The sequence below is a fragment of the Pseudomonas sp. KH_021 genome, from assembly GCF_057838865.1.
The window spans coordinates 55,252-285,937 of sequence record NZ_JBYQOU010000002.1 but is presented as its reverse complement, the minus strand read 5'-3'; the positions used below and the strand labels follow the sequence as shown (position 1 = coordinate 285,937).

The window sequence follows — 230,686 nt, the reverse complement described above, 5'->3', positions numbered from 1 at the left end:
AGTCTGCTTTTTCTTGCCGGTGTATTCGAGTTCGGAGAAGGTCTTCTGCACGCGCGTAACGCTCACGGAGAGGGTGGCTGGTTGAAGGTACTCAGTGTGCCAAGGGTGGGGACGGTTGGCTATTTTTGCAGCGTCTCCCTAATGTACTGCCGACAGCTCGGCGAGAGACAGGCCGCCCAAGATGACGGTTCTGATCCCGAATTCGCAGGGAGGCTTCATGAAATGTCATTCCTCCCTGTGCCGTCAGATTGAGTGCTTGGCGGGTGGTACGCATTATTTCTGGTCGATATACTCTCACCTCCGGTTGCTCGCTTAAACAAGGTAGCTGCGGTGCTCATCGTCATGGTCTGATTGGCCGCCTTAGCAGGCGCATGGCTGGCTTTCAAGCACAACTGAGTGTCTGCGGGGAAACAGGAAACTGGTGAGCGTTTTGTCGTTGAAGGTTCATTCCAATCTTATTCTCGCTGATTCATGTCCATTGGTGTGCACGGCGAAACCGCTCTGCTGCTGCGCGTCGATTAACTATGCAGGCGCGGGTGAGAGCAGGCTTCGAATCAGTCGGTATATTCTGGAAAACATCATGGGTACTACTATGACACTCACAGACGCTACTCTGGTGTTGCTCTTGGCGGCGCGCATTCATGGGACGGATGAGGCTGTCAGGGCCTCTGCGAAGATCTGTGTAAAGAAGTTGCCGCGCGGCAAACGTGATCTCATGTACACGGTGATTAATAGCCGAAACCCGCTCGAGCTAGTGGGCTTTCTAGCGCAGAACCTCGATACGTGACTGTTGAGGACCGGTAGGTGACGATGCGGGAGGGCCAGTTGAAGAGGCCCAAGATCGTTGCTGCCAGCCATAGTAGCGATGACTACTATTTCTCATCAAGCTTGCTGCGGCTTGTCCGCTGATTGAGCAGTGGCCACAAGACACGAAAAAAGCTCTGCAGAAGTGCAGCTCAAAGGTGGCGGACGATGCCTTTGAAGGCACCGCACTCGTTGCACTCGAACTGCGTGGTTTCCCACGGAGCCTTGGGCTACCGGGGAAAAGCATCCTTCGCTCATCCAGGACACTACTGGTGTAAATCCCCTATCCACCGGAAGACGACGGTAACTGGCCGGGAAATCCCCGGCCAGTCTTCTCAATGTTCAAGTCCGGGTTTAACGCACATGCACGTAGGTGCCAGGTGCGGCCTCCATCGGGGGGTGGTTCTGGTTGCCCAGCGCCAGCTGAGTTTCGCGTTGCTCACCAGAACGCGCCTGAATCCAGCCCAACCACTCTGGCCACCAGCTGCCATCGTGCTTCTGCGTGTCGAAATACCAGGCCCGCGGGTCGGACGGCAGCTTGTCGTTCTCCAGGTAGCTGGCCTTGGGATTACCTGGCGGGTTGAGGATGCTCTGGATATGCCCGCTGTTGGATAGCACGAAGCGCCGTTCGCCACCGAGCAGCAGGGTCGAGCGATAGACCGCGTCCCAGGGCGTGATGTGGTCGTTGATCCCGGCGATGCTGAAACTGTCGACCGTGACTTTCTGCAGGTCGATCGGCATGCCGCACACCTCCAAGCCGCCAGGGTGCGTGAGCGGGTTGTATTTGAAAAAGTCCAGCAGATCGCCATGCAGGGCGGCCGGTAGGCGAGTGTTGTCGTTGTTCCAGTAAAGGATGTCGAAGGCCGGGGGTTGCTTGCCGAGCAGGTAGTTATTGATCCAATAGTTCCAGATCAGGTCATTCGGGCGCATCCAGGCGAAGACCTTGGCCAAGTCGCGGCCATCCAGCACGCCTTGCTGATAGGAGCGGCGCCTGGCGGCTTCCAGGGTTTGCTCATTGACAAACAACATGGCTGAGCTGTCGATCTGACTGTCCAGCAGGCTAACCAGATAGGTGGCGCTGGCGACTTTGCGCAGCTGTCGCTTGGCTTGCAGGTAGCCTTGCAGGGCGGCGATGCTCAGGCCGCCGGCGCAGGCGCCCATCAGGTGGGCCTCTTTGCTGCCGCTGATGGCGCAGGTCACATCGAGGGCTTCTTCGATGGCCTGTACATAACTCGATAGACCCCACTCGCGATGGCTAGCGTTCGGGTTGCGCCAGCTGACGATGAACAGCTGTAAGCCGTTCTTCAGCGCGTACTGAGCAAAGCTCTTCTCCACGCTGAGGTCAAAGATGTAGTACTTGTTGATCTGCGGCGGCACGATCAGCAGCGGGCGGGCATACTGTTTTTCGCTCATCGGCTGGTACTGGATCAGCTCCAGCAGCTCGTTGCGGAACACCACGGCGCCAGGGGTGGTGGCGATGTTCCGGCCGACCTCGAAGGCCTGTTTGCTGACCTGGCTGGGCATGCCGCCATTGTGCCGCAGGTCGTCGAGCAGGTGACCAAGCCCCTTGAGCAGGCTGGCGCCGCCGGTGTTGAACAGCTCCTTGACCGCCAGCGGGTTGAGCGGGCTGTTGGACGGCGACAGCGCATCGCCGAGCTGGGCCAATATGAAGCGCGCGCGGGCTTGGTCGTCGGCCGCCAGGTTGCTCTCGTCGACCCAGGCGTTCAGTTGCTTCTGCCAGGCCAGATAGGCCTGCAGGCTGCGGCGGTAGAAGGGGTTGAGGCGCCAGGAGGGGTCTTGAAAGCGCGCATCCTGGGCGGGGGGGTGGTGCGATGTATCGCCGAGCAGCACGCGGCCCAGTTGGCCGCCGAGGGCCAGAGCATGACGGGCGCTGTGGATCGGCTGCTTGATGCCTTGCAGCGCCAGGGTACGCAGCGTGGGGAACAAATTGCGGCCACGCAGGCCGCCGATTGCGCTTTGTTCTGCCTTCACAGAGGACGTGGGTACGGGCAAGGCGCCCGCCGCTGGTTTCTTTCGCATGGACCACACTCCATCGTCGTATCGTCATAGAGCCAAACAGAAACAAGGCGCGCCAAACTGCCGCGCGAAGCGTCAACCCAGAGCCACGCCCCTAGCGGGGCAAGTGGCTATGCGCCGCACGGTGACTAAAGATACGGTCACTGGCTGCGTAGCGGTGCCGGCTGCCCAGCAGCGGCGTGCTCTTCGGCTTGACCAGGCTGGAGGCCGGCAGCAGAAAGCCGAGTAAGGCCTGCTGGGTATCGTGCCAGGCCGTCTGGTGCTCCATATCGAGGAAGTGCCCGGCGTTCTTGATTGTATGGAATTGGGACTGACGGGCATGGCCGGCAAAAAGACGGGCGTCTTCCACCGAGGTGTACTCATCCCATTCGCCGTTGACAAACAGCAGCGGGACTTCGATGGCGTCGGCACAGGCGACGTAACAGTGGGTATCCTGGGTCAGCACCTCATTGATGTGGAAATGCATCTGCCTGTATTCGTGCTCGGCCAGGCTGCTGATATGGCGGTAGTTGAAGCGCTTGAACAGCGACGGCAGGTGCTTGCCGATGGTGTTGTTGACCAAGCGGCCAACGTTGAAACGGTCGCAGGCCTGGAGAAGGCTCAGGCCGCTCTCCAGGTAGTCGCGCATCGGCTTATTGATCCGCGCTGCGAATGAACTGATCACCGCCTTCTCGATCCGTCGCGGCCGCTGAGCCAGTGCCAGCAGGGTGGCCGCGCCGCCCCAGGAGAAGGACAGCACATGGTCGGCGCAGAAGTGCTCGATCAATTCCAGCAATATCTGCGCCTCATCTTCTTTTTGGATCGGCTGACCGAGGAGGTTGTGCCGTCGCGACTGACCGGCGTAGGGCTGGTCGTAGAGAACCACATTGAACCTCGGCTGCAGGTAACGCACCGTTTGGGCAAAGGATGCGGTGGTTGCCAGCGAGCCATTGACCAGAATGATGGTCTTGTCAGCGGCGTTGTTGAGATAGCGTTCGGTATAAACCTTGTACTTGTTGAAAATCTCGACGATGGCAGTTTCTGGCTTCATGTCGTTATCCTTCTGGTACAAGTCTGGCTCAGAGGACAGCGTGAGCAGCTGGTCGCAGGGCCATACAGTAGATTGCAGAACGCCCGGCCCCAACAGTTGAGTACCAGACAAATAAATAACTTGTTTAATTTCAAATAGTTAAAGAGATTAATCGAGTGATACTCGTGCGCCAAAGCAGAGGATTCCCCCCGATTCAACCAGGCAGCACAGAAGCGCGAGGACTCTCTGATGCTCGCTGTGACCGCGTAGTCACTAATCGACCTGAGGTTCAGAGTTAAGCAGGCGATCTCCCACATGCAAGCGCAAACGAACTATTCCGACGAGCCGTGAGCTATGCCTGTGAGGCTGGACTGTCAGCGATCCATGCCGCCCAATCGGCGGATTGCTCCGTTCAAACTGCTGAGCGAAAGGATTATCACCCAGCCCCTGACGCGCTTGAGTGAGCGCACTCTTGGCAAACGACCTGGTGACCTCGCTGCGCGTTATGGCAGGGCGTAGTGTTGCCTGGCACGGGCTATGTTTAGGGGCGTTTCTGGTTGCAGAGAAAATTCGGCTTGCGGTTCAGCAAGCTGGAGTCGAACACGACGAAAGCGCTGAAGGCACCGTCACGGTCAGTCTTGGCGTCAGCGGATGCTGCCTCGATCCAAGGGGTTCCGGTAGTCTCAAATTGAGCCATCGTCGCTCTCTACTCCGATAAATTATCAGAGCGTAGATGAAGGCTGAGCACCAGGGTTGTGAAGGTCTTTGGCGAACTGCTCGACTCAGAGGCCTGGTACTGAATTTTTCCGTTTCCACTCAGACGAATTTAACGGTTGCGGCGTGGTTAGCGGATCTCTGTCGAGGAGGGAGGAGAGTCATACTCGGTCATGAGCGATCGCAAGTGCTCGATGGCGTCATGATATTTAAGATCGGCATGCCGTCTACACTCTTGGTACTGCATGAAAACTTCCGCATCCATGTAGGGCCGGTCGAGAAGGTCAAGGGCGGTGCAGCTCAAGCTATGTGCTTCGCTGAACAGCTGGTTGTTACGTTCAAGTGCCAGGTTCAGACATGCCGTGGCTTGATCGGAAATCCTCGAATCATTCATTGCTGCACCCTTTGTATTGACCCGTTCTTGTTTATGCGCCTGATCCTGCTCTCGGCGGTGCTTATCGGACAGCCTCGGAGTACACAAAAAAACCGATTTCAAGAGCGTGACCTGCAGCGAGGCTCCTTCACCGGCTTTGCCAACTGAACACGTTTATCGGTTGGTCTTGTCTTTGGTGTCAAGCCAGTTCTGGCGGGCTTCGATGTACTTGTTGTCCGCACGCCTTTTGAGCTCCGAGAACTCATGAAGGGTTTGAGTCGAAACTGGTTGGTTACTCAAGAGCGCATAGGCCGCTTCGCTGAGCTGATCGGCTTCAACGAAGAGCTGATTGCTGAGGTTAATGGATTCAGGCCATGGGGAGTTTTGCGTTTTTTTTGAATTTACAGTGTTCATAGCGGCATTTCCTTTCGGCAGAACTGGAAGGTGACAATGCTCTCCTAGCATTCCTTCAAGTCATGGAATCCAGTGCGAGAACTCGCTCGGTTTGCGGGCATCGTTCCTGACCTTTGCGGCATATGGCGTTAAATGAGTTTGTACCAGGTTGAAGCTTTTTGCGGCGTTCAACGATGAATGGTTTCCCGCACCTAGCACCCGTCGGGCCCGTACCCCACTCCCTTCAGTTCCAGACGAGTGTGGACTGACTGGATCTATCGCGCCCTGGTACTTCTGGTGGTTGCCTGCCCTTGTGCGCTGGTCATTTCCACGCTGGTGTCGATCGTCAGCGGTCTGGCGGCAGCGGCTCGCAAGGGGATTTTGGTCAAGGGTGGCGTCTACCTGGAAATTGGCGCGAAGCTGAGCTTCGTCGCGCTCGATAAAACCGGGACGATCACCCACGGCAAACCAGTGCAAACCGATTACCTCCCGCTCTCCGAGACTTCATACGTCGCGCCACAAATCATTGCCGCCAGTCTCGGTGCGCGCTCGGATCATCCGGTTTCGCAGGCAATAGCCAAGCACGAGGCCCTGCACGCATCAACGCTCAAGCAAGTAGATAATTTTGAGGCACTTCCCGGTCGTGGGGTGAAGGGCATGATTGAAGGGCAACTCTATCACCTTGGAAACCATCGACTGATCAATGAACTGGGGCTCGCTACGCCGCTGCTGGAGGCTTCACTGAATCAGCTGGAGCGTCAGGGCAAAACCGTGGTGGCGTTGACCAGCGCCACTCAGGTCTTTGCGCTGTTTGCCGTGGCCGATACAGTGAGGGATTCCAGCCAGACCGCGATCAAAGAACTGCACGAGCTGGGCATCAAAACCATAATGCTCACGGGGGACAACGCCCACACGGCGCAGGCCATTGCTCAACGGGTCGGAATTGATGAGCCGCGAGGAAACTTGCTGCCCGCCGACAAGCTGGCTGCCATTGGTGAGTTGCAGAACCGTAACCACGTGGTCGGCATGGTCGGTGACGGCATCAACGATGCACCGGCCTTGGCCAAATCGCAGATCGGTTTCGCAATGGCCGCTGCGGGTACAGGAACAGCCATTGAAGCGGCAGACGTCGCGCTGATGGATGATGACCTGCGAAAGATCCCGGCCTTTGTTCGTCTGTCACGACAGACCGCATCGGTTCTTAAACAAAACATTGGGTTCGCGCTCGGAATCAAGGCAGTGTTTCTGGTGTTCACCTTGATGGGCTTGGCCACCATGTGGATGGCAGTGTTTGCAGACGTTGGTGTCAGCCTGTTGGTAGTGCTGAATGGGCTGCGCTTGCTGAAAAAATAGTCCGGGGGCTGAGCATGAAAGAGATGTTGCATAGTGCAATTCTTGAGGGCTTCGACGAAGCTCGTGTAGCGATTCGGTCCCGAGATTACGGGCGCGCTTATCATTGGCTCGAGCGCACCCACATCCTTACGCAACGCCGCACCTTGCTACATGCAAAGTCCCATGTCTTGATGTTGTACTTGGGCATCAGGGCACAAGATCCTCGGGAGGTTTTGGGACAAATACCACGTTTCCTCGCAGCACTGCTATTTTCTCAAGTATGGGTGCCTTCAGGAAATACTGGTCGAGCCCGAGTCAGTGCTTTTCAGGCGATGCCTCTTTCTCAAGAACTGGAATCTCTTCTTAGCGAAGAGTGCTCCCCCCCCGGGCGACTTCTGAGTTGTTTCGCATCCGCTCACACACATGGAGAGACTTATGAGCGCTGGTCATAGTCACGGTCAAGCACGTGCAGGACACGAGAAGAAATTGTGGATCGCTCTGGCGTTAACGACAAGCTTTATGATCGCGGAGGTCATTGGGGCTTTCATTACCGGCAGCTTGGCGTTGTTATCCGACGCCGCTCACATGCTGACCGATTCCACTGCCCTGGCTATTTCATTGGTTGCTATTCAGATCGCCAAACGCGCTGTGGATAAAAAACGGACGTTTGGCTATGCACGATTTGAAATCCTTGCGGCTGCTTTCAACGCGATTTTGTTGTTCATGGTGGCGGTCTACATTCTGTACGAGGCCTATCAACGGTTTAAAACTCCGACAGAAATCCAATCGACAGGCATGCTGATCGTCGCTGTGATAGGGCTACTTGTGAACCTTGCTTCAATGCGCTTGCTCATGTCTGCCAGTGCCGAAAGCCTTAACGTCAAAGGCGCGTACCTGGAGGTTTGGAGCGACATGTTGGGCTCCATAGGTGTAATAGGGGCGGCATTGATCATTCGTTTTACCGGATGGACTTGGGTTGACTCGATCGTTGCCGCGGCTATTGGGCTGTGGGTTCTCCCCAGAACTTGGGTTCTGCTCAAAGAAAGCATAAATATCCTGTTGCAAGGGGTTCCAGAGGGTATCGATATCGCTGAAGTTGAGGCGAGAATCAGGGCGGTTGAAGGCGTTGAAGATATCCATGATCTGCATATCTGGGCTTTGACCAGCGGCAAAAATGTCATGAGTGCACACCTTGTCGTCCAACGTTCCTCCCGCAACGAGCAGGATATTTTGGCTGAGGTGACACGACTGATGAGCGAGGCATTCCATATTAGCCAAACGACTCTTCAATTAGAGAACTCGCAATTTCATGCCAGGCTCGAAGAAAACGAAGGCATGCAACACTAGAAAGGTACCTCGCGAACATCCCATGTCAGGGCAGGGCAGGGGTCGCAGTGTGCTGAAATCTCAGCGGACAATATGCCCCTGAACCACCGGAGCATTTCCAGCAGTACAGGGGAATATTGACTGCGGTTTATGCAAGCATGATGTAGAAATTTACCCCTGAGTCTTTTTTGCCTGCTGCCAGGTGGTCTGTCCATCGAGGTTTGGAAAACTCAACCTGAAAACGGTGATGCTGCCAGGCATGCTCTGAACCTCCGCAGTTCCCTGATGAAGGCTCATGATCGATCGAACAATCGCCAAGCCAAGACCGGTACCACCTTCCGCACGCGAGCGACTGGTGTCGACTCGATAAAAGCGGTCGAACACGTGCGCCAGATGCTGAGGTTCGATCCCTGCGCCTGGGTTGCCTACCAGTAGCGAGACCTGTTCGGCATGGCTTTCGATAACAATTGAAATAGATTGTCCTGCCGGGCAGTGGCGTATCGCGTTGGACAACAGATTTGATATTGCTCGCTGAATCATCAACCTGTCGCCAATGGCCTTGCCGTTTCCGGTGACGCTCAGGCTGATCCGTTTCTCTTCCGCAGACAGTGAAAACAGATCGACGACCTTCACTGCTTCATCTTCTAAAGTAATTGTCTCGAGCGGGGCGAGCGCCGCGGGGTGACTGACCTGAGCAAGGAAGAGCATATCCGAGACAATTCGAGTGACACGGCCCAACTCTTCGGTGAATGACTCCAGCACCGCTTTGTACTCTTCGGCCGATCGCTCCCTAGACAGTGTCACCTGGGCCTTGCCCATCAAATTGGAGATGGGGGATCGCAGTTCGTGGGCCAAGTCATCGGAGAACTGAGACAGCTGTTGAATACCATTGTCGAGTCGGTGCAGCATGAAATTGATGCTATGGGCCAGCTCACTGAGCTCCTGAGGCATTTTGACCACAGAGAGGCGATGGCTGAGGTCTTGAGCCGAGATCATGGCGGCGACCTTCCGGAACTCTCTCAGTGGAGAAAGTCCTCGCTGCACCACGGCCCAGGCACTTATACCGATAAGTATCAGTAAAAGCGGCAGTGCAATAATCGTCGACCGAAGATACGCACTGAGCAGCGTTTCATCGTTTGCAGAATCCATCGACAGCAATACGGGAACGCCGACACCGTTCTTTAACTGAATGAGCTTGGACGCGGTAAGAAAGTTCCGACCCTCACCATCGGAATTGGTGGAATATGAAATTTTGTCGACGGTAGCACTCGCCGCCTTCAACTCAATCCGCAGATCCGACAAGCCAGACCCGAATTTCAGTAAGGGCGTCCTGAGGTTTGTCAGGTCATAGATGGCCAGGTTCAGATTGTCATGCCCCATGACTTGGTCCAGCAACGAGTGCGGTTTCGAGTTTACGTCGGCCGTGTCCTCGTATAGTGAGAGGTGGTGTTCAACCTGCTGCATTTTCTTGTCCAGGCTGTTTTTCGCCAGCTTGTCCAACTCATGCGTTAACGCGAAAAAAGCCAGGACAGCCAAAAACACTACCAGCAACGCCCCCAGAATACTCACCGTCAAACCTAGTCGCATTGACAGGCTGACCGGCTTCATTTACGCGCCTCCAGTACGTAGCCAACACCGCGTAGCGTATGGATCAATTTGGTATCGAAGGGGTCGTCGATTTTGGCTCTCAATCTACGAATTGAGACCTCGACAACGTTAGTGTCGCAGTCGAAGTTCATGTCCCAGACCAATGAAATGATTTGGGTGCGGGAAAGTACTTCGCCAGTCTGACGCATCAGCAGGTGCAGAAGCGCAAACTCCTTGGTCGTCAGATCTATGCGCTGATCACCACGAAAAGCACGGTGGCGTGCTTGGTCGAGCTCCAGATCGGCTACCTTGAGTACCTCCGGGACAGGAATGTGATCGCTGCGCCGCATCAGGGTTCGTACCCGTGCCAATAGCTCAGGAAACTCAAACGGTTTGACCAGATAGTCATCGGCGCCTAAATCCAGTCCGCGGATCTTGTCCGCCAGGCGCCCTCGGGCCGTCAACATCATGACCCGGGCATTACTGCTTTGGCGCAGACGTTCAAGGACACCCCAACCATCAAGTTCTGGAAGATTAACGTCAAGTAGTACCAAGTCATAGGCATGTTGACGTGCCAGATGAAGTCCATCTGCGCCAGTTACTGCACGGTCTACAACATAGCCACTTTCAGTCAGCCCTTGATGCAAGTATTCGGCAGTTTTAGGCTCGTCCTCAATTACAAGGATTCGCATGATATGTCACCATTTTTAATAGGGAAAATAATTAGTTAATTCAGAAAAGTTAGTATTTTTTAGGTTTCTGACCGAAATGATCCGACTTTGAACCTCTTCAGTTGTTCGTGGCCTCAATGTCCAGCCGCTCGGTAACGATGATCACCTTAAAGCCTGTAGCTGCTATAGGGTCAAGCCAAGGCCTCGTTTTTTAGCCGTCCAGGCAACTTATCGCGACGAGATGTCACATGAAATGTAACTAAGCTTATCCATGGGTCGATGGTCTGCCATAATTGTAGACTTTTAACAAGTCCTTTCAGCAGATATTTGTTTCGTCATATTGCCAGCCATATGCGTTTATTTTTGATTTCCCTATCCTAGTGCATAAAAACACATACGGATCGTCAGATAACGTATTTGTAATTTTTCAGTCACCTTGCTGATAAGTGGAAAACTCTACATTTATGCATAGAGAATATTAGCGTGAAAGGAATTATGAAATTGCGTCGGCATAGAAAGTTAACTGCACCCTTGAGCATAAAAAAGGCCTTATTGGTAGTAGGCTTAAGTGGTGTGTTCTCACTGGCAGGCACCTGTTTTGCCGCAGTTTCGTCTTCGCGGACGCTAACCATAGATCAAGCGCTGGAAACGGCTTTTACGAACAATCCCGACTTGGCGGCAGCACAGTGGGAAATTGGTATCGCTCAAGGAGATCGACAACAAGCGGGCTTGATTCCTAACCCCGAGCTGTCCTGGGAGGCTGAAGATACTCGACGAAACTCGCGGACTACGACGGTTATGATCAACCAGCCGATTGAACTCGGTGGCAAGCGTGGGGCCAGGATCGACGTTGCCACCCGAGCCCAGGATGCGGCTGGAATTGAACTGGAGCGCAAACGTAATGTTTTGCGTGCCGATGTCATCCAGGCGTTTTACAGCTCATCGACGGCGCAGCAAAGGTTGCTGTTGGCACGTCAGTCCCTTGAGCTCGCCGAGCGAGGATTGCGTGTTGCTCGGGGGCGTATCGATAGTGGTAAGTCATCTCCCGTGGAAGGTACGCGAGCAGAGGTCCAGCTGTCTGAGGTGCGCCTGGAATTGAGGCGAGCCGAGCGGGATGAGGCCCGTGCCTATCAGCAACTCGCTCAGGTCATGGGGGCACCGTTGCCTGCATTCGCGTCTGTGGGTGATTCAGGCCGGTCGATGCCAACGGTTCCGGAACCTTCACTGCTGCTTAATCGCATCGGTGAAACCGCAGAACTACGGTTGGCAAAGCTGAAAATCGATCAGCGTGAAGCCTCCCTTGGCCTGGAGAAAGCTCAGCGTATTCCGGACCTCACCGTGAGTGTGGGCAGCCAATACGATGAACGGGAACGCGAGCGGGTGAATGTCGTGGGGCTGTCGATGCCCCTTCCGTTGTTCAACCGTAACCAGGGCAATGTACTGGCAGCCGCCCGCCGAACTGATCAGGCCCGCGACCTTCGCAATGCCAGTGAGTTACGCCTGCGCACAGAAATCCAGACCGCTCTGGATCAGTGGATGACCGCGAACACTGAAGTCGCCTCGTTCAATCAAACCATCCTGCCTGCCGCGCAAAGTGCCGTCGACACCGCTACGCGGGGTTTTGAAATGGGCAAGTTCAATTTCCTGGACGTGCTCGATGCTCAGCGCACCTTGATCAGCGCACGCACCCAATACATCCAGGCCATTGCAGAGGCGACAGACGCCTGGGTGCGCATCGAGCGAATTTTTGGTGATGTCGACCAGCTCACTCGTGCCCCTTGAATTTCTAATAACTTTTTTTCGCCGCTGCTCAGTGTTGCGGTGCCACGGTGTTTCGTGGCTGCCAACTGAGCTGCGCAGGGAGTCTCCATGGATAAAAAACTAATCCTTGTCACCGCACTGACCCTGACGGTGGGCATTGGAATCGGTTCCCTCTGGATGGGTAGCTCCTCGGCACCATCCACTGGGGCTCAGGCGCAAGAAGAACAGGGCCACGACGATCACGACGATCATGGCAACGAGGGTGCTGCAAAGGAGTCAGCTGAAGGCGAGCATGCCGAAGGCGAGGCAGAAGAAGGTCATCTGACACTGAGCGACGAGCAGATCAACTCGGCCGGTATTCAGTTGGTCGAAGCGAAGGCACAGAGCATCAGCCTCACATTGCCCTTTCCTGGAGAAGTCCGTTTCGATGAAGACCGCACTGCACATGTGGTGCCCCGGGTACCCGGTGTCGTCGAGTCGGTCCATGTCAATCTCGGCCAACCCGTAAAAAAAGGTCAGCTATTGGCCGTGATCGCCAGCCAACAAATATCTGACCAGCGTAGCGAGCAAGCCGCAGCGCAACGTCGTCTGGAGTTGGCGCGCACCACCTACGAGCGTGAGCGGCAGTTATGGCAGGACAAAATCTCTGCCGAACAAGATTTCCTTCAAGCCCGTCAGGCTCTGCAAGAAGCTGAAATCGCCCTCAGCAATGCCCGTCAAAAAATCAGTGTACTCAGTGGCAGCTCGGTGGCCAGCGGTGGCAACCGGTATGAGCTGCGTGCGCCGTTCGACGGCGTCGTGGTCGAGAAACACTTGGGCCTCGGTGAGGTTGTCAGCGAAACCACCAATGCCTTCACCCTCTCGGATTTGTCGCGTGTGTGGGTAACTTTCGGCGTTTCCCCCAAGGATTTGAACAAGGTGCTGGTGGGCAAGGCAGTCACGGTCAGTGCCCCTGAGTTGAACGCCGAAGTCACGGGAACCGTGGCCTACGTCGGAAGTTTGTTGGGCGAGCAGACCCGTACCGCCACGGTCCGTGTGACCTTGGCCAATCCGCAAGGCGCTTGGCGTCCCGGGCTGTTCGTGACCGTGCTGGTTGACACCGATACCCGGCAAGCGAAAGTCGCAGTGCCAGAAGCCGCAATCCAGACGGTCGAGGATAAGCCAACTGTTTTCGTTCGAACTGATGACGGGTTTAAGGCGCAGCCGGTGGAAATAGGCAGCCGTGCGGCGGGGCTGGTCGAGATCACAGAGGGCCTGGAGCCCGGTGTTCAAGTCGCTGCTGCCGGCAGCTTCATTCTGAAATCAGAGCTGGGTAAAGCCTCGGCTGAACACGCCCACTGATCCGCCATTTCCACGAGAAGGTTCTCATGTTCGAACGCCTGATCCAATTTGCCATCGAGCAACGCATCATCGTGCTGCTCGCGGTTCTACTCATGGCTGGCCTCGGCATCGCCAGCTACCAGAAGCTGCCGATCGATGCCGTACCCGACATCACCAACGTCCAGGTGCAAATCAACACGGGTGCCGCAGGTTTCTCACCGCTGGAGACCGAGCAGCGCATCACTTTCCCCATCGAAACCGCCATGGCCGGCCTGCCCGCTCTTGAGCAGACGCGTTCGCTCTCACGCTCGGGCCTGTCGCAAGTCACGGTGATCTTCAAGGAAGGCACCGACCTGTTCTTCGCCAGGCAATTGGTCAATGAGCGATTGCAGGTGGCCAAGGAACAACTGCCCGAGGGCGTGGAAGCCGTCATGGGGCCGATCTCTACCGGCCTGGGTGAGATTTTCCTGTGGACGGTCGAGGCCGAAGAAGGTGCCGTCAAGGAAGACGGTAGTCCCTATACGCCGACGGACCTGAGAGTGATCCAGGACTGGATTATCAAACCTCAGTTACGCAACGTTCCCGGCGTCGCCGAAATCAACACCATTGGCGGGTTCGCCAAGGAGTACCAGATTGCGCCCGATCCAAAACGTCTGGCGGCTTACAAGCTGACGCTGACTGACCTCGTGACAGCGCTGGAGAGGAATAACGCCAACGTCGGTGCCGGTTACATCGAACATAGCGGCGAACAGTTACTGATTCGTGCGCCCGGCCAAGTAGCGACCACCGACGACATCGCCAATATCGTGATGGCCAACGTCGACGGCACTCCTATTCGCATTAAGAACGTTGCGACCGTGGATATCGGCCGTGAAATGCGCACGGGTGCGGCTACCGAGAACGGTCGTGAAGTCGTGCTCGGTACGGTGTTCATGTTGATCGGTGAGAACAGCCGAACCGTGTCTCAGGATGTTGCTCTCAAGCTGGAGCAAATCAATCGTTCGCTGCCTAAAGGGGTGGCGGCGGTCACCGTCTATGATCGTACCAATTTGGTGGACAAGGCGATTGCCACGGTCAAGAAGAACTTGATTGAAGGTGCGATCCTGGTGATCGCGATTCTGTTCCTGTTCTTGGGCAACATTCGCGCGGCGCTGATCACTGCTATGGTGATCCCGCTCGCTATGCTATTCACATTCACCGGCATGTTCACCAACAAAGTCAGCGCTAACTTGATGAGTCTTGGCGCGCTGGACTTCGGCATCATCGTTGACGGTGCGGTGGTGATTGTCGAGAACGCAATCCGGCGTCTGGCTCATGCTCAACAGCATCATGGCCGTATCCTCACACGCTCCGAACGCATGCATGAAGTGTTTGCCGCAGCCAAGGAAGCCCGCCGCCCGCTGATTTTCGGTCAGTTGATCATCATGGTCGTGTATCTGCCGATTTTTGCCCTGACCGGCGTCGAAGGGAAAATGTTCCATCCCATGGCGTTTACCGTCGTGATCGCCTTGTTGGGCGCCATGCTGCTGTCCGTTACCTTTGTTCCTGCGGCGATTGCCATGTTTGTGACTGGCAAGGTGAAGGAAGAGGAGAACGCGGTCATGCGAGGGGCGCGACGGGCGTATGCACCCGCACTGGATTGGGTCATGAGCCATCGATCGCTGGCATTCGCCATGGCACTGGGCGTCATTGCGGGATGCGGGGTCGTCGCCAGTCGAATGGGCAGTGAGTTTGTGCCGAGCCTCAGCGAAGGGGATTTTGCCCTGCAAGCATTGCGCGTACCGGGTACCAGTCTGACGCAATCGGTAGAAATGCAGCAGCGTCTGGAAAAGCTTGTGTTGGCAAAAGTGCCTGAAGTCGAGCGGATGTTCGCTCGTACCGGTACCGCAGAGATTGCCTCCGATCCAATGCCACCGAACATCTCTGATAGTTATGTGATGCTCAAGCCGAAGGATCAATGGCCTGATCCGGATAAATCCCGGGAGACGTTGATTGCCGAGATCCAGAAAGCTGCGGCCGCTATGCCCGGTAGCAACTATGAGCTTTCCCAGCCTATTCAACTACGTTTTAACGAGTTGATTTCAGGCGTGCGCAGTGATGTGGCGGTCAAGGTCTTTGGTGATGACATGGCGGTGCTGAACAGCACCGCCGCGAAAATTGCCGCGTCCATGCAGAAGATCAATGGCGCCTCCGAGGTCAAGGTTGAGCAAACGACGGGGTTGCCGGTACTGACCATCAACATCGACCGTGACAAAGCTGCTCGTTACGGCCTGAACGTTGGCGATGTACAAGACACCATTGCGGTGGCGGTCGGTGGCCGCCAAGCCGGCACGATGTATGAAGGAGACCGCCGCTTTGACATGGTGGTGCGTTTATCCGACGCCATGCGCAAGGATCTCGAGGAATTGTCCACACTGCTGATTCCAGTGCCGGCGCTGCTCAACGGCAATGACGATCAGATTGGTTTCATTGCCCTTTCAGAAGTGGCAACTCTCGATCTGGTGCTGGGGCCGAACCAGGTCAGTCGTGAGAACGGAAAGCGTCTGGTGATCGTCAGCGCCAACGTGCGTGGACGAGATATCGGCTCGTTTGTACAGGAAGCCAGCAGCGCCATTGATCAAGAGGTGCAGATACCGGCCGGTTATTGGATCAACTGGGGTGGGCAGTTCGAGCAACTCCAATCAGCGGCCAAACGCCTACAGATCGTAGTCCCGGTGGCTCTGCTTCTGGTATTCGCCCTACTGTTCATGATGTTCAACAATCTCAAGGACGGTCTGTTGGTGTTCACCGGGATTCCATTCGCATTGACGGGTGGAGTCATGGCTTTGTGGCTACGTGATATTCCGCTGTCGATCTCGGCGGGTGTTGGTTTTATTGCTTTGTCGGGAGTGGCGGTGCTGAACGGTTTGGTGATGATCGCTTTCATCCGCAATCTTCGAGAGGAGGGGCATTCGTTGGGCTCTGCAATCAATGAGGGAGCCCTAACACGGCTACGCCCAGTGTTGATGACGGCTCTGGTGGCCTCCCTTGGCTTTATTCCTATGGCTCTGGCCACCGGTACCGGGGCAGAGGTCCAACGACCACTGGCTACCGTTGTGATCGGGGGCATCCTGTCCTCAACTGCGTTGACCCTGTTAATACTGCCTGCGCTATATCACTGGGCGCACCGTCGAGATGAGGATGAAGCAGGAGAAGAAAACACAACAACCGAATAGTTCTTTTGGTTTTAAAGCCCGCTGCTGATATTCAGTAGCGAGTTTTTATACTAGTAATAATTACGGATATGTAATCTGAGCGCCACCATGATGACAGGTTCGGATTGATACCCTACTAGCGTTATCTATATGAGGTGTCAGAATGAAACTTACTCAAATATTTCTTCTCGCAGGCGCTTTGGTCCTTTCTTCGTTCGCTTTGGCGGAAGGCGGGGGGGATAGAACTTTTGAGAAGATGATGGCGGCGAAGGATCTGGCAATGGAGAAGTATGTAGCGAGAGAAGGGAAGAAGGCCCCGGTGGTGTCAGGTGATGCTAATGATAAGACGACTAAAGACAGATAGTAGTATCGATGATAAAAAGCTCGTTATCGAGAATCGGTGGCGAGTTTTTTGTTGTGCGCCCAGCATGGGCGCAATCTTGTGGGTGAAAGTCCCGCCGTGAGCTGACCACAGCGAACGAAGCGAAGCGCAACTGCATGAGGGCGACCGAGTGTGGGGAGGAAGCGTGAATCGAAACCGCGAGCCGATGGACAAGAACCGGATACAAGGCGATGCCGATCAGGGCGAGCGGGCAACAAACCGCGAAGCTCTTGTGGTCAAGAGTCAGGCAGCGTAAATCCGGCGGTTGTGTGGTGAAGGATTGCGTTCTTACCTGGGGAGATCTCGCCTTGTGCCTGAAAGGGCGACGGCGTCAGCCGGAGCGAGAAGTCAGCAGAGGCCGTAGTAGTCTTCTTTTTGACGAAGGGCCGAACGAGAGAAAGCGTCATAGGCCATGTTGATACGAACGACCGGAAGTCAGATGCCTGCCAAACGCAGGGCGGATGGAGATAACGAGCGGTGAAGCCGTGAGAAGTCCCAACAGCGACGAGGTCAATCGCCCGCAAGATGAATCCGACAACGCAGGGCAAGGGTTGCTGGAACGGGCCTTTGCGAGAGAAAACCTGAAACGGGCGTGGAAACGGGTCAAAGCCAATAAAGGTGCAGTGGGAGTCGTTGGTCTGGATATTGAACAGACCGCCGAACATCTCCTGAGCCAATGGGCGGCGATTCGTGAACAGCTTCTTTCGGGTGTCTACCGGCCCAGTCCGGTACAGCGAGTGGTCATTCCCAAACCTGACGGCGGTCAGCGCGAGTTGGGCATTCCGACGGTCACCGATCGTTTGATCCAGCAAGCCTTGCTGCAAGTCTTGCAGCCATTACTCGATCCGACTTTCAGTGAACACAGCTACGGCTTTCGTCCGGGACGTTGTGCGCAGGATGCCGTTCTAGCGGCTCAGCGCCACGTGTCCTCGGGGCGCAAAGTGGTGGTGGATGTTGATCTGGAGAAGTTCTTCGACCGGGTCGACCACGATATTTTGATGGGCCGTTTACGCAGCGGATTGCGGATCGGGCGGTTATCCGGCTGATTCGGGCGTATCTGGATGCGGGGACGCTGATCAATGGCGTGGTTGCGGATTCCACGGGCATCCGGCCACCCATTCCATGAACATCCGGCCTCTGATTCCACGATGATCCGGCCACCCATTCCACGGCCATCCGGCCACCAATAAGGCAGACAGAAACGCGGGTTTCTTCAGAATCGCCACAATCTCAACCCTCTGTCAAAAAACATCGTGCTGCCAAGCGAGGTGAGCAATGAGCCAGGCTGTGATGGTGGCGTTCTATGCGAGGGTATCCTCTGATCAACAGGCTAAACGCGGCACGATTGAAAGCCAGATTGCTGCGTTGACAGAACGGATCGTGGCCGATGGTGTCCAGGTTGCTGAGGACATGCGCTTTGTCGACGCTGGCGTCAGCGGCGCGACGCTGATTCGTCCACAACTGGAGCGGCTCAGAGACCGCGCAGCACTCGGCTTGGTGGATCGTCTCTATGTCTTATCCCCAGACCGGCTGTCGCGAAAATATGCTCATCAGGCATTGCTGATGGAAGAGCTATTGGCGTGTGGCGTGCAGGTTGTGTTCCTCAATCATGCCATTGGCGTGACGCCGGAGGAGTCGTTGCTGCTGCAGATGCAGGGCATGATTGCGGAGTATGAACGGGCCAAAATCATGGAGCGCCATCGTCGCGGCAAGCTTCATGGAGCCAGACGCGGCAGCATCAATGTGCTGTCGACTGCGCCGTACGGTTATCGCTACATTCGTAAGCAACTTGATGGCGCACCCGCACAGTACGTTATCGACTTGGCGCAAGCGGCGACGGTCAGAGCCATCTTTCAATGGATTGGGATGGAGCGACTGAGCATTGGCGAAGTGGTGCGGCGTCTTGGTGCTACTGGCACCGTCACCGCTTCAGGTAAACCGTATTGGGATCGCAGTACCGTGTGGGGGTTATTACAAAATCCAGCGTACATGGGACGAGCTGCTTTCGGTAAAACACAGGCGCGTGATCGTTTACCTCGGATACGCGCACAACGCCACAGTGCGGAGGTGCCCAGGAAGGGGTATTCAACCGTACGTACGGATCCAAGTCAGTGGGTCGAGATATCCGTACCGGCAATCGTCAGCGAAGGGTTATTTCAGTCGGTTCAGGAACAGCTTGCCGAAAATCGCAAATCGGCTCGTCAGCGCGGTCATGGTGCAGTTTACCTGCTTCAGGGCTTGACCGTTTGCGGCCATTGTCACTACGCCTATTACGGTAAAAAAGTCAGCAAGGCAGCGGCCAAAGGCCAACGTCGGAACTATGCCTATTATCGTTGCATTGGAACCGATGCCTACCGCTTTGGTGGCGAACGCGTCTGTGATAATCAGCAAATACGAACGGATCGTCTTGGTGAACTGGTGTGGCAGCAGGTTATTGAGCTGCTCGCCCATCCTGGAAGACTGAAGAATGAATATGAACGTCGGCTGGGAATCCTCGAAGAAAAAGAAAAAACAGCCCCTGATACTGCCGCACTGGAACGACAACGACTGCAACTCGAGAAAGGCAAGTCGCGGCTCATCGATAGTTATGCCGAGGGTATGATCGACAAAATGGACTTTGATCCAAAGATGCGAAACTTGAAGAGCCGTCTGGAACAGCTTGATCAGCAGATTCAGGAGTCACGGCGTCATCAGGTGGGTCAACGCGAGCTGTTTCTCGTCATTAATCGTCTCGAAGAGTTTGCCGCTGCGGTCCATGACCGATTGGGTGCTGTGGATTTCGTCACGAAACGCGAGATCATCCGCGGCCTGGTCAAACGTGTCGAAATTCATAAGGACGAAATTTTGGTGGTGTTCCGGGTTGATCCGGATCCGGGGTTCAACGCCAGCGAGACGTCGACTGGCTCAGGCACCAGAGAAAAAAGTATGCAAGATCGTACGCGGCGTACTGTCGCCGTTGCTGGCGAATGTGCTGCTGGACGAAGTGGATCGGGAGCTTGAACGTCGAGGCCACTGTTTCGTGCGTTATGCCGACGATGCGAATGTATATGTTCGCAGCCGAAGGGCGGGGCAGCGGGTGATGGCTTTGCTGAAGCGTCTGTATGAAAAGCTGCACTTGAGCGTCAACGAGAGCAAGAGTGCGGTGGCGAGTGCATTGGGTCGCAAGTTTCTTGGATACTCTTTCTGGGCCTCTCCACAAGGCGTCAAAAGAACAGTAGCGGTCAAGGCGCGCAAGCAGTTCAAGCAACGGATACGCGAACTCACCCGTCGCTCAGGCGGTCGCAGTCTGCGACAAGTTGTCGAGAGTCTACGCCCTTATCTTTTGGGCTGGAAAACTTACTTTGGGTTGTCGCAAACGCCGAAAGTCTGGCGAGGGCTGGACGAATGGATGCGACACCGATTGCGGGCAATCCAGCTTAAACAATGGAGGCGCGGTCCGACGATTTACCGCGAGCTGAGAGCGTTGGGAGCCAGCAGCCAAACGGCCCGGAAAGTGGAAGCTAACTCTTATAGTTGGTGGCGTAACAGCCGCTTTGAGCTCAATCGAGTGCTGGATGTGGCGTGGTTCGACAGGCTGGGTCTGGTGCTACTCTCATAACCTCAATCTCTCGAACCGCCCGGTGCGGACCCGCATGCCGGGTGGTGTGGCAGGGGAGCGGCCTATGAAGGCCGCCCCCTATGCCGATTTAGCTGCTTTATTACATATTCGTAATCCTAGCGCCATGCCATCGCAATGCTCTGGTTGATATCCTTTGTTGTAACTCTAGGAGGTATTGGATATGAATTTTTTAAAGGTTATCACCTTCGCTGGGATTCTGGCGACTTCATCAAGCATATTGGCGGAAGGTGGTGGAGACAAGGCCTTTGAAATGATGATGGCTGCTAATGCTAAAGCTATGGAGCAGTATGCCATTAGCCAGGGAAAAAACGCCCCTGTGGCGAAGCAATACGAGTACGGGATGGCGTTGGATGTTGTAAAGGTGATTAGTGTGGTGCGGCCTGCGAAAGTCTGTGCAGTAGTGCCCGCCGCAATGACCTATGAAGATTCAGAAGGGCAGCTAAATACGGTTAAGTACACTGTCGCGGGAGAGTGTCGTCAACGAGGCGGCTAGCAGCTACGCTGCTGTCAGAGGGGTTCATAACACTCGATTCACCTCGTCACTTAAAGTTGTCGGGCGTTTTTTTGTCCTCGAGTTTTGACCGGATCGAGTAGGAGGCGGATTTACATCCGCCGTCCTCTCACGTACATCGACGCCCCCAGTTTGCCGAGCTTTCAATTCGTGCCGACACAGGCGGGGTTGAGATTGCAGCCATACATCCGGACTTTTTGTGAGGCTCTGCCTCTGTCCCTGATGAAATTCGCTGATCGGGCTCTTATCACCACCACGCGCTCGAAGCGCCTGTGAGAGGGCAGAGTTACCCGATCCCGGTCCGACCTGTCTTGCCATCACGTCATGATTGCCTAGGCAACCTTGGAAGTACTCCTTCTAACGCATCATCGCCTGACTCCACCGACCCGGCTATACCCCTGCGACGTCAGGGGTGTAGCCGGGTCGGAATCTGCGGTCATGGGCCAACAGCGCCCAGGCAATCCGGGCATTTTTGTTGGCCTGTGCGAGGGGAGCCTACAGAATTCGGAAAAAATCGTACGCGAAGACTTTCGGACTCTAGCGACGGGCCAGATTCAGGGCTGCCATGACCGTATCAATGAGGGGTTCCAGAATTGCTTTCCTCTCTTCGAAACGGCCATCTGTAAGATCAATCACGTCGTATGTGATATTGCAGCCACCCTGATGGACAGGCGTAACCGTCCGGCCAGTACCCACTCCTGAGAGCCTCCAAAATCAGCAAAAATAGCGTCCATCATTTTTTAGTGGACACTATCTTGGATATCATTGCCCCAGCCCGTCGACCGGGTCACCGCCCCAACTTCCCGCCAGAGTTCAAACGCAAAGTTGTCGAAGCCACGTTCCAGTCTGGCACCTCCGTGTCGTTGATCTCTCGCGAACATGACGCCAATGCCACCTGGTCTTTCGCTGGCGGCAGCAATATCAAGAGGGCTTGTTCGGCCCGATCAGCCAGAGTGCTACGCTTTTGCCTGTCCAGGTGACTGAGACTTCCAAGGATGTACCGCAAACCCTCCAGTCACAGCCTGTATCTTATTCCGAGATCGTGGTTGAGCTTGGCAAAGCCAAGCTGCGCATCATTGGCACGCCTGATCTGCCGACCCTGGAAGTCATCTTGCAGCAGTTGCTGCGATGATTGCTCCTCCCGCTGGAACCCGTATCTGGATCGCCGCTGGTGTCACGGACATGCGCCGTGGCTTCGATGGGTTGGCGGCATTGGTGCAGACTCAACTGGAAGCCGATCCTTTCTCGGGTCAGATCTTTGCTTTTCGCGGACGGCGCGGTGATCGGATCAAATTGCTGTGGTGGGATGGCGACGGGTTGTGCCTGTTTTGCAAACGGTTGGAACAAGGACGCTTTGTCTGGCCGCAAGCAACCAGCGGCAGTGTGTCGCTGACGACTGCGCAGTTGTCGATGCTGTTGGAAGGCTTTGATTGGCGCAGGCCAATTCGTACAGCACCCGTTCTCGCGATCTGACTTGCCACGCTGAAAAAATCCCCAGTAACATTCGGTCATGACTCTCGCGACCGACTCCTTGCCGAATGATCTTCAAGCCTCGAAGGCTCTGGTCTCTGCCCAGCGGGCAGAGATTGAGCGCTTGAAAATGATGATCGCCAAGCTGCGTCGTATGCAGTTCGGTCGCAGCTCCGAACAACTGGACGCCATGATCGATCAGCTCCAACTGAGTCTTGAAGAGTTGCAAGTCAGCCAGACTGAACTGACGCCGCCAACCGAACCGCCAACTCGCCCTGTCTCTCGGCGCAAGCCATTACCTGAACACCTGCCTCGCGAAACGCACGTCCATCAGCCCGAATCACAATGTTCTGGTTGCGGTGGGAAACTTCGCCATTTGGGTGAGGACGTGGCCGAAGTGCTGGAATATGTGCCGGCGCGTTTTAAGGTGATTCGCCATGTCCGCCCCAAGCTGGTCTGCCGCTGCTGTGAGCACATCGCTCAGGTGCCGGCACCGAGTCACCCGATAGCCCGAGGCCTTGCAGGCCCTGGGCTACTGGCCCACGTGCTGGTCTCCAAGTTTGTTGACCATTTGCCGCTGTATCGGCAATCCGAAATCTACGCCCGTGAGGGCGTGGAGCTGGAGCGCTCAACCCTGGCCGACTGGGTCGGCCAGAGCAGTCAATTACTGCGACCGCTGAACAGCGCCCTGAGCGCCATGTCATGAGCGGCCATAAAGTCCATGCCGACGACACACCGATTGGCGTACTTGCGCCGGGCAACGGCAAGACCAAAACGGCTCGCCTGTGGACGTACGTGCGGGACGACCGGCCTGCCGGTGACTCGACACCGGCGGCGGTCTGGTTTGCCTACTCGCCGGATCGCAAAGGCCAGCATCCCCGCGCTCATCTCAAGCGCTTCAGCGGCATCTTGCAGGCTGACGGCTACGCCGGTTTTGCTCAGCTGTATGCGACAGGCACTATTCAGGAAGCCGCCTGCTGGGCTCACGCCCGCCGCAAGTTTTACGATGTCTACAAAGACCAGGCTTCACCACTTGCTGGCGAGGCGCTGCAATGGATTGCGGCCCTGTATGCCATCGAAAGCGAGATCCGAGGATAACCGCCTAATCAGAGAAAAACGGTTCGGCAAAGTCGGGCCAGTCCGCTTCTGGAGCACCTGCACGCGTGGCTTAACCAGACGCTGACTCAGTTGTCGAAAAAGTCGACATTGGGCGGTGCAATCCTCTATGCCCTCAACCGGTGGCAGGCTTTAACGCGCTTCTGCGATGACGGCCGAATCGAAATCGACAACAACGCCGCCGAGCGGGCCCTGCGCGCCGTCGCGCTGGGCCGCAATTATCCGCAGTCGGAAATTATGCTCAGTTCGCCCGTGCCCGGTTTTGTGATCGCATAGTCCGCCTGCTTTACGGGTCTACTGGCGCGTTTCGGACACGCCATAATTTTCGGTGGTTTCCTGTAGAGTCCAGTCACCACCCACGGTTATGTTGAAGCCAATCTGGCCATAAAGGAACATGCGCTTGCCACCATCGGCCCACCCGAATTCAAGCGCACGCGCTATCAGCGCCGACTGACGCCCTGCTGAAGTTTCTGGAAAGTCTCTGAAATTATGCAAAGTCGGCAGTGGTGGGCAGCCAGGCGCGCCGCCACCACTGCTGCATACCCGACATAATTTCCGACTGCAGATAATTGCGCCCGATCACAAACGGTTTTATTGCACGCTCCGCCGGGTTGTTGTCGATCGGTAAAAAACCGGCCTCCACATAACGTTCCAGGCGACTCCAGTTGCTGGCCAGATAATTAACGGCCTTGCCCAGGACGCTTTGCGGTGTCACCTGCGGCTGCGTTTTTTCCAGCCAGCCTTTCAACTGGGTCAGGATCGGTAGGCTCTTTTCCTGACGACCAGTAAAACGCTGTTCATCGCTGGCGTCCTTGAATTCACGCTCGATGCCATACAGCTTGTTGATCATTGTCAGCGCGATATCGGCACGTCCCGTCTTACCCTTGGGCTGTACTTTTTGCGCGTCGACGAACTTGCGCCGCGCATGGGCCATGCACGCCAGCCGCTCAACACCCGGTTGCAACGCCAGTGCGTTATATCCCGCGTAATCGTCGGTCATCACGTAGCCGCGATAACTTTCCAGCAGGCGCAACGGCACGTCCTGCGCACGGCTGGAGGTGTAGTCGAACAGCACGACTTTTCGATCCGGTGGCCCACTGGCCTGCACCCACATCCAGGATTGGCTGGTCGGGTCTCGATCAGGCTCTTTAAGTACCTGGACGCGGGTTTCATCACAGTGGATGACCGGGCTTTCCAGCAACCGATCGCGCATCAGATTCAGCAGCGGTTGCAAGTGCTCCCCGCACTGGATAATCCAGCGGGCGAGGGTCTGACGCGGGATATCGATACCGTGCCGGCTCAACACCGTCTCGAAACGATGCAGCGGCAGGCCATCGACGTATTTGGTGGTCAACAGCATCGCCAACACGCTCGGACTGGCCATGCTCTTTTCGATCAATTGAGCAGGTTTGTCGGCGGTGACCGGAGCCGTTTCACAACCGCGGCAACCGTAGACTTTGCGGATGTGTTTGATCACCCGGATCTGCATCGGCACGATGTCCAGCTGCTCGCTGGTTTCTTCGCCGATGGCGTGTTTGCGGCAACCGCAGGCACAGGTCAGTTCGTGTTCGGGCAGTTCGTGGATGACTTCGATACGCGGCAGATCAGCCGTTAGTGGCTTGCGTTTGCCACGGCGCGGAGCTGGAGCAACGACTTCTTCATCGGCATCCTCGACGGCGGGCATTGGCTCGCTTTCAGGCTCGTTGAACAGGGCCAGTTGCGGCGTGTTGGGCTCAACCGTCTGCTCGGATTTACGACCGAATATACGGTCGCGTAACAGCTTGATCTGTTCTTTCAAATCAACGATGTGAGTTTCGTAGGCCTGCTTAACTTCCTGCTCGCGAGCGAAAGCTTCATACGTATCAAGCAGCATTTGCTTGAGAAGCACTGGGTCATCGGGAAGGTCGTCGGGCATGGATGGCATGCCCTAGATTATACCCGTCAGGCGACGAATCTTGGAGTCAAAACCTGATGTGGACGGTTGCGCCAAAGATCAAAACCGTCGAGCAACCAATTCAATTCCTGGACGCTCAGCACGATGGCCTCGTCGCTGGCGTCGGGCGATGTTTTAAAACGCTCGGACTCCAGGCGCTCGAGCCAAAGGCAGAAGCCGTTGCGCTCCCAGTAAAGGATTTTCACTCGATTACGGTGGCGATTCAGAAAAACAAAAAGCACCGGGTCGAACACCGCGACCTTGATATCCAGCTCGACCAAAGCGGCCAGGCCATCGATAGATTTTCGGAAGTCGACGGGCTTGGGGTAGAGGTAGACTTTTTCGACTTTAGCGTCGGGGCGCATCATGGTGGCTGGCTCCAGAAATGAATCGGGAGCACAGCATCCGGGATCAGTTGGCAGCTATAAATGTGGGGTTCATGGAGCAGTTACCAAGGAGAAGCCTCTACGGTGTCGTCGAAATGGCTGCTCGAACATCTGCTTCAACAGGAACATGCAGATCGCGCCGTACGGTCTGTAAATCATCAGATGAACATGGCCAAACTGCCCATGCATCGTGACTTGGCAGGTTTTGATTTCAGCGCTTCCAGCGCAGACGCCCGCCTGGTCAAGGATCTGTCCAGCCTGGAGTTCACAGATATCGCGCAAAATGTGGTGTTCATCGGCGGGCCTGGAACAGGCAAAACGCACTTGGCCACCGCATTGGCCGTGTCCGGGATCACGACACATAACAAACGCGATCAGCGGTAGTTTCGGCAATTGGTTCCAACGCCAGCAGATACAGCGCTTGCATGGCGCGGCATTTCATTGTCGGAATACCGAGGGGCCTTGTCTTACCGTTTTTCTTCGGAGTTAACACTCTCCGAAGTGGAAGTGGCGAATAACCTCGCCGCTTCAACGACGCTATCGCGTTGGCCTTTGCCACCGGCGTTTTCCATGTGACCTTGTCCACGCCGGGAGTCTTCTTGCCTTTATTTTCAGTCACCCGTTTGACAGCCAGTGCTTTGCCGCTAAACGAGTGAGTCAGCAGCCATTGCAGGGCTTTCACCTTGTTATGTCTGCCTTCCTGTGTTGCCTTCACTATACGTGCTTGCAGCCCTCTTAGCTGACGCTGGACATCGGCCCAGTTGATGCCGTCCCACGTCACGCCAGAAGGTGCACGTGCCAGTGTCGCTGCACTCATTTGCTCTCCTTCCGTTTAGATGGTTCTGGAAACTCTCTCGTGAAGAGAGACCATGAGGAAGTCTGCCCGCTTTCGCGTTAGATGTTATTTTCACCCCTATCCACCCGATTACAGGGCGGCAATTTGCTTTTTCCTCAATCCTCTACCCACACCTCCATCAGCGTTCCTTGCAGTTCGCTTGCCCGATGTTCTGGGCAGAAATATGGGTTTACCGTGTTCCACACCAGTTACATGAATAACGTAGACCCTGTCTTTCCCCCGGTGATGTTTTTGTCCCTGTGCCCGCAGTACGTAATCGAGCAACCCACCACTCACCTTTTGGTCCCAGCCTGTCAGCATCTTTGGCTTGTTAAAAATAACGAGGTTTATCAACAGTTCACTTATGTTGGTCATATTATCCAGCCAAGCATCCTCGCCACCTGATGCTGGTAGCGGTTGGAATCACCTCGCGGCTTTTCCTTCTCTTTCGAAGGACTTCATTGTCCCGTTGGCTTCAGACCAAGCCGTTGCCAGCTTCGCCTGCACCGGTAGGCTACCGTTGAGGGAACAACGAGTCTCACTACCTCTATCGAGGTGAGACAATAACTGGTGCGACTTCACGTCGCACGCGTACGGTTTTTTCCGAATTTTGTAGGCTCCCCAATGAGAACGCCCCCCTAGGTGACACAGACGGAGTTGTAAACAATCCGCGCTCTAGGGCATGATAGCCGGATGACTATGCGAGCCTTCCATCAATCCCTGCACCTCTGGATTAGACGCCCCATCGGGCGGCTAGCCAGTATGTTGCTGCTGCTGCTGCTGGCAATAGCCTGCGCGGCACTGCCGTCAGGGAAGGTTCATGCCCATACAGGCGGGGCTGTGGAACATGGTCACGAAATCGCGCCAGCCAGCGTTGCCTCGTTCGAGCACGATAATCACTCGGGGCCTTCAGAGCCTGTGGGTGACGTGGTTTTACATGCACACGATATAGGCACGACCTCAACGGGATTGCCCCCACTACCGGTGATGATGACGCAAAACGATATGGCTTCTTCCTCTCTTGGGAGTCGCCTGGTCGTGTCTTCCCCTCCCTCTGAAGCGCCCCTTCCGCCCTACCGCCCTCCGATTATCTGACGACATCCATCAGGTTGCTTTTGACAGCCTGCATTGCGTTGTTTATCGATAATTCGGAGGTATTCCTTGAACCTGCGTTGGCTCATCGCTCTGGCTTTTGCCGGGGTCTTTTGCAGTATCCCTTTAGGGATGGCTGCCGATTCATTACGTCTTGAGGAGGCTGTAGCCCGCAGCCTCGCATCAAATCTATTTATAGCGGCTCAAGAGGCTGATCTGCAGGCGGTACAGGCTCGCGCCAGGTTTGGAAGTCTCTCGACTCCATACAGTGTCGGTGTCGATCTGGAAAATGTCGGCGGTACCGGCAGCTTGAGCGGCCTGAGATCCGCTGAAACCACGCTCCGCCTGAGTCGGGTCATCGAACTCGGTGGTAAGCAGGCTGCCCGGCAAGCACTGGGGGCGGCAGAGATGGCGCGCCAGCAGCACCTTTCCGACATGACACGCTTGGAGGTCGCCAGTCGGACCACCGGGCGTTTCATCGCGGTGGCAGCCGCCCAGTACCGTCTGGAGTTCGCGCGCCAGCAGCTCGAATTAGCCGAAGTTACACGTCGCGAAGTTGCCCGAGGGGTGGCGGCGGCGCGCAATCCTGAATCCGATTTGCGTGCAGCAGAGATCGTTGTAGGCGATGCCGAACTCAAACGCGATGCGGCCGAACGAGACCTGGCGAGCAGCAAGGTCGCGCTGACCGCAAGTTGGGGGGCGATCAAGCCCGACTTCCTCCAGGTTGAAGGCAATATCCACGTATTGCCATCAATTGAAACCTTCGAGACGCTAGCCGCTCGCTTGCCCATGTCGCTTGTTCAGCGCAATGCGGTCTTCGAGGCCGACACCATTGCTGCCAAACGTCGGGTTGCACAAGCCAGCGCCAAGCCGGACATCGACCTCAGCCTCGGTGTACGTCGGTTCGAGGACCTGAACGATCAGGGGTTGGTCATGTCGGTTTCGGTGCCGCTGGGCAGTAAACCGCGTGCCTCGTATGCGATCACAGAAGCTGATGCACAGCTTACGGCGCTGGCCTCCCGCCAGGAGGCCCAGCGCATGGAAAGTTACCAGTCCCTGTTCGGGCTGTACCAACAACTGACGCAGGCGCGTACCGAATATGAGGCCTTGCGTACGCGTCTGGTTCCCAAGGCCGAGCAGGCATTCACTTTCGCTCGCCACGCCTTCGATGCTGGCCGCACCTCCTTCATAGAACTGACCCAGGCTCAACGCACGTTGTTCGACCAGCGCTCACGCGTTATTGACGCCGCCGCCCGCTACCACATCCTACTCGTTGAAGTCGAACGCCTCACCGCCGTCGATTCGGGACCTACGCCATGATTGACCGTCTTATTCTTGTCTTAGCCCTATCCCTTGTTCTCGTCGGCTGTGGCGAATCTAGTTCGGCCGCCAAACCCAGTGAAGACCAGGCGGCCGCCAATGCCGATTATGAGCGCGGCCCCCATCGAGGCCGCATGCTGCGCGCGGGTAACTTTGCTCTGGAAGTGACAATCTTCGAAACCAATGTACCACCACAGTATCGGCTCTACGCCTATCAAGACGACACACCGCTCGATCCATCCGAGATTCAAGCCACGGTAGAACTTGAGCGCCTGGATGGCGAGGTCAACCGCTTCACCTTCCAACCGGAGAACGACTACTTGACCGGTAGCGGCACCGTAGTCGAGCCCCACTCGTTCGATGTCAGGGTCAGCGCCAAACAGGGCGACAAAACCCACCAGTGGGAGTTCGCTTCCTATGAAGGCCGCACCACCATCCCCGCCGACGTCGCGAAGGATGCGGGCGTCAACGTCGAAGCAGCCGGCCCCGCCGTGATACGCGATAGCGTACGTCTGGTCGGTAATGTCGTGCTGGACGCCAACCGTCGCGCGGCAATCAAGGCACGCTTTCCCGGTATCGTGCGTGCAGTTGCGGTGCAGCACGGCCAAAACGTAAGCCGTGGGCAAACGTTGGTGGTGGTCGAGGGCAATGACAGTCTGCGCAGTTACACGATCACCGCGCCGTTCGATGGCGTGATATTGGCACTCAATACCAATATCGGCGACGTCGCCGACGGCAATACCCTCATCGAGATGGCCGATATGTCCAGGGTCTGGGTGGAACTGCACGCGATCGGCGAGAACGCCTCGCGCGTGTCCGTTGGTCAACCGGTGCGCATCCGTGCAGCCACCCAGGATGCCGTAACAGAGACCGTCATCGATATGTTGCTGCCACTCACCTCCCGTGGTCAGAGCGTTGTCGCTCGCGCAAGTATTGCCAACCCCGATGGCCGCTGGCGTCCGGGCATGGCCGTGGAAGGCGATGTTACCCTCGATGAGCGCCAGGCCTCGCTAGCGGTAAAGGAGTCGGGCCTTCAACGGTTTCGCGATTTCATCGTGGTATTTGCCCAGATCGGCGAAACCTACGAAGTACGGATGCTCGAGCTAGGTACGCGCGATGGTGAGTACGTGGAGGTGCTGAGCGGGCTCAAGCCAGGGACGTCATACGTCACCGAGCAGAGCTTCTTGATCAAAGCCGACATCGACAAATCCGGCGCCAGCCACGACCACTGAGGAAGCGCCATGTTAGAAAAAACCATCCGCGCCGCGATAGCGCATCGCTGGTTGGTCCTAGTTCTGATGCTGGGCGTTTCTGCGCTCGGCATCTGGAACTACGGCCGCCTGCCGATCGACGCGGTGCCCGACATTACCAACGTTCAGGTGCAGGTCAACACCAAAGCGCCGGGCTACTCGCCCCTGGAAGCCGAGCAGCGGGTCACCTATCCGGTCGAGACCGCCTTGGCCGGCCTCTCTCGCTTGCAATACACACGGTCCATTTCCCGCTATGGCTTGTCCCAAGTCACCGTAGTCTTCGAGGATGGCACTGATATTTACTTCGCCCGGCAACAAGTGGCCGAGAGACTGCAGCAAGCCGCAGCACAACTGCCGCAAGGACTGGAGCCAAGTTTGGGGCCGGTAGCAACCGGGCTAGGCGAAATTTTCATGTACACCGTCGAAGCCGAACCCGGCGCAATGAAAGCCGATGGCAAGCCATGGACTTCGACGGACCTGCGCAGCTTGCAGGACTGGGTCATTCGGCCTCAGTTGCGAAATATCAAGGGAGTAACGGAGGTCAACACCATCGGCGGCCATGTCCGCCAGATTCTCATCTCTCCCGATCCGGCCAAGCTGGTTGCCTATGATCTGACCCTGAACGATCTGCTCAGTGCAGTTGAGCGCAACAACACCAATACAGGTGCCGGCTACATCGAACGTTCCGGCGAGCAACACCTGATTCGGCTGCACGGCCAGATCGGTGTAGCGGAGGGCCTGAACGAAGTGGTGGTGGCAATGCGCGAAGGGCTGCCACTGCGCATCAGTGACGTCGCCCAAGTCAGTGAAGGCGCCGAACTCAGAACTGGCGCGGCGACCAAGGACGGCCGCGAAGTGGTGCTTGGCACGGTGATCATGCTGATCGGCGAAAACAGTCGTGATGTCGCGCAGCGTGCGGGGAACAAGCTCAAGGAGATCAACGAGACGCTGCCCGACGGCATCAGTGCACTCTCCGTGTATGACCGCACTGACCTTGTCGATCGCAGCATCGCCACCGTGCAGAAGAACCTGGTGGAAGGTGCATTGCTGGTCGTGGCCGTGCTGTTTCTACTGCTCGGCAACCTGCGCGCCGCCTTGATCACCGCTGCGGTGATTCCCTTAACCATGCTTTTGACCATAACCGGCATGGTGCACAACCGTGTCTCGGCCAACCTGATGAGCCTGGGAGCCCTGGACTTCGGTCTCATCGTCGATGGTGCGGTGATCATCGTCGAGAACTGCCTGCGCCGCTTCGGCGAACGCCAGCATGCACTTGGACGCCTGCTGAGTCGCGAGGAGCGCTTCGAACTGGCTGCCGTGGCCAGCGCGGAGGTCATCAAGCCCAGCCTGTTCGGCCTGTTCATCATCACCGCCGTTTATCTGCCGATCTTTGCCCTGACCGGCGTCGAAGGGAAAATGTTCCACCCCATGGCAATTACCGTGGTGATGGCGCTGACCGCAGCGATGGCGCTGTCCCTGACGTTCGTGCCAGCAGCGGTGGCGCAATTCGTCGCCGGCAAGGTCAACGAAAATGAGACCCGGGCCATGCGCGGGTTGAAGCGTATCTATGCGCCTCTGCTGCACAAGGTTCTGGTCATGCCCGTGGCCGTTGTGGCAGGGGCAATCGTGTTGACCGTACTGGCCGGTATGTTGGTGACGCGCCTTGGCACAGAGTTCATTCCCAACCTGGACGAAGGCGACATAGCCTTGCATGCACTGCGTATTCCGGGCACCAGTCTGACTCAGGCAATCGGCATGCAAGAGCAACTCGAAGCGCGAATCAAGGCATTTCCTGAAGTCGAACAGGTGGTCGCCAAGCTTGGCACAGCCGAAGTAGCTACTGACCCAATGCCGCCTTCTGTCGCCGATACCTTCATCATGCTCAAGGACCGCGCCGATTGGCCGGACCCACGCAAGTCCAAAGCCGCGCTTGTCGCAGAAATGGAAACCGCAGTCCGAGCCATCCCAGGCAACAACTACGAGTTCACCCAACCCGTTCAGATGCGAATGAACGAGCTGATCGCGGGTGTACGTGCCGAGGTTGCAATCAAACTCTTTGGCGACGACCTGGAGCAACTGGCCACTGTCGGAGCACATATCGAGGCGATTGCCGCCGGGATAGACGGGGCGGCAGACGTGAAGCAGGAGCAGGTCACCGGGTTGCCGCTGATGACGATTATCCCCAACCGCGCGGCACTGGCGTGGTATGGTCTTTCAGTGGCCAATCTGGGTGATGCCGTGTCCGTGGCGATGGGTGGCGGCACCGCCGGACAGCTGTTCGACGGCGATCGCCGCTTCGACATTGTCGTACGCCTGGATGAAAGTCAGCGCCTGGACCCCAACGTACTCGCAGACCTTGCGATCGCCCTACCTGCAGCTGCCGACGCCAATGAAGCAGGTTTGGTCTCCGCACCCCGTCATGTGCCGCTTAGCGCAGTCGCCAAGATCGTATCCGAACTGGGCCCAAATCAGATCAGTCGCGAGAATGGCAAACGACGCGTGGTGGTCACTGCCAACGTACGCGGTCGCGACTTGGGCTCATTCGTCGAAGAGTTGCGCGCCAAGATCGCTACAGAGGTCGAGCTGCCGGTAGGTACCTGGGTTGAGTACGGCGGTACCTTCGAGCAGCTCATCTCGGCGAGTCAGCGGCTGACGGTAGTAGTACCAGTGGTATTGCTGTTGATCTTCGGACTGCTGTTCATGGCCTTCGGCTCGGCGAAAGACGCCACCATCGTGTTCAGCGGTGTGCCACTGGCGTTGACAGGCGGTGTGCTGGCATTGTGGCTACGCGACATCCCATTCTCGATCTCCACTGGAGTGGGCTTTATCGCGCTGTCTGGTGTGGCAGTGCTCAATGGCCTGGTGATGATCAGCTTCATTCGTAAGCTGCGTGCCGATGGCGAGCCATTGCACGATGCGATCGTCAACGGAGCGATGACTCGCTTGCGCCCCGTACTGATGACCGCGTTGGTCGCCAGCCTCGGTTTCGTGCCAATGGCACTCAATGTTGGCACCGGTGCCGAGGTGCAACGCCCCTTGGCCACCGTCGTGATCGGCGGCATCATTTCGTCCACGCTGTTGACCCTCTTAGTGCTGCCAGCTCTGTATCACCTGCTGTATCGTAACGGAGAATTAGAGGTGGCCAAGCCAGTGCAAAATGGTTGACCTCAAGCTAGCGTGAAACGGAGGGGAGACGGTGGCTAGAAAGGAGAGGCTGGACTTAAGAAATTATTCCTCTCCAAACCATCTACCGTCGCCCTGCACGCTATTGCGGTGACCTGTTCAGGGCAGACTCTAAAATCGGCTCAGACGCTTTCGTCGAGTTGTTTGCGATCTACAACAGCGCAAGACGAGCCGCTAACTCAAGATTGAAGATGGCTAGTGTTCTGTCTGGTTAGTTAAGAAATCTATTTTTAATCGCGCCCAGCTTCGCCTTATTTACCTGGCCTGCATGGCTGGTTGGTGCCCTTGGTGACTACGAAAGTATGCGGTCGTTCCTGCTGACAGCCACCACCGCAGAGATGAGTCGCGCGGTCATGATTAGCATTGTGCCCCCCGATGGTCACGACTTGGCCGTCCGGGAGGTGACGACTGCTCGTTGCACACCGAACGCAGAAACACGCTGGGCCCTGGACGATCTACTCAAGGAGTTGACCCGTGGCGAAAACAAGGGTGGTTCCGACCTGTTAGACCGCAAGATCGCGCAATTGCTTGGGATTCAGTCTCAGCAGTTCAAGCCCACGCAAAAACTGGACGATGCGATCCGGCTCCTGTCGCTACGCTATCGTGGTTTGCCGTCCAGTTATGAATGGGGTGTGAAGATCGAAGAGTCATCACCTGGTTTCAAAGCCTTTGTGGCCGTGCAACCGACGACTAAAAACGCCGCTGTTGAGGCTGAGCCATGGAAACGTTGCTTGGTCGCGGGAGGCCCGTCCGAGGCTTTGGCTGTCACCATTGTGGCCATCACCCGTGAAACATGGGCATTCACAACCTGAATTGGTGGACGCCACATGTGGCCGAAAGAAATCAAGGCTGATCGGGAATTCCTCAGAGACGGTTCCGTCGCTTACAACCTGCGCTATGCCGAGGTGGGAGAGCTGGGACGCATTCTGCACAGCCTGTCCGTAAGCGTCCGAACCACACCGCCTTGCAAATCAAACCTTAATCCGTTTAAACCACTGATTCACGCGCTCGCACTCAAATGCCGCTGGATCAAAAGCATCTCCATGCCATTCAACCATGGCGTCATGCTCTGGATGATTGGAGTTGGCCATCGCCTCCAGAAAGTCCTCATAACCAGGCCCGCCACCAACGTCTTCCGGTGGGCAAGCGTTGGCGCCCTCGATGCAGTACGGCACCTGAGGACAGACAATAGCGGGTAGCGTTTTTTCGACCTTGATGCTGTGATGCCAACGGTCACCAAAGTCGTAGAGATAATTGAATGTCCGCTTTCCGTTCAGCGCCTTGATCAGCGTTTTACGGGCTTCCGGGTTCACCGTCGGCCCCCAGCCATCAGGGTCGGGAATACCGTAATTCTCACCGGCAATTTCAAACTCATGCAGATGGCTATCACTCCAGCCCATCACGACCTGGATGACATGGTGCAGTTAGCCCAAGGTGATGTTTTCAGGCACCGCGAACCGACGCCAGATCGTCGGAGTGATCTACCTCAGCTCAATGCGCAGCAGCAACAGGTCGGGGGCTTGGGTAAACGGACAGTTTTAACCATGGATCAGGCGGCCTCGCAGTGTTCAGTGTGGTTCAAAGAAATGTTCCAGGGCAGCAACTCGCTCACCCGATTGATCGGGTGCTCGGCAATGTGCTCAAGCACGTAGGTCAGATACGCCTGTGGGTTCAATCCGTTTAGCTTGGCAGTACCCACCAGGCTGTAAATCGCAGCCGCTCGCTCTCCGCCAGCATCGGAACCGGCAAACAGGTAGTTTTAGCGATTATGCGAAGCTTGGCATAAGCGCAATTATCTGCAGTCGGAAATTATGTCGGGTATGCAGCAGTGGTGGCGGCGCGCCTGGCTGCCCACCACTGCCGACTTTGCATAATTTCAGAGACTTTCCAGAAACTTCAGCAGGGCGTCAGTCGGCGCTGATAGCGCGTGCGCTTGAATTCGGGTGGGCCGATGGTGGCAAGCGCATGTTCCTTTATGGCCAGATTGGCTTCAACATAACCGTGGGTGGTGACTGGACTCTACAGGAAACCACCGAAAATTATGGCGTGTCCGAAACGCGCCAGTAGACCCGTAAAGCAGGCGGACTATGCGATCACAAAACCGGGCACGGGCGAACTGAGCATAATTTCCGACTGCGGATAATTGCGGTTATGCGAAGCTTGGCATAAGCGCAAGGCTTGGCTGTTCAGTGACACACCCAAGGGCGCCACGGCCAGTGCTCAGATTTACAGCCTGGTCGAGACCGCCAAGGTCAACGGCCAGGAGCCCTATACGTGGCTGCGCCACGTACTGGAGCGGTTGCCGGGTGCGGAGTCGGTAGAGGACTTTGAAGCCTTACTGCCGTGGAACTGCTCGCCAGAAATGCCACAGTAAACGAGGTAAATATCTTTGGGTATGTGGGGTTCATGGATCGCATACTCTCCTTGGGAAGCCAGTTCTTCCCAGGCATTGGCCATGCCATGCAAACGCAGCTCTTTGAGTTCCTTCATAAGATCACGCATTGCGGGTCTCCTCATCGGTGGTACGGAGCCGGTCGTAACGCGCCGTATTGGCGACAGGCGCTATCTTGAGTTGGAGGCTGGTTTCGGCGGACGGAGGGGCTGCTGTCGATGTCAGTCGAGCCACGACATTCAGAATGTGATCAGCGCTCAAGCTGCCTGACTCAAGTACCAACTCCACCGCCACCAACACGGCATCGAGCCCGACGATGGGAACCGCAGCCAGTACCTGCGTCATGACTCGATCACCATTGGTGTGACGTCTCAGGCCTTGTTTGAGCAGGCGTAATGGCTTCGGTAGATCGGCAAAGGGCGCGCCATTGCGCAGCGCTCCGGGCTTTCGCTCAATGAGCAGGATGTAATGCTGCCAGTCAAAACTGACCTGATCTCGATCAAAGAGACGCTCGTGACAGGCAATCATTGTTTCATCGGCGATGACCACAATCCGGGAAGGATACAGGCGGCTGCTGACCCACTGGCCGACCCGCTCACAAGGCACCGAGTAGCGATTTCGCGCCACGTTAACCAAACAGGTGCTGGACACCCGCACGGTGCGTTCGACGTAGCCATCGAAGGCGGTCGGCATCGGCATCATTTCGACCCTCTCCAGCTCCAGGACTTCCGCCACCGTCAGCCCGTTGTACTGCGGGTGCAGCAGTTCCCCCCAGAGCGCACGACAGCGTTGGCCGAGCCAGGCATTAAGCTCTTCGAAGGTGCGGAACATGCAGTCTTGAGCATCGAGCCAGATGCGTCGCCGGCTGTCTTGGACGTTCTTTTCGACGATCCCTTTTTCCCAACCCGAGGCCACGTTGCAGAAGTCCGGGTCGAACAGGTAGTGCGCACACATCACTGCAAACCGGGCATTGACCGTGCGGCCTTTACCCTTATTGACCTTGTCGACAGCGGTCTTCATGTTGTCGTAGATACCACGACGCGGCACCCCACCTAACGCGCCAAACGAGCGGGTATGGGCATCGAACAGCATCTCGTGGCCTTGACTGGGATACGCAACCAACCAAAATGCGCGACTGGCGCACAGTTTCATGTGGGAGACCTGGACGCGTCGAAACAGGCCGCCGATCAACAGGCCTTCTTCGCTCCAGTCAAATTGAAAGGCCTCACCGAGTGCGAACGTCAACGGTACAAAGGCACGTAAAGATTTGCCTTGCTCACCGCGCCACGAGCGTATGAAGGCGGTTAGCTGGCTGTAGCCGCCGTCGTAACCCTCGGCCTTGATCTGCGCGAAAAGTGCTTTGGCGCTCCTGCGGTTGTGCTTCGCCCGAAACGAATCGGCCTTGAGCGCCTGCTCCAGCGTCTCGTGAAAAGGACTGAGTTTGTTGAGGACTGCGCGCCGCTGGTACGCCGGCTGAGTTGCTTCGGGTGCTCTGACCCATTTTCGGATGGTGTTTCTCGACAGCCCGGTACGCTTGGCTATCTGATGCAGCGACAGCTTGTCGCGAAAATACATCCGCCGAATTTTGCCCATCATTTCCATGCTGATCACCCTGTGTTCTCCTGCTCAAAAATTGAGCAGAAGCAGTTGAACACCTGGGTCAGTTTTCAGTCGGCAGAACAGCCTCTACTGGGTCAGTTTTCGGTCAGCGGCAACATGCCTGGGCCACATTTCGCATAAAATGTGGCTGAGCACATTTTATGCGGTAGTTCCGCACGTACGGATCTGTGCGGGGGGTGGCAGGTGACTGCCATTCCTACCGCGACCGGAGTAACAGTCCTCTTTGGGAGAAATTTCTGCATTTCGGTATTCAACGAGACTCTGACGCCTACCAGCGGCATAACCTGTTCGGCCCTTGGTGACGAGGTTAACCGCCACTTACTATGGCTTCGGCTGACTTCTGCACGCTCATCCCGTCGCCTCTCGACGCCCGGTAGCACAATGGCAAACGTACAGATCTCCCAGGGTAATTCGCGCGACCTTCCTGCTTATGCCTGTCGGATTTACGTCACAGCGTTCCGTGCAAGTATTGGGCTTTAACGGTTTGGGCCGTCTTACCCCGCTGTGCCGCCTCTATCCGCTTCCTGTTCGTCAGGCCAGCATTTTGCCTCGGGCTTCCTTCAGATTCGCAGTCGCCCGCGACACCCTTGCCTCCGGCTAACACTTCCCCTTGCCGGGTGTGTAGAGGACTTTCACCTCCAAGTCACCAGCGTGGCCACCACAGCCAAACTGGTTGCGCTCACGCGCAACGCGCCATGCCTGGCGCACCCATAAAAAAAGACGTCCCGAGGGACGTCTTAAAAATTCACCTTTTCCAAAGGAGCAAAGGAGCTTCCAAAGGTGAATGTACACTTCAACTGAACAGCAATGAGTTTTAGACTTTCACAGACTAGCTACTTGTCTATAGGATCCAACCAGATGCGCTAGCTAGATTCCTATTAACTCCCGCGCACTATAAGCAAATCAAGTTAACAGGGAGATGATTGAAAAATGACAATTTTGAAATCTTGCTAGTGTGCTGTTTTCGAAATAATTTTTCTGCGGTCTTGGCTACACTCTCCCTATCATCCAGCCCTCGGGGGAACGCAAGTGAACGCCCAAGAGATTGTCCTCAGCCCAGAAGAGCAGGCCGAACTGAACCGCCGTGTACGCTCAGCCACCATCAGTCAGCGCGACGGCCGTCGCGCCCGAGTGATCCTGCGGGCAGCCCAAGGTTGTTCAAGGGTGGAAATCGCTCGTTTGACCGGTTTCTCACTCCCCACGATCACCTGTTGGTGCCAACGTTTTCAGACGCTGCGTCTAGAAGGCCTGCTCGACAAGCCCGGCCGCGGACGCAAATCCTCCCTTCCTACCGACACGATCCGTCGCGTACTCGAACAGGTCACCAAGCCCCGTATTGGCGAGCCCCGCTGGAGCTGCCGAAGCATGGCCCGTGCCGCTGGCATCTCGGCGACCACCGTCAACAAGGCTATGGGCTGCCAATGACTTGAAGCCTCATCTGACACGTACCTTCAAGGTGTCGAACGACCCGCAGTTCGAGGAAAAATTCTGGGATGTCATCGGGCTGTATCTGGCCCCGCCAGACAAGGCGTTGGTGCTCTGCTGCGACGAAAAAAGTCAGGTTCAAGCCTTGGAGCGCACCCAGCCCGGGCTGCCTTTGGGGGTCGGTCATATCCAAACAAAATCCCATGATTACACTCGCCACGGCACGGTCACGCTGTTCGCGGCGCTGGATTATCTCCAGGGCAAACTGATCAGTAGCATCGAGCGCCAGCACCGCCATCAGGAGTGGTTGGCGTTCCTCAAGAAAATCAACAAGGAAACTCCCAAACACCTCCAGCTGCATCTGATCGTGGATAACTACGCGACGCACAAGCATGCAAAAGTGAAGGCTTGGCTGGCGAAACATCCGCGTTTCCATGTGCACTTCACGCCGACCTCAAGCTCCTGGATGAACATGGTCGAGCGGTTTTTCAGGGACATTACCGTGTTCTTGCGCGACGGTAGTTTCGGCTCTGTACGCGAGTTGGAAAGTTCGATTACCACCTTCCTGGCATTACGAAACGCGCAACCGACCCGGTACGTTTGGAACACAAAGGGAGAGGAGATTTTGAACAAGATCCGGCGAGCACGCGATGTGATGGAAGCGCAGATAAATGGGTAAGCTATTTCGAAAACAGCACACTAGGAAAATGGGATGTTCGCTAAGACGAGTCATCCCATTCAGGTATTACAGAATAGCTAATGGATACTCAACAATTACACGAACTTCATCCAGGTCCGACTCAAATGCGGTTGCGCGAGTGTTAGCCTGGCGCAGGCGGAAAGACATGTCTTTCAAGGAACCTGTCTGAACGACGTATTTTACTTCGATGTCGCGCTCCCAACGTTTCTGGTCAGTCAATGGGTTCCCGTCCGCATCACGCCGCATGTACGTCGCGTTTGCATTAGAGTAGTCAGCGTCAGTGCCACGAGCATAGCGTGTCATAAACGACAAACCAGGAACGCCATAGGAGCTCATGTCGAGATCGTAACGAACCATCCAGGAGCGTTCTTTCGGCGAGTTGAAGTCGCTGTACTGAATTGAGTTGTCAAGAAAAATGGAATCCGATTGACGCAGATAATCGAAGTCGTCGTTACCATTATTTCGCTGGTGAGAAAGTGCAACCGAGTGCGCACCATACTTCACACCAACTTTTCCGCTCCAGATATTGTTGTCGAACTCACCCAGTAGTTTTTTTCCTTCATCGACAGCCTTGTAGTAGTTCACGCCACCGAATACGGAAAGCTCATCCGTTAATTCGTAATTCAACCCCGTGCCAGCATAGTATTGATTCCAAGCGTCTTTGAGGCGGCTGGAGTAAAGACTGATGATGACATTTTTGTTCAGGTTATAGTCGCCACCAAAGTAGCCGACCCAAGGCGAGTTAACTGGTCCCGCATAGAATGTCGCGAAGTTATCACGCATATTGCTGGATACTGGTTGGCTCATGGCGTGCAAGCGACCGCCCTGAACTGTCAGGCCTTCAATACTAGTGTTAGTTGCCGTCACACCGGTGAAACTTTCTGGCAGAAGTCTCGAGTCACCGGCAGCAACAACTGGGTTGGATGGGAATACGTCACCGACTTTTACTACGGTGTCAAATGCGCGAATTTTTGCCGCGCCCCCCACTTTGGTGTACTCGTCCCTTGCCTTTCCTTCGCTATTGACGGGGAGTACATCGAACGAACTACGACCGCCATTACGGCCGTCACCTGTGTCGAGTTTCAATCCGATCATAGCGAACGCGTCGATGCCGACACCCACAGTGCCCTGAGTAAATCCAGACTCAAATTTACTAATAATAGCGTGTGCCCATGCTTCGGAATATCCGTTGCCTGTCGGGCTTGACTGGCCGTTGCGGTGATCACGATTGAAATAGTAGTTACGGTTCAGGACTGTCAGGCTGCTATCCTCTATAAACCCTCCCGCCTTTTCCTCCGCAATCACTATGGAAGGCACAGAGCTGACAACCATTGCCAATGCGGCCATCGAAAATTTTGTATTGTTAACCATTAATCACTCCTTAGGTTCGGCAGAACTAGAAAGCTCTTCGGCTGGAATTATTGTTTACGGAAAGCAGGTTGCGCTCCCGTATCGTCGCCGAGCTGTATAGTTGCAATCTGTAGATAACGTAGAGATGACCATAAAATTACAATTTTGTAATGTTTGCCTTTTTTTTTATTGACTTTTGTGCCATACACCCAGCCAGTGCAGACTGTGTGAAAACCTAGCAATCTGTGCGGCACTCAAAGAAAATGCTCCGTATCGAAAGATACGGAGCATTTTTCGTTATGGCCTACATCCAAGGAGAGTCCCGCAGCCAGACCAGCCTGTTGCCGGTCTCGCTGGAGGAACTGATCCCCGAGGATCACCTCGTTCGTGTGATCGACCTCTACGTCGCCAAGCTGGATCTGGTGCAACTGGGCTTCGACAAAGCGCTGCCCAAAGGCACCGGGCGCCCCTCTTATGATCCTGCCGATCAGCTAAAACTCTATCTCTACGGCTATTTCCAGCGGATTCGCTCATCGCGGCGGCTCGAAGCCGAGTGTCAGCGCAACATCGAAGTGATGTGGTTGATCAACCGGCTCAAACCCGACTTCAAGACCATCGCCGACTTTCGCAAAAACAACAAACCGGCCTTTGTGGCGACGTGCCGTGCCTTCGTCCGGTTCTGCCGAACCGCCGGTCTGATAGCCGGTGAGTTGGTGGCCATCGATGGCAGCAAGTTTCAGGCGGTTGCTTCCTCGCGGCGTCATATGAGTTTGAAGCGGCTCAAGCACCAGGAGCAGAAGCTGGATAAACGCATTGCCCAGTATCTGGCCGAGCTGGATGAAGCTGATAAAACCGAAGCCGATGAGGTGGTTGATCGCAGGGCGGTCAGGACTGCTTTGGTGCAACTTGAAGTCAGGCACTCCAACAACCTGACTTGCCAGGCAACGATGAAATCCATGGTGCTTGAGCAATTCAATACCCACGAAAGCGATGCCCGAATGATGCGAACGCACAAAGGACCGAGGGTCGCGTACAACGTGCAAACAGCCGTGGACGCTGAGCATTGCCTGATCCTGCATCATGAAGTCACGCAGGACAGTGATGATCGCAAGCAACTTGAGCCTATGGCCAAGGCCGCCAAGGAACACTTGCAGCAAGATGAATTGACGGTGACTGCCGATGCAGGCTACTCGAATGGCAAGCAGTTCCAGGCCTGCGAGGATGAGAACATCACGGTTTATGTACCGCCCAATCGGTCAGGCAACTCCAGCGGCAAGGAAAAGGAGTTCTTTGACCGAACAGTGTTTACCTACGATGCGTCGCAGGATCGATATCAATGTCCCGCCGGTAAATGGCTGACACTCAAGCAAACCAGTAAGGGCGATCGTATCTACCAGGCGGCGATCAGCGACTGCGCCGACTGTCCGCTGAAAGCGCAATGCACTGAGGCCCGGCGCCGATACGTCTCACGCCATGCTCACGAAGAGGCGTTCGAACGCATGGAGCGGCGAATGCAGGCGCACCCCGAAATGATGGTCAGCCGAAGATTCATCGTGGAGCATCCCTTCGGAAACCTAAAACAGTGGTTGCGGATTCCACGGGCATCCGGCCACCTATTCCATGAACATCCGGCCACTGATTCCACGATGATCCGGCCACCCATTCCATGGCCATCCGGCCACCCATAAGGCAGGCAGCAACGCAGGATTAATTCACTACCATCGACCTCTTTTATCGAAGCAGAGAGGTCGTCGTGGAGCGGTTATCCATGCGTAAAATTAAGGAAGTGCTACGTCTCAAATTCGAGGTCGGCCTGTCTGCTCGCCAGATCGCTGTCAGCTTGAAAGTGGGTCGCGCGACCATCGGTGAGTACCTCAATCGTTTTGCTGCCAGCGGGCTGATTTGGCCGTGTGCTTTGAACGATGCGGAGTTGCAACGGCGTCTTTTTCCGCCTCTCTCCGATGTCCCCAGCGATCAACGCCCGATGCCGGACTGGGCTCATGTCCACGCCGAGTTACGCCGCCCCGGCGTCACCCTGGCCCTGCTTTGGCAAGAGTACCGACTCGCTCACCCGCAAGGTTTCCAGTACAGCTGGTTCTGCGAACACTACCGCCTCTGGGCCGCCAAGGTCGATGTGGTCATGCGCCAGGAACATCGTGCTGGCGAAAAGCTGTTTGTCGATTACGCCGGCCAGACCGTGCCAGTTATCGACCGGAAAACCGGCGAAATTCGGCAGGCCCAGATTTTCGTCGCCGTCCTGGGCGCCTCTAGCTACACCTTCGCCGAAGCTACCTGGTCGCAGAAGCTGCCCGACTGGCTGGGCTCACACGCCCGCTGCTTCGCTTTTTTCGGCGGCACATCGCAGATCCTGGTACCGGATTATGTGGCACGCCACATAATGGAGCTTTTGTTCCCTTCGTCGTTATGTGCCCGGCGGGGGCGTTTGGCCGTACCTGAAGGCGACTGCGCCGGTAAACGCCACATAACGTTTCACCTTAGTCGGATGATGACCTTCCACCCTGTTTCCTGGAATGGAGGTTGTCATGTTGGAACGTTATTTCTTGAAGCCGCAAACCGTCGATCGGATTCGCGGCAATTGGCTTGGCTCGGCAATCGAGGTCTACGTGGAGTGGCTGGAACAGGAAGGCTATGCCGTTCGAAACGTCTATCGGCGCGTGCCCATGCTGTGCCATTTTGGCCAATTTTCCCAAGAGCACGGCGCCCAAACCCTGGCACAGGCTGCAGCCTTGGTCGATGACTTCGCCCAGCACTGGCTCAGCGAACATGCGAAAGCAGGCGTGAGCAAGGAGGCCAGGGTCAAGATAGAGGAAGATGCCCGCAATCCGGTCAACCAGATGCTCAGGCTGGTCCATCCCGAGCACCACGGCGGGGGCCGTCACCCGCAGCCTGAGCCATTTCTGGCAGAAGCCCCCGGGTTCTTTGCCTACTTGCGCGAAGAGCGTGGTCTCAAAGAGACATCGGTTCGACACTACCGGCACTATCTCAACCGCTTTGCGGCATTCCTTGCCCGACAAGAGGTGACATCGCTCAAACAGCTTTCGACCGCAATCCTGGCCGCTTTCGTTGTCGATAGCGCGCCCGAGCTCTCCCCCAATTCGCGGCGTGGCCTGTGCGCAGTGTTGAAGGTGTTTCTGCGCTACTGCCAGCGGGAGCAGATTCTGACGCATGACCTCAGCCAAGCCGTCGAGATGCCTCAAGCCTATCGGCTGGCCGAGTTGCCGAGATCGATCAGTTGGGACGATGTCCGGCGGATGCTGGCCGTGGTCGATAGACGAACAGTGCGCGGCCGCCGGGATTACGCGATCTTGCTGTTGCTTGTCACCTATGGGCTGCGCGCCCACGAAGTCGCATCGCTCACCCTGGACGACATTGATTGGCAGCGTGACCGGTTGCAAGTACCGCAGCGCAAGGCTGGCCACTGGACAGCCTATCCGTTGGCCAACGTGGTCGGAACGGCCATCCTGGAGTATTTGCAGCATGGCCGGCCGCAGACCGCGGATCGACATCTATTCTTCCGTACCCTGGCCCCCAGACTGCCACTGCGCGCCAGCGCCATCTCGCAGAGCGCAGGATTCTATCTGCGCCAAACCGGGATCACGGTACGGCGGGCAGGCGCCCATACGCTCCGACACACCTGCGTCCAGCGCCTCGTCGACGCAGAATTCTCGCTCAAGGCCATCGGCGACTATGTTGGGCATCGCTCCCCATCATCCACCGAAATCTACGCCAAGGTCGCCACCGAAGCTTTGCGTGAAGTCGCTCTTGGCGATGGGGAGGCACTATGAATACCCCTTTGGTTCCTGTCGGCGCCTCGGTGCATCAAGTGATCAATGCTTTCCTGGCCTACAAGCGCTCCCTCAATCGCAAGTACGATACGGAAGAAGCCACCCTGCACCTGCTGGAGCGATTTCTGGCCACCTCCGGAATCGAGGATCTGGCGGCCGTGACCACCCAGGACATCGAGCGCTTCCTCGCATCCCGCCCGCGATCAAGGCCCCGTAGTTACAACCATCTGCTTGGCGTACTGCAGCGCTTCTTCGGCTGGCTGGTGATGCAGGAGCTGATGACGAAGACGCCGGTGAGCGCTGGCCCGCGGCGGAACACCGGGCAACGCATCCCGTATATCTTCAATCTCGCCCAGGCACGTCGGCTGCTGGAAACGGCACGGCAGTTGCCCGATCGTCCCAAAGGCCGGCACCGCGGCTTGATTTATGAAACCGTGTTTGCGCTGCTTTACGGCCTGGGGCTGCGGGTTGGGGAAGTTGCTCGGCTCAAGGTCGGTGATGTGGACCTGTCCCGCGATGCGCTCATGATCCGGCAGACCAAGTTCGCAAAGGATCGCCTTGTGCCGTTTGGCCCGCACATGGCGGCGCGGTTACAGCGCTATCTCGCCGAGCATTTCGGCACCTCGCCTCCCGATGCAACCCAGCCCCTGTTCGGCTTCACTCAGGGACAGGCAGTGAATTCGGGCACCATCAGTCAGACCTTTCACGCACTGGTGCCGAAACTGGCGCTGGAAAGTCGGCCTGGCGTCGCTGCGCCAAGGCTCCATGACCTACGTCATTCCTTTGCCGTCGGCACCTTGTTGCGTTGGTATCGGGAAGGGATTGATCCCAACCGCCGACTGCTTCACCTGGCCACTTTCCTCGGGCATGTCGATCCGGCCTCGACCGCCGTATATCTGACGATCACGAGTGAACTTCTGGGCGAGGCCAGTGCACGGTTCAGGAACTACGCGCACCTGTCACCACCGGCCGGAGAGCAGCCATGAACGAGCTCGGTACGGTGGTCAGGTCCTTCTTCGAGGACCATCTGAAGGTGCAGAAAGGTCTGCGCCCCAGTTCGATCCGCAGCTATCGTGATGTCCTGAAACTGTTTCTCAAGCAGATTGCAGATCGGCGTCAATGTCCCATCACCCGCCTCAAACTCACGGATCTGGTTGCCGACGAGGTGCTCGCTTTTCTCCAGAGCCTCGAGGCGCAGCGCGGCAACCAAGTGCGCACCCGCAATCAGCGGCTGGCCGCGCTACGCACCTTCTTTCGCTACCTTGCAAGTCGTGCACCGGAGATGCTGGCCGAGGCAGAACGGGTTGAGGCCATTCCCACCAAGCGCTGTCCGCCACCACCGACCTATTACCTTGAGCGTGACGAAGTTGATCAATTGCTCGCGGCGATTCCGACGACGGCCGCCGGTCTGCGCGATCGCGCCATCCTGACCTTGATGTACAACACCGGCGCCCGAGTGCAGGAAATTGCTGATTTGCGCGTCCAGGATATCGATCTCGATGGCCCTCATCGAGTGAGGCTCCACGGCAAGGGGGACAAGTGGCGCGCCTGTCCGATTTGGCCCGAGACCGCACAGTTGCTCAAGCAGCTCGAGTCGGTCCATGAAGGTAAACCCGACGCCCCATTGTTCTATTCTCGGCTTCACGCCCCCCTGACACGCTTTGGCCTGTACAAGCTCGTCAAACGGTACGCGGCGAATCTACCGCAAGCCTCACCCAATAGCGGCGAGGCTCGGCGCATCTCTCCGCATGTGTTCCGGCATACCGCAGCGATGCACCTGCTTGAGGCCGGAGTTGAAATCAACGTCATTCGGGCCTGGCTGGGTCACGTCGGTCTGGAAACGACGAACCGTTATGCTGAGATCAACATCCGGACCAAGGAGGCTGCCGTCGCCCTGTGCGCTCCACCCGATCAATCCTCGGCGGCATCCTCCCAAGAAGGCGCTTGGCACCGGGACGTCGACTTGCTGAAATGGCTCGATTCCCTTTGATTCTTATGTGCCCCTCGGCTCGAGCGCCACCCATCATTCCTGGGGCTGCCGAGCCAGTGCCACATAACGGCGAAGGGAACAAAAGCCCGATTATGTGGCACGCCACATAATGGAGCACCAGGATCTGCGATGTACCGCCGAGAAAGGCGAAGCAGCGCACGTGCGAGCCCAGCCAGTCGGGCAGTTTCTGCGACCAGGTGGCCTCGGCGAAGGTGTAGCTGGACGCGCCGAGGACGGCGACGAAGATCTGCGTTTGGCGTATCTCGCCGGTTCGCCGATCAATGACCGGCACGGTCTGGCCGGCGTAATCAACGAACAGCTTCTCGCCTGCACGGTGTTCCTGGCGCATGACCACATCGACCTTGGCAGCCCAGAGGCGGTAGTGCTCGCAGAACCAGCTGTATTGGAAACCTTGCGGGTGGGTGAGCCGATACTCTTGCCAAAGCAGGGCCAGGGTGACGCCGGGGCGACGTAACTCGGCATGGACATGAGCCCAGTCCGGCATCGGACGTTGATCACTGGGCACCGTCGGCGCTGGCGGGAATAGACGTCGCTCCAGTTCGGCGTCCGACAACTGCGTGGGCCAAGTCAGCCCGCAAGCGTTGAAGCGGTGCAGGTAATTGCCGGCACTGCCGCTGCTAATGCGCAGGCTGGTAGCAATTTTGCGCACGGACAGGCCGGCGTCGAACTTTAGGCGTAGTACCTCTCGGATTTTACGCATGGATATACGCTCCACGACGACCTCTTCGCTTCGAGAAAAGAGGTCGATGGTAGTGAATAATCCTGCGTTGCTGCCTGCCTGAGCTTGGGTCGGATCAGTGAGAGATCACTGTCCAAGTGCTCGTGGAATCAGTGTCCAAGTGGCCGTGGAATGAGTGTCCAAGTCAGCGTGGAATCGCTGTCCAAGTGCGCATGGAATCCCCAGTGGTCGATGCAACGATCATTCATGCACCCAGTTCGACCAAGAACAAGGACGGCAAGCGCGATTGCGAAATGCACCAGACGAAGAAAGGAAATCAGTATTTTTTCGGGATGAAAGCGCACATCGGCGTCGATGCCGAATCCGGTTTAGTGCATAGCTTGGTGAGCACGGCGGCCAATGTGGCGGACGTGACGCAGGTCGATCAGTTGCTGCATGGCGAGGAATCTTACGTGTCTGGCGATGCCGGTTACACCGGCGTGGACAAGCGTCCTGAACATCAGGATCGCACGATGATCTGGTCGATTGCGGCGCGGCCCAGCAGCTACAAAAAGTACGGAGAAAAGAGTTTGATCGGTCGCCTGCGACGCAAGATCGAATACGCGAAGGCACAGGTCAGGGCCAAGGTTGAGCATCCGTTCCGGGTGATCAAGCGCCAGTTTGGCTACACGAAAGTGCGTTATCGAGGACTCATGAAAAACACCGCGCAACAGGCCACGCTATTTGCCCTGTCGAACCTGTGGATGATGCGAAAACGGCTGCTGGTTGCGGGAGAGGTGCGGCTGTGATGCGGGTAGAACGCCTGGAAAAGGCGTTGTTCGAGGGTGAAACGATGAATTAAGAACAGGAAAGGTCTGATTTTCGACCAGACCAGCGTTTTTTTGAACCTCAACCAAGGAGGGCATCAAAAACCGCTGACTACTTCAGACCTTCCTTAGGGAAATTCGAAGAGGCGACAACTATCCTGACACCGGGGGATAGCTTGGCAGAGGCTCTATGTTAAATGTTTTTATGATTATAGGGGGGCAGCTGACAACCTTACGTTCCGTCGGTGATAATTCGTAACCGCTCCATTAACCCCACATCCAACGCCGACAGCTTAGGCTGGAGCGAGAACTGTGTTCTAGCATCATCAGCCGAGCCATCCACCGTACCGAGATTTTCTACTCGTGACTTAGCTAGTAGCCAGTGGACTGCCAGGAACATGTGGCACATAAATAGTCCACTTCCTATTTAGCTGGCACAAGAATGCCAAGACCAGCTATTTCAGTGGCACAAGAATGCCAACCCCGGCCATTTCAGTGGCACAAGAATGCCAAACCCGGCTATTTCAGTGGCACAAGAATAGAAAATCGACCCATTTCTATGCCACATAAATACAGAATTGCGCCCTATCTCTGCCTATGGGAGCCACTTCAGATCTGTACCAGCGGTAGGACGTTTCTTGTACCGGGGGTGGGACGCTCAGTTTTACCGGGGTTTGGAAGCTCTAAAAATGTCCGCAGTCTATTACGTGTTGGTGGATTTGGCGGTACACCAAAGGATGTCGAGGCTTCCCTAGCGTACGATTCGATCCACTCACCCCACGTTAGGGTTCAGGTTTAACGTGATATCTCTGGCGAGCAGTTCCACGGCAACAGTGCCTCATAGTCTGCCACCGACTGCGCATGTGGTAACTGCTCCAGTACGTGGCGTAGCCACGTATAAGGCTCTTGGCCGTTGACCTTGGCGGTCTCCACTAGGCTGTAGATCTGAGCACTGGCGGTAGCGCCTTTGGGCGTGTCGCTGAACAGCCACGCCTTGCGACCGATAACAAACGGCTTTATCGCGCGTTCCGCCGCGTTGTTGTCGATCGGTAAAAACCCGGCCTCCACGTAACGCTCAAGCCGGCTCCAGTTGTTGGCCAGATAGTTAACCGCCTTGCCCAGCACACTTTGCGGCGTCACTTGGGACTGCGTTTTATCCAGCCAGCTTTTCAACTGGGCCAGGATCGGCAGGCTCTTTTCCTGTCTGCCGATAAATCGTTGCTCGTCACTGACGCCCTTCAGTTCACGCTCGATGCCGTACAGCTTGTTGATCATCGTCAGGGCGATATCGGCACGTCCCGCCTTGCCCTTGGGCTGTACCTTTTGAGCATCGACAAACTTGCGCCGCACATGGGCCATGCACGCCAGACGTTCCACTCCGGGCTGTAATGCCAAGGCGTTGTAACCCGCGTAATCATCGGTCATGACGTAGCCACGATAACTTTCCAGCAGGCGCAACGGCACTTCCTGCGCACGGCTGGAGGTGTAGTCAAACAGCACGACTTTTCGATCCGGCGGCCCGCTGGCTTGCACCCACATCCAGGATTGGCTGGTTGGGTCTCGATCCGGTTCTTTAAGTACCTGGACGCGGGTTTCATCACAGTGGACGACCGGGCTTTCCAGCAACCGATCCCGCATCAGATTTAATAACGGTTGCAAGTGCTCGCCGCACTGGATGACCCAGCGCGCCAAGGTTTGGCGAGGGATGTCCACACCATGCCGGGCAAGTACCGTTTCGAAACGATGCAGCGGCAGGCCGTCGACGTATTTAGTGGTCAACAACATCGCCAAGACACTCGGACTGGCCATGCTCTTTTCGATCAACTGAGCCGGTTTGTCAGCAGTGACCGGCGCCGCTTCACAACCACGACACCCGTAGACTTTGCGGATGTGTTTGATCACGCGGATTTGCATCGGCACGATATCCAGCTGCTCGCTAGTTTCTTCGCTGACGACATGCTTGCGGCAACCACAGGCACACGTCAGTTCGTGCTCGGGAAGTTCGTGGATGACTTCGATGCGCGGCAGATCAGTAGACAGAGGCTTGCGCTTGCCACGACGTGAAGTCGGAGCAACAACTTCTTCGTCAGCGTCGCCGATTGAAGGCATCGGCTCGCTTTCGGGCTCGTTGAACAACGCCAGTTGAGGGGTATTGGGTTCAACGGTCTGCTCGGATTTGCGACCGAACAAACGGTCGCGCAGCAGCTTGATCTGTTCTTTCAGATCGACGATATGAGTCTGGTATGCCTCAGCCGTTACCTGCTGACGACTGAGTGCCTCAAGCAACATTTGCTTGAGCAGAACAGGGTCGTCAGGGAGGTCTTCAGGCATCAAATTCATGCCCGGATTATACCCGTCAGGCGACGAATCTTGGCGTTAAAACCTTGTGTGGACGGTTGCGCCAGAGATCAAATCCATCCAGTAGCCAGTTCAGTTCTTGGACGGTCAGCACGATAGCCTCGTCCACCTCTTCGGGTGAAGTCTTGAAACGCTCGGACTCCAGGCGCTTGAGCCAAAGGCAGAAGCCGTTACGCTCCCAGTACAACACTTTGACCCGGTTACGGTGGCGATTCAGAAAAACAAAGAGCACGGGGTCAAACACCGCGACCTTGATATCCAGTTCGACCAGCGCAGCTAGGCCATCAATGGACTTTCGAAAATCTACCGGCTTTGGGTAGAGGTACACTTTTTCAACGCTGGCATTGGGACGCATCATGGTGATGGGCTCCTGATGGAAATCGGGAGCACAGCATCGGCGATCAGAGGGCGGCTTTGAATGTGGGTATCATGGAGCGGATACGATAATTCCACATGAAAGATAACTGTGGCGTCACTTGAAAAGAAAATTACTTTTTTGTCAGCTTGATGCAAGGCTTGTTGAATGTGCAATTAGTTGCTTTTTACATTTCCGGTGTTTGGCTTTTTAAGCGATCAGCCGCCATGAGGACAGTTGCTGCCCAACACTTGGTACTCGATGGTGTTGAGATTGCCCCTAGAGTCTTCGTAGGTCATGTGCGAAGGGACCAGCCCACAATACTCAGCGGTTGGAGTCACGTTAACCACCTTTGCAATGTCAAGGTCCAGCCCATACTTATAGTGGACAATTTCAGGCGCGGCTTTACCGTTTTTGATGGCATATTGCTCCATTGCCTGCTGATTCGCTTGCAACATTCGACCGTAGACGCGATCCTTTCCGCCTTCAGCCATGGTTGCGGAGGAAGCTGCCAACATTGCAATAGCGATGCCTGCATTCAATATTTTCATGATTTTCATCTTCCTATATCTAACTTGTAATTAGATAGTAGCAAGTGATACCTGTCAAAAAGCTGCCGCTAACATTACTTATGTGTAAGGTATGATATTTTCTCTGTTAATGTCCTCTCTGGCAATGCACCTATTGTGGTTTACTCCTCGTCAGTTAAACAGGATCGGATGCTGCTTAATACCCATGCACAACGAAACACTAACAAACTAGAAGCTGACAGAAATGTAATCTTAATTTCAGTCGACTGTCCGCTGGGCGTGGTCTAGGGTGAAATGTGCGCCCTTGAGCATAATTAAATTGAAAACGATGAAATGGCATTTTGCCCGCATTATGCTTGGTAGCCTTGAGGCCAGGGGCAAACACCTTGAAGCCGAACATTTTCGCCTAATGATCAACTGCGCCGAATCTATCAGGCGTCGGCTAATTTTTTGTTGAGCGGTTCCGTTTTCACCACCACGTGTGCGGAGTTTGCGCCGAGTGTGAGGCCTATGCCAGGAGCTGCGAACAGGTCGGTGATATGGAAGATTGCGTCAAGGCCTGTCGCGAATGCGCAGAGAGCTGCCGCCAAATGGCTGGTGGCGAAGGTTAGTCTAGCCCCATGCAGGTACAGAAGTAGCGATTTACGTGCGCGGGGGCAATGGTATGTATATGCCAATCTTCCGCCCTCTAACAGGAGATTCACATGTCACAGCATATCAAGCACAACAGCTCTAGCCGGTTCACTTTGTCGATGAGGGCGGTAGCGATGGCTGTCGCGGTCATGGTAACAGCGCCGACGTGGACCAGTGCCGCAGAACCCGTGAAAAGCGAATCGATGCCGATGCCTTCCGAGCAGATGGATCACTCGAAGATGGACGGCATGAAAAAAATGGGTGGCATGTCCAAAACCGGCGATGTGGATTATGACTTCGCGGCCAACATGCGCATGCATCACCAGATGGCAGTCAAGATGGCGCAAGCCGAACTCAAAAACGGAAAAAATCCAGAGATGCTACGTATGGCCAAGGACATAATTGCCGCACAGGAAAAGGAAATCGCCGTCTTCGATCAGTGGATTAAAACAAATAAAAAACCATGACCATCACCTTGAACGGATACTGGACGAAAACTAAGTTCCGCTTGGTCCATGGATTTCCAGAGCCATTCGAGCTAGGTCAAAGGTCTGCAAGCAGAGGCACTGATCTGAGCCTGAGACGATGCTCGGTTACTATGCCTGGAGAAGCCCAATTGCTTGGGAGCTGTAGAGGCATTACTTGACCAGAACGTGGGGCAAAGCGTTCTGTCCGGGCTAATTTCGATGACTGCATGATGGCCGGTATTGCCCTGACCGCGGCACTCTTTAATCCGCGGATGAGTGCCCCGCTGCAACGCTGGATATGGCCGCCGGATCCGCGCAGAATTGGAAGCTCTCAGTTCACTACGTAATGACTCTGGTGTCTGACAGCATTGGCAAAACCTGGAGAGACAGATGACAAGCAGGCAGGCTTATTATCATATGGTGGATTGCCTTATCGTCGGTGCAGGCCCTGCCGGGCTGACGGCGGCTATCTATTTAGCGCGCTATCGCCGCCAGGTTCTATTGGTCGATGCCGGCCAGAGCCGTGCAGAGCTGATCCCGATCACGCACAACTATCCCGGTTTTCCTCAAGGTGTTTCGGGCGCCGAGTTGTTGGCACGACTACGCAATCAGGCAGAGCGCTACAATATTTATGTCCGACGAGCCACTGTGCAAGCACTATCAAAGCGAGGAGACGACTTCATCGCCGACATCGATGATGACCACGTTGTGGCGTCGACTGTGCTTCTTGCCACCGGCGTTATTGATAAGCCTCCCGAGATACCCGATCTACGTGAGGCCACTCTCGGTGGCGATGTGCGTTGGTGCCCGATTTGCGACGGATACGATGTCATCGACCAGGACATTGCTCTTCTCGCCTCCGCCAAGGAAGGTTTCAGGCATGCGCTATTTCTCCGTACCTACACCCGCCAGCTCACACTAATTGTGCAACCGGGCAGCAGAGAACTAGACAACGACGAACGTCTCAAACTTGCACAGGCAGGCATCCGGCTCGTCGAGGATCCAATCGCGCAGATCCGCAAGATCAAAGGGCATCGTGTGGCGATACGCTTGGCTAACGGCGGCGAACTCAGTTTCGACACCCTATACCCGATGCTTGGCTGCAACGCACGGACCGAGTTGGCTAAAAGCCTCGGCGTAACTTTTGACAGCAATGGCGAGTTGGTGGTGGACACCGACCAGCGCACGTCGGTCCTGGGGTTGTACGCGGCGGGTGATGTAGTCAACGCGCTCAATCAGATGAGTGTTGGAGTCGCCCATGCGGCGACTGCGGCGACCGCGATACATAACGCCCTCAAGGACAACTATCGCTGAAAAGTTAATGTCCAAGGACGGTCTGCTTCGGCCATATCGCGATAGCGACTACTGCCCACGACATTACGTGCTGGTGAGATGCGGCTCGGACTGAGCAGCGACTTTAGAGTGGTGAGCGAAGCGTCGTCGGGCAATACCGCCGAACTGAGCCTGACAGGCGGCAAGCTGAGCTGTGCTCAAACTGACGTTTCCCGCCAAGCCGGCTAAGCTGTTTCGCTTCGTCTTGTCGTGAGCAAAAACTACTTTTCCGAAGCGCTCAATGCCAAGTAGTTGATCATGATCAATGAGCGACTGGTTGCGGCGGCGCACCATGGTAGGCAGGTTATTGCTCGCCGAACACCATAAGCGGCGGGTGAGCATCGTCCAATAAGCCCTGGTTTGTTAGACGGTCTGCGCCATTGATGTCACTTGCAGAAGACGTGAGCCCATCGTGATGGAATGCAAGCCGGCGCGAGTGAATGCAAGCTCACTCGCAGCAAATGTGAGCCCGAGCGCATCGTCAGTCGCAGTTAATTTGAGATTGCGAGTCCGGCCGTTTTCTAATGCAAGCCGTTACAACTAAGATCCTGATATTGCCCTACCTGGATCGTGGCGCGCATCTTCGATGCTGAGCTCTGTAAAAGACATGGCGGCACCTTACGGAGGGTGAGGTGTTGCACTCAGTCTTCGCGGCCGGCCATTTATGAAAATGTCATTAATCTACGTTCAGTAAGCCTGCGCGCAAGAGCAAACTCTTGAAGTGGCCAATTTTGTTTGACTTGGTGTTCATGCTCTAGTAATTAGAGCGCATCCGTGGTCAGGGGTCGATAGGCTCTCAGATTATGAACACAAGAATTAGAAAACCAGAGGAGCAAAACATGTACAAGTCCAGATTGGCGCTTGCCGTGGCCGTTGGGGTATTGGCTCAGCAAGCCGGCGCTGCCGGTTTTATCGAAGACAGCAAGGCCTCGATCAGTTCCCGGACCATGTATTACAATGCCGACAACCGTGAAGGCGGCGCCGACCAGCGCGAGTCAGCCCAAGGCTTCAAGCTCGATTACGCCTCTGGCTTCACCCCGGGTACCATCGGTATCGGTTTCGACGCTCAAGCGCTTTGGGGCATCCATTTGGATGGCGGTCGTGGCCATCGTCCCGACGCTAACAACACTTTCTTTCCAAGTGACAGCGATGGCTCTGCGGTAGACGAGTGGAGCCGCATCGGCGGTAACTTCAAGGCGCGTATCTCCAAGACTGAAGGCCGCCTCGGTAGCGCACTGGCGCCAAACCTGCCAATCCTTGTCGCGAACGACAGTCGTCTGCTACCGCAGACCTTTGATGGTGGCATCGTCACGTCCAAGGAAATCGACAACCTGACCTTCACTGCCGGTCAGTTAGAGCATGCCTACGGCCGAGCTTCGAGCAACCGTACCGGCCTCGCGGTGTCTGGCGGAACCCAGGACAGCAACCAGTTCCGTTTCGGCGGTGCTGACTGGAAAGTTACCAAAGACCTGACGCTGCAGTACTACTACTCGAACCTGGAAAACTACTATACGCAGAACTTCTTGGGCCTGGTGCACGTCCTGCCGATTAGTACCGAGCAGTCCTTCAAGACTGACTTACGCTACTTCGACAGCCGCTCCGACGGCAAAAACGGCCAGACCGGTTATTTCTTCGACAATAACGGTGGTTTTGCCAAGAACGCGAACGAGGTCGACAACAAGACGTGGAGCGCCATGTTCACTTACACCCTGGGTGGTCATGCATTCCTGCTCGGCCACCAGCAAGTCGGCGACGACGGAGGTTTCGTCTGGTTGAACCAGGGCAGCGTTCGGGGCAGCAATGGCAGTCTCGAAGGCGCCGGTGGTTCCAGTTTCTATCTGTTCACCGACAGCATGGTTAACCAGTTCGCCCGCGCCGGCGAGAACACCACCTTCGGTCAGTACTCTTATGACTTTGCCCGCCTCGGGGCGCCTGGCCTGAAGGCGTCGATTTCGTACCTGAGCGGCGACGACATCAAGAACAAGAGCGGCAACGGCGACTACTCCGAGTGGGAACGCGACATGCGTGTTGACTACTTATTCCAGGACGGCGTGCTCAAAGGCTTCGGCGCTACCGTGCGTCACGGAGCTTACCGTGGTAGCGGCGAAAGCATCGCCGACCAGGACCAGACTCGCCTGATCTTCAACTACACGTATAGCTTCCTGTAGTCGAGCGTAAAAAAGGCCTCGATCGACGAGGCCTTTTTAAAGGTTCTTCACGGATTACCGGGAAAGACGTTCTTGATCTTCATGAAAAAGAATTCGCTATCCCGGTAACCGTACGCCATCCGCTTGATGACCTTTATAGCAGCGGTGAACGAATCTATTATCCCCACGGGTCGTTTTTAAAGCGGGCAATCGGCGCGATAGAAGGCTCTTACTGGCGCCAACTGCCCTCCGCGGCGGGCCTAATCCCCTACGATTTCATCAATCAGTCGCCTCTCAGCTAAGCGATCGCTAACTGGCGACTGCAGGCGATCGACGTACAGGCCCCGCTAAAGGTGACAATGAGTTGGGCCTTCCACTCAATGCCACTCTGAGTGGCGTCTGGCAGCTGCGCTTGGCGTGCACGCTGACGTGCTTATCGGTAGGTACCCCGGCCACTTACGGGATTCTGGTGAAGAACTCCGATATCGAAGGCAACATTGAAAACACCAACGAAATCTTCGGCAGTGGTCACTTCGTCGTGGGGCTGGGGATCGTCAATGACGGCCAGTATGAGATTGGCGGATCACTAACCAGCAGCCGAGTGATTTCGGTCAACGGCGAACAGTCCATTGCCCTTAAATTGGCTGGGGCAGACGTAAAAGGCGGTATTTCCAACTCTGGTCTCCTTTACGCAAGTGGTTCGGGTGCCCGAAGCGTTGTGCTCCAAGACTCGAAATTTGGGCCGTTGGTCAACAGCGGTGTGATTAACGCCGTAGGCGCACAAGGCATCCCAGACCGGGGGGTGACTACCATCTATGTCGACAATGTCCAGGGATACGACGACGGTAACCTTGGCACCGCGGTTGTTCAAAACACTTCCACGATCTCTTCTTCGGGCGTTGGCATCGTCAACACCGGCGCGTCTGATTTGGTAATCAACAACAGCGGCCGAGGCACTATTCTGGGCACCATCGCCGCCATTGACGGTGGCGATCACACAACCCTGAACCTGGGGGGCGGATCGGTAACCGGTGACATTCTTGGTCTTAGCCAATTGAATGTCCTGGAGGACAGGTCCTCCATTGTCACCGCTAAGAACATCGAGGCTAACTCGATGAACATTGGCAAGAATGCACGCCTGTATCTGCGGACGTCCCAAAGCAGTTTGAAGGGCGATCTACGCCTGGCAGGCGGATCGGCGATGGATCTGATGCTCGCCAATGACACCGACCCGAACACTGCTTACCTCGATGTCTCTGGTACGGCAACTTTCGACGCGGGTTCGGCGGTGACGGTTTCAGCCAAGCCTTATGACTTTACGCCGACAAAAGAAGGCGTTGAGTATGTCCTGGTGGAGGCTGGCTCCATCGCTGACAGTGGCGTGGCCGTGTCCAGCAGTTCCTATCTGTTGAACGTCGAGCAGTTTGCCGTGGATGGAACGACTCTTAAAGCAGTCGTACAGGCAAAGACCGACGATGAAATTGGTGATATCGAAGATCCGGACGGTGGAACCCCCGGTGGCGACAATGGTGGCGAGGGGGATGGTTCGCCGCATGGCCATGGGCTCAAGTTGCTGGGTATCGTTGCCGTCTTGTGTCACGTCGTGATGCAGGATCAAGCAGTGTTCAGCGTCCACGGCGGTTTGTACGTTATAAGCCACCCGCGGGCCTTTGGGCGTGCGCATCATTCGGGCATCGCTTTCGCCGGTGTTGAACTGCTCGATCCCCATCGACTTCATCAGCGCCTGGCAGGTCAGGTTGTTCAGTTGCCGGGCTTCAAGTTACTTCAGCGCTGTCTTGATGGCGCTGCGGTCAATGGTTTCACCCGCTTCGGCTGTATCGGCCTCATCCAGTTCGGCCAGATATTGGGCGATGCGTTTATCCAGTTTTTCCTGCTGGCGCTTGAGCTGTTTCACGTTCAGATGGCGCCGCTAAGAGGCTACCGCCTGAAATTTACTGCCATCAATGGCAACCAGGTCGCCAGCAATCAAACCGACTGTACGGCAGAACTGCACGAAGGCCCGACACGTTGCACTGAACGCTTGTTTGTTGTCCTTGCGAAAGTCGGCAATGGTCTTGAAATCTGGTTTGAGGCGGTTGAGTAACGACATGACTTCGATGTTGCGCTGGCATTCGGCTTCGAGACGACGGGAGGAGCGGATACGCTGGAAATAGCCGTACAGATAGAGCTTGAGCTGATCTGCCGGATCGTAAGAGGGGCGGCCTGTGCTTTTGGGCACCGCCTTGTCGAACGCCCAAGCGTATGAGATCGAGCTTGGCAACCAAGGCATCAATCACGCGAACGAGGTGTTCCTCAGGGATTAAATCTTCCAGCGAAACCGGAAAAATGCTGGTCTGATCGCGCGCTTGACCTTGAATGTAAGCCATAACAAAAATGCCCCATATCTTTCGATACGGGGCATTTTCTTAAACCGCGATGCAGATTGCTAGGTTTTCACACAGTCTGTTCGGCGGGTTTTTTTTCGTGCTAGGAATTGTCTCATTGAGGCCCGCCTCAGGGGGGCTTGAGTGAGGTCGCTATCCCGGTGGCTTTGCTTCCACCCCGTGTGATCCAAGACTATAAAACGCCCCCCTTGCACTTTGAAAAGTTGAGTGACACTGGGTTCACTATCGTAATCAGTGGTGAACCTATGGCCTCCAATCATCATGGTGCTCCGTCGAAACGTGTCTGCGCTCACACCGATGTGTTCACGTTCCACTACAGGAATAAAAGTGGTCTGCGCAGCGATTTGAACTACGCCCGCGCTACCTAGTGCGGTGCGTGCGGTAAGAAGGTTACCGATTGGTTAGCCTACCGGGGCAAAGGCTTCCATAAGATTGACCTCCCCAAGCTACAGGGGCGTACGCCCGGCCTGATCAGTTGGGGTAATCGAGTCCGCATCGAGCGTCTGCGCACATTGGGGCCGTTGATGGGCCATCTGCAGTCATCGACTGACCCCTTGGCCGGCGTGGTGCTTAAAGTCCTGGAATTGATGTTCCAAGTGCCCAGCGCGAGTTACTGGGTTGATGTGGAAAAGCAAAATTACAGTTGGTATTCCCTGCAAGGTGATGTCGCGTTATTGCTTCGCGGCTCAAGGGTCGCAGTATGCGAGTCGTTTATTTCGTCAGCGGCTGTGGCGTTACCGTATGCGCCAGAGCATGAGTCGCCGGGGAAATTGCTGGGACAATGCGCCGATGGAGCGGGTATTTCGGAGTTTGAAAACCGAGTGGATACCGACCACGGGCTACCGAACGGCCCAAGAGGCCCAGCGCGACATCAGTCATTTTTTGATGCATCGGTACAATTGGATTCGACCCCATCAATTCAACGGTGGGCTGGCGCCAGCTCAGGCCGAGAAAAAATTTAACGTCGTGTCCGGGATGAGTTGACCACTACAAGAGTCGTTATGGTGCCCCATTGGGTCCCCCAGCTTTGATCAGTCGTAACGAACATGAGGGGCTGGTGGGATCGCAACTCAATTTCCGCTTTTGGCCGTTCTCAGCCCTTCGTTCGTTTTGTTAATCTGGTCCAGCCCTGGAAAGACGTGATGGTTAAGTCGGGTGCAAATAGGTGGTCAGAACGAATGCAAATTCATGGTCAGGTCCATGCAGTTTCGCAACCAGCAAGCGGACATCGGTCCACCCGGCACAAGGTCGACTGACCGAGATCTCCTCTTAAAGTAAGTTGCTTTGAGAACCCTTTACGTTGATGGCCATTTGTTGACCATGCGTGCTAAAAATTCGTGTGAGGCCTTGATCAGCAAATAAAAAAAGGCGCCACAAGGGCGCCTAAGCCGCCTCCCACCAAAGGAATAACAAGGAGACGAGTTGTACCTGTGAGCGAGCTTGCTACTGCTCGATTTAGAGAATTTGCAGCGGGTACTCCACAATCAGACGAACTTCATTCAAATCAGATTCGAAGGCGGTAGCCCGAGTCGTTGCTTGGCGCACACGGAAGGACATGTCTTTCAGAGAGCCGGTTTGAATGATGTACTTGGCCTCGATGTCACGTTCCCAACGCTTCTGGTCCTGCAGTGGGGTGCCATCAGCTCCTCGGCGTATATAGACGCTGTTCGCATTCGAGTAGTCAGCATCCCAGCCCTTCGCGTAACGAGTCATAAAGCTCAGGCCAGGAATGCCAAAGGGCTGCATGTTCAAATCATAGCGTAGCTGCAAGGATTGCTCTTTCGGGGAATTGAAGTCGCTGTATTGGATAGAGTTATCCAGGAAAATCGAATCAGATTGGCGCAGGTAATCAAAATCGTCATCCCCATTGCTGCGCTGGTAGCCAACGGTCAGCGTGTGGGCACCAAACTGGACACCGGTCTTACCGCTCCAGATATTGTTATCGAAGCTGCCCAGCAGTTTTTTCCCCTCGTCGACTGCTCGGTAGTAGTTCAGGCCACCAATCAGCGCGACATTCTCGGAAAGCGGGTAGCTTAACGTGGTGCCTGCATAGTACTGGTTCCACACATCTTTGAAGCGGCTGGTATAGAGACTCACACCGACATTTTTGTTGACGGTGTAATCGCCACCCAGATAGGCGATCCAAGGCGCGTCTACAGATCCTGCATAGAACGTAGCAAAGCCGTCGCGCATGCTGCTTGAGTTTGGTTGGCTCATCGCATGCAGGCGACCACCCTGCAAGGTCAGGCCTTCAATGCTGGTGTTGGCAAACGTGGTGCCACGAAAGCTCTCAGGCAGCAGCCGTGAGTCCCCATACGCCACAACAGGCGTGGAAGGAAATACGTCCCCAACCTTGACGACCGTATCTAGCAAGCGAAGCTTGGCTGCTCCACCGACTTTTGAGTAGGTATCCTCCGGCTGACCTTTGCTGTTGTACGGCATGATGTCTACTGTGCCACCGGCTCCAGAACGGCCATCACCCGAGTCAAGCTTGATCCCTTGCATTGCGAATGCATCAATGCCGAAGCCCACAGTGCCCTGGGTGAAGCCTGACTCAAAACGTCCGATAATTCCGTGAGCCCACTCTTCGGAGTAACCGTTTCCAGTTCGACTGGACTGACCGTTGCGAAAGTCGCGATTGAAGTAGAGATTGCGGTTGAGAATGTTAAAGCTGCTCCCCTCAATGAACCCCTCTGGTTTTTGCTCAACGGCCACGGCAACCTGCCCCATACTCATGCCAAGGGCAATGAGGGAAAGCCCATAAAAGCTTTTATTATTCATGTAACACTCCAGGCTATAGCTTGGCAGAGTTTCTATGTGAAATATTTTTATGATTATGGGAGTGCAGGTAATTTACCCTGCGTTCCGTCGTCGGGATAATTCCACATGGAACATAACTGTAGCATGACCTGAAAATTACTTTTTTGTCAGTGAAAAGTAAGGAGTTGTTGAATTTTCAGTGAGTTTTTTTACGCGTTCCTGTGTTTGGCTGGTAAGCGATCAACCGCCATGAGGGCAGTTGCTTCCCAACACTTGGTATTCGATAGTGTTGAGCTTGCCACTCGAGTCTTCGTAGGTCATACGCGAAGGGACCAACCCACAATACTTAGCGGCTGTTGGAGTCACGCTAACCACTTTTGCGATATCGAGGCCCAACCCATACTTATAGTGGACAATTTCAGGCACGGCTTTACCGTTTTTGCTGGCATATTGCTCCATTGCTTGCTGATTCTCTTGCAACATCCGACCGTAGACGCGATCCCCTCCGCCTTCAGCCAAGGCCGCGGAAGAAGCTGCCAATATTGCAATAGCGATGCCTATATTCAATGTTTTCATGATTTTCTCCGTGCTCTAACTAATTTATAGTTAAATAGTAGTCCGCGATACCTGTCAGAAGGCTGCCGCTAACATTACTAATCTGTCAGGTATGATCTTTGCTCTGTTAATTGCATTCCGAGCGGTGCACCTATTGTGGTTAACGCTTCGTCAGCTAATAGGCTTCGGATGGTGTTAAATACCCATGCGCAACGAAGTGTTAACCGACTAGAAGCTGACAGAAATGTAATATTAATTTCTATCGCCTGTCCGCCGAGCGTGGTCTAGGGCGAAATGTGAGCCATTGGGTATGCACTAACTTGAATGCTATGAAACAGCATTTTGCGCGCATTACGCTTGGTGTTTGTCTGCAGTATCCTCATCCGCGTTCAGTCCAAAATGATCAGCTGTTTTTAATAGAAATTGTCGAATGCCGCTGCTCCCAGTACCACTGCTAGCGTTGTCTTTCCTTGGATGCGATGAAGAACATAGCTATGACCAACACCCCGATGACCCCTCGCATGAGCACTCACCAACACCTGCTGCCTTGTGTTGAGGCGTGTAGCCACTGCCACAAAATTTGCCTGAATACAGCGATGACCCATTGCCTTGCGGTAGGGGGCAAACACCTTGAGGCCGAACATTTTCGGCTGATGATCAATTGCGCCGAAATCTGTCAGACGTCGGCTGACTTCTTATTGAGTGGCTCCACCTTCCACCACCACGTTTGCGGGGTTAGCGCCGAGATCTGTGAGGCCTGTGCCAAGAGCTGCGAACAGGTCGGTGATACATGGTGCCAGTGTCGATCGTGAAGCCTCCCGTCACGCAGTCCAGCCCCATTGCGGTTTCCTTCTCCAGCGATTTCCTTCCCGGTCAAGCCCTTTCCGGGGTATGGCGACCTCCGCGCGTTTGATTCCTGTACCACACTGAGTTTCATCCCGCACCGCCTGGATGGCTTGCCTGCATGCGCTAGAGCGCTGCGCAGTGGATCATCGCAGCAATCGTGAACATACACCCCAAACGTTATTGCACAGGCTGGCCCGTCGTGGCTGCCCTGGCGGTAACCGTGCAGGCATTGCCCAACCACCGCCCCTGACACTCAATGAAGCCTTATGGTTGGCCGAAGATATTGCCCCTTCGCTGACCGTCCAGGCGGCCAAACTGGAGATTGGGATGCCGGCGGCGCTGATTGCCCAGGTGGAACGCAGCGGTAAGATTCAGCCGATCCTAACCCTCACCAGCCCCATACCTGAAGAGCGCCTGGTCCGAACATGAAGATGCTGGCGACAGTACTGAGCGCGGCCTGGTCGCCGCGATTCGTGAAGGCGCCGTGCAGCGTGTTCGACCCAAGGCCATGACAGTGGTGATCATTGCCGGCCTGCAGCCGATTCTCTGGGGCAGCGGTGCGGGTTCCAAAGTGATGAAGCGGATCGCTGCACCGATGGTGGGAGGGATGATCACCGCTCCACTGTTGTCGATGCTGGTGTTGCCGGCGGCCTATTGGTTGATGCGACGCAAAGGGAGGAAATCAGTGTCCGGCAAAGAAAGGTAACTGGGCTGCCAGGAACGCGGGTAACTTGGCGATGAGCACGGGTTGCCCAGTCATTTCGGCACTTGATTCTTATCTACAGCTATTAAGAAAAGCTTCTTACACCCTGCAATTACGAAAATGTAATTTTCGCTTCATTTTAATGACAGGTTCGCACGTTTATACTTTTACCATGTGAGCGGAGGAATTGAACGTGAGTATCTTAAAAGCAGTACTGGCAGTTTCGGTTATTTCCGCCTCGTCCTTGGTAATGGCCGAAGGCGGCGGCGACCGTGTCTATGGTCGCATGATTCAGGACAACGAAAAGGCGATGCAGGAGTACGCTGTATCCCGCGCCAAGAACCCGCCCGAGGTAACCCACTATAGGTACGGCATGAAGCTGGACATCGCCAAGCTCGTGCATATAACCTCTACCGGTTCCAGCTGCGAGGTTATGCCGGCCCAAATGACCTATGAGGACTCCAACGGCAATCTGCAGATTCTTGAGTATCGCGTAATGGGGACAGCTTGTCGGAATCAAAACTGAACTTCAGATTGAACTTACAGAACGCTGACTGAAAAGTAACTTAAAGTCACTCTGCCGTTATTTAGCGTGTGTGAATATGGTGTGAGCACACGGACGATGCCCTGCGCACTATGGCAATTACTACAAGAAACTTGACAGAGATCACACTGCCAGAAAACGTAGGAGCGTTACATGAATAGTGAAGCCCTGTTGGGTCTATCACTGATTGCTCTCAGCGTCAGTGCTGGACAGGTCACAATGGCTACTGAAGAGAAACCAAAAGGTTTCGTCGAGGGCTGCGGCCTCACCATTTTGAACCGCAATCTCTACTTCAATCGCGATTTCCGCAAAGGGCAGGCGAGCCGCACAGGCAACGGCTACTCGGAAGAATGGCCTCATGGGATCATAGGAGGATTTATGTCTATCTTCACCGAGGGCGCTGTGGGCTTTGGGGACGACGCCTTTGCGATGCTGGGCCTGAACTCGACTCTGGCGACGGGCAATCCGGTAGTGGCGGCTCCTGCCTGAAAGCTTTTGCGGTATCACTATGGCCAACACCAGTATCGATGGCTTGGCCCTTCAGGGTGGCCGCCTCCATTCAATGAGCGAGCCCAATTTCAGCAGCATGCGCGATGGCCTCACTACGTTCTACGCAGGCACCGTCGACTCCCCCTGGATCGCTTATTTTGGCAGCGATTATACGGTCAACGACAACGTCGGCATCAGTCTCTATACAAGCCGACTCAAGGATACCTGGAATCAGTACTACGCCGGCACCACGTTGAGCTATCTGCTCTCAGATGATGTCGCCCTGATCGGTGGACTCAACTACTACAACGCCGTCGATGAAGGGAAACAACAGTTGGGTAGCTTCGATAACAACATCTGGAGCGGTAAGGTCGGGGGTACAGTTCGGTGCTCATACCCGGGTTGGATTGCGCTTCCATCAGTTCTGATTGCAGCTGCTGCATCGAGCTGTGTATGCGGGCGGTTTCCTCGGCACGAATTCGATCGGCGTCTGGTTCGTACTCGAACTGGAGCAGGAAGTCTTTCAGCAAGAATTCATGGGTGCCATGGCTCACATAGGTTGACCGAGTTGAGCCATCGGGCTGCGGGATTTCTATTTCCTCGCGAGTACCAAATTTTGACGGGTGCGCTCGCATGACAATGGTGTGCGCGGTGTCATCGACCCACTTAATCGATTGCAGCAGCAGAACTGAATCGAGGGTGATGCCCTTTTGCGGGATCGCCGAAGTGGCTCGCCAGTATTGGCCGGCCTGAAGAGACTGGAATTTCTCCACACGCTCAAAGTCCTCGAGTGGGCGGCGGGTGGTTAGGGTGCCCCACGTGCTCTCAGGAGAGTACTCGCTGTACTAGAAAGCAGACTGGGGGCTCAGAAGATTCTTTTATGCCATGGGCAGGCCAAGAGGGGAGGCTGAGCGGACATAAGCAGAATGCTCAGCGCGACAGGGGGCTGCCCGTCAGAGATGGCCGGATTTTGTCGGCGGGTTAAAGCAGTAACCGCCCGAGGTCCCATCTATCAGTAATGGCTCGGAGTGGAGCTGGGCTCGCGACAACTCCGCCCATTGCTCGGCTGCTTGACCAAGGTTTGTAAGACAACCTGGGCCACCACCGTTCTGCCCATAGAGTGCAGCCGGTATTGTCCCGGCCATCATTCCGGTGCTGATTGTCGCGGCAAACCCAAGCGCCAATAACGCAGCAATGCCCAACCCGGTTGCGATCGTTTTTTTAGTAATCATGACGGCGGCCTCGTCGAATCTTCATCGTCGAGGCTACCCATTCGGCCTGGCGGTAGCAGCTCAATCTGAGCCATATCAGGGGCATCGGTCGTCAGTTATGAGGCGTGGTGTCGGCTTACGAAGTAAATGCAACTTTTTGCAGATAGCTTCGACCGTTTGTCATGGTGATTTTTCTTGATCAGTAGGCCAGTTCGTTGCCGAGAGCAGCAACGCGTCTGTGAAAGTCGTTCGTGGCTGAAAAACGCAAAGCAACGCGGTTCGCCAAAGCCGATAAACGTGCGTGCCTGGAACGGCTAACCCCTACAAAAGTATCCGCCAGTTCTGGAAGCTCGCGCATGTCGAAAGCGATTTTCTTGCCATCGGCCAAGACGGTGCTAACGATGTAAGCCATGTCAATTTCAGCTTTCAACACTGTCCCTACCGATACGGTTTCACCGCTTGTCAGCACAGCGGGGGCCTGAGGTCCTGCGCGATATTCGTTTGCCATCATCTGCATGTGCATTTCCGTTAATAGATGGTTTGCGACTCGTACTCGGGCAAACAACACATGCCGAGGATGCTAGGACGCGACCTCACTGGCTGGCCGGTCATCAGCCGCTTTTGGAGGTTTGGCTCGTCCGGCCAGCAACCATGAACCATGTTGAATATCCGCATCAGGTAATCGTCCTGAGCGGCCATGTGCGTGACATGCCATGGTTGATCGGAGAAAAGCGACGTTGATCCTTCAATTGACTCGACCAGCTCACGGTGTTCATCGAGTCGTTTGTTCACCGAGTTTCCGAACTGTAAAAGTGTTATCGCTTCTTCGCTCAACTGTGTACGCATAAGGTTCTTTCCCTTAGGAACGCGCTTGTACGCGGCTTTGCTTACCCGATTGCCTTTGGCGCTCCTGAGTCATTTGCCAGAGCCCTGCTACCCCCCAAGGCCACGACCATCCTGCCAAACAAAACAACAGGAGGTTTACGCTTACGTCTGGCAGCAGCTCCAGCGGCTTGCCGTGACCGACCCCGTAGACCCAGCACCAAAGCGCGGTCCAAAGAATAACGACCCAAATTTTGAGGGCTTTAGCCTGTACTTTTGTCATGCTCGTTTCCGTTAATTCGCGGCGCATGCCGTTGAGGTGGTTTCTTGGGCTTCATCCGGTGGCCAAGTCAAATATGCCGTTGCCGCTCCAGACGCTATCAATCCAGCCACCCAGATCCAAACCTTCACAGCTGCAAGATCAGCCGACGACTGAGTGACTATCTCCACCCACGGAGCCCAAAAAAGGCTAAAAAACACCATGGAGGCGAGCACCGCTATACAAGTAATCCCTACGTTTTTCATAGCTTTTCCTCATCATGAAGGCCGTACCAAAGAACCGCTTGCGCGCCGAGACCAGCAACACCCACAACAGCGCCAAGAGTGATCAGCGTGCCTGAAGAATGCCAAAGGCCGAGCAAAGCTAACACCGCGCCGAAAGCACCAATCAACATCGGTACCCTGCGTGCCCAACGCGTCTGATGTTTGACCCGGGCGATCACTTGCTGCTTCAACTTCTTCAAATCCTCATCGCTCATCCCTGTTCGACTCCTGAGTCAGCGGACGCGAAAACCGCGCCCTGGTACTGCATTTATGCCGACCAAATTATGTAAACAAACCTTGTTAGACAGCGAAAATAAGCGCCCTTGGAGAGTCAAGGTTTCTAAAAAGTGGAAATTAATACCCGAGATTCGACGAGGTGTTTACAAAACTCAGAAATCGCCCCAGCCCCCTCATATGCCATCGGGTGAATCGTGGCGGGAATCCGGGGCGAATCAGTGAACAGCATTACACCAAGAACGGGATTTTTATGAGGACCATCACGAATATCACGAATCGGCGACTAAAAATGTTTACTTATGATTGTGAATGATTATTATTAGCGCGCATCCACCCTGAAGGATATGCGTCAGTGATACGAACCTCTCCGGTGTTTTCCCGGTTACAAGCAGGGAACAACGTCTACGGCTTGCTCAATTCTCTACCTTCACCGATGCTCTGCGAAATGCTCGCGTTTGCGGGCTTCGACTTCGTGATTCTCGATCTTGAGCACTTACTGCGCTCCGAAGAAGACATCATGCATTGTGTCCGCGCGTGTGAGGCCGCTGGCATTTCGCCTTGGTTGCGCATACCTCAAGTGGACGAAAAACTGATCGGTCGGGCACTGGATGCCGGTATCGAAGCCATCGTCCTTTCACGCACCGAAAGTGCTGCGCAAGTTCAGCGAGCCATCGAAGCGGCCTTCTTCCCCCCCCTGGGGAAACGCGGAATAACCGGTGGCCGTATTACCGGATTCGGTCGCCTGCCCTTACCCGAATACATTGATCTGGCCAATCGCCAGACGCCGATTATTCCCATGATCGAAAGCAGCGCCGGGGTCGACGCTCTCGGCGAAATCCTGCAACTGCCGGGCGTCGGCATGATTATGGAAGGCGCACTGGATCTGTCGCTCGATCTCGGTCTGGGACCCGACCCTCTCAATCCCCAAGTCTGGCAAACGCTGCAATACATGGCTGATGCCTGCCTCAGCGCCGCAATACCATTCTGCGCAAACCCCCGCACTGCTGAACAGAACACGCTGTGGCGCGCTCGCGGGGTCCAAAGCTTTCTGGCCGGTGAAGACCGGGGATTGCTGCAAAACGCATTGAAAGCCCGCCTGCATTCTCTCCAACAGTAAAAATGAGCCAACGTAGTCCACATGAAAACAACAACAAACTCCCTACATTTTTCACTCAGTCTTATCACTTTGGGCATCTGTCACAGTGCCATGGCCGCCGATCAATCCGTCGAACTGTCCACCGGACCTGCCAACGGCCTGTCACTGGCGCCCGTGGTGATTCAGGGTGACGTTCTCGGCACGGCCAGCGATCAGGAGGTGCGTACCTATGCCGGCAGCCGCAGCGTTGTCGACTCCAGCGAACTGAAAAAAGCCAGCGTCCGCGGTGTGGACGACGCGCTGCAACGGGTACCGGGCATCAAGATCTTTGACGAAACCGGCACCGGCGCCTTGCCACAGATATCGGTACGCGGTCTGTACGAGAGTCGTAGCGGCCGGATTCAAGCTTTGTCGGATGGCATTCCACTAGCACTGGCGCCGTACGGCCAGACGGGTCTGTCGCTGTTTCCAGTGACCATGGCCACTGTAGACCGTATTGATGTCGTGCGTGGGGGCGCAGCGGTGCAATACGGTCCGAACAACGTTGGCGGGGTGATCAACTTCATCAGCAAGCCGATTCCGCGCGAGTGGGAAACCACTCTGCAGGAGAAGTTGACGTTCAACGCTGGCGGGCGCCAGTTGTGGGACAACTATGTGGGCACCGGCGGCTACCTGACCGACAACTTCGGCCTGCAACTGGACCTCAATACCCTGGGGGGCGAATACGGGCGCGAGCACTCCGAGACCGATGTGCAGAACTACCGTCTGCGCGGCCAGTGGAACATCGACGACGATCGCGATCTGAGCTTCGGTATCCAGCACTACAAGGCCGATATGGACCTGGCCGGAGCACTCAGCGTGCAGGATTACAAGGATGATCCACGGCAATCGACGCGTCCGCTGGACCGCTTCGAGGGCGACACCAATCGCGTGTGGGGCACCTACACCCAGCGCCTGGGCGCCATGGGGCCGTTCGACTCAGTAGAATACAGCTGGACCAACTTCGCCCACGACAGCTACCGCAACTTCGTGGTCGGCCTGCCGTTCACTCCGGACGGTACGGCGGTGACCAAACAGGACGGCCCACGCGACTTTAAAGTCTGGGGCACGGAGCCGCGCATCAGTGCCACTATCGATGGCGACACGGTTGGCCAGACCTGGTTGCTGGGCGCCCGTTATGTCAGCGAAGACATCGACTACAAGGTCAACCGCCAGCGCGTCGCTACCGGCGTGACGACGCCGTTCCGGGACTGGAAGTTCGATGACGACGCCCGCGCGTTCTACCTCAGCAACGCCATCAGCCTGCTCGATCATCGCCTGACCATCACCCCCGGCGTGCGCTACGAAAACGCCCGCATGGATTACGCAGACGGCATCACCGGGTTCTCGCGCGAGAACAAATCCGAAGAATGGCTGCCGGGCCTGACTGTTGGTTATCAGGCGACCGACGCCTGGTACGTCTACGCCAACGCCCAGAAGTCCCTGCGTCCACCGCAAGTCACGCAGATCGTCAAGGAAGGCGATGTCGGCGCCGAACTGGCGTGGAACTACGAGACCGGCGTGCGCTATACGCCATGGGACGGCATGCGCGTCGACTTCAACTTGTACCGCATCGATTTCGACGACCAAATCAGCTACAACGCCACGACTGACCGCTTCAATAACCTTGGCAGCACACGTCACCAAGGTTTCGAGAGCGAGATTTTCTGGACGCCGCAAGCTCTACCTGATCTGGACCTGCACGCCAGCTATGCGTACCTCGATGCCAAGCAACGCAACGGCACGTTCAAGGACAACGAGGTGCCTTTCGCTTCGCGCAATCAGTTCACGGTTGACGGTCGTTACCGTTTCGCCGAGCACTGGACCTACAACCTCGACGGCTTGTACGTCAGCAGCGCGTACACCGATGCCGCCAACTCCGGCGATGAAAACGCCACTGCCAGCGTAGGCAAACTGCCTGCTTACTGGCTCTGGAACACCGCCCTCGAGCGTGAGTTCAAGCTGGCAGACAAGAGCGTCCTGACCGCGTCCGCGGGCATCAGCAACCTGTTCAACCGCGAGTACTACTTCCGCGGCATCGACACCAGTCCATGGGGTCGTCAACCCGCGCCCCAGCGCTCGCTCACTCTAGGCGTCAACTACCGCTTCTAAACCGCGCACTTGCGCCCCTGTAAACCAGTTGCCCGATCCCCCGGGACGGGCAACTGCTGCCCCCAGGAACCTGCCATGCAACGTCCATTCATCATCCTTGCCCATGTCGCCCACCCTGCCATTCTCGAGGGCTTCCTGCCTGCCGCGCACAAACGCGGGTTACCGATCGTGGTCATCACCGACCACGCTCAGGAACACCGGCGACTGCTCGCCACCTCGCCTATTTCGCCGGAACAGCTGCACGTCATCGAATGTGATGTGTTCAATCCGCTAGCGGTCATCGAGACACTCAACGGTCAGGGCTTGCGCCCCGTCGCCGTGTTCTCCAACAGCGATCACCTGCAGACCGCGACAGCGATGGTGGCCGAGGCCTTCGAATGCCCTGGCAAGGACTGGCGGTTGTGCTATGCAGCGAAGAACAAGGCAGCCATGCGCGAGCGCATGCAACGTCTAGGTCTGCCCGGGCCATGGTTCCAGGTGCTCACATCGAACTCCAGATTGCCGACCGATGCGCCGTGGCCAGTGGTCGCCAAGCCTCGTGAAGGCGTCGCCAGCCTGGACGTCAGACTGTGCCACGACGCCGCCGAATTGACCGCTTACTGCGAGCAGTTCTGGCAGCAGCAACCGGATCGGGCGCTGTTGCTGGAGGCGTACATGGAAGGTCCGTTATTCACACTCGAAACCCTGGGCGACGGACGCAACCTGCAAGCCATCGGAGGCTTCGACGTCACCCTTTCACCGCCGCCGCATTTCGTAGAAATCGCCGCGCGCTGGAATGGACAACTCAGCCGCGCCCAACGTGCCGCCGCGCTGGCTCAAGTGGCCGCGTTCGGGGTCAATTTCGGGGTTTGCCACAGCGAGTTCATTCTGACCGCCCAAGGCCCGGTACTGGTTGAGATCAACTACCGCAGCATCGGTGATGGTCGCGAGTTCCTGCTGGATCGGCTGCTGCCACAGGGCTGGTTCGACCGCATCATCGCTTTGCATCTGGGGGAAAAGCTGGTCGACACGCAACCCGCACAAGCCGAAGCAACCGTTCATTACCTTGTGGCCGACTGCTCGGGACGGCTGAAACAGGCCAGTGCCAGCTTCAATATCGAACGTGAGAGCCATTGGTGCGATTACCGCGCACTTCACAACACCGGCGACACCGTGACCATCAGCCATTCCAACAAGGACTACGTCGGCGTACTGAGACTGATCGCGCCGGATGAGGTGAGCCTCGAAACGCAACTGAATTCGACGCTGAACGACCTGAAGTGGGTGATGGCATGAGCCTGTATCCGGACGCCGCGGATCAGGCGTTCATTACTCGACGCATCATCGATTGCTGCCTGCGCGAGGACATCCGAGGGATCGTCAGCACAGGACAGATTTGTCGGTTGCCGGAAGAACTGAGTCAACACTTGCAGCATCAGCCCGACGCAAGCTGGCTGCGAATCGCCCATCTGGGCGCCGACGAACTATGGCTGCCGGTGGTCAAGGCGTATCCGTTGCAGGACTGGATCGGTACAGGCGACGCTTGGATCAAAGTGTCGCCGCAAAGCCACGGCGAGATTCAACGCGGCTACGGGCTCTGGCTGGGCCACCTGAGCCACGGTCTGGACGAAGAAAGTCTGGCACTGTTCGCGGCGTATCTGAAAGAAGCAGATTGCGCGAGCGAACAACGGACCCTGTGCAATCAGGCGTATCGCCAACATGCGCCCGCGCTGAGCGACGTGACCGACCTGAAGGACTGGTCGCAGAGGCTGCTGAAGATCGATCAACTGGCGAGCTACCTGGATCACCCGTTTTATCCAACGGCGCGGGCCAAAAGCGGCTTCGATGCCGCCGCGCTCAGAGGCTACGCGCCGGAGTTCGCGCCGCGCTTCGAACTCAATTGGCTGGCGATTCCCAACAACGCCCTGACCCTGACCAGCCCGCAGCCGCCGCACTGGCCGAACTTTGAGGAAGTCGGCTTGTCACCGACCTTGCAAAACAGCCATTCATTACTGCCAGTACACCCGCTGACATGGGGCGAACTGGAGCAATACGGCCTGCCTGAAGGCACGCTCAAGGCTCCACGTACCGCCATGCAGGTCGAACCTACGCTGTCCGTGCGCACGGTGGTCTGCATCAATCAACCTCAGTGGCACATCAAACTACCGTTGTTAGTCAGCACGCTCGGTGCGCGCAATTTGCGCCTGATCAAGCCCAGCACCCTATACGACGGTCACTGGTTCCAGACCACCCTGCAGGCCTTGACCGAGCGCGATCCGGCACTGGCGTCACGTTATCTGCACGTTGACGAAAAACACGGTGGTCATGCCGCCGAGAGTCGTCATCTGGCCTATATCGTGCGCCGTTATCCGACGGGGCTGGAGAACATGACACTGGTACCTGTCGCCGCGTTGGCCAGCTCGCTTGCCGACGGGCGCCTGTTCCTCGAACAACTGGCCGAGCGCTTCTACGCAGGTTCGTTGCAACACTGGCTGGATGATTATCTCGATCTGCTGCTGCAGGTCCATCTGCGACTGTGGATGCATTACGGCATCGCGCTGGAGGCCAACCAGCAGAACGCCGTATTGATGTTCGAACAAGGTCAGCCATTGCGTCTGCTGATGAAGGACAACGACGCAGCCCGCCTCTGGCCTCAGCGCTTCGCCGCTGCCTGCCCGGATCTCACTAACCTGCCGGCAGCCTTGCAGGATGAGCGCATTCGCGTCGACAGCAGCCAACCGTTGGCCGAGATGTTCTGCACCATCACCTTGCAGCTGAATATTGTTGCGATCCTGGAAGCGATAGCGACCGCAGGCCTGGCCTCTCGATCCGGTCTGTACGGCACGCTGCGTCAGCGTCTCATGACCTGTCTCCAACATCTCGAAGCAGAAGGCATCGACTGTGACGACGCGCGTCGATGGCTGCTCGACAGCCCGAAACTGCCGGTGAAATACCTGCTCAGCGCCGGCAGCCTGTTCAGCAAGGCGCATTCCGGTGCCAGTGACATCAACAAGTTCTATGGCTACAGCGCGGCGAACTTCCTGCTGGAGGATGCTCCATGCAACGGCGTCTGATCACCAGCGTTCTGCTGGGGCATTACCTGTCGGCCTTCACGGCACTGGGTATACCGTTGTACTTGCCGCGCATCCTCACCGACCTCGCACCTGACACACCAGGCTGGGCCATCGGTGTGCTGTTCGTGTTGCCGACGCTTTGCACCGCACTGGCGGCGCCGATCTGGGGACGCTGGGCCGATCGCAACGGTTGTCGCTTGTCGTTACTGCGGGCGCATGCCGGACTGTTCGCGGGTTTTCTGCTGGCAGGCTTCAGCCCTAATCTGACGGTGTTCGTCCTGGCGTTGATCATCCAAGGCACCTTCGGCGGCGCAATGGCGGCGTCCAACGCCTACCTGTCGACCCAGTTCAAGGGCGGCGATTTGTCCCGCGCCCTGAACTGGACACAGTATTCGGCGCGCCTGGCAATGATCAGCGGCCCGATCCTGTTGGGGCTGCTGACCGCGCAAGGCATGGGATTGAGCCTGTATCGCTATCTGGCCTGGTTACCGCTGCTGGCCTTCGTACTCATCCTGCCGCTGCCCAAGGACGCCCCCAAGCATGTCTTGGACAGCAAAAAAGCAGAGGCATTGGGCGACCTGCCGGAAGACATGCCGCGGCTAATGGCGGTGCAGTTTCTGTTCAGCTTCGCGATGGTCGTCACCTTTCCTTACTTCATGCCCTTCGGCGAGCAACTGGGAATTGGCAGCGATGTCGTGATCGGCGTGCTCTACAGCCTGCCGCATCTGGTTTACCTGCTGGCCCTGCCTTGGGTTCAGAAACATCAGGGCAATCTGCTTTTGCCGGGGCTGGCGTTGCTTGCAATCAGTAACGCGCTGCAATTCTGGAGCGTGCAGGCCGAGCCGCTGTTCATTCTGCGTCTGCTCAGCGGGGCCGGCATGCTGCTCAGTTTCGTCGGGCTGCACCGCTGCCTGAGCCAGCGCAGCCGAAAAGGCAGCGCCGGTCGCCTGTTCGGCTGGTTCGACTCCAGCGGCAAATGGGCCGGTACCGCCGCTGGTGTCGCAGCCGCTCTGGTCAGTCAGACCTTCGGCATTGCGTCCCCCTTTCTCGTTGCGTGCCTGGCGGCCATGGCGGCCATGGTACTCGCGCGCCCTCTATTGATGACCTCCCGGGAGATTCCGGCATGACGCTCGCTATCAATACCGTATCGTTGAACACCGTATCCCAGCATGACCATGCCCTTGATGGCGAAGCCCAGCGACATGCCATCGAGTGCCTGCTCAATTGCTATCTGCGCGAATACGCATTGCCACGCAACGAAGCGAACCTGAACTATCAAGCCCAGGATCTGCCGATGAGCCTGCGCCAGGCCAATGGCCGTTGCATCAGAATTCGCCTGCCCAGTGGCCGCTTGGTCGTACGCATCGACCGCGCCAGTCTTCTGGGCCGCTGCCACTACATCAGCGCCCCCTTCTTCAAAGGCAATAACCAGAGCTGGCGACCGTTGAACGCCCACGAACTGGCGCGCCTGCTCTGTACCCCGCTGAGTGGAGCCGACCGCGTCGGCGAGATGCTGCAACAGATCGGCAACAGCCTGCAGATCACCCGCACCTTTCTGCGGCATTCCTTCCCGGCCAACGAAACAGCCGACAGCCTGCTGGCGTCCGAGCAGCATCAGCTGTGGGGCCACGCCCTGCATCCGACGCCGAAAAGCCGCGAGGGTATCTCCCATGACGATTTGCTGGCCTGCTCGCCGGAAGTTGGGGCGCGCTTTCAGTTGCACTGGTTCAAGGTTGATCCGACGCTGATTCGTCATCAGGGCGAAGATCCGCGCAGCACGCTGCGCCAACTGTCGGGGCGCGAGGACGCCTATCCGTGCCACCCCTGGGAAGTCGCCCGCGTGCTTGCCGACCCGCTGGTGCAACGGGCGCAGCAACAGGGTTTGATCACCTACCTCGGCCCCCTGGGTCAGGCCATGTACCCGACGTCGTCGGTGCGCACGCTCTACCATCCGCAGATGGCCTACTTCATGAAGTTCTCGATGCACGTGCGCCTGACCAACTGCGTGCGCAAGAACGCTTGGTATGAACTCGACAGCGCCGTCGCCCTCACTCGCCTGCTCGGCCCCATCATGAGCGAGTTGGCGACGCAACAACCGGGCTTCATGTTGATGCCCGAACCCTGCGCCACCAGCCTGGACCTCAGCGCCCTGGGTACGCTGGAGGAGGCCCGCGAAGTCACCGAATGTTTCGGTATCGTTTACCGGGAAAACCTTCCCGTCGCCGAACGCGAGCGTTATCAGCCGCAAGTGGCAATGGCGCTGTTTACCTGGGATCAACAAAGTCGCAGTGTCTGCCACCCACAGGTACAGCGTTACGCCGACAACACGGACCTGACCATTGAGCAAGCCACGCTGAACTGGCTGGATGCCTATGCCAGTCAGATGCTCGGCGGTGTGCTGTATTGCCTGTTCCGTCAGGGCGTGGCGCTGGAGCCGCATTTGCAGAACACGGTCATCGGCTTCGCTGAAAACGGCCTGCCCAGTCAGGTCTGGATTCGCGATCTGGAAGGTACCAAGCTGGTCCCTGAAATCTGGCCCGCTGAACGCCTGAGTGCGCTGGATGAACGTACCCGCAGCTCGGTGTACTACAGCGCGCAAAAGGCCTGGCAACGAGTGGGCTACTGCGCACTGGTGAACAATCTCGGCGAAGCGATCTTCCATCTGGCCAACGGCAGCGGCGCGCTGGAACAACAATTGTGGGACCGAATCGGCGCCCTGCTGCACGCGCAATCCACGCGTCTGGGCCATCCGACAGAACTGCGTGAGTTGTGCGCCGGCGCGCCCTTCCCAAGCAAGGAAAACTTCATGACGCGCCTGATGATGCGCGCTGACCGCGAGGCCGGTTACACCTTACTGCCCAGCCCGCTGGCGATGACTGAAAAGAGGAAACACGCATGAGCCTTCCTGCCTCCGTCACCCGACGCATCGAGCAGCTCAAGACTGAACACGACGCGCCATTGTGCGCCTACGTCTACGACCTGCCTGCCCTTGAACGGCACGTAAAGGCAATGCGTCAGGTACTGCCCGAAAACTGCGAATTGTTCTACGCCGCCAAGGCCAACCCGGAAGCCCTGGTGCTGAAAACCCTGGCGCCGTGGGTGGACGGATTCGAGGCTGCCTCCGGCGGCGAGCTGACGTGGCTGCATGAACAGTGCCCCGACCAGCCGCTGATCTTTGGTGGCCCCGGCAAACTCGATCGCGAACTGGATATCGCCCTGCAGTACCGGATTTCGGCGTTTCACGTGGAGAGCGTGACCGAACTGCGAAGTCTGGCGCGCATCGCCCGCGAACGCGGTGTGCGGGCTCCGGTGATGCTGCGGCTGAATCTGAAGCTGGCCCAGACACCGCAGAGCCGATTGGTCATGGGTGGCAAACCCACGCCGTTCGGTCTGGATGAAGAAGGTCTGGCAAGCGCCCTGCAATTGCTGCGCGAAGAACCGTCCCTAGAGCTCAAGGGACTGCATTTTCATCTGTTGTCGCACCAGTTGGATGTCGACGCGCACCTTGAGTTGATTCGCAGCTACTTCCTGACCTTCCGCCAGCTGTGCGCCGACCACGACCTGCAACTGCCGCTACTGAATGTCGGCGGAGGGATGGGCATCAACTATCAGGACGCCGCCAAGTCATTCGACTGGCCACGGTTTTGTCAGGGCCTGCAGGGGTTGATCAATGAGTACGACATGGGCGCGACGCGCATGCGTTTCGAGATCGGCCGCTTCATCAGCGCTGCCTGTGGTTACTACGTCATGCAGGTGCTGGACATCAAAAGCAGTCACGGCGAGTTTTTTGCCATCGGACGTGGCGGTACCCATCACTTTCGCACGCCTGCGGCTCAAGGCCACGACCATCCGTTCACCGTACTGCGAGGCACTCAGCCGGCACAAATCAGCGATCAGTCCGTGACGCTGGTGGGTCAGTTATGTACGCCAAAGGACGTCCTTGCCAGACAACAACCGGTGGCGCAGCTAGCGATTGGTGACCTGCTAGTATTCACTCTCGCGGGCGCCTATGCTTGGAACATCTCGCACCAGAACTTCCTGATGCACGAACCACCATTGAAGGTTTTTATCGAGGGCTGATTCCACGCATATCTGTGGTTGCTTGTCCGATGTGTCCTTCAAACTCTTCGGACAGCTTTCATCCTGCTTAACCGAATTTTCAACGGATGGGAAGTGGGTGGTGATAACTCCTTTCGAAGTCCCATAATGAGGCTTCGGCACTTGCCGATGGGGTTGCCGTCTGCCAGCGGACAACATGCCGAGATGACAATCCGGGTCATATGATGAGTGGGGCAGAGCAGTTTTGACACTCCCTGTGAACAATAGGGATAAACTCGCGATCTTGCAGTTTGCGTAATTGCACGTAGTTGACCACCCATTTGCATTGCATCTGACCATCTATTTGCATTCAACTTGACCGGCGTGCTCCGTTACATCGGCAGATAAACGAGAAACTGGCCTACGAGATCGCGCTGCTCAAGCGCATCAAAGTTGTCAAGCGCAGCGAGCAATTAAGCCCGGATCAAGCCAGCTTGCTCGACGATTTGATCGATACCGACATCGCTGCTATCGAGGCTGAACTTGAAGCGCTGCAACCGACGTCAACAGAAGTCAAAGTACTCCAGCAACCCAAGCGCGCACCGCTACCGCCGCAGTTTCCTCGAACCCTGATCCATCACGAACCGGACAACAGTTATTGCGAGTGCGGATGCGCCCTCAAACGCATCGGCGAAGGTGCCAGCGAAAAGCTCGACTACACGCCCGGCGTGTTCACCGTCGACCGCCATAGCCGTGGGAATTGGGCCTCTGAGCATTGCGAAACGCTGATCCAGGCACCGGTACCGGCGCACGTCATCGACAAGGGCATACCGACGCGGCCTGCTGGCCCACGTCATGGTGGCCAAGTTCGCCGACCATCTGCCGCTCTATCGGCAAGAGAAAATCTTCGGCCGTGCCGGGCTGCCCATTGCTCGCTCAACGCTGACGTAATGGGTCGGCTCGTGTGGCGTGCAGCTACAGCCGCTGGTGGATGCGCTGCGCGAATCCCCTCAAACAAACGCCCGGCAATGCCGGGCGTTTGTTCTTCAGGTCCGTACTCAGAAGCGGTAGTTGGTGCTCAGCTCCAGCGTCCGTGGCGCACCAGGCGTGATCAGATCCACCGAGCCATGCGCCGAGGCGTAATAGTCCTTGTCGAAAACGTTGCGCAGACGCAGGGCCATGTCCCATTTCGGCTGGTTGTACAGCAGCGCGGCGTCCACTGTTGTGTAAGCCGGCATGACCACCGTGTTATCCAATGCGGTGTAGCGATCATCGACATAGTTGGCCCCCATGCCCACACGCCAGGTTTGTGTCAGCGAACGCACCAACCACAGGTTGGCGCTGTGGCGTGGCGTCAAGGTGGGTACCTGGCCTTCGTTGGCGACACCGTTGGTGCGGCTGTTGGACTTGGTGATCTCGGCATCCAGATAGGCGTAACCGGCATAGACCTGCCATTTGTCACTCAACTGCCCGCTGGCGGTCAGCTCAAGGCCATCGGTGCGCTGCTCACCCGCAAGCACCAGTTTGGTCGGGTTCGCCGGATCGCTGGTTTTCATATTGGTGCGTTCCAGACGGAACAGCGCCGCCGTCAACGCCAGGCGATTGTCGAGCAGATCCCACTTGCCGCCGATCTCGAAGTTGGTGGTCTCCTCGGGTTCGAGATCCTGGTTCGTCGTACTCAGGGCGAACATCTCGGCGGAGGGTTGGTAGGAGCGGCTCACCGAGACGTAATAGGACTGCACTTGATCAGGCTGATAGACCAGACCGACTCGCGGGCTCCAGGTAGTATCGGTGCGCGACAGCTTGCTGTGCGTCAGGTCATCGGCGTATTCCTGGTCGAACACGTCATAACGCACACCCAGCAGAGCCTTCCATTGCGGGGCCAGTTCGATCAGGTCCTGCACGTAGAACCCGGCAGTGTCCTGGGTATTGGTGCCCTTGGCGGTTTGTCGGTTGGCCTGGAACGGCACGTCGACCAAGGCATCGCGGTACACCGGCACCCTGGCCACATTGGATTGGCTGAATACGGACTGGTCCTTCACCTGCCGCCCCAGCTCCACACCATAGAGCAGGTTATGGTTCATCCCGGCGAGCACGGCGCGCTGCTTGAGTTCGGTCTGGTTGAACCACCCGTCTTCCTTGCGCTGCACGTTGCCGCGGTTCAGTTTTACCAGCAGTTCACCATTGGGAGCAGTGACGAAACGTGTCGGGCTGGAGTCAGCGAGTGTGTTGTTACGATCCAGGTCGTAGTGGTAGTAGCGACTGGTATTGCTCAGGCTGAAATCGTCATTGATCCGGTAATCGACGCCGGCCGTGAACGAGAACACCTCGCTGCGGGTGTAGTCATCATCTGGATCAGCGGCACCGAAGCGCTTGTCGCGATCCACGTCGACCGGACGGTCGCCTCGTGCCGGGATGCCGAAGTCGATCAGGCGCTTGTCATACAGATAGGTAGCGCCCAGGTTCAGCTCCAGATCATCCGAGAGCTTGAAGTAGGCCGACGGTGCGATAGCCTTGCGGTCGATGTAGCCGTCATCCCGGAAGGTGTCACTGTTCTCCAACGCGCCTGTCACACGAAAGGCTTTATCGCCTTGCTGCTGATCGGCCCAACCGGCATCGAACTGAGTGCGTTTTTTACCCTCGCTGTCGACACTGACGCCGACCTCCTGCTTGGGGGCGAAGTTAGGTGTCTTGCTGATGCTGTTGATCAGCCCCCCCGAAGAGCCTCGGCCGTAGAGCACCGCGGCCGGCCCCTTGATCACTTCCACCCGCTCGACGTTGGACAGATCCCGGAAGTACAGCGCATCGTCACGAATGCCGTCGATGTACATGTCGCCAATGGCACTGAAACCACGGATGGTGACCTGGTCGCGCTGGCCGTCACCATTGGACAGGCCGATACCGGGGACATTCTTCAGCACGTCTTCCATCGACTGCGCCCCCTGATCCTTGATGACGCTCTGGGGAATCACGTTGACGGTTTGCGGGATATCTCGTAGCGGGGCATCGATCTTCAGTGCGCTCCTGCTCTCGGTCGGCATGTAGCTCTGCTCGCTGTACTCACTGTTCACAGCGGTTGCCGGTAGGGTTAGAGCAGACTCCGTTTCTGCCTGTAAATCAGGTACAACCAGAACGCCCAGCAACGACAGAGAGACTGGGTAAATGCGCGATCGAGCCACCATGGACACCTTTTGGATGAATTATCGCACAGATGATAACGATTATCTTTTGTAAGTAAATACATATCATTCCGATACAAATAATTGACGCTAATCAGAACGATCGTCTCAATTTAATCGATGGCCTCTGCGCCACGCGCTTGCCAATCTTCTGCTCTGGATCAAAGTCCATCGGGATATGCAACAGCTCTTCATGACTGCTCAACGGGGCCGGAAATTATCCGATTCAGCGGCGTCGCTGAAGGCAAGTGAGAGGATGCGGAACTCATAGGCTAGAGGGCGGTTTGGGTTCGCCTTGAACGCATTTTCAACATGCTCGAACAGATCGAGCTGGGGTTTTGCTGGGGGAACTGACATGGTTTGCCTCGGGTTACTAGGCTGATGGTGCAGATTCGAAACGCCCGAAGCGTTGTTGGCTGCGGGCGATTTTATAGTCGAGGGAGCAGGGCTTTCGTTAGGCGAGGGCACTCCACCCGCCGTCTGAAACTCCACAAAGAAATTGGGAGAGCTGCAGGCTCAGTCGATCATACGGAGAATGGCGGATCGCTCAGGGTGAGGTTTTGCTTCGGCCTGGACCTTGGCAAGGTCATCATCGTTCCCTTGTGGACCAAGTTGGTGGTCGCGGCCGTGATGCCCTTCGTGGTTGGGTTAGAAAACGCCGGCGCTGAGCTTCCGAGCTCTGGAGAAGCTGTTGTGGCCTTGGCCAACACCACAGGGGCACCCCAGGAGGCGATCCATGGATTCATCTCTTGGCTATCCGACTCGGATCAGCCTAGCGAACAATTTTCACTTGAGCGGCTCGTTGAGCTCGCTGGGGAATGGGAAGAAACACATGCTTGAACAACACCCCACCACACCTGTGGCCTGGCCTGACTACACTGATTCCGCGCCGGAGCTGTTGACCCTGGTAAAGGGGTTTCTTGAGGAGGCCCACGCTAAGCATAAGCTCCATCGTGGGGAGCCCGTGAAGACGACCAACAAAGGTTCTCATCGCCTAATCTCGTGCGATGCCGTCCTCTCGCAAGTTCAGTACAGGCCGGACCGCTATAACGCTTTGCGATTTGATTTCAGCCTCTACTTGGGCCATGGACTGTATGGAACGATCAGCACAATCAGCGTGATATCCGCGCTGCGTCAGGATCTATTGTCCAGGGTGGGAGCGGTCGTTGACCAATCTAAATTCGCCATCATGGACACAGGTTTTGAGGCGGTCCTGAGCAATGGTTCACTTTCGGTGTTAAGCGAAATGAAGGCAGCGGGGGCAGTGCTCAAGGCGCATCTGTGGGTTCGTGCCAGCGCTCTGGCCCCGACCTTGCGCCCAGAGTATTCTTTCGTCTCCTAAAGCATGACAGCAGACTGATCTGCCGGCATGAGGCCACCTGGCCATGCGTCGCGACGAGGACGGCAATCCGCTGACCAATCAAAAGCGTTGGGAGAGCGACATCGAAGCCAATTAGGTTGTTCAAGCAGGAACACTGAAGGACGTGTCCTTCCGCATGCGCCAAGCGACTACCTGCGCAACCGATTTCGAGTCGGATCTGGATGAGGTTCGCCTCATCGTCGAATACCCGCTCGCAGTGCTTTAAGCTACGTCGGCGAGCGGCCTCCACCGGCGCTCGCCTTTTTTTCGTACCAAGGAAGACGATGAGCCATCCGGCTCTACAACAGCCTATTTCTAACCATCCAGGGCCTGAAGAGGAACGAGGATGCTTAGGTTTATAGACAATTATGCTTGGCAGCATAAATTATAAACGCGAGCATAATTGTCCATAAAGCGGCCATCAGCCTCGGCAGGCGGCTGGCTTCTTTTGGAGAAAATGGGTGTTTACGGAGCGCGTTGCCAGGATTCCGAGCGCCCGACCTTGAGAGGGAAAGTCGAGCGCTCGGCATCTAGCAGAGATGCTACTTGGTGGGGTAGTCGGCAATGACTTGGTCGGTACCGGCCTTGGTCAATCCGGTCACTTGATAGGCGTGCTGGGTGCCACCTGCCTCCATTCCAGGCGAGCCCGCCGGCATTCCAGGAACGGCTATGCCGACCAGATCATTTCGCTTGGAAAGCTCGATGACCTGGGCAGCAGGCACGTGGCCCTCTACGAACTTACCATCGATCACTGCGGTATGGCATGAAGCCAGCTGCGGAGCAACGCCCAGTCGCTGCTTAACCGAGGTCATGTCGTGCTCAACATGATCGATAACCTGGAAGCCGTTCGCTTCGAGGTGCGAGATCCATTTTTTGCAGCATCCGCAGTTGGCATCACGGTGCACATCGATTGTCAGGGCATCCGCTGCTTGAGCGGTCGACGCTATGAACAAGGCGGCCAGCACCGCCAGGCGCGCCCCTTTGCTTTTAACTTTCATGTACGTGCTCTTTGCCATCGGCATGGGTGTGAGTTTTGGGGGCAGCTACCGGGGCCTTTTCCTCATGGGCATGCCCGGTGTCATGATGACCGGCACCGCTTTTCGCCTTTGAGCTATCTGCAGCATGGTGATCTGCACCGTTTGCAGGCTCAGCGGTATTCGAGGAGTGATGATCCGCACCGCCTGCAGCATCGCCGTGATGGTCGCCATTGGCATTTACTGCTGAACTGTCCGAAGCATGGTGATCGGCGCTGGCGCTTTTATGCTGCCCCTCATGGTTGTGCATCTGGGTTTCGCCGCCCCCATGCTCGTGACCGCCGCTTGATGCAACCAGGGCTCGATACTGTTCAGCATTAAGTTTTGGCAATTCGTTTAAGAATGCCACCATGCCCCAGATGTACTGATCGCCCATGCTCTTGCCCCAAGCAGGCATGCCCGTGGCTTTGATGCCATGCTTGATCACCCAGAAGGTTGCAGCCGGATTAGCATCGACACCGACCTTGGCCAGGTTCGGCGGAGCTGGATAGAGAGCTTGGCTTAGTTCGGTCTGGGCGACACCTGGGGCCAAGTGGCAGCCAATACACATGGAGTTGTAGTTGCCTGCCCCGGCACGGATCATGGCCTCGCCATTGAGGTTGGGAACCTGAATGTCCTGGGAGCGCACCTCAATAGAACGATCACGGGCCATCGACAGGAATGCATACACGGCTGGGAAGTGGGGATCATCGGCACCAACATTGACCAGGCCAAAATAGGCCCCGGCAACTACCGCAGTGCTTCCGACGACGCCCGCCGCCACTAAGGTCTTAATTGTTCTTTTCATGTCCGCCCCTTAGAACCATATGCGAATACCTGCTACAAATCGCGCCTCGTTGGTATCTTCCCCTTCGTCGCCGGCAAAATCGGCGGTGTTGCCATAGGTGCGACTCCAGGTGACTCCGATATAGGGAGCAAATTCACGAACAATCTCGTAGCGCAGTCGCAAGCCCACTTCGGTATTGGCCAAACCAGAACCAATCCCACGCTGAGGATCGTTTTTGCCGTAGAAATTCACTTCGGCTGTCGGCTGCAAGATCAGGCGATTGGTGAGCAGAATGTCGTATTCGCCTTCTAATCGAGCGGCGGTCTGGCCGTTCTCGCCGATGAAAGCGGTTGCTTCAGCTTCGAAGTTGTAGAGGGCCAAGCCCTGAATGCCGAAGGCGGCCCAAGTCTGCGGCGACTCCGGTTTGAAGTCCTGGCGGACACCCGCGACGACATCCCACCAAGGACCGATCGAGTGCCCGTACAAGGCCTGCAGCTCAGCATCTTCGGTGACGCCATTGGTGCGTTCGCCCTCGGAGCGGAGCCAGAGACGATTGATGTCTCCGCCGATCCAACCGATCGCATCCCAGGCTAGTGTGCTGCCTTCATCGGCATCCTGGTATTCGAGCTGGTCGAGCAGGAAAAAGTTGTTGATGGCACTGTCGTGCACCTTGTGGCCCGGCAAGGGCGGAAACGCGGCTTCACGATCTGCGTCCGTTAGAACCGGGATTGGGCTGCGGCTGGTGGTCCTTGGGGTCTCTGCGTCATCATGATTCATCTGACTATGATCCATGGTGCTGTGATCCATGGAATCCATTTGACCTTGCATAGCGCCGTGATTCATCTTGCTATGGTCCATAGCGGCCGGCTTGTTCTGGGCCTTTTGGCCCTGCTTCATCTGGCTGTGACCCATAGAACCGTGGTCCATTTTGCCGTCATCCTGCGACGGCATCGTGCCATGTCCCATCGCGGAATGATCTATTTGCCCGGTACTGGACGCACTTTGCTTAGCCGCTGGGGGCTGAGGCATCGAATGATCCATCGTTTCGGCTGCATTGGCCAAGCCGCCAGTCATCGCGCACAACGACGCTGTCAGCGCGATGAAAGTGGGGCGTGAAAACCTAGTGGTCATGGTTCGAACCCGCTTCAGCTTCGTTGGCGTCGTGCTCAGGCTTCTTCTTGTCGTGATCCTTGTCGTCATGGTCCATCGAGCCGTGATCCATTTTGCCATCGTTCATCTGTGGGCTATCTGAGGATTGCCCAGGCGGCTGAACTGCCCCCCTGTTTCCAGAGTCGTGGGATGCGGCTGTGGAGTGCTCGCCTTCACCGGCGAACGCAGCAGGCAGTTGCATCGCGCCCAGCAAACCAAGTGCGATGGCACTGCTAATCAAGGTTTTGCGCTTCAGAAATGTACTCATCAGAAATCTCCTTTACTCGTCCACACGAACTTCACGAAACATACCCATTTCCATGTGGAGCAGCAGGTGGCAGTGGTAGGCCCAGCGGCCGAGGGCATCGGCAGTAACTCGATAGCTGCGCTTCGTACCTGGCGGCATATCGATCGTGTGCTTGCGAACCATGAACTTGCCGTTCTCATCCTCAAGGTCACTCCACATACCGTGGAGATGGATGGGGTGGGTCATCATGGTGTCGTTGACTAAGGTGATTCGAACCCGCTCGCCGTACTTCAGGCGCAGCGGTTCCGCATCCGAGAACTTGATGCCGTCGAACGACCAGGAAAACTTTTCCATGTGCCCAGTGAGGTGCAACTCGATAGTCCGGCTGGGCTCACGGCCATCCGGGTCGGGAAAGGTGCTTCTCAGATCGGAATAGGTCAGGACGCGGCGACCGTTGTTACGCAGGCCAATACCCGGATCGTTCAGCTTGTGAGTCGGGGTCATGGTCTGCATATCGACCAGTGGGTTATTGGTTTCAGACGCCGGATGCGACTGCATGCCCCCGCCCATTCCAGCCATTCCTGAGTGGTCCATACCGGCCATTTTGCTGTGATCCATGCCGGCCATGTCGCCCTGGTCCATGCCGGACATCTTGCTATGGTCCATGCCCGCCATGTCACCTTGCATACCACCAGAGCCCATACCGGCCATCTTGCTGTGATCCATGCCGGCCATGTCGCCCTGGTCCATGCCGGCCATCTTGCTATGGTCCATGCCCGCCATGTCACCTTGCATACCACCAGAGCCCATACCGGCCATCTTGCTGTGATCCATGCCGGCCATGTCACCCTGGTCCATGCCGGACATCTTGCTATGGTCCATGCCCTTGCCGCCCTGCATGCTGCCGTGGTCCATGCCGTCCATGCCGCCCATGCTTCCGTGATCCATACCCATGTCGCCCATGGCGATCAGGGGACGAGGATCGATTTCAGGGACCGGAGCACTCATACCTTCACGGATGGCCAAGGTACCGCGGGCATAGCCGGTGCGGTCCATGGATTGGGCAAAAATCGTGTAGGCCTCCTGGTTAGCGAGCTCGACAATCACGTCGTAGGTCTCGGCCACGGCGATACGGAATTCGTCGACGCTGACCGGCTTGACGTACTGACCGTCGGCGGCCACCACTGTCATTTTCAGACCCGGAATCCGGACGTCGAAATAGCTCATGGCCGAGCCGTTAATGAAGCGCAAACGAAGTTTTTCGCCCGGCTTGAAGATGCCGGTCCAGTTCCCGTCAGGTGCCTGACCGTTCATGAGGTAGGTGTAGGTGTAGCCGCTGACGTCGGCGAGGTCGGTGGGGCTCATCTTCATCTCGGCCCACATCTTCCGATCCGAAACTGTCGCAGCCCAGCCGTTCTCGCTCACGTCGTTGATAAAGTCGCCCACGGTGCGCTTGTGAAAGTTGTAGTAATCCGACTGCTTCTTGAGCTTGGCCAGGACCCGAGCGGGATCTTCATCGGTCCAGTCAGACAGCATCACCACGTAATCGCGATCATAGCTGAACGGCTCAGGCTTCTTGGCATCAATGACCAGGGCACCGTAAACGCCGGCTTGCTCCTGCAATCCAGAGTGACTGTGATACCAATAGGTACCATTTTGTTTGACCGTGAATTTGTATTCGTACATGCCATCGGGCGCGATGCCGTGGAAGCTCAGGCCGGGCACACCATCCATGTTGGCTGGCAAAAGGATACCGTGCCAGTGAATTGAGGTGTCTTCGTTCAGACGGTTCTTCACGCGCAGCGTGACGGTGTCGCCTTCCCGCCAGCGCAGAGTTGGTCCAGGAATAGAACCGTTGATGGTCATCGCGGTTCGGGCCGCACCTGTGATATTCACCGGTGTCTCACCAATAAATAGATCGAACTCGGAGCCGGTCAGCACGTTGGGCTGACCAGGGCTGGTCACTGCCCAAACGGGTGTACGCCACAAGCCTAGGCCTCCGAGGATGCCGGTGGCGGCCAGGCCTTTAACGAAGGTTCGCCTTGAGGTTTTACATTGCATGCGGTTATGTCCAATCAGTCAGAGGAACCAGGGATGTACAACCATGACAACAGGTGATGAGCAGCTTCATCTTGGGAGGTTTTCCCTATCAGTCTTACCTGCTGCCGCTATTTTCAGATAGATTCGACAGCGAACTGAAGAAGCTGCCATATTCCAACCGCCTAGGTGATTACATTTCTGTAAGGTTGGTCACTTGTTAGCAATTAGCGTGATCGGTCGATTTGCCCTTGCTATCCGCAACTGGCGACTCTGCTTTCTGCTGCTGAGCCACTTGATAAGCTTCCATCGATGCTTTGCGGACCTGCTCCATACGGTCACCGCCACCTTCGGCCATTGCCAAAGAAGAAGCGGTAAGAGCGGCGACTACGAACAGGGCTTTGATTGGTTTCATCTGGATATTCCTCGATTCAGTTCAATAATCCCGGCAACCAGATTGGGTCGCTATCAGGAGTAGAGCTTCAGGCTCGAAGTAACATTAACGAGACCGACCTGTCATAAACCTGAGCTGAACATTACAGTTCTATCAGGTTTCTATTTCTTTCTTGTCGAGCCTCCACACTGCTCTGTAGTGTCTCCTCATGCCTTCATGAAGTCTGCGCGAATTCGTTGTATGGCATGCCTGGCAGCGATGCCTAAGCTTCTTCGGGTCAGTGACAGTAAATAGTTTTGTGAACACGCTCTCCTGCGAGCAGCTACCATGGTTATGGCCGAAACTATGCATCAGCGGACACAGCAACAGAATCAAGTAAGGCAATGCTTGGGAGAGGTGGCCGTAATGTTCACGGGCCACATACCCCCCCGATTACGGCCAGCATGATCAGCGCGATGCCAATCTTACTTTTCCAGAATGGCGGCTCAGCGCTGGAATGGTGATGGGAGTGGTCCATGATTCAAATCTTCGGTTGGTTTGAGGCGATATCGTTTGGCACAGTGAGATAGAATTGGCTCTACTGATAGCCAGTTGCTGACGCCTATCAATCCGAACTCAACGAATGTTCACTTTGCCGACCATCCCCGATTGGTAATGACCGGGGAGGTTGCAAGCGAACTCAAGACCGGTCGTCTTGGTGAAGGTCCACACCAATTCTTCGGTGGCTCCCGGCTCGATCAAGACGCTGTTCGGCTCGTCGTGTTCCTTGCTGACCATCTTTTTCCCACCCATGGCAGGCCCCATGTTGCTCATGTCGTGGGTGCCAGTCGGAGAAAGCGTTCCCTTCTGTATCATGGCTGCCATTACCTTCTGGTGGGCGGCATGAGCGGCGACCGTACCCAAGTTGAATTCGTGTAGCAGCGTACCCTCGTTTTTGAGCACGAAGCGGATTGTTTCGCCCGGTTTGACATCAATGCTCTTTGGCTCGAAGAAGCTATCGCCCATCTTCAATTCGATGGTGCGATCAACCTTTTGGGCATTGCCTGGCTGACCGATGTCTACATTAACGTAGTTCGGGCTGGCGATGGCTGCAGACGCGGAAAACATAAGGCTGGAAACGAGAAGCAGGAAAGCGGGCTTAGCTTTCATGGTGAACCTCGCAGGACGGCGTGGTTTAAAACGCCTTTGATGCTAGCCAGGCTGAGCTGCCAGCTTACTTACGCAAAAATTACATAGGCAGAGTTAGCTGAGATCAGGTGCGGCCCGGCACACAACGCCGGGGCACCTGGTCGTCGATTCAACGCCTTACGAACTCACCCACCATCCCAGCCTGGTAAGGTCCCGGAAGGGTGTGGACGCATCGGCGAATGTCCAGACGAATTCCTTCGTCGTCCCAGGCTCAACGAGGATGGCGTTAGGATCGTCATGTTTTGCCTCAATGACCTCCGGATATCCCGGAGGATCGGAATCGCTAGGGGCAGTGAAGTGCTCCCGCCAGACGATTGACTTCGCCTTGCCCGTCGGCGTCAGCGTGCCGTCTTTGAATAGCGCCGCCATCTCGCGTTGATGTTCCAGCTGCCATACGGCTTTGCCGATGTTGAATTCGTGCATCAGCGCCCCTTCGTTCTTCAATACGAAGCGGACGGTTTCGCCAGGCTTCACATCGATCGACTTCTGGCCGAAGTTAATGTCATCCATCTTGACGAAAACGGTACGCGTAGCAGGGGTTGCTTGGGCCTGTCGGCCAATGCTGGATTCACTGCCGGGAGTTTGCGCAAAGGCTGGAGTTGCCGCTCCGAAAAGAAGTGCGGTGATCAACAGTTGGAGACGTGAACGTTTCATGATGAAACCTCACGGAGGTGGTTGGAAATCTCATGCTACTCCCCCGATTCCTGCCGGGGGGCTTACCCCAAAACTACAAATTGGTCAGCTTGAAAAAACGCGGCGCCGTTGTGGCGCCGCTAGGCCAAAGGAGCAATCACGGAAGGCCTTGAAGGGGGATTCTTATCGATGGCACTCTTTGTCAGCCATCATTAGCTTGTGCTCCCGCATCATCTGCCCGAGGGCGTCATCCACCAATTTGTCGTGCTTTTCCATCCAAGCGAGATGCTCTTGCGCAGATATACCGGGAGCTGGGTGTTCGTTGTGAAGCTGGCTCATCATCTCGTCGAGCATCTTCATGTGCTCCTTCATGTGCACATGGCGCTGGCCAGGGGGAGCCTTCTCCGCCTGGATCAATACGGTTTCAGCCTTATCCCGCAGTTTTTCAATGCGCTCGAAGGTGCGATCACTCCCGCCTTCTGCCCAGACAGCTGAGGACAGCAGGAGCGAACCAACCAGAAGCAGATATTTAAGCAGTTTCATAAGGCAGTCTCCTCACAAGAAGCTGTGGCCGGCACCTCTGGTTGTTGTTCATACGAGGGCCGAGAGCACAACCTAGTGCTCATGCTTAAACTCTAGACAAAGCTACCTGACAGAGGCCTGAAACTAGGATTACATTTTTGTAAGCTTCAGGTTGGGGGTGTCATTTGGCTGCACACTCAGGTCACTCTAAATTTGGAAACCGCCCACATGAAACTTCTGGTAGCTGAAGATGAGCCAAAAATAGGCACTTACCTGCAGCAGGGCCTCACTGAGGCTGGGTTCAACGTCGACCGCGTCATGACCGGAACGGATGCACTTCAGCATGCACTGAGCGAAGCGTATGACCTGTTGATTCTGGACGTGATGATGCCGGGCCTGGACGGCTGGGACGTGCTGCGGATGGTGCGAGCAGCGGGGAAGGATGTCCCGGTGCTGTTTCTGACGGCACGTGACGGCGTCGAAGATCGCGTCAAAGGATTGGAGCTGGGTGCCGACGACTATTTGGTCAAGCCCTTCGCCTTTTCCGAATTGTTAGCCCGGGTCAGGACGCTGCTCCGCCGGGGCAATAGCTCGCCCACGCAGACCACCATGAAAATAGCAGATCTTGAAGTCGATCTGCTGAAACGTCGTGCCGTACGCAGTGGAAAGCGGATTGACCTGACGGCAAAGGAATTCTCGTTGCTCGAACTACTGCTGCGCCGACGCGGCGAAGTGCTTCCGAAGTCTTTGATCGCTTCTCAGGTCTGGGACATGAATTTCGATAGCGATACCAATGTGATCGAAGTTGCTGTTCGGCGTTTGCGAGCGAAAATAGACGATGATTTCGACCTGAAATTGATTCATACCGCCCGAGGTATGGGCTATATGCTTGATGCCCCGGAGTCGAAATGAACCATCTGTCACTGACAGCGCGCATGAGCTTGATGTTCATGTTTGCGGTGATCGCCGTCCTCACCGTAGCAGGACTGAGCTTCAATGAGCTCAGTCGGCATCACTTCAGAATGCTCGATCGGCAAACGCTGGTTGAAAAGCTCGAATCGACTCAGAAAATTTTGAGCAGCACACGTGGTCGCGCAGGTTTCATTGAGGTGCAGCCTCAGCTTAATGCCCTGCTGGGGGCGCATGAAGACCTAGCGGCGATCATCCTCGCAAATGATGGCACAGTGCTTTTTGCCGAGCCGAGGCCTTTCAATGTCCCCGAGAAATATCGACTTCACCCTGACCGCGGCATGTGGGAATGGCAAGAAGGCGGGCACATGTACCGCGGGATGACAGCGCAAGTGTCTGGCCCTTATCAGCCCGAGCCCCTCACAGCCTTGCTGATCCTCGACGTCACCAATCACATGCACTTCTTTGAGACGCTGCAGCGATGGTTTTGGATCGGGCTGATCATCAGCGCCCTAATAAGCGCCGCGTTAGGTTGGATAGTCGCTCGCAGTGGGCTGAGACCTTTACGGCAAGTGACCCAGGTGGCTACGTCAATGTCCGCCAGATCACTGAAAGAGCGTATCCCACTGGAGCCAGTCCCCCTTGAGCTGCAGAAGTTGGTCACCTCGTTCAACGCGATGCTTGCCAGGCTAGATGATGCGTTTGTTCGGCTTTCGAATTTCTCTGCCGATATCGCCCATGAACTGCGTACTCCGGTGAGCAACCTGATGACACACACAGAGGTGGTGCTCACCAAAAAGCGAAACATCGAAGCCTATGAAGAGAACCTCTACTCGAACCTGGAAGACCTGAAGCGCATGTCGCGGATAATCGACGAAATGCTGTTCCTGGCTAAATCGGACAACGGCTTGATCATTCCGGAGCTGACGCGTATCGAGCTCAGCGAGGTGGTCGCCAAACTGTTCGAGTACTACCACCTGCTGGCGGACGAGTGCGGCATCCACCTGACCGTATCCGGTTCAGGCAATGTCCTGGGTGACAAGTTGATGCTGGATCGTGCGATCTCTAATCTGCTGTCCAATGCACTGCGTTATACCCCCGAAGGGAAGACGATTTCAGTAACGATCCGTCAGACTGGTAACGCCGTCACCTTAACTGTTGAGAACCCTGGCGAGGCCATCAAGCCTGAGCACCTGGGTAAACTCTTCGACCGTTTTTATCGCGCCGATCCCGCCCGTCGCGAAGGCAATCCGAGCAATGCGGGGCTTGGCCTGGCTATTACCCGCTCCATCGCTGAGGCTCATCAAGGCAAGATCTGGTGTACCTCTGCCAACGGCTGGACCGCCTTCCACCTGGAGTTTCCGGCGTTATGAGGGGCACGGGAAATGGTCAGGGCTGGTCACACTTGGCCCTTGACTCCGAAAGTTGACTGGAAAGCACCGCGTTATCTTGCAGGAGGAGCTGCTTGTCAGTGGTCAACTCGGTCAGTTGGGTTTCAGCTTGGGTTAAGCGTTCCGCCAGCAGGGCACGCTCCCGCTCGCTTACGGCCAGGTTCGTCTGCGCCTCAGCCAAACACCGCTCGCTATGGCCATGGCGCTGTTCCAGTGCCTGATGCATTTGTTTCAACTCGGTGAGTTGAAGTACCACCTGCTCATGTGCGCTGCGGCTCTGGGTGAACAACTCCTGAGTCATAAGCAGGGTGCTCTGCAGACGCTCGTTATCCTGTTTCAGATGCCGCTCTTGAGCCTGCAGTTCGCCGAGGTTGGTGTGCTGAAGGAGTAGGCGTTGCCGGAGTACGCAGGGCCGCGAGGATCCAGCGCTCGACCACCTGCACACCGACTTCGACCTTGGCTTTATCCCTCGGCTTGCGGGCGCGAGCGGGTACCACCGCGACGCCGTAGTGCTCGGCCAGATCGCGATAACTGGGATTGATGTCCGGCTCGTAGCGATGCGCCTTGGCGTTGAAGCGATGCAGGTAATTGCCGGCACTGCCGCTGCTGATGCGAAGGCTGGCGGCGATCTTGCGCACGGACAGGCCGGCGTCGAACTTTAGGCGTAGTACCTCTCGGATTTTACGCATGGATAGACCCCTTGCATTCTGAAAAGTGGTGAGACACTCGGAACGAATGCAGTGAGCCCCCGGCGCTTTACCAATCCCCATGCAGCACACATCAGATTTGGGGACCTGGTAAAGAGCGCGATGTTTTCAATGGCGGTAAGCGGGAGGTAGGGCAGAGGCCCTGACTCTCGCGAACAGGGCATTGCATTCACACCAATTCCCGAAGCAATGTTTGAACCCCGAGTAACGCTGATGAGTGCAATCGACAACCAGGAAATCATCAAAACTGGACGTACCCCAAATTTGACCGGTAGCACCCTTGCCCTGTTTCTAACCTTCGACGGTCACTGGTATCGCGTCCGCACCCGACTCGAAACGCTGGGCAGATTCAAACGCCGTGAACGCGCGGAACAGCTCTTTCTGAGTTGCGAGGTGGCTGCGTGAGCCGCCATCACTGCCAAGTGGTTCTATTGGCAGGTAAAGCCATTGACAGTAGCGGCTGGCCTACTTCCCAAAGCACGGTATGCGAGAAGTGCCAAGGCTGCGAAAGCTATTCGGCAAACATGGGTCTGGCCTCCGGTGGAGTTGAACTGATGGCAATGGAGGCTGGACAAAGGCTTGCCTTGGTCTGGAGTTGCCCTGGCTGCGGTGTTTCAGTCAGCGAATCGACGACGCCGTTGGCTTCGATCGAAGCGTCCCTGTTCGTTGAGATGGACCCGCTCTGCTGGCGATGCCGAAACTGATCCTTGGCCGGCTCGCCGAGTCACTATGCTATTGGATGCCCCGAATCATTCGCTGATGACTCCATCCGTGATAACACTTTTTGCCTGAGCCCCGGGCGCACCTCTACTATCCTGATCCGCGCATCGAGGCGCACACGACCAGACAACGCAATCAGGACGTCAGCAAGATGAGCACTCAGCGTTTCGCCAAGTCGCAGATGGACACCTTCTATCCTCAAGCTCCCGCAGAGCTGCAAACGGAGTGCATCGTCGAGATGTCTCCCCAGCAGTTGATCGTCAAATACATGAACGACGGCGAGCTCGTTGAGTACATCGGGGAAGTGGAGGGGGAAGGGCATTACCTCATCAGGGGTAAAGGGTTCGAGGCGAGCGGCACGCTGCACCTGGCGGATGGTCGCCGGCTGGAAGGCAGTTGGAAGGAAGGCCAGCAGTATGGGATGTGGCGTATCTTCCTGGAGTCGGAGGATTGATCGCCTGATCGACGACGCACTATCGAGAGAGTCCTCCACGGGAAGATGAATCCGCAACGGTCGTGCGCAGGCCGAAACCGCCGGCGCCGACTGCGCATGCAGCTGACTGTTGTGCCAGACTACCGGATTCGTTGTTTATGCCGTCTGGAAAGTACTCAGGGAGAGCCAATGCGAGATGGACTGATCACCCAGCCTGATGCAGACGCAGCTCCCGTGTCCTTGACGGCCAACCGAAATACCATCGACCGCCTGCCCGGCGATGTCGTCTCTCTTAAGGTCATGCACCCCGCCATCACTGAAGCCGGCAACCCGCTGCTGCCAGTTGCCCGGGTGCGGATGATTTCCGAGGTCCGCTGAATGCCGCAATTCGTCCAAAATGGCCCATACATTCCCGAACGTTTGCTGCAGGCGCACGAAGAGGGGCGAGTGGTGTTCTTCTGTGGGGCAGGCATCTCCTACCCCGCACGCTTGCCAGGGTTCCGCGGCCTCGTGGAGGAGTTGTATCGGCGCCTTGAGCCGAATGCGAGTGGGGTGCAGAAACTGGCAATCAAGTCCAAGCAGTACGACACCGCCGTCGGACTGCTGGAGGCTGTAGTCGGGCGTGAGAGAGTTCGGCGGACTATGGCAAGCATTCTCACGCCAGACCTGAGCTCGCCCAAGGCAACCGCAACCCACAAGGCCCTGTTGAACCTGGGCAGGACTCGCGATGGGCGCACGCGGTTGATCACTACAAACTTCGACCGTTTGTTCGAAGAGGTGACTCCCGCGGCGACATTTCCGGTCCACGTCTTCCAAGCACCGCTGTTACCCGTGCCAAAAAATCGGTGGGACGGGTTGGTGTATCTTCACGGCCTACTGAGCGAGGCCCCCACAGCGAGTGAACTGGATCGACTGGTGATTTCCAGCGGTGATTTTGGCCTGGCGTACCTCACTGAGCGATGGGCCGCAGGATTCGTCAGCGAGCTGTTCCGCAATTACACCGTCTGTTTCGTGGGTTATAGCATCGCCGACCCAGTTCTTCGTTACATGATGGATGCTCTCGCTGCCGACCGCCTGCTCGGCGAATCGTCCCCGGAGATGTTCGCGTTTGGCAGTTACTCTCAAGGCGAGGAGGAAGATCGCTCCAACGAGTGGGAGGCCAAGAACGTCACGCCGATACTCTACAAGGAACACCGCCGTCATGCGTACCTGCACAAGACCCTGCAGGCATGGGCGGAAACCTACCGCGACGGCGTGCGCGGCAAGGAGCGCATCGTCGTTGAAAGCGCGATTGCTCGCCCTCTGGCAAGTACCAAGGAGGACGATTTCGTGGGCCGCCTGCTTTGGGCGTTGAGTGACCGACACGGCCTGCCTGCCAAGCGCTTTGCCGATCTGGAGCCGGTGCCTTCGCTGGATTGGCTAACGCCGTTGAGTGAGGCTCGCTTCGGCCATATCGACCTTGCCCGGTATGGTGTCCCTCCGAATACCCGCTTGGATAAAAAGCTTGCCTTCAGCTTGATGCATAGGCCCTTGCCTTACCCGCTGGCCCCCTTCATGTGCGTTGTAGAAAGCGACGGCGTCAGCGGTCAGTGGGATGCGGTGATCCGGGCGATACATTCACGTCCTCCGAGCTTGCTGGCGCTGTCCGCGCACTTCCTCCAGAAGGATTGCGGTACGCCGCAAATGCGTTGGTTAATGCTCTGGAAGGAGCGGGCGATCAACGCGTGGACTACTGGAGGAACCGGGTGAGCCCCTTTATCAACAACCTCTGGCCAAAAGGTCAGGAAGTTATGACGCCGGTGATTGCCGAAACCCTGTCCCGCTTGTGTGTAGCGGCAGGCGGAGCATTCCCTGAGGCTATGGAGATGCTTCGTGCGTGGCTACAACCGTTGGGGCATCCAGATACCGCGGTGCGTATGCTTCATAAAGCGGATCTCTGCAGGATTTTTCCTGAGCACGCTTTGGATTTTTTGAGCCTGGTGATTGGTGAGCAAACCCAGTGGCCACCCACCGATCTTTCCAGGTGTCTGGAGGCAATCCTGACCGCTGCGCCAGAGTTGGAGACGGATAATCGCTACGAACAGTTGGTGATATACCTACGCATGCATGGGCGGGGATGACAAAGAGAGGACGAGGGTCTGAAGTCGATCTTCAGGTTTCACTGAATCGGCTTACAACCGGCCGGAATGTCGGGAAGGTCCCCGGCCGCATGATCCGGCCGGCCGGAACAATCTTCCCATTTCCCCCAGCAGCCAAGGGTAGGCTGGCGCTGTACTGGGCGAGCTCTGCTGGATGTTCGAGTGTCTGTCGGGCAGACCGTCAGGCGTTAGCAGCCTTCACAATGAGGCAGCGATGTTCCTATGCGTCCTTTCGTGGTGGCAAACCCAGATTTGAGCGATGCAGATCGGTATCGAATGTCTGATGGCTGTCCGGTTGTGACACGCTTCGATTCCCAACAGATGCCCAGACCAGGCCTAGCGATTTGTGTTGCCGCAGCCAGTAAGTTATTCGCCCGCTTCCAGATGGAGTATTCACCGGCGTGGCATGCACGTCGGTGAAGGTGTCGCCTTCGCGAGCAATATGCTGGCCTTTGTATGGGCCGTCGATTACCGGCAGGCGCTCTGTAACGTCCCGTTCGAACTTGGGCATGACTTCTCCTTGAGTTTTTCAGCGCACGGTTTGACTGTCGATCGCTAACGGGAGCTTACCCGGTCAGATGAACAGCGCAAACAAAGAACGTTCCGTTCAGACGAAGCCCCCGGCCTTGCATATTGGTGGTGCAGTGAGACCGTAAGTGCTCTCCTACCAAACAAGCAAACGAGGTGTCGTGATGGTGACAGCGGAGCTTCTCCGATCGGCGATTGATCAACTAGAGAAGTGGTCGCCTCGCGTTGTGTCGACTCTCACCTGGGTCAACTGGCGCCGTGGGTATCAGGTCAAAATGTCCTGGCATGGGAACGCGACATTTGCGTGCTACCTGGATTTCGGCAAGAACTGTCAAGCGCGTGATGCCGTCCTTAAGTGCGCATTTGAAGCGTTCGCAGTTGCCGGGGATAAGCCGAGAGTCATTGATGGGCATGGCTGGAAGGCAATGGACTACAGTCTGCAATGTATTACCTTCATCAGCTCGAATGACGTGGCCGCCATGGCAAAAGAAATGGGATTGGAGTGCTCCATTCTGTACGTTCAGGAGTGCGTTGCTTCCAGGCCGATTTTCATAACCTTGGGAATTCCGCTGGTACCAGGCGAGATGGGGAAGGAGTGGGTTAACGGTGAGTTTGTGCCGTATGCGCGCCCCATTGGACAAAACCTGTGACGCCTCAGTCTGGATGCAGAAGATTGTCGTCAATCTGAGAGGTGCGAGATTAGTCATAATCCAGCTCTCGTGTGGTGTCCTAGGCGTTAAAGGAAATATTTCTTTCTCTAATGCCCATTTTTGCCAATCAAAGTAAACATTTCTTTATCTTGTTGGCTAATTTTACGAGGGGTAGACTAGCTTCAGGCAAGGTAAAGTTATTTTTACCTTAGAGCCAAATAAACGAGGTTACGTAAAGAAAGGTTTCCTCTATGAACATTCATGGCATGACAGACGACGCGATTGCCGTTGAGCTAGGGGCCCGAATCCAGCGCCAACGCTTAAACCGGAACAAGACGCAGGACCAGATTGCGGAGGAGGTGGGTGTGAGCAAGCCAACCATCGTCCAGCTGGAGCGGGGTCAAGCAAAGCTAACGACACTCATCGCGGTAATGAGGGCACTTGGAATGCTTGATCAAGTGAATCAGATCGTTCCTGAGGTCCCTGCTTCTCCCATCCAAGTCCTCAAAATGAAAGGCGCTGTGCGCGTTCGCGCTACAGCTAGTTCGGGACGGCAATCAACTGGGAAGCTCACAGCAAGGGAGGTCAAAAGCAATCCTCCGGTCACTCACAGCAAGCGAGTCAGTAAGGACAGTAGCGAATGGTAGCCAGCACAGCACGAGTTAGCCTTTGGGGTCAGCCAGTTGGGGCATTGGTTTGGGATGAAGAAAAGCGGCTTGGCAGCTTTGAATACTTCCCGGAATTTATCAGCACAGGGCTTGAAATCGCACCGCTGACGATGCCGTTGAGCGCGGGCACCATCTACTCATTTCCCGGCCTCAACCCTGAGGTCTTCAAAGGGCTTCCTGCGTGCTTATCTGACTCCTTGCCAGATGACTTCGGTAATGCCTTGATCGACGCATGGCTGGCGCGTGAGGGGCGGGACAAAGCCTCCTTCAGCCCTGTCGAACGCCTGCTCTACACGGGCCATCGAGCAATGGGCGCACTTGAGTATGATCCGGTAATCAACGGTGGTTTGGGAGCCAGCGTCCCAGTTGAGCTTGAGTCCCTGGTTGCGCTCGCCGGTGATGTTCTATCCGATCGTGAGAGCTTCACTGCGAAGTTCGCCAACCACGAGACGACGACGGCGGAAGACGATGCGATGCACCGACTGTTTCAGATTGGTACGAGTGCTGGCGGTGCCAGGCCAAAAGCAGTCATCGCTATGAATGAGAAGGGTGAGATCCGATCTGGTCAGGTCCCAGCGCCAAAGGGCTTCACACACTGGCTGTTGAAATTCGATGTGGAGAAAGGCGCTAGCAGCCTGGGGGATCCTCTTGGATTCGGTCGGATCGAATATGCCTATTCTCGGCTAGCGAAAGCGGCCGGCATCGACATGACCGAATGCCGCTTGATTGAGGAAAATGGCCGGGGTCACTTTTGTACGCGCCGATTCGACAGAACCGATGACGGTGAGAAATTCCATGTCCAAACTCTATGCGCGTTGGCACATGCTGATTTCACCAAGCCGGGAGCGTTCAGTTATGAGGAGGCGTTCCAGGTGCTACGCCGTATGAAGCTCTCCCGTGACGATGCGATTGAGCTATACCGTCGGATGGTTTTCAACGTCGTGGGTTGCAATAACGATGACCACACGAAGAACTTTTCGGCTTCGATGGACCAGACCGGCGAATGGGTACTCTCACCGGCCTACGATTTGGCCTGGTCCTACCGCGCGGACTCGTATTGGGTATCGAGTCATCAGATGAGCATCAACGGAAAACGTGAAGGCTTCACCCTCGAGGATTTACGCAGCGCTGCCAAGCAGATCGGTCGATTCAACCCAGAGTCAGTCATCGAACAAGTCTGTGAGGGGATTAAGCTGTGGCCAGAGTACGCGGCGGAGGCCGGGGTTCGCGAAGAAATGATCACCGGAATTACGAAGACACAGCTTCTGGACATTAAGTCTAGGTAGCTACCACGCGCTGCTTGTTCTGCACTGATCGAGCACTGAAAAGCACAAGGTAAATCGGCCCTATCTCGCCAACCACGACCGGTGGGCCCGGCACAGGGAATTAATAAACAACTCAAGCCCGGCATTGCGGGGCCGAAGCAGTGGAAGGGCGCGACTGTTCGCGTCCGTGAATATCAGTAAGCCGAAGGAACGATTCATGAAGAAAATTTTTGCAGTGGCCTTGATGTTGACTGCCGGTTTCGCTCAGGCAGGTATCCCACCTGGAATGCCAGCAACTGCGTCTGCGATGACCTCGCGTGACGATTGCTTCCAGCGTCTGCGTGGCCATGTCGACTCGTCCGCGCAAGAGCGTGGCCTTCAGGTAACGGAGATGACTGAAGGGTACGGCGCCGAAATCAAGAATGGCGATTTCGAGTGCAGGGCGAAATTTGAGTTGAAGGCAGCAGACGGCGTTTGCAAGAGTTCGTCATGGCTTGCATACGTGGTTTTCGCGAACGGCCGGCCGGCTGAAAGCAAGTCATCGGCGGATGAACTGAGTGAAGCATTGAAAGGGCTGTGAAGTCAGAAACCAGCACCACCAACTGCCGCGCAGGTTGCGGGGCCTTGGTGGCGCCAGGGTGGTATGCGCCTTTGAGCACCAGGCTGCCACCGGTTCCAGTGTAACGAGAAAATCCATCGCTACCGCCCGCCAGTGCGGGCAACGTCAGAATTGGGCGTTCATGAAGAGCATTGAAAAGGAGTCAAACCATGTCATGGAAGCTATCCAACAGGTCACTTGAGCAGCAGCTAGAAAAGCTCTTCCAGAAGGATGGAATTGATATCGGGAAGCCCGGGTTTTACGACGAACCTAATTTTCTGAAAAATGAGCAGCGAGATCCGCGATATCTAGAGAATTATGCACGCTATGTCGAAGCTCGCTCATACGATGCTGACTATCTGACAGTAGCCAAGCGAAAAATCGAATTCGCCGTCCAGGTATTATATGCAGCGGTAAAAAAGGATGGGCGCCTAGGTGCCTGTGTTGATGTGTCAGGCATGCTTGGCCGAATGCTTGATCGGCTCGGTATCTGGAACTATGTTGCGACGACATCGTTGACCATCGATTTCCCTGCCAGCGCCCGCCGCCCCCCACAACATTTCTGGACTTTTGATGTGGGCTCTTTCACAGCAGCTCATGCGATTGTCGTTGCTCCACCGTTTTGCGTGGTGGATGTCACTGCTGGGCTTCAGGCGTACGAGCGACCGGCTCTCAGTCACCTTCCAGACTATGTCGTTTCCGAAACTTTTACGTCGGCCAGTTGGAAACCTGAAGATCTCATGAATCATCAGATGTTACTTTCTATACCGTTACAGTATGGGAGCTTCGGTACCTTTCTCAAACGAACCAACCCTCAGATGTTGTCCGTGATGGAGGCCCTCCCGGCAAGGCAGACTTCCCACGGTGAGACAACGCTCAAATACATCATTGTCGCTGTAGGCGGAACCATCGAACCTCTGGAGGGAGTCGTGGGCTACAAACCATGTGGACGAACAGCCCTCAGCATTTTCGAGGAGGACATATTGCCTTTCGTTGACTAACCCTGTTTTTTACGATTAGCGATTTGCCTGAAAATTAAGCCACGCCCTTCACTGTCCCTAAGGTTTGAATCGCCACTGACTTCGTAGGCAGGCTTGACGGCCTCAGTGCTTGGCTGACGCAACCTCCATCCGGAGGGTCACCCGCTGACAAACATCAACTGCTCACAGTGGGTCAGCGCGAATGCAAATGAGTGGTCAAGTCGGATGCAAACTACTGGTCAAGTGACATGCAATTGCGCAGTCCCCAACACCAGGCGGAAATGTCAGTGGAAAAGGAAACCCATGCACACACGTTGGCTTCTGTTCCTCGCGCTCGTGGTAGGGCACTTAACTATGGTGTCAGCCCCGCCTGAGATACTGGCTCCCCCTATTGCAGGCTCAGTGTATTTGCCACTCATGCTCTTCAGCTCGATGGGGTTACCCGTGTTTGCCATCGCAGATGGAGGTGGTTGGCAGGCCCCATCAATGCTTGGTTGGGCCGTTGTCGCTCTCGTCTGGCTTGTCATCTGGTGGGGGACCGCTTCACTCCTCTCTCTCTGTTGGACGAGAGCAAAGGCTAGAGCCAATCAAAAGTGAGGAATGCCGTCATGTGCATCGAGCCGGCTCAGGTGTCGGACTAGCGTTCCGGCTGCTGAAGAGATGCCTCGTGTTCCACGGCATCTTTGACATTATCTACTGCGACCGCTAGGTCCTCACTGATACCCTCGACATAGTCAGGCCATGGCGTGAAGGGCTGCTGAGTCTCCTGATTGAAGAGGAGGGTAGTGGGGCAGCGGTAAGCGAGGGGGCCAGTGTCTCTGAACTGCACCAGGGCAACCCCGCTCGTGCATGCTTTCATGTCATCCAGCTCGGCGAACTCGCGCAATAGCTTGACGTTGGCAACGCCGTCATTATCAGTGCTGAAGAACGTCAGGTGTTTATAGGCCGAGAGCACTCCGACCATGCCGGCAAGGAGAAGAATCACTAGCTGTAACGGCTCGCGTTTGAAATCGGCCGCGCTCGCAATCAATGCGATTCCCGGCTCAGATTAACTGCAACTGACGGAGCAGCCGGGCTCACATTACCCGCAGCACCCACAACGTTCCTTGCGGTTCGCCTGCCGTGTCCGGCGGCACTACGGGCTTACCCTGTTCCGTCTGAATTTCTGAGCGGGGCGGACCCCTCCTGTTCGCCGGCGGCCTAGTGTCCATGATGCCCCAGGAATAAAGGGGTCATACCTGGCCGCGTACCGTTTTGGTTCAAGCCTGTCAGCACATTTGGCTTGTTGAGCATGACGACGTTTAACAGAGGTTCACATGTGTTGGTCGTAGCCGCTCGTTCCTAGCCCCTCACCACCTTTGTGCTGGTAGATTCCGCTTCCCCTCACGGGTAGGCGTACCGAATAATCGGCGGGTACATTGTCCCCAGAGCTTCACACCGGGCTGTTACCGGCCCCGCATGTCCAGGTAGGAAACGGTTGATGGAACAACCGGTTTCATCAAGAGAAAACTCTCCAGTAAAACAGAATTTCAGACGACCTCAGGTCGCACTGTTCCGTTGCTCCCCAAACCCCATAACGAAGGAAAGGGCATGTCTGCACTGTTGCTTGAGAACGAGCCGCTTATCTGCAGTCGCACAGTCGCATCTCCCACCTTCGGCTCCTTACGGGTATCGGCGGCGCCATTCGGGTGGGCATCAACCGTGGCCAACTCGATCAACGCCTTCGTTTGATGGCCCCCACTCTAAACACGAGCCAGAGGCATCACTAGGGTGGCGCTATGAAGAAGGGAGCGCTGCAAGGTGCTCCCTCTTTCATAGCCGCGGTTGTTACTTCGGTTGCGCCACGGTGCGCAGATAGGGCTTCAACGTCTTGAAGCCCTGCGGGTATTTCTTCCTGGCCTCCTCGTCGGACACCGAAGTGGGAATGATGACGTCCTCGCCCGGACGCCAGTTCACTGGGGTGGCGACTGCGTGTTTAGCGTTCAATTGCAGCGAATCGAGCAGACGCAACACTTCGTCGAAGTTGCGCCCGGCACTCATCGGGTAGATCAGCATTGCCTTGACCTTCTTGTCCGGGCCGACGATGAACACCGAGCGCACCGTAGCGTTGTCCACCGCAGTGCGTGGGCCGCCACCGGCATTCGGGTGAATCATGTCGTAGAGCTTCGCCACCACCAGATTCTCGTCGCCGATCATCGGATAGTTGACCGCATGGCCCTGGGTCTCCTTGATGTCGCCGATCCAGGCCCGGTGGTCACTGACCGGGTCGACGCTGAGCCCGACTATCCTGGTGTTGCGTTTGTCGAACTCCGGCTTGAGCCCGGCCATATAACCGAGTTCGGTGGTACAGACAGGGGTGAAGTCCTTCGGATGCGAAAACAGGATGGCCCATTTGTCGCCGATCCACTCGTGGAAGTGGAGGGTTCCTTCGGTGCTTTCGGCGGTGAAATCCGGTGCTTCGTCGCCAATACGGATTGCCATGTTCGATCTCCTTACAGTGACTGGAAGGGACGCTGTCAGAACCCTGACTGCTGTTCCGACGGCGTTCGAGTGTCTGCGTTGAACCTGTCGGCGCGAATCAGTATAGGAGACACACCAAGACAAGGCGGAAACCAGGCTGTTCACTCTGTAAGTCCTTGAATTAGCGAATCTTGCGGCGTCATCAGCATTGAGCTGGTGACTCAGTCGACAGACCCGCCTCAATCCTCTTTTCGCGGACTCGTCCAGCAATCGCGTTGCTGCTTGACATTGCCGCAATGGCAAGGTCCAACCTTACGACAGAGAGATACTTCCGGAGGTCGGTGATGACCAACGCGCTCCCCGAAACCACCCCTGCCGTGCCCGCCGGTTCAGTCCAGCAATGGACGCTCGGCGTAGATGGCATGACCTGCGCATCCTGCGTGGCACGTGTCGAGAAGGCATTGACCCGAGTGCCCGGTGTTGCTGCCGCCAGCGTCAACTTGATCAGCGAAGCGGCCACGATTGAAGTGGATGCCGACGTCGCGCTGACGCCTCTGCTCCAGGCGATAGTGGGCGCGGGCTATCGCGTGAAGGAAGACGAACTGGACTTGGCCATCGGCGGCATGACCTGCGCCTCATGCGTCGGGCGCGTCGAAAAGGCCCTGCTGAAGGTGCCGGGTGTGCTGGCGACCACGGTGAATCTGGCCAGCGAGGCGGCCCGGGTCCGGGTGGTGTCCGGCGTGGTATCGCTGGCGGCGCTGATCCAGGCGGTAGCGGCCGCCGGCTACGAGGCTAGCGTCCCGGCTGCGAAAGTGGCTGTCTCCGCGCCGCCTCACCGCGACTGGTGGCCGGTGGCTGTGGCCGCCGCGCTGTCCTTGCCGCTGGTGGTGCAGATGCTCGCCGTGTTGTTGGGGGCGCGGTGGAGCCTGCCGGGCTGGGTGCAGCTGCTACTGGCCACGCCGGTGCAGTTCTGGCTGGGCGCGCGTTTCTATCGGGCCGGTTGGAGGGCCTTGCGCGTCGGCAGCGGCAATATGGACCTCCTGGTGGCGCTCGGCACCAGTGCGGGCTACGGGCTGTCGGTCTACCTGCTGGCGACCCATGCCGGTCCCGGTGTCCCGGATCTCTATTTCGAGGCGTCCGCGATAGTGATCACCCTGATCCTGCTCGGCAAGTGGCTGGAAGCACGCGCCAAGCGCCACACGGGAGACGCCATTCGCGCGCTGCAGGCGCTTCGGCCGGACACCGCCCGCGTGCGCCGCGATGGGGTGGAGTATGAGGTGCCGGCAAGTACGTTGATCGTCGGCGACCTGGCAGTGGTGCGGCCGGGCGAGCGGGTACCGGCGGACGGCGTGGTGCACGAAGGGCGCAGCCATCTCGACGAGTCGCTGTTGACCGGCGAGAGCCTGCCGGTGGCGAAAGGTGAAGGCGACCCGGTGACCGGCGGCGCGATCAACGGTGAAGGGCTGCTGCTGATCGTGACCACGGCGGTCGGCGCGGAAAGCACCCTGGCGCGGATCATCCGTCTGGTCGAAAACGCCCAGGCGACCAAGGCGCCGATCCAGCGCTTGGTGGATCGGGTCAGCGCCGTCTTCGTACCGGTGGTGCTGGTGATCGCGGCCATGGCCCTGTTGATCGGCTGGTGGGTGACCGGCGAGGTGGCCGGCCCGCTGATCAACGCGGTAGCGGTGCTGGTGATCGCCTGCCCCTGCGCGCTGGGCCTCGCCACGCCGACCGTGATCATGGCCGGTACCGGGGTTGGCGCGCGCCACGGCATCCTGATCAAGGATGCGGAAGCGTTGGAGATCGCACGCCGGGTGAGCGTGGTGGCCTTTGACAAGACCGGCACGCTGACACTGGGCAAACCCCAGGTGACGGCACTAGAGGCGGCGGATGGCAATCCCGTGCGCTTGCTGCAACTCGCCGCATCGGCGCAGGTCGGCAGCGAGCACCCTCTGGCGCATGCGCTACTGGACAGAGCCCAGCAAGAGGGCGCGGACTTATTACCGGCATCCAGGGTCACGGCGTTGCCGGGGCGCGGTCTGGCGGCCACGGTCGCAGGCTGCGAGTTGCGCCTGGGCAGCACGCGGTTGATGCAGGAACTCGGCGTGGACCTGTCGCCGCTTGCGGCTTGCGCGGCGACGTTGGCCCAGGCCGGCAATAGCGTGTCCTGGCTTGCCGACCTGTCCGAGCAGCCACTATTGGTAGGCCTGATCGCCTTCGGCGATGCGCTGAAGCCCTCCGCACGGCAGGCGGTGGCGCGGTTGCGCGAACTGGGTATCCGCACCGTGATGATCACCGGCGACAACCGTGGCGCGGCCACCAGCGTGGCCGCGCAGCTTGGCCTCGACGAAGTGCGCGCCGAGGTGCTGCCCGGCGACAAGGCGGCGGTGGTGCAGGCGCTGAAGGCCGATGGCGCAGTGGTGGCGATGGTCGGTGACGGCATCAACGATGCGCCGGCGCTGGCGGCAGCCGACGTCGGCATCGCCATGTCGACCGGCACCGATGTGGCCATGCACACTGCCGGCATCACCCTGATGCGCGGCGACCCGGCGCTGGTGGCGGATGCGTTGATGCTGTCCCGTCGCACCTACGGGCGGATTCTGAAGAGCCTGTCCTGGGCCTCCGTTTACAACCTGGTCGGCATTCCACTGGCCGCATTCGGTCTATTGAATCCGGTGGTGGCCGGCGCGGCGATGGCGTTGTCTAGCGTGTCGGTGGTCACTTACGCCCTGCTGCTGAAGCGTTGGCGGCCGGCACTGGGAGAGCTGGACTGACTCGGTGGCTTACCGAGGAGGAGGAATCGATGAGCATTGGCGAAGCGGCAAGTGAAAGCGGTTTGTCCGCCAAGATGATCCGTTACTACGAACGCATTGACCTGATCCCGTCCTCACAACGCACGCAGGCCGGCTATCGCGTCTACCGCGAGAACGACATACAGATTTTGCGTTTCATTCACCATGCGCGAGATCTGGGCTTCTCGGTCGAGCAGGTGCGTAGCGTGTTGGCATTATGGCGGTACCGTACGCGTCCAGACGTTGAGGTTGAGGCCGTCGCCCGAAGTTACCTCGATGCGTTGAATACGCGTATTGCTACGCTGCAGGTCATGCGCGAGGCCCTGTCTTACCTGGCCGAGCATTGCGACGACTCTGAGCGACCACCTGGGCCGATTCTGGATGATCCGGCCCCCCAATACCTATCTGAAAGGAGAACATCATGACTTGCAATAAATCCAACATGACTCGGCTGGGCATCGGTGCTGCCATTCTTCTGGTGGCTGCCTATGTCTTGTTCCCGGCTTTTCAAACCTGGATCGTGGCGAACGGGCTGATCTTGCTGTTGCTGCTTTGTCCGCTGTCGATGCTGTTCATGGGCGGCATGCACAAGGATGCGCCCGCTGCCGACGACACCCAGAAGGCCAAGCGGACTGAGCGCAACTCCAACGATGAGCCGTGATCTGTAACTGCTTTACATGGCCCACAAGCTGACTGAGGGCAGAGGTGCACTTCTATGCCTGTCTGCATTTGCTTGCGGCGAGGACGCGATCTCTTGGCCAGCGAACACATCCATACGGGCCATCTGGGCCCGGTCGCCACGCTGTTGGAGCGCGACGACCACTTCTCTCCGCTGGCCGAGCTGCTCGTTGAGCTGGACAAGGCCCGCACCCTCGGTGCCGCGGCCCTCAAGGCGGAGGCCATATGCGCCTGAGTGACTGGCTGCTTGAGCTCGAGGCCTTCCTGCTCGGCGATCAGCCTTTGCCTGCCGCGGCGCTGCGCGACAGCCTGCTCGGCAGCCCAGTCCTGAGCGTCGAGGAAGGCTTGGCGATCTACCACAACGCGTACCGTGCACGTCTGCTGGAAACCCTTCGCGAGGACTACCCCTCGCTGTGTCACTGGCTCGGCGACGACAAATTCGAGCGTCTGGCGAGTGCCTACCTGCGCGTCCACCCCTCGCAGCACTACAGCCTGCGCTGGCTTGGAGCGCGACTGCCAGCCTTCATCGAAGGCTATCTGGTGGCCGAGCAGAGCGCACCCCTCGCCGAGTTGGCGCGCCTGGAATGGGCCTTCACCCTGGCCTTCGACGCGCCTGAGGGCGTGCCCCTGACCCTGGAAATCATGGCCAGCCTGCCGCCCGCCGAATGGCCCAGCCTGCAGGTACGCCTGGTTCCCAGCGTGCAGTGGCAGGTCTGCCGCTACAACAGCCTAGCGCTCTGGCGCGCGGGCAAGGCCGAAGCCGAGGCGCAAGACTTTCCAGCCAGCCTGGCGTTAGACCAGGAGGCGGTCTGCTTGATCTGGCGCCAGGGTCTAGTCAGCCGCTACCGCAGCCTGGGCGCGGCGGAGGCCAAGGCGCTGCACAGTATGGCCGTCGACGGCTGGAACTTCGGCGAGTTGTGTGTCGAATTGACCGCCTATAGCGATGCCGCGCCGCTACAGGCCGCCACTTGGCTTAAGCAGTGGATCAGCGAGGGTACGCTTGAACGTCCAGGCTCGTCTCTCTAGTTCCCACTCCTCCGGTTATGTGCCGCCTAATGAGCATGCAGGCTTTCAGACGCAGAGGCCGCGCGGGGCCTCACAGAAACGGGCGCATCCTTATGCATGAGGAGCATCTCCGCCTGCATTCAATCGTGACACGGGCGGCCCGCTTGACTGACAAATACGCCTTAACGAGCGGTGCTTCATCATGACTGTCCTGCATGCAAGCTTCACATAACAGTAGTTGTGTGGCCCGCGACCAGCGGCTAGACTCCCCCACATGAAACGCTACCTGCGGTGCTGCCTCATTTTTCTGATTAGCCTGGTGCTTCCCCTCAGCGGGATGGCGGGCGTCCAGGCACCGACAGAACCTTGCCCGATGGAAACCATGGGCATGGCGATGATGGGGGATATGGCCCAGGACTGTTGCCACGACATGAAAAGCCCCTCCGATCACGGCAAACCCTGCAAGCCTGGCCAGGAATGCAAGACTGGTGGCATGCTGCAAGTCTCGATCATCAAGCCTCCTGTCACCTTGTCCAGCCCCGTAGTGCTTTCCTTCTCCAGCGACTTCCTGCCTGCCCAGAGCCCTTCCGGGGTGTGGCGACCGCCTCGCGCTTGATTCCTGTACCACACTGAGTCTCATCCTGCCTTGGCGGGATGGCATTTCTGCGTGCATGCCTAAGAGGCGCGCAGTTATTCATCACAGGAATCGTGAGCATGAACTCCAAGTGCTATTGCACAGGCTGGCCCGTTGTGGCTGCCTTGGCGGCAAGCGTGCTGGCATTGCCGAGCGTCGCCGCCCCGCTGACACTCGATGAAGCCTTGCGGCTGGCCGAAAACAACGCCCCATCACTGACGGCCCAAGCGGCCAAACTGCAAGCCGCCAGTAGTGCTGCCATTCCAGCCGGCGAATTACCCGATCCGAAATTACTGCTGGGCGTGCAGAATTACCCCATTGGCGGTCCCGATCGCTGGCGCATAGACCAGGACTTCATGACCATGCAAATGGTCGGGGTCATGCAGGAAGTGCCCAACCGCGACAAACGCAAAGCACGTGTTGAGGTCGCCGAGGCGGCCGTCGATCGAGCTGCGGCTGAAGGCCGTGTGGAGCGCCTGAATGTCCGCCAGGCCACTGCATTGGCCTGGATCAGCAGTTACTCCGTCGAGCGTAAAGAGGCGCTGTTTCAGGATTTTTACCGGGAGAACCGTCTGTTGGCCGATACCGTCCGGGCACAGATCGCCGGCGGTCGTGCTCAACCTGCCGATGCAGTCACGCCAAAACAGGAGGCGGCCCGGTTGGCTGAGCAACAGGACGAACTGATCCGCTTGCGTGCGCAAGCCCGTGCCGCGCTCAAGCGCTGGATTGGTCCGGCCGCCAATGACCAACCTGTAGGCAATCTGCCGGAGTGGCCCATCGATACTTCGGGTTATACCCATAAGCTGCAACATCATCCTGCGCTGACGGCCTTCGCCCCGATGACCCGTGAAGCGCAGGCTAAGGTGCGTGAGGCGCAAGCGGAAAAACAGTCCGACTGGAGCTGGGAACTTGATTACCAGCGCCGCGGGCGGGAATTTGGCGACATGGTCAGCGTGCAATTCACCTTCGACCTGCCACTGTTCCCCGGCTCCCGACAGAACCCGAAGATCGCCGCCAAACACGCCGAACTGAATCAATTGGAGGCCGAGCGCGAAGCCCAGACACGCGAGCATACCGAGCAACTGGAGGCGGATCTGGCCGAATACGAACGCCTGAACCGCGCCGTACGCCGCAGCCACGACAGCCTGTTGCCCCTGACCAAGGAAAAGGTCGGGCTGAGCATGGCCAGCTACCGCGCCGGTAAAGGTGAGCTGGCACCGGTCATCGCTGCCCGGCGTGAACTCATCGAGGCCCGCCTCAAACAGATTGACTTCGAAGAACAGCGAGCACTGACCAGTGCGCGCCTGTATTTCACTTACGGGGAAACCAGCCAATGAGCACTCGAATCTGGAAAGGGGCTTTGCTCGCAGGCCTCTCGGTAGCCGTAGGCCTTGGCGGCGGTTACTGGTTCGCTCAGCAGCGCATGAACGCAATGCCTGATGCGGCCGCCGAGCAGAGTCCCAAGACGCAAGACGAACGCAAGGTGCTGTATTGGTACGATCCGATGGTCCCGCAGCAGAAGTTCGATAAACCGGGCAAATCGCCCTTCATGGACATGGAGTTGGTGCCCCGATACGCTGATGCAGCGGCGGACAGCGCGGCCATCAGCATCGACCCCAGCCTGACCCAGAATCTCGGCCTGCGCCTGGCCACCGTCACCCGCAGCGCCCTTGCCTCCAGCCTGGACGTAACCGGCGTGCTGGCGTTCAACGAGCGGGATGTCGCCGTGATCCAGGCGCGTACCGCAGGTTTTGTGGAGCGGGTCTATGCCCATGCTCCAGGCGATGTGCTCAAAGCCAATGCGCCATTGGCGGATATCCTGGTACCGGAATGGGCTGCTGCTCAGGAAGAATTCCTCGCACTGAAGCGGAATGGCGATGCCGACTTGTTGGCGGCGGCACGCCAACGGCTACGCCTGACGGGGATGCCAACGGCTCTGATTACTCAGGTAGAGCGCAGCGGCAAGGTCCAGCCGAACCTGACCCTCACCAGCCCCATTAGCGGTGTGCTGCAAGAGTTGGATGTACGTACGGGTATGACCGTGGCGGCCGGCGAGACTCTGGCCCGCGTCAATGGCTTGAGTAGCGTCTGGCTGGCCGTGGCCGTTCCAGAGTCGCAGACGGGATCGATCGTCGTCGGTCAAACGGTCGAAGCACGCCTGCCAGCCTTCCCTGGGACTGTGCTCAACGGCACGGTCAGCGCGATTCTTCCGGAAACCAATCCGGACAGTCGCACCCTTCGCGTACGCGTCGAACTACCCAACCCTGACGGGCGCCTCAGACCCGGATTGACGGCGCAGGTGCGCCTGAATCGTTCGACTGAGCAAAGCGTGTTGTGGGTACCGAGCGAGGCACTCATTCGCACCGGCCGACGCGTCCTGGTGATGCTCGCCGAAGACACTGGTCGCTACCGGCCGGTAGAGGTACAACCTGGGCAGGAAAACGAAGGCAAAACGGTGGTATTGAAGGGTCTGGAAGAAGGGCAGCAAGTGGTCAGCTCTGGACAGTTCCTGCTCGACTCCGAGGCCAGCCTCAAGGGCATCGTCGCAAGAACGCTGGAAATGCCACCACCACCTGCCGCAGCCGCAGCCTTGCATGAGGCAGATGGGGAGGTTGTCGAGATCAATAGTAAAGACGTGACCCTCGCCCACGGCCCCTTCAAGACATTGGGTATGCCAGGCATGACCATGACCTTTCCGTTAGCCGACCCTACGCTCATGCAAGGGCTCAAGTCAGGCGACAAGGTTCGTGTATCAGCCAGTCAAACCGATGATGGTTTGCGCATTGAGCGCCTGGAAAAACTAGGGGGCCAGCCATGATCGCGGCCCTTATCCGCTGGTCAGTGGCCAACCGCTTCCTGGTGCTGCTGGCGACGCTCTTTGTCACAGCCTGGGGCATTTGGTCGGTTCAGAGCACTCCGATCGATGCATTGCCAGACCTTTCCGATGTTCAGGTGATCATCCGCACCCCTTATCCGGGACAAGCGCCGCAGATCGTTGAGAACCAGGTGACCTATCCGTTAGCCACCACCATGCTTTCGGTACCCGGGGCCAAGACCGTGCGCGGCTATTCCTTTTTCGGCGACAGCTTCGTTTACGTGCTGTTCGAAGACGGTACCGATATGTATTGGGCGCGTTCACGGGTCCTGGAGTACCTGAGCCAGATACAAAGCCGCTTGCCGGCCAGCGCCAAACCGGCTTTGGGGCCAGACGCCACGGGAGTGGGCTGGATCTATCAGTACGCCCTGGTGGATCGCAGTGGCGGACACGACCTGGCGCAACTGCGCGCCTTGCAGGACTGGTTCCTCAAGTTCGAACTCAAGACCCTGCCGAACGTTGCCGAAGTGGCCACCGTCGGCGGCATGGTCAAGCAGTACCAGGTGCAGCTTGATCCGCTCAAACTGGCCAGCCTGGGTATCACTCAGGCTGAGGTGACCGAGGCTATCGGCAAGGCCAATCAGGAAACCGGTGGCGCCGTGCTGGAGCTGGCGGAGACTGAATTCATGGTGCGTGCCTCCGGCTATTTGAAGACACTGAACGACTTCCGTGCGATCCCGCTCAAGCTCGGTGCGGGTGGCGTACCGGTGACACTTGGCGATGTAGCCACGATCCAGCTGGGACCGGAAATGCGTCGCGGCATCACCGAACTAGACGGTGAAGGTGAGACCGTCGGCGGTGTGGTGATTCTGCGCAGCGGCAAGAACGCTCGCGAGACCATCGCTGCGGTCAAGGCCAAACTCGACGACTTGAAAAGCAGTCTGCCGGCCGGGGTGGAAATCGTCACCACCTATGACCGCAGCAAGCTGATCGACCGCGCCGTGGAAAACCTCAGCCACAAGCTGTTCGAGGAGTTCATCGTCGTCGCGCTGGTCTGCGCGATCTTCCTTTGGCATCTGCGCTCATCTCTGGTGGCCATTATCTCGCTACCGGTGGGGATACTGATTGCTTTCATCGTCATGCGTTACCAAGGGATCAACGCCAACATCATGTCCCTGGGCGGGATCGCTATCGCCATCGGCGCCATGGTCGATGCCGCCGTGGTGATGATCGAAAACGCCCACAAGAAGGTCGAGGCCTGGCACGCGGCCCACCCGGGGGAGGAGCTGAAGGGCGAACATCACTGGCATGTGATGACCGAAGCGGCGACCGAGGTGGGGCCGGCGCTGTTCTTCTGCCTGCTGATCATCACCCTGTCGTTCATTCCGGTGTTCACCCTGGAGGCCCAGGAGGGCCGTCTGTTCGGCCCGCTGGCCTTCACCAAAACCTACGCCATGGCCGCTGCGGCCGGACTGTCGGTGACCCTGGTGCCGGTGCTAATGGGCTACTGGATTCGCGGACGGATTCCCAATGAGGAACAGAACCCGCTGAACCGTTGGTTGATCAGGATCTATCAACCGGCGCTGGACGCGGTGCTGCGCCGGCCCAAAATCACTATGCTGGTCGCGTTTCTGGTCTTTCTCAGCGCGTTATGGCCGATGTCTCGCTTGGGTGGCGAGTTCCTCCCTGCGCTGGACGAGGGCGATCTGCTCTATATGCCTTCGGCCCTGCCGGGGTTGTCGGCGCAGAAAGCGGCGCAGCTGTTGCAACAGACTGACCGTCTGATCAAGACCGTCCCCGAGGTCGAACACGTTTTCGGCAAGGCTGGCCGCGCCGAAACCGCCACCGATCCGGCACCGCTGGAGATGTTCGAGACCACCATCCAGTTCAAACCACGCGAGCAGTGGCGCTCAGGGATGACCCAGGAAAAGCTGGTGGAAGAACTGGATCGAGTGGTACGAGTCCCGGGGCTGACCAATATCTGGATACCACCCATCCGCAACCGCATCGACATGCTCGCCACCGGGATCAAGAGTCCAATCGGGGTGAAAGTTGCCGGCACCAACCTGACCCAGATCGATGCGGTTACTCAGGCGGTCGAGCGCGTGGCCAAGGACGTGCCCGGGGTCAGTTCGGCTCTGGCCGAGCGACTGACTGGTGGCCGTTACATTGATGTGGATATCGACCGCAAGGCGGCTGCCCGCTATGGGCTGAACATCGCCGATGTGCAGTCGATCGTGGCCGGCGCTATCGGCGGTGAAAACGTCGGGGAGACGATTGAAGGGCTCGCGCGCTTCCCGATCAACGTGCGTTATCCCCGAGAGTGGCGTGATTCGCTCGGTGCCCTGGAGCAGCTGCCGATCTACACCCCTTTGGGGAGCCAGATCACCCTTGGCACGGTGGCGAAGGTCAAGGTCAGTGAAGGCCCGCCCATGCTCAAGAGCGAGAACGCCCGGCCTTCCGGCTGGGTGTACATCGACGTGCGTGGCCGGGATATTGCCTCAGTGGTCGCCGACCTGCGTCGGGTTGTCAGTGAGCAGGTCAAACTGCAACCTGGAATGAGCCTGAGCTACTCAGGGCAGTTCGAGTTTCTTGAACGGGCCAACGCGCGGCTCAAGCTGGTGGTGCCGGCCACGCTGCTGATCATTTTCGTCCTGCTGTACCTGACGTTCGCCCGCTTCGACGAGGCTTTGCTGATCATGGCTACCCTGCCGTTCGCCCTGACTGGCGGGGCGTGGTTCCTGTATCTGTTGGGATTCAACCTGTCGGTGGCCACCGGAGTCGGCTTTATCGCATTGGCCGGCGTGTCTGCCGAATTTGGCGTGATCATGCTGCTCTACCTGAAGAACGCCTGGACCGAACGAGAAGACGTCGGTGACAACACCGAGCGTGGGTTGATCGCCGCGATTCGTGAAGGTGCGGTGCAGCGGGTTCGACCCAAGGCCATGACCGTTGCAGTCATCATCGCCGGCCTGTTACCCATCCTTTGGGGCAGCGGTACCGGTAGCGAAGTGATGAGTCGCATCGCCGCGCCCATGGTCGGCGGCATGATCACCGCACCCTTGCTGTCCCTGTTCGTCATTCCGGCGGCCTACCGCTTGATGCGTCGCCGACACCTCCCAGCTGTACCCGCCAACCCTCAAGGAAAAGTAGTATGAAACTGACCCTGATCGCCGTTGCAAGCACCGTTGTAGCACTGTCCCTTTCTGCTCAGGCAGAGGACATGCCGGGTATGAAAATGGACGCTATGCCCATGCAAGGCATGCAGATGAAGCAGGAAACGAAGCCGGCTCCAGTGGCCAAAGCCGAGGGTACGATCAAGGCGGTCGACACCACGAAACATACGGTGACTATCGCCCATGGCGCTGTGCCGGCCGTGCAGTGGCCTGCCATGACCATGGCATTCAACGCCACCACCAAACAACTGGCAGGCCTGAAGGCTGGGGATCAAGTAGCGTTTGAGTTTCGTGGCGAGGGAATGGGGGCCACCATCGTGTCGATCAAGCCCCTGAAGTAACAATGGTATGGCTGGCTGGTTCGACCTTCACAAGCTGATACCGGACCAGCTATCCACCATTCATCGGCGCATTGGCTCGCGAAAGTCTTGCAGCCAAGCTGTGTAATGAAGAGTTGATTGCTCCACCATCCTCCTGTTTGGCTCCTTTGGTTTGGAGGATGGTTTTAGGCGCCTGAGTTAGGCGCCTTTTTTTTTTTTGGTGCGCCAGACATGGCGCGTTGCGCGTAAGCGCAACCAGCTTGGCTGTGGTGGCCACGCTGGTGACTTGGAGGTGAACGTCCTCTACACACCCGGCGAGGGGAAGTGTTAGCCGAAGGCAAGGGTATCGCGGGCGACTGCGAATCTGAAAGAAGCCCAGGTGTACGGCTCGCGTTTGAAAACAGCCGCTTCACTGCGAGCGAGCTTGTATTCAGCGGCATCGCCCAAAGGGTTTGGCGAACTGTCCAAGGTAGTCTTTTGGATAGTCTTTTTCATGCAATCCGACCTCGGCATCACCCAGCTTCCCCGCACCGTCGTAGAACGTGCCAAACAGTCGATCCCACACCATCATAAATTCACCAAAATTGACCTGGGCATCTTCAAAATCGCGCTTGTGATGCCAACGATGAATTTCAGCAACCCCGATGATGTGACGCAGCCACCCCAGCCGGTAGTCCAGGTTCGAGTGTTGGAAGGCCAAGTGCACGGTCAGAATGCCAAACCAGGTGGCGACCACTGCTGACGGCGCGCCAGATGCAACCAGTACCACCAGCCCGGGACCGGCCATGAGCGCGGCGTGCAGGGGATGTCGGCGCTCCCCGTTGATCCAGTACAGCCGCTCGGCGCTGTGATGAATCATGTGGAAACGCCACAGCCAGCGCACTCGGTGACTAATTCGATGCATGGAATACAGGCCCAGATCGAGCACGGCGGCAACCAGGAACAACTGCAGCCACAGTGGACTCTCGATCGGAAAGAGTCGAACCGAGGCCGGCACCGCGTCGCCAAGCCTGGCCAGAATTTCAGCGGTGAGTTGAATGGCAGAAAGGTTCACCAGCAGGTGCAGCAGGTCGGTCGCGGTGTCTTGATGATCCTCAAGCCAGGCTTTGCGAAAAGGCTGGATGCGCTCCAAGCCAGCAATGAGTAGCAGCCCCGCCGCAGCGACTATGGGTGTGGTGGGCCAATACGGCACTCCCGCATACAGCGCCCAGATCATGAAGGCGGCACAGCAGCCAAACACAAGTGGATAGCTCAGCCACCGTATGGCGAATCGCAGGGAAATAGGCATCGCTCAGCTCCTGAATAGGGAGCCATGACTGTATGTGGGGAGGCCCGTTTTCGACTTGAACGAAAGAGCTACGATTCCTGAAGATCGACTTCAGCCAGGGCAGAGGAAGGATCGATGCCCAGCAGCGTCCGGAATGTCCGGGAGAAATGCGCCGAGTCAGAAAAGCCCGCCTCATGAGCCGCTTCGGTCAGCCGTACTCCTTTGGCCAAGTGCTGGAGGGCCTGCGTGAGGCGTAGCCATTTCGCATAGCTGCGCAGTGGCAGGCCGGTCTGTTCCACGAACCAATGGGAAAAGCGTGTGGGGGACAAATGCACCAACGCGGCTATTTCGTCGCGTCCCATTTGACCTCTACGCAGCGCCTCTATCACCTTGGTCAATCGAGGATCTGGGGGCGGTGGATCGGGAAGCCGTAGCGCCTGGCGCACCCGCGCCCTAACCTGGAGAGCGGTATGCCCTGTCTCGCGCAGCGCGTCGAGAATCGGTGCGATGTCCCCCGGCGTGATCTCAATCACCCTCGCTTTTTCAGTACCCCGTAAAGCACGCGCTTCATCGGATAGCGCATCCACATAGATCGACAGAACTCGACTTGCGTTGAGCCGGTGTTTCAAGCCGGCCGGAATGAAGATGGCTGATCCTGTTTGAATGCCCAACGGGGTTTCAACCGATACCGGTGAATCGAGGCCCACTGAAATCTGATGCGCCTGATGGTGGTGCCAGTCCTGGTGGCCGGCACGGCCATGAAAGACTCCGATGCCGGGCCCGACCCATGCATGGCCTGCCCAGCGCACCGTGTCCGTTGAAGACGAGCTTTTCATTCTCTGGCTCGGCCGGCTTCCGCATTCGGGCTCAGCAAACTGCTCAGGATCAACATGGCGGTGCCACCGACGATACCAATATCCGCCAGGTTAAACGCAGGCCAATGCCAGGACTGCCAGTAGAAATCCAGGTAGTCGATTACATGGCCTCGAAATGCGCGATCGATCAGATTCCCAACTGCCCCGCCCAAGATGAGGCTATAGCCCAGGGCTTCGCTGTTGGCTCTGGGTTTACGCAATATCAGAGCCAGCACCATCGAAACGATCAAGGCGATGACGATGAAAAAGTAACGCTGCCAACCACCCGCGTCAGCCAGGAAGCTGAACGCTGCACCGGTATTCCAGAAATGAACCAGATTGAAGAACGGGGCGAGAGGAATTACGGTGCCAACCGGGAGCGAGCCCTCAATTGCACTCTTGAACGCTTGGTCGGCCGAGGCAATGCCCAGCGATAGCGTCCACCAAAGCCATGGAGCAATAAAGTGTGCCATTCCAAGAGGCGACTTCATGGTTCCTCTCCTTCAAGAAGTCGCTGCAACTCCTGTGAGAGGGGCATTGGCGCGAAAGCACTGACCCTGGCGCGCCCAGTGTTACCGAGCGGCACCCAGATCTTTGAGAACAGCAGGGCCGCCATGATTCGCGGTGTTTGGCTGAGCACCTCCCGAAAGTCGCGCAACTGCCAGCCAGCCCTCAGCATCAGCCAATGGCTCTAAGCATGAAGAACAGGCAGTCGCTGGCTCAAAATGTGGACTCGTTCCAGCCAAGGGAAAGCCTCGGTTGGCGCCTCTTCATCGAGTGCTTTCCTTGCCCGAAAGAAGGCCTCATCGATGGCAATGCGAAGGGCGGTATTCATCTGGATCTCACTTGCGCAGCAGATGGGCCGAGTGAACACCCTATAGCCGCTACAGGGTCAAGCGCTATGGATTGGGGCGAAGCGAAAAATGACGTTAAGCCGTGAGTTACGAATGAGGTTTACCGCCCTCCAAACCCGAAAGTATCCCGCAGTCCAGGCTTTGCCGCTCGTTATCGCAACAGCCCCGCAACGTCACCATCTGGTTTTCGAGGGCGTGCAGGGATGCGATCTGAGCCCTTACCTGGGTGATATGTCTATCAAGGAGCGCATTGATCGCCGTGCAGGGTTGCTGCGGCTGTTCCTGATAGCTCTGCAAAACACCAATTTCTTCCAGTGACATGCCAAAAGAGCGGCATCGGCGAATGAACAGCAGTTTTTCCGCATGGTCTGCTTTATAGGTTCGATAGCCGTTGTCCTGGCGATTAGGAGGGGGAAGCAGTCCCTGGCGTTCATAAAAACGGATCGTCTGAATGTCCACCCCCGCCAGCAGTGCAAGTTGGCCAATGCGCATTATCTGCCCCTTGGTAAAAAAGCCAGTATATCCACGCTTGACCCTATACCTGCTATATGGTTTTCAATCGGCAGAATCAAGTCCAATAGGAGCAACGGATCATGAGTTCTTGTGAGAAATCCTGTGGCTGTGGCCCAGTGTCGGCAACCACTGAAGAGGCAACCTCGTCGTCGAATGAAGGAACATGGGTCAGCAGTTTTTCTGTGCCCAAGATGGATTGTCCGTCAGAAGAACGGATGATTCGGCTCGTATTGAATGGCTTGCCTGAGCTCAATTCATTGTCCTTCGATCTGACCAGCAGGCAGGTACGCGCTTTCCATGACGGACCTGTTGATCCGATCACTACAAAACTGGAGTCACTTGGCCTGGGCGCAACGTTACTGGATACTCAATCGGCCAGTCAGGAAGCAGCCTCGGCCAATAGTGCCAGTGAAGAGCTGACTGCTTCCAAGGAGGAAAGCACGCTCAAAATCCTACTCGGTATCAATGCTGCGATGTTTGTCATCGAGATGGGCGCAGGTTTGATCGCCCAATCGGCTGGCCTAGTGGCCGACTCACTGGACATGTTTGCTGATGCTGCCGTCTATGGCCTGGCTCTCTATGCAGTCGGCCGGAGTGCACGGCTGCAGGTTCGCGCTGCGCACCTGGCGGGTTTCTTTCAGATCGTGTTGGCTCTGGGTGTACTCGTGGAAGTGGCGAGACGCTTTCTCTACGGCAGCGAACCTGAGTCGATGCTGATGATGGGGATTGGCGCAGTCGCACTGGTTGCCAACGTCAGCTGTCTCTTGATGATCTATGGCCACCGCGAAGGTGGTGCACACATGAAAGCGAGTTGGATTTTTTCGGCCAACGATGTGCTCGCGAATATTGGCGTCATCGCAGCAGGTGCTTTGGTTGCGTGGACAGGTTCTCCTTACCCAGATTTGGTGATTGGTACGGTGGTTGGCCTCATCGTACTGAATGGCGCGCGCCGAATCCTGGCATTGAAAGCCTAACCAACCGGATCGGCAGCCGGTTAACTGCTGCCAAGCGGCTCGTCCGCGATAGACGCTTAACCTTGATCTGACCGTGGGCCATTTTGATGGTCACTGCGGTCAGATCAACCTCAGCGTTTCAGATAGTTGTGTATAACGACGTACATCTGCCTTCAAAACGAAGAAACCGACGCATAGGACATAGGATTCAGTATGGCAGCCTTGTCCCGCTCTGGGGCGGGACAAGGCAAAGTGCTTCAGTGGCGCCCCACTATTCCGGATGAGGGGAGAATAGTGCGCGGGAAAAACCACGCCAGTCCTGCCGACGCGGAAAGAACATCGGCAGGCGCTGCCGATAGGTCTGATACGCTTCCCCGAAGCGCGCGGCCAACGCCGATTCTTCCCGCCTGGCCAGGCGAACATAGGCGTAGATGATCACGGGAAACAACAGCAGCGTAATGAGGGTCGGCCAGTGAATGATCTGACCGAAAACAGCCAGCATGATCCCGGTGTATTGCGGGTGTCGGATCAGACCGTAGACTCCCTCTGTGGCCAGTCGGCCTTCCAGACTGGCGCGATAGACCTGGACCCAGCCGCGGATCAATAGCACCAGACCAATGACGATAAATACTCCGCCCAACAGCATTTCCAGCATGGCCCCGGTGCTGCCGTAGCCCAGCAGGGTGGCCCAGAGATGGCCGGAGAAGCCCGTCAGCGGAAGATCAATGCCCAGAAAACCAGTCAGCAGATAAATAGTCAGCGGGAAGCCGTACATCTCGGCGTATAACGCGATGATGAACGCTTGCACCAAGCCGGCGCCCATCCACTCACGCCAACTGCGTGGGGCGACGAAGCGATAGAGAAGCCAGGATGCGATCAGCACAGTGATGAGCACCCAACTCCAGTGTCCATAGTGCATGGCAAAGTCGGTCATGGTCAGGCTCCTTATAGATCAGCAGAGGATCGGCATGCAGCGCCGACACCTGGAACCAACATGGGAGCATCTGAGTAGCGACACTGCTAATGCGGTACCGCTACCCAGAGCTTATTTCTTATGTCCCTCTACCTGAGGGGTACAGAGACTGGCGACAAGAGATCTGACCTCTATTGCGCCTTACTGTCGCCTTGAGGTCCCTTATCCCCCATATTCATCATGCTCATACTCTGCATCATTTTGCTGCAGTCCTTCATCATTGAGGACATCTCCTGCATCATGTCCATCATCGGCATTTTATTGCCTTCCATCATGTGCATATCCTCTCCTTTCATCATGTCGGAACTGTCCTTTGCAGTGTTCTTAGACTGCTCGGCAAAGCCCGTGGAAACGGCGCCAAGAGTTATGAGAGCGGTAAGTACAGCTGTGCAAGTTTTTGAGTTACGCATGGCGGTTCTCCTGATCAACGACCTTGGTTTCTGACAGGCTCCGGGCAGATAACGGTTGATCCGGAGTTTTTTGCTCGCAGGCGGTTTCTCCGACCATACTTTTCATGCAGAGCCCGATCATTAACAGGCAAAACAGAACAGGCAGAGTTGCTGCTGCAAACAGACTGTGCAGGTTAAAGAGCAAAGTGAAACTTATTGCAACAGTAAGTCCCGCAAGCAGCGGGTGACGTTGCAATAGGCCCTGTAGGTACAGCGTCATGTTCTTGATCATGGGGTAATCCTCAAAGTTTGTTTAAGCATTTATTGCCTTCCATACTCCAGTCGCCGAGCTATAGATCAGCACATACCTACTGGGTCATGTAGAGCCAGGCTTTAGCTCCGTCAAAGGCGTAAATTTCAAACGGTTTCTGTTGAGTGCCGTTCATGCCGGGCGAGCCCGCAGGCATACCTGCCAGGGTGATACCGCGAATTGCTGGGCGCTCCGTCAACAACTTATTGACGGCCGCAAGCGGGACGTGACCGCCAACGACGTAGCCATCAACCGTCATGGCATGGCAGCCTGCCAAGGATGGGGGGACGCCAGACGACGTATTGACGCGCTGAAACTGTGCGGAATCCGCGATAACCGAAACCTTGAAGCCACCTTCGCGCAGGTACTCGGCATATTTATCGCAGCACTTGCAGCTTGGATTCTTATAAAGAGCGGCTTCTCCAGAAGCAGCATGGGCGATCGGCATCGCAAGGGAGGCGAATGCCAGTAACATCCCACCCAAAAGCGTGAATGACTTGTTCATGGTGAATACCCAATCCTTTTCCATTGGCGACAGACGTCTTAGTTGCAGGTACCATGTTTGTATCTCGATGTTCTTTTGGCTGTACTAGCTGGAAGAACAAGCGAGCATACTCAGGTCCTGATCAGGACAGGCTGGTGATCTTGGGTGGGAAAGGATCAGGAGCAACCGCCATGCGGCCGAGGAAGGGCGTATAGCAGAAGTTCTGAGGAGAAACTAAGGTTAGAGAGGATTCAGTAGGATATGCGATAGGCCCAGCGTAAGGAGTTGCACAGCTTATCGAGCAAGCTACTTGGCTCTGGATGTCTGGGCAACAGGTATCGGCCTGACTGTACTCGGTCTGCATACTTTGCGCAGCAACACAATTGAGGGAAACACTCGAAGCCTCGGATTTAAACATCAAAACTCCGCTCTGTGCGGCCACGAAAAATAGCAGCAGCACCATAACAAGCTTGATCAACGTTTTATCCAGCTTTCGAGTCATCACAACATATCGCTCCCTCAACTTTTGCAGAGCACGCCTTGAGGCTAGCTCAAAAGCTCGTCTGTGTCACTGTCAGAGCATGACCGTTCGGTGCATGACTCGATTACAGCAATGCGCAGCTTCTCAGGGAAACGATGAGCTGGTCGTACACGCATGGATAAGCTCCTCAACACTAAGGGCAAGTGCGGAACCAGTGACGCCAATCGCTCCGCAGGGTCATAGGGGTACCGCTGAAACCGCCGCTACGACCCACAAAGCGATCAGATAGCACCGAGACACTTATTTGCACGCAACCATCTGCCCGAGACGCTGGTCGGGCTGCGCTTGCTCAGCTTGCAGCATCACGGTTCCGACCGTATCGCGTTGCGTGGCGTGGCGTGCCAAAGCTCGGTCACTGCCGCCTTCGGCCCACACCGCAGACGACAACAGGATCGAGCCAATCAGAAGCACAGGTTTCAGAAGTTTCATGAGACATTCTCCTCAAGCGGGTACAGATTACCCGGCACTCTGGGGTTAATGCTCGGTGGCCGGGAGGAACGCTAGTGCAGCGCTCCTGATGTTAAACTAGACACTCATCCCTGACAGGTAGCTGAGGCCGAAATTACATTTGCGTCAGCTCGTGCTGAACAGTACGGCAACACACATGCAGGTCGCCTAGGGATGATTCTCATTGATCCCAAGGGTCAGGGCCGGTCACCCTCAGTCCGACATTCCGCGAGTTGACTGGATAGCACCGCTTTGTCTTGCAGGAGGAGCTGCTTTACTGTGGCCAGTTCGGTCAGTTGGGTTTCAGTTTGAGTTAAACGTTGCGCCAGTAGGCTTCGCTCCCGCGCGATCACGGCCAGGTTCGTCTGCGCCTCAGCCAAAGACTGCTTTCCGTGGCTATGTCGCTGTTCCAGTGCCTGATGCATCTGTTTCAGCTCGGAGAGTTGAAGTACCACGTGCTCATGCGCGCTGCGGTGCTGGGTGAGCGCCTCTTGGGTTGTGCGCAGGGTGTTTTGTAAATGTTCATTGCCCTGCGCCAGGTATTGTTCCTGAGCCTGCAGTTCGCCCAGGCGAGTTTGCTGGGCGAGCAGGCGTTGCCGGAGCTCAGTCAGTTCGAGCGCCAGGCGCTGGCGGTGTTGTTCCACTGCCTGGCGTTCGTCGGAGCGTTGTTGAGCAGCCGACTCCTGGTAATGCTCGAACTGCAGCCGTGCTTGCTGCAACTGCTGGGTCAGTGAGGCCACCTCGGCGGCGCGGTCCACCAGGCGCTGTTCGAGCCCGAGCTTTTCGCTGCCCAGACTGGCCAGGGCGATCGCCTGACGCTGCACGCTTTCAGTCAGCCCTTGGCTGTGCGTAGTGGCGGCGTCCAGCGCTTGGGCCTGCTGTTCCTGAACGGTGAGTAACGCATCGCGCTCCACGCAAGCTTGCTGCAACTGCTCCTGCAACACGGCGGTGGCGGCCTGATGAGCCTGCTCAGCCTGCTCGACTTGCTGCGCCGCCTCTGCCTGTACTTTTTCGCACAGTCCTTTCAGCGCCAGGACCAGCTCCGCGGGCAATCCCAGTTCGGCCTGAGCGACCGTTCCGAGATGCGCGCTTTTCCAGCGTTTCAACAAGGGGGCAATCGTGCTTTTGCTGCCGGTCCCACCCAGGGCGGCCCGGATACCGTCGATCGTCGGATTGTGGCCCTCGGCCACGAGACGGGTTGCCGCCTGGGCGACCTGCACATAGAGGACGCCGGAACGGGCCATTGTCACCTCGGATTTTTTCGTACCGTATTATGAAGAACGTAATACATCGATTTAAGTACAGAATAGTTAAGCCCGGTGAGACTGCCAATTCACCCACGATAAGCGCGGTTATCGTGAGTTAAGTCGTTACGATCGGGGGCGCGTCTATAATCTGCGGTACACATGGCCTAAACAGGCGCTTCGTGATGACGACCAGTAATAACGACGAAAGTGCCCCGTCAGTCCCGCTAGACGAACCGATTGCGCAGGTGCGTACCCCCGGTACGCTCGCGACGGCCGAGCAATTCACCCAGCAACACCAACGCTTTCTCGCGGCGGCCACCTCCGACAACACCCGGCGCACCTACCGCTCGGCCATCCGCCACTTTCAGGCCTGGGGCGGGGTGCTGCCGTGCGATGAAGCCGCGGTGATTCGGTACCTGCTGGCCTTTGCGCCAGTACTGAACCCACGCACCCTGGCCCTGCGCCTGACCGCGCTGGCGCAATGGCACCGCTATCAGGGTTTTACTGACCCGGCAGCCAGCGCCACCGTACGCAAGACCTTGCGTGGTATCGAGCGAGTGAACGGGCGCCCGCGACAAAAAGCCAAGGCCCTGCTGCTGGAGGATCTCGAACTCATCGTTTCGCACCTGGACACAGTCGAAGGGCTCGCCGCGCGGCGCGACAGTGCGCTGCTACAGATGGGGTACTTCGGCGCGTTCCGCCGCAGCGAGCTGGTCACGTTGGAGGTGCAATACCTTCAGTGGGGGCGGGAAGGTCTGCGGATCACGCTGCCGCGCTCCAAGACCGATCAGGAGGGCGATGGACTGGACAAGGCGATCCCGTTCGGCGACTGCGTCTGCTGCCCGGCAAAGGCGCTACGGTGTTGGTTGGATGCCGCTCAGATCGAGCAGGGGCCACTGTTCCGGCGCATCAGTCGCTGGGGCGTGATCGGCGAGGTGGCGCTGCACGAGGGCAGCGTGAATACCATCCTGGCGGTACGTGCCAAAGCCGCGGGACTGTTGTCTGTACCCGAAATGAGCAGCCACAGCCTGCGCCGAGGCTTGGCCACCAGCGCTTACCGTGCCGGGGCGGACTTTCTCGAGATCAAGCGTCAGGGTGGCTGGCGGCACGATGGCACCGTACACGGCTATATCGAGGAGGCTAGAGCCTTCGAAGAAAACGCCGCCGGCTCGCTCTTACGGCGTAAACCATTAATCTAGCCCTCGATCTTGAGGGCACTGGGTTGGAGGTTCGATTAGACCTGGTTGGAGTATTGGCGTTCTAAGGCACTCAATCCAAGGTGACATGCCGGCAAAACCTTGGACTCAACCCATGCTAACTGGGGTATTGGTGAACCAGCTCCAAGCCTATGCAGACTACGTCAGGGAGTAGCATCCGGAAAATCTTATGCATTGACGGCGGACCTCAAGAAGGGCCTATAACCATTGCAGAAGGGGCCGAAGCTTGCGTTTTGTTTGTGTGAAATGACGATCCATAAAAAGATAATAAAATCATTGAGTTACAGGCCTAATGTCCTAATTTTCCCTTATCTCGGCATGACCCCTCATAGATCAACAGCGGGGTGTCAAAATGTCGAAAGGAGATCGCCTTTTCCGGGGGCCTGAAAGTCATGCTGCGGAAAAACTATCCAGGGATGCACTGGCGCCATTCCTGAAAGATCGAGGCTACGTTGTCATTGACGACAAGCGAATTCAAACGGGCGTGGCCACTCAACAGTTCATCGTCACCCGCACTCCTGATGGCCAGGTACTGAGAATGCGCGTCCGACTGTGCTGGAGGCGCGATGGACGAAATCCCAACGAGAAGAAATACTCCGCGGCTCAACTGGCGGCGCATCTGCGGTCGGGCGGATGGGATGCGACACTGGAGCACATCACCACCCGAGACACGAAGCGCGGGCTCACTCACAATCTGCTTTTACAGCGTGACGGAGGCGCCATTATCTTCGCCGCGCTCATTCCTATCGAAAGTCTGCACGATATCTGGAACCGCCAGCGAGAGGTCAGCGATGACCTGCAACGCCGTGGATTGAAGGGGCGAGCACAGAAGAATCACGCTCAGAACGGCACCAGCCCGACTCTGTGGTTGCAGGATGACCGGACACCTGACGGACACGAGGTGGCCGATGCACTATGGCAGTGGCCGGGTGTGATCGATTTAGCCAAGCTCACTCCCCATGCAGTGAAGTCGCTACTGGTCGATGATACCTATGACGACTGCCCGACGCCGGACTACTCGACTCTGGGCCGGGATGAAGGCGAGCGTGTGCCCGTGCTTCGCTCGGAGGTCCGTCGCGATCCGCATGTACGTCGAGCTGTACTCGAAAGGGCCGGGGTTGCGTGCGAGCGTGAGAATTGTGGCAAGCGCCGGGACTTCCCTGGCTTCCTGGATGTTCATCACATCTTAGGGGCCGAGAAGTCAGATCGTGTTTACAACTGTGTGGCCCTTTGCCCGTGCTGTCACCGCGAAGCGCACTATGCGCCATATGCGGATGAACTCAACAAGCAGTTACTTACATACGCCAAGAGGTTCGGCTGAACCACTCCGCAGTGTGAGGGGCCACTACACCTGAGGGGCCAAGGGGTTAAGCGGCGGCAGGCAGTCCTTAAACTTTGTCTGGATGACTCGCATCTGGTTGATGCAGCAATCATTGCCAGTGAGGATCGCCGCGAGCATGCCCGTCATGGTCATCAAGCCGTTGGAGTTCCGCAGGACTTGCAGTACGAGTTGGGTAGGATAGCCCTCCAGGTGCCGACGCAGCGGGTGAATGCCGCTGTGCACATAGGAATTCATCGCCACAAGAAATGTCTTTGAACTGGATCAGCATGGATGAGGCCCCTACCGGGGCCTTCTTCACGATAGCCTCTATCATCTCCCCAACTTGGGGGAGTTTATTGGCTATCCGCGCGCTTTCCTCTGTCAGCGGTGTCATGAGCTTTTGGATGGCCAGGTCACTCGCAGCGTACAACATCCACATCGCCCTGGTGAGAGCTTCAAACTGGAGGCGTAGCGCCGACATCGCGGTGGTTGGACTGCCACGCTCGAACAGGATGCGTAGTGCCTGAGCGTGTTCTAGGGCGACTCCACAGGTAATCAGCGAAGCCTCAAACCGCTCGCCGGGATGTGTGGGGACGTCTTCGAGCAGTCGCAGGATCTCGGCCTGTAGATCAGCCGAGCGGGTGAGCATTACCTCAAGTGTCATATCGGACTTCCCTATTGCAGTATTGAAGGAGTTCGGATTTGAGGCAATCCAGCCCCACACCATTGAGGCACTGATCTGAATTGATGATAGTCGGTCATCTCGCAGGTTAATGAAGACGAGTAGCCAACTGCCAAGTGGCCTCCATCTCTTTCATCGCTTTGTTCTTTTGGAGTTGGAGGTCCTCAAGCGCTGCGTGGACAAGCGCTCCCACCTCCCCAAAGCGTGCAGCAGCCGATGTAAGTGCTTTGCAGGGGCCCATGTTGGGTATGACATCTCCAGGTTTGACGGTGGACGTGCCAAGGCAGTTACCATTGAAGGCCAACATTCGGATGTTGAGAGATGCCTCTTCCCGGGTCATATTCTCAATTGCCGTATCGATCGAGTCTCCGGTATTCCGGATCGCGGGCTCGGAGGCGGAGACTTGTGCCAATGCAGCCTCGGCCTGAGCTCTCTGCGCACCGTTTAGACGCTGCGCAAAACGCAGCCTGTCCCTGATATCGTTGCTTGCGCGAGTGAAGTAAGAAATGAAGCGGGGCGTATCGTCGATTTGCTTTCTGGCCATCTCCACATACGCATTCAGCGCCTCTTCGAGAGCCAGCGCGGACCGGTCCAAGGTTTCGACCTGATCAGCCCGTAACTTCTCAGTTTTAATCAACTGGCCGGCCTGTGCCAACCTTTCAGCTTCAGCATTGAAGTCTGCGACACTGCCGCGCGCAAAATGAGCGTTGGCTACAGCGCCGGTGCTGCCGACTAGATTTAGCTCCAATGCTGATGCGGTGACCGTTCCACTGAGGTTCCGACTGATTGGGAGACCGGCCAGGGACACAGTGAGGGTCAGACTCTCACCATCAACGACTCCACTTACGTTTGCCATCGACGTTTCTATCCCTCCACCGCTTTTGAGAGTTATGTGCTGTAGGGTTCCTACGATCTTTCCGTCCTGGGCCTGAGTAAGTTGCAAGAGCTCAGCGCTTGATGAGTCTTTGGCCACGTAACTACCTGAAATCGAGCGGTCAAAGCACGCCGAAAGCGATATCGCAATGGACATGATCACTAGAATGCGTACCGGGCTTCCCATTCCACTCCCTCCCCCTAGACAAAACCAGTATAGGGGCTGCTGGAGCAGCCTCAAGACGTCCGATTTTTTCTTAGCGTCCGATTTTTTCCGAATTCTGTAGGCACCCCAAACAGCGATAAATATGAAAAGAAAAAAACCACCTAATCGGTGGCTTTTTTTTTTAACTGCCTGGCATGTAAGGGGGCTTATCCGTAGGCCCGCTCTCAGCTGGCAGCTGAGGTACATCAAGTGGGTCATGCCCGCCAGAGTATTGAGCATGTGCCTGCCGCGGTGCGAAATCCGGAGACATCGCGCTTGGACGGGTGTCAGGATTATCTAATGAAGCTGGTACAGGCGAATCCGCTCTTAGCTGTTCTGGCCCGTAGGCACCAGCAGCGTTAGGGTGGACGATCCCAAGTTCGGCCCCTTTTTCGAGAGCTGCGCCCATAACACCGCTAGTTTCTTGCGCAACTTCGTGGCTTAGTCGCTCTCCGGCTGCGAACTGGCCAACCTTAGGCACAGCAAGCTGCTCTGCACGTTCATGGTGATCTGCTCGGGCGTCCACCATGCCAGAGTTACCAAGCGTGGTAGCGTCTGTTTTGCCTCGTTCGAAAAGCGAGTCACGTGCCCCGGCCCCAGCTGCTGAACTCATGTCCTGAACGCCCAGGTCGTCAAAACGATTTGAGATCGCTTGGCCATCGGCCGAGGGCCCCTTCATAGCCAAATTAGAGTTGTGCGCGTCGTTAGAAACACCGAACCCCGCAGTACCTGGCATCACCGAGGCGACAGTTTCCCAATCACCACTTGTTGCCAATGCTTGGACCATACCTGCAACTTGCGCAGCTTTAGAATCAGCCATCGTTGAGCCATATGTCGCAGCAAAGGAGGCAGCTTTTTCTTGTAACCCTGAACCGTACACTGCTTGCTGTAGACGCTCAGCAGCACCTTCCGACTTAAGAACGTCCTGGGCCACTGCATCGAGCTTTATCGAGCTCGACGAACCAAACATGTTCTGCAGCCCAGACATTTCCTGATAACTTTTCTGAGCAGACAGCGTTTGCTGGGACTGCTTGGATATCTGTTCAGAGTCCGACGAAGAGAATGTCGAGGTTTCAGCGTTGGATAACGAATGGGCTTGTTGAGCATTGACGCCTTTATTGATGGAGCCCGTCAAAGCCTTGTTGAAGCCCGTCTCTTCACCAATTTGCGCAAGTCTACTCAGGTCTTTGTTGTCAGACTCAGTCAGGTTTTTACCAATCTGGCCAGACAGTTTGCCACCGGTGCCGAGTGCTTCGAAGCCCGCAGATCCACTCGCACCAATTGCCCCCATATAAGCATTCACAGATTTTTCGGAAATACCTTCCGATCGGGCCTGCGACGCAAAGTCTTTGTATGACGATGACCCTGTAGCACCATAGGCACCGCCGACGGTTTGACCGAGTGAGGCCAGGTCAGTAGAAGAGCTAGCATTTTGATAGGAGTTTTGAACACCTCGGCTGAAAGCCTGATTGAGCGAGGTTTGAGCCCCCTCGGCAGTCTGTTGAGCCGATTGTACGGAGCTGGTGAGGGCTGAGTTTGCGTTGAGATTCGGTCGGTTCATCTCAGAATTAGTAATTCGGCTACCCATCGTTGGGTCATTCTGAGCAAGCGCGGACATAGCAAGGCCTGCACCCGGACTAACCACATCGGGGCTAACAGCCTTCTCATCAATTGTATCTCGACCATTCATTCGATTTGCGAGACTCATTCCCGCAACGGAACCGCCCCAAACGAGGAAGCCACATAACACAGGCACAGACGCAGCCATGTAGCCACCCACACCAACCCACGTACCTAAAATGCGCTCAACCTGCATAACGGATTCGAACGTAATCTGCGATGTCTGAAGCTGATTCAGCATGAGGCTTTGAATTTGGAATTTCGCCCCAGAAATAATGAACAGGTTTACGATCGCCATTATGGGGGTCCAAAGCATCATCCAAGCGGCCATCAGAAGATACTTTCCAAGCATCGAGATACCCTGGCTACCAAGTACAAGGATGAATGCCATCAGTGGTGAAATCGCGTAAATAAAGCCTTCGAAGAAGGTCAGAAACGGTCTGACGTTTCGAACAAACATATTCCCTTCCGCGGCCCACTGCGTATTCTGTTGCATCATCGCCTGGCTCATCATTATCGCCGCGGCGTCCTGCATATCCGCCATAGCTTTGGAAGAGGGCCCATCCTGGAAGATAGGGAGCAGGGCGCTAGCCAAAGCAAACTCACGAGCGTCAGACGCTGCAATGCCTAAAGAGTTTAGTGAATCGGTTACTTTTCCTTCTACCTCGAAGCCGTCGTTGAGCTTTGGGAATGCGGATTTGGTAGAGTCCATCAACGACGGCATTTGATTAGTGGTCAATTCAACCAATCGGGTGTGAGCGTCCGAGCAATTTAATAGTTCTTCGCCACCAGGTGCATAAATCAAAGTCCCATATACGGCAGAATCGAAGCGAAGGGCTTGCATGGGTGACCCTTCATTCTTGATATGGTTAAAAGCGCTCGGATCTCTTTCAACATTCACCATTGTGCATTCACGCACATAGTTCATCCAGGAGGTATATAGATCACCAGCTCCCCCTGTCTGATTAAACGCTGGAATCGCTGTCATATCTTGAGTGACACGGCGAAATTTCATAAGGGTGTCGAGAGGATCAGCGAAACCGTACTGAGTCATGGCAGGGGTAGAAAAACCCTGTTCAAATAACTCAGAAAGGGTTATCCCAATACCTGATAGAAATGAACCCACGGCAACTGGACCGAGAGGTACTCCATCTACTACCTCTACAGCCCCTGTGTATTTGTCCTCAACGATAGCGGTGGCTGTTGCGCCAAACATAGCCAAATAAAGAATGACGCAAACTAACAATTTATGGAACTGGATACCGGTATTATTACTAACAGCTTGAAAAGCGATCAGAAAAACACCAAACATCAGACCAATGCGGGCCAGGGCCTCGACGTCACCTGTACCAGAGATCATAGCCACGGCATTTAGGATTTCTCCCAAAAAACGGGCATCACCAATAGAGTTAATAGTGAATTCAGCAGCCATCAGTTCGACGCCTCTGGATAGTTGGCAGGACGGCCAATGAATAAGCTGGTCTTAGGCATCGCAGCCATAAACTCACGATACTGGCTAATGAGTTGAGGTTCGCCTCCGAATTGCATTCTAAGCGAAATAATCTCAGAGTCGAATTTTTTGCGTGCTTCGGATAATTTGCGAATCGCCTCTTCAGTATGAGGAATGGTCGCACCAGCAAGCGCCATATCGGCCCCGCGCAATAACTCGTCCATAAAGTATTGCGACATTGCTAACGCGATAACCCGCGCGTTAGTTCTAACGTAAGTACGAGCAAGACTATCAGATCTGCTTGCTAGGTTCCGGATCATCGTCCCGAAAGGAGTGCCATTCAAACTACCGATCATTCGTTTTTCTTCATCAGAAAACGAGCCGGTATTATGATAGAACTTACCGATGATCCCAATGCTGCCACCGGCACCACTGAATGCCTTTTCAATTTTTTGAGCTAAGCCTTCAATCTTGAGTTCCTTCATCGAAGGCTTAGTGCAGTAGTCGTCATCGTCACACTTATACACCGGAGCGGTCCCATCCCCAGTCCCCTCAAGGAAGTCTTTCAAGCTCAGCCCCGTGGGCTGGATGTAGCTGATACTAGGCACCTTACCTTTGCCATCTACAGCATTTTGATCAGGCGCGCCAAGGTTGATGGATCCGACGATACTCATGATCAGCTCTTGAGTTTGCGTGTCACCATACGTATAGATTCCTTTGGTATTCTTCTCCTGCATCAAGCACCAGAGCACGTTACCTTGATCCTTGCACATCTCAAAAACACCAGCTTCGAAGTTCTTGGAGCTAGTAGATTTGGTAGAGTCGCCCCAACTGCCGAAAACGTCAGAGAGACCTTTGGACACCGATTTAGTACTTGATGCGGATTCGCGTTTGCTATCAATTGCGCTGAACGCGTCTGTGACCAGGCCTTGCGCGAGCTGGCAGCTATTCGAAAACAGCTGGTTCAACTGCTGCACTTTCTTTTGCAGAGTCTCAATATGTTTTTGGCATGTAGGGCATAATGCGTCCAGGGCCATGTTGAACGCATAACCCGATGCAATACCCACCGCGTTGCTAGCCACGGAGCGCAGTAATTGAACAAATTGCTGGGCGTTAATAAATGAAAACGAACCACCAAACATATCGATTCCACCGCACCCAGATTCGAATGAAGGTGGTTTAATTGAAACAAGCGATGTCGTCATAATCTTGTTACGTGTTGTAAATGCACCACCAGTTAGAACCCCACGGCGCGCGGTTTCATAGGCTCCAGGCGCAGTTGTGTTTGACATGTTACTAAACATACTATCCAACTGCGAGTTAAGGTTAGCATATGAAGTTTGCGCACATAGGCCTAGCGAAGCAGTGAGCATCAGTGACAACAAAGACTTACGGGGCAATTTCATCGTTGTTCATCCTCACGGTTTCGCGCAAATGGTCTTGAAGGTATTGAGAAAGTTGGGCAGGATCTTCAAGAACTTCTTTGTCGACTGATTGAAGTTCTTTGGAAATGAGCAATCCGTTATCGAATACAGGTTGAGTCGACTGATATTGTTTAGTGCTAATCAGCCCTGCGTCTCTTGCGACGACAACTATCCGATTCAGTAACGTATCAAGTGTTACAGCCCCAAACCCAACGACTTCAGTTGTAGATGGAGGAATCGCCAGCGCAAGTGCAGGGGTTTGATAAATTCCGAGCTGTTCCGCTTGGCCGGAGTCAATTTTGAAGTCAGGAAATAATTGATTGTCCAGCGGAGCGCCATCGAGTGAAATCGGGATAATCGGAACGCCTGTGGCGTTACGTAGCGCTACTAAGACTCCAGCCTGCTCAGTGCAAAGGATACAATTGCCTTTGAAGAAGAAAAAAAGGCCTGATTTAGTGCCAATTTCTTTTACGACTTCATTGCGCTTATCCAGTGCCTCCCTCGCCATTGCATTTGCAGCGTAAGTTGCTTGGGGGCGTCGTGAGTCTTCATCGAGAAATGGGTCTCTCATAATGACGTTAGTCGACATTTCAGAGAACTTTGTAGCTTTATCCATCGCCATGCGCTGTAGATAATAGTAAGCGCGCACATTCTCACGCGTTGGATCATCCATCGCCCGATCGCGAAATTTGGGAAGTTCTGCCCTGATCCAAGCGGATGTGAAAGGCTTTGACTCGTCTCGATCAGCCTTCACCACCTCTTCTGGTTTAGGCAGGGGTTGAGGGGAGGGCAGTGATGCGGGTTTCTTTACCTCTGGTTCTGGTTCCGGATACTCCTGGTACCAAAACCAACCTTCACTTTTCCCTTGGTAAAACGATTGGCCAGCAATCGCCTCAGGGTTATTCCCCTCTCTCTGGACATCAGCTGTAACGAATGGCGCTATGCCTATGGCTGCAACACTCAACAGCAACAGTAGGGATCGAGGTGGACTCATCAGCGATCACCGGCAGCGAAGGCAGCTACTTTGATTGTTGAAAAAGCATCGTTACGACCAGGGCGAACCCTCGCATTTCTGATCGGCAGAACCCATGGGAGATGCTCAAATCGAGCGCTCCCTAGCTTTTTCATCATGGTGATTTCAGAAAGACCTAGCTCTGAAGCTACCTGAGCCAAGGTCATTTTGGAGCCGTACTTGTGCTTGTAGTCCTGTTCAAAATCCGACTTTGCGTCAGAAACAAGGCGTACAGCATCACGGGCAAGGTTACCCGCGTAACTGAAAGGCATGGAGACGCTCACCTTATAACTCCCTATCCCGGTTTGCTTTTATGTAGGAGTAAGGTAGTGAAAGTGAGCTGAGCGGGGGGAGGGTGTTTGCCCCCGCGTTGGGGGTCAGGTTTCAGTGAGTTGTCGTTCGGGGAAAGAATCCGCTGAGCCAATGAATCCAGGTACAGACGTTAGAAGTCTTCGCCTTTCATAATTTTTTGTTTCTCACGGTCACCGCGCATGTCATACACAAGAGTGGTGGCAACGTTGGCATGGTCCGCTAATTTTTGTGCCATCCCTTCACCGTGTTTATCGATCATTCGCGTGATAAAGGTTCTCCGGAGATCGTGCGGTTTCACCTTTACACCACAAGCCTTCGAGCGTTTTTCGAGGATGTAGTAAATCGCTTGAGGTGTAAGGCCCATCTTCGTAATTACGCCAGGCGAAACCCTTGGCGGTTCAGGGACTGCACTGCATTGGTGACCAGGTTCAGGCTGCGGAAGCAACAGCTTTTTCCCTTTTCGTATTCTCGTAAACAGAGGTCCTTCTGTTCCAATGGCTTCATTGCGGATATCGAGCCAGGCTTTAATACGTTTTACAGCTCCTGGGGCTATCCACTTTTTGAGCTCCCTGTTTCCCTTGCCAACAACCGTGACGAACCACTCATTTTGGTCAAGGTTCTGTAGATCAATAGCTACCCCCTCCGCTCGCCGAAGTCCGGATCCATAAAGCAGGGAGATTATTGCCGCATCTCTGAGCCCCTGATGCCGCCAATCTCCGGCGCAATCAGCGAGCAATTTATGAAAGTCCTGCTCCTCAACAAATTTACCGGTTGGCAGACGATATTCGCTGAATGGTTTGACCTCGCGAAGGCTATGCAGCCGATCGTAACTGATCAACTCAAGGTGCTTGGCCTCATTAAAAACGCCTCGTAACGCGGACAGGTAAAGGCCGCAGGTCTTAGAGGCGTAGCCATGAAGCCTCATTTTTTCCACGAGAGCGTAAAGGTGGACTCTCTCTACCTTTTGCCAAGCCACTTCTGGTAGAGGTACATCCTCGGCGCCGAGCATGGTGGCCACTTCCTGAAGCGCATATCTCATAGTCAGTTTCGAACCAGGGCCAAGCCGCCGAATGAAATTGCTGTAGGGATTGTTGTCAGGGTGCCTTACTGATACCGGAATAATGTTCTGGTCATCCTCGGACAACAACGTGTCAATGTCGAACCTGGCCAGGTCATTTGAACCGTCCATCGCAGTGCCTCCGCGCGTGGAATCAAGGATTTAAAATCTACCTTAGTCGTCTTCACGCTATAAAACACATTCCTTATAGCATTTACTTTTCAAAGCAACCATTTAGATAAGTAAAAAATACAGGAAGAATGTCCCACGTGCTAAAGGTTTTCGATCCATCGGGTTAAGGCCGTTCTCGTTGCCTCTGATCTCGCGAAACGGCCCAGGACTGATCATTAAATCTGTATCTCCACCAGGGACACCGTATCGCCAGTCACCATTGATATGAGCTCTGAGATCAAAATTGTGCGCGAATCAACCGAGAAATCACCGGCGCCGCTTTCAGCCAGTCGCTCAATTGTGGCAAATATTTGGAGAGGCGTTCCATCGTTGTCCTTATCAACACGCAATGATTTTATTTCATAGGACTTCATGTTGGATCTTAATATGACATCTGCCTGAGGATGAAAACCATATCCATATAACAATGTATGTGAAAGCATTGACACAAGTGTCATGTTATTAGCAAGTGCAACAACTTGTTTTTTACTAGACTGCTTAGATACCTTTCTGTGTAGCTCTGGATCTTGGCTGCGCAGTATCGTGAGCATCTTATGCCTATGCGTGTGTATATACTCACGAATGACTTCCTCGGCCTGCTCATTGGTCAACGAGTCGCTGATATATAGTTGCAAGAGATAGCCTTCCTTTCCTTTCTTCAATAACCATTTGCCACCCAGTCTTACTTTGGAAGTAAAACGTGTGATCTTGGCGGGAACCATAAAATGCTCTTTTATCCCTCAGCACCTTTTTGGGGAGAGTGGCTAGAGGTAGAGCCCCTTTTATATGTGACTGAATTCTTCTAAAAACCCTGTCCAGGGCAAGATCGCCGCGCGTTCGCTGGAAATATCTATGAATTGCGTATGGGGGTATTGAGACGAACCCTAAACCCGGAAGCCAAGCACCGGGGAGTAGAAGTGTGCTGTCTGACCACGTGGCGCATACAAAAGGCTCAACGCCAGCATGTGGCGCTATTAGAGCATTTTGACTAATTTTGGCGCCGATGAACTGAGTTCGAAGAAAAGTTGCAAGCTTGTTAAGACCCGCCGTAGAGCTTTGGAGCCGTGCCGCTCGCACGACCTGTTCCTTGAAAAACTCGATCCGAAGCCCTGTTCCAGACCTGTTCTGGCCGGCAATTTCAAAATGAACAAGCAAGAACCACGTCGCGATCAGAGTAGCCCGCTCATCATTTTTTTGAGACAACCAATCGCGCAGAGGGTGAGTTAAGCGCACTTCTAGGGAACGTGGTGCTTTGCCATCGCATGAGTAGATGCAATGAATTTTGTTCTCATCTGGCAGGTATCTTGCGTCGACATTGATGGATAAAACCGACATGTTAGGTCCTGGGCTGTAATCTAACGGTAGGATACACCACTGAGAGTAAACGCAATCTTCGACGAGTTAGAAATTTTGTATTGCGCGTTGGCAAATATTTTTCATTGGCATTAAAAAAGGCCGCTAGATAGCGGCCTTTATTCCTTTCGAACAATGCTTCTTTGCCTCACTATCATATCAAAGATAATGGGAGTACCTAATTTAAGAGGGCTGTAGTTTAAAACTGGCCCTCTAATGGCACCAAGTATTGTGTAGCTCGGCATAATGTACCTCAAGCAGCCTGACGTTTGGCTTGAGGAAAGCCGAAACGACCCAGCTGAATCAATACATCGTTCCAATCTACAGACTTCTCTCCAGATGGGATCGATAACGACGGGCTATGGCGAGCACACTGCATTCCCATTGCCCACACGCGAGCTTGTAAGGCCTTTGCTGCCTTCTCCCCACCTCCAGAAAGGTCCTTATCCTCCCAAATGACGATTGCTTGAGTTCCCGAAGGGGGAACAAAGGTCTCCATCAACCCGGTGTTGATAAGGGGCCAAACTGGTTTTCCAATAGCCATCGACACAGCCATAGCCGTTTCGATGCCCTCTGCAACGTGCAGTACTTCACCGGCTCTCCCCAGGTGGATAGAGCCGCCTGTTACAGACCTATCGGACGGAAACGGACACATTTTTTTGGCGCTCTCAACTGGAGCCTTCTCACCTTTTACGGTAAGAAAAATCCTGTGTAGCGTAACCGGCACACCAGATGCATCGCGTATTAGCGCGACGATCGCCGGATACTCCCCTTCAAAATCTCCTTCTTCATTGTACGATCGAAGGTTTGGGTGGAAACGAAGGCTGGCTTCATAGCCAGGCATGTCCCAATTTAGGATTTTTCGAGAGCTGAGATACAGCCTTGCGGCTTCAGCTTGAGGGTGGGTCAAAGGGATAGTTTCTCGCCAGATCCGTTTCAAAATGAAGCGGATGCGGCCATCTTTATCTTTGATTTGCTTATTACGCTGCTCTTGAAGTTTCTGGATGTGAGCTGCTTCAAGTTGGTTGTTTCGTGCTGCATCTCGCTCATCCTTTCGGTCGACAATGTTTAGGTACTGACCTACCTCTTCGACCGCGTCTGCAAAAACATAGCTTGGTCTAAAGGCCTGTCGATACCACATCAACAATGCAAAACCGTCACCTTTAAAGCCACAGGTATTGCAGCCCCCTGCCCCTTTTGCAGCGCCCTCGCCGTTCTTTTTGAAAATCCGGAAACCATCAGTGCCACCATGAACTGGGCAGGCGATGCGTTTACCAATTTTCTCGCACGCAACGCTAATAGATGGAATGCAATGTTTCAGAATTTCTGGCCATTTATTCAGCGCAGCTTCACGTACAGTCTTGGCGTTTAAATTTCTCATAGTGTCCTCCAGGAAAAGCCCGTCTGGGGCTTCCCAAAAACCTCGAGAAGGGCTTTGGGAAGCCCCAGACAGGGTTTTAGGGATCTTGGGGGACACCACCCCTAAAGGGGGATGTCCCCCTTTAGGGTTTAATTTCAGACCTGATCTGTTAACTACTTTTTAGGATCAGGTTCTTGAGGTTTCTTTCTTTGAGGTATGTCACAGAGCTGAAGCATCATTCGCACAAATGAATCGTCCGATAATGCCGCCACGACAACTCGATTAGGTGGCGCCGGTTTGTTTTGGTTACTCATAAGAGCTCCCCGAATAAACGACAATCACCCGGCCACATAAAAGTACCTCAACAATGTTGGAGCCAGCTCGAAAACAGCCGTTACCAATTTGTTGAAGCCCAGCAATGCGGAAAGTGGAGATTTCTGCAGCCATATAAATGCCTCTATGAGGCGAAGCTGCCTCCCAGCGGGAAGTAGCCCCGCGTGGGTTTGCCTATTGGCGATAGGTGGGTGTTCGTTTTAAGTGATCACCAATCACTATCAAACGATCAGCCTCAAGGCCGACCATAAGAATCTTCTTTCGTCGGCTAAAACGCCGCGGAAGAAGACTCCAGAAAAAACCCCCTATAAAGGGGGTTTGATTTAATGCACTTTTTTACGATCGTCTAGGTGATAAGCGAGCCAGAAGGCAGCGCCAATTACGCCGATCGTGAATAACATTGCCGATGTCACATATATACCAAGGGGACTCATCATTTCGATTCCTCTTCAGTGGACTTGGGTTGAGTCTACCAGAAAATCAGTAGATTCAACCGCCTCTGTCGAGAAAGCCGACAAGGATGACCAGGGCCAATGATCCGACAATCATGAGCGCTCCGAACGTGCCGAGAACCACAGACCAGAAAAGGCCATCGATGCTGAGTTCGGCAGTCGTAGCGATCAAGAAAATGCCCGTCACAAGGAAGCCACCCCCCAAGCTGAGGAGCGCGTCTTTGATCCAGAGCAGTATCAAGTTTTTCATCTTTTACTCCGTAACGCCCTCCTTTCAGGCTTGGGTTGTTGGGCCCACAAAGAAAGGGTCACGGAGATCCCATGAAGGGGATTTCCCCTTCATGGGTTGCGAGCGTTGCTCGACTTCTTACCGAAAATTCAGTCCTGAACGCTAACGGGAGCGTCGGACGAACTTACGACTGCAGGAACAGCGTGATAAGTGTGATCAGGATGTCTAGCATTCTGGAAGCTCCAGTTATGAAGGCTTCGCCCCTATCGGGGTGAGGCCCGATAGGGTTAAGGAAGGTGGGTGTTTAATTTAAGTGATCACCGGTCACTATCAGACGTACAGCCACAAGGCTGAACGCAAGAATCTGCTTTCGTCGGTCTGGTAACCGCGGAAGAAGACTCTGTTCAAAGAATAACCGATACCAAATGGTGTGCAAGGCATCTTTAAGTCTCCCCCCATTAAGGGGGGAGACTTATAATTGATAGAGCTCTCACTTAATTGAGTTAAACATCGTGCCAAACAGACCACGTTTGAAACCCAGATAGCTTCTTGCTGATCCAAGCAAGCACTTCAGGAAAAAGAAGCACCTCAGATGCTTGCCAGCACACGCCATTCCTCATTTCTTCAGCTACGAAGCCCCCTGATTTACCTTCGCAAATCCTAAAACCGGATAGCGTTGAATTATCGAAGTGAATCCGAAACCCAAACGGGATGGGCTGCTGTAACTCTAATTGTACGAGGTCAGAATCCTGACGAATTTCGATGCACGAGTAGGATTGCTCTCGAAATTGATGATTTTCACACGCTGCAAATACAACTGCTTGGTCGTAATCATTAGCATGTATATCGTACACCTTACCCTGGAGCGTAAACCTAAACGCTTTGTTGAACTGATTTAGAATTTTAATCTCTGCATCAGCACCCGCATTATTTTTGATCCACTGCGCAGCTTCGGACCATGTTGAATGCTTACTCGCGAATTGCTCCAAATGAGGTGGAAACACTGATCTCCACGTATCACCATCATGCTCAACATAGAACACTAGAGGCATACGTGGTGCGTGCTCAGATTTTACAGTAATTGCCCACTCTTCAAATGGCCGAGGGTCCAGCTGGAACCATGCGCTTTGGTTTACAAGAGTAGCCAAAACCTGCTTAACCTGGGCATCACCCACATAAATAAACTCAGCAGTTTTCATATTTCGCTCCTAGCTCAAATTTGACAGAAGGAGCGACCCCGGCAGGGTGCTCCCCTGCGGGCGTTTAATTACGCAGCCTTATAAATCGGACTCCCTTCGGTTCCTTGTGCTTTGTGAACAGTTGGACGCCATAGAAGGTGCCATTCGTAACAGTTAAGGAAGACTTTTCGTTCGTTTTGCTTCGGCATAATTTCTTTGTAATACCAAGGAACCCTGGCAACAAACTCTGTACAAAATACATCTTTGTAAAAAACAACATCAAAGTTTTCAGTTTCACCGGTGATATCTGGTTCCTTCCTGGCAAACACTTGAATCGGCTGCATGTCCTACTCCTTTGAGCGGGACTTCGCCCAGAGGGACGAAAATCCCAATGGGTTGCCAATTGGCGTTCTAATATCTGCAAAATGCAGGGTTCACATTTGTATAAGCTCTCTTTCGTCAGCAAACCAGTTTCCACACCGGACAACATATCGGTGATCGATGATTTGATTATTAATGCGTTCTGACGATACAACTTTCCTTGGTTCACCACAGTCAATGAGAAAGGCATGAGCGACCGCTAGCGTCACCGATGGAGCTGTAATCTTTATTTCTCGTCCTGTATAAGCATTTCTAACCCAAAAATTCGAGTAACAAATCTGACCTCCTTTTGGTATTCGCGAACTCATTTCCGAGTTAGCAACCAATTGGATTTCCCAGCCGGGTGAATTGTTGAGTGACGGATCATTGTATAGATCCATTCCTGCTTACCAGTCGAAACTCGTAAGTTCATCATGCCTATTTCCGTCAGAATCAAAGGCCAGAATCAACAGCCCTTCATCTAAGGCGGCATCAAGTAACTGTGCGAGCTCGTTGCTGATAGCTGACAGCTTGATTTTGGCCACAGTGATAACGCCAACGATGATCAAGAAACCATGTTTGGAATCAAAAACATAAGGCGCATCGTCACTCCCCGCCGCGTAATCCGCGGCAAAGCGTGCGAGGCTTTCGGAATCAGCTTGCGTGATGTGTGCAGTAGACAACTCGACTGCTTGTACAGCTGCAATATCCAGAAGTTTCATGTCGTATCTCCGATATCAGGGGATACGACCCCATAGGGGTTGGATCCCCCAGGGTGGTTGTTTAAGGTGGCTGTTTTTTTTGTCAGGTCAGCAGCCTGATCAGTGCCTGGCGCCTCAAGGCGACAGTCAATGTTCTGTTGATGTCGTTGGCTGAAGAATAACCAGCAGAATCAGAGATTCAAAGGCTGGATAGTTTAAATCCCCCGCACAGGGGGTGGTCCTCCTGTGCGGGTGCTACCGTTATCACAGACGCTTCGCGATCCAACTCACGCGATCGACTGTAACTGGTTCCTCTCCAATGACATTGCCTTGTACGTCAATGACATTTTGGAGGACCTGTACTGGAACCTTTCCGATTCGCTTAAGTGCGATTCGGTCTCCGATATCTAGGTCATATTCAACCATACAGCGTTCAAGATCGACTCCCCATACCTCAAGGGTACCGAGGCGAATCATGTAGCTGATTTTTTCTCCTTTCTGGTGCTTATAGGGAAATGCCCCGAACGCCGTAATCTCCCCCATCAACGCATCGGACCACACATCAATCTCCGGTGCGGTTTCAGCGCAGTTTTGGAAATACTGCGCGTAGGCGTCCATATCCTCCTGCAGACTCTCTTTGTCGACCTCTTGTTGATAGTCGTAAAAAATCTCCGGAACACTCTGGCCTAACACACGGTTCCACAGCTGATCTTCTTCCGTCCGACTAGGCAAAGCCTTCATACGGTCGGGCCCGGACAACTGCTTAGACCGAGTATCTTTTGCGCGTCTAAAGGAGCGAATAGAGCCTTGGCTTTTAAGAGCCACGACTCGTTGCCGAACCTCAAGGCGGCGTTTAGCGCTGATTTCATTTTCGCGGGCCGCAGATTCATTCATCAAACGAATTTTGCTGGCCAGGGGAGTCTCTTCGATTGAAGGAGCTACCAAATGATGTACGTGACTTTCAGGTACAGCGCTATCGAACTGTTGAAAACGCATGGTGTATCTCCTGGTAAGGGATCGCACCCCAAAGGGGTGGTAAACCCCGATGGTTTGGTTTTTTCAATAATTTGATAAACACGCAGCTGAAGTTTCGACGAAGAGCCAGGCAGATACCCAGGCGCCACTGTCGGTTTCAGAAATAACAGCGTGTGAGTCTATTTCAATGTTGTCACTTGAGCCTGTGCAGTATTGGTTTTGAGCCTCTACCGCAAAAGCGTTCGATTCAACATCTTCTCCAAATTCTCGAACGCACTGACTGAAATCGAGACCGTTTTCTTTTGCAGCCGACAAAATCTCCGACAGAGTGTTTTCAGCTTGGAGTAGATCAAGAAGAGCTTTCACTCGACCATCAGAATCAGAAGCTTGCGCTACTTGAAATAGGGTGGAAACGAGTAAAGCCTGACTTTCGTGGGAAAGAAGAAGAATCTTCTTGGCAGACATGGGACGCTCCTGTGTCAGGGCGAACCAACCCAAAGGGTGGTAGCCCTTTGGGGTTGAAGTAACTCAGATGGTGGGTGTTTGTTTTGAGTGATCACCAGTCACTATCAAACGATCAGTCTCAAGACTGAACGCAAGAATCTGCTTTCGTCGGCGTCTGAGCCGCGGAAGAAGACTCAATGAAACTGTGACCCCGAAGGGCCACAGCTATTACATCATTGATGTGTTTTTACAGCAACATTTCAAGTGTGGTACCAACGACGTGTTTCAAAGGTCGCATTTGCATGGTCAGATCGAAATCATGGGAAACAACTGGTTCATACCCACTTGCCTCCCCCCTTTTACAGTCGTGAACATCCATACTGAATGTCTCTTTTGGCAATGCGGCTGAGATAACAGGAGCAGTTCGGTGTAGTGAAAAACCCAACTCCTCACCAAGCGAGGAAAATTTCTCAAATATGCCACTCTGCCCCATTATTTCGTGCGCCGCAGTTTCCGATACTCCCTCCGTAACAACTGCAGGGATTGTTTTGACTCTCGAATGCTCGATCCGTGTAAAAAGCCGGAACAGTTCTGGATTTTCGGGGTGGATCAGGAAGGGTTCCGTTGATCTTCCTTTGAAATAGTGGCGCCCGATAGTCCCACAACCGCCCTCCTCCCCCGTCAGTAACTGACGAGTGAAACCCTTACCTGCCGCGATATCTTTCACCTCTTTATCGGCCAGGTATGTGTATGGTTTCCAGCGAGGCGAATCTAGCGCAACGTCCTCCAGAATCTCGCTGATTGAAGCCTCTCTAGTTTTGCGGGAAACCAGGTTCTCGTAAGAAAACAGATCTCCCATGCCAGGGGTTGAGGCTACCAGCACCATCCGTTTACGTCTTTCGAGAGCGCCGAAGTCCGAACCGTCCAGCACCGTCTCTTTCAATGTGTATCCCAGAGAAATCAGAACACTTCGAATAACCGCCATGGAAGCGGTGTTCTGGTATTCAGTCACATTCTCTAAAATACAGATTGCGGGATTAGTTGCCTTCACCCATTCCAGAAGGTCAAAAAACAACGTCCCTGCGCTCTCATGATCCTCAGCAAATTCTAAACGGTTCTTGCTCCGTCCAGCCTTCGATGCCCCAACGCATGGCACCCCGGCTATCAGGATCTGGCACTGGGGTATCTTGCCTTCCAAGCTGACGTCCCGAATGTCTGAACAAATCGCAATGGAATCCGCCTGCCAAAGATCCGGGTTATTGCGCAAAGATGCGTTGAGATATTCCGCTTCAAGCTCAACACCCACTTGCACAAATGACCCGACACCAGCTCTCAGAAGTCCCGAGTGAATTGCTCTGTCGAGTACGCCACCACCGTGGAAAAGGCTGGTGATAGCCAGCTTCTCTCCTCGCGCCAGCTTCTCTTTGAGACGTTTGAGTCGCTCCCGGATTTTCGTTTGAAGCTGCAGTGCCGTAATGACAATGCGCCCATTTCGAATTGCAATCCTTACCTTCTCGTCATCCTCGAAGACCTCTCGAATTTCATCTGTTCGCAACTGCAGCAGTGGATGTATAACCCCGTTTCGTTCTCGCTTTGAAACAGTAAACGTACTGCCGACAAAACTAGCGGGAACAGCGATCAGCTCAAGACGTCTGGCTGTTTTATCAGAGCGTATCGAATACTTGTCGCCGATTCTTAATCCACCGTGCGTGAGCTTCTGTCCCTCCATCCAGATCGAGGGTTTCTGGCGAGCTTCGCCAATTTTCGCGTTAATAATGGTCGTCATGTATTTCTCCAAATGCTGGAGGCACGACCTTCCCTAACAGGGAGATCGCCCCCTGTTAGGGATTACTGGCCACAGATGTGGCCATTCGATTATCAGGAAGCCAGCCGATACACGCCGGGCTTCACACGCTCAAAAAACTCTTCGTTTTGCAGCACCTGTGCAATTACCGCGGTAGCTGGAGCGCCCCCACGGGCCGCGATCAGGAAAGGAAACGACTGAAGAATTGAACATGGTGTGCTCCGGTGAAGAAGGACCATGCCCCGGCAGGGAATGTATTGGCCAGAAGGCCCTTAATCAATGAACGATGTCGGGGGTAAAGACACGATTCTGCGTTTTCTCCCGAAACCGATTAACCAGATCGTCGAAGTTTTGCGTTAGCTTCGATGGCGTTTCAAATGCGCTGCCAACGTGTCGCAAAATGATGACCTCACCGGTGGATAGTTCCCACAGGTGAACTTTCACATCCCCGCAGGTTGACCAAGCTTTTCTTGTGACCCTCGCGTCGCCCTGAAGGCGCGCTGCGACCATAATTGGACTCATACTTTTCTCCAGGATTTCGCGGAGAAAAGCCCCAGCGGGCTTACCCCGCTGGGTTGGTTTGGTGGGTGTTCATTTCAAGTGCTCACCAAGCACATTTCAAACCCGATCGCGCAGCGAACGAGCCAGAAAACTTTGTTGGCCGGGCTATTCAAACCAGGCCAACAAAGTCGTCTAGAAGTACCACCCCCTGTTGAAGGGGGGTGGGATTTAAGCGACGTTTCTGCGCATTTGAGTCTGCGCTTTTGCATCCCTCATTCGGTGGGTTCTTCTCTCCATTCCAGCTATGTTGCTTCTCAGGGTGTCGTGATCGATCACACCCCATTCCGTGATAGCCGTGCCTAAAGTGCAACAAGCCCTGAAACTGAAAGGCCGTAGCGAATCGTCATTGATCCAACTCCAGATTTCCTCCCTTACCTCAGTGCTTGCTCGCCTGTCCAGCGCCGTTTGTAGAGCATCCCGCAGAATACGGTCATACATGACTTGGATATCTGCATCGGTCCAATTGACTCGAATAAAAACGTCTTCCGGCATCGCCAAAATATCGAGGAACGAAAACTGTTCCACTTCAGCGATGAGTCGCCGTCGACGTTGTGGTGCTTTGCTTTGTACGGCGAGTGTTACTTCACTCTCCGACGGCGCCTCAAGAAAACTCATTTGCATGCTGCACCTCCAGATTTTGCGGAGGTAGCAGCCCCAGAGGGGCGCTCCCCCCACTGAGTTATGGCTGACTGGTGTCAGGCCACGTTTGATGTCAAAACAGTTTGTACGAGCTCAAAGAGTGCTTGCCGAAGCTCACCAACGCCACTGACGTAGCGGTAGTTGGCTTTGAACAGCGCCTTTAACTCTGAACTTGGAGTACCCATGGCGATTCCGAGCACTTCGATACCGCTATTGCGGCAACGCTCGATAATGTCCACAGCAGCCCCAACGTCATCAGGATCGCCATCGGTCACAACGATGAGAATCTTACGATCCTCACGTTGACGAACCAGAAGTGAGGCCAAAGACCAAAGCGCCTCCGCAAGGGGGGTGCAGCCTTCAACTTTCACTGCGAAACGACCATCACGTTTAGCTTTTTGGAACATTTCACCGTGTTTCATAATCGGTGCCACGCCCAACCGCCCGTTTGAATAAACCGGGAATCGGTAACCTGCCGGGTTCACACCTGGAAGGCCATCCATCGCCTGCAACAACGATGCGACTGCAATTGTTGCTTGCTGAATCGTCGACGACATGGATGTTGAGTTATCCAACAGGACTTGAAGGGCCGCATTGGTTTTTATGGTCGGTTCCTTGTGTCGAAAAATCCGACTGTCACCTACCAAAAGTCTTGCAATGCGAGTGCTATCTGGAGATCTGCCAGTTCGTCGTACCGACGGCCTGGTGTTCCTAACGCCCTGCATCAGCCCATTTAGCACCGTTCTAAGCCCCATAGAGCTTTCCAAGGCTCTGCTCGCTATCAGATCGCTAGAAGCGCTCTGCTTTGCGCTGAGCTCGTGAAAGTCCGCGGGAGTTGTTTGACCATTGTCAGTGCATGACCTCAATAACTCTGAAGCCGCTTCACCCTTGTCCGAAATCACACCATCGAGGTCACCCTCAGTGGCGTTTATGATTTGCTGGGCAAGACTGTCACCGTTAGGCAGGTCGTCTTTCGTTTCGCTTTCGTCGCCTGGCGTTTGTGGACATGGTGCAGGCGATCCTTCTCCATTTTCACAATCCGCGGACTCTCCAGGTTGAGGTTTGCCTTGACTAGCATCTTCACCTGCATCGTCATCAGATTTACCATCTGCCGATTCTGGTGGTTGCGGCGGCGGACTTCCCTCGTCTTCCGGATCCTCTTCCTCCAAAACTGAAAGAAGTTTTTTCGCTAACCCAAAAGACTCCGTTGTCGTTTTAAGACCTGCAACGCTTGCACCAAGCAAGCCCATGACTCGTGCGGTTTTGCCCTTTCCAAGAACCTCGACCATAGCCATAAGAGCCTGGTCTGCCTCTTCGCGAATCGGTTGCCGCAAATACTTTGCACATCCATTCAACAAGAGACCGTTCAGCAAAATCGCAGCTGGATGACTGTTTTGTCGTATGTCTGTGCCCCTGAATAAATGAACAGCCAATGCATCCAGGTCGCGTCTACTTCCGGGATACTCATTCATCATCAGTTGTTCGATCCGCAGATCCTCGACCAAATTGGTCATTCGAGCTTCGACTGGTGATGGTTCGACTCCACCAAAAACATCCAGACTAAAGTCAGTATGTTTTACGTGTGAGGCCTCATGAGCCAAATAGCCATAAGCAATTTCGGCTCCCCTCACGTCATCAGGATCGATGTTTGGCAAATTAATAACCTTGCCGTCAGTACTGGCGACAGCACCGCCAAATCGTAAAGTCACCCCTAAATTATCAGCGAGGGCGCGGGCAACGATTGGCATTGCACTGGTCAAAGTCTTCATGGTGTGTCTCCGAAAAACTGGTGACACACCACCCCTAAAGGGGCGGTATGCCCCATTAGGGTGGGTTTTAAAACCATACTTGCGACGATTGAAGTGGCGGCGCCTCTGGAGGCACCACTTTCAAATTCGTAGTCTCGATGGTGGTTTGAGCTATTGGTGTCGCCTCAACGACCGGCTCAAGAGCCTGAGCCGTCGAAAGCTGACCAAGGTGGCTCCATTCATTATTGGAATCAGTTTCGATCCCGGTTACGAGCTGAGGTGATAGATCAGGCAGAGGATCTGCCTCACCTAGATCAACCGGTGTCTCTTGTGTCGAAGTCTGAGGTAGTGAAGCTGTAGCAGACTCCTCAACACCCGCTTGTGCAGGCGTTTCAAAATCTATTTCCGGCTCATCCTCCGCCATTTGTACGCCCATTGCTGCAGCGTGAAATCCCCTGGCCAGATCAATGATTTTCGACTCATCTGACAAATTCATCATCAGACTAAGTACCAGCTGAAAATCTTGACCTTCGACATCGCCCTTGTCGGGCAGTCGCATCAGAACGTCGTCAAACGTCTGCGCGACACTAGCGACCTGTGGGTTCAGAAACGAAAGACTCGCAAGCTTGCTTTGCATTTTCTTTAAAGCGTTTACCGCCCTCTGCCCAATGCTCTGCTTTCCTAGAAAGCTGCTTTCAAGTGCTTCACGAGCAGCTTGCGCAATCTCCCGAAACAGCTGGCCAGCTAGCCCATTCACTTCTTTCTCCAAACCTCGGTTGAGAACCGGTTGATCACCAGCAGGAGCCAAACGGCATGCCGTGTAATGGCACCCTAATCGGCTTTCAACTACCTTCACTGGAGTGATTGCTACTTCCAGCGCCGCTCTGAAGTTCGGGTTAGCAACGATCCAGTCCTGGTCGAGCCATTCCTGAATATTTTTATCGTAGTCCTTACAAAAGATGGTCCGAGCGTCGACAAACTCACGTTCAATCGCATCCAGCTTGTCTGCTAGCTCAACCGATCTCGAAACGGGAACGGCGTAGCCACCCAAGAAGCGAACGCCAACCTCCTCGCATGCGCGAATTGCCCGGCGCTTCAATCGATCGAAAACCTTGGTCGTCTCCGGATCGCAGATCCGTTTTGAACCTAGGCTGACCAATTGTTCTGGAGGTAGATCTACTACTCCCAAGTCTTCTGGTTTGAGCTTTTTCCGACCGGACCAAATACTGATATCCAGGCCGAACAGCAGAACTTCTTGAAGAACTTTTACGTCTTGAATTTTCATGGAGCATCTCCTAAAGGTGCTCCTCCCTTGCGGGGTAGAGACACCCCCGCTGGGTTAAGGTTTTGGCTAGAACCAGACGCCCGTGGGGACGTCTGTGTCAGCAAAAATGGCTTGTAAGTTGAGGCGTTTGGCGATGACACCTAACGCTTCGAGTGCCTCGAGGTACAACTCATCATCTGAACCCGGTGAAGGGTTCGGTACCATGAACATTGAAGTGATCTTTTTGGCATCAAGCGTGACACCTTGCTCATCATCCTCTTGCGAGAACAACACGAGTTCGGTGCCACCCTCGGTAACCAAATCGGCGAGCTTTACCAGCAGAATCAGCTTTAGCCGCTGAGACTTGTGTTGAAGGTGAACTGCTCCTGAGCCGAAACCCTGGAGATCACTTTCCAACTCAGCCCATGCAGGCGCCAGCTCCTGGTAAACCCTCGAACCACTATCGTCGTCTCCAATACCAGAGAGAAAGATTGGCATTGCATCAAGCGCGTGCTGAGCATCCATCACCGTCCAGCAAATGCTGATCATGCCTCGGTCTCCTTCCACAGCTGATCGCCAAACACCTCTTCACAGATTTTGTGAATAGCAGTCCGCTGCAGAAAATCGGCTCTGTTTGTCAGCGCCTGCCGCATCGACACGTAAAGTGGCGACTGACACGGCGTTTTCGCCAAACCAGCTTGGAGTTTCGCCCAACGAACCAAGGTCCTTGTGCTCATGGTTACCGTGAGTTGCCCGCGCTCGTCAGCAGTTGCAGATCCAGTGCTACTAGGATTCGCATTTGCAACGATACGGTTTCTTTCTTCCTGATCGCAGCCAATAAATTGGGCACGAATCTTGTTCGCAATCTTTACGAATGGCTGCAAGACAGAAGCATCAACACCTGGCAACGCAGCCTGCAACACCCCTACTTCATCGTCCGGATCCATGTAGGAAACACGGAGAGTTCGATAGCGGTCCATCGTTGCGAGGTTTTGCTGCTGGGTTCCGCCGTACAAGCCGGTTTCATCTCCCTGACCAGCCGTGTTGGCAGTGCCGACAAAGCGAAAGTTCGGATGGGGATGAATGATTCGACCACCATCTTCGGCGATAACCAAAGGGCGCCCTTCGAGCACTGCGTTGAGCGCTGAAGCGGTGTCAGGATTGAGGAAGTCCATCTCATCAAGGATGAAGATGTAGCCTCGTTCAACTGCCATAGTAAGAGGACCATCCACGAAGATCATTTTCTGATCGCCAGTGGGTGGATCTACGGTGATGGAGTGGTGGCCGACTAACTCTGGCCATTCCAGTCGACTATGAGCGTTGGTCTGCAGTGCAGGCCAATTGAGGCGTCCTGCTGCTTCAAGAATCAACGACGTCTTGCCTGACCCAGTAGGACCAACCAAAAACAGCGAATCATCCATCGGCTCGTTTAACCAGGACAATACCGAGCGAAGTAAATCGCGGCGAAACTTATAGCTGCCTGAGACCTTTGGTACAAAATCCTGATGAGCGTGGCCTAGTGAGAAACCAGGAACGCTTACGGGAGCTTGAATTCCAAACGAGGACAGCGGGATTTGAGCGTCAAATTGCATGGTGTATCTCCAAAAAAAGAGACACGCCAGCCCCAACGGGACGGTGTGTCCCGATGGGTCGTAGGAAGGTGGGTGTTTGTTTTGAGTGATCACCAGCCACTTACTTGCCTTGTCGTACCATGACGACAGAGCGAGATTCTTAATACAGATAGCTTTGGTCAGAGGAGCCCTCACCAAAAACATCTGATAGAAATTTATCTGAAACGCCTGCTCTCGACCAGCTCAACGGGCCCGTCACCCCCTTGCAGGGGGAGAATAACTGAGGGGCTTTAGCCCCCCCAGTCACCTTTCCTCAGAACCAAATGCCTCCTCGCATCTGGTCAAGCACTTCATCCAAAGAAGCGGATGTAGTTGAAGCATCCGCATCGACGGTCAACCGTACGCGACTGCCACCGACCTTACGGAAAGCACTGTATTTCTCGTCGGACAGATCAGGATCGAACTGCATTGCTACAGCCTTCCAGTCGATCGCTCCATCCTGGATGTACCGCGTGATGGATATGCCATCAGCTTTTGCTGAAACATACCCCCCCATCAACGTGACCAGCTCATCCCGAATAGACTCTCGCTGTCCTTTACAGACATTGACGGTCTGCATGGCTTTCACCAGATCAGACTCGACTCGTTTAAGTTGGTCCGCATGCAGGGCCCATTGAACTCTCACTGCATCCTCGGGGGTGTAGTGGTCGCGCTCTGGATCCTTCGCTGGAGGCTTTCCGGTTTGAACCATCTCCCAGAATTCCAGCTCCTGATTCAACATCATGTCGATGAAAGAATCTTCTCGCTGAATTTCGAACACCACCGGAGCATGGCTAGGATGGTAAAAAACCAAATACCCCATGTCTGCTCCCGCTACCGCAATTTGGTGTTGAACCTGGGGGTAGTACAGCCGGTACCCCTTACTCGCTAAACGATTTACGAGTACATCTTCAAAATTGCTTGTGCTAGGACACTTTATTTCAACAGGTCGTCCTTGGTTTTGAATCCCATCGAAAGACGCCCTGATCACAGGGTGAATCGAGGATTCCGCACACATTGGCAAAGCAATGGTGTCGTATTCCTCTTCGAACCATGACCGTGCATAAGGCTCATGCACAATCCCGTGTCGAACCCATGGGTTTCGTGAAAGATCATCAATCGGCAACACGCCGCGAAGCTCTCCCCACAGACGCCATGGCGTTTTGAAGGGGGAGCTTCCCAGGATGACAGCTGCGTTGGAGGCCGAAACACCGCCCCTACGCCACTCATGCCATTGCGAAGTCCTTTGCCCAACATCAACGACTCGCATAACAGCCTCCTCGTGTGTTGGGGCTGCCCCAAGAGGGGTAAGCCCCTCTTGGGTTAATGGTGGATGATGAGCATGTCATCACATCGATCGTTGTTGCTGTTGAGCGGTTGCCTCTGCAGCGTCGAGCTGCTCTTTCGAATAGCGCAACAATTCAGCGGAGAAACCTGACTGCTCATCGAACCAGTCGCGAGCGGCTTGCCAGCAACCCGTGGACGACGCGCGATCGACAACGCTTTGGATGCGCTGGAGTACCTTCGGATGAATCGAGGAAGGGTCAAACTGAGCTGGGAGTTCACTCCTGCCCATTTCCTCGAACTCAGCGTCAGCCACCATATGGTGATCAGTCTGATTACCGGTAGTGGCGTAAGCCTGGTTAACCGCGCCAGAGCTCAAAGGGACAACAACAGGTACCGTTGGCTCAACTAGCATCGCCTGACCGTCGATCACAGCGTCAGGATCGCCAGAGAACCCCTCACCATTCTGAATATCCAGAATCTCCATAGCGGTATCCATGCGCGGACTGGACAGCGGCCAATCCTTACGGGCCCGCTTGGTGATGGTTTTGAGATACATCTCTTCTGCCCAGTTCACCCAGGGTCCCTTGTCCTTTTTAAAGGCTTCAGACGAGTCCCGGATCTGGAAAATCTTCTCAGCCCTCACAGGGGTGACGAGGTGATCTCCACTTGGCAGTTTTGCGATGTTGTAACCACCGCGGAATTTACCCCTCTCTTCGATCGGCGCAAATGCGTCGAACTCGTGAATGGGTAGCTGCGCGGGGCCCCGAAACTTGAAATGATCATTGCTGTAAACCAGCTCGGACTTTGACCATGAAATGCTGCCCGTATCGGTAGCAATCTTGACCAACCCCCGGTAGCTGATGTCCAGCATGATTCTTCCATCCCGCGGTACCAGGTAAGCAAGTGCCAAAGCTGGATTCAAAGTCAACCCTACGGCTGCAACGTTGATCATTGCCATGATCACGCTCGATGGATTGCTTTGGGCAATCTTGAGAGCGAAATCCTTGTTTTTCCCGCTGAATTGTTGGACAGCATACAGAGCTTCTGCGCTGAAGTTGAGGCCCACGTTTGTGCTTTGCACCATGTGGAGGAACTTCTCCTCCGACCGCTTAACGAGAGAAGTTACAACCTGAATTGGTGATAATTGATTGGACATGATGCCTCCATATCGGAGGGCATACCCCCTAATTGGGGGCGATGCCCCCATTAGGGTTGAGTTCTATCTAGACCTTACACGCCACAAATATAAGCTACGGGTGCGAAGGGAATGTCATCGTCGAAACTGTCAAAATCCCGTGGTGCACCTTGCTGACTCTGTTGAGGTGCGGAACGAGGATTCTGGTCAGGTTGAGGACGCTGCTGCTGAGGCTGAGGCCGTTGAGGTGCTGCATTGGACTGACCTTGCGATGCGCCTGCGTTCTGTGGACGACCGCCCAAAAGCTGCATGGTGCCTTGCATGTCGACGACTATTTCAGTGGTGTACCGCTTGATGCCGTCTTTTTCCCACTCACGGGTCTGCAGCTTGCCCTCGATGTAGACCTGAGAGCCTTTACGCAGATATTCACCTGCGATTTCTGCAACTTTTCCGAACAGCGACACGCGATGCCATTCAGTCTTCTCGACTTTTTGGCCAGTTTGCTTATCAGTCCATGATTCACTTGTGGCCAGACTCAGATTGGTGACGGCGTTGCCATTAGGCATATACCGCACATCAGGGTCTTGGCCACAAGTGCCCACGAGAATTACTTTGTTTACGCCACGAGCCATGGTTATTCCTCCAGGAACAAATGAAGGGCACGACTCGCCCCATAGGGGCGTAGTGCCCCAAGGGGGGTTGGGTTAGGTGGGTGTCTGATTTGAGTGATCACCAATCACTTTTTCCGTCGCTCCGCAGGGAGCAAACGAGAAAGCTATGAAGAGGAGGCATGTTGGAAAGTGCCTTCCAGAGACGAGACTCGCCAGCCTCTGGAAGGCGCTTTCCGGAGAGGTTGCCCTCTCCGGCGCGTGAAGCGACAAATCAAGCGACCAGGCCAATTTCCGCATGTTGCGGCAGAAGTTTCTGTTGCACGGCCCAGTTCTTGACGTAACGAAAATCAACCTGGTCCTCGCTCACCGTGTCAGCAATGTGTTTTGGCACAGGGACACAACGATTGTGGTCAAGGAGAAGCTCGCGTAGCTGCATGCAGTAGATAGCGTCGATCATGGAAGTGTCCTTTACGAGGTGTGCCACCAAAACCGATCCTCAGATGGGTTTTGGTGGCACACCCCGCAGGGTGCACCACTTGCTTCAGTCGACTCGGTTCATGCGTTGAAACGCAGGAGCGTCGTATGCAGACCAATCCCGAGGCATCCACAGCTTCTGCAAAGCAGCAGCTGGGAGGTCAGGCTTAGTTGCACCAGTTAGTCGAGGTTCGGCGGACGAAGGAGCAACAGACACCTTCTTGGCAGGCGTAATGCAGTAAATGAATGCTGCAAGACGATCTCTTGCGACCTGAACAATTACAACAGCGCAGATGAACAGCAGAACAATTGCGATCGGGCTAGGAGTAGTCATTTTGCAGACTCCTCGGTAGCCAGAACTTGCTTAGCGTGAGCTTGAGCAACGGCAGAACCGTCAATTGCCAGAACATCGGCAGAGGTAAACAGAGCAAGGTATTTCATGAGAGGCCTCTCTAGAAAAAGTAGAGACCTCGACCCCTGTAGGGTGCGGTCCCTACAGGTGATGAGTAGTAGCGAACTACTCAGATGGTGGGTGTTTGTTTTAAGTGATCACCAGCCACTCCGGAAGCAAGCTTCCGGGATTCTCTCGACAGCGCAGCTGTACGAGAAGAAAACGAATTGGATGAAAAACTACCAGTGCGATTGGGGGCTGTAAAGGCGGCGTCCATCAATACCCCCTCTTAGGGGGCAGACTCAACGTCATGTCAAAAACCTCCTGAGTACCCTAAGGATACCCCCCCAACCAATGGATATGACCATGACGTCAGAAGCAATCCAATCTGAAAACCCACTGAGCTCGGCTTCTCAAAACAACGACCAGGCAACCCCAACACCGGCTGGAAAGAATGCGGTTGCCGAAAAACGAAAGAGTGAGCCAAAGCGCAAAATTTCGACTCCCACAATCAGTGCCTCGCTGGCGTTAAATACAGACGTAGCCCAGCGTGTGTTTCGTGAAACCTATTTGGTCGCCAGCAGATCCCTGTTCACCATTGACGTTGTGACTCGGGCACTTGCGAAAAAGAATGCTGCCTTCGACTACGGCGAAGTGTTGAATGCAGTGATGAAGATCATTGACGATCTCAGCGCCAAGCTTAACAGGGACACTGCGCAGATCGAGCAGATGCTCACTGCACACAAGATCACCAGCAAATCCCGGTACGATCATGCAGTTGATCAGCCCTACTCGATTTCGACACCTCATGCGAGCCGGTTTGCTCTTATCATCAGCGACCTGGACAAGCTTCTTTGTCACATCGATACCGCATGGCTGAGCGGTCTCATTCCGTCGAATACCGTTGCTGACCTCAAATATGCGTGGCGCCGGTCCGTACTTCGCGCTACCCGTCAATTGACACACATCGCCCGTGACTCGATGAAAAAAGTGAATCGGTCCGGGGAAGATGTCGTCGCTCAAGTTCGTGAAGAGCTGGGCGAGGACGTCGAGACGGATCAGGCGGCCAACACGCTCGCCGAATCGAATGACGATGACACTCCAGCGGACAAAGTCGCCTGATCAACCCCGAAGCATTCAAAATGCCAACCCCCGCCTTGCGGGGGTTTTCTTTGCATTTTTTATATTCATGGCACCATATGGAAAAACAGGAAAGGATGTTCAGGCATGACTCAGTTGAGGGTGTTAACAGGGCTCGCGGTGTCATTGACGTTGGCAGGATGTGCATCAAATGCACCGGTGGTGCCAAATCAATTCGATGTCGACGGCATGAAGTACGGTTTTGAGGTTAAAAACCAATCGACTCTAAGTCTGGTCAACCAGGCCCCGCTGCAATTCACGGAAGAAACTTCCACTACCGATCAAATCCTGCTTTCAGCGGGACTGCCAACCCTTAAACAGATTCCTCTGGGTCGACTCAGCTCCAGCGAGATTGATAATTCAACCCGTAAAGAGGGTTTTGACAATGCTCACACGGCTGCCTCTTTAGCGATGGATGTATCGAGCGGAGTCACGAACGCAGCGACTGCGGGGGCGCTCGGAGCCGTCAATTTCTTACTCGCACCGACCGACAATGATCCACGTATGTCCAACAGCGCCTACTGCTTTGTTCCTCGCGAGCAATACCCGGATCAGAAGGCAGCGTACAGAAGATGTGTGATGGATATTCAAGCGGATCTCAAGGCTGCGACTAACACCACAGGAGCTCGAATCAGTACGACGGGTACTCAGCTATTGATTGACGACTCCGTGTGCAAAAACGGTCAAACCCAATGCTTCACTGTTGCCATGAGCACAGCTAAAACATTGGCTACCACGGGATATGCCCCGGCGAACAAAGGTGGCTATCCAGCATACATTTTCAGAGTAAGCATCGACTTCTACCGAGCGAAGAACGCTGCGCTTTCGGCAGAGGCCAATTTAGCCGAGAAATTGAGTTCCGCGAGAACGAACAAGGCAACGACATACCGTCTTTACGATCGAGCAAATGAGCGTGTCATAGGTGTGTACTAAAACCAAAAAACGGACGCCATCAGAATAAAACCGGGCCAAGGCCCGGTTTTTTTTACTCCAGATACTGCTCTACTTCACCTCAGACCAGCCCTGACTTTCCGCCTCATGTCGCAGCGTATCGGCGTCCATTCCCTTCAAGCGCTCCTCGTTGCGCTTCAGAGTGTCAAGCCGGTCACCGCTCACGTTGAGGTTGCTGCCCTGGCCAGTGAGGTTGTCTAGATTCACCGTGTTCACGTTTGGAAAATTTCCAGTGGTCTGCAAAATGCCGATCCATTCGCCCAAATCGATTTTGTCCCAGTTGATCTTGTCCAACGCTGCAATGGGAATCGGATCGCAGGATGGGTTTTCAGCCTCCCCAAAATTCGTACCCAACTGGCCTCGAATCTGCTCCTGCAGGATCCTGGCTACTGGACTGTTGAAGCAGCAATACGATTCCCTTTTCTCGATGCAGCCTAACGGTGTCTTGGAAGCACAGTAGCTGCCGATAAAGTGGCATACCTTCAGCTCCTTCTTGGCCCCGAGTTCGAACTCCTTTGCCTCACACTCCCAAATGATGTTCACAAGAATCTCAGTCAACACATAGATTGTGTAAATAATCATGATGACGTTTGCGGCCATCGCAATGTTTTGGGCAAGTGGGCCGAGCGCCGCATCCCCCGCGGTTGTCACCGTACCGTCAGTACCAGTCTGTGCAAACGCTTCACCAGATCCGGAGACGAAAACCGCGTTGGCAGCTTCCGCGCCAAATGTCTGAGCAGTCCACTCGGCCGTCTTATTCATCAACGTCTGCTTGAAGGTGGCAATCATCCCTTTTTCGGCACCCGAGGCGATGAGATCCTTCGCAGCCATGCCAGTGTCTGTCATTGACGCCCAAAGATCTGTCGTCGCCCGCCAGGCTGAGTTCACACCTTCAATGATCGGTTGCTTCAGCTGGTTCCACGCGCCGTAAACAGGCTTGGTCATCTCAAAGTTGCCAGTGGCCTCCATCAAGGAGTAGGTCTTGATGGTAAGGTTGACGTAATCGGCCAACGAGATTCCACCAGGGTTTTCACAGCAATTGACCCACCCACCAACAGCCTTTTTGCACTCCATTGGCTCGCCTTTGAACAAGGCACAGGACCTGTTGTCCTCAATCCCATCGTCCCCGGTGCAATCCATATCGTGCTGAGCGGACTGGGCAATTTGTAATGCCGCTACCGCTTTCGAAAAATCGTTACTCTTGTCATAAGTCGGGTTGTAGCACTCGCCCCCAGCACACCGAACGGGACCGTCACACTTGTAAGTAGTATCAGCTTGTTGATTGGGAACATTGACGTCGACGCCACAATCCCAAACCTCCTCGAACACAGCACATGCTCCAGACTTACCCTTAGCACCACCGACGCACTTCTGTTCAATAAATCCGCACTTCGGATCATCCTCGTATTTTTTGCACGAATCGAGATTGCCGCCGTTATTGGTCGGGCATCGTGTTACACCTTTGGCGTCTACGTAACATTCCATTCCCCCTTGATAAAATTTGCAATCAGAGGTGAACGCAATCTGACGGCAGAGCGGGCTTATGTTAGGAAAAGGAGACGGCTTTAAATGACTCTCACAAACTTGAACGCCATTAATATATGTACAACCATCAGTAACGGCGGGCATGTCTGTGCAGGTCAGACTCTGAGCAGAGCAGAAACCATCAGCAACTTGGGTAGCCGCTTTTAGAGCCTCTTCAGAAAAATATTCGTCTTGAGTGACAGCCTTATTTGGATCAAAAAGGATCTTGATCCTTGCATAACCCTCACCATTACCAGCAACAGATGTGCGTGTTTTAAACTCTACAACCCCATCTACTTGGAAGTGAGGCGTAACATCAACGTCCAAAGTCTGCTGCCACGATGTTGAGAGTTCGCAATTCCCACCCGTTTCTGGCGGAAAATTTCCGTTCGGCCCATTCCAAATTTTGGTATCACCTGTCCACACCTGCATATAGTCATCGTATTTTGCGAACTCTAATGTTGCCTTTAGAATTGCGCTTGGATTGATGACATTAACAGACATCTTTTCTTCATATATCGTGCAATGTCCTCCCCAGTAGTCGTTGCCGACTGTACCCACCCAAAGATAGATGCACCCAACACCGCAGCTTTGGATGTTCGCTGGCCCTGAGTTGTGCTCAAGAACACCAGCGTTGTAATTGTGTTTTAGTACATGAGAGCCAGAGGAATCAATGACTCGCTCACAGGTCCTGTAGTCTGGAATGTGTTTTTTTATGGTTGTGTTATTAAATACAGTTTCCGCTTTACAATCAGAAAACTCACCTTTAAAGACATTCGGATCCGAAAGAACCTCATCGGTGGTTGACCAAATCGGATCCTTAATCAGATTAGGGCTGGCTCGACTGGACGAGTCCACCAAAGTACGATAGGCATCCCCATTACCTCCCGTCTCTGTTTCTAAGCGTGTTTGAGCACCTTTACCGAGCGTCAGAGTATCTTTGTCTTTACCGTAGACATTATTCAGATCCGTATTTGAGCCGCCTACAGACCCTGGAAACAAACTATCAACACTTACATTCGAACCACCTGGAAATACCGCACCGTTTCCTCCGTCACTTGTCGGCCCTTGATACGTTTCTAGAAATTGGTTCCCAAACAGATTAGCTTCAGCGGCAGAGTTCGAGACGCCATCTGCCCATGCGCTAAAGGCAAGAGTATTAAGCGTCAAACCGATTAACGGGATGCACACAGCGGTGACTAATTTTGAGTTTCTTAAAAATTGCATCAAATCACCTACAATGTTGCGCAGCAGTCGGCCCAACGCCAAAGCATGTAAAGCGCATCTTCACCAACAAAGGGGATTAACCTTCCTTTAGGCCCTCCATCCCATTTCATGGGATGTTCACCTATCCAGTGAGCTCGCGAAGTTTCAGGCAAGGGTGAAAACATCGCCATTTTGTATTGCGACTTAACCATCGTCGGGAATATCTGAGACTTACATAGAGCTTCGTCCCCCATCGTCAATCGCGCGAGGCCTCGCCGGTGCTGTACTGCCAAAGTTTTCGCCGCAAGCAGGGAGGTACTTCGCTCAAACTCCATATTTCCCGTGTGACCAGCGAAGGGATAAATAGCCCCCCAGCTGCCAGCGCACCACCACATGGAGTCAATTGGTTGTCCCGCAGTGAGGGTCAGAGCTTCAGCAGTACAGGCTGCTTGAGCGATCGGGGAGCTTACCGCAGCAGCTTCGGGGTGAGTAAAAAACGCCAACTCTGGATTTGTCCAGGTTGGGTCAATCTCACTCATTGCAATTAGGTCAAAGTCGTTAAATCCATCGGTATTGCATCGGCTGGGCAAATATATTTCTAGGATTTGAAGCAATGGAAATGAGTAATAGTGGATATTGTAAAAAACAGTGTCCCCACTGTCGTAATCACCGCTTCCGTTGTGCCCCCGCAGACGCTTGTCTCCAATTGACAAATTTGCGCCGCCTAACGCCATTGAACAACCAGGGGAACGTACAACCTCTACCAATCGCGCGGGTTGCCACATCGACGTCACCAGACCCGGCCTGTAGATCCCGTTATTATCTGCACAGGCGCAAACTGTCTTATTACTTGACTTGTCCGGCGCTGTTCCACCAAACATATTTACGCCTGCCACCTTAATAGGAAACAAGCAAGCCCAACAAACATCTGTAAAGATCTTCGGCCCTAATATTTCTGCGTTTTTGCACGTTGGATCGCCCGGTAATTCTTCAGCGTGAGCAACGGAAAACGTTACCAGAAATAAAAACAGGATGTTAAATAGCAATTTCATTAGTTCTGATCCGTGCTTGAGTGTCTATCAACATCGGCTTTGACATTGAAAAGCCCTGAATCCATGCCCCTTTTAGGGATTTGATGATCTCGCATGGACGTACTTGCTCATAACGTTCAAGCACCAGTTGAGTGCCCAATGATTGACAATGCCGATAAGCTTCAAATAGCCAATCAAGATTACCCGGACGCTTTAACGCGGCGAGGTCAACTTTGCAGTAATCCCATCGTGTTAATTTCAGACGATTGGTATCTGAATAGTCGACCCCAAGGTCATCGATTGCCACCTTGATACCTAATTCCCTTAAATACGAAACTTGACCAATCAGCAGGGCTTCGGAAGCAAAGTACTTTTCTGACACTTCTAAAACGACGTCATTCGAGATCCAACCACGTAAAGAATGTAATTTTTCGGCAGCAGCGACCAATAAATTTTCGTCGTCCATTGTTTCAGCTGATAAATTTATAAATACTGGAACTTTTGTGTTTCTAAGAAAATTCGATGTGCCGACCATACCCAATACTAATTTGTCGAGCTCGCACCATGAAAGATCGCCAGTAGGTACAACAAATTGGTCAGGTAGCATTACGTTACCCGCAGTGTCGATTTTGCGAGCAAGAACCTCATACCCTTGTAGCGAGCTCCATGAGTGTAAGCCCTGAACAGCGAGTTTCACCGTCATTTAAGGAGCTCCTCAGTTTTTGTCTCAACAACAATAAATTTTCTGTCGTCAGCATAAATTACACTTGGCACTCTTTCGATTTCGAACGTCGATATAACCTCTGGCGTCAAAACAAAAAGTGGCGCGTCAACCTGACTTTGCAATTGTTGAAACGATTCCCACCCATTTTCAGTATTAAGCGATGAGATGATGAGGGTGACACGTTGTTTGGATGAATATTGTTGATATTCCCGCTTAGCAAATTGGACCTGGTCATTATCCCTGCCATCGAAAACGACTAGGCGCTGGGTAAAAGGCCGTACATCGAGCGGGTTAATTTTTGTTCCCTTTGCTGCAATAACGTTTCCCTTTTGGTCCAAAATATCCGCACCAACAATTACAGTCGGATCTATTTCCCGTGTTTGCGTCTCTGCTGTTTTTTCCAGTTCATAGTATTTTTGATTAGCCCAGAAGCGATCCTTCGCTGATTTTTTCAGCTTCTCAAAATCTACCTGGTGAGCACGCTCCTGCATGACGTCGACCAAATCCCGCTCGGCAATATCTACTGTAGGACCAATAGCCCCCAAATTCCCCCGGTCACCTTTATCGTAGGCGTCGGCAACGTATTGGGCGCTGGCATTCCCTCGTACGGTGAGTAACGCTGTCTCATTCTCCTCAAGCACCGTGACAGGAACTGCAGTGATGTGGTGCCGTTTGAAGGCTGGTGGATCGATAATTACGCCTGCCTTTGAGTGAGAGTCCATTACGAGTTTTTGAAGGTGCGCGATCGCCTCAACCGTATTCGCGCCTTCAGGAAAACCTCGCACCACGAGCTGTACTGTCGTGTCGTCGGAGTTGTCTTCGAGAATGGATTTAAGCTCAGCGTCGGACATCGACCGTGAAATGAATATTAGCGTACGTCTACCTTCGAACACTTTCCGCTGCGGTACAGCCGTCAGCTTATCCTCTTGAATATCCTTGTCCTTGTCAGGGGCCCCCTCTAAGGGATTGCCCACATACTCGCCCTGCTCCGCGGCGATACTTTTTGCCCACCCCTCGACATCTTCCTTGGTCAAATCACTTGAGAAAGCGGATTGCGGAAGCATTGCGGATAGGGCTGTTATCGCAATAGCTTTACGGAAAGAGATCACCATAGTGGGTATGCCCTGCCGACGACCTGGGATTCATCGACCACCCCCCAGTACCTCGAGTCAAAAGAATCTTTCGTCCTCCCGGAAAACCAGTACTTGCCACTGTCGAGATATTCATCTCTGGTGTATCGGGATTCAGGTTTATTCAATGTGGCCGCAAGGTACAGTCCATCAGCGGTCGGAACCTTAACGCCATTTACGGAGACGCCATCGTGCCCCACCTGGACCCGATCACCTGGTAGACCGTCGATCATTTTCGTCAGCAGCGTGTCATTCGGAAAATATGGCTCAGTGCCGCGGGCTCGGAAGGTAAAAATCGCTCCTCTCTCAGGTTTCTTGTCGGTCTTGTCGATGAAGAAGACGCGATATCCCAGACAACGGCTTTGCTGAGGATCGATACCGATGCTGTAGCGTGCCGCAAGCGCCGAGCCTCCCCCCCCTACAACGAGCGCCATAAGAGATGCCAATGGGAGGGCAAACGCTAAAAATCTGCCACGGCTCATTTTCCGTTTCATTCAGGCTCACCCACACCTGCGCTGTTCTCAAATGTTGGTAGAGGAACTTCCATGTCGGCTGGCACCTGGAGCGCAGCACGGCTATCAAGCACAAGAAAGCCCTTTGCTGCGAGGCGACTTGCCTGCTGGTAGGTTTTACTTGTGGCTTCATCAATTGCCTCTGGGGTCCGCTCGCCAGGGATCGCTTCGATAGCAGCAGCGATATTGATTACAGCGATTTTTGGAACCTCGACCTGACGGTTCTGCCATGAGAAGTAGAGCGAGACGAGTGAGACAACCAGGGCGGCGTAGGGGATGATTTTCAAACTCGTGCTCCTCGATCATTGATCACCGCCTTGATGGCCTCGGCGGTACTGAAATTCTGTTTGACGTAGTTGTTGATGGCTTGCACGTCTTCTGGCGCCGTGGAGTACAGAAGCAAGCTGTAGCGATCCACTGTCAGCCGTCCCACGCCGCTTCCGCGGTCAGTCATCATGAAAATCTCGGAGTACTGCCCTTTCACCGTGTGCACGGTTTTAAGGAACTCGTAACCGCCCTCAGAAAGCGGTAAGCGCTCATCTTTTTTGATCTGGTTGATCGCTTCTTTCTTCTGACCGAGGAGGAATGTGTTCGCGCTGTTTTCAGCGATCGCGCGCCCAGTCGGATTCGCGTAGAGGTCGTTCACAGACTGCGTGATGGTGATAGCGCTGCCGCCGTACTTACGGAAACGGCGATACCCGTGTTCGATAAACTTAGCCACGTCACCTTCTGTGAGAAGCGACCAAGCCTCATCAATGATCACGATTTTTCGTCGATCACGATCACCCAGGTACATGTTTTGCTGAATTTGGTAGATCAGCTGAAGCAGAACAACCTGCTGAAGATGCTTCCTTCCCTTGAGCTCTTCGAGCTCCAGGACGGTGAATGGGTTGTTAAATGCAACGGTGTTTTTCCCGTTGAAATATTTGCCGTACTGCCCTGCGGAGGTGAAGGTGTACAACTGCTTGCCGATATTTTTTACCGGTTCGTCTTCGTCACTGAGCAGGCTTTGTTCAATGTCATCGACCAACATTGACTTACCTTTCTCCAGCCAAACCTTTGCCAAGTGACGCTTCAAGCCCGCAACCTGTAGGTCAGACAAAGGCTGTGTAGGCGCCGCCATGGCTGACACCAGGCCGACAAGGACGTCTTCCTCCTCGGAATACTGCTCAACGAGTTCAAAAGGGTTTAAGCAGATCTCTGACTTTTCAGTGAATTCAATGAAGTCACCATTGAATGCGTGACAGAGCTTTTCGTATGAACGCCCGACATCGATCACCCAAATCTGAGCGCCAGAGCTCAAATAGGAGGTGATTAGATAGTTGGTTAGAAACGACTTACCCGAGCCCGACTGCGCGGCGACTGTCGCGTTGTAGTTCGTCTCGGAATCAAAGAGGTCAAAATTCATGAGCTGGCCGTTACGGCTCACGAAGCACATCTCAGGCGAGCCTGTCCCCTTCCAGTCGCCGTATATTGGCAGCAGGGGAAGCGCATGGCTGATCGCCATGGTTTTAAACCGGTATGTCTCCCGGATTGCCTTAATGTCCGCGCCAAACGGCAATGAATTCAAAAAAAGCGGGAGCATGAAGAAACGGTCTTCCATCAGCTGAAACTGATGCACACCCCAGTAGTTTCGGGCCTCGCTTGAGGCACGTACCAACCGCTCACGATCTTGCGCAAACACCGTCACCGACAGGTAGGTGCGAACAAGAAGGTCGCCGTCTTCAAGCTCTTTAAACAGAGCGTCATAGCTGTGTTTTTTTGCTGCAAGGACAGGAACGAACTTCAAAAGCGGCCCGTAGGCCTGGTTGTTGGCCCAGGTACGTCGCGCGGACATTTTGTCCTTGGCGGATTGCTGATCTGGAAACTGCAACGTCATGTTGATCATGCAGTTGTCACGGATACCATGCCGACCGGTCATCATGTCACCCAGGTACCAAGCAGCCTTGCCTTGATAAGCCACTTTCGGCATTCGCTTAACGCTCAAGGTTTTGAGCAACGTGTCACCGATTTGGATGTAGTCCGGTTTAACCTCGACCGCTTTGTCGTAATCCAGAATCTGGTATTTCAGTTCCTTATCGGTCTCGGCCTCGATCGGCAGACGATCCCGCCACGAAGCGTTAGGTCCCTGGTTCAGGATCGACGACATGACCTCCACATAAAGGTCGTTCGTCATGGCTCGCGGTGCGAAACCCACAGAACTCAGCGTTGACTCGAACTGGGTACGGTAGTCGGAGTACTCCTCGATCTCCTTCGTGGTGGGTTCCATCGACTCCATAGGGAGCCGAATGGTGATCACCAACAGCGTGTCGCGAACCTTGATGCCTGAATACGCGTCAATGGGCTTCAAGGTCGCGTCAGTCAGATAATCTGCACGCTCTTGAATTGCGTTCAGCAGCAGTTGGTCGGATTGCGACATTCGACGGCGCATCAGGGCCTGGATCTGATGCGTGATGTTCTGCCCGGCGAACAGCGTAAATTGCATGAGCGTGTCTTTTGGCCACGACTGTTTCAGCAGTGAACGCAAGTGTTCCGCAACACTTTCGTCGCCACCCGATAAAGGCTGGCAAACGAAAGCGAACCCCATCGCGTTGTCGTCGAGCAGAAAGAGTTTGTCGTCAGGGTTGTACGCTAGAACCTGTAGGTGGTCGCCGAGTCTGTAGACCGGTTTTTGGAAGATTCCCATGGCCTGATCAACCCTTCCCTTGAGCTAACCAGCTCTTGAGATCCGGGATGAACCCTTTGGTAATAAAACCATCCTGGCGGATCGAATGCGGAACGCCTTTGATGGCGAAGAACTGCGCGGTTACCAATCGCTTGTTAACTGGTAACTGATCGCATGTCGCCGTTTGCTTAAGCGACGTTTTGTTATCACCTGCCAAGACGGAGTTAAGGGCTTCGACTTTGTCCTCCGCACAGAGCACATCCCGTACGCGGGAGACACTGCTTTCACCGAGGATTGGGAGCTGAACGATGTTGAAGGTGTATTCATTCTTCAGCTCTTGCATCTGCATGAACATCTTGTGGCAGAAGCCGCAGTAAGGATCTACGAATATGGTTACCTGCTTTTTACCGGTGCCAAGAACCAAAGGGTCGAGATCACCCACATTGAATTTCATTTTTTGGAAGTCGATGTATTTCGATGCACGGTCCGCCATTTCAAGAGAGTCGATGTATTCCTTGTTCCAGGTGTCGTACATGCGCCCTTCAAGCAGGAAGCGTCCGTTGTCCGATACGTAACGGAGTTTTCCGTTTTTCTCGGCGACGGCTAGGCCGCTGACAGGTAGTCCGACCAGGTTGTCTGCGGCGAAGGACAAAGGAGATGAAAGCAAGCCGATCGCGACGGTGACCATCGCGACAGTAGCCAGGAGAAATTTGGTCATTGGAGTCCTCTCACAAGACATTGGGATCTAGTGAAAGACTATGGAAAGCGACCGCTGGGTATGGCATTCATTCGCCCCCGTGCGGGGGGTCAACATGCAGGCGCAGTCAAAAGTAAGGGGCCCGAAGGCCCCTTAAATGTTCACCGTATTACCAAACCACAGGTTCCGACTCTGCACCTGAATCATCCACGCCGATCAGTCGTATCTGAGGTGCGGAGGCATAGGACTTTTTGGATACCGTAATGATCTTGCCGTTGATTCCGACCTCAACGTCATTGAGCATCCAAAGGTGCTTGGCGATTTTTCCGTCTTCATCCTTGCAGTCTGCCTTGGCTGTCCAGGCACCGAACCCCTCGGTAACGGCCAGCTCGCAAACCGGTGGTTTGTTTTCTTTTACTTCGACTTCAACTTCTTTGCGCGCTGTTTTCCCCATCTCGGTCTCGATATCGAGGCTGACCTGGTAAATACCTGCCTCCGGAAGCTTTGCTCTGCCATACCGCGACTTACCGCTATCCAACAGTTCGCCATTGATGCTGTAGGAAAGCTTTGTGACTCGGTCACGAGGGTGGCCGCCTGTCGTTGAAGGCCGCATGAAGATTCCAAGCGGCGCTCGGTTCGCAGGGTTGTCTCCAGCCCAGTTGATACCGACGTTCCATGGCGGGGGCTCCCGGAAACGGAGACTGCGCTCGACGAGGCTGTAGTTACCGCGTCCATCGGTGATATGGACCTTAAACATAAACTCGCCAGGTTCATCGATAGAGACAATCCGCACCGGTGCGTAGTCATCCTTGATAGTCGTATACCCGGATTCAGGTGGTAGCTCCCAGTCATAGGTCAGCTGCTCAAACTCCTTGAAAGGCCCGTTAAATTTGACCCTCATTTCGAGTTGGGCCGGGGCATACTCCGCCGTGTAGGTCGGTTGCAAGAACCAGGTCGGCCACACATATTCCCAGAAGTCCAAACGCTTGGTGGTTGTGCCGAGCGCCCCGCGAGATTCCCAATCAACAACCCACGATCTGACTGACAGGTAATTCTCCTCCCTGTCCTGGTCCACTGCCGTAGGCGTAAAGTCTACGGTGGTCGATTTAACAACTTCACCGTTCGGAAGGATGAACTCGCTACCCATCTCAACTTCCATGTTGATGTAGGGCGGATAAATTTTGGCTGTCCACGTCACGGGCTTATCAACTTCCGGGCGCGTGCGACCAAGAATCTGCACCCTCGGTGGCCTGATGGCCCGGAAACCAACTGCACCCCTAACCTTGCGATAAGCTCCCGGCTCCTCCGGAGAATCCAGGAAGCGGGCCCTCGCCATGACGTAAATCCTCTCCTGGGTATCGCGAGTGATATCTAAGGTTCCGGTCCCCACCTCCCAGGTCTTGCCGCGGTCGAGTGACCACTCGATCTTCTTATCCGAAGGATTAAATTCAGTGTTGTCTTTACTCTCCAGCCTGTAGTGCGCGGTACCGGTAATGAAAACGTTGCCGGGGCCTTTTATGCGGATGGTCGGGACATTGTAGGCCTCGATTTCAATGCTTTGAGTCATCGACGTCGCCCCGCTGTGCTTGTTCACCAGTTGTGCTCGAACCAGATACTTGCCCTTATTCAGAGACATCGATAACCGTTGAGATGCACGCGATAGGTTTTTCACCGGCTGCCACGAACCGCCGTTATTGGTGGACATCTCCCAGCTCACGGAGCCCAGATCACGCGACTCTTTTCGGTTGGCCAAGTCAGCGAAAAGCGTGACGCGAAGCGGGGCCTCGCCCGAGAGCCTCAGCGCTCTTACAGAGCCGTCAAGTGGGTCCCCGTTGAGGACCGAAAGGAACAGTGGTCTTAAGCCGGTTCGGATGGAAGAATATTCCGGGACCGGTGAAATGACGCGGGCCTCAGCGACGATTCGCAAGACTTCACCGGCCACGTCTGCGACCGGCACGTCAAAGGTAGTCTGGCCTACACCGTCAGTGTCCATCCAGTCCGTCAGTGGCGTTGACTCCTTGTAGTTTTTCATTGCCAACAGACGAATTTGCCATTGTCCCATCGTGGAGGCATCGTAGGGTTTGCTTGGGGCGTAGACATCCTGAATCCCGACATCGACCGTTAACTTGTCTGTCGAAAGGACGGTAGTTTCCTTGTTCAGGATAACGGGTTTAACGCCGTCATCTGGCACAGATAGGATGTCGAACTCGTGCTCTACCTGGCTCGCAGGAAGCGCCTCGAACGCGGCCTTAGCGTTAAACGGCGATACGGTCCACAGGCTGCTCTTCTCATTGGCATTCACTCTGCGTCGGACATTCTGTTCATCTGCCCAGCTTCTCGGTGCAACACCGCTTTCGATGATCTGATTATCTTGAGTGAGAACAAGATTGATCGGAGCATTGAAGCCCTTGATTACCAATTCCCCGAGGTAACCACCCGACAGCGGTGCCGAGTACAGATCACCAGCAATAAGCCTGCGATTATCCATCGAGATGGTCAGCGTAGCCGGTTCGATAGCGTTGAACGTGTGCTCCCCTTCACTTGCTTTGATCTCAGTGCCAGTCGGAGAAAAGATCGATACAGCCCATTTGATGGTTTGTGGTCCAAGATCCTGGACAGCATTTAGCAGGTGGGGCCGCTCCCAGTTCTCACGTTGCTGCAGACCGTTAGGAATTTGTGTCCATTTCACATAGCACATCACATTCGACGACCAGCTCGAGGACGAAATTTTTGCGCGCTGCTCAACCGTTGTCAGCGTACATTCCGGTCCAGCGATTTGCTTGAGGAGGAAATTGATTTCCTCGACTTTGTAGTACACCTGCTCAATCAAAGGATCCGGGCCGAGCTTTATCGACCCGTTCAAAGAAACGGTCTCCAGATCATGGTCATAGTTGGCCATGAAGAACTTGTTGCCGTCCCGATCAACAACGTAGGAAGACGCACGGACTGGCTCAACCATGATCTGTGATCCGGCAGCCTCAAGACTTAGAATGTCCCGGTTGCTTCGATCTTTCCATTCCTTAGGCGTTGTAATCCATTCCAGATAGCAGGTCGGAGCGTCAATTACATTTCGGGCCTTAGCTGCCACGATGGATGTCGTCGGAACACAAACATCGTTTGACGCTTTGAAATCGATCTTCGTCCTGCCCACCCCTTGGAGCATCTTCCAGGAAGCGGCATCTAAACCGCCCTGAAGAGACCAAACACTTACCGGTACCGAATAGACAGGCCCGGTTTTGTCCATCCGCGACAGCAACACGATGGACTGGCCATTATCTCCCGCGGCATAAGCTGCAACTGGCTCTTCAAGGGACGCTGCAGCTATGGTGTCTGGCGTGAAACGACTGCCATCACCGACAGCAAGCGTCCGATGGCCTAGCCGGAGGCCAAGCATGCTCGAAGGCGGAACAACCGCCACAATATCGCTACCCAGTGCAGTCATTGCGTTTGCATCAAGAACGCGGAACGAATCTCGGCCTTTGCTATCCACCATTGCATTGGTGACACCAGGAATGATTGGTTTGTAGTCGAGTTCCTCCACTGCACGATCGATGACAATGTCACTCGCCGGACGGAATCTGATTTGAATGTCTTTTTCGAACGATAAGCCGTCACGATCAGTGGCGCGAAGTCTCACAACTGTTGGTGTTTTCCCATCGGTTCTATAGTCCATTTCAAGACCGTTGAAATTCACCGTACCGTGGTCTGGTTGCGTTACCACCTCGAGACGATGCGAATCCCATAGGTTCACATCGGAAACGTGCATCAACGCATTTCCACCGATGCCCTCGTACACCACCACTTCGTTCGGGCCGATATCACTAGGCGGGTAATTCAGCCTCGCAACCATCGCGGTACCGACGCCTTCGATATACAGACCGCCTGAATCGACGATGCGAAAATTAAAGTGTTCTTCGCCAGTAAATCCGAGATTTGGGGTGTACACCATCTTGTCGCCGGTCACGACAACCTTGCCATTCGCAGGCTGGCTCACCATCTCGATTGTGAAAGTATCCCAAGCGTTAGGGTCCACAATCCATGGTGGAACAGGACTGCTAGGTTTGCCCTCGACGGTGTAAATCGTCACGTTTGTTTCAATTGGCGCATAGTTGAATTTTACGACGTCGATCTGGATCCCACCGACAACGGAAAGACCACTAGGATCTGTTGCGCGAACCTGGATGGTGTCCTGCCCATAGAATCGGTCAGCTGGGGTATAGACGATTCGATTGTTCAGCACTTCAGCTATGCCATGAGCACCGTTTACCTCAATCGTGAGCACATGCCGCAAGAGGTCGTACGCATTGCTGTCCACAACTGTTGGGTAGTACGGCTCGCTGACTTGCCCTTCAAGAACACTGAATTTTCCGGAAAGTGATTGAGGTGCCTTGTCGGTCTTTTTCACATCGACCCAGACCGTGCCAACAATTGATGTACCACTTGAATCAGTTGCCCGCACCGAGAAAGAAACCACACCAAAAAACGAATCTGCAGGCGAGTACTTTACTGCCCCACCTACAACCTCCGCCGTCCCGATCCTTGGTAGCGTTTCAATCGAATAGGAGTGGGAGTCGGTAGGGTTTTTGTCTTCCACAACTGGCACACCCGATACCGGCGTACCCTCGTTGGTTGACATCGTCAGCGAGACCTTCGACGGAGAGTAGTTCTTGTGATTGATCGTGACGTATGCCACGCCGGAGACAGCGAGCCCCCCATCATCCACGGCGATGTACTTGAACTGGGTGACACCTTCGAAATCGAATGGGGCGGTATAGACAAGCTTGTTATCCAACACCTCCGCAAAACCGATCATGTTTTGCGCGGGGACCGAAAATGTATGACGGCCTTGGTCATAGAGGTTCAGATCGTTTACGGTCGGTGTGACTGGATCAGATTTCAGCCCCTGCTCCGCAGTAAGGCTGGCGCTGGTTGAAATGGGAGCGTAATTGTACTTTGAGACTGAAATGGTACCCGTAGCGACGGGGGACTCGGTTCCCGCTGTATCGCGAATCAAATAGGTGAACGTAGCGTTACCGTAGAAGCCTGTGACAGGCGTAAAGAGTACTTCCAGTCCTGTGGCTTTAACGGTGCCGACGTTTGCCGGTGGCTGTGAAACGATGACGATCGAATGGCTGTCTGGATCATCCGGATCCTGACCTACAGTAGTGGGATTCTGCACCTCCACTGTAACCGTCGCGGGGGCGGACACCCCACCCTCTGGATCAATTGCAACAACTGATGCCGTTGCGGAGCCTCCCCAACCAGGGGCGGGGCTGTAACGGACTTTTGAGCCACTGATACTGAGCACCCCTGCTCCAACTGGCAGAGCCGTCGAGACCTGGTAGGTGATCGGCGAATCGTCGTTAGGATCAGTCGCTGTGAGCTGTGCTTCGACGGGAATGCTGGTCTGGGTCGTCAGCTTCAACGCAGGCAGTATCGGAGGGGCGTTAACTTTTTGAACGTCGACGTTCAACGTATGTGGCTCAGACACCAATCCAGCGGCGTCCCGAATCGCGAATCGAAAGCTTTGTTTGCCTGCGAATTTTGCACCTGGGGTAACCGTGATGTTCAGCCCGGACACTGAGAGAGCACCAAAGCTGCTAGGAACAGGCTCAAGTAAAATTACTGCATGACTGTCACCTACATCAGGATCCACTATGGACATCTTGATGGTTCGTGACTGCCCCTGCAGCATGCTGAGAGTTTCGTCCTTGGTCAAAGGGACGTCATTTTCAGGAGTGACAGTGGCCCTTACATCCACCGGCAGTGAGATTGCGTGATCTTTGTCACGAGCCACGATCTTGCCTACGGTTGTGCCTGTCCAATCCTTAGCTGGCTGGAAAACGAGAGTATTGCCCAAGACGATAAGCGAGCCTTGAGATGCCGGAACCTGAGCGTAGATCTCGAATGAGAACTCAGCAGGGCTATCGATATCAGTGGCAGTAAGAGGCGCTGAAACGTCCCGGTCTTCGGTCGTTGTCAAACTGATTGGCTGCATGACTGGTATGTCATTGACCGGTTTGACCTGGACCTGAACCGTAGCAGTATTGGAAAAGGAACCAGACGAATCACGGGCGCGGTACTTAACTGACGTAGCGCCGTTCCAGTCTGCTCCTGGTGTGAATGTGAGCTTGTCACCGACAATGGACGCCGTACCCTGCTCTGCAGGTGATTGGAGCGTGATCTCAAAGCTGTGCGTATCACCTTTGTCAGGATCGTTAGCCTTGAGTGTTATCGACGCTGCCACATCCTCCGCGGTGGACATTTCGCGATCGTTTACCACTGGGGCGTCATTAACAGGTTTGACATTAACGGTGACAGTTGCCGGGTCGGACCATGCGCCTTTTGAGTCTTGCACGCGGTACCCAACTACCGTAGTACCGTTCCAGTCAAGTGCTGGATTAAACGATAGGACGTTGCCCACAAGCGTGGCAGTTCCGATTGCGGTACTTGGAACCGTATCCAGCCGGTAAGTCGTAGGCGATGGACCATCAGAATCTTGGCTACTCAGAGCAACCTGACCGGCAGTGTCTTCATCTGTGTCTATAACTGCGTCGGCAGCGATCGGACGCTGATTTGAATTCGTACAAACCTGCCATCGCGTATCGACGGTTCCATTGGGCTTAAGGTCATTCTTTGTCTGCGCGCCACGGGTATACCGCACACCATTCACAGTGAGATCAAGCGATGAAGAAGCACCGAGGTTAACCCCGTTCACCCATAACACAGGCTGGCCATCCCCCACGCAGCTACTGAATCCACTGCAGGACTGCCACATGGTTGAACTGCTGAACGTACAGTCTGCGCTCGCCTGAGCAGACGCGAAAACGATACCTAGCAGGGCTAGTTTGCGAAGATGGGTGAGCCAGGGAGTCATAGATGTCCTGCCATGCGGAATTTGCAGGACTATCTTGATGAGGTGGGTGAGCAGAAGGGGGCCAATTAGCCCCCTGGTAGGGGGTCGCCCCCCCTATGCTTGGTATGAGACGACTTTGGCTTAGACCATCGCCGGGTGAATTGTGGCGGACATGATCGACTCGATGACCGTTGGCGAGTTGTACAAGCCAACACCACCGCCCACACCTGTGGCAAATGCCATGATGGATTGTCGAACGACGCCACCGACCAGGCCAACCAGAATCATCGCACCGGCAACTACACGGCCAAGCGTGCCTTGCATCCAACCTTGCAAGCTTTGCCAAATCGGGTCGAATTCTTCGCCACCGGTACCGGCCAATGCCATCCGGCCGAAAACCATCAGCCCGAGGACCAGGCCAGCTTTAGCGTAGGTTCGATTGCGACTACGATCGCGGTTTGGTTTAAGAACGCCGCTTTGGCGCGCAAACGGGTTTAGCATGTTGAGTTCCTCGATTGGTTAGGGATACTACGGATTTACACCAAGGGGGTTCTTGGTATCAGGAGTTGGTTGGGAGGTTGGGTGCTGGATTTGAAGTGGGCGCAGCGTTGGTGTGACTTTGGGAGACGGATTACCCAACTCCCAACGACGAGGTTCGATTTCGGTGTACACGTATCCCGGCACGTTAAGGTCACCGTCTTTGCCTTCCCACGGCGCTACCCAGATACGCATAACCGTCGCCTGACTGCGGATGGGAAGCGGTTGGCGAGCGGCCTTCGGAACGACATAGCGCTCACCTGGAATAGGTTGGTGAACGGCGACCTCTTTTACCCCTGGTTGGGGTTCGGCATTTACAGACCCATCCACTGGATTGACACGCTTACGAAAGCTGTCGCTTTCCGTCGCGCTGTAAACATCGCGGGCTGACATGCACGTGACGCCTTCCGGCATACCTTTGCAGCCATACTCGGGTTCACCGATAGACAGAAACGAGCACCCCCCCAATGAAGAGGCGGCGATCAACAGGATCGAAGTGAATAGTCCGCGCATAAATAAGTTCTCCAAGTGAGCTGATTTTGGGCAAGGCGGTCCCGTCCGGGGGGCGAATTCGCCCCCCGTGTGGGGGTTTGGATTTATTGTTGGAGCTTGAGCGTTTGGCCGCGCTTAACAATAAAGTCGATCTCGCGAAGTGCGTCGACTTCAATTACCGGGTATAGGCTTTCAGCCATTTCAAGATAGAAATCAGCAATTCGCTCCAACGCCTTACCGGTGCCGCTGATAGCTGCCCCCTGGAGCGCTTCGCCGTTAAGCGCCTGCTCCATCACAGGGTTGTAAGCCTTATCGGAGTTACTGTTGATGTCACGAACGTTGATTGTCGGCACGCTTTTCACGCTGAACGCCTCACTCACGCCCTGCATAAAACCAGCCATTAAGCTTCGCGCCAGAATCTGGCCTTGCTTACTGACAAGCCTACCTCGCACACCGGCTTTTCCGTCTTCACCTGCAGCGTATGCATCGAGTTTGGTCTCAATAACACCGCCATCTTCACGAACGCAGCTGATGACTTCAGCACGCAAATACGCTCGCTCCGAAGAAAGGTCTCCGAACCCGCTCGCAATCAGGAAGCACTCCCGGATGTCAGCGCGAAATCGGTTGGGAAGAATTGCTTCTTTTTTAATCCGGAGCAGCGCTGGGAAAGGTTCTTTCCGAGCTCCCTGACCGGTTGGTGCATCCATACCCGTGATTAATGCACCAGACAAAATCGAGCCCGCTGGAAGGAACATTTCATGTTCTTTCTCAGCCTTCGGGTCGACCTCTTCCTCAGTCGCGGTAACCGTTCTGATGTGTTTCGTCGTATCACCCTTTTTGGCACCGGACCCGCTTTTTGGAGGCTCTGGTGGTTGTGGTGCAGATGCGAAGTATGTCTCTGGATGCTTTTGCACCGCCGATGGAGAGGACCGGTCAAAATCGCCACCCGATGGTGTTTTGACCGCGGTCGGATCAACACCATCTGATGATCCGTTGGACTTTGACTCACTCTCCATTTGAACTTTCGCCTGCCCATTCTTCAGCTCTTCAAGCTGTTGCTTCATGAGCTCCGCATCCGCTTCGTTACGTGCAAGCTGTTCCTGCAGCTGTTTGTTTGTCTCGCTGACCTGCTTCAGCGCGTCCGCGGTATCTGTCGCGGCTTTCTGATTCTGAGCCAACTTGCTGATTTGCGCGCCCTGCGCCCTGATAGTCGCGTTAATAGCGTCGATCCCGACCGCTCGCGGATCGTGGTCCGTTAGCGCCGATACAATTTCCTTTCGCTTCTTCTGCGCGGGTCCACTAGAGCCATCAAAGAACGCTGCAGAGGCCCAAAGGACAACGGTCGTTGTGACGGCAATTGAGCCCCATGTAATCCACTTGCGATGGGTAGGGTCAAGCTGAGTCCATCTTTCTTTAAAATTCACTGTGAGCCCTCCCTTAATTCAGCAAACTTGGGCGCTGAGAGTCATCGGTCTGCTCTTCACCGACGCGCAAAACAATGTAGATCTCGGTTTTCATACCAGGCTCGAGAAGATTGTTCGGCCAGACGGAAGCAGCAGCCAGGTTTGGATGAGTACAAGCCGTTTCGTCGACCAGCAATGGCTGGTTGGTGGTATTGCTGGCGACCGCGACTAGTACCTGGAAGTTATGGCCGAGCATCACCTGTGAGCGGCTGAAGTCCACGTCTAAACCGTCCTGATAGCAAGCAGGGACCGTGTCACCAGGCGCGAGATTGCTGAGGCTGTACCCTTTTGGAAGTTTGTTGAGTGCAATGGCGCGCATGATCCCGCGGATGGAATCCATGTAGGGTTGAGACTCCTCCCATTTACGAGCCGCACCGCTGTAGTGGCGGCGCCCACCTTGGCCACCCAACGTTTTTTGCCCGCTGCGACCCTCATCCAATATCAAATTTGCTTCGATTGGAGGAATCTTTTGCGGCGCCAGCGTCACCGATAAAGCAAGGCTTTCATCGTCCTTGGGCGTGATATACATCGCCACTGGGGTTTCGCTGGTCGTCGAAACATAGACGATATTTTTCACTACTTTCGTTTCAGCGTCAGTCACGGTCTGGACGATCGGATTCTCAAACGGCGTTACGATCCTGTTCAGGTGTGACAGTGCCACTGGAATGATTGTGTTTACCCCTGGCGCGATAAGAATCTCCTGCATCGTTTTGATAGGCTCCGCTCTCACCGCAGCCGGTCCCCGTACCACTGGAGCATCAACCGCTGGCAGGTCATTCGCTTGACCTGGTGTGACCTGGACCATCTTTGCCGCTTTGGGTGCTTCGGTGGATTTAACCGGTTGAGCATTGTTCGGTTGAGTACCGCCTGTTACTGCGCTGCCATTAGCGGTGGATGCCGAGGGATGGCTGGTCTCAGCCTTTTTTACCGAAATGTCGGGCAAAACAAGCTTTGAATCTGCATGTGCGGAACAGGTGGCCAACACGAGTGCCGCCGCAAGCGCTTTGAAATTATTTTGCAAGTTCACGTTCACGCTCCTGACGACGACGCTCTTTGTTTTCTTCCGCTCGATCGAGACGACTTTGGACGGTTTCAGTTCGAGCACCACCTTTGTAGGTGTCGATAAACTCGATGATGGGCTTGTACCGCTTGATTCGGATCTCAATGACGTAAGTGCGGTCTTCGCGTTCTTTCTTGCCTGTAGGCCCTTCCATCGTCGAGCGACCGCTGACATAGAAGATGTTCGGCTTACCAGGCTCTTTGGTGATCTTCCGCGCTTCGAATTTCAGGGTGACTCGATCCCTACGAATCTCACCAACCTGCTTTTGCAGAAGGGCCACAAAGTCCTGATAGATTTCTGGTGACAGCAGCGGATCCATGATTTTTTGAATCATTTCAGCCGTGCCGGGCGTCACGTTGCCCAAGACGAGCGCTACGTACATAGCCCATGCTTCGGTGTACGTGTCGGACGCTGAGTTCTCATCAACCCACGCCTGCTCTACTAAGGTCGGAGGCGTGATCGTTTGAATCGACTCCTTGTTTAGAGCGACTATCGCGAGAAGAAAGTTGAGAACAACCATGGCGTACAGCAACACCTTGAACGTTGAGTTCTCTTTCTTCAGGCCCTGGGCGGTATTGCCAAAAAATTTGCTGAGCATGTGATGCCTCAGTGAAGTCGATTGATAAATGGATTAGGAATCGACCTGGCTTTAGGGCCACCGATACCGGTGTACCACCAGATCATGTGTGCCAGATAACCATCGGGGTTTCGATCTCGATACTTGCGATAAACACGAGTCATCAGCACTCCGGCCAAAGTAAGAATCCCGGCCATCCCAAAAAAGACTCCCAGAACAAGGCCGAGACCTATCGGGGCGACTTCGTCGGCCTGCCAGAAGAGGACGTGAGGAGGATCATCGACATACTGAGGAATGGTGACTTGTTTCATTGTTGAACTCCTGGCTGAGCAGAACCGCCGTTAACCAGTGCTGACATAGCCTTCACAATTTCATCGGGAGGATATGCACCGGAAAGAACCTGCTTTCGGCCTGTTGGGTTATGGATAATGAGAGTGGTAGGAGTCACCTTGACACCAGCTTGCACAGCCTCTTGAAGGTCAGCGCGGATCTTGTCGTCGTAACGTCCGCTATCCACACAGGCGGTGATTTTTCGCGAGTCGAGACCCAAATCCTCGGCGATGCTCGAAAGTGGTTTTTGCGTGCCGCGGCCATTGCCAGCGGTCGAAGAAAAGATGGAACCGATCATGCGAAAAAATGACTGATTGCCGCCTTGATCAGCTGCACATTCCGCCGTGAGGGCTGCAAGGCGAGAGTTTTCGCCGTGTAGTGGAACGTGTTTAAAGATCAGCGAAATATTGCCTCTCGAACCATCAACCAAAGCTTTCGGTGCGGGATAGAACTGCTGGCAATACGGGCATTCCGTATCGCTAAACTCAACCAGGGTGAACTGTGAGTTAGCTTCACCATATCGCCGCTCGATCCCGACGCCTGCCGGAGCTGTATGCTCTTGACCGGGTGCAACTGACGTTGCAGAAGTCATCAACGATGGGTACAGCACCTGCAGCTGCTCAACGGCGTCTTTCATCTGCTCGTAGGAATAGGCCCATGGTTTGATTTTCGCGTGCTGAGTACCTAAGCGATCGAGCACGTCATTGGTTTCATCCATCTGCTTTTGCAGATTGTTCTGGCAGTACAGAGAAAATGCCGCGGCCACGAGACCAAGTGTTGCTAATGCAACCGGGAAAAATCGGGATAACTTGTTTTGGGTAGCACTAGGCACAAAAATCACTCCTATTCAGATAGAGTGATTTTGTCGGTGTCGGAACGAGATAGGTGGGCAGTTCGCCCCCACTGAGGGGGCGGACACCACCGAGCTAGATGCGTTTAGGAAGATTCCCGAGGAGGAGCACGCAAGCGAACGGTATTACGATGATCGTTAACACCGGAATTATCAAAGGAGGGATTGGCAAAGGCGCAATAAAACTGACGAGCAACGCCGCAGTGAAAAACATTAAGAGCATCGAGCTGTACTTGTTTAAAAAGGGTGATGAATATTCGAAATTGTACCTTTTAATTTGCCACGCCATGTACCCTGCGACCATTGATGGAACAACCATGATTACCATAGACGGAACCCACATACCAAGAAGTATAATTCGATAAATAATATGGTAAATCACCATCGCAAGCGCTTCGCCTCTGGCTTTGATAAATGGAAACCAAAGCTCACCAAGGTGCTCCCAACCTTTTGACTTTTCCATTTCCGCCTCAGAGGGGATAAAGAAGCTTGAAACAGTTTCTTTAATCCCAGAATCTCCCAAGAAGGAAATGTACAACTGGTCTGTTGATTGCCTAACCAATTGCTCTGAGTCATCCCCCAAAAGATCACGCGTCCACCCCTGCTCTTTTAATATTGAACGCTCGATAAATGTATTGGGCACAAGGCATACGACTAGAAGGATTTCTATAAAAAAGCAAACTATGAAAGCCCAGAACGTTTTTGGCCACTTTTCCTCCATGTCACTTTCTCCCCGACTCAATCAACTTCCATACCCTGGACAACGGATTTTCAGGCTGAAGCAACGCTTTCGTTACTGCCTCCCTAGGATATTTGTGCGAGTCACAATCTGCGTCGGCCATGATTTTTGCTATCTCAGCAGAAACCACTGGATTTGTTTTAAGCAATTCATCGTTGCAGATGATATCGCACATCCCATCAATGAATGGATCCATAAAAGCAACCAACCGAACTCTATCGGTCGACCCAACCTTGGAAAGGTATGACTCCAGAGCACTTTGGATAACAACTTTGGTGATTTGGACAGTTTCTGGCGTTCTCAACAAAACGGCAGCCACACCGATAAGTGCAGCGGCACGGGGCCAGTCGGACTTCAAGAGATACAGGGCATCTTTCAATGATCGGTTGTCGCCGAACACTTCCAAAAATGCCTTGTTTGCGGTAGCTGTATTGTTCATATGTTTTTTACGCTGCATTTTTAAGTACAACTTCTTTATATTTGGCGGCGAGCTCTGTAGCTTTATTCATATCTTGTGGTGTCGTTAGTACAGGGACCTTACCTTTAATCAACCTACCACCAGCCATAATCGCAATATATTCTAGGTTTGGTAACTGGCCGAACATCTGCGACGGAAATAACTCCCCTTCTTCCTCCATGAGCCTCTCACCGACGTTACCCGAGTGCATGTGGGGATCCTGGCCAGAGGAAGCACCTTGCGTCCGCATAATGTATTTGAATCGGGTTGGTGGGATTTTCGATGCAACGTACTCTTGTGTATCCGGATCGGTAATCCGAAGAGCAATAAGATGGTTCGTGTTGCCCAGCACCTGTCTAGCCTTCGCGGCGTCCCCCATCCGAGCTTCGAAATCGGCGATGGTTTGAGTCGCCACGTAAAGGCTGAGCTTTGCACCGCGCCCCTTGTTTAACAATTGGATGAGCTGATCGTTGACCACCTCTGCAGCTTCATCGACGAAGATACTCACAGGGCGTAGCGACACGCCGTAGTTGTAACGCTCACCCGCGACTGAGGCCAAGTCGGCCAGGAAAATTGAACCAATGGCCGAGCCGACAAGTGGGTCAGAGAGAGAATCGAGGCCCAAGTACATAACCTGTCCGCCATCGATGATTTTTTTGGTATCCGTTACTTCGCGATCATCATTGTCATCGTCCATGGGAGACAGCAACGGCCCCATGTGACCGGAAGTAAGCATGTTGAGTACCGGCATCAGCGAAGCAATCATTTTCCCAAAGTGCTGACTGTCATGTTCGAACATAGACAAGACACCTTCAAGATCGGAGTTTGCTTTGATGGGCTGTACCTCAACCCGATACATTGAAATTAACTGGAATGCCCTTGCTTCATCATGCTGCGCACCCTTTAAATAATGTTTAACGGTAGCTTCGAAGTCAGTAATTATCGGCTCAGCATAGGCTTTGATAGCTCGAATAATCAGAGACGCCAGCCCGCCTTCCAACGCACGCCGGATAGAAACCAACGTTGGCTGCTCACCGCAAATAAGCATGGCCTGAACAACGTTGTTAATAGCCATCATTGCGAACGCTTGGAACGGGTTACCCGCCTCAGATTTCATCAGCGCGGCGATACGGCTAGCAACCTCTGTTGGTCTAGAAAAGTTCTTTGTCGGGGAGACTCTTGTAGACTTTTCAGGGAAAGCCGGATGAAAGTATTTAAACCTATTTGGTTCGCCCGCAATTTCACAAGCGCGCTTAGTATTTTCTGCTAACTCGCGATCACCTTTCGGATCGATCACGATTACAGCCTCTCCGCGCAGAACAGCTTGGGTTATCTTTAAATCAAACAGGCGAGTTTTTCCGGAACCGGTAGTACCCACAATCAGTTCGTGAAGACTTGTTAGTTCTGTCTCAATTTTTTGGTCTTCATCTTTCTTTTGGCTCAGCCCATGAATCCATGGCGCACCCATGAAACCATCTTTAACCTTTGGCACAAATTTTGTGACGTCTCTTTTTAAAAGATCAAACATCATTTGACCTTCAGACTGTGTCCACTGATAACCTTGACCTAAATAAACGGAAGACGGGTTTGCAATCATGAAATCAAGTAACTTATCTTGACTAAGTAGGTCCACCGGTTGCGCACCGAGGCGCTGCTTAATTCTGTGCAGCCGAATGGCCTTGGGAAGTTTTTTCAGGGCAAAAGACGCCTGAACACCTAGCGTGCATGCAAAAGGCATAAAAGGAAGGTTGGTACTCAGCATGCCAAGCGAAGCGGTGGCAACCATTCCTCCCATCCAGGCAGCAACTTCCACAGCTTCAAAATTTGGACGCCAAGGGACATCATACGACCATTCACTCATACCAATAACTCCCTTGGAATAATTACGACAATATTCTTGCGCCGCATCACAAAATCACAGTAGTCGCAAACAGCATTTTTAATTTGTTCATGCCCAAAACCCAATATTGGCTCAAGTGCTTTAAATGACCCAGGTGTAAACTCAGCTGCAGAATCGCCAGACTCTAATGTCAGTCTTGTAACGTGTTGAATTGCCAGTTTTACAATGTGTCGATTGCGTTCTGTTTGGGCTTTGTCTCGTTTCTTGTTAGTGAGGAGAAACTCAAACTTTTGATTCGCAATCTCTTCAATTGCTTCCGCGGCTTTATTGCTAATAACAACGCCATTGATGTTGTTGAGTTTCTGAACAAGTCGCTGTTTCAAGCCGCCACCTTTCAAGAAGTTCTCCATGATCCAACCCGCTTGGGCAAGAACCAGAACTTCTTCCTCTGTCAGGACGCTTTGTCCGCTGGAGAGTGGAAGAAAGAGCTTTGAATTTAACGTTGACCAATGGACGACGTTCGGTACGTGACGACGCATGATCGCCATCGCCTCAGGCGCTGAGCGTGCCAGATCGTCTGCGAATGACGGTGCGCCCTTTTCTTGGGTGGCAAGGGAAGCTTTTGCCATTGAGTCATCAGCGGAAGATTCTTTTAATGGAATTGCCAATGCTTCAAGCTGGAGAGCAAGGACAGGTTTCTCAAGCGTTGGAGCTTGTGGGTTTTCCTCTCTCCGGCGCCGATTTGGCTTTTTGGCAGAAGGAAGATCTGCGGTATCTAACAATTCTCCCTGCGTGACCTTTTCTATTGTGCGAGGTTTCCGCGGGGTCGACGGAGCTAGGTCGAGACCTTCAAACAATCCGGCAAGCGTATCAAAGGCATTTGCCGGGGGTACGGCCACTGGCAGCGGCTCTTCGTGAACCTCCTCCTCAAACACGATGTTGTTGAGTGAGGAGCCAAGATCCACAGCGCTCGCCGTCTGATCGGCCAAGTAAGCTTCCAGGTCGAAGTTCGAAGGCTCTGACGGAGGCTCCACTTTAATTGCTCGCGCTGGAGCTTCTACGGGGGACGGTGCTCCAAATGCGCCTTGATCTTCATCGAGAGTGAAGGCCAATGGTTGGAAGCCGTCTGCAGGGATCGCCGCTTGTTCACCCAATTCATCAGCCGAAAACAGACTATCAATATCGAGCCCTTCAACCAGAAGGGTCTTCAACGCTGGCGGTTGTACCTCCGGCTCCAACACAGTTACTAAAGACTCAGTGTCCACGGGCTCAAGAGATATCCCCTTGGCAGCAGCCTTTTTGTGTAAGGCGGGACTTGCCGTACGAGTTCCTGTAACGGGTGTCGGTTGAAAATTATTAACCAAATCGCCTAACGCGGTGGCCATGCCTCCGCCACTCGGAGGTGTGCTGTTTTGACCAGAATTAGGTGCAGCTAGGTCAACCACGAGCGGGTTGATTTCAATTGTCGTGTTCACTTCCAGCGTAACGGCGTTGGAATCTTTACCGAGTGTCACTGACACAGCGGCAGGCGGATGGTCATAACCAAACACCGTATCTGCGCTCATGATTTTTAAGCACTTCAAATACGTTTCTTTGGTAAACCCTGCTGGATCAACTTTTCTTAAATCAAACGGTGCGACGTCCCAATAAGGCCCTCCATCAGGGCCACGATCGGCGAGGCCATTTTCAATGAGCACATTTGCCAATAAATCGGGGGTGCGGGGAATTGCATTGACTCCCTGAGAAATGACTTCTTTAACAACGTCTTCTGCTCCCTGTTTCCAGACAATAAAGACACCGTCGACCGTGACCCAGACCCTAGAACCTTTCTTGTTGACACCCCATGTCCCCATGGTCACCAAACGGCGTATAGCATCGACAACTAGACGATTCACAGGAACGCCGGTACCACTCGATGAGGCTTCCCCGCCATGACGCTTCATGTCCTGCTCAACTGATGCTGAATCGGATCGACTGACAATGCTCGTCAAAACGCTGTTGGGATCGTCGCCACTAATAGCGTTCACCATAGACGCGTAGATGTCCTGGCCAGCATTCATTATCCAGCCACGGGTTTTACGAGGAATCAACGTGTCAACCATCGTCGCCGAGAGGTGTTTATGGACCTTGTGACGATTTGTATTCCAATGGAGGTAATACCGGGCCACGCTTTGATGGTTTGCCCATTCAAGCAACGACTCCTCCACGGGAGCCCACACTTTTTCGCCCGTCTCATCTGTCACTCGCAGATCCGTCAGCGGCTTCCCAGCGTCATGGATTAACCCTGCGCACATTGCAGCGACTCGCCAAGGCTTCTCGCGCTTGGACTTCTCTTGCGGATATTTATCGTGATCAAACACTGCATTGTTGGACTTGAGAACCGCGAAGGCGGCGACCTCGATACCGTGCCGCATTAAACCGCCAGGGCCGCGGTGATGGTGAAGTTCGGATGCCGGAAGGAGATGAACGTAATCTGCGTATGCGCGCAAAACGGGCATAACCAACTCTTCAAACTCTTCCGGCCTTAAGCCCAGAGTCGTCTGAATTTTGGTCAATTTGTCGACGTGAAGCTTCAGTAAATCTCCCCCACGAATCAGCGCGGGGTACCCGCTGATGAATGGAGGGTAACGCAGCATATGTTCGTCCCCATCCTGGAGTCCTTTGATTACTTCAGGAGAAAGCAGGACGTGAACTGGATGTTTGGGCTCAGGAATAGAATGGGCTGCCTGGCGGCGACCAAAAAACCTAGCTAAAGCATTTCTGAACAATTCAACGCACCAATTCAGTTCTTGTGACTGAAATGATGCCAATTGATGGAGTGGATACCCGTCGCTATTGACTCCCCCGGTGGGGGCAGACAACAACGGCGCGCGATAACAAGGGCCCTTATCCTCACTGTCATCCTCAGACAGAGACAGTATCGTGAAGCATCAAAACTTAATGATTGTGCTAGTAATCAGCATCGCCCTCACCGGATGCTCGACTAAACCAAAGCAGGAGATCAGCTATGTGGCGCCTACGACAGTAGAGGTTCCCGTCCGCCATTGGGATGAGTTTCGTGCATCCTGGGGGCATGAGGGACGTGGCGGTGCTGCGCTACGGAAACCCACGTATCAACACGTGCTTGCGTCCGAGGATGCAATCGTGATCAGGCCTGTTGTCCAAAACGAAGAGTCCGATCACGGCGCAGTCAAAATCTTCGCTTTGCGTGGAAGTCCGGAGGATTGGCAACGCTCAGCACTTGCACAAGGAACACCTTCTGCTGTCCCCATCCAAGTCAAACCGTCGACCGTTGATATGGACTCCGAACAGTATCTGCGGGCCTATCGAAAGTTTTGTAAGGGGGCAACCAGCGAAATGACCGAGGAGGAATGGTCATTGGTGGCGCTCGGCGGTCCGAACCATATCCCGCCGTCGCTACGAGGAAAGTGTTTAACTCAAAAATGAAGATGTCGGCTTCCGAAATAGATGCGACAACGCTAGGGGCGACGGGAACGAGCAACGTCCTTCTATTCTCGAAATAGATGCGGCTAGTGATGGCAATTGTTGCGACTGGCCGTGGTGCGAAATTGCACTCCACTTGACCACCCGTTTGCATTCGACCTGACCAGTCATTTGCATTCGTTCTGACCACCAATTGCATCGGATTTGACCAGCTTGCTTCGTGGCCATGACCGGCAGAGAACGGCCAATTGCAGACGTTTAGATTGGAGCGGCGAACGAACTTTCGTCACGCCGACCTTGTAAAGCCTGTTCTCGACCACTATCGCAGTTGCTTAATGCGCTCTTGGAGAGCTAGGGCGGCTGGGATGTTCATGGCTGCAAGTGCAGCAGCTATCTCGATAAGCGCCTGCCGCGCCTGAGCGTATTGCGACAGGCCCTGCGCGTCGGAACTCAATGCCGCCGCCACCAACTCCACCAATGCGTCGCCCGTACCCTCGCGGTACCAGAGAGTGGACGGCTCGCGTTCCTTCAGCATGGCGGCGAGCCAGCGAAGCCCGTCAAGCCGAAGTGGGGCTCCGAACTTTGTCGTCAGAAAGTGGCAGAAACGGGTGACGCATTCTTCGTCGCGAGCTAGGTGTGTAGCGGCCCAGCGTTTATAGAGATCCTTCATCCGCAGAGCCGCGCCAGGGTGCAGCCGGGACAGAGCATCCTCGTTGCCAAAGCCAAGCAGGTCGCAAGTTAAGCGCTCGCCGTAGTACCAGAGACCAGGTTGAGACCAATCGGCTGAGAGGCCGTACTCCGCGGTAGCGCGCCAGACGCGCTCAAATGCCACCGGGTCGTCACCTTTCCCGAGGCGCAGGAACAAGCCGCGAATGAAGTGCTGCAGCGCGTAGTGTGCGGCCGGACCGTGGACGAGAACGGGTTCCCAAACCGCGCGCTCTTCCCCTGCGGGCGCCGCGATCGACAGGGCGCCGAGCTTCAAAAGGATGTCGTAGCCGAGGTTCTGGCTCGGCAAGTCGTACTCACCATGCTTTTTCGCACGCGCTTTAGCACGCGTAGTGTCGTAATCCCAGATGCGCAGCGCCAAGCGCGTGTCGAGATTGCGGTCGCCAGTGCCACTGCCTTCGATGAGCCAGTTAAACAGGACTTCGAGGATCTGACCGTCTAGCGAACCACCTCGTTCGCGTTTCGGCTTTCCGCGCCAAGTCTGGTCGCCGGCATTGTATCGCCGCGTCCGGCGCTGGAAGTCTAAACGTTCTCGGCCCGCGACAACACGCTTGAGATCTAGCTCATGCGGAGTCGCGTTCGGTCCACGTAGCGGAAAGCGCCGCAGCCGCGCGAGCCACACCCTCCAGGAGCGCTCAGCATTGTCGCCATCGTCATGGTGCGGAGTGAGCATGATGAGGCCCGACCAGAGGAGCCCGGCGCGGAGCAACCGCCACCAAGCGGGGCCAAGCTGTTCTCGATTGGCGTAGGCGACGCCGACCACAACGGCGGTTGCTCGCATGTCGCCGCTCGTCAGAAGGCGCAGGACGGCGGTCTCCCATTCCTGAACGCCATCACCATTGGCGAGCCACAGGTGCATGATCGCATAGGCGACGAACTTCAGATCGTCACCGAGGTTACCTATGCGTTGACCACGAATATCTTCTTCTGTCGACGCGACCGACGCCACACAGGCGCGCACGACTTCGAGCGCGTGCTTCTGCGCTTCGGGGTTCCGGGCGAGCCAAGCGGCTCCCAATACGACGAGCGTGCCGGCCGCAGCGAAACGGCATTTCGATTTCGCGTCCTCATCTTCGCCTTCCGCTCCGGCGCCACACTCCTGAAACAGATTAAAGAGGTACGCGGCTTCATCGTCGGTGAGCGGCTGGCCGCCCTGAAGCCGCTGCTCGCACCGGTCCGGTACGAGTAGATACACAAGGGTTGGCGCGCTTTCGGTCTGCCACGCCTGCACTGCGAGGCGCAATTCATCAGGGTACACGAGCGCCTCAGTCTCCGCGCCCGTCGCCGGGTCGGTGACGGTCTGGTAGTTGGCCCGGTCGAGCGCAGCGAATAGCAGCTTGAATTCCAACGCCTCCTTCGGATTTTCAGGCAGCGACCAGGTCGCCAGCAGCGATTGAAGACGCCGTGCAACGTCGTCGTCAGTCAATAGGAGTTCGACAACGACATGGAGGAACTTCTGCTGGCGGTGGGGCGCCAGGGTCCAATCACGGGCGAAGTCAAACACCGTTTGGCCGTCCCTAAGCCAGCTCCAACCGATGAAGTTATAGGCAACCTGCTTCACGCGGACACTGTCCCAATAGAACAGGTTAGGGAACGTAATCAGGGCCGCGAGGAGCCCCGTCAGCAGCGATGGCCGATACTTTGCGATGTTGAGGAGCACGCTGACGAACGCCGCAGAGTTTCCCTCCCGGAGTATTCTCTCGATATCAGCGGTTATGTCCTCCCCCGCGTCGAGCCGAACCGTCAGCCAGCGCTCCAACGCATCGAGAGCGCAGAACAGGTTTCCGTTGCGCATCGATTCATTGGACTGCGGCCAACCGAATACCTTCCACCAGCCAGGGAAGGTCTTCTCCGAACCGTCCGCAAATTGCAGCGTCACTCCGGGAGCCTCTCCGGTTCGACCCTTCATGAATTCGGCGACCCAGCGCTCCGTGCAGAAGTTCACCAGCGCGATGAGCGAGGTGAGCGCCGTTTCCGGTGCCAGCTGCAAGAAGGGGAAGAACGGGCTTTTCCAAAAGGCCGTCGGGTAAGCGTCCTGGGAGTATTCGAGGCCGAGGTCCATTTCGAAACTCCCAGAGACGTACTCCCGTTCCGGCTGGTCTTCGATGATGAGCGCGAGCAGGATTTCGGCCGCCAACTCAGGCTGCATACGCATCAGAGACTGGATGCCGTTCTCTTTGATGCAGGCGGTCCGGAAATCCATATCGACCTTTTCGCTAGCCCCTAGCGGCCAAGGCGGCAATCGCTCGCGGAGCGATCCGAGGGCGCGCGGCATCTGCTTCCGTTCTTTGTGCCACGCCTTATATTTGACATCGGTCTTCAGGCGCATGGTGTGCGCCTTCGTCTTCTGTAGCCGAACTTCGGCAATGCGCCGTTTGACTTCAGCGTTGACCTCTCGGCGTCCCGCAAGTTCGAGTGCCCAGTTCCCGACCTCGGTTGGCAAGTCGCCCGCCCCAGCCAGTGGTGCGGTGTACAGCAACGGCTCAGACTTCAAGTACATCACGCCGTTGCCCTTCTCGACCTGCACGGTCCGAGCCATGGCGAGCGCCATCTCCGCCATCTCCAGGCGGAAAGGCATCAGATTGCCATTGCTCAGCGTGCGCGGCGTCTTCGTCAGCCAGGTCTCGATGACCTTCGCGAGAGCGGACGAAACCAGCCCGGCTATTCGCTCCCGCTGCGCGATGAGAAAGCGGAGAACGGGCGGCCAACGACCAATGACAATTGAGCGGTACCGCGCTTCCATGTACAAACCGACCGCCGCGTCCAGTCCCATTCCGCCGCCGGTAGGCACCGTCGCGATGTGGTGGAAGCGCCGGAGCAGTCGTGTGAAGTGTTTCGCGCCGTTGTCGAGCAGGAGGTCGACGCGTTCGGTCAGGAAGCGTTCGGCGTTGGGGTCCAAGCAGAGCGCGTCAAGGAGGATATCGGCCGCCAAATCGTTCTTCGCGGCCTCCGCGGACCCGAGGGCGACATCCCAGGCCGTGCCAGTCTCGGACGGCTGGCGCAGCAGGAACTGGCCCAGCAACCGGAGCGCGTTCGTCCAGAGCGGATTGCCGGCCAGGGCGGCCCACTGCGGCGTGTCCGTCCAAATCTGTTTCAGGAACTGGAAGCGCGCCCAATCCGCCGCGAGATCGTGCTCGAACTCGATGCGATTGGTCCGCTCATTCAGGTGCAGCGGAAGCTCGTCGGGCCGCTGCGTAAACGTCGCCGTGTCCGCTGGCTCCAGGTCGGTCAACGCGAAGCTGCGCTCGAACGATGCTTCTCGCTGGGCGAGGCGCATCATCAACGCCTTCACGTCGGCGCGATCCTTCGTCCAATGCTTCCAGAGGCGGTCGGCGATTGCGGTGTGAGACGCCATTCCACTGGCGTTAGCCCCAAGCGCCGCACCTGCCTTGATGACCCACGCCAATGTCCGCAGGTTAGCCAGCGCCGCAATGGTGTCGTCATGCGCGGCCAACCAGCCCAAGGTGGGCGAAGGCAGAAGCGCCAGCTTTACCGCATCGCTCTTGAGTGCTTCGACCTCGACAAGATGCGCTTTGCGCCCGCCGAGTATCGTCTCTTCGTCTTCGACCCAGCTCTGCGTTTGCGTGACGATGATGACCCGCCACGCGTCCTCGATCTCTTCGCCGTCACTCGCCAGGATAGTTTGAAGCAGTTGGCGAACTACGACGAACTCGCTGGCCTCGATGCGTTCAGCAGAGTCGATGACCAGCACGTTCTGCGGCTTCACCGTGGCGTTTAGCACCAGCGAGAGTTCGTGCGTGAGAGGGAGGGCGCCACGGCGCGCGGCGCTAAGCGCCGTTTTCAGGTCTTCCGGGCCGAACCATACCTGGTTCCAGGAGGGAAACTCTCCGTCCAACACAGACTTGACCAGCGCCGACTTGCCCGAGCCCGACTCCCCGAAGACCACCGTGACCGGGTGCTTTGCAACAGATGCCTGGAGCGACGCCATCTCCGCTGTCCGCGGGACGACGTAGCCAGAAGGTAACTCCGTCTCTATCCGCGCCTTGTGGTCCACGGCGATGTTGAGGAGCGTCTCCCAATCGCGCTGAAAGTCCGGATGATGACGGAGGCCGAACTGGCCCCTGAGCGAGGACAATAGGTTCGGGACGGTGATAGTTCCGCTGCGAAGACGCACCTCCGTCGCAATGTTGATGAGACCTTTCCAAAGAGACTGCGCTTCGACGTCACAGCTAGACGCGAGAAGGCGACGGCATTGCGCGATGGCATGGGTCGCGTTCTCGGTGTGCGCAAACTGCAGGTCGGTCGGCAGCACGTGTAAGCGGCGAATGAGCCCGATGGTCTCCTCGTCGGACGCCTCGCCGGGCTTCTGGACGCTGTCGAAAACGGCCGACTGCCTCTTGTTGCTGCGGATTCGGCTCATGGCGAGCGCGATATCCGTGCCGCTACACGCGTTCTTCACTTCGCGCCACACCGGGTCGAACGTCTGATGGGTGCCGAGTGTGGCCAAGGCCAGCCCGTCGGCCGCGCGATTGAATGGCCCCTTCGGGTCACGCCACTGTTCCCAAGCGCGCGTCACGAAGTCAGCGGGAAGGCCGGCCGCGTTCACCTGCAAATTGCCCTTCACGGAGATCGCAAGCCGCCGCGGTCCGGTGGTGGCCTGGGCCGTCAGTAGCAGGTCGTCGATGTACCACCCCAAGGTCGAGACTTGTGCTTGGACCTGCGTGACCACGCCGCCGATACCCGGTGCCTGCTCACCTGATAGGGCCTTCACCAACTGCCAGGCGCTTATCAGGTCCTCGAACTCGAACCCGGCGCCGCTCGTCGACCGCAGCGTCGCGGGCGCGCGTTTCGCACTGCCGTCGCGTGGCGCTTTCGGCTTCGATGTGTTCTTAGATTGGGCCATTAGCTTCCGAATGCTTGTAGCTGTGCCGTATCTGTCGGCGAGAAGTAGGGGGGCAGGATCCTCGCAGCCTTATGGTGGGCTTGAAGCGCGTCACAGGTCCCCGATTGCTAGTTCAGCACAACTGTGTTGCACCGACAAAGTGTACCGCCGAGGTGGTACCGAAGCCACCGCGCCTGCAGTCAAAACCTGGGGGGCATCCGGAACCTGACCTCCGGAACGTCCCCTAAGGGTCGTTCTCTTCCGCGCATGGCCACGAAGCACTCTGGTCAAATCCGATGCAAATGACTGGTCAAGTCAAATGCAGGTTGCGTATGCACGCGGTGCGTATCCAGGGCAGTGAAGTCTGGTACGCCGGATGCACCTTGGATATCCGCGTGGATATAGGTCGCGATCACGTGGCCGAGCAGGCAAAGACTATTCCGGAATCCAAAAAAGTTACGCGCAAGCGGTCCCCGTGAATTCAAGGAAGTGAGCAAGGTCAGAAAGGTTTTTCAAAGACTTACGGAATTCAAGGAAAAGCTGCTCAGGTACACCCCAAGTCTCGCCACCATGCGGGGCCGGGCCGCAGCAGCGCACAGAGATCGTCTTCGATCCTGGCACGGGTACCAAGGTCTATTTGGAACCCAATCTCCCTGCCCTATGCGGGCTTTTTGAGCACAGCAATTTGCAAAAGTCGCACGCCTATCCGTTCGACAGAACGCTCCTTTGCTCAAACTGGCAGGACATGGCCATAACGCTTTCCACGATTTTCCAGGAAAGCGATCCGAAAAATAGCCAACCGAAGGTGCTCAACAATAGCACCCCCGCGCCCAGTGCCTGGTGCACATCACCAGCCAGTTTCGCTGCCGCTTGAATTGCCACACCAGCTGGTAGCACCAGGAGAAGGGGAAACAGAACTCGCTTGCCGGAGACCTTTAAGAGCAAGTTGATTCGAGCAGCATTGCTCTCCGCAACCAGGCCCAGCGAGATGCCTAAATTCACCGCGAAGTGATACACGCCCCCAAATAGTATGAGCGGAGGTATCAGAATCATTTGTTGCTCAATGGTCGTCGAAAAGAGAATTACGTAAAGGGCGGACTGTTCGAACAGTGACCGTTCAACAATATTCCCCTGGCCAGGGGTGGCGTGATGGCCGGAGAAATATTGCGAATACAGCATCACTGCAATGAACAGGCAATGCATACCGACCAAAAGAATCAGGATGGGTTTGGCTGACAATTTTGGAAGTTTGAACCAGTAAGACGCCCTGCTCAGTTGGCGGAAGCATGAGCCTAAAACGGACGCCCCAGTGTCCTTTGCGAACGCTATGGCCACGATGACCAAAAAGAACGGCGAACATATGTTGAACAGGTGATACAGAGCCTTTCCCCCCATCAGAAAGATGGTTAGCCCTAGTCCACCAAAAATGATGGCGGCCAAGAAATAGCTTGGCAACGATTTGATTGAAAGCGTGGCCGCGCCCGCGAGCCACGCTCCCCAGTTTCTCCAGACAAGCTGCTGTGGTGACGACTTCACGCAGATTCCAAATAATTAGTATGTGATGTACCCCAAGGGTATGCCGATAACGAACCCGGCGCATGAGGCGAGCAACACAGCGATTATTGCAGACTTACTCCAAAATTTTCTGCTCAGGATTGATGAATCGAGACTCTTCAGATCCTCCTCAAGCGTGCGGTCAAATGACGACCGAGGCTCAAACGCCAACCTCGGAGTCGAACTTACGATACTGGCGATTTCATCCAGCGACCTTTGCTGCCGAAGCAGCAGGTCACCACCTGGATATTCTTCGATCTGTTGAAGGGGTTGTTCGGACATCTTTTGCGACCTCGACGTTAGGTGTCGCAACACTATCTGTAGAACCCCATTCACATAGTCCCAATCGCCCCCATTACAGGGGTTTCAGTGCCTAACTGCCCCCTTAATAGGGGCAGATCAAAGCTCTACCCTCTCCTCTCGGCCTGTAGAGTTTTCTCAAACCCCGGAATGGCTGTGATGAATCATCACCAAACGGCGTGTACGAGCCCCTTGCATTTTTTATGGACGGCTCAGAATCGAAACGAGTGAGGGAGCGTTTCCCTCGTTTATTTCACTGACTACGGCGATGCCGGTCACGGAGGAAAATGTGAGCAGCACTATCAGTAGCCTTAAGGCCCTTGCAGCTAGTATCGATCCTAAGAATCAAAAGGATGAAGACAGCGCACGGGTTAACTCAAGCACATCGAATCTGACAGTGCTTGGCGCAAAGCGCGGGGACTTTTTCGCGTTTCCGCTTGATCTTTTCGAGGAGGAACCAGGGTTTAATCCGCGGAATTACGAACGCCCCAAGGTTAAGGCCCATATCGAGAAGTTGGCAAAAGCCTACATTGCCGGGAAGTCATTGCCTCCTCTCGTGGTCCAGGTAATCGATGGTCGACTGATCGTTCGGGCGGGACATTGCCGACGATTAGCTGCCCGTCTCGCCAGAGAGCGCGGCGCCCCGATCGTCCGCCTGAACTGTATCGAGATGAAGGGTGATGAGGATGCGCAGGATGCAATGCTCATTACTTCGCAGGACAGTTTAGATCTGACCCCTATTGAACGGGCTCGCGTGTACCAGCGCTCAATCAATCGAGGCAGGACGCCTGATCAGATCGCCGAATCGGTCAACATGAGCGGTAAGCACGTCAAAGAAGAACTGGAGCTGCTTGAGCTGCCGCAGGCGATGCAGGACTTGGTTGAGGAAGATGTCATCAAGCCTTATCTCGCTCGAAAGCTATACCGCCTACATGGTGGCGACAAAGCAATGAGCATCATCCAGGAACAGCTGGCAGAGCAGGAAGATGAAGATGGCGATGACCAGCAACCTTTACTGACCGATACGGCGCCAGCACGCAAACCCCGCAAGATCACTGAAAAACAGTTGACTGCGTCGATGCCGCTGAAAATCAAAAAGAGCTTTGCCCAGACAATGTTCAACGGGTTTAGCACTCTGCGTGAACATGTCCAGCAAGCTCAGCCAGATGCTAAGGATGGGTCGATTCAGCTGAAGTTACCCGCTGAGGTTTTTGCTGAACTAGACAAAATCTTGGCTGAGATTGAGAAGCTCAAAACCAAACAACAGCCTTCCGAAAACGACGGCACCCAAGACAACAACCTCAACGCGAGCCAAACCCAGTTGGCCGTCTAAATCTGGAAATGGAAAAAGGGAAAAAGGGAAACCATATGCTGATTCTTACTCGTCGTAACGGTGAATCTATCAATATCGGTGATGACATCACCGTTCGCATCCTGTCCGTGAGTGGCAACCAGGTACGTATTGGGATTGAAGCCCCTCAAGAAGTGCCAGTACATCGCGATGAGGTTTATGCGCGGATTCAGAATGAGATACCCCAGAAACGAACGGCCTAGTAGGCCAACTGAAAACCCGCCAAATCGGCGGTTTTTTTTGTTCCCGCTAGAAAGATTTCAGACTTGGGAGGTTTTCAGGATTGGACTTACTGCGATCACCTGACAGTAGCTTGGCAGACTTGTGATTCCCCCACTTCCTTTGAGAACCTGTTAACACTTCTACCCTCTAATTCTAAGGCCTCACAAACTTGTTGGATTGTCTGACAAAACAGCTCTATCTCCTGCAATACAGACTGTTCAGACTATGGCGCTGCGAGCATTTTATTGGTAGTTTCGTCGGCGCTGATCACCAAGGATTTATAATAATGAAAAAAGCGCATCTCAAGAACACCATCGGTTTCGCAGTTGCCATTGCGTCAACTCAACTCTTCGCCAGTGGTTTCGCTCTTAACGAACAAAGCATCAGCGCGATGGGCACTGGTTTTGCCGGGCGCTCGTCTTCTGCCGATGACGCCAGCACTGTATTTGGCAACCCAGCCGGCATGGCACGCCTTAAGCGGGAACAAGTGACCGTAGGCGCGGCTGCAATTCTCGCCAAATCAGATATCAGCAGCACTGGCAGCAATTCTCCAGGCGGCAGCTTCGATGGCGACATGGTTCCGACCGTAGGCGTACCGATGGGTTATTACGTCAAGCCAATTGATGATCACTGGGCATTCGGATTCGGCATTTACGCACCGTTCGGCCTGGTCACCGACTATGAAAACGGATTTGCCGGCCGTTACTTCGGTAGCTATAGCAAAGTTTCGGTTGTGACTCTGCAGCCGACCGTCAGCTACGCCTTCAATGACAAGATTTCGATCGGCTTCGGTCCGACCATCAACCGTATTGACGGCACATTGAAGTCTGATGTTCGCGGCAACTTTGCTGGTACGAACGACGGTGAAGTGAAAATCAGCGGGGACGACACTGCCGTTGGCTACAACATAGGCGTCATGGTCCAGGCCACTGACAGCACGCGTCTGGGCCTAACCTACCACTCGATGGTTGATTACAAGCTCGAGGGCAAAACAAGGATCAGTGGTGCTCCGTTCAGCGTTTTCAGTGGCAGCAAGTTTGATGCCTCACTGAAAATCAAGACCCCTGAGTCCGTGGATTTCTCGGTTACCCACGAACTGGACGAGAACTGGACCCTTTACCTCGGCAGCACTTGGACCCGCTGGAGCCGCCTGGAGGACATCACAGTCAACAATAGTGGCGTACCCCCGCAATTGGGCGGCAGCGCTGGCGCAATTGGCACTATCAGCGAGCCACAGAATTGGCACGACACTTGGGCCCACGCCATCGGTGCTAGCTACAAGCTCAACAAGGAATGGACACTCCGTACCGGCTTATCGGTCGACCAGTCGCCTACCAACAACGAAGACCGTTCGCCACGGATTCCTACCGGCGACCGCACAGTGTTCAGCCTTGGTGCTGGCTGGAGCCCAACCGAAGACATCACTGTCGACATGGCGTACTCCTACTTGATGGAGGAGGACGTTAAAGTCAGCCATTCGAAGCCGCTTGCCCCAGGTGTCAACACCACCTACAACGCCAAGTATGAAAACAGCGCACACGGCCTCGGCCTCGGCCTGACCTATCGCTTCTAAGCATTGGTCAAACAAAAAGCCCCAGCATGAGCCGGGGCTTTTTTATTCCTTTGGCTTAGGCTTGAAGCGAATTGGCTTCCGAACCGGGGACAAGCGGAAATTGAGTCAATTGTCTGGTCCCACCTGGTGATGTACTGGCAATGCTTCCATCGTATCCGTGGTTAAGCCCCGACTGAGCGAGAGGAAAAGGGCAGTTGGGGCGCCATTTCTTGGTCCTCGGCAAATAGGTATTCCCAGGGAGCGACGACATTGACTGACCGATCCTTTTGTAAATGCGCCGCCGAGCAAGGCCGCGACCTCCGAGTCTTTAATTTTGCCGAGTAACGCAATGCGTTCGGCCGTCCAGACCTTATGGTGCCGCTTAATCCCCAACTTCTTTCGAAGTACAGAAAGTGTGGTTGATGAGTAGCCAAACCTGGCCACCAGATCACGATCGGCTACCTTCCCAAGCAAGGACAACATTTCTTCGGGGTACGTAGGCACATTTACACTCGGGATACCCTGGGCTTTCCGCTCCTTCTTCAGGTAGTGCAGGGTGAAACCAAACTCAGTGGATAGGTCCTGATCAGATCGCATTCCCAGTTGACTGACCAGCTCCTGCGGCAAATTAACTATCTCGCGCTTTCTTTTGTTTGGCGTTTGAGTTGGTGTGGTTGCAGCCTTAACCGTGGAGGCGACGCCCATTTTTTTTCGAAGTGCACAAACGCTTGCGATATGATATCCAAACCGCTCACCGACCTCCCGGTCGGTAACCTTCCCTAGCAGCTGAACCATTTCTTCTGGGTATACACCACGCTTGAATTGCTCGATACCCAAGGCAAGACGCTTCTGCTTCAAGAAGTAAGCCGAAATACCACATTCAACCGACAGATCGCGATCCGAACGCTTGCCGAGTTGCTGGATCACAGCTTCGGGGATCTCATCAAGTTTGAGTTTATTTGACTTTGGTTTGGTTCGTTCGCTCATAAATCGTTACTTATAAGTCAATTTTTTTTGGATGAAAGCGTCGTCATTCAACACTCGGATACATTGTGATAGTGCAACGCAGTAGGACGCGCAGAAAGCATCCGTTAGATAATATTACATTCTCGGCCAACACAGCTGCGCGCAAGGCCTCGAATTCTTTTTGTCCCACCACTTTCTATGTGTGGTTGTCAGTGATATCGAGGGCACCGTGGAGCTTGATCACAGCTCGCACAGACCTGTAACACGGCAACCCTCGGGTTCGCTGCTGCTCGACGTGTTTTCAGCTCCCAATAGCGATTCCAGAGAGCGATTACCTGAGTTGTGGAGAGGAGTTTTACTGGCAAATAGGTCGTCGTCCCGAAACCAGTAATACGAATGTAGCCGACTGGCGAAACGGGACGGCGATAGCCCAAGAGTCGTTGTGAATCCCGTTCCAGAATCACTCGGTAAGCAGAGAGTTGGATGACGTCCCGCATGTACACGGATGGCTTCTTGCGTCGTTTTGTATCAACGATGGACAGGAATCGACCATTGTCGAAAACCTGATCGCAGCGTCCATGCAACGGCACCGGTGAGACAGTGCTGAGATTCCGCTCGGATAAGACCACAGCCGCGCCCCGTAGCTCAGCAGGCAGCGGTTCTTTCCAATTGGTCAGTCTCGAACTGTTTTCTTGTCTCATACACCTATCATCCCACGGCCCAGGGAAATGCAACTTTCCTGACCCTATTTGTACCTCTGAGGGTCGCTGTGTTTGCAATATTCAGGGGAATGTCAAAATTTAACTGACACCCATTCTGGACGAAATAGGTATGACTGAGAAAAGGCACCCACGCTCTGTTTCCGCGACAGACCTATCAAAACTTGGTCATTGCGAGATGCTTGTTATATTAAGCGAAGCCGTAGCGCAATCGGCGACCTCGCGTGCTCGCACACAGGCTGGCAACAAGGAACATGACCGTTTTCATGTCAGGGCGTGCCTCAATGCCGCCCCCCCTGGTGGGGGGCGAATTGGAGCTAAGAATATTGACTAAGCGCGGCATCGTAGCCTCCAACCGAGGAGGTGTATGTGGCGCAAAAGAAAGTGTTGATTGTCGAAAGTCCGACCAAAGCAAAAAAAATCGAGAAGTTCATCGGGCACGGATGGTTGGTTACAGCTTCTGCGGGGCATATTCGGGATTTGCCCAGCAACGAAATGGGCGTGTCAGCCCCGGACTTCGTTCCCGATTACGTCATCCATCCTGAAAAGGTTAAGACCGTAGCCTGGCTGCGAAAAATCGTCAAAGAGGCCGATGAGGTTTACCTAGGAACTGACCTCGATCGTGAGGGTGAAGCCATCGCATGGCACCTTCAACAGGCACTTAAGCCAAAGAACTACTGGCGAGTAACCTTTAACGAAATTACAAAAAAGGCCATCCTCGCGGCCATCAGTTCTCCGCGCGCAATAGATATCAATAGGGTCAAAGCACAAGAAGCACGCAGAGTGCTAGACCGAATATTCGGCTACTACGTCTCTCCGTGGTTAACCAAGGCTGCTGGGATCGGTACCAGCCTTTCCGCTGGTCGAGTTCAGTCGTCTGCCCTTCTTCTAATCGTTATGCGGGAGCGAGCCATTCGCGACCACGTATCGATCGAGCATTTCCGACTGGACGTAAAGTTCAGTATGAACATCAGTGGCGCGCCCAGTGGACCTTCTGGCACCTGGACCGCGACATGGGAGGCTGCACCTCTCTTCAAAATGCTTGAGCAAGAACCACCTCAACACTTCACAGATAAGGCTTTTATCGATCGCCTAGCCACGGCGATCCAGCAACAGCGCGGTTTCACTGTGCAGAAGGTGGTTACACGCAAAACCTATCGAAAGGCACCTCCCCCCTTTACGACTTCAACTCTGCAACAAGGCGCATCGTCACGGCTAAAAATGAATCCGGACGAGACCATGAAACTTGCACAGTCCCTGTTTGACTCTGGGGCAATCACCTACCATCGAACTGACAGCGTCAATCTCAGTGAAGAAGCGTTAGCCATGATCCGTGAATTCTTGACGAGTTCAGGTCAGCCAATTCCAGACACCCCGAACACCTGGGAATCGAAAGAGAGCGCGCAAGAGGCACACGAAGCAATCAGGCCCAGCGACATAGAGATGCGGCAATTTGGAGATGACCCAAGCACTCCTGCAGCACAACTCTATCAACTTATCTGGATGCGAGCGGTAGCCAGCCAGATGACGCCAGCGACTTACGACTCAACTAAAGCCGTTCTACTCAGTGATGTCGCGATCAAAGGCCAAAACCAACCATTTCTCGCGAAGGGCCGCGTATTGCTTGATGCGGGCTGGATGGCGCTAACTAATGGTGACGACACAGAAGAACCTGACACCCAGGACATTGAAGCAACCTCACCTCTTCCCGTATTAGTTGATGGTCAGCGACTGACCGCGCTTCTCCCTACCGTCGAGACGCAGAAAACCCAACCGCCAGCTCGCTTGTCGCTAGCTGGATTGGTCAAGGAAATGGAGCGCCTCGGAATCGGCAGGCCAGCAACCTACGCAGCTACACAAGCCGTACTGGAGAAGAGATCGTACATGGAGGTTAAGTCCAGGATGATTCATGCCACCGATCTCGGGGAGGCCGTAGCTGATGTCTTGCAGGCATCATTTTCATTTATCGAGCTGTCGTTTACCCGGCAGATGGAAGATGCGCTGGATCAAATTGCCACGGGTAAAGCAGGTTACAAGCCGGTCGTCTCATACCAATACAACATCCTCCAAGCAGAGCTTGCAGCGGTATCTAATGGAGGCTCCAACCAAGCATTTGTCGATATGCGCGCAGATCTACTCGCATGTCCCGTTTGCGCAGATGGCATTTTTGTTCGAAAAAAAGGCCCGTCTGGTCACTTCTATTCTTGCAGCCGGTATCCGGACTGTTGCGCTTCTGCGCCAGAGGCGAAGGCGAAACGTGGTGAGGCACACAGCCCGGATTTGACCCGGCTCAAAACGGGCAATGAGCCGAAAACTGAGCAGATCCTGAGCGAACAAAACTGTCCGAAGTGCGACAAGCATAAATTGGCATTAAGGGAAGGCAGTCGCGGACCGTTCTGGGGATGCACTGGCTTTAAAGCACGTCCATCTTGCAAAGCCATTGTCGAGGACGTGGATGGCGTACCAGATATCGAGAATTGGGTAGAGAAGCCTAAACAATCGCGTAGAACCACCAGACCAGGTGGACGTTAGCAATGTCAGTAGAGTGGCTCGCTAATTGCCCAGTGCGCGCAATACCAATGACGACAAGAGGCGCAGGTTTATGATGCTCGGAGATTCAGTTCGAGAAATTCTCGATCGCTGGGAGCGTCTGGAAAAGCGTTCCCTCGGGTTATCTGTCATTCAGGCCGTTGTAGACAATCTCATGTTCGTAATGAACCCAAGGACGGGATTGGCGGTGATATCGAGTGGTGCTGGCCAGCGATGCCCGCGGCCTGAGGAGCGAGCAGCATTTGAGGCCGCTCTAACATCGGGCAAAGTTCAAATCGTCGTCGTTCATCACCTAACCCAACGCCAACTGGTTTTGCACGAAGCGACAGGCAATCCTCTCGGATCCAGCAAGATCAAAGGATGCAGCGGTTAACCTGATACTTCCTGCCACTGGAAATCTTGCCAATCATTAATCTGGCAGCCCTGACCAGATTGATGAGGGGATGTAGAGGACGCAGCTTTCCAGAATCGTTTCTTGCCATCTTCACGGTCAAACACAAATCGTATCCGACCACACTGACCCATGGCCACATAGGTGTCACTCCACCGCTTCAATGTCCCCCCGGTTTTCGATACGTCACCTGCAGCAACTCTTTTTTCCTGTCCGGAAATGACGACCGCCTCCAAAACCACGGCTCCAGTTCCTATCGCGTTGAACCTCAAGAAAGCACCGTCCCGCTGCGGCACTTCGGGAGGCGATTGCGTGCACCCGGACAGTGAAAACGCTAACGGCATAAGCAGAAGAATCTTCAAGATCATCTCTGTTCTCGTCTAGGTGGAACAGACGCATCAAAAAGATCGTCGGTTTTCCAATGACTCAGTGTGAGGCGAACGTTGGCTCTTTCGGCGACATAACAGCCCCTCTCATGGGGGCACACCTCCATAGCGGGGGGCGTTGTGGGGTTGTGTTTTTTGGGGCGCTGGTAGGCTTTGAGTATTACGAGCTAACAGGCAAATGGACATGAAAAAGCAGATCACGCTGACCGAGGAACAAGTAGCAATTAAGGAGTATCGCGGTCGGCGTCTGCGCATTCGAGCTTTTGCCGGTGCGGCCAAGACCACGACCCTGGCGGAGTATGCTGAGGCGAATCCAAGAGAGAGAATTCTCTATGTCGCCTATAACAGGGCTATTCGCGACGAAGCAGCCACCAAGTTTCCAAAAGGCGTGGACTGCAAAACCGCTCACCAGTTGGCCTATCACAGCATTGGTCGGAGCTACTCTGGAAAGCTGACCCAAAACCTCAGGCTGACAGACATCGCGAAAGCTGTGGACACGCGCAATTGGACAGCCGTCAAAGATGTCCAGGAAACCCTTGCCAACTACCTAAACAGCGCGGACCTCGATATCGGTGAGCAGCACTTCAATCGGGTAGAGGCTGGTACTGAATTGTCCGGCAAAAAGGCGCAATACCGCGCCTCGATTGTCGCTGGCGCCAGCATGTTGTGGCAGCGGATGATCGACCTAAATGACCTCGAGATTAAAATCGGCCACGACGGTTACTTCAAACTCTGGCAGACCTCGAATCCGGATCTGTCTAAACGCTATACGACGATCCTCGTCGACGAAGGGCAGGATCTGAATGCTTGCTTGATCGACGTGATTTTCAGGCAGAACGCCAAGGTGATTATCTGCGGTGACTCGCACCAGCAAATCTATCGCTTCCGAGGTGCTGTTAACGCCTTGGATCACTCTGCGATGGAAGGTGTTGACGAAATGTACCTGACCAGTTCATTTCGCTTCGGGCCTGCGGTAGCCCATACCGCGAATATCATTCTCTCCTATAAAGGCGAGTCGCTCGAAATCATCGGCGCGGGCCCGGTCACCAAGGTAACGCGCAAGCTTCCTGATGACATCGATCACCATGCGGTACTTCATCGGACGGTGATGGGCGTGATTGAAAACGCGCTGATGTTGGCTGCCCAGGGGCACAAAATATTTTGGGTTGGTGGCTTGGAGGCATACAAGTTTACTGAGCTCGAAGACCTGTACCGCTTTAGCCAAGGTGAGCACAGCGAAATTCGGCGCCGCCAGCTGCTGGACGAGTACCGTGACTTTCAGGAATACCGGGTAGTAGCGCAAGAGTCGAATGATCGAGAAATGGAGCGATCGGTCAAGCTCATCGACACTTACGATGATCTACTTGAAAGACTTGCTGAGCTTCGCCGCTGCTCGGTAAAGGAAGAGTTCGACGCAACTGTCACCTTAGCAACAGCGCACAAGGCAAAAGGCCTTGAGTGGGATGCCGTCAAGCTGTACGAAGACTTTGCCGATCCACTCGACCCGAAAATGAAGGCGGAAGAGCGAGATGACGAGCTGAACCTACTCTACGTAGCAATCACGCGCGCTATGCGAATTCTTGCGCTCAACACTGTTGTGATCGCATTGATGGCAAATTTCGTTCAGCAAAGGGATCGTCGTCGACCCATTGCTTTACACGCATAGTTGATTGTCATTCTTCGGGGATCCATCCAGAGCCCCGAATTACCGTCGCCCGCGTCCCTTCATACCTGGCCATAAAAACTCAGGGCTCAAGTAGACTGGTAGTCTATTGAACCTATGGAGTTTTAGTGTGGCCTCCTTACGACCTTCGCAAATGACCTATGAAATGCGGGCCGACGGGGGGCCCTTTCTCGAATTTCAACTTTACACCGAGGACGGGTTTCCGACAGATCATGCCGAGGAAGCTCACTCGGTCGATGTGTACTTCAGCGATTTACGTCCTGATGCAAGCGAATCGTTTGATCCTTGGCATCGGATCCTTCAAGTAAATGCCGAAACAGTCCGGATCTGGCCGATTCATCAACATGCCGGGTCGACGAATTATGGCCTATCGAAGTACGGTGCGATTACAGAAATTTGGATCACAAGGCCGGTTGCCTCACCCTACATTCTTCCAACGTCTAAAGACTCACTGAGCGCCCTTCTTGAAACTTTCCCTGAGGGTTTCTACAGGGATTGGCGCTCCGGCTTGGGGCTTCAATGGGAATACCGATTCATCCTGGAAGCTATAGCTACAATCCCCGGTGTCACAACACTTTGTATCCACGGAGGTGGTGGACGAAGAGACACAAAAATTGACGAGGGGGTCTACATGTTGGGTATCGATCGGTACCAAGATATTCGGCAAAAACTGTCCCGCCTTACTAGACGACATCAGCGAGAGGCCCGCGAAAACAAGCAACTCATTTGTTACGGTGGATTGGTTCACGCCGTTGATCCAGCAAGGTATCCAGCGAAAGCCAAAAAACTTCCACCTGATCTACTGAGTGAGTTGTTACAAGGCAACAGAGCGTCGCCGTTGTCCGCAAAAGACAGGCAAAGCGCGACGTCATTGGTACGCCAGAACGCACGAGCGATTTCACAATCCGAGCCGAGGGTACTCCTCCAACTTCAGGCCGAGATCGAGCTCGTTACCCTGGGCGATCTTATTGAACAGTATAAAAAGCTCATGGCTACGAGACACGTTGAAGGGAAGTGGCAACGCTTCCTAGGCGACAACGCTTTCATCTTGAATATGGCCTTTGCCTATCCGATTAAAATTATCTGTGAGCGTCCTTATGTAGGGAACAAAAGTTTCAACGGTAGTGGGGGAAACTACAGCGATTTCCTTATCGCTGCGCGCTCGACCGGAAATCTTGCTCTGATCGAAATAAAGCGCCCAGATACGGAGCTTTTAACAGGAAAGCCATACCGCGGCGGTGAGACGTTTGCGCCATCAACTGAGCTAAGCGGTTCGGTAGCACAGATCATTAGTCAGCGAGCGAGCGCTCAGCGGGAAATCTTTCAGCTCAAGGACGGGATCGAAGAGGAGGTTCATGATCACTCGATTTCAGCGATCATCATCGTGGGTACCACACCCGCAAAGAAGGTTGAAAGACGGTCATTTGAGCAATATCGGAATTGCCTTAGGGATGTGAGAATCGTGACATTCGATGAGCTGGAGCAACGTCTAGTGGACGTCCATAAGGCCCTGTCAGCAGAGTCCAGCCATTCGCCCTATAGCAACCAACACGATTCGCCGTTCTAAAGCACGCTGTCCGACCAGCCATAGTCCACAAATAATCAGAGACCGCCCATGCAAGATGCAGCAGCCGCTTTTGTCAAAGCCAAGGATCAGTTCGATGCGGAAGGACGAAATTACGTGCCAGGCGACTGGAGAGAACGGCTGATCAGAAGGCTAAAAGGGTTTGCTCCGCCATCCAGGGGATGGACTGCAGTGCACCCGGCAAAATTTGTAATGCAGGTATTGCCGTTTTCTGTGACGTGCTACGACTACGACAAAATGCAGCCGAGGGATCTGGATCCGCAGTTAATTGTGAGTGGAACATACAACGATTACTCCCCGAACGCCCATTTCACGCCAGCCGCACCCGCTGACGTTATGGATAAGTCTGACAGGCTTGCCACCCAGGAAGAAAAACATCATCACAACTCACCCAGGGTATGCAGAATCGGCGCCCTGCCCCTGTACGTTGCTCTTGAGGGTAAGAACAGGGTTGAGCTTTTTAAGAGCGCTGGGCGTCAAATGAAGGCCCTTGTGACAGAGGTAAGCTTTCCCGAAGCGGATCAGTTGACGCTTCACCGCTCATTGCCGCTAGGAATATACAGCGTGAGTTACAGGGGAGAACGCAGGGTTCTCCCCGTACCCGAAGCTGCTTTGCCGTTGCTTGAAAAATACGGGGTTAAGACAGCGGAGAAACCACTGTTTTCGTTGAAGGACTATTTTCGGTTAGTCGAAGCCCGGCAAAATATCTGCCGCAATCAAATGATGAACTGAACGTCTTTAAAGGCGCCTGGAATCGTCCAAAGCGCCTATTCAGCCAATGGCAGATTCTGCAGGTTATTGGCTATTGGTTGGCGGCAAGCCCGCTTCTACATCTGCTGCTTGAGCGGTGATCGCTGCGCTTGATTCGCGCCCTTCTTCTGAACTCCCATTTGCAGCGCCTTCAGCTGGAGGAGTCGTGCGCTTCTCGTGGGCGTCAATCATTCCAGAAATCGTAGCGATCAGTTTCTGAATTGGCAGTGCACCGGATACCAATTTTTCTTCACCGGTAAGGCCATCGACAATCAAGGTCGCGGGGGTGCCAGTCACTTTGTACTTCTCAGCCAGTTTCATGTCAGCCTGAATCCGCTTGTCATAACGCCCACTCTTCAGGCAGTCCTGGAACTGGTCTGTATCGAGGCCGATACCAGCAGCAAACTCATCAACGTCAGCGATACCCTGGCCGTTGCCGCGTGTCTTATTGAACATTTCCTCTGCTGCCACCCAGAAGCCCGCAGCACCACGTTGCTCAGCTGCGCACTCGGTCATCACCGCTTCGCGCGTCGCCGCAGGGTTGTGGAAATCAAGCGGCATATGTCGCCATTCCCACTTCACATGTTCTGGTGCCTGATCGACTATTTTTTTCGGGGTTTCATGGAAGCGCTTGCAGTACGGACACTCAAAATCGGAGAACTCCACGAGGGTAAACCGCGCATCGAGCTTTCCGTAGATCCGCCGTCCTTCCGGAGCGTCACTGACGGCCAGGTTCTCGTATTTGGCAAGCTTCTTGGTGACCTCGGCGGCGTATTGGGATGCACGATTGAGCTTGATGCTTTTAGCTACCATTTCATTGAATTGCGTCTGGTTGTCCGCAAGAAACGGTGAAGTCGATTTCCAGTAGAGAAATGCGCCCGTAGCAGCAGTGAGTGAGATCACCACCGACACGAACGCCGTACCGAGAAGGGCTTTAAAGGTCATATCGAAAGATCCAGGATTAGGTGTAGTTAGGGTAAGAGCCGCCCTCCTGTACTACTCTGGCAATCGACCCCCGCCGTGGGGGCAGACCTGCTCCTTCGGCCCGTTTCACTGGGTAGAATTAGAAGCGCACTTTGCAGAACAACCCATGTCGAGTAAGTCTTCAGAGGAAACGCGAATGAACAAAGCAGAACTGATCGATGCCGTCGCACAAAATGCCGACGTATCCAAAGCTGCAGCAAGCCGTGCACTGGACGCTTTTATTGAAACAATTACTCAGGTTCTGAAATCTGGAGAAACAGTCTCCCTGGTCGGGTTTGGTTCGTTCCAAGTGAAGAACAGCGCGGAGCGCGTAGGACGTAATCCCAGCTCGGGAAAACCCATAACCATAGCCGCGGCAAGAAAACCAAGTTTTAAAGCGGGAAAAGGCCTGAAAGATAGCGTCAACTGATACCTAGGGCCCGGACTCACTTGGGCCCCCACCTCTTGCTCTACGCCACCCTCAAGTGCTTCTCGCGCATTTCCTGTCGATGTTTCGCTTCAATGCACAGGGTAGTTGCAGGCCGAGCGAGCAACCGCGGAATCCCGATCGGCTCGCCAGACTCCTCGCAATATCCGAAGCTACCATCATCAATCCGCTCCAACGCCTTGCGAAGCTTTGGCAAGTTCATTCGATCCCGATCGAGCATTCGAAGCAGCTTTTGGCGATCCTCTTCGACCGACGCCAAATCGACATCGTCAGCAGGCTTATCCAACGCAGATAAGGCCAGCAACCCACTGCTTACCCGTTCGTTGCACTCCTCAAGAAGGGAACAGAGCAGTGTTCTGAAAAAGCCCAGTTGATTCTCGCTCATGTAATTTTCGTCACCGGACGCCAGTAGCTCTTCTCGTGTCATGACAGATTCCGCATTTAAAAAACCAGCACTGATCGTAGGAGAGCCGTCTCCTGCCCAGGTGTTGAATTGCCCCCTGGATGGGGGACGTTTCAGCCAGTGGTCGCTTGGAAAGGTCGCGAACATTGGCGGTATGTTCGGAATAGTGTTGGAGGTAAAAAGTGCTCAAAACGAAGATTGCGGTCCTCTCCCTGAGTGTCGCGGTGTTGGGAGGCTGCGCATCCTCAATCAAAAATTTCTCAGCCGACATTTCCTTGGCTGGTGGTCGACCGATTGTTCTAGAGACATCCCCCTTCCCTCTGCTCGCCGCACTGAAAGAGCATGCCGAAGAATCTCCGACTCTACGGGTATACATCGAAGACGATGGCAGCACGGCCTCAGAAACAAATCCTGCTACTAACCCGACACCGACGGGAACAATGCTGGTCAAGCTTGCCCTAACGGATTCCGCCCCATCGGCTTATATCGCCAGACCCTGCCAGTACGTCTGGAGCGAACGCTGTGCGCCTGCAGAATGGTCGGAAAGACGCTTCAGCTCGAGTGTGATCACCAGTTACCAGGAAGCGTTGGAACTACTGAAAGGTATCCACCACAACCAGACATTTGAGCTTGTGGGTTATGGCGGAGGGGGAACTGTGGCGCTTTTGCTTGCCGCTACGCGGACAGACGTAATTCGCGTTCAAACGCTTGGAGGGAACCTATCACCAACAACCTGGGCAAGCCTTCACAAACGCCCACCCTTGAAAGGTTCACTTGACCCGGTTCGATTCGCGAAAAAGCTCCAGATCGTTCCACAGCGACATTTAGTCGGCAAGTCGGATCAAGAAGTGCCTCAAGCGGTAGCTGAGGCTTACATGATGGCGTTACCTGAAGCAGATTGCCTGAACGTCACATTGGTGGACGCTGATCACACTTCAGGGTGGCAGGAGGTGTGGAAACGGTTTCGGGATCAACCGTTGAAGTGCGTGCCACCGGATTTTGCCCCTCGCTCCGTTTCATTCGGCCAGTCGCCGTCAGAGGACGTTGAAGTCGAGGGGTTCACCAGTGAAATCAGCTCCGAATGAAAACCGCCTCTCCGTTAAGCGCTCTGACGACTTCAACCTGGTTCATTTGAACAGGGGTTTTTACCGTCTCGATTAGACTCAAGCGGAATTTATCGAACAACCATGTTGGAATCAGCCCAGTCACGAACGTACAAGCCACATTGAAATGTTCGATAAGTTTCCCCTTGAGAACTTGGCGTCCTGATGGAGCGATGATTCGCCCTTCATCAGGATCAAACACAAAGAAAACAAACCCTTCCTTATTTACTATCTCAAAACGTCCTTTGACCGCATTTAGAGCAGCTTCCGCTGAATCAGCAGAACTCAGACCTGGCTCTACCTGCGCTTGATAAATTCCAGGAACCATCAAATCCTCCTCCATCGGCTCGCCGAGTGGAAGAACAGCGATATGCAACGTCTTGGCCTTTCTTGCGTTCATGTGAATACCTTTTCAGTTGAGCTCGATGAGTGAAAGAAATCACACTCAGAATGACAGCAAAAAAAATAACGCAAGCCTGTGTAATAAAAAACCCGCTGTCCAAGTATGACAACGGGTTCTTTAATCCTACTGCTTGGTAATAACGCCCTTGACTGTCACAGGCTGACTTTCTCTGGTCTCGATTTTAAGCGGAGCTCTGAGTACTGGAACATCATTAATGGGTTTTACCGTGACCTGCACTAATGCGGGCAACGACCAGGCGCCTTGGTTGTCTTGGGCTCTATAGGTGAGACTGGTTTGACCATTCCAGTCTTTATACCCGGTGAACGTCAGAACGCTCCCTGCGATAGTCGCGCTTCCATGGATGGCAGGTGGGGCGGCTACGATTTGAAAGACCGTCGGCGCTGGAGAGTCAATATCGCTGCCACTCAGTTGAACGCTGCCGGAGCTATCTTCATTCAAGGTCAGGAATTTTGCATCAGCCACAGGGGGGTCGTTGACGGGGTTAACTGTGATGTAAACCGTTGCGGCGTTAGACGCAGCTCCTTTTGAATCAATTGCTCTATAAGTGACAGCGGTGGAACCGCTCCAGTTTGCCGGAGGAGAGTAATAAAGCGCACTCCCAGACAACCATGCAGACCCTACTGAAGGCCCACCGAGAATTTGGAATGAGTGGTAATCACCTGCGTCAGGGTCGTATATAGGAAGTCCAACGGCACCAACAGTGTCCTCAGCAGTTACCAGAGAAGCATTTCCTGCTGCCGGAGGTGTATTTGTCACCCCAACAGACACTATAACAACGTTTGAATAGTCAGCGACAACTTGGCAGTTTGTACATAGTTGCCATCCTACCACCGCTGCAAATTCGTACTCTCCCGGTTCAGTAGGACCACCAATGATGTTATTAAATATCGTGACGGTAACCGTTCTGGATGCCCCACCACAGGATACGAACCCACCGATAGAACCATCATTAAGACCGGTGGCGACGGTGAATAGGCCGGTAGAGCCTTTGGGGCGCCACAATAAGGAGGCGCCAATATTAGGAGTTGGCCCCATTCCTGATGCAGTGCAAGAATTTCCAACACGACTCGGGAACGTAACAGTCGCGTTAAGCTCGCTGTAATCCAAAGGCGCTTGGGGTGACATACTTATAGTCGTACCTGGTGTCTGGGGATAGAGAATACCATCCCATATGGCCGCTCTCGCGCACAAACTTGTAGATGATAAGGCCAAAGCAGCCAGTAGACAGAACGTATAGCGCATACACGCAAGCGTAACTTTAGACATGGTGCTTTCGGCCCTCAAAAAAGACAATCACTCACTGCATGATGGCCGTTCCAAGAAGTCTACAGACTGGGTGATTGCCCCCTCCATGGGGGTTGAATCAGGCTAGGCGGATGAGGATTTCGAGCGAAACTGGCATTCAATCCGACGACGGTCGTTCGATCGTCTACGAATACGGGACAGGAGATCAGTGACATGGCGGGCCCTCGCAGACAAGTCAAAATCTGGATTCAAAGCTTTAGCGCGGACAGCGGCCTTAGGCATGCTTCCAAGGTTCACCCGAAGGCGTTCTTTTCGATTAATAGCAGGGACCTTCAGTACCAGAGATGGCTGCAAGAACTATCGAAAGACGTTTCGGACACTCCCTTGGCGCTTTACATAAAATGCACCCGGTTTGTCGATCTGGCTAAACCAGAAGACCATGGAAGCGCACTTCAGACTCTTCCCTTCATTTTTCTTCACTACATGCGGGAGTCGAAGGGGTGGACCGTCCCTCAACCAGGCTGGCCAGTTTTGAACCTCATCGCGTTCGACTGGAAGACCGCGAATGGAAGTCAGATAGTAATCCCACACGCGGTCCCGAGCAGAAAAGCACTTGATGAGGCTGAACTCCGCTCGCAGCTGACTGAGCTCTGCGAGGGTTTGAAAGCCCAGCGTCCTGAATTACTACCCGCCTACCTGGCGTAGAAGATCTGATTTTTCCCCATCGCTACCTGGCCTTGCATTTTCTTTGCGCCGGATAACTTGAGCCTGATCTCGCCTCTTAATCCCAACATCGATAGCCCCCTCAATGGGGGCTAACAGACCATCGGGGATACCGGGGCCACTTCAATATGAACACTGTCCTTCCCTCCGCTCTGGATGCGGCGACAGCTCACTCAGTTTCAACGGAAGTCATGCCTATGAGTAATCTCTTTTCGTCGCAGCCACCCGTAGTGGCAGTAATGCGCGCGCTGCAGCAGATGACTAAACCCACCGGTGAATGCTTCGACATCAGAACTGACTCAGTCCAACGCGGAAAGATTGAGCAATCACTGGATTCGATTCTCACTGAAATGGGGCCTCTCTTCTTTGAGGAGACTGCTCCATCGCAACTAGGTCTGTTCTCCAACGCCTGTGTACTTCAACACATGGACAACCCCGGTCTTATGCTCGTCGACCTGGTCCGAAATTTTATGCTGACGTTCGCCGACACCGATCACCAAGGTTCTGCCAAGGCTGTCTACGACGAACTTGACGCATTAGCCCAATCGGTGCGGCAACGCCGAACTCCTCAAATCTCTTCATTGCTTTCGGAACTGAGCACCTGGTCTGACCCGCGTCCTACTGCACAGATTCTTCCATTCAAAAAAACGGGTAAAGGAGTTGAGTGATGGAAATCTTGGTCGGACTTTTCGCTCTATCCACGGTGGTTTTAGCAAAGGTCGTTTGGCGCTTGCATAGCGCTCTCCGTGCGAAAGAAGACCGCCTTGACTATACGGCGAGCGAATGCGAACGACTGCAAAACCACATCACGAAAATTGCCCGCCACGTAGAGGAACACAACGGAGGCGCTCTTTTTCGCATCAAGGAATGTCGTGAAACCACCGAAGCAATCATTCAGTACGCGCCTGATCTCTTCAAAAACGCGACAGGCCTTGTCCACTGGTTGAGTGCAACAGATCAGTTCCTACGGGAGCTTGATCGGATAACGATTGAAGCTGCCCCCACAAATCGATCTGAAACACGAGCGTTGCTATCCGAGCTGTGCGGACCAACCACGCTATACGACCGAATCAAATTCGGCCCGCCCCTCTCCGGACTGGCCAGCTAACGCTTGCGTTTTTTCTATCAAGCAGATGATCAAGCTGATCCATTTCATCCACGAATACCCCTGTACAGAGAGAACCTCCATGTCGACTATTGCCTCACAATGCCCTCCGCGCCTGTTCAGCCATCGTAAACAACAGCTCTTCATTCCGAGTCTTACTTACATTCTGGGCACTGCCGGAATGGTCGCGGTCTTTTGGTTTCAAAAAGGCCAGCTGGACTCCACCCTGCCCCTTATCCCCTTCATGTTCTCGATTCTCGTACAACAGATCGGCGCCCGCGAAGACCTTGCGCAGAAAGCCCGTTTGGTGAACGTAATTACGCTGACGATTTTCGCTATGGCCTGCGAAATCTTTTACCAGGCATCAATCGGTACTGACATCCCGACTGCTTATGTCCTCTACCCGATCATGATGGCAATAACTATTTGGGCCGAGACAGCATGCCGCTGGCTCGACCGTGCGGAACAGCACAACAGCAACATCATTAAGGTCATCGCGATTGCAATTTTCGTTACCGGCATTGGCATCGGCATCTATGCCATGTACCTCAAGAGCATCTGAAAAAACACTTCTACTAGGGGGCCTTCGGGCCCCCTTGCATTTCCATCATCGACTGTACGCTGCTCCAAGAAGACCCATCAGAACATTAGGCTGGCAGCCATGAACGATATCCTCACGCCTCAAGACAAACCCGCGTTCGAACGCATCGAAAAATTCCAGTCCCTCTCTGCAGGTCAATATTGGAGGGCACTTGAAGACGTTCCCAAGTACGCCATCAAGAAAGACATGGTGTTGCTCATTCAATCCATCGCATGGGTTGATAACCAACCACATACCCTTTCATTAAGGGCCCACCCTGACCAATACGGACAGTACAAGGAGGTGGAGTGGATCGATGAAAAAGGTGAAGTTCGGACCGGGTGCATCACTTGCCAAACACACGACTTTCGACTTTCGACGTTTCTTCAATCCTTCGAATTTGAACCAGGTCATGAGCAGATACGCCAGCGGGAGTTAACTGTCGCTCAAGGTCGTGTTTTCGCACTCCAACAGGATCTCGTCGATACCCAGTCCAGCCCCGAGAAAATGGCTGCGGTCATCGCTGCGGGGTTCGAGGAAATCGATCGCAAGACGCCTCGCTCCGCCGAGGCTCAAGATCGTCTTCCGGTTGTAGTCGACACGAGTGCTCCTGTTCCTCAGAACCTTTCCAGCTTTCTCGCCAGCGGCATTACCGAGAGCTCAATTGCGGTTATGAAGGCCCAGGCTGAAAGATCTCATACGATCGCGACCATTCAAGGTAATTGGATCACCAGTAAAACCAAGGAGATCGAGCAAGCAATCAAGCGCATGACCCCCTATTTCGATGAGTATGGCGCTGCAGCCCTGGCCCACACTGAGGAAGTCCGAGTTTACGTCGACAAAATCATGACTGGAATTCAAAGCCTCGATCTCTACATCGGGAAAGGTGTCGAGGTCACAGCTCTTCACAAAGGCCAAAGCGCATGCCCCTTGCTACCTCTTACCGTCATGCAGAGCAAGCTTGTCATGGTCGAAGAAATATCTGTTTTCACTCACGTCGACGAGTCTACCGATCATCAGAGCTTCAATGGCATGGCGAGTTTGCTTGAATCAAGCCCGGCTTTCGTTGATCAAATCTTTCCTACGGAACGCTGCATTGTCTGTATGTGCAGCACTCGCCGCGATCTCCATTACGAAAATGCATTCGAGGGGTACCACCGCAACCAGACCAACCGCGCAGTATTTCTTCTGGTCAGGGACGGCGAGAACATCTACTGCGTCGATTCTCCTGTAACAACGCATCTTGGAGCTTCAAGGCTGTTTCCCTCGAAAGGTGAATCTGACGCCATTTTCACAGGTGTGGGCGGTGAGCAAATTACCTTCGATTCTCTGAAATACACCAAGTCTCTCAGTGCATTCGAAGCGGCCGCGCTCCATTACAAACGATTCCTGATTCTTATGGCTGGATTGGATCACCGTCTCCGACTATTTGGCGATTTCTATACAGAACCCCAAGGACTGGATTTTGTGAGCTTATCTTTTCAGGAGAAATACCTGCGGTTCATTCATGACGACGATGGTGAATCAATGCTGCCGCGTGAGCGCGTGCAGCATGTCTCTGAATGGATTAAAGAGATGAACAGCTACCTCTCGCCAGGTTCACGGGTTTACTGCCTCTGGTGGCGGCTGAAAGGCGAGGAGACCTCACCAGGTCTGATGCACTTCAAAGCAGATCCCGTACATAGCAGCGGAGTAGCTTTGGCATACGTTGATGGTAGCGCCATTTGCGTGGACGTTGATGCGAGGCGATCGAGATGGCATGACAATAAAACAGTGTTCCAGTCGAAGGTCTACCTCACGCAAGCCGTGAACCTATCCCACGGCGCCGAACCCTTTCTGGTCCTGGACGCCGTAGATCCGGAACAACTTCGACGCTATATCTTCGACCGTCGTTCACGCGTTCATTCGGTGGAATACATCGAGCTCTTTAAGCAAGCACTTAAATTCACTGAGCAGGAGCGCGTGCACGAAGCGCCGATGCGTGAACGCCTGCGACAAGCTCTGCTGGATGGTGGCATCACGGAAGCACATGAAGCGGAGGAACTCGTAAACAAGGCCGTCATTCGATGGCGCGCGGCTAACAAAGGCGCCACGCTTCCCAGGTTTCAGGGATCAACACCACCTGCAGAGTGGACGGTGATGCTCGACCTCCTGTTTATGCTTCAACACGGTTTAGGATCGCGACTGAGCGCCATCGAAGCATTTGCCCATGAGCGCCGCTTTGAACCTCTACGTTTGGTCTTGACCGGGAAATCACAACTGGTGCTATACGCCTCTCCTTCTGCGGCTGAACGCGATGATCGTGTAAGCCCTTTTGTCTGGGTTCATCGCATCGTCCTTAGACTAGGTAAGCGGGCGATCGGCGAGGCATCACGTAAATGGGTAACCTTCCAGGAAAAGAGCGCCGCGGAAGTGGTTCAGCATGAGTGGTCGGAGGCTAAACAGTGGCTTGGCCAGCGTTCACCATTCAAATCGCCTCAAGCGAAAGTTGAAATTTTCAACCAGCTGACCCTTAACGCTGACCGATTCAAAACCTTGCTTTCAGATCAGGGGACCCTTAGCGAATTCGCCGAAGCTTGGCGTCGTGAGCACTACCGTTCAAACGCTGGCAAACAGCGACTCATTACCCGTCCCTCGTTTTTTATTCCCATAGGGTTGGTTGGGTATAAGTCCAATTTGAGCTACGTGGGTTTCGGGTGCAACAACGCCGCTCACTTTCTCGCCTCCTGCCACCCAACGGAGCAATTGTGGGCCGATATATCAGAAGAGTATTTGAGATGGAATAGATCGCCGGATATTGCCCGAGAACTGGAACGGCGCCGATTTGGCCGGCCCGATTTGGGAGCGCTTCAATTGAGGGTGTTACCTATCAGCGCATATCCGAACGGCGCAGTACCGCTGTTTTTTGGTCGTGACACAGGCGAAGCTTCCCAACATTTGCAACTTGAGGTCGAGAACACGCTTTCTTTCGATCATCGATTTTCAGCCCTGAAAGCCAGAGACGGATCTGGAAAATCGAGACTGGTCTGGATAGCTCCGCAACTACGGAGCAGGGGTGAAACTGGAGACGTGACATCAACCCTGAGCGTGGATCGGTGGCTGGGAATTGCAGAAATCATCGCGACCGTTTCTGTCAAAACCATTGTCACGGTGACATTCAGTGCCGACGACAACAAATTCCCCTACCAGAAGGTTATTTGGGCTCTTGAAGATCCGGCGCCTTGCAAGTGTTAGATATCCACTATCTTAGAAACAGCCACTTACAAGCTCATAGCTAGTGCTGAGATTGTGCTTGAAGGGGCGATCTAATGGCCCTAACTCTGTCAGAGCGGACAAAGGGATTGGGTGTCTGGTCAGTGCAGGGGATGGCAGATGGAGCTTGTGTGGGCTACTGAGGATTTGGTGATCGCTGGGCAACCTTATTCACGGTTTCCCATTCTGCTATGGGACTCGATGGAGAGTTGCGTCCCGGCGAATCAGTTCTTTCGTCACTACCTGCTTCGCGGGGCTATTGGCTCTAAGCGTTCATGGCCCAGTACCGGACGCGCACTGTACGACTTCTTCAGCTTTCTCCAGGCTCATGAGATTGACTGGCGCGACGTGGATCGTGGCGAGGCCAAAAGCCTTGTCGCGGCTTATCGGGACTACTGTCTGGCGGCGTGCGAACTGGCACCGAACACCACTCGCCAGCGCCTGCATTACATCTGCAAGTTCTACGAGTTCGCGCTGAAAGAAGGGTGGGTAAAACGCCTACCCTTCGCCTATGAAGAACGCGCCGTGAGGCGGAAAACAGGCTTCCTTGCACATATTGATGCCAGCGGCGGCAAGGCCATGACAAACGATGTGATGCCGCGTGGCCACAAGGCCCTGCCCAAATTCCTGAGCATGGCCGAGATCAAGGCACTCCTGGCCTCAACGGAAAACCCCCATCACCGCATGATAATGCGCATGGCGCTGCATACGGGTCTGCGCCGCGAGGAAATCGCTGCCTTCCCGCTGGCCTATGTTTTCGAACCGGGCAAGGCTGGACGAACCGAACGCAACCTCCGCATTCGGCTCGATCCGTTCGACGGCAACGACATGGTGACCAAGGGCAGCAAGTCGCGAGATATTTACGTCAGCCGCCAGTTCATGGCCGAACTCTATCGATATGTGACGAAGGTGCGAGGCGAACGTGCCTCGCTGAGCAAGACCCTGCAAAAGGCGTTGTTCCTCAACCAGTCCGGCGAACCCTATGGGGACGATGGTAAGAGTCTCAACCGGATCATCAGCGAGACCGGCAAGCGGGCTGGAATCAAGGTCCATACGCACATGCTTCGGCATAGCTACGCCACCCATACCCTGGTCAGCCTCCAACGTAACCCTGCGAGCGGGCTGGAGCCCCTGGTGTTCGTTCAGAGGCAACTCGGCCACAGTTCGATTCAGACGACCATGGTGTACCTGCACCTGGTCAACGAAATGGCCGACGAGGCAGTGCTGGCCTATGACGATGAATTGAACGCACTGGCGGGGGCGGCCTGATGGGCAAGCGCAAGGTATTTGCCAAGACCGATCTCAACGTCCCGCAAGTCGAACACAGCCGCGACATGGCAGGCAATGTGGTCATTCTGCCCGAGGCCATCCCTCCGACGAACACCATGGTCAAATTTGAGCGGAACGCCTCCAGCTGCCGTAGCTTCGACTTTGCCCGCTGGTACGGCGCTGGCATCGATGCCATCACCTATACCTGCCAACGCCAGATCGAGCGCTTCCTCGCCGGCCAGGAGGATGCCCTCGCCGCCAGCACCGTGGTCGGCTACTGCAAGGATGGACTGCGCCATTTCCTCACCTACTGCGTGCTCCGGGCAAAGGCATTTGGCCGGAAATTGACCCTGACCGATGTGACCCGGGACCTGATCGATGGCTATCTCGGCCATCTGGCCGGACGGGGCGTGGCGACTACCGCTCAGAAGAACACCTTCACGAAGACCAAGGCCATACTGCTCGCCTTGGGGCGGCGTGGGCTGATCCCACTGGTCGCCTCCGGTGATACGGCCACCTTTCCGCGAAATCCCTTCCCGAACAGCAACCGCAAGGCCAAAGGCGAGACGGCGCTGTCCAAGCGCGAACGGCAAGCGTTCACGGTAGCGCTGCGGCAGGCAATCAATCCGATCTGGAGTGACGACACGCCTGTGACCGGCGAACTCCTATGCCTGGCCCTGCTGGTCGTGGCGCTGCACACTGGACGCAATACCACGCCACTGTTGGAAATGGGCCGCGACTGCCTGCATCCGCACCCCAAGGACAACACTGTGTTCCTAGCGCTGTGGAAGCGGCGCGGCTACAACACCAGCAAGGTGGCGCTACGCGCCGAGTCGGACGCCGAACGCCTTCTGGAGTCCACGCCGAGCGTGAGAACCAACGTGGAGCACCTGATCCGCCGCGTGATGGCCCTGACCGAGCCCCTAGATGGAGAGGCCCCGGACGGCCTTAAGGGCCGAGTGTGGCTATATCGTATTCGCAGCGACAAAGGCCAAGTCACGGCGTTGAGCAACGAAGCGTTGGCATGGGCGACAAACCGCTTTGTAACCGAGCATAGTCTGATCGATAGCGACGGGAAGCCACTGCGCATCAACATTTCGCGCCTGCGTAAAACCTTCGCCAACCGCATCTTCGAGCTGACCGGCGGCGATCTAGCAACCACCGCCGCCGCGCTCGGCAATAGCCTTCTGGTGACCGACCAAAACTACCTGGCGCCCGGAGAAGATGCCCGCCGCAACTGGCAGTTCATGGGCGAGGTACTGGTGCAGGAGTTGCTAACTCAGACCATCGGCGCAACCTATAAGGTTACCCCCATGGGCCGATGCGCCGACCCGGTGGACGGCCAGTACGCCCCGAAGCGCGAGGGCGAGACTTGTATGAACTTCATGAACTGCCTGCGCTGCCCGCACTACGCGGTGACCGGCGAGGATCTGTACAAGCTGTTCAGTTTCTACTTCCGCGTGCTGTCAGAGCGCTCGCGCATGGACAAGCGTCGCTGGGCACGGGAATACGCCCACATCCCCCGCTTGATCGATCACTACATCATCGCCGAAGGGCTGCGGCGCGGCATCTTCAAGGCCCCAGCGGTGGAGGCCGCCCGTGAGCGCGCCCGCACCCTACCGCACCCATTTTGGTCGGTTGATCTAATCGACAATCTGGAGGTCCTTGCATGACCGACAACACCCTGACTGCGCAACCCTGGGATCTCTTTGCTGCCCAGTCGGGCGATGCGCGTGGGCTCCCGGAATCCGAACGCGACGCCCTGATCATCAGCGCTACTCAGGTGGATAGACAGTGGGTCGTCGTCAGCCGCTTCGGCGACGACGTCTGGCAACTCAATGGCTTCACGAGCAACATGCCGGCCAGCCATAAACGCTTGGACTTCGGCACCGTGCCACCTGCCTTTCGGGCGGTGATGAAAGCTTTGCTGTACCGCTATCTGCGGCGCGGGCGTCTCAGGGCGGGTCGTCCTAAAGGCTCCATAGTTCGACAAATTTTCTCTGATGCAAGGCCATTCCTACGCCACTTGGAAGCACTGCAGGTCGACACATTTGGCGCGGTGACACCCCTAGTCTGTGAGAGCTATGTGGCAGTCTGCAAAGCACACCGCCAACCCAGTCGATCCGAGGGCAAGCCGCTGTCGCAGAGTGGGCTGCGTTGTCGTTTCAAGGCCGTCGAAGCGCTCCATGAACTGAGCCACTACACCGACGACCCGATGCCACAGCATCCTTGGCCCGAGACTTCCGCTATGGCGATGGCGGGGCTTACCGGCAGCGGCACCCAGAGCGGCAAGACGCCGCTAATTCCCGATGACGTGTTTTGCACCTTGTTCGAGCGGGCCTACCAGCAGGTTGAGCGCGGCCAACATCTGCTTGACCTGCGCGACGCGCTGGATGCCCAGGCGGCGCGGCGAAAGGGGCTGTCAGTATCTTCCTTCATTGAGGCGAAGAACCGCCACCTGCACGCCCTTGGCTGGGAGGGTGGTCTGAGGGTATTCAACAGGGTGCTAATCGACCTACGCACGGCCTGCTACATCATCCTGGCCAGCACCTCCGGCTGTCGCAACCACGAATTGGCCAATGTGCAGTCGGGCGCGCACCACCGCACCCAGGACGATGAGGGTACCGTCTTTCACTGGATGCATTCACGTTCGGACAAGACCGATGCCGGTATCCATGAATGGATGATCCCTGAGGCCGCCGTGCGTGCTCTACGCCTGATGGAGCGCTGGGCCGCCCCCTATCAAGCCACGCTCGCCGCCGAGATTGTGCAGCTGCGACGCGTCAACCCTCATGATTCGCAAATCGGCGAGATACACAATCACCGCCATGCGCTTTTTCTCGGCGCATGTATGAGAAAAGGCAACCAGGTGCGCACGCTTAGCAACACTTCTTGGGATTCTAACCTCAAGGCATTCGCCAAGAATTGCGGTCTGAGCTGGAGTCTCGCCAGCCACCAATTCCGCCGCAAGTTTGCCAACTACGCTACGCACAGCCGCTTCGGTGACCTGCGCTACCTTAAGGAGCATTACGCGCACTGGACGCTGGACATGACCTTGGGCTACGCCACAGACGACAGCTGGGGTCAGCATCTGGACCTTGATCTGTACGCAGATATTCAGGGTGAGCTGGAAGATATAAAACTCGGCATCGTCGATAACTGGCTGTATGACGACCCCTTGGCCGGGGGCTATGGGCGTGCGTTCAAGCAGTGGCAGCGAGAGCCGCAGAACTTGCTGATCTTCAAGGACCACGCCTCAATGCTGAAGTCGATTGCCGAGAGCACCGCTATTCGCAGCAACGGCCATGCCTGGTGTACGGCGGATAATGACGGTTGCGTTGGCAATACCCTTGAACGTACTCGCTGCGGCAACTGCAACAATGCCGTCATCGGGCGCGGCCACACGATGATCTACCAGCGACTCTATGATGATCTGAAAGGGCTGCTGAATTGCCCGGATATTGGCGAGGGCGGCCGCCAACGCGTTGAGCGCGACCTGAATCGCTGCCGAGACGTACTGGTTCAGTTAGGCATGGACTCGGAGACGCTGATCACATGAAACCCAAGGACAAGACAACCAACTACAAGCCGGCTGAAGATCGTGAAAAGGATCTGAAGCTCGCCCTCTACCGCATTCAAAAAGGCCGTTCCCACACTGGGGAAACCAAGGTAACCATCGCAGCAGTCGCCCGCGAGGCGGGCGTATCGACGGCACTTATCCACAATCACTACCCAGTAATTGCCGAGACTATCCGCGAGACTCAAGGTCGCTCCAGTCGCGCCATGTGTGATGTGAAGCACCAGGACTTAATTGCCGAACGCAAGAAGTCGGCAGCCTACCGTCAGGAAATCGAGGAGCTGCGTGCCAAGGTCGCCAAGTTCGCGTCCATCAACGAAGTGCTAATGGACGAGAACCGAGTGCTCAAGGCTAAAATGAGCGACCGTAAGGTGGTCGACCTGCCTTCAAGAAAACCGCACGAATAGGTCATTTTGCATGGTTTGCAACTGCATCCTTCTGAGCAGCTAATTTCGTCATTGGTCGCCGACGATTGTATCCGGCTTGAAGCACTAGCTCCTCCACAACCGTAAATGTCGGATTGCCCCTAGTTTCCCAGACACATCGCTGGCTGCTTTCATCGATTTCTACCTGCGCAGACAGGCAGCGTGGGATTGACGACTAAAGATTCCGGTTCACTGTCGAAGTAGAACAATTCTCCAAACGACTAAGAAAACCGGGCGGCCCGCCAAACTAAAAGTTCCGACTGCCCTGCGACCAGGACGACTGTGCCAGCTAAACGCCGGGGTGCTGTAGGTCATTATTTCGGCGGCACGTTTGTGTTTTTGTAATTCCCTCCGGCTGCCGACGGGCTAGCGGGAACCGGTCGATCTGCTTAACCTGAATTACAGTCTTGAGGAAAAAATCTCAAAAATGAAAAAGGGAATCTGTTTTCAGATTCCCTTTCATGTTGAAAAGTTAGCCGATACCTAACAAAGCGATATGCGATGCTTAAAATCTGACCTCGCTTGAGGGTGCTCGCTCGGGCCCGCAGGCACGCCTGCTCCATATTTTATGACCGCTGGGCTTATGAGCGGTCATATTACATTTTGGATTCCAACAGCAGCTCGTTAGGCTGTCAAGCGCAACATTTTTTCAAATCACGCGGTACGATTTAGCCAATCTGTTGCTTCCACCAGTTGGGGCAACAGTCGAAAGCCATCGGTCACAGCAGCCACTTTGGTCTGCCTTCATACTCGTGCTAGTATTTGGCCCAAGAATAGCCCCCACGCCTCGGGCGGGACCTGTCCCGTACTGCGCACCAGGGGGTTAGTTTTTTTGTATCCGATGCCCAGCACGGCACGTGCCCCACATCTGCTTTTTCAGCCTCCTTTCCTCAGTCCCCTTCCGCCATATTGCCACCGCTTGCAGCCTTGTGGCTGACGTCTCGACTTGAGTGCCGCTTCCAACCGTGGGGATCAACAACGTCCCACACAGGTAGCCACAGCCAAAAGCAGTCATTCACTAAGCGCGTGACGAGGCAATGCAATCGAAATCAAAGCTGCGAACAGCACGAATGCGCTCGATATCCACAAGCACGCGCCCAACCCATACACCTGATAAACCCAGCCGGAGAGCACCGTGCCGATCAGTCGCCCCATTGCGTTGGACATGTAGTAAAAGCCCACATCCAGCGACACACCGTCTTCCTTGGCGTAGGACACGATCAGGTAACTGTGCAACGACGAATTCACCGCGAATAGCGCGCCAAAGACCATCAGTCCGCCGAGCAACACCACCTGTTGTGACCACCCGGTGCTCAGCCCAAGAGCAATGGCCGCAGGCAGACCCGCCAGCGCAAGTGCCCACAGAAATGCCGCACGACCATCCGGTACGTGCCCACGTTTCTTGCCGGTGATTCGCGGCGCGAACGATTGCACAATGCCGTAGCCAATCACCCAGGCCGCCAGGAAGCCGCCAACCTGCCAGAAGTCCCAGCCGAAGACGCTGCTCAGGTACACCGGCAAGGCCACCACAAACCAGACATCGCGGGCGCCGAATAGGAACATTCGCGCCGCTGAGAGGATATTGATCGCCCGGCTCTTGGACAGGATGTCGCGAAATTTTGGCTTGGCTTTGGCCTTGCCTAGGTCCTTCTTCAACAACATCAAGCTGCTGATCCAGATCAGCGCCAGGACACCCGCCATGGCCAGCAAGGCGCCTTTGAAGCCGATGAGTGCCAGCAAGGCTCCACCAAGAAAGAAGCCGACACCCTTGAGTGCGTTCTTCGAGCCGGTGAGGATCGCCACCCACTTGTAGAGCTTGCCCTGTTGCCCATCCGGAACCAGAAGCTTGATGGAGCTTTTGGCACTCATCTTGTTCAGGTCTTTGGCAATCCCCGACAGAGCCTGAGCGCCCATCACCCAAGGGATGGTTAGCCAGGCCACAGGAACCGTCAGCATCAACAGCGCCGCAACCTGGAGGCCCAGCCCGATGTTCATGGTTCGGTTCAGACCCAACCGGGCGCCGAGGTAGCCACCCACCAGGTTAGTGATCACACCAAAGAGTTCGTAAAACAGAAACAATGCCGCGATTTGCAGTGGGCTGTAACCCAACGCGTGAAAGTGCAGCACCACCAACATGCGCAAAGCACCGTCGGTGAGGGTGAAGGCCCAGTAGTTGCCCGTAACGAGCAGGTACTGCCGCACTTCCGGCGCAAGGGCTGACAACGCTTTCATGACCGCTCCTTAGACTGCCAGACCGACCATTTTGGCCAGTTCGACGGTGCGGTTGGCATAGCCCCACTCGTTGTCGTACCAGGCATAGAGTTTGACCTGGGTGCCGTTGATGACCATGGTCGACAGCGCATCGATGATCGATGAGCGCGGGTCAGTGCGGTAGTCAATGGACACCAGCGGACGCTCCTCGAAACCAAGGATGTCTTTCAGCTCGTTCTCGGAGGCGTCCTTGAGGAACTGATTGACCTCTTCAACAGTAGTGGCCCGCTCGACTTCAAAGACACAGTCAGTCAGCGAAGCGTTGGCCAGCGGCACGCGTACGGCGTGACCATTCAGGCGTCCACGCAGCTCCGGGAAGATTTCGGCAATGGCGGTGGCCGAGCCGGTACTGGTTGGAATCAGGCTCATGCCGGATGCACGTGCACGACGCAGATCCTTGTGCGGCTGATCGAGAATGCTCTGGGTATTGGTCAGGTCGTGAATGGTGGTGATCGAGCCGTGGCGAATGCCCAGCTTTTCGTGGATCACTTTCACCACGGGCGCCAGACAGTTGGTGGTGCACGAAGCAGCCGTGACGATGCGATGTTCCGCCGCATTGAACAGCTGATGATTGACGCCCATGACGACGTTCAGCGCGCCTTTTTCCTTCACTGGAGCGCAGACCACCACGCGCTTTACGCCTTGGCCGAGGTAAGCCTGAAGCACAGCGACGGTTTTCATCTTGCCGCTGGCCTCGATCACCAGATCGCAATCCGACCAGTCGGTGTCCGCAATCGCTTTGTTCGCGGTCACCTTGATGCGCTTGCCGCCAATCACCACATGATCGCCTTCTGCACTGGCTTCGTTGTGCCAACGACCATGCACAGAGTCGAAGTTGATCAGGTGCGCATGAGTTACTGCATCACCTGCCGGATCGTTGATCTGCACGAATTCGAATTCTGGCCAGTTCCAGGCGGCTCGCAGCGCGAGGCGACCAATCCGTCCAAAACCATTGATGCCAACTTTGATAGTCATGTTGTTGTGCTCTTTATCTGTTGTCAGTGGGAGTTCGACGGGGTGTCAAACTGGCCGATGTATTCGATATGGGCAGGATGCTGAATGGCGCGAGGACGCAACGACTGAACATCCCGGATGGCATCGCTGAAGGGCACACCGCTCTCGATCAACAGTTGAGCCGCGATCAAACCGGTACGGCCCGAGCCGCCCTTGCAATGGATGGCAATGGTTTTCCCTTCGGTCAGCAGCTGCTTAAGTCGTGGATGGTGCTGTTCCCATGCGGCTTTGAATGCTTCGCCAGGCGCTTGATCGTCTTCGACGGACAGGTGAAACCACTCGATGCCAAGCATTTGGCATTCTTCCGGCAGCAGGTCGATCTCGTTCTGAAGCAACTCTTCTGTCGGCATCAGCGTCAGCAACGCCGAGGCCCCTGCGCCCTTGAGGGTTTGCAACGCCTCGAAAGGTCGGGTGCCCTTCGTGCCTGGGCACGGGGTGAAGATCAATTGGCCATTGAACTGTGCCAGAGGCAGTACGGAATAAGGGTGTTGTTGCACGGTGAAAAATCCTCAGATGGAGCGCTGATTGACACGTTTCATGAGTTCTCCCCCTGACTCTTTGCGCTCGGAATAACGATCAACCAGATAGTCCTGACGGTCGCGAAGCAGCAGCGTGAATTTCACCAACTCCTCCATCACATCCACGACGCGGTCGTAGAACGGAGAAGGCTTCATCCGGCCGTTATCGTCGAACTCCATATAGGCCTTCGGCACGGAGGATTGGTTGGGGATGGTGAACATGCGCATCCAACGTCCCAGCACTCGCAGCTGATTGACCACGTTGAACGACTGCGAGCCACCGCACACCTGCATGACCGCAAGGGTTTTACCCTGGGTCGGGCGTACCGCGCCCATCGCGAGTGGCACCCAGTCGATCTGAGCTTTGAACACTGCGCTCATGGAACCGTGACGTTCTGGAGAGCACCAGACCTGCCCCTCGGACCACAGCATCAGATCGCGCAGCTCCTTCACACGCGGATGATCGTCGGGTGCGTCATCTGGCAGCGGCAAACCCGACGGATTGAAAATCCGCGCCTCTGCGCCGAAGTGCTCCAGCAGCCGAGCGGCTTCCTCTACCAACAGGCGACTGAAAGAGCGCTCACGGGTCGATCCGTACAGCAGCAAAATGCGCGGCTTATGGATGGAGGTTTTTTCGATACCTAGTTTGTCTGTCGATGGGAGATCAACCAGTTCGGTATCGAGTTGGGGGATATGGTCATCAAACATAGTCTTTGTCCTGCGCAACGGCGCTCTTGGATTCATCGAACCAGCGGCGTTTCAACCAAAGGGCCACACCGACCAGAGAAATCAGTACCGGTACTTCCACCAGCGGACCAATCACCGTGGCAAAGGCGACCGGGGAAGCCAGGCCGAAGGTGGCAATGGCCACAGCAATCGCCAGTTCAAAGTTGTTGCTTGCGGCTGTGAAAGCCAGTGCGGTGGTGCGCGGATAGTCAGCCTTGAGCAGCTTGCCCATCCAGAAGCTGATGAAAAACATCACCACGAAGTAGATCGTCAGAGGGATCGCAATACGCAACACATCCAGCGGCAATTGCAGCACCACGTCGCCCTTGAGGCTGAACATGGCGACGATGGTCAACAGCAGTGCCACCAGCGTCAGCGGGCTGATCTTCGGAATGAAGCGCTCTTGGAACCAAGCTTCACCTTTACGGGCGATGAGGATCCTGCGGGTCAGGAAGCCCGCCAGGAACGGCACACCCAGGTAGATCAGGACGGACTCGGCAATGCTGACAAAGCTGGTCTCAATCACACTGCCTTCCAGTCCAAACAGCGGCGGCAACAGCCCAAGGAAGACCCAGGCATACAGACTGAAAAACAGGATCTGGAAGATGCTGTTGAACGCCACCAGCCCAGCAACGTATTGATTGTTGCCTCCCGCGATCTGATTCCACACCAGCACCATCGCGATGCAACGCGCCAAGCCGATCAGGATCAGGCCGGTCATGTACTCCGGCTGGTCCCGCAAGAAGATGATCGCCAGTGCGAACATCAACACCGGGCCGATGACCCAGTTCTGGACCAAAGACAAAACGAGGATGCGCTTGTCCTTGAAGACTTCCGGCAGTTCCTCATAACGAACCTTGGCCAGAGGCGGATACATCATCACGATCAAGCCGATAGCGATGGGGATGTTGGTGGTGCCCACAGAAAGACTGTTGAGCCACTGCGGCCAGCCTTCAAACAGGCTCCCCAAGCCGATACCCAAGGCCATGGCAAGAAAAATCCACAGGGTCAGGTATCGGTCCAGGAAGGAAAGGCGGCTTTTACTCATGGTCATTGCTCCTGTGGTTACAGCGTGCCAATCAGGGCCAGCTCTGCCTTGAGCTGTTCGGCACTCAGTTGGGCAAGCGGTATAGCCAGGAAGGCTTCAATACGGGTTTTGATCTGCTCCAAAGTGGCTTCAAAAGCCGCCTCGATCTCTTCTTGAGTTCCGTGGTATTCCGAGGGGTCGGCCAGCCCCCAGTGGGCCTTGGTGGCCGGCCCGAAAAATACCGGACAGGCCTCACCGGCAGCCTTGTCGCACACCGTGATGACGAAATCAGGTGCCAAGTTCACGTGGACATCGCTGGACTTACTGAACAGCCCGAGCGTCGACATACCAGCCTTTTCCAATGTCTTGAGACTCAGCGGATGCACTTCACCTTTGGGCTGACTGCCCGCGCTGTAGGCTTTCATGCCTTCCGGTGCCAAGTGATTGAAGACCGCTTCACAGAGGATGCTGCGACAGCTATTGGCAGTGCAGAGGAACAGGATTTTCATCGAGCGATCTCGTAGTCGAAGGCGGAATCAGGCGATTTTGCTTTCACAGCACACGGCTGCCCGTTCAGGACGGTCACCCATTTCATCAAGGCGTTTGGCATCAGGGCTCAACCAGTGCTTGTTGCTTTCCAGCACGGTGGTCAGCACTTGATGAACCCAATCAGGGAGATTCGGGTGCAGTCGGTAATACACCCATTGGCCTTGCCGACGGTCCGACAACAGGCCGCAAGTACGCAGTTGCGCTAGGTGCCTGGAGATTTTTGGCTGACTCTCGTTCAACGCGCAGGTCAGCTCGCAAACACAAAGCTCTCCTTCACGGGTGATGAGCATCATTGTGCGGACCCGAGTGTCGTCAGCCAGGCATTTGAAAACAGTGGTCGGTGTCAGATGGTCAGCCATATCGTTTTCTCAGTGTTTGTTTTTGACCAAGACGAACATCTTGATGCGCTCATGAATTTCGTGAAGGGTGTGACGGAAGGCATCGGGTTTGGTGCTGGTGACCGGGTCTTCAAAACTCCAGGCCAATGCCTCACCGGCTCCAGGTAAAGACAGGCATTCCGCTGCGGCTTTATCACACAAGGTGATGACGTAATCGAAACGCTCATCACGGAACTCGTCTATCGACTTGCTACGTAATCCTTCGGTGCTCACACCGCTGTGTGATAGCGCCTCGAAGGTGCGCGGATCTACCTGAGTCGGAGTTGTGCCGGCGCTGAACGCCTCGAAATGCTGCGAATCGGTATGCCTCAGCAACGCTTGGGCCAGCTGAGAGCGGGCAGCGTTGGCGGTACAAACAAACAGGACACTGGCTTTGCTGGTCATTGTGAAGTCTCAGCTTATATGCGGTTAAACGAATATATGTTTTTCCGCATGTGGCGTAAAGCCTTGGTGATAAATTCATTCAACAAGACCCATTAGGATGCGCTGAACGGTATCGTTTACGTGTGCTAGGCGGAACGAAATTTCAGATCAGGCTAGTCTGATACGTCGAAACATCTGAGTTTTTGCATATATGATAAATGTAACAAACCCCTAGCCAGGTCGTGCGATCTGACTGCGATACCGCATTCCAAAATCCACGACAGGACAGGCCGCGCTAGTCCTAAATCATCTCTGCGTGCTTCATAGACAATTGCCATCGCTCGCTATAACGTCGCGGGGCTGTTTTTACCGGCATCCAACCTGTCAGCGGATTCGTGAATGACTAGGACATTCAGGGGAATTACGCAGGCGGCTTTCAGTTTTCGGGGCAAGGAAAGAAAGAGAACGATGACTCCCGATAGAGAGAAAAACAAAAAACAATATTCGGTAGCGGAACTATCATCGGCGCTCTAGGCGGATTGATTGGCTTGGGTGGTGCGGAGTTTCGACTGCCCTTGCTCATTGGACTGTTCGGCTTCGGTGCGCTGGAAGCAATTATCCTCAACAAGGCTATGAGTCTTGTTGTGGTAGCTACGGCCCTTCCTTTCCGTGCGTTTGCTGTCCCCTATGCTGCGGTGTTTGAGCGATGGGATATTATTGTCACGCTTCTAGCCGGAAGCCTCGCAGGTGCGTGGTTTGGAGCTGGGTGGGCAACCAAACTCAAAAGCAAAACCTTGTACCGCGTATTGGCAGTGCTGCTTGTAGGGATCGCCGCCGCTTTGCTGTTCGGTCATGAGACAAGCGCTACTGGAACCCCTTTGTTTCATGGCGTGATACTGGCTATCGTCGGGATCGTTGTCGGTTTCGGCATTGGGGTGGTTGCGGCGTTGATGGGCGTCGCTGGGGGAGAGTTGCTAATACCCACAATCGTTCTTCTATTCGGTGCTGATATCAAGCTCGCCGGCAGCCTCTCACTTGCTGTCAGCCTGCCCACAATGATTGTGGGCTTCACGCGATACAGTCGCGACCAGAGCTTTTCAATAATCCGAGCCCAGCGACCCTTTATTCTGATCATGGCCGCGGGTTCCATCGTCGGAACATTCATCGGCGGACAATTATTAGGTCTGATCCCGACGACATATCTGCTGCCGCTGCTCGCGGCAATTCTGTTGATATCCTCAGTCAAGGTATGGCGTCATAGTTGATTTCTGGCTCGATCAATTTGGACTGGCTCTCCACCACGAGAGGACGCACAAGCACCATCTGAGCACGCGTAAGAAATAAGGCGGTCAGACCTGACCCGTCCCCTGTCGTAGGGGCGGGTACCGGTGGATGTGCGCTAGCCTTTGCAACAACCCGACGCGGCACGAGGTGCGACCTCAGAAATTGCTACTCCAGCGCCGCAACAAGACGTCTGACTTGCCGAAGCCTTCAAACGATCATCGACTTCATCGAAATCCGAGTTGCAAATGCCAGTCTCCGGGAGGACCAGCTCAACCCTTTTGGCCGCATCCCAATCGCCCGCCAATGCCGCGACAACAGACCGTACCTGCTCATACCCCGTCATCAACAAGAACGTAGGTGCCCGGCCATAGCTCTTCATCCCCACAATGAACAAACCTTCCTCAGGATGGGCCAGCTCTACCGCGCCATGGGGTCTGACCGTACCGCAGCTGTGTTCGTTGGGATCAATCATAGGAGCGAGTAACACTGCGCTTTGAGTTGCGGGATCAATTGCGATACGCAACTCGGCGAGCAGGCTCATGTCAGGTCGGAATCCAGTCGCCACAATGATTTGGTCCACAGGTGGAAGTATCTGGTCTCCCGCCTTCACAACCAACCCTTGGCCATTGCCTACAACCTGATCGATAGCGACGTTTTTGAACAGCTCGATCACGCCGTCATTCAGCAATTGGCTAATCTTCAGGCCGAGCTTTCCGCGCTCTTCCAATTGATCATTCGCACCACCACCCAGAATGCGCTCAAGAGAATTACCCCGGATCGCCCAGAGCACTTTGGTTTGCGGTGCCTCCTGAATCAGACGCACCAGATCCTGTAGGGCGTTAAACGCGGAGTGACCACCACCCACCACCAGCACTCTTTTGTTGGCATAGCGATTCCGCGCACGACCCAGCACCTCCGGAATGCAGTACGCAATGTGCGCTGCATGCTCGATCTCGCCCAATGCAGGGATGCCATGGGCGCCCATCCAGTTCGGTGTCAGGTAGGTGCCCGAGGCATCAATGACAGCACTCGCCAGCACATCTCGCTCACCCGATGGCCCTGTGACACGCAGTAAAAAAGGAGCTGCCGATCTGCCCTGGGTCTTCATCACATCCTGACCGACGCGCGTGACGGCCAGAACACGGGTATTAAGCTGCAAGTGACGCTTGATCGGTTCGAGGTCCGCGAGAGGTCGAACAAACCGGTCCAGCAGTTCACGCCCCGTTGGATACTCGTTCTCCGGTGGTGGAGTCCAACCATCGGCCAGCAGAAGTTTGGCCGCCTCCTTGTCAACATTGAACGGCCACGGAGAGAACATCTTCACATGCGCCCATTCTTCAATGCTGGCCCCAGCTACCGGACCGGCTTCCAGTATCAGCGGAGTGATACCTCTGGCCAGGAGGTGAGCTGCGGCGACGAGGCCCACTGGGCCCGCACCGATGATGGCGACGGGAAGGTGAGTGTTATCCATGATCGACTCCTTCAGGTTGGCTGATTGTTCGGGAACAGACGCTCGACAATCGCGCAGTCGAGCCAGCGTCCTTCTAGGCAGGCGTGTTTTTCATACACCCCCACTTGGCGGAAACCGCAGGCTTCGCACAATGCGAGGCTGGCGTGATTGAAGGTAAAAATGCGTGAAAGGACTTTCCAGAATCCCCGAACTTCGGCTTCTTTCAGCAGTGACTGAAGTAACTGTTTGCCGAGTCCCTGACCGCGAACGCTGCGGTCCAGGTAAATGGAAAAATCCGCAATACCGTCGTAACAGGCACGGGCACGATAACGACTGAGTCCAGCCCATCCAACAACCTGATCGGCCTCATCGACCATGACCAACACTGGATAACGTTCCATTGAGTTGATGCGATCAAGCATGTCTGCCGAGCTTCGAGGAGTCGTTTCAAACGTAGAGCTACGTTCCTCGATCCCCTGGTTGTAGATGGCCGCTATTGAAACAGTGTCTTTGGGTTCAGCTAAACGAACTCGCATTGTTGGAGCCCCATTACGTTGGTAGTAACAACATTACCGGCAAAAAAAGGGAAGTTAATTCCTTTCAATCCCTGCTCTTCACGGCTGGGCAGCACTCACTCAGGAGCCCGCAGCGAATCTCCGTGGCCCGCGTAATCTGTCTGAGCAAACTGAGCGCTCCCTGCCTGGCTTCAGCCGAGAGGTTTTCGATCATCGCTCGCTCTTCGGCAATCAAGTCGGCCCTGATTTTTTCGTATAGCTCACGCCCAGCTTCCGTTGCCTGGATTCGCACTGCACGCCGATCTTCATCATCCTCAACGCGGGACACATACCCTTTACGTTCCAGGGTATCGATCACTCGACTCGCCGTGCTTTTGTCCAAGAACATTTCTTCTGCCAAAACCTGAAGACGCAGTGCGCCCCTTTTGACCAACGTCTCGACGGCATAGCATTGGGTTACAGATACGTCGTAACAGCAAATCCGATCACGATCACGGAACTGATGGACGCGAACGAGCTGGTTCAACGCTTCATACAAGTCCTCGGAATCCTGAGTGAGCTGATCGTTTTTTCGCTTCGTCATAATCGTCACAAATTAGTTGTTAGTTGCAACTGTATTCCTGAGATCACGAAATCGTCAACACCGATCGTCTCGGTTGACGATAGCCAAAGGAAGGCGCTAGCTTGTTGTCACTGACAACAAAAAATGGACGAACCGGTTGTGACACTTCCAGAGCAGATTCATCCTCCGATCAATCGCTCCAAGCTCGTATGGGCCATGGGTTTCACCCAGATTCTTGCCTGGGGTTCGACCTATTACTTGCCCGCAGTACTTGCGTCTCCGATAGCCAAAGAGACGGGGTGGTCCATCACCAGTGTGGTGGGCGGCCTGTCCTGGGGGCTGCTGGTAGCGGGAGCGTCCTCGCCGGCAGTTGGTCGTCAGATTGATCGCCGTGGTGGACGTTCTGTCCTAGCCGCCAGTTCACTGCTGCTGGCTCTCGGCATGCTACTGATGGGACTCGCGAGCAACATTGCCACCTACTTTGTCGCCTGGACCCTGATCGGCGTTGCCATGGCGGCAGGCTTGTACGACGCAGCCTTCTCAAC

The 230,686-nt window shown here is 55.0% G+C and carries 191 protein-coding genes and 29 pseudogenes (2 of these 220 running past the window's edge); 97 read left to right on the top strand and 123 right to left on the bottom strand.

The genetic code is table 11. The features are described from left to right. A protein-coding gene (locus tag AC3IX4_RS30170; protein ID WP_489261457.1) for an IS5 family transposase crosses the window boundary here: on the bottom strand, nt 1-51 show its 5' end (the start). Its footprint begins 912 nt before the window's first position; the window shows 51 of its 963 coding nt (coding positions 1-51); it begins with the start codon at nt 49-51; the stop codon falls past the left edge of the window. Between the two features lie 541 nt (nt 52-592). On the opposite strand from AC3IX4_RS30170, the gene AC3IX4_RS30165 reads away from it, so the two are divergent. Continuing rightward, on the top strand, nt 593-787 hold the full coding sequence (locus AC3IX4_RS30165) for a DUF7740 domain-containing protein (RefSeq protein WP_042933272.1): 195 nt from the start codon (nt 593-595) through the stop codon (nt 785-787). A 371-nt stretch (nt 788-1,158) separates the two neighbouring features. Here the strand turns inward: AC3IX4_RS30165 and phaC are convergent, their stop codons facing one another. Then, nucleotides 1,159-2,844, bottom strand: coding sequence for a class II poly(R)-hydroxyalkanoic acid synthase (phaC, locus tag AC3IX4_RS30160; RefSeq protein ID WP_489261456.1), 1,686 nt, complete (start codon nt 2,842-2,844; stop codon nt 1,159-1,161). Nucleotides 2,845-2,935: 91 nt separating this feature from the next. Next, nucleotides 2,936-3,871, bottom strand: a complete 936-nt coding sequence (locus tag AC3IX4_RS30155) for an alpha/beta fold hydrolase (protein WP_489261455.1) — start codon at nt 3,869-3,871, stop codon at nt 2,936-2,938. Between the two features lie 456 nt (nt 3,872-4,327). Between AC3IX4_RS30155 and AC3IX4_RS30150 the strand changes: the two are divergent. After that, nucleotides 4,328-4,496: pseudogene (locus tag AC3IX4_RS30150) on the top strand (sensor domain-containing diguanylate cyclase); the annotation flags it as partial. Nucleotides 4,497-4,751: 255 nt separating this feature from the next. Then, nucleotides 4,752-5,105, top strand: coding sequence for a hypothetical protein (locus AC3IX4_RS30145; protein ID WP_158245089.1), 354 nt, complete (start codon nt 4,752-4,754; stop codon nt 5,103-5,105). Nucleotides 5,106-5,111: 6 nt separating this feature from the next. Here the strand turns inward: AC3IX4_RS30145 and AC3IX4_RS30140 are convergent, their stop codons facing one another. Continuing rightward, on the bottom strand, nt 5,112-5,351 hold the full coding sequence (locus AC3IX4_RS30140) for a hypothetical protein (protein ID WP_102599680.1): 240 nt from the start codon (nt 5,349-5,351) through the stop codon (nt 5,112-5,114). 240 nt (nt 5,352-5,591) lie between these two features. Here AC3IX4_RS30140 and AC3IX4_RS30135 point away from each other — a divergent pair. The 3 genes and pseudogenes from AC3IX4_RS30135 to AC3IX4_RS30125 form a co-directional block, all read left to right on the top strand. Further along, nucleotides 5,592-6,683, top strand: a pseudogene (locus AC3IX4_RS30135) (heavy metal translocating P-type ATPase); the annotation flags it as partial. 14 nt (nt 6,684-6,697) lie between these two features. Beyond that, nucleotides 6,698-7,114, top strand: a complete 417-nt coding sequence (locus AC3IX4_RS30130) for a DUF3703 domain-containing protein (protein WP_489261454.1) — start codon at nt 6,698-6,700, stop codon at nt 7,112-7,114. Then, nucleotides 7,098-8,009, top strand: a complete 912-nt coding sequence (locus AC3IX4_RS30125) for a cation diffusion facilitator family transporter (protein WP_489261453.1) — start codon at nt 7,098-7,100, stop codon at nt 8,007-8,009. Before AC3IX4_RS30130 ends, AC3IX4_RS30125 begins: the two co-directional genes overlap by 17 nt. 150 nt (nt 8,010-8,159) lie before the next feature. On the opposite strand, the gene AC3IX4_RS30120 is transcribed toward AC3IX4_RS30125, so the two are convergent. Further along, the gene (locus AC3IX4_RS30120; protein WP_489261452.1) at nt 8,160-9,596 is read right to left on the bottom strand and encodes a heavy metal sensor histidine kinase; all 1,437 of its coding nucleotides are present in this window, start codon (nt 9,594-9,596) and stop codon (nt 8,160-8,162) included. Continuing rightward, the gene (locus AC3IX4_RS30115; protein ID WP_489261451.1) at nt 9,593-10,267 is read right to left on the bottom strand and encodes a heavy metal response regulator transcription factor; all 675 of its coding nucleotides are present in this window, start codon (nt 10,265-10,267) and stop codon (nt 9,593-9,595) included. Before AC3IX4_RS30115 ends, AC3IX4_RS30120 begins: the two co-directional genes overlap by 4 nt. Nucleotides 10,268-10,741: 474 nt before the next feature. Between AC3IX4_RS30115 and AC3IX4_RS30110 the strand changes: the two genes are divergently transcribed. The 11 genes and pseudogenes from AC3IX4_RS30110 to tnpC (AC3IX4_RS30060) form a co-directional block, all read left to right on the top strand. Then, nucleotides 10,742-12,028 carry a TolC family protein gene (locus AC3IX4_RS30110; RefSeq protein ID WP_489261659.1) on the top strand — a complete coding sequence of 429 codons (1,287 nt, stop codon included), beginning with the start codon at nt 10,742-10,744 and terminating at the stop codon, nt 12,026-12,028. An 87-nt stretch (nt 12,029-12,115) separates the two neighbouring features. Continuing rightward, nucleotides 12,116-13,348: an efflux RND transporter periplasmic adaptor subunit gene (locus AC3IX4_RS30105; RefSeq protein WP_489261450.1), complete on the top strand. Its 1,233-nt coding sequence runs from the start codon at nt 12,116-12,118 to the stop codon at nt 13,346-13,348. Nucleotides 13,349-13,374: 26 nt separating this feature from the next. Then, nucleotides 13,375-16,542: a CusA/CzcA family heavy metal efflux RND transporter gene (locus tag AC3IX4_RS30100; RefSeq protein ID WP_102599686.1), complete on the top strand. Its 3,168-nt coding sequence runs from the start codon at nt 13,375-13,377 to the stop codon at nt 16,540-16,542. A gap of 142 nt (nt 16,543-16,684) precedes the next feature. Next, a complete protein-coding gene (locus tag AC3IX4_RS30095; protein WP_010465926.1) occupies nt 16,685-16,885 on the top strand; it encodes a co-regulatory protein PtrA N-terminal domain-containing protein in 201 nt (66 codons plus the stop codon). Between the two features lie 430 nt (nt 16,886-17,315). Next, a pseudogene (locus AC3IX4_RS30090) lies at nt 17,316-17,993 on the top strand (reverse transcriptase domain-containing protein); the annotation flags it as partial. A 185-nt stretch (nt 17,994-18,178) separates the two neighbouring features. Further along, complete coding sequence (locus AC3IX4_RS30085) at nt 18,179-19,903, top strand: recombinase family protein (RefSeq protein ID WP_489261449.1); 1,725 nt, start codon at nt 18,179-18,181, stop codon at nt 19,901-19,903. Continuing rightward, a pseudogene (locus AC3IX4_RS30080) lies at nt 19,845-20,501 on the top strand (group II intron maturase-specific domain-containing protein); the annotation flags it as partial. The gene AC3IX4_RS30085 and the pseudogene AC3IX4_RS30080, both read left to right, overlap by 59 nt. A gap of 181 nt (nt 20,502-20,682) precedes the next feature. Next, a complete protein-coding gene (locus AC3IX4_RS30075) occupies nt 20,683-21,015 on the top strand; it encodes a DUF2790 domain-containing protein (RefSeq protein ID WP_010465912.1) in 333 nt (110 codons plus the stop codon). 994 nt (nt 21,016-22,009) lie between these two features. After that, nucleotides 22,010-22,165 carry a hypothetical protein gene (locus AC3IX4_RS30070; protein WP_489261448.1) on the top strand — a complete coding sequence of 52 codons (156 nt, stop codon included), beginning with the start codon at nt 22,010-22,012 and terminating at the stop codon, nt 22,163-22,165. After that, a complete protein-coding gene (gene tnpB, locus AC3IX4_RS30065) occupies nt 22,162-22,506 on the top strand; it encodes an IS66 family insertion sequence element accessory protein TnpB (RefSeq protein ID WP_489261447.1) in 345 nt (114 codons plus the stop codon). The genes AC3IX4_RS30070 and tnpB (AC3IX4_RS30065) overlap by 4 nt, the downstream gene beginning before the upstream one ends. A gap of 37 nt (nt 22,507-22,543) precedes the next feature. Then, nucleotides 22,544-23,841, top strand: a pseudogene (gene tnpC, locus AC3IX4_RS30060) (IS66 family transposase); the annotation flags it as partial. Nucleotides 23,842-24,160: 319 nt separating this feature from the next. On the opposite strand, the pseudogene tnpC (AC3IX4_RS30055) reads toward tnpC (AC3IX4_RS30060), so the two are convergent. Together tnpC (AC3IX4_RS30055) and tnpB (AC3IX4_RS30050) are read right to left on the bottom strand one after the other, a co-directional pair. Then, nucleotides 24,161-25,543: pseudogene (gene tnpC, locus AC3IX4_RS30055) on the bottom strand (IS66 family transposase); the annotation flags it as partial. A gap of 17 nt (nt 25,544-25,560) precedes the next feature. After that, entirely contained in the window at nt 25,561-25,920 is a 360-nt protein-coding gene (gene tnpB, locus AC3IX4_RS30050) for an IS66 family insertion sequence element accessory protein TnpB (protein WP_489261446.1), read from the bottom strand. A gap of 60 nt (nt 25,921-25,980) precedes the next feature. On the opposite strand from tnpB (AC3IX4_RS30050), the pseudogene AC3IX4_RS30045 reads away from it, so the two are divergent. Beyond that, nucleotides 25,981-26,310, top strand: a pseudogene (locus AC3IX4_RS30045) (ATP-binding protein); the annotation flags it as partial. Here AC3IX4_RS30045 and AC3IX4_RS30040 read toward each other — a convergent pair. Continuing rightward, nucleotides 26,300-26,755: pseudogene (locus AC3IX4_RS30040) on the bottom strand (reverse transcriptase N-terminal domain-containing protein); the annotation flags it as partial. The pseudogenes AC3IX4_RS30045 and AC3IX4_RS30040 sit on opposite strands and share 11 nt — an antisense overlap. A 1,419-nt stretch (nt 26,756-28,174) precedes the next feature. Between AC3IX4_RS30040 and AC3IX4_RS30035 the strand changes: the two are divergent. The 4 genes from AC3IX4_RS30035 (at nt 28,175) to AC3IX4_RS30020 (ending at nt 34,430) form a co-directional block, all read left to right on the top strand. After that, nucleotides 28,175-29,185, top strand: coding sequence for a TolC family protein (locus AC3IX4_RS30035; RefSeq protein ID WP_489261445.1), 1,011 nt, complete (start codon nt 28,175-28,177; stop codon nt 29,183-29,185). Then, entirely contained in the window at nt 29,185-30,417 is a 1,233-nt protein-coding gene (locus AC3IX4_RS30030) for an efflux RND transporter periplasmic adaptor subunit (RefSeq protein ID WP_489261658.1), read from the top strand. Before AC3IX4_RS30035 ends, AC3IX4_RS30030 begins: the two co-directional genes overlap by 1 nt. A gap of 9 nt (nt 30,418-30,426) precedes the next feature. Continuing rightward, nucleotides 30,427-33,600, top strand: a complete 3,174-nt coding sequence (locus AC3IX4_RS30025) for an efflux RND transporter permease subunit (protein ID WP_489261444.1) — start codon at nt 30,427-30,429, stop codon at nt 33,598-33,600. A gap of 320 nt (nt 33,601-33,920) precedes the next feature. Beyond that, nucleotides 33,921-34,430, top strand: coding sequence for a hypothetical protein (locus tag AC3IX4_RS30020; protein ID WP_489261443.1), 510 nt, complete (start codon nt 33,921-33,923; stop codon nt 34,428-34,430). A gap of 159 nt (nt 34,431-34,589) precedes the next feature. On the opposite strand, the pseudogene AC3IX4_RS30015 reads toward AC3IX4_RS30020, so the two are convergent. After that, nucleotides 34,590-35,164, bottom strand: a pseudogene (locus tag AC3IX4_RS30015) (plasmid pRiA4b ORF-3 family protein). Nucleotides 35,165-35,167: 3 nt separating this feature from the next. Next, a pseudogene (locus AC3IX4_RS30010) lies at nt 35,168-35,377 on the bottom strand (transposase domain-containing protein); the annotation flags it as partial. Nucleotides 35,378-35,788: 411 nt separating this feature from the next. Between AC3IX4_RS30010 and AC3IX4_RS30005 the strand changes: the two are divergent. Further along, nucleotides 35,789-35,992: pseudogene (locus tag AC3IX4_RS30005) on the top strand (transposase domain-containing protein); the annotation flags it as partial. 47 nt (nt 35,993-36,039) lie between these two features. Here AC3IX4_RS30005 and AC3IX4_RS30000 read toward each other — a convergent pair. Both AC3IX4_RS30000 and istA (AC3IX4_RS29995) read right to left on the bottom strand, forming a co-directional pair. Beyond that, nucleotides 36,040-36,120: pseudogene (locus AC3IX4_RS30000) on the bottom strand (AAA family ATPase); the annotation flags it as partial. Further along, nucleotides 36,113-37,612, bottom strand: a complete 1,500-nt coding sequence (gene istA / locus AC3IX4_RS29995; RefSeq protein ID WP_489261657.1) for an IS21 family transposase — start codon at nt 37,610-37,612, stop codon at nt 36,113-36,115. The pseudogene AC3IX4_RS30000 and the gene istA (AC3IX4_RS29995), both read right to left, overlap by 8 nt. A gap of 1,047 nt (nt 37,613-38,659) precedes the next feature. On the opposite strand from istA (AC3IX4_RS29995), the pseudogene AC3IX4_RS29990 reads away from it, so the two are divergent. Beyond that, a pseudogene (locus tag AC3IX4_RS29990) lies at nt 38,660-39,734 on the top strand (IS630 family transposase). Between the two features lie 66 nt (nt 39,735-39,800). Here AC3IX4_RS29990 and AC3IX4_RS29985 read toward each other — a convergent pair. Next, the gene (locus AC3IX4_RS29985) at nt 39,801-41,126 is read right to left on the bottom strand and encodes an OprD family porin (protein ID WP_102599695.1); all 1,326 of its coding nucleotides are present in this window, start codon (nt 41,124-41,126) and stop codon (nt 39,801-39,803) included. A gap of 242 nt (nt 41,127-41,368) precedes the next feature. Between AC3IX4_RS29985 and AC3IX4_RS29980 the strand changes: the two genes are divergently transcribed. The 5 genes and pseudogenes from AC3IX4_RS29980 (at nt 41,369) to AC3IX4_RS29960 (ending at nt 46,901) form a co-directional block, all read left to right on the top strand. Next, nucleotides 41,369-42,793, top strand: coding sequence for an IS1182 family transposase (locus tag AC3IX4_RS29980; protein WP_489261442.1), 1,425 nt, complete (start codon nt 41,369-41,371; stop codon nt 42,791-42,793). An 80-nt stretch (nt 42,794-42,873) separates the two neighbouring features. Beyond that, nucleotides 42,874-43,485, top strand: a pseudogene (gene istA / locus AC3IX4_RS29975) (IS21 family transposase); the annotation flags it as partial. A gap of 163 nt (nt 43,486-43,648) precedes the next feature. Then, complete coding sequence (locus tag AC3IX4_RS29970; protein WP_489261441.1) at nt 43,649-44,911, top strand: tyrosine-type recombinase/integrase; 1,263 nt, start codon at nt 43,649-43,651, stop codon at nt 44,909-44,911. Further along, nucleotides 44,908-45,897: a tyrosine-type recombinase/integrase gene (locus tag AC3IX4_RS29965; RefSeq protein ID WP_489261440.1), complete on the top strand. Its 990-nt coding sequence runs from the start codon at nt 44,908-44,910 to the stop codon at nt 45,895-45,897. Before AC3IX4_RS29970 ends, AC3IX4_RS29965 begins: the two co-directional genes overlap by 4 nt. Next, nucleotides 45,894-46,901 (top strand): tyrosine-type recombinase/integrase, encoded by a 1,008-nt coding sequence (locus AC3IX4_RS29960; protein ID WP_489261439.1) that lies wholly within the window; start codon nt 45,894-45,896, stop codon nt 46,899-46,901. The genes AC3IX4_RS29965 and AC3IX4_RS29960 overlap by 4 nt, the downstream gene beginning before the upstream one ends. A 115-nt stretch (nt 46,902-47,016) precedes the next feature. Here the strand turns inward: AC3IX4_RS29960 and AC3IX4_RS29955 are convergent. Further along, nucleotides 47,017-47,622, bottom strand: a pseudogene (locus tag AC3IX4_RS29955) (IS21 family transposase); the annotation flags it as partial. Between the two features lie 203 nt (nt 47,623-47,825). Here AC3IX4_RS29955 and AC3IX4_RS29950 point away from each other — a divergent pair. Then, nucleotides 47,826-48,389, top strand: a pseudogene (locus AC3IX4_RS29950) (IS5 family transposase); the annotation flags it as partial. Nucleotides 48,390-49,202: 813 nt separating this feature from the next. Here the strand turns inward: AC3IX4_RS29950 and tnpC (AC3IX4_RS29945) are convergent. From tnpC (AC3IX4_RS29945) to AC3IX4_RS29935, 3 genes are all read right to left on the bottom strand, one after another. Then, nucleotides 49,203-50,747, bottom strand: coding sequence for an IS66 family transposase (gene tnpC / locus AC3IX4_RS29945; RefSeq protein ID WP_489261438.1), 1,545 nt, complete (start codon nt 50,745-50,747; stop codon nt 49,203-49,205). 16 nt (nt 50,748-50,763) lie between these two features. After that, complete coding sequence (gene tnpB / locus AC3IX4_RS29940) at nt 50,764-51,123, bottom strand: IS66 family insertion sequence element accessory protein TnpB (protein WP_231987099.1); 360 nt, start codon at nt 51,121-51,123, stop codon at nt 50,764-50,766. 215 nt (nt 51,124-51,338) lie between these two features. Beyond that, entirely contained in the window at nt 51,339-51,671 is a 333-nt protein-coding gene (locus AC3IX4_RS29935; protein WP_102599711.1) for a DUF2790 domain-containing protein, read from the bottom strand. Between the two features lie 458 nt (nt 51,672-52,129). Between AC3IX4_RS29935 and AC3IX4_RS29930 the strand changes: the two genes are divergently transcribed. The 3 genes from AC3IX4_RS29930 to AC3IX4_RS29920 all read left to right on the top strand — a co-directional run bounded on the left by AC3IX4_RS29930 (nt 52,130) and on the right by AC3IX4_RS29920 (nt 54,064). After that, nucleotides 52,130-52,261, top strand: a complete 132-nt coding sequence (locus tag AC3IX4_RS29930; RefSeq protein WP_489261437.1) for a hypothetical protein — start codon at nt 52,130-52,132, stop codon at nt 52,259-52,261. Nucleotides 52,262-52,354: 93 nt separating this feature from the next. After that, the gene (locus AC3IX4_RS29925; RefSeq protein WP_256580177.1) at nt 52,355-52,750 is read left to right on the top strand and encodes a DUF305 domain-containing protein; all 396 of its coding nucleotides are present in this window, start codon (nt 52,355-52,357) and stop codon (nt 52,748-52,750) included. A 390-nt stretch (nt 52,751-53,140) separates the two neighbouring features. Then, a complete protein-coding gene (locus AC3IX4_RS29920; protein ID WP_489261436.1) occupies nt 53,141-54,064 on the top strand; it encodes an NAD(P)/FAD-dependent oxidoreductase in 924 nt (307 codons plus the stop codon). 63 nt (nt 54,065-54,127) lie between these two features. On the opposite strand, the gene AC3IX4_RS29915 is transcribed toward AC3IX4_RS29920, so the two are convergent. After that, complete coding sequence (locus AC3IX4_RS29915; protein ID WP_489261435.1) at nt 54,128-54,424, bottom strand: hypothetical protein; 297 nt, start codon at nt 54,422-54,424, stop codon at nt 54,128-54,130. Between the two features lie 497 nt (nt 54,425-54,921). Here AC3IX4_RS29915 and AC3IX4_RS29910 point away from each other — a divergent pair, with 497 nt between their 5' ends. Continuing rightward, complete coding sequence (locus AC3IX4_RS29910; protein ID WP_489261434.1) at nt 54,922-56,250, top strand: OprD family outer membrane porin; 1,329 nt, start codon at nt 54,922-54,924, stop codon at nt 56,248-56,250. 47 nt (nt 56,251-56,297) lie between these two features. Here the strand turns inward: AC3IX4_RS29910 and AC3IX4_RS29905 are convergent, their stop codons facing one another. The 3 genes and pseudogenes from AC3IX4_RS29905 to AC3IX4_RS29895 all read right to left on the bottom strand — a co-directional run. Then, nucleotides 56,298-56,417 (bottom strand): transposase, encoded by a 120-nt coding sequence (locus AC3IX4_RS29905; RefSeq protein WP_256580176.1) that lies wholly within the window; start codon nt 56,415-56,417, stop codon nt 56,298-56,300. A gap of 398 nt (nt 56,418-56,815) precedes the next feature. Further along, on the bottom strand, nt 56,816-57,283 hold the full coding sequence (locus AC3IX4_RS29900) for a hypothetical protein (RefSeq protein WP_489261433.1): 468 nt from the start codon (nt 57,281-57,283) through the stop codon (nt 56,816-56,818). A gap of 501 nt (nt 57,284-57,784) precedes the next feature. Then, nucleotides 57,785-58,616, bottom strand: a pseudogene (locus AC3IX4_RS29895) (transposase); the annotation flags it as partial. Nucleotides 58,617-59,321: 705 nt separating this feature from the next. Between AC3IX4_RS29895 and AC3IX4_RS29890 the strand changes: the two are divergent. Further along, nucleotides 59,322-59,618 (top strand): annotated as a pseudogene (locus AC3IX4_RS29890) (integrase core domain-containing protein); the annotation flags it as partial. A gap of 471 nt (nt 59,619-60,089) precedes the next feature. Here the strand turns inward: AC3IX4_RS29890 and AC3IX4_RS29885 are convergent. Continuing rightward, nucleotides 60,090-61,415 (bottom strand): OprD family porin, encoded by a 1,326-nt coding sequence (locus AC3IX4_RS29885; RefSeq protein ID WP_489261432.1) that lies wholly within the window; start codon nt 61,413-61,415, stop codon nt 60,090-60,092. A 219-nt stretch (nt 61,416-61,634) separates the two neighbouring features. Beyond that, nucleotides 61,635-61,970, bottom strand: coding sequence for a DUF2790 domain-containing protein (locus AC3IX4_RS29880; protein ID WP_489261431.1), 336 nt, complete (start codon nt 61,968-61,970; stop codon nt 61,635-61,637). Between the two features lie 458 nt (nt 61,971-62,428). Here AC3IX4_RS29880 and AC3IX4_RS29875 point away from each other — a divergent pair, with 458 nt between their 5' ends. The 5 genes and pseudogenes from AC3IX4_RS29875 to AC3IX4_RS29855 all read left to right on the top strand — a co-directional run. Next, on the top strand, nt 62,429-62,761 hold the full coding sequence (locus tag AC3IX4_RS29875) for a four-helix bundle copper-binding protein (RefSeq protein WP_489261430.1): 333 nt from the start codon (nt 62,429-62,431) through the stop codon (nt 62,759-62,761). 172 nt (nt 62,762-62,933) lie between these two features. Beyond that, a complete protein-coding gene (locus tag AC3IX4_RS29870) occupies nt 62,934-63,224 on the top strand; it encodes a hypothetical protein (protein WP_489261663.1) in 291 nt (96 codons plus the stop codon). Further along, nucleotides 63,196-63,501: pseudogene (locus AC3IX4_RS29865) on the top strand (efflux RND transporter permease subunit); the annotation flags it as partial. The gene AC3IX4_RS29870 and the pseudogene AC3IX4_RS29865, both read left to right, overlap by 29 nt. Before the next feature lie 190 nt (nt 63,502-63,691). Continuing rightward, nucleotides 63,692-64,024, top strand: coding sequence for a DUF2790 domain-containing protein (locus AC3IX4_RS29860; RefSeq protein ID WP_489261429.1), 333 nt, complete (start codon nt 63,692-63,694; stop codon nt 64,022-64,024). A gap of 171 nt (nt 64,025-64,195) precedes the next feature. Further along, nucleotides 64,196-64,929, top strand: a pseudogene (locus AC3IX4_RS29855) (OprD family outer membrane porin); the annotation flags it as partial. Nucleotides 64,930-65,484: 555 nt separating this feature from the next. Here AC3IX4_RS29855 and AC3IX4_RS29850 read toward each other — a convergent pair. The 4 genes from AC3IX4_RS29850 to AC3IX4_RS29835 all read right to left on the bottom strand — a co-directional run bounded on the left by AC3IX4_RS29850 (nt 65,485) and on the right by AC3IX4_RS29835 (nt 67,322). Next, nucleotides 65,485-65,763, bottom strand: a complete 279-nt coding sequence (locus AC3IX4_RS29850; protein WP_489261428.1) for a hypothetical protein — start codon at nt 65,761-65,763, stop codon at nt 65,485-65,487. Nucleotides 65,764-65,941: 178 nt separating this feature from the next. Then, nucleotides 65,942-66,259: a hypothetical protein gene (locus AC3IX4_RS29845; RefSeq protein ID WP_489261427.1), complete on the bottom strand. Its 318-nt coding sequence runs from the start codon at nt 66,257-66,259 to the stop codon at nt 65,942-65,944. An 11-nt stretch (nt 66,260-66,270) separates the two neighbouring features. After that, nucleotides 66,271-66,588, bottom strand: coding sequence for a hypothetical protein (locus AC3IX4_RS29840; RefSeq protein ID WP_489261426.1), 318 nt, complete (start codon nt 66,586-66,588; stop codon nt 66,271-66,273). Nucleotides 66,589-67,085: 497 nt separating this feature from the next. Next, the gene (locus tag AC3IX4_RS29835) at nt 67,086-67,322 is read right to left on the bottom strand and encodes a hypothetical protein (protein WP_010465840.1); all 237 of its coding nucleotides are present in this window, start codon (nt 67,320-67,322) and stop codon (nt 67,086-67,088) included. Between the two features lie 455 nt (nt 67,323-67,777). Here AC3IX4_RS29835 and AC3IX4_RS29830 point away from each other — a divergent pair, with 455 nt between their 5' ends. The 8 genes and pseudogenes from AC3IX4_RS29830 to AC3IX4_RS29795 form a co-directional block, all read left to right on the top strand. Further along, entirely contained in the window at nt 67,778-68,461 is a 684-nt protein-coding gene (locus AC3IX4_RS29830) for an HpcH/HpaI aldolase family protein (protein ID WP_489261656.1), read from the top strand. Between the two features lie 21 nt (nt 68,462-68,482). Then, entirely contained in the window at nt 68,483-70,591 is a 2,109-nt protein-coding gene (locus AC3IX4_RS29825; protein WP_489261425.1) for a TonB-dependent receptor family protein, read from the top strand. A gap of 75 nt (nt 70,592-70,666) precedes the next feature. Continuing rightward, nucleotides 70,667-71,866 (top strand): ATP-grasp domain-containing protein, encoded by a 1,200-nt coding sequence (locus AC3IX4_RS29820; RefSeq protein ID WP_023662028.1) that lies wholly within the window; start codon nt 70,667-70,669, stop codon nt 71,864-71,866. Further along, nucleotides 71,863-73,644, top strand: a complete 1,782-nt coding sequence (locus AC3IX4_RS29815) for an IucA/IucC family protein (RefSeq protein ID WP_489261424.1) — start codon at nt 71,863-71,865, stop codon at nt 73,642-73,644. Before AC3IX4_RS29820 ends, AC3IX4_RS29815 begins: the two co-directional genes overlap by 4 nt. Further along, nucleotides 73,629-74,771, top strand: coding sequence for an MFS transporter (locus AC3IX4_RS29810; protein ID WP_489261423.1), 1,143 nt, complete (start codon nt 73,629-73,631; stop codon nt 74,769-74,771). Before AC3IX4_RS29815 ends, AC3IX4_RS29810 begins: the two co-directional genes overlap by 16 nt. 23 nt (nt 74,772-74,794) lie before the next feature. Then, a complete protein-coding gene (locus AC3IX4_RS29805) occupies nt 74,795-76,543 on the top strand; it encodes an IucA/IucC family protein (RefSeq protein ID WP_489261655.1) in 1,749 nt (582 codons plus the stop codon). After that, nucleotides 76,540-77,724: a type III PLP-dependent enzyme gene (locus AC3IX4_RS29800; RefSeq protein ID WP_102599555.1), complete on the top strand. Its 1,185-nt coding sequence runs from the start codon at nt 76,540-76,542 to the stop codon at nt 77,722-77,724. The genes AC3IX4_RS29805 and AC3IX4_RS29800 overlap by 4 nt, the downstream gene beginning before the upstream one ends. Nucleotides 77,725-78,044: 320 nt before the next feature. Continuing rightward, nucleotides 78,045-78,630, top strand: a pseudogene (locus AC3IX4_RS29795) (transposase); the annotation flags it as partial. 110 nt (nt 78,631-78,740) lie between these two features. Here AC3IX4_RS29795 and AC3IX4_RS29790 read toward each other — a convergent pair. Further along, nucleotides 78,741-80,864: a TonB-dependent receptor gene (locus AC3IX4_RS29790; RefSeq protein ID WP_489261422.1), complete on the bottom strand. Its 2,124-nt coding sequence runs from the start codon at nt 80,862-80,864 to the stop codon at nt 78,741-78,743. Between the two features lie 198 nt (nt 80,865-81,062). Beyond that, a complete protein-coding gene (locus tag AC3IX4_RS29785; protein ID WP_489261421.1) occupies nt 81,063-81,218 on the bottom strand; it encodes a hypothetical protein in 156 nt (51 codons plus the stop codon). A 379-nt stretch (nt 81,219-81,597) separates the two neighbouring features. Here AC3IX4_RS29785 and AC3IX4_RS29780 point away from each other — a divergent pair, with 379 nt between their 5' ends. Both AC3IX4_RS29780 and AC3IX4_RS29775 read left to right on the top strand, forming a co-directional pair. After that, entirely contained in the window at nt 81,598-82,203 is a 606-nt protein-coding gene (locus AC3IX4_RS29780) for a hypothetical protein (RefSeq protein ID WP_489261420.1), read from the top strand. A 43-nt stretch (nt 82,204-82,246) separates the two neighbouring features. After that, nucleotides 82,247-82,447, top strand: a pseudogene (locus tag AC3IX4_RS29775) (OprD family outer membrane porin); the annotation flags it as partial. 316 nt (nt 82,448-82,763) lie between these two features. On the opposite strand, the gene AC3IX4_RS29770 reads toward AC3IX4_RS29775, so the two are convergent. The 10 genes and pseudogenes from AC3IX4_RS29770 to AC3IX4_RS29725 form a co-directional block, all read right to left on the bottom strand. Beyond that, nucleotides 82,764-83,219: a DUF411 domain-containing protein gene (locus tag AC3IX4_RS29770; protein WP_489261419.1), complete on the bottom strand. Its 456-nt coding sequence runs from the start codon at nt 83,217-83,219 to the stop codon at nt 82,764-82,766. After that, entirely contained in the window at nt 83,209-84,042 is an 834-nt protein-coding gene (locus AC3IX4_RS29765; RefSeq protein WP_102599550.1) for a c-type cytochrome, read from the bottom strand. The genes AC3IX4_RS29770 and AC3IX4_RS29765 overlap by 11 nt, the downstream gene beginning before the upstream one ends. Nucleotides 84,043-84,051: 9 nt before the next feature. Beyond that, complete coding sequence (locus AC3IX4_RS29760; RefSeq protein WP_489261418.1) at nt 84,052-85,152, bottom strand: copper resistance protein B; 1,101 nt, start codon at nt 85,150-85,152, stop codon at nt 84,052-84,054. After that, complete coding sequence (locus AC3IX4_RS29755) at nt 85,142-85,438, bottom strand: hypothetical protein (protein ID WP_489261417.1); 297 nt, start codon at nt 85,436-85,438, stop codon at nt 85,142-85,144. Before AC3IX4_RS29755 ends, AC3IX4_RS29760 begins: the two co-directional genes overlap by 11 nt. Before the next feature lie 12 nt (nt 85,439-85,450). Next, a complete protein-coding gene (locus AC3IX4_RS29750; protein WP_489261416.1) occupies nt 85,451-87,478 on the bottom strand; it encodes a copper resistance system multicopper oxidase in 2,028 nt (675 codons plus the stop codon). A 196-nt stretch (nt 87,479-87,674) separates the two neighbouring features. After that, on the bottom strand, nt 87,675-87,869 hold the full coding sequence (locus AC3IX4_RS29745) for a co-regulatory protein PtrA N-terminal domain-containing protein (protein ID WP_489261415.1): 195 nt from the start codon (nt 87,867-87,869) through the stop codon (nt 87,675-87,677). Nucleotides 87,870-88,154: 285 nt separating this feature from the next. Next, nucleotides 88,155-88,365: pseudogene (locus tag AC3IX4_RS29740) on the bottom strand (DUF2933 domain-containing protein); the annotation flags it as partial. A gap of 98 nt (nt 88,366-88,463) precedes the next feature. Then, the gene (locus tag AC3IX4_RS29735; RefSeq protein ID WP_489261414.1) at nt 88,464-88,997 is read right to left on the bottom strand and encodes a cupredoxin domain-containing protein; all 534 of its coding nucleotides are present in this window, start codon (nt 88,995-88,997) and stop codon (nt 88,464-88,466) included. A 148-nt stretch (nt 88,998-89,145) separates the two neighbouring features. Beyond that, a pseudogene (locus AC3IX4_RS29730) lies at nt 89,146-89,690 on the bottom strand (cupredoxin domain-containing protein). A gap of 162 nt (nt 89,691-89,852) precedes the next feature. Further along, entirely contained in the window at nt 89,853-90,212 is a 360-nt protein-coding gene (locus tag AC3IX4_RS29725; RefSeq protein WP_489261413.1) for a co-regulatory protein PtrA N-terminal domain-containing protein, read from the bottom strand. Nucleotides 90,213-90,419: 207 nt separating this feature from the next. Between AC3IX4_RS29725 and AC3IX4_RS29720 the strand changes: the two genes are divergently transcribed. Both AC3IX4_RS29720 and AC3IX4_RS29715 read left to right on the top strand, forming a co-directional pair. Next, nucleotides 90,420-91,103, top strand: a complete 684-nt coding sequence (locus AC3IX4_RS29720) for a heavy metal response regulator transcription factor (protein WP_489261412.1) — start codon at nt 90,420-90,422, stop codon at nt 91,101-91,103. Next, nucleotides 91,100-92,473 carry a heavy metal sensor histidine kinase gene (locus AC3IX4_RS29715; protein ID WP_489261411.1) on the top strand — a complete coding sequence of 458 codons (1,374 nt, stop codon included), beginning with the start codon at nt 91,100-91,102 and terminating at the stop codon, nt 92,471-92,473. The genes AC3IX4_RS29720 and AC3IX4_RS29715 overlap by 4 nt, the downstream gene beginning before the upstream one ends. A gap of 16 nt (nt 92,474-92,489) precedes the next feature. Here the strand turns inward: AC3IX4_RS29715 and AC3IX4_RS29710 are convergent, their stop codons facing one another. Next, nucleotides 92,490-92,792: a hypothetical protein gene (locus tag AC3IX4_RS29710; protein WP_489261410.1), complete on the bottom strand. Its 303-nt coding sequence runs from the start codon at nt 92,790-92,792 to the stop codon at nt 92,490-92,492. 103 nt (nt 92,793-92,895) lie between these two features. Beyond that, nucleotides 92,896-93,060: pseudogene (locus AC3IX4_RS29705) on the bottom strand (IS21 family transposase); the annotation flags it as partial. Between the two features lie 351 nt (nt 93,061-93,411). On the opposite strand from AC3IX4_RS29705, the gene AC3IX4_RS29700 reads away from it, so the two are divergent. The 5 genes and pseudogenes from AC3IX4_RS29700 to AC3IX4_RS29680 all read left to right on the top strand — a co-directional run bounded on the left by AC3IX4_RS29700 (nt 93,412) and on the right by AC3IX4_RS29680 (nt 96,471). Further along, a complete protein-coding gene (locus AC3IX4_RS29700) occupies nt 93,412-93,603 on the top strand; it encodes a hypothetical protein (protein WP_489261409.1) in 192 nt (63 codons plus the stop codon). 466 nt (nt 93,604-94,069) lie between these two features. Continuing rightward, nucleotides 94,070-94,372, top strand: a complete 303-nt coding sequence (locus tag AC3IX4_RS29695) for a hypothetical protein (protein WP_489261408.1) — start codon at nt 94,070-94,072, stop codon at nt 94,370-94,372. Between the two features lie 168 nt (nt 94,373-94,540). After that, on the top strand, nt 94,541-94,729 hold the full coding sequence (locus tag AC3IX4_RS29690; protein WP_489261407.1) for a hypothetical protein: 189 nt from the start codon (nt 94,541-94,543) through the stop codon (nt 94,727-94,729). Next, a pseudogene (locus tag AC3IX4_RS29685) lies at nt 94,730-95,956 on the top strand (SIR2 family protein); the annotation flags it as partial. 140 nt (nt 95,957-96,096) lie between these two features. Beyond that, entirely contained in the window at nt 96,097-96,471 is a 375-nt protein-coding gene (locus tag AC3IX4_RS29680) for a hypothetical protein (protein ID WP_489261406.1), read from the top strand. A gap of 238 nt (nt 96,472-96,709) precedes the next feature. Here the strand turns inward: AC3IX4_RS29680 and AC3IX4_RS29675 are convergent, their stop codons facing one another. After that, on the bottom strand, nt 96,710-97,000 hold the full coding sequence (locus tag AC3IX4_RS29675) for a hypothetical protein (protein ID WP_489261405.1): 291 nt from the start codon (nt 96,998-97,000) through the stop codon (nt 96,710-96,712). 145 nt (nt 97,001-97,145) lie between these two features. Here AC3IX4_RS29675 and AC3IX4_RS29670 point away from each other — a divergent pair, with 145 nt between their 5' ends. From AC3IX4_RS29670 to AC3IX4_RS29650, 5 genes are all read left to right on the top strand, one after another. After that, entirely contained in the window at nt 97,146-97,667 is a 522-nt protein-coding gene (locus AC3IX4_RS29670; RefSeq protein WP_489261404.1) for a hypothetical protein, read from the top strand. A gap of 251 nt (nt 97,668-97,918) precedes the next feature. Beyond that, nucleotides 97,919-98,314, top strand: a complete 396-nt coding sequence (locus AC3IX4_RS29665) for a helix-turn-helix domain-containing protein (RefSeq protein WP_489261403.1) — start codon at nt 97,919-97,921, stop codon at nt 98,312-98,314. Beyond that, a complete protein-coding gene (locus tag AC3IX4_RS29660; protein ID WP_489261402.1) occupies nt 98,308-99,621 on the top strand; it encodes a type II toxin-antitoxin system HipA family toxin in 1,314 nt (437 codons plus the stop codon). Before AC3IX4_RS29665 ends, AC3IX4_RS29660 begins: the two co-directional genes overlap by 7 nt. Nucleotides 99,622-99,817: 196 nt before the next feature. Next, a complete protein-coding gene (locus AC3IX4_RS29655; RefSeq protein WP_489261401.1) occupies nt 99,818-100,180 on the top strand; it encodes a hypothetical protein in 363 nt (120 codons plus the stop codon). Between the two features lie 188 nt (nt 100,181-100,368). Then, nucleotides 100,369-101,199 (top strand): hypothetical protein, encoded by an 831-nt coding sequence (locus tag AC3IX4_RS29650; RefSeq protein ID WP_489261400.1) that lies wholly within the window; start codon nt 100,369-100,371, stop codon nt 101,197-101,199. A gap of 616 nt (nt 101,200-101,815) precedes the next feature. On the opposite strand, the gene AC3IX4_RS29645 is transcribed toward AC3IX4_RS29650, so the two are convergent. Beyond that, on the bottom strand, nt 101,816-102,208 hold the full coding sequence (locus AC3IX4_RS29645) for a hypothetical protein (protein WP_489261399.1): 393 nt from the start codon (nt 102,206-102,208) through the stop codon (nt 101,816-101,818). Between the two features lie 797 nt (nt 102,209-103,005). After that, nucleotides 103,006-103,659 (bottom strand): peroxiredoxin, encoded by a 654-nt coding sequence (locus AC3IX4_RS29640; RefSeq protein ID WP_489261398.1) that lies wholly within the window; start codon nt 103,657-103,659, stop codon nt 103,006-103,008. Nucleotides 103,660-103,982: 323 nt separating this feature from the next. Between AC3IX4_RS29640 and AC3IX4_RS29635 the strand changes: the two genes are divergently transcribed. From AC3IX4_RS29635 to AC3IX4_RS29590, 10 genes are all read left to right on the top strand, one after another. Further along, complete coding sequence (locus AC3IX4_RS29635) at nt 103,983-106,412, top strand: heavy metal translocating P-type ATPase (RefSeq protein ID WP_489261651.1); 2,430 nt, start codon at nt 103,983-103,985, stop codon at nt 106,410-106,412. A 29-nt stretch (nt 106,413-106,441) separates the two neighbouring features. Further along, on the top strand, nt 106,442-106,855 hold the full coding sequence (locus tag AC3IX4_RS29630; RefSeq protein WP_489261650.1) for a MerR family transcriptional regulator: 414 nt from the start codon (nt 106,442-106,444) through the stop codon (nt 106,853-106,855). Beyond that, nucleotides 106,852-107,091 (top strand): DUF2933 domain-containing protein, encoded by a 240-nt coding sequence (locus AC3IX4_RS29625; RefSeq protein WP_489261649.1) that lies wholly within the window; start codon nt 106,852-106,854, stop codon nt 107,089-107,091. Before AC3IX4_RS29630 ends, AC3IX4_RS29625 begins: the two co-directional genes overlap by 4 nt. A 54-nt stretch (nt 107,092-107,145) precedes the next feature. Continuing rightward, nucleotides 107,146-107,343, top strand: a complete 198-nt coding sequence (locus AC3IX4_RS29620) for a hypothetical protein (RefSeq protein ID WP_489261664.1) — start codon at nt 107,146-107,148, stop codon at nt 107,341-107,343. Then, complete coding sequence (locus AC3IX4_RS29615) at nt 107,334-108,134, top strand: HvfC/BufC family peptide modification chaperone (RefSeq protein ID WP_489261648.1); 801 nt, start codon at nt 107,334-107,336, stop codon at nt 108,132-108,134. The genes AC3IX4_RS29620 and AC3IX4_RS29615 overlap by 10 nt, the downstream gene beginning before the upstream one ends. A gap of 253 nt (nt 108,135-108,387) precedes the next feature. After that, entirely contained in the window at nt 108,388-108,729 is a 342-nt protein-coding gene (locus AC3IX4_RS29610; RefSeq protein ID WP_411961205.1) for a hypothetical protein, read from the top strand. A 98-nt stretch (nt 108,730-108,827) separates the two neighbouring features. Then, entirely contained in the window at nt 108,828-110,084 is a 1,257-nt protein-coding gene (locus tag AC3IX4_RS29605; RefSeq protein WP_489261647.1) for a TolC family protein, read from the top strand. Then, a complete protein-coding gene (locus tag AC3IX4_RS29600) occupies nt 110,081-111,565 on the top strand; it encodes an efflux RND transporter periplasmic adaptor subunit (RefSeq protein WP_489261646.1) in 1,485 nt (494 codons plus the stop codon). Before AC3IX4_RS29605 ends, AC3IX4_RS29600 begins: the two co-directional genes overlap by 4 nt. Continuing rightward, on the top strand, nt 111,562-114,720 hold the full coding sequence (locus AC3IX4_RS29595; protein WP_489261645.1) for an efflux RND transporter permease subunit: 3,159 nt from the start codon (nt 111,562-111,564) through the stop codon (nt 114,718-114,720). Before AC3IX4_RS29600 ends, AC3IX4_RS29595 begins: the two co-directional genes overlap by 4 nt. Next, nucleotides 114,717-115,079: a copper-binding protein gene (locus AC3IX4_RS29590; RefSeq protein WP_489261644.1), complete on the top strand. Its 363-nt coding sequence runs from the start codon at nt 114,717-114,719 to the stop codon at nt 115,077-115,079. The genes AC3IX4_RS29595 and AC3IX4_RS29590 overlap by 4 nt, the downstream gene beginning before the upstream one ends. 409 nt (nt 115,080-115,488) lie before the next feature. On the opposite strand, the gene AC3IX4_RS29585 is transcribed toward AC3IX4_RS29590, so the two are convergent. The 5 genes and pseudogenes from AC3IX4_RS29585 to cadR all read right to left on the bottom strand — a co-directional run bounded on the left by AC3IX4_RS29585 (nt 115,489) and on the right by cadR (nt 118,525). Beyond that, on the bottom strand, nt 115,489-116,346 hold the full coding sequence (locus AC3IX4_RS29585; RefSeq protein ID WP_489261643.1) for a sterol desaturase family protein: 858 nt from the start codon (nt 116,344-116,346) through the stop codon (nt 115,489-115,491). 68 nt (nt 116,347-116,414) lie between these two features. Further along, on the bottom strand, nt 116,415-117,161 hold the full coding sequence (locus tag AC3IX4_RS29580; protein WP_489261642.1) for a helix-turn-helix transcriptional regulator: 747 nt from the start codon (nt 117,159-117,161) through the stop codon (nt 116,415-116,417). Then, nucleotides 117,158-117,670 (bottom strand): signal peptidase II, encoded by a 513-nt coding sequence (lspA, locus tag AC3IX4_RS29575; RefSeq protein WP_010466000.1) that lies wholly within the window; start codon nt 117,668-117,670, stop codon nt 117,158-117,160. Before lspA ends, AC3IX4_RS29580 begins: the two co-directional genes overlap by 4 nt. Then, a pseudogene (locus tag AC3IX4_RS29570) lies at nt 117,667-118,014 on the bottom strand (DUF3703 domain-containing protein). The gene lspA and the pseudogene AC3IX4_RS29570 overlap by 4 nt, the downstream one beginning before the upstream one ends. A 106-nt stretch (nt 118,015-118,120) precedes the next feature. Then, entirely contained in the window at nt 118,121-118,525 is a 405-nt protein-coding gene (gene cadR, locus AC3IX4_RS29565) for a Cd(II)/Pb(II)-responsive transcriptional regulator (protein WP_489261641.1), read from the bottom strand. Between the two features lie 98 nt (nt 118,526-118,623). Here cadR and AC3IX4_RS29560 point away from each other — a divergent pair, with 98 nt between their 5' ends. Then, a complete protein-coding gene (locus tag AC3IX4_RS29560) occupies nt 118,624-119,520 on the top strand; it encodes a cation efflux transmembrane domain-containing protein (protein ID WP_489261654.1) in 897 nt (298 codons plus the stop codon). Nucleotides 119,521-119,770: 250 nt separating this feature from the next. Here AC3IX4_RS29560 and AC3IX4_RS29555 read toward each other — a convergent pair whose 3' ends face one another. From AC3IX4_RS29555 to AC3IX4_RS29525, 7 genes are all read right to left on the bottom strand, one after another. Beyond that, nucleotides 119,771-120,433 (bottom strand): methyltransferase family protein, encoded by a 663-nt coding sequence (locus tag AC3IX4_RS29555; protein ID WP_489261640.1) that lies wholly within the window; start codon nt 120,431-120,433, stop codon nt 119,771-119,773. A 170-nt stretch (nt 120,434-120,603) separates the two neighbouring features. Further along, on the bottom strand, nt 120,604-120,882 hold the full coding sequence (locus tag AC3IX4_RS29550; RefSeq protein ID WP_489261639.1) for a hypothetical protein: 279 nt from the start codon (nt 120,880-120,882) through the stop codon (nt 120,604-120,606). Then, nucleotides 120,875-121,153 (bottom strand): hypothetical protein, encoded by a 279-nt coding sequence (locus AC3IX4_RS29545; RefSeq protein WP_489261638.1) that lies wholly within the window; start codon nt 121,151-121,153, stop codon nt 120,875-120,877. Before AC3IX4_RS29545 ends, AC3IX4_RS29550 begins: the two co-directional genes overlap by 8 nt. Nucleotides 121,154-121,229: 76 nt before the next feature. Further along, the gene (locus AC3IX4_RS29540; RefSeq protein ID WP_489261637.1) at nt 121,230-121,676 is read right to left on the bottom strand and encodes a DUF411 domain-containing protein; all 447 of its coding nucleotides are present in this window, start codon (nt 121,674-121,676) and stop codon (nt 121,230-121,232) included. Between the two features lie 121 nt (nt 121,677-121,797). Next, nucleotides 121,798-122,157: a hypothetical protein gene (locus AC3IX4_RS29535; RefSeq protein ID WP_489261636.1), complete on the bottom strand. Its 360-nt coding sequence runs from the start codon at nt 122,155-122,157 to the stop codon at nt 121,798-121,800. A 279-nt stretch (nt 122,158-122,436) separates the two neighbouring features. Next, nucleotides 122,437-122,625 (bottom strand): co-regulatory protein PtrA N-terminal domain-containing protein, encoded by a 189-nt coding sequence (locus AC3IX4_RS29530; protein ID WP_489261635.1) that lies wholly within the window; start codon nt 122,623-122,625, stop codon nt 122,437-122,439. Between the two features lie 215 nt (nt 122,626-122,840). Then, the gene (locus AC3IX4_RS29525) at nt 122,841-123,887 is read right to left on the bottom strand and encodes a DNA-binding protein (RefSeq protein ID WP_489261634.1); all 1,047 of its coding nucleotides are present in this window, start codon (nt 123,885-123,887) and stop codon (nt 122,841-122,843) included. A gap of 185 nt (nt 123,888-124,072) precedes the next feature. Here AC3IX4_RS29525 and AC3IX4_RS29520 point away from each other — a divergent pair, with 185 nt between their 5' ends. Both AC3IX4_RS29520 and AC3IX4_RS29515 read left to right on the top strand, forming a co-directional pair. Further along, complete coding sequence (locus AC3IX4_RS29520) at nt 124,073-125,089, top strand: tyrosine-type recombinase/integrase (protein WP_489261633.1); 1,017 nt, start codon at nt 124,073-124,075, stop codon at nt 125,087-125,089. Nucleotides 125,090-125,459: 370 nt separating this feature from the next. Then, on the top strand, nt 125,460-126,428 hold the full coding sequence (locus AC3IX4_RS29515) for an HNH endonuclease (protein ID WP_489261632.1): 969 nt from the start codon (nt 125,460-125,462) through the stop codon (nt 126,426-126,428). Between the two features lie 24 nt (nt 126,429-126,452). On the opposite strand, the pseudogene AC3IX4_RS29510 reads toward AC3IX4_RS29515, so the two are convergent. The 26 genes and pseudogenes from AC3IX4_RS29510 to AC3IX4_RS29385 all read right to left on the bottom strand — a co-directional run bounded on the left by AC3IX4_RS29510 (nt 126,453) and on the right by AC3IX4_RS29385 (nt 153,735). Further along, nucleotides 126,453-127,077: pseudogene (locus tag AC3IX4_RS29510) on the bottom strand (DUF6988 family protein). 121 nt (nt 127,078-127,198) lie between these two features. Next, a complete protein-coding gene (locus tag AC3IX4_RS29505) occupies nt 127,199-128,170 on the bottom strand; it encodes a hypothetical protein (RefSeq protein WP_489261631.1) in 972 nt (323 codons plus the stop codon). Nucleotides 128,171-128,330: 160 nt separating this feature from the next. Continuing rightward, nucleotides 128,331-131,240 (bottom strand): conjugal transfer protein TraG N-terminal domain-containing protein, encoded by a 2,910-nt coding sequence (locus AC3IX4_RS29500; RefSeq protein ID WP_489261630.1) that lies wholly within the window; start codon nt 131,238-131,240, stop codon nt 128,331-128,333. Beyond that, on the bottom strand, nt 131,240-132,664 hold the full coding sequence (locus tag AC3IX4_RS29495; RefSeq protein WP_489261629.1) for a conjugal transfer protein TraH: 1,425 nt from the start codon (nt 132,662-132,664) through the stop codon (nt 131,240-131,242). Before AC3IX4_RS29495 ends, AC3IX4_RS29500 begins: the two co-directional genes overlap by 1 nt. Further along, a complete protein-coding gene (gene traF, locus AC3IX4_RS29490) occupies nt 132,648-133,676 on the bottom strand; it encodes a conjugal transfer protein TraF (RefSeq protein WP_489261628.1) in 1,029 nt (342 codons plus the stop codon). The genes AC3IX4_RS29495 and traF overlap by 17 nt, the downstream gene beginning before the upstream one ends. After that, complete coding sequence (locus tag AC3IX4_RS29485; protein ID WP_489261627.1) at nt 133,676-133,978, bottom strand: hypothetical protein; 303 nt, start codon at nt 133,976-133,978, stop codon at nt 133,676-133,678. The genes traF and AC3IX4_RS29485 overlap by 1 nt, the downstream gene beginning before the upstream one ends. Before the next feature lie 158 nt (nt 133,979-134,136). Next, nucleotides 134,137-135,195, bottom strand: coding sequence for a site-specific integrase (locus AC3IX4_RS29480; RefSeq protein WP_489261626.1), 1,059 nt, complete (start codon nt 135,193-135,195; stop codon nt 134,137-134,139). A gap of 215 nt (nt 135,196-135,410) precedes the next feature. After that, entirely contained in the window at nt 135,411-135,956 is a 546-nt protein-coding gene (locus AC3IX4_RS29475) for a hypothetical protein (protein WP_489261625.1), read from the bottom strand. Between the two features lie 884 nt (nt 135,957-136,840). Continuing rightward, nucleotides 136,841-137,968 carry a DUF7146 domain-containing protein gene (locus AC3IX4_RS29470; RefSeq protein WP_489261624.1) on the bottom strand — a complete coding sequence of 376 codons (1,128 nt, stop codon included), beginning with the start codon at nt 137,966-137,968 and terminating at the stop codon, nt 136,841-136,843. Between the two features lie 801 nt (nt 137,969-138,769). Then, nucleotides 138,770-138,982: a hypothetical protein gene (locus AC3IX4_RS29465; protein WP_411961137.1), complete on the bottom strand. Its 213-nt coding sequence runs from the start codon at nt 138,980-138,982 to the stop codon at nt 138,770-138,772. A 482-nt stretch (nt 138,983-139,464) separates the two neighbouring features. Next, a complete protein-coding gene (locus tag AC3IX4_RS29460) occupies nt 139,465-140,160 on the bottom strand; it encodes a hypothetical protein (RefSeq protein ID WP_489261623.1) in 696 nt (231 codons plus the stop codon). A gap of 68 nt (nt 140,161-140,228) precedes the next feature. Continuing rightward, entirely contained in the window at nt 140,229-140,483 is a 255-nt protein-coding gene (locus AC3IX4_RS29455) for a hypothetical protein (RefSeq protein ID WP_489261622.1), read from the bottom strand. A 423-nt stretch (nt 140,484-140,906) separates the two neighbouring features. Next, the gene (locus AC3IX4_RS29450) at nt 140,907-141,221 is read right to left on the bottom strand and encodes a DUF5983 family protein (protein ID WP_489261621.1); all 315 of its coding nucleotides are present in this window, start codon (nt 141,219-141,221) and stop codon (nt 140,907-140,909) included. 243 nt (nt 141,222-141,464) lie between these two features. Next, entirely contained in the window at nt 141,465-142,196 is a 732-nt protein-coding gene (locus tag AC3IX4_RS29445) for a hypothetical protein (RefSeq protein WP_489261620.1), read from the bottom strand. A 63-nt stretch (nt 142,197-142,259) separates the two neighbouring features. Then, a complete protein-coding gene (locus AC3IX4_RS29440) occupies nt 142,260-142,640 on the bottom strand; it encodes a hypothetical protein (RefSeq protein WP_489261619.1) in 381 nt (126 codons plus the stop codon). Between the two features lie 226 nt (nt 142,641-142,866). Continuing rightward, on the bottom strand, nt 142,867-144,405 hold the full coding sequence (locus AC3IX4_RS29435; RefSeq protein WP_489261618.1) for a DNA cytosine methyltransferase: 1,539 nt from the start codon (nt 144,403-144,405) through the stop codon (nt 142,867-142,869). A 294-nt stretch (nt 144,406-144,699) separates the two neighbouring features. Further along, nucleotides 144,700-144,945 carry a hypothetical protein gene (locus AC3IX4_RS29430; protein WP_489261617.1) on the bottom strand — a complete coding sequence of 82 codons (246 nt, stop codon included), beginning with the start codon at nt 144,943-144,945 and terminating at the stop codon, nt 144,700-144,702. A 207-nt stretch (nt 144,946-145,152) separates the two neighbouring features. Then, the gene (locus AC3IX4_RS29425; RefSeq protein WP_489261616.1) at nt 145,153-145,605 is read right to left on the bottom strand and encodes a hypothetical protein; all 453 of its coding nucleotides are present in this window, start codon (nt 145,603-145,605) and stop codon (nt 145,153-145,155) included. Between the two features lie 74 nt (nt 145,606-145,679). Further along, nucleotides 145,680-147,392: a VWA domain-containing protein gene (locus AC3IX4_RS29420; RefSeq protein ID WP_489261615.1), complete on the bottom strand. Its 1,713-nt coding sequence runs from the start codon at nt 147,390-147,392 to the stop codon at nt 145,680-145,682. A 67-nt stretch (nt 147,393-147,459) separates the two neighbouring features. Further along, complete coding sequence (locus tag AC3IX4_RS29415; protein WP_489261614.1) at nt 147,460-148,656, bottom strand: DUF3150 domain-containing protein; 1,197 nt, start codon at nt 148,654-148,656, stop codon at nt 147,460-147,462. Between the two features lie 66 nt (nt 148,657-148,722). Then, nucleotides 148,723-149,184, bottom strand: coding sequence for a hypothetical protein (locus AC3IX4_RS29410; protein WP_489261613.1), 462 nt, complete (start codon nt 149,182-149,184; stop codon nt 148,723-148,725). Beyond that, on the bottom strand, nt 149,181-150,227 hold the full coding sequence (locus tag AC3IX4_RS29405; protein ID WP_489261612.1) for an AAA family ATPase: 1,047 nt from the start codon (nt 150,225-150,227) through the stop codon (nt 149,181-149,183). The genes AC3IX4_RS29410 and AC3IX4_RS29405 overlap by 4 nt, the downstream gene beginning before the upstream one ends. 292 nt (nt 150,228-150,519) lie before the next feature. Further along, nucleotides 150,520-151,515: a YqaJ viral recombinase family nuclease gene (locus AC3IX4_RS29400; RefSeq protein WP_489261611.1), complete on the bottom strand. Its 996-nt coding sequence runs from the start codon at nt 151,513-151,515 to the stop codon at nt 150,520-150,522. Between the two features lie 78 nt (nt 151,516-151,593). Continuing rightward, entirely contained in the window at nt 151,594-152,688 is a 1,095-nt protein-coding gene (locus tag AC3IX4_RS29395) for a recombinase RecT (protein ID WP_489261610.1), read from the bottom strand. Between the two features lie 74 nt (nt 152,689-152,762). Beyond that, a complete protein-coding gene (locus tag AC3IX4_RS29390; RefSeq protein WP_411961122.1) occupies nt 152,763-153,299 on the bottom strand; it encodes a single-stranded DNA-binding protein in 537 nt (178 codons plus the stop codon). 250 nt (nt 153,300-153,549) lie between these two features. Further along, nucleotides 153,550-153,735 carry a hypothetical protein gene (locus tag AC3IX4_RS29385; RefSeq protein ID WP_489261609.1) on the bottom strand — a complete coding sequence of 62 codons (186 nt, stop codon included), beginning with the start codon at nt 153,733-153,735 and terminating at the stop codon, nt 153,550-153,552. Between the two features lie 774 nt (nt 153,736-154,509). On the opposite strand from AC3IX4_RS29385, the gene AC3IX4_RS29380 reads away from it, so the two are divergent. After that, on the top strand, nt 154,510-155,265 hold the full coding sequence (locus tag AC3IX4_RS29380; RefSeq protein ID WP_489261608.1) for a hypothetical protein: 756 nt from the start codon (nt 154,510-154,512) through the stop codon (nt 155,263-155,265). A 105-nt stretch (nt 155,266-155,370) separates the two neighbouring features. Continuing rightward, complete coding sequence (locus AC3IX4_RS29375) at nt 155,371-156,216, top strand: hypothetical protein (protein WP_489261607.1); 846 nt, start codon at nt 155,371-155,373, stop codon at nt 156,214-156,216. A 69-nt stretch (nt 156,217-156,285) separates the two neighbouring features. Here the strand turns inward: AC3IX4_RS29375 and traN are convergent, their stop codons facing one another. The 20 genes from traN to mobH all read right to left on the bottom strand — a co-directional run bounded on the left by traN (nt 156,286) and on the right by mobH (nt 183,560). Next, entirely contained in the window at nt 156,286-158,985 is a 2,700-nt protein-coding gene (gene traN, locus AC3IX4_RS29370; RefSeq protein WP_489261606.1) for a conjugal transfer mating pair stabilization protein TraN, read from the bottom strand. Between the two features lie 8 nt (nt 158,986-158,993). After that, the gene (locus tag AC3IX4_RS29365; protein WP_489261605.1) at nt 158,994-160,016 is read right to left on the bottom strand and encodes a TraU family protein; all 1,023 of its coding nucleotides are present in this window, start codon (nt 160,014-160,016) and stop codon (nt 158,994-158,996) included. After that, complete coding sequence (locus AC3IX4_RS29360; RefSeq protein WP_411961117.1) at nt 160,000-160,698, bottom strand: EAL domain-containing protein; 699 nt, start codon at nt 160,696-160,698, stop codon at nt 160,000-160,002. The genes AC3IX4_RS29365 and AC3IX4_RS29360 overlap by 17 nt, the downstream gene beginning before the upstream one ends. Next, nucleotides 160,695-161,831: a TrbC family F-type conjugative pilus assembly protein gene (locus AC3IX4_RS29355; protein ID WP_489261604.1), complete on the bottom strand. Its 1,137-nt coding sequence runs from the start codon at nt 161,829-161,831 to the stop codon at nt 160,695-160,697. Before AC3IX4_RS29355 ends, AC3IX4_RS29360 begins: the two co-directional genes overlap by 4 nt. Then, nucleotides 161,825-162,331, bottom strand: coding sequence for a S26 family signal peptidase (locus AC3IX4_RS29350; RefSeq protein ID WP_489261603.1), 507 nt, complete (start codon nt 162,329-162,331; stop codon nt 161,825-161,827). The genes AC3IX4_RS29355 and AC3IX4_RS29350 overlap by 7 nt, the downstream gene beginning before the upstream one ends. 8 nt (nt 162,332-162,339) lie before the next feature. Then, complete coding sequence (locus tag AC3IX4_RS29345) at nt 162,340-162,648, bottom strand: hypothetical protein (RefSeq protein WP_411961114.1); 309 nt, start codon at nt 162,646-162,648, stop codon at nt 162,340-162,342. Next, complete coding sequence (traC, locus tag AC3IX4_RS29340) at nt 162,645-165,047, bottom strand: type IV secretion system protein TraC (RefSeq protein WP_489261602.1); 2,403 nt, start codon at nt 165,045-165,047, stop codon at nt 162,645-162,647. The genes AC3IX4_RS29345 and traC overlap by 4 nt, the downstream gene beginning before the upstream one ends. Before the next feature lie 7 nt (nt 165,048-165,054). Then, nucleotides 165,055-165,744, bottom strand: a complete 690-nt coding sequence (locus AC3IX4_RS29335) for a DsbC family protein (protein ID WP_411961112.1) — start codon at nt 165,742-165,744, stop codon at nt 165,055-165,057. Between the two features lie 148 nt (nt 165,745-165,892). Then, a complete protein-coding gene (locus AC3IX4_RS29330) occupies nt 165,893-172,501 on the bottom strand; it encodes an Ig-like domain-containing protein (protein WP_489261601.1) in 6,609 nt (2,202 codons plus the stop codon). Nucleotides 172,502-172,720: 219 nt separating this feature from the next. Further along, on the bottom strand, nt 172,721-172,981 hold the full coding sequence (traA, locus tag AC3IX4_RS29325; protein ID WP_411961291.1) for a TraA family conjugative transfer protein: 261 nt from the start codon (nt 172,979-172,981) through the stop codon (nt 172,721-172,723). A gap of 126 nt (nt 172,982-173,107) precedes the next feature. Continuing rightward, nucleotides 173,108-173,629: a type IV conjugative transfer system lipoprotein TraV gene (gene traV / locus AC3IX4_RS29320; RefSeq protein WP_411961110.1), complete on the bottom strand. Its 522-nt coding sequence runs from the start codon at nt 173,627-173,629 to the stop codon at nt 173,108-173,110. 83 nt (nt 173,630-173,712) lie between these two features. Then, complete coding sequence (locus AC3IX4_RS29315; RefSeq protein ID WP_489261600.1) at nt 173,713-175,032, bottom strand: TraB/VirB10 family protein; 1,320 nt, start codon at nt 175,030-175,032, stop codon at nt 173,713-173,715. 13 nt (nt 175,033-175,045) lie between these two features. Next, the gene (locus AC3IX4_RS29310; protein ID WP_489261599.1) at nt 175,046-176,098 is read right to left on the bottom strand and encodes a TraK domain-containing protein; all 1,053 of its coding nucleotides are present in this window, start codon (nt 176,096-176,098) and stop codon (nt 175,046-175,048) included. Continuing rightward, entirely contained in the window at nt 176,082-176,729 is a 648-nt protein-coding gene (locus AC3IX4_RS29305; RefSeq protein WP_411961107.1) for a TraE/TraK family type IV conjugative transfer system protein, read from the bottom strand. Before AC3IX4_RS29305 ends, AC3IX4_RS29310 begins: the two co-directional genes overlap by 17 nt. Nucleotides 176,730-176,737: 8 nt before the next feature. Continuing rightward, complete coding sequence (traL, locus tag AC3IX4_RS29300) at nt 176,738-177,019, bottom strand: type IV conjugative transfer system protein TraL (RefSeq protein WP_064363844.1); 282 nt, start codon at nt 177,017-177,019, stop codon at nt 176,738-176,740. Next, nucleotides 177,016-177,870, bottom strand: coding sequence for a DsbA family protein (locus AC3IX4_RS29295; RefSeq protein ID WP_489261598.1), 855 nt, complete (start codon nt 177,868-177,870; stop codon nt 177,016-177,018). The genes traL and AC3IX4_RS29295 overlap by 4 nt, the downstream gene beginning before the upstream one ends. Nucleotides 177,871-177,964: 94 nt before the next feature. Then, nucleotides 177,965-178,609: an IncC plasmid conjugative DNA transfer DtrJ family protein gene (locus AC3IX4_RS29290; protein WP_489261597.1), complete on the bottom strand. Its 645-nt coding sequence runs from the start codon at nt 178,607-178,609 to the stop codon at nt 177,965-177,967. Between the two features lies 1 nt (nt 178,610). Next, entirely contained in the window at nt 178,611-179,084 is a 474-nt protein-coding gene (locus AC3IX4_RS29285; protein WP_489261596.1) for a hypothetical protein, read from the bottom strand. Then, complete coding sequence (gene traD / locus AC3IX4_RS29280) at nt 179,074-180,945, bottom strand: conjugative transfer system coupling protein TraD (RefSeq protein WP_489261595.1); 1,872 nt, start codon at nt 180,943-180,945, stop codon at nt 179,074-179,076. Before traD ends, AC3IX4_RS29285 begins: the two co-directional genes overlap by 11 nt. Further along, nucleotides 180,942-183,560 (bottom strand): MobH family relaxase, encoded by a 2,619-nt coding sequence (gene mobH / locus AC3IX4_RS29275; RefSeq protein WP_489261594.1) that lies wholly within the window; start codon nt 183,558-183,560, stop codon nt 180,942-180,944. The genes traD and mobH overlap by 4 nt, the downstream gene beginning before the upstream one ends. 286 nt (nt 183,561-183,846) lie before the next feature. On the opposite strand from mobH, the gene AC3IX4_RS29270 reads away from it, so the two are divergent. Further along, nucleotides 183,847-184,371, top strand: coding sequence for a hypothetical protein (locus AC3IX4_RS29270; RefSeq protein WP_411961101.1), 525 nt, complete (start codon nt 183,847-183,849; stop codon nt 184,369-184,371). Nucleotides 184,372-184,687: 316 nt separating this feature from the next. Here AC3IX4_RS29270 and AC3IX4_RS29265 read toward each other — a convergent pair whose 3' ends face one another. Continuing rightward, nucleotides 184,688-189,958, bottom strand: coding sequence for an ATP-binding protein (locus tag AC3IX4_RS29265; protein WP_489261593.1), 5,271 nt, complete (start codon nt 189,956-189,958; stop codon nt 184,688-184,690). 681 nt (nt 189,959-190,639) lie between these two features. After that, nucleotides 190,640-191,473, bottom strand: a complete 834-nt coding sequence (locus tag AC3IX4_RS29260) for a hypothetical protein (protein ID WP_489261592.1) — start codon at nt 191,471-191,473, stop codon at nt 190,640-190,642. Nucleotides 191,474-192,080: 607 nt separating this feature from the next. Here AC3IX4_RS29260 and AC3IX4_RS29255 point away from each other — a divergent pair. From AC3IX4_RS29255 to AC3IX4_RS29245, 3 genes are all read left to right on the top strand, one after another. Next, on the top strand, nt 192,081-193,124 hold the full coding sequence (locus AC3IX4_RS29255; protein WP_411961098.1) for a ParB/RepB/Spo0J family partition protein: 1,044 nt from the start codon (nt 192,081-192,083) through the stop codon (nt 193,122-193,124). A gap of 35 nt (nt 193,125-193,159) precedes the next feature. Next, entirely contained in the window at nt 193,160-193,345 is a 186-nt protein-coding gene (gene csrA, locus AC3IX4_RS29250; protein WP_411961097.1) for a carbon storage regulator CsrA, read from the top strand. 305 nt (nt 193,346-193,650) lie between these two features. Next, nucleotides 193,651-194,937, top strand: a complete 1,287-nt coding sequence (locus AC3IX4_RS29245; RefSeq protein ID WP_489261653.1) for an OmpP1/FadL family transporter — start codon at nt 193,651-193,653, stop codon at nt 194,935-194,937. A gap of 105 nt (nt 194,938-195,042) precedes the next feature. Here the strand turns inward: AC3IX4_RS29245 and AC3IX4_RS29240 are convergent, their stop codons facing one another. Together AC3IX4_RS29240 and AC3IX4_RS29235 are read right to left on the bottom strand one after the other, a co-directional pair. Next, nucleotides 195,043-195,903 (bottom strand): hypothetical protein, encoded by an 861-nt coding sequence (locus tag AC3IX4_RS29240; RefSeq protein WP_489261591.1) that lies wholly within the window; start codon nt 195,901-195,903, stop codon nt 195,043-195,045. Nucleotides 195,904-196,091: 188 nt separating this feature from the next. Further along, nucleotides 196,092-196,583, bottom strand: a complete 492-nt coding sequence (locus tag AC3IX4_RS29235; protein ID WP_411961094.1) for a PD-(D/E)XK nuclease family protein — start codon at nt 196,581-196,583, stop codon at nt 196,092-196,094. A gap of 387 nt (nt 196,584-196,970) precedes the next feature. Between AC3IX4_RS29235 and topA the strand changes: the two genes are divergently transcribed. After that, a complete protein-coding gene (gene topA, locus AC3IX4_RS29230) occupies nt 196,971-199,133 on the top strand; it encodes a type I DNA topoisomerase (RefSeq protein WP_489261590.1) in 2,163 nt (720 codons plus the stop codon). 387 nt (nt 199,134-199,520) lie between these two features. Here the strand turns inward: topA and AC3IX4_RS29225 are convergent, their stop codons facing one another. After that, on the bottom strand, nt 199,521-199,910 hold the full coding sequence (locus AC3IX4_RS29225) for a hypothetical protein (protein ID WP_489261589.1): 390 nt from the start codon (nt 199,908-199,910) through the stop codon (nt 199,521-199,523). Between the two features lie 202 nt (nt 199,911-200,112). Between AC3IX4_RS29225 and AC3IX4_RS29220 the strand changes: the two genes are divergently transcribed. From AC3IX4_RS29220 to AC3IX4_RS29210, 3 genes are all read left to right on the top strand, one after another. Continuing rightward, nucleotides 200,113-201,594 carry a UvrD-helicase domain-containing protein gene (locus AC3IX4_RS29220; RefSeq protein WP_411961283.1) on the top strand — a complete coding sequence of 494 codons (1,482 nt, stop codon included), beginning with the start codon at nt 200,113-200,115 and terminating at the stop codon, nt 201,592-201,594. 151 nt (nt 201,595-201,745) lie between these two features. After that, a complete protein-coding gene (locus AC3IX4_RS29215; protein ID WP_489261588.1) occupies nt 201,746-203,179 on the top strand; it encodes a Shedu immune nuclease family protein in 1,434 nt (477 codons plus the stop codon). A 48-nt stretch (nt 203,180-203,227) separates the two neighbouring features. Then, on the top strand, nt 203,228-203,929 hold the full coding sequence (locus tag AC3IX4_RS29210) for a hypothetical protein (protein WP_489261587.1): 702 nt from the start codon (nt 203,228-203,230) through the stop codon (nt 203,927-203,929). A 63-nt stretch (nt 203,930-203,992) separates the two neighbouring features. Here the strand turns inward: AC3IX4_RS29210 and AC3IX4_RS29205 are convergent, their stop codons facing one another. Continuing rightward, the gene (locus AC3IX4_RS29205) at nt 203,993-204,892 is read right to left on the bottom strand and encodes a DsbA family protein (RefSeq protein WP_411961279.1); all 900 of its coding nucleotides are present in this window, start codon (nt 204,890-204,892) and stop codon (nt 203,993-203,995) included. Nucleotides 204,893-205,037: 145 nt separating this feature from the next. Here AC3IX4_RS29205 and AC3IX4_RS29200 point away from each other — a divergent pair, with 145 nt between their 5' ends. Next, complete coding sequence (locus tag AC3IX4_RS29200; RefSeq protein WP_489261586.1) at nt 205,038-205,340, top strand: HU family DNA-binding protein; 303 nt, start codon at nt 205,038-205,040, stop codon at nt 205,338-205,340. 40 nt (nt 205,341-205,380) lie between these two features. Here the strand turns inward: AC3IX4_RS29200 and AC3IX4_RS29195 are convergent, their stop codons facing one another. After that, nucleotides 205,381-205,785, bottom strand: coding sequence for a TraR/DksA family transcriptional regulator (locus AC3IX4_RS29195; protein WP_411961277.1), 405 nt, complete (start codon nt 205,783-205,785; stop codon nt 205,381-205,383). 158 nt (nt 205,786-205,943) lie between these two features. Here AC3IX4_RS29195 and AC3IX4_RS29190 point away from each other — a divergent pair, with 158 nt between their 5' ends. Beyond that, nucleotides 205,944-206,846 carry a dienelactone hydrolase family protein gene (locus tag AC3IX4_RS29190; RefSeq protein WP_489261585.1) on the top strand — a complete coding sequence of 301 codons (903 nt, stop codon included), beginning with the start codon at nt 205,944-205,946 and terminating at the stop codon, nt 206,844-206,846. Here AC3IX4_RS29190 and AC3IX4_RS29185 read toward each other — a convergent pair. Both AC3IX4_RS29185 and AC3IX4_RS29180 read right to left on the bottom strand, forming a co-directional pair. After that, a complete protein-coding gene (locus tag AC3IX4_RS29185) occupies nt 206,833-207,264 on the bottom strand; it encodes a hypothetical protein (protein ID WP_489261584.1) in 432 nt (143 codons plus the stop codon). The two genes, AC3IX4_RS29190 and AC3IX4_RS29185, sit on opposite strands and share 14 nt — an antisense overlap. 126 nt (nt 207,265-207,390) lie before the next feature. After that, complete coding sequence (locus AC3IX4_RS29180; RefSeq protein WP_489261583.1) at nt 207,391-208,413, bottom strand: Ig-like domain-containing protein; 1,023 nt, start codon at nt 208,411-208,413, stop codon at nt 207,391-207,393. Nucleotides 208,414-209,453: 1,040 nt separating this feature from the next. Here AC3IX4_RS29180 and AC3IX4_RS29175 point away from each other — a divergent pair. The 8 genes from AC3IX4_RS29175 to AC3IX4_RS29140 all read left to right on the top strand — a co-directional run bounded on the left by AC3IX4_RS29175 (nt 209,454) and on the right by AC3IX4_RS29140 (nt 219,446). Next, nucleotides 209,454-209,924 carry a hypothetical protein gene (locus AC3IX4_RS29175; RefSeq protein ID WP_489261582.1) on the top strand — a complete coding sequence of 157 codons (471 nt, stop codon included), beginning with the start codon at nt 209,454-209,456 and terminating at the stop codon, nt 209,922-209,924. Continuing rightward, nucleotides 209,924-210,364, top strand: coding sequence for a hypothetical protein (locus AC3IX4_RS29170; RefSeq protein WP_489261581.1), 441 nt, complete (start codon nt 209,924-209,926; stop codon nt 210,362-210,364). Before AC3IX4_RS29175 ends, AC3IX4_RS29170 begins: the two co-directional genes overlap by 1 nt. Before the next feature lie 79 nt (nt 210,365-210,443). Beyond that, nucleotides 210,444-210,923, top strand: a complete 480-nt coding sequence (locus AC3IX4_RS29165) for a hypothetical protein (RefSeq protein WP_489261580.1) — start codon at nt 210,444-210,446, stop codon at nt 210,921-210,923. A gap of 99 nt (nt 210,924-211,022) precedes the next feature. After that, nucleotides 211,023-214,175, top strand: a complete 3,153-nt coding sequence (locus AC3IX4_RS29160) for a hypothetical protein (protein ID WP_489261579.1) — start codon at nt 211,023-211,025, stop codon at nt 214,173-214,175. 138 nt (nt 214,176-214,313) lie between these two features. Further along, a complete protein-coding gene (locus tag AC3IX4_RS29155; protein ID WP_489261578.1) occupies nt 214,314-215,462 on the top strand; it encodes a tyrosine-type recombinase/integrase in 1,149 nt (382 codons plus the stop codon). After that, nucleotides 215,462-217,135: a hypothetical protein gene (locus AC3IX4_RS29150; RefSeq protein ID WP_489261577.1), complete on the top strand. Its 1,674-nt coding sequence runs from the start codon at nt 215,462-215,464 to the stop codon at nt 217,133-217,135. Before AC3IX4_RS29155 ends, AC3IX4_RS29150 begins: the two co-directional genes overlap by 1 nt. Then, the gene (locus AC3IX4_RS29145) at nt 217,132-219,021 is read left to right on the top strand and encodes a site-specific integrase (RefSeq protein WP_489261576.1); all 1,890 of its coding nucleotides are present in this window, start codon (nt 217,132-217,134) and stop codon (nt 219,019-219,021) included. Before AC3IX4_RS29150 ends, AC3IX4_RS29145 begins: the two co-directional genes overlap by 4 nt. Then, the gene (locus AC3IX4_RS29140) at nt 219,018-219,446 is read left to right on the top strand and encodes a TetR family transcriptional regulator (protein ID WP_489261575.1); all 429 of its coding nucleotides are present in this window, start codon (nt 219,018-219,020) and stop codon (nt 219,444-219,446) included. The genes AC3IX4_RS29145 and AC3IX4_RS29140 overlap by 4 nt, the downstream gene beginning before the upstream one ends. A gap of 1,029 nt (nt 219,447-220,475) precedes the next feature. Here AC3IX4_RS29140 and arsJ read toward each other — a convergent pair. Genes arsJ through AC3IX4_RS29100 form a run of 8 tightly spaced genes read right to left on the bottom strand, consistent with a single transcriptional unit; the run spans nt 220,476 to nt 226,351 of the window. Continuing rightward, the gene (arsJ, locus tag AC3IX4_RS29135; protein ID WP_489261574.1) at nt 220,476-221,696 is read right to left on the bottom strand and encodes an organoarsenical effux MFS transporter ArsJ; all 1,221 of its coding nucleotides are present in this window, start codon (nt 221,694-221,696) and stop codon (nt 220,476-220,478) included. 9 nt (nt 221,697-221,705) lie between these two features. Continuing rightward, nucleotides 221,706-222,710, bottom strand: coding sequence for an ArsJ-associated glyceraldehyde-3-phosphate dehydrogenase (locus tag AC3IX4_RS29130; protein ID WP_489261573.1), 1,005 nt, complete (start codon nt 222,708-222,710; stop codon nt 221,706-221,708). Between the two features lie 23 nt (nt 222,711-222,733). Beyond that, nucleotides 222,734-223,246, bottom strand: a complete 513-nt coding sequence (locus AC3IX4_RS29125; protein WP_489261572.1) for a phosphatase domain-containing putative toxin — start codon at nt 223,244-223,246, stop codon at nt 222,734-222,736. A gap of 12 nt (nt 223,247-223,258) precedes the next feature. After that, entirely contained in the window at nt 223,259-223,975 is a 717-nt protein-coding gene (gene arsH, locus AC3IX4_RS29120) for an arsenical resistance protein ArsH (protein ID WP_489261571.1), read from the bottom strand. After that, nucleotides 223,968-225,041, bottom strand: a complete 1,074-nt coding sequence (gene arsB / locus AC3IX4_RS29115; RefSeq protein WP_489261570.1) for an ACR3 family arsenite efflux transporter — start codon at nt 225,039-225,041, stop codon at nt 223,968-223,970. Before arsB ends, arsH begins: the two co-directional genes overlap by 8 nt. A 17-nt stretch (nt 225,042-225,058) precedes the next feature. Continuing rightward, nucleotides 225,059-225,529 (bottom strand): arsenate reductase ArsC, encoded by a 471-nt coding sequence (locus tag AC3IX4_RS29110; RefSeq protein ID WP_489261569.1) that lies wholly within the window; start codon nt 225,527-225,529, stop codon nt 225,059-225,061. Nucleotides 225,530-225,556: 27 nt separating this feature from the next. Beyond that, entirely contained in the window at nt 225,557-225,928 is a 372-nt protein-coding gene (locus AC3IX4_RS29105; protein ID WP_010455862.1) for a metalloregulator ArsR/SmtB family transcription factor, read from the bottom strand. 9 nt (nt 225,929-225,937) lie between these two features. Beyond that, nucleotides 225,938-226,351, bottom strand: a complete 414-nt coding sequence (locus AC3IX4_RS29100; RefSeq protein WP_489261568.1) for an arsenate reductase ArsC — start codon at nt 226,349-226,351, stop codon at nt 225,938-225,940. A 447-nt stretch (nt 226,352-226,798) separates the two neighbouring features. On the opposite strand from AC3IX4_RS29100, the pseudogene AC3IX4_RS29095 reads away from it, so the two are divergent. Continuing rightward, nucleotides 226,799-227,595 (top strand): annotated as a pseudogene (locus tag AC3IX4_RS29095) (sulfite exporter TauE/SafE family protein). Between the two features lie 134 nt (nt 227,596-227,729). Here the strand turns inward: AC3IX4_RS29095 and AC3IX4_RS29090 are convergent. From AC3IX4_RS29090 to AC3IX4_RS29080, 3 genes are all read right to left on the bottom strand, one after another. After that, complete coding sequence (locus AC3IX4_RS29090; RefSeq protein ID WP_489261567.1) at nt 227,730-229,085, bottom strand: NAD(P)-binding domain-containing protein; 1,356 nt, start codon at nt 229,083-229,085, stop codon at nt 227,730-227,732. An 11-nt stretch (nt 229,086-229,096) separates the two neighbouring features. Next, nucleotides 229,097-229,600, bottom strand: coding sequence for an arsinothricin resistance N-acetyltransferase ArsN1 family A (locus AC3IX4_RS29085; protein ID WP_489261566.1), 504 nt, complete (start codon nt 229,598-229,600; stop codon nt 229,097-229,099). Between the two features lie 64 nt (nt 229,601-229,664). Further along, nucleotides 229,665-230,162, bottom strand: coding sequence for a MarR family winged helix-turn-helix transcriptional regulator (locus AC3IX4_RS29080; protein ID WP_489261565.1), 498 nt, complete (start codon nt 230,160-230,162; stop codon nt 229,665-229,667). Between the two features lie 123 nt (nt 230,163-230,285). Here AC3IX4_RS29080 and AC3IX4_RS29075 point away from each other — a divergent pair, with 123 nt between their 5' ends. Continuing rightward, nucleotides 230,286-230,686 carry the 5' portion of an MFS transporter gene (locus tag AC3IX4_RS29075; RefSeq protein WP_489261564.1) on the top strand. The gene runs 817 nt beyond the window's last position, so the window shows 401 of its 1,218 coding nt (coding positions 1-401); its start codon is at nt 230,286-230,288; its stop codon lies beyond the right edge, outside the window.

What these genes read in the sequence shown, in the direction of transcription:
- AC3IX4_RS30130 (WP_489261454.1), top strand. Translation starts at nt 6,698, where the DNA reads ATGAAAGAGATGTTGCATAGTGCAATTCTTGAGGGCTTCGACGAAGCT.
- AC3IX4_RS29585 (WP_489261643.1), bottom strand. Translation starts at nt 116,346, where the DNA reads ATGCCTATTTCCCTGCGATTCGCCATACGGTGGCTGAGCTATCCACTT.
- AC3IX4_RS29430 (WP_489261617.1), bottom strand. Translation starts at nt 144,945, where the DNA reads ATGAGTCCAATTATGGTCGCAGCGCGCCTTCAGGGCGACGCGAGGGTC.
- AC3IX4_RS29170 (WP_489261581.1), top strand. Translation starts at nt 209,924, where the DNA reads ATGGAAATCTTGGTCGGACTTTTCGCTCTATCCACGGTGGTTTTAGCA.
- csrA (WP_411961097.1), top strand. Translation starts at nt 193,160, where the DNA reads ATGCTGATTCTTACTCGTCGTAACGGTGAATCTATCAATATCGGTGAT.
- AC3IX4_RS29935 (WP_102599711.1), bottom strand. Translation starts at nt 51,671, where the DNA reads ATGAAAATATTGAATGCAGGCATCGCTATTGCAATGTTGGCAGCTTCC.
- AC3IX4_RS29920 (WP_489261436.1), top strand. Translation starts at nt 53,141, where the DNA reads ATGACAAGCAGGCAGGCTTATTATCATATGGTGGATTGCCTTATCGTC.
- traL (WP_064363844.1), bottom strand. Translation starts at nt 177,019, where the DNA reads ATGAAACAAGTCACCATTCCTCAGTATGTCGATGATCCTCCTCACGTC.
- AC3IX4_RS29265 (WP_489261593.1), bottom strand. Translation starts at nt 189,958, where the DNA reads ATGGCCCAATCTAAGAACACATCGAAGCCGAAAGCGCCACGCGACGGC.
- AC3IX4_RS29475 (WP_489261625.1), bottom strand. Translation starts at nt 135,956, where the DNA reads ATGGTTCCCGCCAAGATCACACGTTTTACTTCCAAAGTAAGACTGGGT.
- AC3IX4_RS29520 (WP_489261633.1), top strand. Translation starts at nt 124,073, where the DNA reads ATGACGACCAGTAATAACGACGAAAGTGCCCCGTCAGTCCCGCTAGAC.
- AC3IX4_RS29445 (WP_489261620.1), bottom strand. Translation starts at nt 142,196, where the DNA reads ATGCGTTTTCAACAGTTCGATAGCGCTGTACCTGAAAGTCACGTACAT.
- traA (WP_411961291.1), bottom strand. Translation starts at nt 172,981, where the DNA reads ATGGTTTTCGGCCGGATGGCATTGGCCGGTACCGGTGGCGAAGAATTC.
- AC3IX4_RS29105 (WP_010455862.1), bottom strand. Translation starts at nt 225,928, where the DNA reads ATGGCTGACCATCTGACACCGACCACTGTTTTCAAATGCCTGGCTGAC.
- AC3IX4_RS29695 (WP_489261408.1), top strand. Translation starts at nt 94,070, where the DNA reads ATGAGCACTCAGCGTTTCGCCAAGTCGCAGATGGACACCTTCTATCCT.
- AC3IX4_RS29160 (WP_489261579.1), top strand. Translation starts at nt 211,023, where the DNA reads ATGAACGATATCCTCACGCCTCAAGACAAACCCGCGTTCGAACGCATC.
- AC3IX4_RS29715 (WP_489261411.1), top strand. Translation starts at nt 91,100, where the DNA reads ATGAACCATCTGTCACTGACAGCGCGCATGAGCTTGATGTTCATGTTT.
- tnpB (WP_489261447.1), top strand. Translation starts at nt 22,162, where the DNA reads ATGATTGCTCCTCCCGCTGGAACCCGTATCTGGATCGCCGCTGGTGTC.
- traF (WP_489261628.1), bottom strand. Translation starts at nt 133,676, where the DNA reads ATGAGTCCACCTCGATCCCTACTGTTGCTGTTGAGTGTTGCAGCCATA.
- tnpB (WP_489261446.1), bottom strand. Translation starts at nt 25,920, where the DNA reads ATGATGCGCCCCGACGCTAAAGTCGAAAAAGTCTACCTCTACCCCAAG.
- AC3IX4_RS29985 (WP_102599695.1), bottom strand. Translation starts at nt 41,126, where the DNA reads ATGGTTAACAATACAAAATTTTCGATGGCCGCATTGGCAATGGTTGTC.
- AC3IX4_RS29650 (WP_489261400.1), top strand. Translation starts at nt 100,369, where the DNA reads ATGTCATGGAAGCTATCCAACAGGTCACTTGAGCAGCAGCTAGAAAAG.
- AC3IX4_RS29910 (WP_489261434.1), top strand. Translation starts at nt 54,922, where the DNA reads ATGTACAAGTCCAGATTGGCGCTTGCCGTGGCCGTTGGGGTATTGGCT.
- AC3IX4_RS29155 (WP_489261578.1), top strand. Translation starts at nt 214,314, where the DNA reads ATGGAGCTTGTGTGGGCTACTGAGGATTTGGTGATCGCTGGGCAACCT.
- AC3IX4_RS29970 (WP_489261441.1), top strand. Translation starts at nt 43,649, where the DNA reads ATGTTGGAACGTTATTTCTTGAAGCCGCAAACCGTCGATCGGATTCGC.
- AC3IX4_RS29555 (WP_489261640.1), bottom strand. Translation starts at nt 120,433, where the DNA reads ATGACCGACTTTGCCATGCACTATGGACACTGGAGTTGGGTGCTCATC.
- AC3IX4_RS29245 (WP_489261653.1), top strand. Translation starts at nt 193,651, where the DNA reads ATGAAAAAAGCGCATCTCAAGAACACCATCGGTTTCGCAGTTGCCATT.
- AC3IX4_RS29660 (WP_489261402.1), top strand. Translation starts at nt 98,308, where the DNA reads ATGGTAGCCAGCACAGCACGAGTTAGCCTTTGGGGTCAGCCAGTTGGG.
- AC3IX4_RS29845 (WP_489261427.1), bottom strand. Translation starts at nt 66,259, where the DNA reads ATGCAGATGATGGCAAACGAATATCGCGCAGGACCTCAGGCCCCCGCT.
- AC3IX4_RS29180 (WP_489261583.1), bottom strand. Translation starts at nt 208,413, where the DNA reads ATGTCACCCCAAGCGCCTTTGGATTACAGCGAGCTTAACGCGACTGTT.
- AC3IX4_RS29450 (WP_489261621.1), bottom strand. Translation starts at nt 141,221, where the DNA reads ATGAAACTTCTGGATATTGCAGCTGTACAAGCAGTCGAGTTGTCTACT.
- AC3IX4_RS29580 (WP_489261642.1), bottom strand. Translation starts at nt 117,161, where the DNA reads ATGAAAAGCTCGTCTTCAACGGACACGGTGCGCTGGGCAGGCCATGCA.
- AC3IX4_RS29750 (WP_489261416.1), bottom strand. Translation starts at nt 87,478, where the DNA reads ATGCAATGTAAAACCTCAAGGCGAACCTTCGTTAAAGGCCTGGCCGCC.
- AC3IX4_RS29815 (WP_489261424.1), top strand. Translation starts at nt 71,863, where the DNA reads ATGAGCCTGTATCCGGACGCCGCGGATCAGGCGTTCATTACTCGACGC.
- AC3IX4_RS29390 (WP_411961122.1), bottom strand. Translation starts at nt 153,299, where the DNA reads ATGGCTCGTGGCGTAAACAAAGTAATTCTCGTGGGCACTTGTGGCCAA.
- traC (WP_489261602.1), bottom strand. Translation starts at nt 165,047, where the DNA reads ATGGGAATCTTCCAAAAACCGGTCTACAGACTCGGCGACCACCTACAG.
- AC3IX4_RS29175 (WP_489261582.1), top strand. Translation starts at nt 209,454, where the DNA reads ATGAGTAATCTCTTTTCGTCGCAGCCACCCGTAGTGGCAGTAATGCGC.
- AC3IX4_RS29365 (WP_489261605.1), bottom strand. Translation starts at nt 160,016, where the DNA reads ATGAAATTGCTATTTAACATCCTGTTTTTATTTCTGGTAACGTTTTCC.
- AC3IX4_RS29610 (WP_411961205.1), top strand. Translation starts at nt 108,388, where the DNA reads ATGAAACGCTACCTGCGGTGCTGCCTCATTTTTCTGATTAGCCTGGTG.
- AC3IX4_RS29760 (WP_489261418.1), bottom strand. Translation starts at nt 85,152, where the DNA reads ATGACCACTAGGTTTTCACGCCCCACTTTCATCGCGCTGACAGCGTCG.
- AC3IX4_RS29780 (WP_489261420.1), top strand. Translation starts at nt 81,598, where the DNA reads ATGGATTCATCTCTTGGCTATCCGACTCGGATCAGCCTAGCGAACAAT.
- AC3IX4_RS29635 (WP_489261651.1), top strand. Translation starts at nt 103,983, where the DNA reads ATGACCAACGCGCTCCCCGAAACCACCCCTGCCGTGCCCGCCGGTTCA.
- AC3IX4_RS29385 (WP_489261609.1), bottom strand. Translation starts at nt 153,735, where the DNA reads ATGATCGACGCTATCTACTGCATGCAGCTACGCGAGCTTCTCCTTGAC.
- cadR (WP_489261641.1), bottom strand. Translation starts at nt 118,525, where the DNA reads ATGCGCATTGGCCAACTTGCACTGCTGGCGGGGGTGGACATTCAGACG.
- AC3IX4_RS29480 (WP_489261626.1), bottom strand. Translation starts at nt 135,195, where the DNA reads ATGGACGGTTCAAATGACCTGGCCAGGTTCGACATTGACACGTTGTTG.
- AC3IX4_RS29090 (WP_489261567.1), bottom strand. Translation starts at nt 229,085, where the DNA reads ATGGATAACACTCACCTTCCCGTCGCCATCATCGGTGCGGGCCCAGTG.
- AC3IX4_RS29980 (WP_489261442.1), top strand. Translation starts at nt 41,369, where the DNA reads ATGCTCCGTATCGAAAGATACGGAGCATTTTTCGTTATGGCCTACATC.
- AC3IX4_RS29690 (WP_489261407.1), top strand. Translation starts at nt 94,541, where the DNA reads ATGCGAGATGGACTGATCACCCAGCCTGATGCAGACGCAGCTCCCGTG.
- AC3IX4_RS29770 (WP_489261419.1), bottom strand. Translation starts at nt 83,219, where the DNA reads ATGAAAGTTAAAAGCAAAGGGGCGCGCCTGGCGGTGCTGGCCGCCTTG.
- AC3IX4_RS29495 (WP_489261629.1), bottom strand. Translation starts at nt 132,664, where the DNA reads ATGAAATTGCCCCGTAAGTCTTTGTTGTCACTGATGCTCACTGCTTCG.
- AC3IX4_RS29640 (WP_489261398.1), bottom strand. Translation starts at nt 103,659, where the DNA reads ATGGCAATCCGTATTGGCGACGAAGCACCGGATTTCACCGCCGAAAGC.
- AC3IX4_RS29455 (WP_489261622.1), bottom strand. Translation starts at nt 140,483, where the DNA reads ATGCAGCCGATTCAAGTGTTTGCCAGGAAGGAACCAGATATCACCGGT.
- AC3IX4_RS29240 (WP_489261591.1), bottom strand. Translation starts at nt 195,903, where the DNA reads ATGAGCGAACGAACCAAACCAAAGTCAAATAAACTCAAACTTGATGAG.
- AC3IX4_RS29965 (WP_489261440.1), top strand. Translation starts at nt 44,908, where the DNA reads ATGAATACCCCTTTGGTTCCTGTCGGCGCCTCGGTGCATCAAGTGATC.
- arsB (WP_489261570.1), bottom strand. Translation starts at nt 225,041, where the DNA reads ATGAGTAAAAGCCGCCTTTCCTTCCTGGACCGATACCTGACCCTGTGG.
- AC3IX4_RS29185 (WP_489261584.1), bottom strand. Translation starts at nt 207,264, where the DNA reads ATGAACGCAAGAAAGGCCAAGACGTTGCATATCGCTGTTCTTCCACTC.
- AC3IX4_RS30095 (WP_010465926.1), top strand. Translation starts at nt 16,685, where the DNA reads ATGAAACTTACTCAAATATTTCTTCTCGCAGGCGCTTTGGTCCTTTCT.
- AC3IX4_RS30025 (WP_489261444.1), top strand. Translation starts at nt 30,427, where the DNA reads ATGTTAGAAAAAACCATCCGCGCCGCGATAGCGCATCGCTGGTTGGTC.
- AC3IX4_RS29790 (WP_489261422.1), bottom strand. Translation starts at nt 80,864, where the DNA reads ATGGTGGCTCGATCGCGCATTTACCCAGTCTCTCTGTCGTTGCTGGGC.
- AC3IX4_RS29595 (WP_489261645.1), top strand. Translation starts at nt 111,562, where the DNA reads ATGATCGCGGCCCTTATCCGCTGGTCAGTGGCCAACCGCTTCCTGGTG.
- AC3IX4_RS30120 (WP_489261452.1), bottom strand. Translation starts at nt 9,596, where the DNA reads ATGAAGCCGGTCAGCCTGTCAATGCGACTAGGTTTGACGGTGAGTATT.
- AC3IX4_RS29415 (WP_489261614.1), bottom strand. Translation starts at nt 148,656, where the DNA reads ATGAAAATTCAAGACGTAAAAGTTCTTCAAGAAGTTCTGCTGTTCGGC.
- AC3IX4_RS29605 (WP_489261647.1), top strand. Translation starts at nt 108,828, where the DNA reads ATGAACTCCAAGTGCTATTGCACAGGCTGGCCCGTTGTGGCTGCCTTG.
- AC3IX4_RS29140 (WP_489261575.1), top strand. Translation starts at nt 219,018, where the DNA reads ATGAAACCCAAGGACAAGACAACCAACTACAAGCCGGCTGAAGATCGT.
- AC3IX4_RS29830 (WP_489261656.1), top strand. Translation starts at nt 67,778, where the DNA reads ATGCTCTGCGAAATGCTCGCGTTTGCGGGCTTCGACTTCGTGATTCTC.
- AC3IX4_RS29925 (WP_256580177.1), top strand. Translation starts at nt 52,355, where the DNA reads ATGTCACAGCATATCAAGCACAACAGCTCTAGCCGGTTCACTTTGTCG.
- AC3IX4_RS29745 (WP_489261415.1), bottom strand. Translation starts at nt 87,869, where the DNA reads ATGAAACCAATCAAAGCCCTGTTCGTAGTCGCCGCTCTTACCGCTTCT.
- AC3IX4_RS29835 (WP_010465840.1), bottom strand. Translation starts at nt 67,322, where the DNA reads ATGAGCGATGAGGATTTGAAGAAGTTGAAGCAGCAAGTGATCGCCCGG.
- AC3IX4_RS29535 (WP_489261636.1), bottom strand. Translation starts at nt 122,157, where the DNA reads ATGACTCGAAAGCTGGATAAAACGTTGATCAAGCTTGTTATGGTGCTG.
- arsH (WP_489261571.1), bottom strand. Translation starts at nt 223,975, where the DNA reads ATGTTTGATGACCATATCCCCCAACTCGATACCGAACTGGTTGATCTC.
- AC3IX4_RS29145 (WP_489261576.1), top strand. Translation starts at nt 217,132, where the DNA reads ATGACCGACAACACCCTGACTGCGCAACCCTGGGATCTCTTTGCTGCC.
- AC3IX4_RS29710 (WP_489261410.1), bottom strand. Translation starts at nt 92,792, where the DNA reads ATGACTCAGGAGTTGTTCACCCAGAGCCGCAGCGCACATGAGCAGGTG.
- AC3IX4_RS29590 (WP_489261644.1), top strand. Translation starts at nt 114,717, where the DNA reads ATGAAACTGACCCTGATCGCCGTTGCAAGCACCGTTGTAGCACTGTCC.
- AC3IX4_RS29210 (WP_489261587.1), top strand. Translation starts at nt 203,228, where the DNA reads ATGCAAGATGCAGCAGCCGCTTTTGTCAAAGCCAAGGATCAGTTCGAT.
- traV (WP_411961110.1), bottom strand. Translation starts at nt 173,629, where the DNA reads ATGCGCGGACTATTCACTTCGATCCTGTTGATCGCCGCCTCTTCATTG.
- AC3IX4_RS29625 (WP_489261649.1), top strand. Translation starts at nt 106,852, where the DNA reads ATGACTTGCAATAAATCCAACATGACTCGGCTGGGCATCGGTGCTGCC.
- AC3IX4_RS29165 (WP_489261580.1), top strand. Translation starts at nt 210,444, where the DNA reads ATGTCGACTATTGCCTCACAATGCCCTCCGCGCCTGTTCAGCCATCGT.
- AC3IX4_RS29460 (WP_489261623.1), bottom strand. Translation starts at nt 140,160, where the DNA reads ATGAAAACTGCTGAGTTTATTTATGTGGGTGATGCCCAGGTTAAGCAG.
- AC3IX4_RS29880 (WP_489261431.1), bottom strand. Translation starts at nt 61,970, where the DNA reads ATGAAAACATTGAATATAGGCATCGCTATTGCAATATTGGCAGCTTCT.
- AC3IX4_RS30105 (WP_489261450.1), top strand. Translation starts at nt 12,116, where the DNA reads ATGGATAAAAAACTAATCCTTGTCACCGCACTGACCCTGACGGTGGGC.
- AC3IX4_RS29470 (WP_489261624.1), bottom strand. Translation starts at nt 137,968, where the DNA reads ATGAGAAATTTAAACGCCAAGACTGTACGTGAAGCTGCGCTGAATAAA.
- AC3IX4_RS29530 (WP_489261635.1), bottom strand. Translation starts at nt 122,625, where the DNA reads ATGAAACTTCTGAAACCTGTGCTTCTGATTGGCTCGATCCTGTTGTCG.
- AC3IX4_RS29665 (WP_489261403.1), top strand. Translation starts at nt 97,919, where the DNA reads ATGAACATTCATGGCATGACAGACGACGCGATTGCCGTTGAGCTAGGG.
- AC3IX4_RS29545 (WP_489261638.1), bottom strand. Translation starts at nt 121,153, where the DNA reads ATGATCAAGAACATGACGCTGTACCTACAGGGCCTATTGCAACGTCAC.
- AC3IX4_RS29850 (WP_489261428.1), bottom strand. Translation starts at nt 65,763, where the DNA reads ATGATTACTAAAAAAACGATCGCAACCGGGTTGGGCATTGCTGCGTTA.
- AC3IX4_RS29825 (WP_489261425.1), top strand. Translation starts at nt 68,483, where the DNA reads ATGAAAACAACAACAAACTCCCTACATTTTTCACTCAGTCTTATCACT.
- AC3IX4_RS29100 (WP_489261568.1), bottom strand. Translation starts at nt 226,351, where the DNA reads ATGACCAGCAAAGCCAGTGTCCTGTTTGTTTGTACCGCCAACGCTGCC.
- AC3IX4_RS30155 (WP_489261455.1), bottom strand. Translation starts at nt 3,871, where the DNA reads ATGAAGCCAGAAACTGCCATCGTCGAGATTTTCAACAAGTACAAGGTT.
- traD (WP_489261595.1), bottom strand. Translation starts at nt 180,945, where the DNA reads ATGAGTGAATGGTCGTATGATGTCCCTTGGCGTCCAAATTTTGAAGCT.
- AC3IX4_RS29080 (WP_489261565.1), bottom strand. Translation starts at nt 230,162, where the DNA reads ATGACGAAGCGAAAAAACGATCAGCTCACTCAGGATTCCGAGGACTTG.
- AC3IX4_RS29285 (WP_489261596.1), bottom strand. Translation starts at nt 179,084, where the DNA reads ATGCAGCGTAAAAAACATATGAACAATACAGCTACCGCAAACAAGGCA.
- AC3IX4_RS30075 (WP_010465912.1), top strand. Translation starts at nt 20,683, where the DNA reads ATGAATTTTTTAAAGGTTATCACCTTCGCTGGGATTCTGGCGACTTCA.
- AC3IX4_RS29195 (WP_411961277.1), bottom strand. Translation starts at nt 205,785, where the DNA reads ATGACACGAGAAGAGCTACTGGCGTCCGGTGACGAAAATTACATGAGC.
- AC3IX4_RS29820 (WP_023662028.1), top strand. Translation starts at nt 70,667, where the DNA reads ATGCAACGTCCATTCATCATCCTTGCCCATGTCGCCCACCCTGCCATT.
- AC3IX4_RS29600 (WP_489261646.1), top strand. Translation starts at nt 110,081, where the DNA reads ATGAGCACTCGAATCTGGAAAGGGGCTTTGCTCGCAGGCCTCTCGGTA.
- AC3IX4_RS29755 (WP_489261417.1), bottom strand. Translation starts at nt 85,438, where the DNA reads ATGAGTACATTTCTGAAGCGCAAAACCTTGATTAGCAGTGCCATCGCA.
- AC3IX4_RS29765 (WP_102599550.1), bottom strand. Translation starts at nt 84,042, where the DNA reads ATGAAAAGAACAATTAAGACCTTAGTGGCGGCGGGCGTCGTCGGAAGC.
- AC3IX4_RS29350 (WP_489261603.1), bottom strand. Translation starts at nt 162,331, where the DNA reads ATGAGCCGTGGCAGATTTTTAGCGTTTGCCCTCCCATTGGCATCTCTT.
- AC3IX4_RS29205 (WP_411961279.1), bottom strand. Translation starts at nt 204,892, where the DNA reads ATGACCTTTAAAGCCCTTCTCGGTACGGCGTTCGTGTCGGTGGTGATC.
- AC3IX4_RS29110 (WP_489261569.1), bottom strand. Translation starts at nt 225,529, where the DNA reads ATGAAAATCCTGTTCCTCTGCACTGCCAATAGCTGTCGCAGCATCCTC.
- AC3IX4_RS29720 (WP_489261412.1), top strand. Translation starts at nt 90,420, where the DNA reads ATGAAACTTCTGGTAGCTGAAGATGAGCCAAAAATAGGCACTTACCTG.
- AC3IX4_RS30115 (WP_489261451.1), bottom strand. Translation starts at nt 10,267, where the DNA reads ATGCGAATCCTTGTAATTGAGGACGAGCCTAAAACTGCCGAATACTTG.
- AC3IX4_RS29525 (WP_489261634.1), bottom strand. Translation starts at nt 123,887, where the DNA reads ATGGCCCGTTCCGGCGTCCTCTATGTGCAGGTCGCCCAGGCGGCAACC.
- AC3IX4_RS29330 (WP_489261601.1), bottom strand. Translation starts at nt 172,501, where the DNA reads ATGTGGCAGTCCTGCAGTGGATTCAGTAGCTGCGTGGGGGATGGCCAG.
- AC3IX4_RS29550 (WP_489261639.1), bottom strand. Translation starts at nt 120,882, where the DNA reads ATGCGTAACTCAAAAACTTGCACAGCTGTACTTACCGCTCTCATAACT.
- AC3IX4_RS29425 (WP_489261616.1), bottom strand. Translation starts at nt 145,605, where the DNA reads ATGCAAATGAGTTTTCTTGAGGCGCCGTCGGAGAGTGAAGTAACACTC.
- tnpB (WP_231987099.1), bottom strand. Translation starts at nt 51,123, where the DNA reads ATGATGCGTCCCAATGCCAGCGTTGAAAAAGTGTACCTCTACCCAAAG.
- AC3IX4_RS29215 (WP_489261588.1), top strand. Translation starts at nt 201,746, where the DNA reads ATGACCTATGAAATGCGGGCCGACGGGGGGCCCTTTCTCGAATTTCAA.
- AC3IX4_RS29840 (WP_489261426.1), bottom strand. Translation starts at nt 66,588, where the DNA reads ATGCGTACACAGTTGAGCGAAGAAGCGATAACACTTTTACAGTTCGGA.
- lspA (WP_010466000.1), bottom strand. Translation starts at nt 117,670, where the DNA reads ATGAAGTCGCCTCTTGGAATGGCACACTTTATTGCTCCATGGCTTTGG.
- AC3IX4_RS29335 (WP_411961112.1), bottom strand. Translation starts at nt 165,744, where the DNA reads ATGACCAAATTTCTCCTGGCTACTGTCGCGATGGTCACCGTCGCGATC.
- AC3IX4_RS29085 (WP_489261566.1), bottom strand. Translation starts at nt 229,600, where the DNA reads ATGCGAGTTCGTTTAGCTGAACCCAAAGACACTGTTTCAATAGCGGCC.
- AC3IX4_RS29960 (WP_489261439.1), top strand. Translation starts at nt 45,894, where the DNA reads ATGAACGAGCTCGGTACGGTGGTCAGGTCCTTCTTCGAGGACCATCTG.
- AC3IX4_RS29435 (WP_489261618.1), bottom strand. Translation starts at nt 144,405, where the DNA reads ATGACGACCATTATTAACGCGAAAATTGGCGAAGCTCGCCAGAAACCC.
- AC3IX4_RS29875 (WP_489261430.1), top strand. Translation starts at nt 62,429, where the DNA reads ATGAAGAACATAGCTATGACCAACACCCCGATGACCCCTCGCATGAGC.
- AC3IX4_RS29465 (WP_411961137.1), bottom strand. Translation starts at nt 138,982, where the DNA reads ATGAAAAACTTGATACTGCTCTGGATCAAAGACGCGCTCCTCAGCTTG.
- AC3IX4_RS30165 (WP_042933272.1), top strand. Translation starts at nt 593, where the DNA reads ATGACACTCACAGACGCTACTCTGGTGTTGCTCTTGGCGGCGCGCATT.
- AC3IX4_RS29235 (WP_411961094.1), bottom strand. Translation starts at nt 196,583, where the DNA reads ATGAGACAAGAAAACAGTTCGAGACTGACCAATTGGAAAGAACCGCTG.
- AC3IX4_RS29220 (WP_411961283.1), top strand. Translation starts at nt 200,113, where the DNA reads ATGAAAAAGCAGATCACGCTGACCGAGGAACAAGTAGCAATTAAGGAG.
- AC3IX4_RS29410 (WP_489261613.1), bottom strand. Translation starts at nt 149,184, where the DNA reads ATGATCAGCATTTGCTGGACGGTGATGGATGCTCAGCACGCGCTTGAT.
- AC3IX4_RS29290 (WP_489261597.1), bottom strand. Translation starts at nt 178,609, where the DNA reads ATGGAGGAAAAGTGGCCAAAAACGTTCTGGGCTTTCATAGTTTGCTTT.
- AC3IX4_RS29630 (WP_489261650.1), top strand. Translation starts at nt 106,442, where the DNA reads ATGAGCATTGGCGAAGCGGCAAGTGAAAGCGGTTTGTCCGCCAAGATG.
- AC3IX4_RS29515 (WP_489261632.1), top strand. Translation starts at nt 125,460, where the DNA reads ATGTCGAAAGGAGATCGCCTTTTCCGGGGGCCTGAAAGTCATGCTGCG.
- AC3IX4_RS29405 (WP_489261612.1), bottom strand. Translation starts at nt 150,227, where the DNA reads ATGCAATTTGACGCTCAAATCCCGCTGTCCTCGTTTGGAATTCAAGCT.
- AC3IX4_RS29675 (WP_489261405.1), bottom strand. Translation starts at nt 97,000, where the DNA reads ATGCCCAAGTTCGAACGGGACGTTACAGAGCGCCTGCCGGTAATCGAC.
- AC3IX4_RS29810 (WP_489261423.1), top strand. Translation starts at nt 73,629, where the DNA reads ATGCAACGGCGTCTGATCACCAGCGTTCTGCTGGGGCATTACCTGTCG.
- AC3IX4_RS30085 (WP_489261449.1), top strand. Translation starts at nt 18,179, where the DNA reads ATGAGCCAGGCTGTGATGGTGGCGTTCTATGCGAGGGTATCCTCTGAT.
- AC3IX4_RS29355 (WP_489261604.1), bottom strand. Translation starts at nt 161,831, where the DNA reads ATGGTGATCTCTTTCCGTAAAGCTATTGCGATAACAGCCCTATCCGCA.
- AC3IX4_RS29735 (WP_489261414.1), bottom strand. Translation starts at nt 88,997, where the DNA reads ATGAAAGCTAAGCCCGCTTTCCTGCTTCTCGTTTCCAGCCTTATGTTT.
- AC3IX4_RS29915 (WP_489261435.1), bottom strand. Translation starts at nt 54,424, where the DNA reads ATGCTCACCCGCCGCTTATGGTGTTCGGCGAGCAATAACCTGCCTACC.
- AC3IX4_RS29395 (WP_489261610.1), bottom strand. Translation starts at nt 152,688, where the DNA reads ATGTCCAATCAATTATCACCAATTCAGGTTGTAACTTCTCTCGTTAAG.
- AC3IX4_RS29655 (WP_489261401.1), top strand. Translation starts at nt 99,818, where the DNA reads ATGAAGAAAATTTTTGCAGTGGCCTTGATGTTGACTGCCGGTTTCGCT.
- AC3IX4_RS29380 (WP_489261608.1), top strand. Translation starts at nt 154,510, where the DNA reads ATGACGTCAGAAGCAATCCAATCTGAAAACCCACTGAGCTCGGCTTCT.
- AC3IX4_RS30110 (WP_489261659.1), top strand. Translation starts at nt 10,742, where the DNA reads ATGAAATTGCGTCGGCATAGAAAGTTAACTGCACCCTTGAGCATAAAA.
- AC3IX4_RS30125 (WP_489261453.1), top strand. Translation starts at nt 7,098, where the DNA reads ATGAGCGCTGGTCATAGTCACGGTCAAGCACGTGCAGGACACGAGAAG.
- AC3IX4_RS29360 (WP_411961117.1), bottom strand. Translation starts at nt 160,698, where the DNA reads ATGACGGTGAAACTCGCTGTTCAGGGCTTACACTCATGGAGCTCGCTA.
- AC3IX4_RS29130 (WP_489261573.1), bottom strand. Translation starts at nt 222,710, where the DNA reads ATGACTATCAAAGTTGGCATCAATGGTTTTGGACGGATTGGTCGCCTC.
- AC3IX4_RS29615 (WP_489261648.1), top strand. Translation starts at nt 107,334, where the DNA reads ATGCGCCTGAGTGACTGGCTGCTTGAGCTCGAGGCCTTCCTGCTCGGC.
- arsJ (WP_489261574.1), bottom strand. Translation starts at nt 221,696, where the DNA reads ATGAAAGCGTTGTCAGCCCTTGCGCCGGAAGTGCGGCAGTACCTGCTC.
- AC3IX4_RS29400 (WP_489261611.1), bottom strand. Translation starts at nt 151,515, where the DNA reads ATGCGAGTCGTTGATGTTGGGCAAAGGACTTCGCAATGGCATGAGTGG.
- AC3IX4_RS30140 (WP_102599680.1), bottom strand. Translation starts at nt 5,351, where the DNA reads ATGAACACTGTAAATTCAAAAAAAACGCAAAACTCCCCATGGCCTGAA.
- tnpC (WP_489261438.1), bottom strand. Translation starts at nt 50,747, where the DNA reads ATGAATTTGATGCCTGAAGACCTCCCTGACGACCCTGTTCTGCTCAAG.
- traN (WP_489261606.1), bottom strand. Translation starts at nt 158,985, where the DNA reads ATGCAATTTTTAAGAAACTCAAAATTAGTCACCGCTGTGTGCATCCCG.
- AC3IX4_RS29725 (WP_489261413.1), bottom strand. Translation starts at nt 90,212, where the DNA reads ATGAAACTGCTTAAATATCTGCTTCTGGTTGGTTCGCTCCTGCTGTCC.
- istA (WP_489261657.1), bottom strand. Translation starts at nt 37,612, where the DNA reads ATGGAAATGATGGGCAAAATTCGGCGGATGTATTTTCGCGACAAGCTG.
- AC3IX4_RS29150 (WP_489261577.1), top strand. Translation starts at nt 215,462, where the DNA reads ATGGGCAAGCGCAAGGTATTTGCCAAGACCGATCTCAACGTCCCGCAA.
- AC3IX4_RS29305 (WP_411961107.1), bottom strand. Translation starts at nt 176,729, where the DNA reads ATGCTCAGCAAATTTTTTGGCAATACCGCCCAGGGCCTGAAGAAAGAG.
- AC3IX4_RS29620 (WP_489261664.1), top strand. Translation starts at nt 107,146, where the DNA reads ATGCCTGTCTGCATTTGCTTGCGGCGAGGACGCGATCTCTTGGCCAGC.
- AC3IX4_RS29785 (WP_489261421.1), bottom strand. Translation starts at nt 81,218, where the DNA reads ATGTCAGTTCCCCCAGCAAAACCCCAGCTCGATCTGTTCGAGCATGTT.
- AC3IX4_RS29375 (WP_489261607.1), top strand. Translation starts at nt 155,371, where the DNA reads ATGACTCAGTTGAGGGTGTTAACAGGGCTCGCGGTGTCATTGACGTTG.
- AC3IX4_RS29225 (WP_489261589.1), bottom strand. Translation starts at nt 199,910, where the DNA reads ATGATCTTGAAGATTCTTCTGCTTATGCCGTTAGCGTTTTCACTGTCC.
- AC3IX4_RS30020 (WP_489261443.1), top strand. Translation starts at nt 33,921, where the DNA reads ATGCGGTCGTTCCTGCTGACAGCCACCACCGCAGAGATGAGTCGCGCG.
- AC3IX4_RS29505 (WP_489261631.1), bottom strand. Translation starts at nt 128,170, where the DNA reads ATGGGAAGCCCGGTACGCATTCTAGTGATCATGTCCATTGCGATATCG.
- AC3IX4_RS30100 (WP_102599686.1), top strand. Translation starts at nt 13,375, where the DNA reads ATGTTCGAACGCCTGATCCAATTTGCCATCGAGCAACGCATCATCGTG.
- AC3IX4_RS29700 (WP_489261409.1), top strand. Translation starts at nt 93,412, where the DNA reads ATGAGTGCAATCGACAACCAGGAAATCATCAAAACTGGACGTACCCCA.
- AC3IX4_RS29420 (WP_489261615.1), bottom strand. Translation starts at nt 147,392, where the DNA reads ATGAAGACTTTGACCAGTGCAATGCCAATCGTTGCCCGCGCCCTCGCT.
- phaC (WP_489261456.1), bottom strand. Translation starts at nt 2,844, where the DNA reads ATGCGAAAGAAACCAGCGGCGGGCGCCTTGCCCGTACCCACGTCCTCT.
- AC3IX4_RS29440 (WP_489261619.1), bottom strand. Translation starts at nt 142,640, where the DNA reads ATGTCTGCCAAGAAGATTCTTCTTCTTTCCCACGAAAGTCAGGCTTTA.
- mobH (WP_489261594.1), bottom strand. Translation starts at nt 183,560, where the DNA reads ATGCTGCGTTACCCTCCATTCATCAGCGGGTACCCCGCGCTGATTCGT.
- AC3IX4_RS29800 (WP_102599555.1), top strand. Translation starts at nt 76,540, where the DNA reads ATGAGCCTTCCTGCCTCCGTCACCCGACGCATCGAGCAGCTCAAGACT.
- AC3IX4_RS29540 (WP_489261637.1), bottom strand. Translation starts at nt 121,676, where the DNA reads ATGAACAAGTCATTCACGCTTTTGGGTGGGATGTTACTGGCATTCGCC.
- AC3IX4_RS29200 (WP_489261586.1), top strand. Translation starts at nt 205,038, where the DNA reads ATGTCGAGTAAGTCTTCAGAGGAAACGCGAATGAACAAAGCAGAACTG.
- AC3IX4_RS29500 (WP_489261630.1), bottom strand. Translation starts at nt 131,240, where the DNA reads ATGGCTGCTGAATTCACTATTAACTCTATTGGTGATGCCCGTTTTTTG.
- AC3IX4_RS29885 (WP_489261432.1), bottom strand. Translation starts at nt 61,415, where the DNA reads ATGAATAATAAAAGCTTTTATGGGCTTTCCCTCATTGCCCTTGGCATG.